This window comes from Pseudomonas syringae CC1557, assembly GCF_000452705.1.
GTDB classification, from domain to species: domain Bacteria; phylum Pseudomonadota; class Gammaproteobacteria; order Pseudomonadales; family Pseudomonadaceae; genus Aquipseudomonas; species Aquipseudomonas syringae_F.
Map to the genome: position 1 here is coordinate 1,532,519 of NZ_CP007014.1, position 229,848 is coordinate 1,762,366.

Consider the following 229,848-nt stretch of genomic DNA (forward strand, 5'->3'; position numbering starts at 1 on the left):
TGCGAAGTAAGCATGGTTTTGTAACCCCGTTACGTAAAAAACCCGCATCGCTGCGGGTTTTTTTACGCCTGAAATTCGTGCTGATCAGCCGCATTCTGGCTTCAAGCGGGATCAGACAGTCACATGCAGGCGCACATCAACATTGCCGCGAGTGGCGTTGGAGTAAGGGCAGACTACGTGAGCTGCGTCGACCAGTTGTTGGGCGTCGGCTTGCTCAAGGCCGGGCAGGCTGACATGCAGGTCGATGTCCAGACCGAAACCGCCAGGGATCTGACCGATACCGACATGAGCGGTAATCGAGGCGTCGGCAGGAATGCTGCGCTTGCTTTGACCGGCGACGAATTTAAGCGCGCCGATGAAGCAGGCCGAGTAACCCGCAGCGAACAGTTGTTCGGGGTTTGTGGCTGCGCCGCCGGCACCGCCGAGTTCTTTCGGGGTCGCCAGCTTGACGTCGAGAATCTTGTCGTCGGAAACAGCACGGCCATCACGGCCGCCGGTGGCGGTTGCAACTGCGGTGTAAAGCGTATCCATGGTGAAACCTCATTTTGACAGTGATTTTTACGCAATATACTTGCGCGCTAATTAATATTGGATAAAAGATAGCTGTTCAATAGTTTGCGCGCAAGCTAAATTTCGAAAAGAGCGATAGGGTCTTGGTTTGGAGCGTGATGGCGCGGCTACAGCGGCCCTGTCAGGGCGTATTGAAAGGTAACGATAGCTGGCTTGCTGGAGATTGCCTTATCGCAGGCGACAGTCAGGCCGCCTGCTGACCTGCCGTCAAAGGCTTTGATGCAGATGGTCGCGCAAGTCCAGCAACTGGGCTTGCAGCGCTTGAAGCTTTTCCATGTTCAGGCCGCTGTTCGAGAGAATGCAGCCGGGAACGCTCAGCGCCCTGTGCTGCAATGCTCTGCCTTGTTCGGTCAGATGCAGCAACACCACGCGCTCGTCTTCCTTGCTTCGCGTACGGCTGATGAAGCCTTCGCCTTCCAGGCGTTTAAGCAAGGGCGTCAGCGAACCGGGATCGGTCAGAAGGCGGGTGCTGACCTCACCTACCGTCAGTCCGTCTTTTTCCCATAACACCATCATCGCCAGATACTGCGGATAGGTCAGGCCAAGCGCCTGCAACAAGGGCTTGTAGACCTTGGTCATCATCAGCGACGTAGAGTAGAGGGCGAAACACAATTGGTTATCCAGCAGCAGCGAGTCGCAATCGGCGGACTCAAGGTGGGGCGGGCTCTTGTCTGCACTCATGTCTGATCCTCGTACTCGGTGAAATGAGTTTAACTCAGTGTTGCGGTGTTTAACGCGCCGTATAATTTGCGCACGTGCAGGCTGGCAGCAATGTCATCATGTGCGACTTACGAAAAAACAGGCATTACCGGGTGTTGATCGCGGGCAGGTCTGCGTAGCATTTGGCCATTGGATGGTTGGGGACGCAGTGTGATTGAAATTGTAATGTTTGTGTTGCTCGGCGCCGCAATGGGCACCCTCGGCGGGTTGTTCGGGATTGGCGGCGGGCTGGTGGCGATTCCGGCTCTGGGTGTGCTGTTTGGGCTGGATCAGCAGTTGGCCCAAGGCACCGCGTTGTTGATGGTGTTGCCGAATGTGTTGCTCGCCTTGTGGCGCTACAATCAGCGTAACCGGATTTTGCTGCGCAACGCGCTGATGCTGATCATCCCCAGTTTCTTTCTTGCCTGGCTCACGTCACTGCTGGCCGTAAGGGTTGATCCTCAAGGCATGCGCCTGGGCTTTATCGGCTTTCTGGTGGTCCTGACGGTATTTAACGTCGCGCAGATGTACTGGCATAAAGAGCAGGCAAGCACCGGGTTGCGTCATGAAAAGTGGCTGTGGCTGCTGGGTGTCGGTTCCGGCGTGACCGGCGGCTTGTTCGGTGTGGGCGGCGGGGTAGTTGCGACGCCAATTCTGACCAGCGTGTTCGGTGCGACGCAGGTTGTGGCGCAAGGGCTGGCGCTGTCCCTGGCCGCTCCGAGTACCGGGATCACGCTGGTGACCTATGCGCTGCACGATCACGTCAACTGGTCGATGGGCATCCCGTTGGCGATCGGCGGTCTGGCCAGCATCAGTTGGGGCGTCAAGCTGGCGCATTCGCTGCCGGAGCGGACGTTGCGCCTGATGTTCTGCGTATTTCTGGTGCTGTGTGCGGTGATTCTCGCGCTTAAAGTCTGAACCCATCGATGATGTACTCGGCCATGCATTCGGTGATGGGCGAGGGCGTTTTCGGATTGCGCAGCAGCACGATGCTGGCGGTCGGCAGTTGTGGCAGTTGCTCTGCCTCGCCAAGAATGCGCAGGTCAGGTGTCACCAGGCTTTGCAGTTGTGCGGTCACTGCCAGCCCGGCGCTGACCACGGCCGTGATCGCTGCCATGCTGGAACTGGTGTAGGCGATACGATATTCGCGGCCTGCGGTGTCGAGTGCATTGCAGGCCCAGTCGCGACAGAAGCAGTGCGTGTTGAACATCGCCAGCGGGATGGGTGCCTGCTCGTGGGGGGCAAAGCCCATGGCTTCGATCCAGACCATGCGCTCCTGACGCAGCAACGTGCCGATCTCGGTGCCGGGCTTGCGCGTCACGATGGTCAGGTCCAGATCATGACGTTGCAGCAGCAGGTCTGAAGGCTCGCAATGCACCTCCACCTGAACCAGCGGATAAGCCTGCGCAAACTGCGACAGAATGCCGGGCAGAAAGCGCATGACGTAATCGTCGGGAGAGCCGATTTTCACCACGCCGACCATGTGCGGTTCGCGCAGCGTGTTGAACACTTCGCTGTGCAGCTTGAGGATGCGTCGCGCGTAACCGAGCAGCACCTGACCTTCGGCCGTCAGGTTAAGGGTGCGGCCGTCACGCTGGAACAACTGGCGCTGCACGACATCCTCTTCCAGCCGCTTCATCTGCATGCTGACCGCTGACTGCGTGCGATTGACGGCTTCGCCTGCGCGGGTGAATCCGCCGTGATCGGCGATGGCTACAAAGGTACGCAGCAGTTCGGTATCAATGCTCGGATAGTGGGCCAATACATCAATCTCCCAGATGGACTGCATAAGAAACATTCGTTGGATTGATCCTACGCCCTGCGCGAGACTTTAGTCATCCACAGGGAGGGCTAGATGATGAAAGGTCAAGAAGAGTGTGTACTCGCCGTAACATCCGCCGGACATTCGCCGTTTGGCAAGGCGTTGATAGCGCTGAAGCACCACCTGCGTCGCTGGCTGGAACTGCATCGCCAACGCCACTGTCTGGCGCAGATGAGTGATGGAACGCTGAAGGATCTGGGTTTGAGTCGTGCCGATATTCAGCAGGAGGTCGAGCGTCCTTTCTGGGACGACCCGCTCAAGCGTTGAGCGGGCATTTGACCTCGGTGCGTTACTTAACGCCTGACCTGTTTCAGGGTCTCGGCGATCAGAAACGCCAGTTCCAGAGACTGATCGGCATTCATGCGTGGGTCGCAATGGGTGTGGTAGCGATCCCCAAGGCCGTCTTCGGTGATCGGACGGGCGCCGCCGATGCATTCAGTGACGTTCTGGCCGGTCATTTCGATATGGATTCCACCGGCGTAGGTGCCTTCAGACTGATGCACCTGAAAGAACTGCTTCACTTCGCCAAGGATCTGCGCAAAGTCACGGGTCTTGTAGCCGCTGCTGGCCTTGATGGTATTGCCATGCATCGGGTCGGAACTCCACAGCACCTTGCGGCCTTCGCGCTCGACGGCGCGGATCAACTGCGGAAGATGGTCGGCGACCTTGTTGGCACCCATGCGCGCAATCAGGTTCAAGCGCCCCGGATCGTTATCCGGGTTGAGAATGTCGATCAGACGAATCAGATCGTCGGTGTTCATGCTCGGGCCAACCTTCACGCCGATCGGGTTGTTCACCCCACGCAGGAACTCAACGTGCGCGCCGTCCAACTGACGGGTGCGGTCGCCAATCCATAGCATGTGCGCCGAGCAATCGTAATAATCGTTGGTCAGGCTGTCGCGCCGCACAAAGGCTTCTTCATAATTGAGCAGCAACGCCTCATGGGCGGTGAAGAAACTGGTCTCGCGCAACTGTGGCGAGCTGTCCATGCCGCAAGCGCGCATGAACGCCAGTGTTTCGTCGATGCGCCCGGCCAGCTGGCTGTATTTTTCGGCCAGCGCCGAGTTGGCGATGAAGTCCAGATTCCACTTGTGCACTTGATGCAGATCGGCGAACCCGCCCTGAGCAAAGGCGCGCAGCAGGTTCAGGGTCGCGGTGGACTGGTTGTAGGCCTGAACCAGACGTTCAGGATCTGGCACACGGCTTTTCTCGTCGAAACCGATACCATTGACGATGTCACCGCGATACGCCGGGAGCGTCACGCCGTCGATGGTTTCGTCATTGGCCGAGCGCGGCTTGGCGAATTGCCCGGCCATGCGTCCGACCTTGACCACCGGACAGCCGGCAGCAAAGGTCATCACGATTGCCATCTGCAACAGCACCTTGAAGGTGTCGCGAATCTTCGCGGCTGAAAACTCCATGAAGCTTTCTGCGCAGTCGCCGCCTTGCAGCAGGAAAGCACGCCCCTCGGTGACCTCGGCAAACTGACGGCGCAACTCGCGGGCTTCGCCAGCGAACACCAGCGGCGGGTAACTGGCAAGTGTCTGTTCGACCTTGAGCAGGTGCGCCGCATCAGGGTATTGAGGTTGCTGCTGAATCGGCATTGCCCGCCAGCTGTCGGGGCTCCAGGGTTGGCTCATTATTGGCTCTAGGGTTGTGCAATCGGACCGGTATGTTAGCAGTTCGTCGGGGGCCTGACAGTGCGGCGCACAGCATCGGGATGGCGTTGCGGCCTGCAAGATGTGACAAAGCCGCGCGCTTGCCGGACAATTCGCGTTTTGCGCCCGGCGCAACCAGACCAGGAACGGTAATGACGGAAGAGCGTGAGCGCGTAGAGCGAATACTGGCTGAGGTGCATGACGCCTTCGGCATGATCCGCGTGCTGGAAGTGGAGGATTACCGCTTCCTCGAATTTGGCGATGCCATTGAGCAAAGTTGTACGTTTGTGGCGGACCCGAGCTGGCTGGAATACGACTACACCCGCGCCATGCTGATTGGTGCGTTGTGCCATGACGCCCCGGAAAGCGCGCTGTTTCTGGGGTTGGGTGCCGGAACGCTGACGCAGGCGTGCATGAAGTTTCTGCCGCTGGAAGACGTGGAAGTCATCGAGCTGCGCCCGGACGTGCCGCGTCTGGCCATGGAGTTCATGGGGCTCGATGACGATCCGCGTCTGTATATTCGCATCGGTGATGCGCTTGATCTGCTGGACAGCGCCGAGCCGGCCGACCTGATCTTCGTCGACCTGTACACGGATGTCGGGCCTGGAGTCGGGCATCTGGCCTGGAATTTTCTGCAGAGCTGCCAGCAGCGCCTCAATCCCGGTGGCTGGCTGATTATCAATCAGTGGGCAACCGACGACGGCAAGCCGCTGGGCGCAGCGCTGTTGCGTGGTCTGTATCACCGCCATTACTGGGAGCTGCCGGTAAAAGAGGGCAATGTCATTCTGATCGTGCCTGCCGATCTGGATCAGACGCTTGATATCGAGGCGTTGAGTCAGCGTGCCGAGGCGCTGGCCCCTCATTTGGGTTATTCGCTCGATGCGTTGATCAAGGCGGTCCGATCTGCAACCTGAGTGGACAGATCGCGGCAAGCGCCTTCCGAATTCGGGGTGAGACAATTCGCCACACCACGTAGGCCGCAATACCGGTTATCCGCCAAGCCAGATTAAACGTTTAAGCGACAGGCCCCGCAAACGCGGGGCTGCGCCTTGCGCAATCAGTGAGGCGACGCTTTGAAGGCCTGTTATTGCTTACGCCGAGGGCAATGTCTCGTAAAAAAAAGACTCACTTTCATGCGTAATTCCGGTATAGTGCGCGCCGGTCTTTAACAGGACCCTCGTCAAGGTATTGCAATTTCCCGAAGCCAGCTTCGGCTGCTTGTTCGCTCTGCGGACTATCCTAGGCGATCCATTCATCAAACGTTTTCGCAAATCCCCGCCGACAAAGCAGCCAGGGTGACTTTAGGGTCGTACACGGCACGCGCAGCTTTGGAGCATGGGTCTTTGCGGATGCACTAGAGGCAGACCCATGACCCAGGAAATCGGCGGCTTCGCCGCTTTTGAACTTCATCCAAATATCCTCGCAGCCGTTATCGCCACTGGCTACGAAGAGCCTTCGGCCATTCAGCAGCAGTCGATCCCGATCATCATGGCCGGCCACGACATGATCGGCCAGGCGCAAACCGGTACAGGTAAAACCGCCGCGTTCGCACTGCCTATCCTGCATCGTATCGACCCGAGCAAGCGCGAGCCGCAAGCACTGATCCTGGCCCCGACCCGCGAACTGGCACTTCAGGTGGCCACCGCGTTCGAGACCTACGCTAAACAAATGCCGGGCGTGACCGTTGTAGCGGTCTACGGCGGCGCGCCTATGGGCCCTCAGCTCAAGGCGATCCGCAATGGCGCACAGATCGTTGTCGCCACTCCAGGCCGTCTCTGCGACCACCTGCGTCGTGACGAGAAAGTCCTGGCGACCGTGAACCATCTGGTTCTCGACGAAGCGGACGAAATGCTCAAACTGGGTTTCATGGACGACCTGGAAGTCATCTTCAAGGCCATGCCGGAAACCAAGCAGACCGTATTGTTCTCGGCTACTTTGCCGCAGTCGATCCGTGCCATCGCCGAGCGCCACTTGCGCGATCCGAAGCACGTCAAGATCCAGACCAAGACTCAGACCGTTACCGCGATCGAGCAGGCTCACCTGCTGGTTCACGCTGACCAGAAGACCTCGGCTGTATTGAGCCTGCTGGAAGTCGAAGACTTCGATGCCCTGATCATGTTCGTCCGCACCAAGCAGGCGACCCTTGATCTGGCAAGCGCTCTTGAAGCCAAAGGCTACAAGGCTGCTGCACTGAACGGCGACATCGCCCAGAACCAGCGCGAGCGCGTTATCGAATCCCTCAAGGATGGCCGTCTGGACATCGTTGTAGCGACCGACGTTGCTGCCCGTGGTCTCGACGTTCCGCGTATCACCCACGTGTTCAACGTGGACATGCCTTACGATCCAGAGTCCTACGTTCACCGTATCGGCCGTACTGGCCGTGCAGGTCGCGAAGGTCGTGCACTGCTGCTGGTCACTCCTCGCGAGCGCCGCATGCTGCAAGTGATCGAGCGTGTTACCGGTCAGAAGGTTGCGGAAGTCCGCCTGCCGGATGCCCAGGCCGTCCTGGATGCGCGCATCAAGAAACTGACCAACAGCCTGTCGCCGCTGGTAGCTGATGCCGAGTCGACTCACGGTGATCTGCTGGATCGTCTGACTGCCGATATCGGTTGCAGCCCTCGTGCCCTTGCTGCTGCATTGCTGCGCAAGGCTACCAACGGTCAGGCTCTGACCCTGGCAGCCATCGAGCGCGAGCGTCCACTGGTTCCGAACAACGCGCCTCGCGGTGATCGTCCAGAGCGCAGCGGTAGCAGCGACCGTGGTGATCGTCCTGAGCGTGAGCGTCGTGCGCCGGTTCCATTGGCCGAAGGCCGTGCTCGTTGCCGTACCGCGCTGGGTGCGCGTGACGGTATCGCTGCCAAGAACCTGCTGGGTGCCATCCTCAACGAAGGCGGCCTTGCCCGCGAAGCGATCGGCCGTATCCAGGTCCGTGACAGCTTCAGCCTGGTCGAACTGCCGGAAGATGGTCTTGAGCGTCTGTTGACCAAGCTCAAGGACACCCGCGTTGCTGGCAAGCAGCTCAAGCTGCGTCGCTATCGCGAAGACTGATCTGCTCCTGAGCTGATCAGCCAATAAAAAATCCCCGACTGGTTCGGGGATTTTTTTGCTCTGGATTCAGGAAATTGTCGTTATCGCTTTAACCGAACCGATAGATGTCCATCCCCAGTGCGCCCATGGTGAACCCCTGATAAGCAATGCTGAACGCGCCACCCGCGCCGCGCGCGAAATACAGGGGTAGCAGATGCTCGTCACTCGGATGTGCACGCACAGCATGCGGGGCGAGGCTGCGGTAGCGGTGCAAGACGGCTTCATCGTCGTGCTGCAGCTTGTCGATCATCCAGTCGCGAAACTCGGCCGCCCACGGCTCAGCGCTTTCCGGCCCGGCGTTCCAGTCCAGATCGCGCAGATTATGAGTAATGCTGCCGGAGCCGATAATCAACACACCTTGCGCACGCAAGCCAGCCAGTGCCCGGCCAACCCGCGTTTGCAGCTCCGGCCCCTGGTGACTGGGCAGGGAAATCTGCACCACCGGGATGTCGGCCTGCGGGTACATCAACGACAGCGGCACCCAGACGCCGTGGTCAAAAGGGCGTCTGCTGTCGATACGTGCAGGCAGGTCGCTGGCAGCCAGCAGTTCGACTACCGTCCGGGTCAGTTCCGGCAAGCCTGGAGCGGGGTATTGCACAGCGAATAGCTCAGGCGGGAATCCGCCGAAGTCATGCCAGGTTTCCGGCTGGGGATTGCCGTTGACGATAAGCTCGTGGCTTTCCCAATGTGCCGAGACCATCACGATTGCGCGAGGCTTGGGCAGGCTGGCAGCCAATCGGGTTAACGCGGGACCACTTTCGCCAGGCTCCAGTGCCAGCATGGGAGAGCCGTGGGAAATGAAGAGGCTGGGGAACATTCAAAAGCTCCAGATCATGAGAATGACCCATAGTGGGTCATTCTCATGATCTAAATCTAATATAAGTTCTGACGGTTTTTGATCGGGTTTTCGGATGGTTTGAAAGGGCGGTGGCTCTGCGCAGGTCTGCTATCCGCCCTTGTGCCCATGCACAGCGCAGAGCGCGGGCGCAGGTTTAGACTTGCCCGCGCCTGCTGACACCCTCAACCGCGGCGGCGCAACGCTTCGATGCGTTGTTCCAGTGGCGGGTGACTCATGAACAGGCCGGCGAGGCCCTTCTTGAGACCGGAGTTGATACCAAACGCCGTCAGGCTGTCAGGCATGTTCACCGGTACGCCCTGCTCGGAACGCAGGCGTTGCAGGGCGCCAATCATCGCATCCGTGCCAGCCAGGCGGGCGCCGGCGTCATCAGCGCGGAATTCACGCTTGCGCGAAAACCACATGACGATGGCACTTGCCAGAAAACCCAGTACCAGCTCGGCAAAAATGGTCGTGATGTAGTAGGCGATTCCTTGACCGTTCTCGCTCTTGAAGATCACCTTGTCGACAAAATTGCCGATGATGTGGGCAAAGAACATCACAAAGGTGTTCACCACGCCCTGCACCAGCGCCAGCGTGACCATGTCACCGTTGGCAACGTGGCCGATCTCGTGTGCCAGTACGGCTTTCACCTCGTCCGGCGAAAAGCGCTCCAGCAGGCCCTGGCTGACCGCAACCAAAGCATCGTTCTTGTTCCAGCCCGTGGCGAACGCGTTGGCCTCATAGGCCGGGAAGATACCGACTTCCGGCATCTTGATGCCCGCGTCACGGGACAGTTGTTCAACGGTCTGCAGCAGCCATTGCTCATGACGAGTACGGGGCTGGGTGATGATCTGAGTGCCGGTGCTCATTTTCGCCATCCACTTGGAGATGAGCAGCGAAATCAGCGAGCCCGCGAAACCGAACACAGCGCAGAAAACCAGCAGCTGATTGAGGTTCAGATCAACCCCGTTGGCCGCCATGAACCCATTGAAGCCAAAGAGGCTCAGGGTGATGCTGGCAATCAGCACGACCGCAAGGTTAGTGGCCAAAAACAGCAAAATGCGCATCATGGTCGAAACGTTCTCCTCAGGTAAATATGTAACTCGATGCCGGGTATATAAGGGGGTGACCGCCGCTATTCAACACAGGGACTATTTCAAACTGTGTCGTGCTGACGTAATCAAGGGTAATCCCGACAAGCTGAACAGGACCTGAGCCAGGACGTCCGGCACCTGAAGGCATCTGATGCGCCAGCGCAGAGGGGGGGATGCGGGGCTGAAATAAAATGCCCCGAACGGGTCGGGGCAGGTGCAGGGCTGGCAGATGGAGTCTGTTTACTGACGATAACTTTTCAGGAAGTTACCGATCCGGCCAATGGCCTGCTCCAGCTCGTCAACGCGTGGCAGTGTCACCACGCGGAAGTGGTCAGGGTAGGGCCAGTTGAACGCTGTGCCCTGAACCACCAGCAATTTTTCCGAGAGCAGCAGGTCCAGGACGAACTTCTCGTCATTGAGGATCGGGCAGACTTTCGGGTCTATGCGTGGAAAGGCATACAGCGCGCCCATCGGCTTGACGCAACTGACGCCGGGAATGGCATTGAGCAGTTCCCAGGTGCGGTTGCGCTGCTCCAGCAGACGCCCTGGCGGCAGGATCAGGTCGTTGATGCTCTGATAACCGCCCAGTGCCGTCTGAATCGCATGCTGGCTCGGCACGTTGGCGCACAGGCGCATGTTGGCCAGAATGTCGATGCCTTCGATATAGCTCTGCGCGTTGTGTTTCGGCCCGGAAATGGCGATCCAGCCGGAACGGAAGCCAGCGACCCGGTACGACTTGGACAGGCCGTTGAAGGTCAGGCACAGCAGGTCCGGCGCCAGTGAGGCGGTGCAGATGTGCACGGCGTCATCGTAAAGAATCTTGTCGTAGATCTCGTCGGAGAACACCACCAGATTGTGCTGGCGGGCCAGTTCCAGCATGCCCAGCAACACCTCCCGCGAATACACCGCGCCGGTCGGGTTGTTCGGGTTGATGATCACCATGGCCTTGGTATTGGGGGTGATTTTGGCCTTGATGTCTTCCAGGTCTGGCCACCAGTTGGCCTGCTCGTCGCACAGGTAATGCACCGGGTTGCCACCGGACAGGGCAACGGCTGCGGTCCACAACGGATAGTCAGGTGCCGGAACCAGCACCTCGTCGCCGTTATTGAGCAGCGCCTGCATCGACATCACGATCAGCTCGGAAACGCCGTTGCCCAGGTAGATGTCTTCGACGCCTACACCTTCTACCTGCTTCTGCTGGTAGTACTGCATGACCGCCTTTCGGGCGCTGAACAGGCCCTTGGAGTCACTGTAGCCCTGAGCCGTCGGCAGGTTGCGGATCACGTCCTGAAGTATTTCGTCCGGCGCCTCGAAACCAAACGGTGCCGGGTTGCCGATATTCAGCTTGAGGATGCGATGACCTTCCTCCTCCAGGCGTTTGGCGTGCTTGAGCACTGGCCCGCGAATGTCGTAGCAGACGTTTGCGAGCTTGTTCGATTTGCTGAACTGCATGGTGATGATCCCGAAAATGGAGCGGTTGCCGGCTTGCAACGAGGGCCGCGGCACGGACGCCATGAAAATGGGTTTGTGTGCGACAAACGCGGGTGCCAGACTGACGTCTGACCTGGCGCAATCATACGTGCCACCTGATCTGTGGAAAAGATACAGATCGGGCTTTTTCCGATTCGGAGGTGTACCTGTGGACAAGTTGCAGAAAACGCTTGAAGAGTGGAAGCAGATGCTCGACCCGGAGCAGTACAACGTTTGCCGCCTGAAGGGCACCGAACGGCCGTTTTCCGGCAAGTACAACGAGACCAAAACAGCAGGCGTCTATCACTGCATCTGTTGCAATGAGCCGCTGTTCGATTCCTCGACCAAGTTCGATTCCGGCTGCGGCTGGCCGAGCTTCTACGCGCCGCTGGAAGGCAGTGCGGTGGTCGAAGTGCGCGATATCAGCCACGGCATGATTCGTACCGAAGTGGTCTGTGCCAAATGCGACGCGCATCTGGGGCATGTGTTTCCCGACGGTCCGGAGCCGACCGGGTTGCGTTACTGCATCAACTCGGTGTGCCTGACCCTTGAGCCCCGCGCATAACGCGAACGCGCTTATTCATCGGCATCAATCCCGGGAATTGGCGTGCGTGCTGTTCAATTGCACGCTAACGTCAATCGTCCTGAGACCGTCACAGCCCCGAGGCCTATGTCCATGAGCGAAAACCTGCTGAGCATCCCTGTCACCACCATCAAGGGCGAACAGAAAACCCTGGCCGATTTTGCGGGCAAAGCGGTGCTGGTGGTCAATACGGCAAGCAAATGCGGCTTCACGCCCCAATACAAGGGGCTGGAAAAACTCTGGCAGGACTACAAGGACAAGGGGCTGGTGGTGCTTGGCTTCCCCTGCAACCAGTTCGGCAAGCAGGAGCCGGGAGATGAAGGCGCGATTTCCGGGTTTTGTGAGCTGAATTACGGTGTCAGCTTCCCGTTGTTCAAAAAAGTCGATGTCAACGGCGATCAGGCCCACCCTCTGTTTGTTCAACTCAAGCAGCAGGCTCCGGGGTTGCTGGGGACGGGGCGGATCAAATGGAATTTCACCAAATTCCTGATTGGCAAGGATGGCACGCTGGTCAAGCGTTTTGCGCCGTTGACCAAGCCGGAAGATATGACCGGCGAAATCGAAGCCTTGCTGCGCTAGGCCCGTTCCTCGGTGATCGGTATCCACTGATCAAGAATGCTGACCAGTTCGGCGCGTCTGAACGGCTTGGCCAGATAGTCATTCATACCCGCTGCCTTGCAGCGCTCGCGCTCGTCAGGCATGGCGTTAGCCGTCAGGGCTACGATCGGCAGGTTCGGCCAGCGACCGCTGCTGCGGATCTGCCGGCTGGCTTCGTAACCGTCCATGACCGGCATGTTGCAGTCCATCAGTACCAGGTCGAAGTGGTCGTGTTCCAGTTGCTCCAGCGCCTCGCCGCCATGGCTGCTGACAACCACTTCGCAGCCCAGTTTGCCAAGAATGCCCTTGGCCACCAGTTGGTTGACCGGATTGTCCTCGACCAGCAGCACGCGCGCGGGACGTTGCGTGGTGTGCTCAAGTGCCATCGGGTCGCGTAAGCCGGGTTCTTCCTGACTCAGAACCCGCCGCAGGGTGTGGTAGAGCGCATTGCGCGCCAGTGGCCGGGCCTGCTGCTGCAGCGGTGCCAAAGCGGCCACTTGCTCGGCAGGCATGAAGTTGCCGTAGGCGGTGACCAGCAGAATCGGTACCGGTGTGGTCGGACGGATCGCGAACAGGCACTCGGGGCAGTCGGTAATCACCAGGTCCGGACCGCTGTCGAGCTCCATGTCATCCGGACTGTCGTCGATGCTGCGTCGCTTGACGTCAACGCCCCAGAACGGAAGTAGGGTGCCAAGCAGCTCCACCAGGCCGCTGCCTGCCGAGCTGATCACTGTGACTCGGCCTTTGAGCGGGGTCTGAGCGACCGCAGGCAGGTTGATCGGCAGTGGCAGTTCGGCGCAGAACTGACTGCCAAAGCCGGATTGCGACTGAATGCTCAACTGGCCGTTCATGGCCTCGCACAGGTTGTTGGTCAACGCCAGCCCCAGTCCGGTGCCGCCGTACTGTCGGGTGATAGCGGCTTCTGCCTGAGTGAAAGGCTGAAAGATTTTGGCCTGAGCGTCCTGCGCGATGCCGATACCTGTATCGCGTACTTCGATGCGCACCCGGTTTTCTCCGCTGGTAGCGTCCAGGTAATGCGTCAGGCGTACGTCTACGCGACCGAAACGGGTGAATTTGAGCGCATTGGACAGCAGATTGCTGACAATCTGCCGGACCCGGGTCGGGTCGCCGGTGACCATGGCCGGGAAGTCCGGCGCGATCAGGCAGGTCAGCTCCACACTGGGCGCTGCGTTCTGCGACAGCAGGTTGGCGGTGTCCTCGATCAGTGCGCCGAGGTCGAACGGGATGCGTTCGATTTCCAGATGTCCGGCGTCGAACTTGGACATATCGAGAATATCGTTGAGCAGTTCCACCAGCACTTTGCCCGAATCATGGGCGATCATCAGTTGCTGGCGTTGCTCGGCACCGAGCGGGCTGTCCAGCGACAGGGCGAGCATGCCCAGCAGGCCGTTGAGCGGAGTGCGGATTTCATGACTCATGTGCGCCAGAAACGCCGAGCGGGCGTGCGCCATGTCCAGCGCGGTGCTGCGTGCGATCTGCAGTTCCTCGTTGGACTGGCGCAGGCGCATATTACTGGCCTTGAGTTCGTTGGTGCGTGCCGAGACGATGTTTTCCAGTTGATTGAGGTGGTCGGTCAAGCGGTCCTCGGCCGCGCGGCGTCTGGAAAACTCGCCGCTCATGGTTTCGATCTGACGGTTGAACGTGGCGACCAGCACGCCGATTTCATCCTGCTCATGGTGCGGCGGGCAGTTGATTCTGGCTTGATCGGGACTGCGCGGGTCGCGGCTGCTCAGTTCCCTGATCACCCGGACCAGCGGCTTGGTGAGCGTCGCGTAGAACAGAATGGTCAGAATCCCCGCCAGCGCCAGACTGCGCAGAAAGCCGTTGAGCAGGGTGATTTCTGCGCGTTGCAGGAAATGGCTGCCGAAAGCGAAGGTGTCGACGGTCAGGTAGAGTGTGCCGATGGTTTCGTCCGGCAGATGATCAAGGTGCAGCTTTTCCTGAAACTGGCGGCTTTCGCCGAACAGCCAGTCACTGAGCATTCGATAGCGCCCAGCACCCATCGGGCGTTCGACGCTGGCGAGCACGGTGTCGTTGTTGTCGGTCAGGCGCGCACTGATCACGGCAGGGGAGTGCAGCAGCCCCAAGGTCAGTTCCTGAGCCAGCTCGGCATCGATGTTATAGGCAATGCGCGACGCGGGATTGCGGGTGATTTCCAGCAGGGACTTGATTTCGCGATTGATGGAGGCGTCTTCGCTGGCATAATCAAGCGCAATCTGCGCGAAGCTCAGCAAGGTTCCCAGGACAAAGCCGATCAGCACCGAAAGGCGCGCCTGCTTGAATGAAAGCCTGTTTTTGAGCGATATATCCATGAATACCTACTGCCACTTCGGGTGCCCGGTGCCGGCCAAGCATAGCTGATCGGCATCGGTGACCAATCAGTTAAATATATAAGGAGATCCCGTGGATTCTCGGTTGGATGCTTTTCTGCAACGCGCCGATGCCGTGCTGGCCCGGCTGGAGCCTCTGCTGCCTGCGCTACGTGAGCCGGTCGAGTGGAGACAGGTGCTTGCCGCCCGCTGGGTACGCGAGGGGCGCAGCGGCTATCTGATGCCGCTGCAGGTCAGTCTCGATACGCGTCTGACTGATCTGATCGGCGTCGACCTGCAGCGCGACCAGTTGGGGCGCAACACACGCCAGTTCATTGAAGGTCTGCCGGCCAACCACGCCTTGCTATGGGGTTCACGGGGTACAGGCAAGTCCTCGTTGATCCGCGCGCTGCTGGCCGAATACGCCTCGGCAGGTCTGCGCCTGATCGAAATCGAGCGTGATCACCTGGGCGACTTGCCTCGCGTGGTCGAGCAACTGCAAAAACTGCCGCAGCGTTTCGTGCTGTTCTGTGACGATTTGTCGTTCGAATCGGGCGAGGGCGATTATCGCGTGCTGAAAAGCGTGCTCGACGGCTCGCTGGAACAGGCCCCTGACAACGTGCTGCTGTATGCCACGTCCAATCGCCGCCATCTGGTGCCCGAGAAGGAGAGCGACAACGCCAACTGGGCCCACGTTGATGGTGAATTGCATCCCAGCGAAGCGGTGGAAGACAAGATTGCACTGTCCGACCGGTTCGGCCTGTGGCTGTCGTTCTATCCGTTCACGCAGGAACACTACCTGAATGTCGTCGAACACTGGATCACTCAACTGGCGCACAAGGCAGGTTTGCAATGGCAGCGCGACGAGCCACTGGAAAAGGCTGCAATCCGCTGGGCCACAGCGCGGGGCAATCGTAATGGTCGCTGCGCTTATCAATTTGCGCGTTACTGGGTAGGACTTGAATTGTTGGAGCAACACACATGATTGATTTGCAAAACACCGGCAGCGGACTTGACGGCTATGGCTTGCTGGCGGCTCAACTTGAGGCGCTGCTCGCCGATGAGCGTGATTTCATTGCCAATGCTGCACAGTTTTCGGCGTTTCTCTACACCCAGATCGAGGATTTGAACTGGGCGGGCTTTTATCTCAATCGCAACGAAGAGCTGGTGCTCGGGCCGTTTCAGGGGCAGATCGCCTGCGTGCGCATTCCCTTTGGTCGCGGCGTGTGCGGGGCGGCGGCGCAGAGTCGGCAAACCCAGCGTGTTCAGGACGTGCACGAATTTCCCGGGCATATCGCGTGCGACAGCGCGTCGAACAGTGAACTGGTGGTGCCGCTGGTCAAGGAAGGGCGTCTGATCGGTGTGCTGGATCTGGACAGTCCGAGCGTGGGGCGTTTTGCGGAAGTGGATCAGGTGGGAATCGAGCGTCTGGCTGCTATCTTTCTGGCTGCTACCGACTGCTGAGCAGGTCTCGGTCTGCTGGTCGCTGCCCGTGTTCGTGCGGGCAGCGGCGGTGCAGTCATCAATCGTAGATGACTTTTTTCTTCCATTCCGATTCGGTGTCGTCCTGCTTGAGACCTTCTGTCAGCGCGTTGTCGTCGTCTTCGGTCGGCGCGGTGTTGGTCAAGACCACCGAGTTTGCACGGGCCAGTTGCTTTTCCATCGCCAGCAGTTGTTGCTGATAGGTGACGGGGTCCGGCTGGTTGCGCAAATACTGCACGCCCCGCTCGAAGGCCAGACGCGCCTGGCCTGGCTGATCCTGAGACAGTGCAGTCTGGCCCAGGTTGTTGAAGAACTCGATGTGCAGGTTGACCAGAATGGTGCGGATCTCACGGATCCAGTGCTTGGCTTCGCTGGTCTGCAGAAAACCGTCATGCGCAGCACGTGTGACCTGACCATGCAGGGCTTCGAGCAGAAAACGAACGTCCTTGGCCTTGGCTTCGGTCTGGATCGGCGCGACCGGGTTGGGTATTTCGATGCCTTCACCCTTGTCAATCTGCGCTTCCAGTTCGCCGATGCGGTGTTTCAGTTGGGCGTTGCCTTTTTCCATGTTCAGCATGCGCTGCACAACGTTGAGTTCCAGGCGAGCCAATAGCAGCTTCAATGCTGGCGACATCAGCTGGCCCGGGAACACTTCGTTAATCTCGCTGCAGCGACGCAGGCGATCGCTCAGCTCTACCTTGGTTCGGGCTTTTTCCAGTTTGCCGTTTTCAGCGACGTGATTCAGGTAGCCGATCGCGATGAGCAGTGCGATACCTGCTACTACCATCAGCGTGATCATGAGTGGAGTCACTGTGCAAACCTCATTCGTTCAATTAGTTTTAGCGCGAGTGTAGTGGCTAAGCACTACTGCGCATAGATGTCCTTATCCGAGTTTGTCGGCATCTCTTCTATATAGATTAGGACAGATTAGGCAACTGAACGATATAGGTCGGGCAGGCGGACGGCTGGCGACCATCGGTGGGTGTGCGAACGGCATCGAAGTTATTGATTTCAATAAATTTTCAGAATGGGGTTGACGACCCCTCAAAGCATCCATAGAATGCGCGCCACTTACAGCGTAAAGCACACAGCGTAGCGCAAATAAGTAGTGAATGTTGTACGCGTGTCCCCTTCGTCTAGTGGCCTAGGACACCGCCCTTTCACGGCGGTAACAGGGGTTCGAGTCCCCTAGGGGACGCCATTTTGCGGGAATAGCTCAGTTGGTAGAGCACGACCTTGCCAAGGTCGGGGTCGCGAGTTCGAGTCTCGTTTCCCGCTCCATTTTTAAGCAGCTTTGCTTCAGGGCAGGGTTGAGTGAAACCAGTACACATCTGCGGATGATGTCTGGAACTGGAACACACACCATGGTGTTTCAGGCAGTGTCCCCTTCGTCTAGTGGCCTAGGACACCGCCCTTTCACGGCGGTAACAGGGGTTCGAGTCCCCTAGGGGACGCCATTTTGCGGGAATAGCTCAGTTGGTAGAGCACGACCTTGCCAAGGTCGGGGTCGCGAGTTCGAGTCTCGTTTCCCGCTCCATATTCACAAAAACGCCGCTCATCAGAGCGGCGTTTTTGTTTGTGCGTTATCCCTCCATACAAGAACGCCGCTTCCAGGAGCGGCGTTTTGTAAGCATCGGCTCAAGGCATCTGCGGCAGTTCATTAGGCCGCATATCGAACACCAGCACTTCCGCATCAACCCCTTCGCTCAGGCTGATCAGCCGCTCGTTACGCACGCGCACCCCGTCACCTTCGCCAAGTCGCTCGCCATTGAGCAGCACGCTGCCACGGGCGACATGCACGTAGGCATAGCGATTGTCAGCCAGCTCAAGCGCGGCGCTTTCATCACCATCGAACAGACCGGCATACACACGGGCGTCCTGACGAACTTTCAGTGCGCCATTCTCGCCCTCAGGGGCGATGATCAGTTGCAAACGGCCGCGTTTCTGCTCAGGGCTGAAGTGTTCCTGCTGATAGTTGGGAGTAGCCCCGGCGACATTCGGCACGATCCATATCTGCAGGAAGTGCACGCCTTCGGTCTGCGAGTGGTTGAATTCGCTGTGCGCCACGCCGCTACCGGCACTCATCAGCTGCACGTCGCCAGGGCGTATCACCGAGCCGGTACCCAGCGTGTCCTTGTGTTCCAGCGCGCCTTCCAGCACATAGGAAAAGATCTCCATGTCGCGGTGCGGGTGCTGGCCGAAGCCCTTGCCTGCAATCACCCGGTCATCATTGATGACCAGCAGATCGGAAAAGCCCTGTTCCTGAGGGTTGCGATAGCTGGCGAACGAAAAGGTGTGGAAGGATTTCAGCCAGCCATGATCAGCTGCGCCGCGATCGGAAGCGTTGCGAAGAGTCAGCATGATTCTTTCTCCATCGGGTATCGACGCTGCACATTCAGCAATCGATCAAGTGAGATCAAGATTACTGGTTATCTTTCGGTGCAATAAGTAGCTGAAAGACGAATCACTGTCTCGCTGTGGTTGACAGTTCCAGGTGAAGGATTAGGCTCTGCTGAATGCAGTCCAGCTCACTCAGGCGATGCCGATGAACCCTTTTGAAGACATGCGTATCTTTTGCCAGGTCATGGAGTCCGGCAGTTTCACGGCCGCCTCTGACAAGCTCGGGCTGTCCAAGCAGTTTGTCAGTCGCCGTCTGATGCAACTGGAGGAACGGCTTGGCGTGCGTTTGCTCAACCGCTCGACGCGGCGTCTGGATGCTACGCCTCTGGGCCAAAGCTATTACGAATCGGCCTTGCGCTTGCTGGCCGAAGTCGAGCAGGTCGAGCAGGGCATCACCGGGCAGGGCAGCGAACCGCGTGGCACATTGCGCCTTAGCGCCCCCTTGTCGTTTGCCGTCGTCCACCTGGGCTGCCTGTTGCCAGAGTTTTTACAGCGCTACCGTGACGTAGCGGTGGAGGTCGACTTGAGCGACCGGCCGGTGGACGTGATCAGCGAGGGCTACGATCTGGTGCTGCGCATTGGCATGCTGGAGGACTCCAGCCTGATCGCACGCCGCATCGCTGCAATCGATCGGGTTTACTGCGCCAGCCCGGGCTACCTCGCCGAGCGCGGCACGCCGCTGGAGCCTGAAGACCTGCATCAGCACGACTGCCTGCCTTATGGTCACAGCCGCCAAGTGCAATGGCGTTTTCAAGGGGCGGGCAAAGCGTCGAGCCTGAGCGTCAGTGGGCGAATGCGCGTCAATAACGGCGAGTTGCTCAGAGATGCAGCAGTTGCGGGGCTGGGAATCACGTACCTGCCGACGTTCATCGTCGGCGCAGCCCTGCGCGCTGGCAGTCTGGTCCGCCTGCTGGACGACCGGCGGCCCGAGCCCCTGACGCTGTCGGCGGTGTACCCGCAACACCGTCAGGCGTCGCGACTGGTACAGATGTTCATCGAGTTTTTGCGCGAGCGCCTGGACGCTGATATCGAACTGGATGACCGGCAGGGGTGATCGGTGCGCCCACGTTACCCTGTGTTGCGCCTGGCAAAAGCCGCTTTGCCCACCCCGCTCAGTACTGCATCGTTCTGCGGCGTATGCACCCGACCGCACAGCACATTGCGGTAATGACGTTGCAGCGGGTTGCTGCGCGACAGGCCTGGATTACCCGAGGCTTCGACGGCCAGCTCCACGGCGCGTATGGCATTGCCGGTTACCAGAAATTTGATCTGCGCGGCATGTTCGGCAGGCGTATGCCCCTGTGCAGCGGCTTGCAGCAGGCTCTGGTTGGCGAACAGCAGGGTGTCGATATGCCCGACGGTTTCCTGAAAGCGCGGCAGTGTCGAGAGTGCCGTCCCGAGGTTGGACGGTTTGCGCTGTTCCAGCCACTGCACCAGCCAGTCGCGTGCGGAATGGGCGATGCCGTCGTAGACCGATGACAGCAGCACGGCCATCCAGAGCATGCCTGAACCGTCCAGCTCGGCGTGTGGCGCGCTCCACGGGTTGACGCTGACCGCGTGTTCGAGCGGCACCAGCACGTTGTCGAATCGGACTTCGTGGCTGTTGCTGGCGCGCATGCCCAGATGGTCCCAGTCTTCGATGATCGTGATACCGGGCGTGTCCTTGTGCACCAGCCAGCTGCCGACCAGCGGGTCATCGTCATCGCTGCGCGCCCACACGGCGAACCAGGTCAGGCCATGGCTGCCGGTGGAGTAGATCTTGCTGCCGTTGATCCGCCAGCCCTCGGCGGTACGGCGGGCGAGGGTACCTGGCAGGCCACCACGTGCGGGCGTGCCCAGGTCCGGCTCCACGCGCAGGGCGTTGATCAGCGCGCCATCGCGAACCGCTTCTTCGGCCACGCGAATGCGCAGATCAGTTGGCCATTTGCTGTTCTCTTGCAGGCGCGAATGCTGCAGGTATTGCATCACCAGAATCAGCGCTGTCGACGGTTCGCCCCTGGCCACTGCGCTGACGACCTGTTGCGTTCGCACCAGATCGGCACCGCCGCCGCCCAGTTCGGCGGGCACAGTCAAGCCCAGCATGCCATGGCCGTGCAGCAAGGCAAAATTGGCGTGGGGGAAGGTGCCGCTGGCATCGTAGTGCTCTGCGCTTTCGGCCAGCGTTGCGGTAATCCCCTGCAGCCGGGTGGCGAAGTCGGCGGCTGATTCGGCCAGCTCACGGCGCTGGCGAAGCGGTGAAAGTTTCATGCGGGGTCCTTTTCGCAGCGGGTATCCGACCGTTATTGAGCGTTGGCCTGAGCAATTCGGGCGCGCGATGTGTTGAAGCTTTTATCGAAGCCAGTCGAGACGTCGATGGGTTTGCTGACAATACCTTCCGCCAGGTAGGTGTCGGCGGTTTCTTGCAGGCCCTGAATAATCGGGTCATCAATCGGCGTGCGCTGCATCTTTGTGGCCTTCGCCACTGCCAGATGCACGTCTACTGGCAGGCCGGTGACTTTGGCCTGCGCGGCGGCATACTCCTCGGGATGAGTGTTGGTCCAGTCGAAGGCGCGCTCGACCCTGGCAACGAAGTCCTCCAGTTGCACGCGCTTGCTGTCAATGGCCTTGCTGGTCGCCGCGAGGTAAAGATGATTGCTCAGCAGTTCGTTGCCGCTGACCAGGACGCGTGCATCGTTCTGGCTGATGGAGATCGTGGTGTATGGGTCCCAGGTTGCCCAGGCATCGGCATCGCCATTGGCCAGCACCAACCGTGATTCGCTGGGCAACAGGTAGAGGAAGGTCACATCGCTGGTCTTGAGCCCCGCCTGGTGCAGCGCGCGAATCGCCAGATAGTGGCCGATGGAGCCCCGTCCAGTGACGATGCGCTTACCCTTGAGATCGGCCACGGTCTGGATCGGCGAATCTTTCGCCACCAGCACGGCGGTGGTGAATCGGCCTTGGGCGTGGGTAATGCTGACCACTTTCAACGGCGCACCTGCGCCGAGAGCAAATACATAAGGTGCATCACCCAGCGCACCGATATCCACGGCTTCGGCATTCAAGGCCTCGCCCAAAGGCGCGGCAGAAGGGAACTCGGAGAACCTGATTTCGTAAGGCACATCCTTGAGTTCGCCGGAAACCTGCAACAGTACTTTGAGCAGTGACTTCTGATTGGCCACCAGCAATGGCGCCAGCTCGGCGGCCAGAACCTGCTGACCCGTCATGACGCTCAACAGTGCCCCCAGCAACAGGCTTTTGAGCGGCAAAGGGGATTTGAAAAAAGGTAGCATTCAGGTGGTTCTCCAATAGGGTGATGAATAGTCCTGACAAGCCTTTGGCGCTTGTGCCAATACGCCGCACCGCACCTTCAAAGTCGGACGCAGAGCGTGGGGACGAGAGTCATCGTGGTCTGGGCCCCGTTTTCCGGGCTTTGATTCTCGTGCCAATGCTCCGCGTTGGCATGCATTGGGTGACGCTTCGCGTCACAACCCTGCGCCGCACCGCATGCTCAAGATCGAACATCAAATCACGTAAAACCCATGTGTCCCGTCACGCCCCAGTTGCTCGACCAGCCCGAACTCCCAGTCGAGGTAAGCCTGCATGGCTTCACGCGGGGCATCAGTGCCTTCATAAGGGCGGCGGTAGCGGTCGATGCGTGACGAGGCCAGTCGGCTTTCGCCGTGCTCCAGTGGCAGGCCGGCCTTGACCCAGCTGGCGGTGCCACCTTCGAGCAGGAACACCGGCTTGTCGGTCAGTGCCTCGACGTCTGCCACGGCGAAACGCGCCAGACGGCTACTGCCACAGGTCAGTACATAACGCTCTGCGGCAGGTATTTTTGTCAGCGCCTGCTTGAGGTCGGCGCGCAACGCCCACCATGCGCCAGGGATGTGCTGCTTGACGTAATGGGCGCTCGCCGTGAAATCCAGCACCGCCACCTCGACATTTTTCTGCCACTCGACAAGGGTTTCGACGCTGATCGCTTCTACGTGTGGTGCAGCAGGAAAGGGTGCGTCCCAGTCGCCTGACTCACTGAAGTCCGCCTCACGCAGATCATCGATGACCGAGACATCCCAGCCCAGTTGCGCCAGCCAGGAAGCCGACATGTTGGCGCGTACCCCCTCGTCGTCTACCAGCACGATGCGTGCGCCGCGTACGCTGGCGAAGTGGTCGGTTTCCTGCACCAACTGGCCGCCCGGGGTGGAGCGCGCACCCGGCAAATGGCCCTTGGCAAACTCTTCCGGGGTGCGCACGTCGAATAGATACGTGGTACGTGACGGCTCAGCCTGCCAGCGTTGCAGCTCGGCCCGACTGGCACGTTTGACCCCGGCCTGGTCGGCGACCTTGCGTGCATCGGCGCTGGCAGTGTCGCGAGTGGCGTCACTGACTGCCGCGAAACGCCGGTTCTGCCCATGCTCCAGCGTTTGCTCGGCCAGCAGCCAGCCGATAGTGCCGTTGCGCAGCGCATGGACCTGATTGGGAATACCCGCGTTGACCAGCGATTGAGTGCCGATGATGCTGCGCGTACGGCCCGCACAGTTGACGATGATCCGGGTGCTTGGGTCAGGGGCCAGCTCGCGCGCGCGCAACACCAGCTCCGCGCCCGGCACGCTGATGCCGCCTGGAATGCTCATGGTCTGGTATTCGTCATACCGACGCGCATCCAGCACCACCACGTCGGCGTAGTTGTCGAGTAGGGCTTTGACGTCTCCGGCGGCCAGCGATGGCGTGTTGCGCTGATGCTCCACCAGCTCGCCGAACGCTTTGCTCGGCACGTTGACATCGATGAATAGCTCGCCGCCCGCAGCACGCCAGCCCTGCAAGCCGCCGTCGAGCAGTTTCACATCGCTGTAACCCAGGGATTGCAGGCGTTGCAGGGCGATCTGTGCCAGCCCTTCGCCATTGTCGTAAAGTGTGACGGCGGTATCGCGGCGTGGAATCCGCGAGAACACTTCCAGCTCCAGTTTCGACAAGGGGATATTCGCCGCAAACAGCGGGTGAGCCTCGGCGAACGGCGCCTCTTCACGGACGTCCACCAGCGCCAGCTCCTGGCGGTCCAGCAGCGCCTGACGAATATCGGCAAATGATCGGGTTGTTGAGGTGGTCATTGGATAACACTCCCTGTTGGCAGGTCCTGACGAGCAGAGGGGACGGCATTGGAATAGCCGGAAATGAACAGTTTTTCGTGGCCATCGAGGTCGTATACAGCACGCTTTACAGTGCCGATATCGGCGCCGTACACATGAATGCTGATCGAGACCTGATCGTCGAACGCGTTGCTGACCTGATGAACGTCGTTGCTGTGCGGCGACAGCGCTTCGACCTGACCCGGTTGCAAAAGAATCGGCGGCCCACTGGTTTCCAAGTGTCCGTGCACGTTTCGCGCATAACCCTGTGAGTGTTCAGCGCCGCGCAGCATGCCGATCAGGCCCCAGACACGATGGTCGTGAATCGGCGTGCGTTGCCCCGGCCCCCAGACGAAACTCACCACCGAAAAGCGCTGCTGCGGATCGACATGCAGCAGAAATTGCTGATAACGAGCCGGGTCGGGGATGGAGAATTCTGCAGGCAGCCAGTCATCATGGCTGACCAGTTGTGCCAGCAGTTTGCCGCCGCGCCGCAGCAGGTCACTTTCGTGCGGTTCGCTGCCGATCAGCTCGGCCAGCGCATCAATAAACGCGCCGAGTCGTTCGGGGTGTTGTTCAGGGCGTCGTTGCTGGGTCATGTCCGGTTCCAGATCAGGGAATGACCTGATATAAGCATAATATTAGTATTTAATATGCTATTTTTTAATGATTAGGTTATAACGAAAATGTCTTTTGCCTTTCTTCGTGAATACGGGAAATCCTCGACAGGGCTATTAATCATCAGCCGCGGGTACTATGCTTTTTGCCTATGTTGATTTCTCATATTTATGTGCGGTCTGAATGAAAATTGATGATATCGATGCGTTCGTTGCAGTCATCCGCTGTCAGTCGATCAGCCATGCGGCTGAATCACTCGATCTGACCCAGCCGGCCATCACGCGCCGGGTACAGAATTTCGAGCAGGCGCTTGGCGTCGAGTTGTTCGACCGCAACACCAAGCCGCTCAAGCCAACGCCAATGGGCATTCAGGTGTATCAGAAATGCCTGGCGATCCTCCGCGAGATGGATTCGCTGCGTGAACTGGTGGCCAGCGATACGCCGCCCAGTGGTGTGTTGCGCCTTGGCGTGCCGCAAACCATTGGCGATGTGGTGCTGCTGGATGCGCTCAAGCAACTGCGCGGCGAGTTCCCGGACTTGCGCGCTCAGGTCAGCACTGGCTGGGGCAGCCACCTGATCGGCAAGATAGAAAATGGTGAGCTGGATGCCGCGGCAGCGCTGTTCCCGGCGGGCAAGATCTTTCCGGATAACATCATGGGTCAGTCCATCGGCAAGATGGAACTGGTGGTGGTGTGCGCTGTAGGTTCGGCACCGAAAAAAACCAGCAAGCTGGCTGACTGTTACGAGCAGGGCTGGGTGCTTAACCCGGATGGCTGTGGGTTTCGTGCCGGTTTGCAGCGTACCTTGACCGATCAGGGCTTGAGCATGAAGGTCAACCTGGAAACCTTCGGCACCGAGCTGCAACTGGGGTTGGTGGCCGATGGCATGGGGCTTGGCCTGGTGCCAAGGCCGCTGCTGGAGCGCAGCGTTCATCGCGAGCATCTGGTGATGCTGCCACTGAAGGATTTCAAGCCGGTCATGGATTTGTGGCTGTTCTACCCACGCTTTCTAGGCAACCTGCAAGCACCGGTCGACGCGTTCGGTGCCTTGGTGGCGCGATCCCTCAAACCGGTTTCAGCCGCTGCTTGAGGCTGACATCGCGGGCGGGCTGCCTTCAGGCAATCAGCCCGTCCGCATCGCTACCTCTCAGGCCACCTGTTCGCGAGCTTGCTGTTCACGCTGAGCGACCAGCTGACGAGTCAGCGGGATCAACCTTTTGCCGTAATCGATGGCATCCTCCAGCGGGTCGAAACCGCGAATCAGGAAGGTGGTAATCCCCAGATCGTAGTAATCCAGCAGCGCTTCTGCGACCTGTTCCGGGGTGCCGACCAGCGACGTGGAGTTGCCTTGTGCGCCGAGCAGGCCAGCGATGCCGGTCCACAGGCGTTTGTCCAGACGCGAGCCTTGTGCAGCGGCGGCCAGCAGGCGGCGCGACCCTTCGTTCGGTGGGTCGCGGCGCACAAAGCCGTTACTGTCCGCCAGGGCTTTGGCCTTTTCCAGAATGCGGTCGGCGCGTGCCCAGGCTTGCTCTTCGGTATCAGCCAGAATCGGCCGCAATGACAGGCTGAAACGTATGGTACGGCCATGTTTGGCGGCCTCGGCGCGAACCTGTTTGACTACGTCCCGCACCTGCTCGTACGTCTCGCCCCACAGCGCGTAGACATCCGCATGCTTGCCCGCGACGGCAATCGCCGCTGCCGAAGAACCGCCGAAATACAGCGGGATGTGCGGCTTTTGTGGCGATTTGACCAGCGAGTGCGCGCCCTCGAACTGGTAGTAAGTGCCCTGATGATCAAACGGCTTGTCGCTGGTCCATTCCTGACGCACCACGCTGAGGTATTCGTCGCTGCGGGCGTAACGCTCATCCTTGCCGATATGGCTGCCGTCAGCCCGCAGTTCCTTGTCATCGCCGCCGGTGATGATGTGTACGGCAGTGCGTCCGCCATTGAAGACGTCCAGCGTCGCAAACTGTCGTGCAGCCACTGTCGGGGAGATAAAACCGGGGCGATGGGCGACGAGAAATTTCAGCGTGCGGGTGACGCTCGCAGCATGCGCAGCGACCAGCGTGCTGTCCGGGCTGTTGGAGTGGTAAGCGATCAGCGCACGATCAAAGCCTGCGTCTTCATGAGCCTTGGCCACCTTCTGCACGTAGTCGGGCTGAATGGTTGCGCCGCTGCGAGGGTGAATTTCAGAACCGGGTTGCGTGGCGATGTAGCCAATGAATTCAATGCTCATGAAAACTCCTGCCAGTGGTTGAGGTCCGTTCGACCTGGTCGAGAAGCACCATAAAGGCAATTGGCAGACGCTGTGAAATTCGATTTTGGTCTAAGTTAATTATAAAAAATATGCATTATTTAATCGACTGATAATTAAAGTCTTGTGCAAGGCTGCGGCGCAGGGTGCAGCGCATCATCAACGCTCGTTGATGTGCTCTGTGATGGGTATCATGCTCATCTGCATTGGCTGGAGGAGACGTTCATGTCTGCCGAAAAACCTGAAATCATCATCACCTATTGTATTCAGTGTCAGTGGCTGTTGCGCGCCGCCTGGCTGGCCCAGGAGCTGCTGAGTACCTTCAGTGACAATCTGGGCAAGGTGTCACTGCAACCGGGCACCGGAGGTACGTTTCGTATTACCTGCGACGGTGTGCAGATCTGGGAGCGCAAGGCAGACGGCGGCTTTCCCGAGGCCAAGGTGCTCAAGCAACGGGTCCGTGACCAGATAGATCCGGCACGTGATCTGGGCCACAACGACCGACCGCTGCCCACCAGCCCTCAGTGATACGGGGCGATTGTCACGACATCGCCACATGCGTGTCACATTCAGTTAACCGGCATGCTCCACTCTCTTCAAAACCATGCCGGAGGTTGTCCCATGAGCAGCGCTCAGCTCGCCACACCCAGCCGCAAACAACGTGTGCGGACCTTGTGGATTTCCGACGTTCACCTCGGCACGCGTGATTGCCAGGCTGAGCACTTGTCTGCATTCCTCAAGCGCTATCAGGCTGACAAGGTGTACCTGGTCGGCGACATCATCGACGGCTGGAAACTGCGCGGCGGTATGTACTGGCCGCAAGCACATACCAACGTGATCCGCCGTCTGCTGACCATGAGCAAGCGCGGCACCGAGGTGATTTACGTCACCGGCAACCATGACGAATTTCTGCGGCGGTATTCGAAACTGGTACTGGGCAACATCCAGTTAGTGGACGAAGCCGAGCACGTGACCGCCGATGGCCGTCGCCTGCTGGTCATCCACGGTGATCAGTTCGACGTGATTACCCGTTATCACCGCTGGCTGGCCTTTCTGGGCGACTCGGCCTACGAGTTCACTCTGACCCTCAATCGCTGGCTGAACCATTGGCGCGCCAAGTACGGCTATGGCTACTGGTCGCTGTCGGCGTACTTGAAGCACAAGGTCAAGAGTGCGGTGAACTTCATCAGCGATTTCGAGGAAGCGATTGCCCACGAATGCGTGAAGCGTGGTCTGGACGGCGTAGTTTGCGGGCACATCCACCACGCTGAAATACGTCAGGTGGGCGGCGTGGAATACCTCAATTGCGGCGACTGGGTTGAATCCTGTACCGCCCTGATCGAGCATCTGGACGGCAACATCGAACTGTTCCGCCTGGCTGATGCGCATGTGAAGGCGCAACAGGTGGTGGCCCAGGAGCCCGCCAGCGAAACGGTTGCCTGAGCGTCACAACGGCGCTCTTTTTAGAAAGCTACCTTGCCCAACAGCATGTCACGGTACATGACGAAGTCACCGAGCAGGCTGTAGAACGGATGCTTGAACGTGGCCGGCCGGTTTTTCTCGAAAAAGAAATGCCCGGCCCAGGCGAAACCGTAGCCCGCGACAGGCACCAGCCACAACAACCCCCAGCGACCACTGCCCACACCGAACGCCAACAGAAAAATCACCAGCGACGTGCCGACAAAATGCAGGCGTCGACTGGTGCTGCTGCTGTGTTCGGCAAGATAGAACGGATAAAACTCGGCAAAGCTTGAGAAACGCTTGATGGTATCCACAGTGCGTACCCTCAGGTTGGTTCTCATGGTTATACACAAGTCCTGATGAGCCACAAAATACAGCTATGACTCGTGCCCACTTCGTGAACATGCATTCGTGATGCGCTTCCTCACGCAGCAGCAATACTTCATGCGTCGCTTGCAAATAAACGCTGCCATAAGAGTCTCTTCGATCACGATGTCACTGACGACGCAGAGTGCGACGTAAGTGACGGCTGAGTCCTGACACTGATCCGGGGGTAGCCTGGCAGGACGCCAGGCTAGCCGCACCGGGCCATGGATGGCCCGTTGCGGCGACCCCCGGATCAGTGTCAGGACGAAGGAACCCGACGAAGTCGGGCCGGAAACGGAGCCAGGGGATTTGGTTACTTTGGCCCCATCAAAGTAACTCGCCGAGGGGCGAAAAGGTGCGTCGAGCCGTAAACAAACATCACTGACATCGCAGAACCGCTGTGTGACGCAGAGCGTCACGAACTGCATACCGACGCGGAGCGTCGGCACGATAGTCAAAAGGTGCGTCGATCCGTAAACAAACATCACTGACATCACAGAACCACTGTGTGACGCAGAGCGTCACGAACTGCGTATCGACGCGAAGCGTCGGCACGATAGTCAAAAGAAAGCGCTTTTTTATCACGATGTCACTGACGACGCAGAGTGCGACGTAAGTGACGGCTGAGTCCTGACACTGATCCGGGGGTAGCCTGGCAGGACGCCAGGCTAGCCGCACCGGGCCATGGATGGCCCGTTGCGGCGACCCCCGGATCAGTGTCAGGACGAAGGAACCCGACGAAGTCGGGCCGGAAACGGAGCCAGGGGTTTTGGTTACTTTGGCCCATCAAAGTAACTCGCCGAGGGGCGAAAAGGGGCGTCGAGCCGTAAACAAACATCACTGACATCGCAGAACCACTGTGTGACGCGGAGCGTCACGAACTGCATACCGACGCGGAGCGTCGGCACGATAGTCAAAAGAAAGCGCTTTTTTATCACGATGCCACTGACGACGCAGAGTGCGACGTAAGTGACGGCTGAGACCTGACACTGATCCGGGGGTAGCCTGGCAGGACGCCAGGCTAGCCGCACCGGGCCATGGATGGCCCGTTGCGGCGACTCCCGGATCAGTGTCAGGACGAAGGAACCCGACGAAGTCGGGCCGGAAACGGAGCCAGGGGTTTTGGTTACTTTGGCCCCATCAAAGTAACTCGCCGAGGGGCGAAAAGGTGTCTCGAGCCGTAAACAAACATCACTGACATCGCAGAACCGCTGTGTGACGCGGAGCGTCACGAACTGCATACCGACGCGGAGCGTCGGCACGATAGCGACCCCCGGATCAGTGTCAGGACGAAGGAACCCGACGAAGTCGGGCCGGAAACGGAGCCAGGGGTTTTGGTTACTTTGGCCCCATCAAAGTAACTCGCCGAGGGGCGAAAAGGTGACCTGAGTCAAACGCCATTCTACCTGACATCACAGAACCGCTGTGTGACGCAGAGCGTCACGAACTGCGTATCGACGCGAAGCGTCGGCACGATAGTCATCTCGTTGCCAACTGGTAGTCAGACGTGTGTGTAACGATGAGCGCTGCCCGCTCTCAATGCCGCCAGAACGCCGGTACGCACAGCACCAGCACAGTAATGATCTCCAGACGGCCAAGCAGCATGCCGCCGGACAGAATCCACTTGGCTGCATCCGGCAGGGTCGAAAAATTGCCTGCCGGACCAATGACTTCGCCCAGCCCCGGTCCTACGCCGGAGACCGTGCTGGCCGCGCCGGTCAGGGCTGTCATCCAGTCCAGCCCGAGCAACGACAGCATCAGCGCGATCAGACAGATAGTAATGGTGAAGAAAAACGAAAAGGTCAGAATCGAACGAACGATTTCGTCGTCCAGTCGATGGCCATTGTATTTCTGTTTCATCACCGCACGCGGGTGGATCAGTTGATTGAGGTTGGTCTTGAGCAGGATGTAGGCCACCTGAAAGCGGAAGATCTTCACCCCGCCTGCCGTCGAGCCGGAACAGCCGCCGATGAACCCCAGATAGAAGAACAGCATCAGCGAGAAATTGCCCCACAGGCTGTAGTCGCCGAGTGCAAAGCCGGTGGTTGTCACCACCGACGTGACGTTCAACGCCACATGGCGCAATGCCTCAGTCCACGGCAGATCGGTGGTGTTGGCGTACCAGACGGTCATCACCAGCCAGGTAATCAACAACAAGCCGATCAGCCCCTGCACCTGCTCATCCTTGATCAGCGCCTTGCGGTTGCCGCGCAGGGTGGCAACGTACAGCGTGAAGGGCAGGCTGCCGAGGATCATTACCACGATGGCCACCCAGTGCACCGCAGGCTGCGGCCATTTGGCCAGCGACAGATCGGACGTAGAGAAACCACCGGTGGAAATGGCTGACATCGCGTGGTTGATCGCGTCGAACAGGCTCATGCCCGCCGCCCAGAAGGCCAGGCTGCCCAATGCGGTAAAGCCGACATAAGCCAGCACGATGAACTTGGCCACCATATGCGAGCGCGGCATAACCTTTTCCGAACGGTCGGAGGATTCGGTCTGAAACAGGCGCATGCCGCCAATGCGCAGTAACGGCAGAATCGCCACCGCCATGCCGATAAAACCGATCCCGCCCAGCCAGTGCAGCATCGAGCGCCAGATCAGAATGCCCGGCGACATGCTGTCCAGATGGCTGAGCACAGTGGAACCGGTCGCGGTAATGCCTGACATGCTCTCGAAAAACGAGTCGGTGTAGCTGATGTGCTGGGTCAGCAGAAAGGGCAGGGCAGCGAAGATGCACACCACGATCCAGCTGGAAACCGTGAGCATGTACATGTCGCGAGGTCGCAACTGGACGTTATCGGGACGTCCGGGCACCACCAGCGCCAGACCGGCAATAAAAGTGATGACGCTGGCCCACAGGAACGAGCGCAGATCCTCGAAGCGGTCGTAGATGACCAGTGTCGCCATGGGCACAGTCATCGCGACCGCCAGAGTGATCAGGAAGATGCCGATGATGAAACCGATGATGCGAAAGGTCGGCAACGACATGAAAGGCTCTGGCTGGTATCAGGAAAGGCGCCATTCTACCTGCGCTTGAAGGCATGTAAACCAGTGTGGCTGTGGGGTGTTTCGACAGGCCAGGTAAGGAATTGTCCGCCGGACTCGTTATTGACACTGAACAGGCTCTAGAATGTCCAGCTCATCTTTCAAGGAGACAGCCCATGCAGGCGCTCGACGCTTTGCTCAATCGCGTATCGGTTCCGCGACTGGTCGACCCGGCCCCGGACGCTGCACAGCGGGAAATCATGTTCGGCGCGGCGTTGCGCTCGCCCGACCATGGCCAGCTGAAGCCGTATCGTTTTCTGACCGTCGAAGGTTCGGCCCGTGAGCGCATGGGCGAGTTGCTGGTCGAGGCGCTGCAACAGAGCGGCGCAGAAGTCACCCCGCAAGCGCTGGAAAAAGCCCGCCTCGGTCCGCTGCGTGCGCCGCTGGTCGTGGTGGTGATCGCCCGCTTGCAGGATCATTTCAAAGTCCCGCGTTCGGAACAGCTGATAACCGCAGGCTGCGCCGCCCATGGCGTGCTGCTGGCAGCCTATGCGCTGGGCATCGGCGCGGTCTGGCGCACGGGTGAATTGTCCTATGCGCCGCATGTCGCCAAGGGCTTCGGGCTTGAAGCGGGCGAGGAAGTGATCGGTTTTCTGTATCTGGGCACTCCGCAAAATCCGCCACGCCAGGCCCCGAAGGTTGATGTGACTGAATTCGTCAACGAGTGGCAAGGCTAGACCGAAGAGGGATTTTCCGGTTCCAGCGGCAGATCCAGTGTGGCAACGAAACCACCGTCCGGATGATTGTCCAGAATCAGGTTTCCGCCATGCCGCTCGGCTGCCCGCTTGGCAATCGCCAGGCCCAGACCGTGACCCGGCGTGGTCTGGCCGGGCGCGCGGTAAAACGGTTCGCCCAGTTGCGCCAGGTGTTCTGCGGCAACGCCCGGGCCGTGATCGCGAACGCTGAGGCGGACATGATTGCCAACCTGAACCGCTTGCAAATCGATGCTCTGCCCCGGCGCATTGAAGCGCAGGGCGTTGCGCAGCAGATTGTCCAGCGCCCGTTCGATCATGTCCGGCCAGCCTTGTAATTGCAGGCCACTCTGAACCTCGACCCGAATGTTTTGCTCGGCGCCGTCCAGGTGCGTGTCGTGCTTCAGGCGGTGTAACAGTTCGTCGAGATTCACCGGCTCGGGACCGCCAAAATCTGCATCCAGACGCGCGAGTGCCAGAATCTCGCTGATCAGCGCCTCCAGACGGTCGCATTCGCGGCCAAGCCGTGGCCAGAGTTTTTCACGTTCGGCAGGTTCCGCACGCTCGGCCAGCGCCAGGGCAATGCGCAGTCGGGCCAACGGCGAACGCAACTCGTGGGATACGTCGCGCAACAACTGACGCTGGCTGCCGATCAGGGTTTGCAGGCGTGCGCCCATACGGTTGAAATCAGTGGCCAGCACGCCGAATTCATCACGTCGATTGGCAAGTTGCCCCAGGCTGTGCTGCTGATAACTGGTTTGCCCCAGATCATGCACGGCGCCGCGCAAACGGTTTAGCGGGCGGGTGATCGACAGCGTCACAAACAGGCTGAACAGGGTCAGCACCACCAGCGCGATACCCAGCGCGCTTAGCGGCCACATCAGACTCTGGCGGTGCCAGGCGTCGAGTTCCGGGTGCGGCACGCGATAGATGAACAGGTAGGTTTCGCCGGTTTTCGGGCTGCTGTATTCAGTAGCCAGACGCCGCCATGGCAGCTTGCGACCCTTGTCCTCATCCTCCGCCTGGCGGGCTTCCAGTGCTGCGGCGCGTGGCGGGAAGGTGCCGCGTACCACGGGTTCGCCACTGTCGCTCAGCACCTGAACGTCGATACGATTGCGCCGCTTGATGTCTTGCAGGAACTCCTGAGCGTTATCCGCGCCCTGTTCTTCAAAGCGTTGCGTCCATTGTTCCGGCAGCACGTTGAGCACCGGATGGCGATTGAGGATCCAGGCGTCCTGATTAAGCATGTGCCCCACGAGCACCGACAGGCCGCCGACCAGGGCAATGGCCAGCCAGAAGCTGGCCAGGATTCGCCAGAACAATGAACGCACGGGATTTCCTCAATCTCAGTAAAAAAGCCCGGCATGCGGGTGCATGCCGGGTTCTATTCACGTCGCCTGGCCAGAAGGCCTGACGATTTACTGCATCTTTGCAGCTTTTTCTGCTTTCCAGGCTTTGAACTCGGCCCATTCGGCGCGACGTTCGTCCTGTCTTTTCTTGATTTCGTCGAACTGCTTCTGCTGTTCCGGGCTCAGCAGTACGCGAATTGCACTGTCGGTCTCGGCGCGCTTGGCGTTGATTTCGTTGTACATCGCTTTCTGCGCCGGGGCAGGCATTTTGTCCAGATAGCGTTGAGTGATGTCGTGGCGTTCGTGCTTCTGCTCACGCATCAGCCTGTCGATCTGCTGGCGCTGTTCACGGCTCAGGTCCAGATCTCCAAGAGGGCCTGGGCCACGGCGCATTTCCGGACCTGGGCCTCGCTCACCCATCGGGCCGCGACGCATGTCGGGCCCAGGGCCTCGATCATCACGATCAAGACGCATGGCTGGCACGTCTGCGTCAGGGCCGCCCGGTGGTGGCGGTGGCGGTGCGGCCATGGCAATGGTAGGCAGGGCAGTTGCGAACATCAAAGCGATCAGGGTCTTACGCATGGTGTATCTCCTTGTCTCTAGTGCGGCTCAATGCCGATGAGCCCAGTTTAGGGAGAACAAGGTCAAGCACGGTCAGCGGTACGTAAAGCTTGTGTAAGGGGCAGCGGCAAGTTTTGTCAGCTTCAAGCCAGAAGCACTCTGATGTTTGCTTACAGCTTGTCGCTTAAAGCTTGAAGCTGCTCAAAGAGCGTAATAATACCCGCGGCTGCGCAGGGCGACGATGCGTGGGCGGCCATCGGCGTGCGGGCCGATCTTCTTGCGCAGGTTGCTGACGTGCATGTCCAGGCTGCGGTCGTAAAGGGTCAGTTTGCGGCCCAGGGCCAGTTGCGCCAGTTCCTGCTTGTCCAGCGGTTCGCCGGGCTGGCGCATCAGCGCCTCAAGCAAACGGCTCTCGGACACGGTGAGGGTCAGCTCCTTGTTATCGACACTGACCACACCACGCACCGGGCTGAAGGTCAGGTCACCCAGCTCAAGTTGCGTCGACGAAGCAACCGGATGGCTGCGGCGTAGTACAGCACGCAAGCGGGCGGTCAGCTCGCGGGGGTCGCAGGGTTTCGCCAGATAATCGTCAGCGCCCAGTTCCAGGCCAAGTATGCGGTCCAGCGGCTCGCCACGTGCCGAGAGCATTACCACCGGCAGGTCCGGGTGCTCGGAACGCAACTGTTTGAGCAGCTCCAGGCCGCTGCCGTCGGGCAGCATCACGTCCAGTACCACCGCAGAGGGCGCTGCATCGGCCAATGCCTTGCGTGCGCTGGAGCCATCGTGGCAGGCGCGTACCTGAAAGCCTTCCTGGCTCAGCCAACTGCTCAGCAGCTCGCACAGCTCCTGGTCATCATCTATCAGTAACAGCTCGCTCATGACTCACTCAATTTAGCCACTGCCAGAATGCAGCGCAGCGCGGCCTTGATCGAAAGGCAGCGCTGCATAGGGGTTGGCCAGGCGCGGGTCAGGGCATGACTTGCTTGAACGGCTTGACCACGACATTGGCGTAAACGCCTGCTGCAACGTATGGGTCGGCATCGGCCCAGGTTTTTGCGGCGTCCAGCGAGTCGAACTCGGCAACCACCAGGCTGCCGCTGAAACCGGCAGCGCCCGGATCATTACTCTCGATTGCCGGATGTGGGCCGGCCAGTACCAGACGGCCTGCATCCTTGAGTGCGTTCAGGCGCTCAAGGTGTGCAGGACGAACGCTCAGGCGTTTTTCCAGCGAGTTTTCGACGTCAGTGGCGATGATTGCGTAGAGCATGTCAGTCCTCGGATTTGGTCGTGTTGGGAGCGGTATCGTGCAGGTGGCGTGACAGGTAGATTCCCTGACCGACCAGGAACAGCAGGGTCATGCCCAGGCTGCCGAAGACTTTGAAGTCGACCCAGAATTCCTGATAAGTGAACGCCACATACAGGTTGGCCGCGCCGCAGAACAGGAAGAAAATGATCCAGGCGATGTTCAGCTTCGTCCAGATAGCCGCTGGCAAGGTCAGTGCATGGCCCATGATGCGCTGGATAAGCGGGCGATCGCCGATGAAATGGCTACCGGCGAAGGCCACGGCAAACAGCCAGTTGACCACCGGGGCTTTCCACTTGAGGAAGGTTTCACTGTGGAAGGCCAGGGTCAGGCTGCCGAACACCAGGCAGGCGACCAGTGTCAGCCATTGGCTTTTTTCCAGCTTGCGCTGTTTGATGTAGAGGATGCCGTAGACCACCACCGAACTGATGATCAGCATCGCCGTTGCGCTGAAAATGCCGCCGACCATGTAGGTGTTGCCGAGGATGTCCACGGCACGCGGCTCGGTTTTGTAAACGATGAAAAACAGCAACAGCGGGATGAAGTCGATGAATTGTTTCACAATGGCAGCCAGAAGCAGGATGTGACGGCATAATAACAAACATCAATGAACACGAAAGCACCACTATGAATGTTGACCTGCATTGCCACAGCACCGCTTCCGACGGGGCGTTATCGCCCACCGCGCTGGTTGCGCGTGCTTATGAAAACGGCGTGCGCGTCCTTTCCCTGACCGACCACGACACCCTCGAAGGGCTTGAAGAGGCCCGCGCTGCGGCGCATTCATTGGGTATGCAGCTGGTCAACGGGGTCGAGTTGTCCTGCACCTGGGGTGGCGCGACCATCCATGTGCTGGGTTACGGGTTCGACACTCAGGCCCCTGCGTTGACCGACGCCATCGCCCGATTACATGAAGGACGCTGGTTGCGCGCCGACGAAATCAGTCGAAAGTTGGCGATCAAAGGTATGCCTGGCGCGCTGGAAGGTGCTCGGGCGATCCAGCAGGAGCTCGGCGACAGCGGTAATGCCCCGGCGCGACCGCACTTCGCCGACTTCATGGTACGTGCCGGTTTCGTCAAGGACCGCGCCGAAGCATTTCGCAAATGGCTGGGCGCGGGCAAGCTGGGGGACGTCAAGCAACACTGGCCGACCCTGGAAGACACCGTTGCAACCTTGCGTGCCTCCGGCGCGTGGGTCAGCCTCGCGCATCCTTCGCATTATGACTTTACGCGCAGTAAACGGCGTAAACTGGTCGGCGATTTCGTCCAGGCCGGTGGGCACGCCATAGAAGTGGTCAATGGCATGCAGCCTGCCGATCAGGTGGGAACCCTGGCCATTCTGGCGCGTGAGTTCGGTCTGCTGGTCAGCGCCGGTAGCGACTTCCACGGGCCTGGCACCTGGGGCGAGATCGGCACTTACCGTCCGGTGCCGGAGGATCTACCGCCTTTGTGGTGCAGATTCAAACATGAACAGCCTACTGCCGCCGTCTGAACAGGAAGTTACCGTGAGTCAATTTTTCCAGGTCCATCCGGAAAACCCGCAGCCGCGCCTGATCAAACAGGCCGCGGAAATCATAAAAGCCGGCGGGCTGGTGGTGTACCCGACAGATTCGTCCTACGCACTGGGTTGCCAGATCGGCGACAAGAGCGCGATCGAGCGCATCCGCCGCCTGCGCCAGCTGGACGACAAGCACAACTTCACCCTGATGTGCTGCGATCTTTCGCAACTGGGGCTGTTTGCCAAGGTCGACACCGGCGCTTTTCGCGCGCTCAAGGCCCACACACCCGGGCCGTATACCTTCATTCTCAATGCCACCCGCGAAGTGCCGCGTCTGGTGCTGCACCCCAAGCGCCGCACCATCGGCCTGCGGGTGCCGAGCCATCCCATCGCTCAGGCGCTGCTGGAGCAACTGGGCGAGCCCCTGATGAGCGTCAGCCTGATCATGCCCGGCGACAGCGTGCCGCTCAGCGATCCTTATGAAATGCGTCAGATTCTCGAACATCATGTCGACCTGATCATCGATGGCGGGATCGGTGGCATTTCGGCGTCGACGGTCATCAACCTGTCCGAGGGCGAGCCTCAGATCGTGCGCGTCGGTTGCGGCGATCCAACCCCGTTCGGTGAACGCGCTTAATGACCGTCGTGGAACCAGTCGACAGCCAGGCCGACGCTCAGCAGGAACTGCCGTTCGCGCTGGTCTATGGGCGCGCGGTCACGCAGATGCCGCTGGACCTGTACATCCCGCCGGATGCGCTGGAGGTTTTTCTCGAAGCCTTTGAAGGGCCGCTCGACCTGCTGCTGTACCTGATCCGCAAACAGAACATCGACATCCTCGACATCCCGGTGGCAGAAATCACCAAGCAGTACATGGGTTACGTCGAACTGATGAAAACCGTGCGCCTGGAACTGGCGGCCGAATATCTGGTCATGGCTGCCATGCTGGCCGAGATCAAATCGCGCATGCTGCTGCCGCGTTCGGCGGAAATCGAGGAGGAAGAGGGTGACCCTCGCGCCGAACTGATTCGCCGCTTGCAGGAGTACGAGCGTTTCAAGGCCGCAGCCGAAGGCATCGACGGCCTGAAACGGGTCGGTCGTGATGTGATCGTGCCGAAGCTCGACGCCCCTGAAGCCCGCGCACGCAAGCTGTTGCCGGACGTCAGCCTTGAAGAAGTGCTGATGTCCATGGCCGAAGTGCTGCACCGTGGCGATATGTTTGAAAGCCATCAGGTCAGCCGCGAGGCGCTGTCCACTCGCGAACGCATGAGCGATGTGCTGGAGCGCCTCAAGGGCGGCGGTTTCGTACCGTTTGCCGAGCTGTTTACCGCCGAAGAAGGGCGTCTGGGCGTGGTCGTGACATTTATGGCGGTGCTTGAACTGGTCAAGGAATCCCTTGTCGAGCTGGTCCAAAACGAGCCCTTTGCGGCGATCCATGTCCGGGCGCGAGCCGAGTAGAGCAAGAACACACCCATGAACCTCAACGAACCCCGCGAACTGGCCCCGTTGCTCGAAGCGTTTCTGCTGGCCTCCGGAAAGCCGCAGACGCTGGAGCGGCTTTACGAGCTGTTCGAAGAGGGCGAGCGTCCCGAACCGCCAGTCTTCAAAAAGGCGCTGGAAGTGCTACGCAAGTCTTGCGACGGCCGCGCGTTCGAACTCAAGGAAGTAGCGTCGGGTTATCGCCTGCAGATCCGCGACCGGTTTTCGCCATGGGTCGGACGGCTGTGGGAAGAGCGTCCGCAACGCTACTCCCGCGCCATGCTGGAAACCCTGGCGTTGATTGCCTATCGCCAGCCGATCACGCGTGGCGAGATCGAAGACGTGCGCGGCGTTGCGGTGAATAGCCACATCGTCAAGACGCTGCTGGAGCGCGAGTGGATCCGCGTGGTGGGTTACCGCGACGTGCCGGGCAAACCGGCGATGTTCGCGACCACCAAAGGTTTTCTCGATCACTTCAACCTCAAGAGCCTGGATGAGCTGCCGCCGCTGGCCGATTTGCGCGAGATGGAAACCGAGCCGGTCATGGACTTCGAAGAAGCCCCGGTGCCCGCGCACTTGCAAGCCCTGGCCGACGCCAGCCTGGACCCGGACGCAGAGCCCGAAGCGCCTCGCGACGAAACCAGCTTCCGCACTCTGCTGGTGGAACTGGACTCGATGGAGCAGGGCCTCAAGACTGACTTCGACGACCTGCTGCGTGGCGAGCCGGAGGCTGAAGACGGCAAAGGCGACGATGAGGTTTGATTGATTATTATCGCTCCCACGCTCTGCGTGGTAGCGCTTTTCTGGACGCTCTGCGTCCTCTTGACGACGCGGAGCGTCGAGAACTGCATTCCCACGTTGAAGCGTGCGGAACGATATCCTCTGCAATGCTCCGTGCACTTCGGTCGAATTCATACGTCAGCTCAGGGTCACATCTGATACCACTCGCCATGAGATTCGCTGCCCATGAGTTCGACCAAGAACCCCTGCATCAGCCTGTGCAAATTCGATGATGACATTTGCCTGGGGTGTGGCCGCAGCAAGCGGGAAATCAAGGCCTGGAAGAAGCTGGAAAAGGACGACAAGCGCACGGTGCTTGAAGAGTCGGCCAAGCGGCTGGCGAAGCTCAAGACCGCCGGTCGCAAAAAGAAGAAGTGATTCTGGCGATTACCCTTGGCGCTGGATGATTAATCCGCCGCAGAGGCGTATGATGGCCGACCCTCGGCGATCAGTGCTCGCCCGGGCTTTCAAGTATTTCGCCTTGCCGCTATCCACAGCGCGCCGGGCACAGGTCTCACCGGTTCTCGGTCAGCCCTGATTCGACACACCGGGAGGTGCCCAGATGAGTGAAAAAGACAAGCAGGACAGCCAGGAAATCGGACCCGCAGGCGAAAAGCTGCAGAAGGTTCTGGCGCGCATTGGCGTGGGTTCACGCCGTGACGTAGAAGCCTGGATTACCCAAGGCCGTATCAAGGTCAACGGTAAAGACGCGACCCTCGGTCAACGCGTCGACCTGCATGACGCCATCAGTGTTGATGGTCGCGTCATCAAGCGCGAAGAAGCGGCCGAAACGGTCCGTCGCGTCATCATGTACAACAAGCCCGATGGCGAAATCTGCACCCGTGACGACCCGGAAGGCCGTCCGACCGTGTTTGATCGTCTGCCGCGTCCTAAAGAAGGCCGCTGGATCAACATCGGCCGTCTCGACATCAATACCACCGGTCTGCTGATGTTCACCACTGACGGTGAGCTCGCCAACCGTTTGATGCACCCGTCGTTTGAAATGGACCGTGAATACGCGGTTCGGGTGCGTGGCGAAGTCGATGACGACATGCTGCTGCGCCTCAAGAACGGTGTGATCCTCGAAGACGGTCCGGCACGTTTTACCGATATCAAGCAGGCTCCGGGCGGTGAAGGCTTCAACCACTGGTATCACTGCGTGGTGATGGAAGGCCGTAACCGCGAAGTGCGTCGTCTCTGGGAATCCCAGGGTCTGGTGGTCAGCCGCCTGAAGCGCGTGCGTTACGGGCCGGTATTCCTCAACTCCGACCTGCCGATGGGCCGCTGGCGCGAAATGAGCCAGTACGAAGTCGACATTCTGTCTGCCGAAGTCGGTCTGCAACCTGTGGCTCAGCCGCAGATGAATGCCAAGACCAAGGACAAGATGGAGCGTCTGCAGCGTCAATCGTCCCGCCCGCTGGGCAAGGGCGAGCGCGTTGTTCGTACCGTACGTCCTGCCGCTGGTGCTCCGACCGGCGACCGCGCACCGCGTCAACCGCAGATCACCGGCAGCGAGCGTGATCGTCCGCGTGGCGGCGATTCGACTCAGCGTCCGTCGCCGCGCAAGGATTCGGGCAAGCCCGGTTCGCGCGCGCCGCGCCCGGCCGACAACAGCCGTGGCACACCGGTCGCCGAGCGCCCGAGCGACATGAACAAGCGTCCGGCCAAGCCGGGCCCCAAGCGTGTCGGCATCAAGCTGGTCAATGATGATGCGCCGTCGGGCAAGCGTCGCGGTCCACCGGCAGGCTCGGGTCAGCGCCCTGGCTTTGGTCGTCGCAAGCCTGAGTGATTGCGTGATGTGAATGTACGGCAACGCCAGCCCTCAGGGCTGGCGTTGTTGTTTCTGGCAACCTGAAAAGCGCTGTCACACGGCCTCGCGTATCCACCCCTCTGTTTTGAACCTCAACCTGAATGCAGGTGTACAATGCTGCGCTTTTTTCTGTGAATCATTGTTGTTCGACACCCTGGCCAACCGCCTCGGGTGCTGCATTTCTGTTGTGCCACGAGCGCAGCAGGTTTTATTCCGTCACAGAACAAGAATCACCAGGTGGCTATTGAATGAGTGAAACAACCTCACCCTCGGGCGAATTGAAACGTGGCCTGAAGAGTCGGCACATCCAGCTGATCGCCTTGGGCGGCGCCATCGGCACGGGCCTGTTTCTCGGCTCGGCGGGCGTTCTGAAATCAGCCGGGCCGTCGATGATCCTCGGCTACGCCATCTGCGGCTTCATCGCCTTCATGATCATGCGCCAGCTCGGCGAGATGATCGTCGAAGAGCCGGTCGCCGGCTCGTTCAGCCATTTCGCCCACAATTACTGGGGTGGTTTCGCCGGTTTTCTGTCGGGCTGGAACTGCTGGCTGCTGTACATCCTGGTGGGTATGTCGGAGCTGACCGCAGTCGGCAAATACATCCATTACTGGTTGCCTGACATCCCGAGCTGGGTGTCGGCGGCGGCTTTCTTCCTGCTGATCAATGCCATCAACCTGACCAACGTCAAGGTGTTCGGCGAGACCGAGTTCTGGTTCGCGATCATCAAGGTGGTGGCGATCATCGGCATGATCGCGCTGGGCAGCTACATGCTGGTCAGCGGCAGCGGTGGCCCGCAGGCCTCTGTCAGCAACCTCTGGCAGCACGGCGGGTTCTTTCCCAATGGTGTCAGCGGACTGGTGATGGCGCTGGCGATCATCATGTTTTCGTTCGGCGGCCTGGAAATGCTCGGCTTTACCGCTGCCGAAGCCGAACAGCCGAAAACCGTGATCCCCAAGGCGATCAATCAGGTCATCTACCGCATCCTGATTTTCTACATCGGCGCGCTGGTGGTTCTGTTGTCGCTGACGCCATGGGACAGCCTGCTGGCCAGCCTCAATGCGTCGGGTGATTCCTACAGCGGCAGCCCGTTCGTGCAAGTGTTCTCGATGCTCGGCAGCGATGCGGCGGCGCACATCCTCAACTTCGTGGTGCTGACGGCGGCGCTGTCGGTCTATAACAGCGGCACCTATTGCAACAGCCGGATGCTGGTGGGCATGGCCGAGCAGGGCGATGCGCCCAAGGCGCTGGCGCAGGTCGACAAACGCGGTGTGCCGGTCAAGGCGATCTTCGCCTCTGCCGCCGTGACCCTGGTGGCGGTGCTGCTCAACTACTTCGTGCCGCAGCAGGCGCTGGAGCTGTTGATGTCGCTGGTGGTCGCCACGCTGGTGATCAACTGGGCGATGATCAGTTATTCGCACCTGAAATTCCGCCAGCACATGAACCGCACCGGGCAGGCGCCGCTGTTCAAGGCGCTGTGGTATCCGTATGGCAACTATGTGTGCCTGGCCTTTGTGGTGTTCATTCTCGGCATCATGCTGATGATCCCCGGCATTCAGATCTCGGTGTATGCGATTCCGGTATGGCTGGCGGTGATGTGGGTATGTTATCGGGCCAAAAACAGGCGTAGCGTTGTCGTGAATGCCGAGTCCGGTAAGTAAACGTGGCTGTTCCAGAAAAGAAGATGCCTTGATGCTGGTGATTTCCAACAATGTCCATCTGCCGGACGCCGAGATCGAGTTGACCGCCATCCGTGCTCAGGGCGCGGGCGGGCAGAACGTCAACAAGGTCTCCAGCGCGGTTCATCTGCGGTTTGACATCAACGCTTCATCGCTGCCGCCGTTCTACAAGGAGCGGCTGCTGGCGCTGAGCGATAGCCGGATTACCAGTGATGGCGTGATTGTACTCAAGGCCCAGCAGTACCGGACTCAGGAGCAGAATCGCGCCGATGCGTTGCTGCGCCTGAGCGAGCTGATCGTCAATGCCGTCAAGGTCGAAAAGAAGCGCCGCCCGACCCGCCCGACACTGGGCTCCAAGACCCGTCGGCTGGAGTCCAAGAGCAAACGAGGCTCAATCAAGGCCGGACGCGGCAAAGTGGATTTCTGAGTACAACTGACGATAGTCGAGATTATCGCTCCTCACGCTCGGGAACGATGACCGGGAACCCATTATTACTGGCGCAACGCCTGCGCCTGCTTGTACAGGTAAACGCTCAGCCCAAGCCCGGTGAGTGAGGCCAGCGCCGCAAACAGAAAGATTGAGACAAAGCCGAACCCTGCGGCAATCGCGCCTGCCAGTGGGCCGGTGATGCCCAGTGACAGGTCGATGAACAGCGAGTAAGCGCCTACCGCCGCGCCGCGACTGGAGGCCGGAACCAGGTTCACTGCTTCCACGCCCAGTGCCGGGAACACCAGCGAGAAGCCGAAGCCGGTCAGTGCTGCACCGGCCAGCGCCAGGCCTGGCGTCGGCGCCATCCACAGCAGTAGCAGCCCCAGCGTCTCCACCGACATGCAGGCAATCGCCACCCGAAAGCCGCCCAGGCGGTTGATCAGGTTGCCGAACAGCAAGCGTGCGGCGATGAAACAGCCGCCAAACAGCGTCAGGCACAGTGCAGCATTTGGCCAGTGGTTGCTGGCGTAATACAGAGTAATGAATGTAGCGATGGTGCCGAAGCCGATACCGCCCAGCGCCAGACCCATGCCGTGCGGAAAGACCCGCCCCAGTACGTGCATGAATGGCAGCCGTTCGCCATGGACGATCGGCGCGGCTTCCTTGTGCCACGTCAGGTAAAGCCCGAGCGCACACAGCAGCATGATGCTCACGCCTACCGTCCACAGCCCAAGTGAATCCACCATCCACACGCCCAGTGGCGCACCGATGGCCAATGCACCATAGCTGGCGATGCCGTTCCAGGAAATTACCTTCGCGGTGTTCTGCGCGCCGACCCGGCCAATGCCCCAGCCAATCGAACCCGAACCGACCAGGCTTTCCGCGCTGCCAAGGATTACCCGGCCGATCAACAGAATCACCAGGCTCGCCATTGGCCAGCTGCCCAGCCAGGTCGGCACCAGCATGAACACACCGCTCAGTCCGCAACCGATGAGGCCGATCTGTACCGCTTTCTTGCTGCCCCGTTCATCGATGATGCGGCTCGCCAATGGCCGGCTGATGACTGTCGCCAGGTATTGCACGCTGATGACCAGCCCGGCGATCACTGCGCCAAAGCCCAGGTCGCTATGGACGTAGCCGGGCAGAACGGCAAGCGGGATGCCGATGTTCAGATAGCCGATGAAGGTAAACATCACGATGGAAACGACGGTAAGGGTGACGGCCTTCGGGGTTTGCGGTGTGGTGTGCTTTGTTTCGGGCATGGGGGCAGGCTTTCGTTCTGTATGCGCATGACTTTCGAGCGGGCAGGGAAAGCCCTTAGCAAGCTCTCGAAGTGCTTATCATACCGACGCATCGAGCGATGCAGGTGCAACAGATTGAAATAAACGGTGAATGACGGATTATTTGTTCGTGGGTGCCACGAGCTGGGTTGTCACAAGTGCCGCCAGTGCGTTTTCCTGCGTCCCGAAACGTGCGAGCAGGGCGCTCTGTTTTTCCGGGCTGAGGCGTGACCAGATCTCGATCATTTTTTCGGCCGTGCCAATCAAGGCGCTGGCCTGGGTTTCGGTGAAGTCAGTCATAAAATCTGCGGTCTGCCTACTGCTGGTGTTCCAGGCGCATTGAAAATCGACAAACCCGTTTTTCGATACGCCTGAAAACAATTGCCTTCAGTCTTTGCTGCTGGCTTTCTGGCTGTCTTGAGCCGAAGGTGCTGCCTTTATTGCTACAGCTTGACCAAGCTCTTGTTGAGCCAGTGTCGACTGCTGTGGTTCCTGTTGGCCTGGTGGGAAGTTTGGAATTTCATGCATCGTCATCGCTCCTCGCAAGGTGTTGCAGATAGAACCGTGCTTTAAAAAGCAGGCGCAGGATAACCCACTGAAAATGACAATCAGGATATTTTTTTATCCTGATTGATGCAGTTGCGAAACAAAATCGCCTTTTCACTGTCCCGGCTTTCACCTTGCGAGGTGCTGTGCAGCTTGATTTTACTGGGCCGGACCGCGTGAGCGGGTTCCGTAGGCATCAGCAATTTATTTTCGGCCTTCTGCCTTCCTGGCCACTTCATCAGTACGAGCCGCCATGATGAAGTCGTTGCGATGCAGCCCCTTGATCGAATGACTCCACCAGGTAACAGTCACTTTGCCCCATTCGGTGAGCAGGCCTGGATGATGGCCTTCGGCTTCGGCGATCTCGCCGACGGCGTTGGTGAACGCCAGTGCAAACTTGAAGTTCTTGAACAGGAACACTTTCTCCAGCTGCATCACGCTGTCGCGTACTTCGATGTTCCAGTCAGGGATCTGCTTGAGCAACTCCGGCAGCTCCGCGTCGCTGACTTGCGGGGCGTCGGCGCTGCAGGCTTCGCAGCTGGCTTGATTCAGAGTAGTCATAAGTACAGGTTCCTTTAAGGCAGGGCTTGTAATGAGAGACTTGATGCTCGGCGCGGTTCAGATGTCTGGTGCTTTCAGGCCGCGTGGCTTTTGGTTTTAGGGGGGAATTTTGGGGCATGCAAACCCAGCTGCATCCCTTGTTCGACCATTGCCATGATGTCTTCCTGGGCCAGATCGAACAAACGCTTGAGGTTGGGCAGGACAAAATACACCGGTTGCAGAATATCGATCCGGTACGGCGTGCGCATCGCTTCAAGGGGGTCGAAGGGCTGATGCTCCGGCGCTGAAGACAGGCTATAGACGGCTTCTTTGGGTGAAGAAAGAATGCCCCCGCCGTAAATGCGTCGCCCTTGGGGCGTATCGACCAGGCCAAATTCGATGGTCATCCAGTACAGTCGCGCCAGGTACACACGCTGCTCTTTGGATGCGCTCAGCCCGAGCTTGCCATACGTGTGGGTAAATTCGGCAAACCAGGGGTTGGTCAGCAGCGGGCAGTGGCCGAAGATTTCGTGAAAAATATCCGGCTCCTGCAAGTAATCCAGTTCTTCTTCAGTGCGAATAAACGTCGCCACCGGAAAGCGCTTGCTGGCCAGCAGTTCAAAGAACGTCTGAAAAGGAATCAGCGCCGGCACTCGCTCGACCTGCCAGCCAGTGGTCGCGCCTAATACTGTATTGATTTCGCCCAGCTGCGGAATGCGATCAAGGGGCAGGCCCAGTTGCTCGATGCCGTCCAGATATTCCTGGCAGGCGCGGCCTTCGATGATCTTCATCTGCCGGGTGATCAGGGTGTTCCAGACTGCATGCTCGGCTGCAGGGTAATCAATGAAGTCCGAGGCGTCCGGCTCGCGTGCCACGTAGTGCGTCTGGGCCATGCTGATGTCCTCGAATAAGGGTGTTGTTCTTGTAAGGCCTGGACCCAGAAATAACTCACTTCAAGCGGTGCGTCAGCACGCTATCCCCTATGCAAGACCCAATGGATACCGAAGTTCGTAACGAAAACTTTACGTTTACATTTTAAGTCCCTTGAGTTCACGTCACATTAAGGCCTGATTGCGCTGGGCTGTAACGTATTGTTGACGCTAGACTTCAGCGCACTGCAAAAATCAGAGCCTATAAGGTCAGGACTCACAGGAGCGGATCACCCATGCGCATCAAGGTGCATTGTCAAAACCGGATCGGCATCCTCCGCGACATTCTCGATCTGCTGGTCGCCTATGGCGTCAACGTGGCTCGCGGTGAGGTGGGCGGCGAGCATGGCGATGCCATCTATCTGCACTGCCCGAACCTGATCAACCTGCAATTTCAGGCGTTGCGCCCGAAGTTTGAAGCGATCACCGGCGTGTTTGGCGTCAAGCGCGTCGGGCTGATGCCCAGCGAGCGGCGACACATGGAGTTGAATGCCTTGCTGGGCGCGCTGGAGTTTCCGGTGCTGTCCATCGACATGGCCGGTGCCATCGTGGCGGCCAACCGGGCCGCCGCGCAATTGCTGGGGGTGCGCGTCGATGAGGTGCCGGGTATTCCCTTGTCGCGCTACGCCGAAGATTTCGATCTGCCCGAGCTGGTGCGCGCCAGCAAGTCGCGTATCAATGGTCTGCGAGTCAAAGTGCGCGGCGATGTGTTTCTGGCCGACATCGCGCCGCTGCAATCCGAACACGATGACAGCGAAGCCATGGCCGGTGCAGTGTTGACCCTGCACCGCGCTGATCGGGTCGGGGAGCGTATCTATCATGTGCGCAAGCAGGAGTTGCGTGGCTTTGACAGCATTTTCCAGAGTTCCAGAGTCATGGCCGCAGTCGTTCGCGAGGCACGGCGCATGGCACCGCTGGACGCGCCGTTGCTGATCGAAGGCGAAACCGGCACCGGCAAGGAACTGTTGGCCCGCGCCTGCCACCTCGCCAGCCCGCGTGGTCAGTCACCGCTGATGGCGCTTAATTGCGCCGGGCTGTCGGAGTCGATGGCCGAAATCGAGCTGTTCGGTTACGACCCTGGCGCTTTCGAGGGCGCGCGACCGGAAGGCCGACTCGGGCTGCTGGAGCTGACTGCGGGCGGGACGCTGTTTCTGGACGGCGTGGGTGAGCTGAGTGCGCGTATGCAGGCCAAGCTGCTGCGCTTTATTCAGGACGGCAGCTTTCGCCGGGTGGGCAGCGACGAAGACATGTTTCTCGATGTGCGCGTGGTGTGTTCGACTCAGGTCGATCTGTCGGAACTGTGTGCCAGAGGCGAGTTCAGGCAGGACCTGTACCACCGGCTCAACGTGCTGTCCTTGCACATACCACCGTTGCGCGACTGCCTGGATGGCCTGGAGCCGCTGGTGGAGCACTTTCTCGATCACGCCAGCCGCCAGATCGGTTGCCCGCTGCCCGGCATATCGCCCGCAGCCATCAAGCGCTTGAGCCACTACCACTGGCCCGGCAACGTTCGGCAACTGGAAAACGTATTGTTTCAGGCCGTGTCACTGTGCGAGGGCGGCAAAGTGCAGGTCGAGCACATTCGACTGCCGGATTATGGCGTGCGTTCAGGCTTGACCGATGTTTCTCTGGACGGTGATCTCGACGCTATTGTCGGGCGCTTTGAAAGGTTGGTGCTGGAGCAGTTATATGCACAGCATCCCAGCAGTCGCCAGTTGGCAAAACGCCTCGGCGTTTCTCATACAACGATTGCCAACAAGTTGCGCGACCATCAAATAAGCAAGGAAGCCAAAAACGGATGAGCAATCTTTCAATGCGCCTCGCCGTTGAGTCTGCGAGGCGTCGTGCATGCGTTACAACAGCACCTGCACTCAGCCGTTGCTGCAGCCGTTGCCCATCACCTGATAGCTCATGATGTGCCGTGCGCCTTGCGAATCTTCATAGATCATGCGCGCAGGTACCACTTCGCAGACGCTGGGGATCTGGCTGATGGAGATCACCCGGGCGATGTCCAGATGTGTGCCATAGGTGTACTGTTCGACACGGGCCTGTTGCGCGGCAACTTTGGTCTGCGATTCTTCGGCCATGGCGAAGCTGCTGACACTGCACAGTGCCACTACTGCTAATAAAGCTTTCATTGCGTTTTTACCTTTTTGAAAGTGAGCGCGGTCGCATCACGTTTTTGACGTCATGTGCGAAGGCTGTTTGATACGTTTTATGATCAGAAACAACAGTGCGTGGGGGCAGCTGATGCTTGCCTTGTTGGCGGAACGAATTCTATGCCTGTTGCCAGACCACATATATAAAGGCTTTGGATAAGCGCTTTCGTCAAAACGGTAATAATCTTGAGAACAGCTGCAAGCTTGTGGCTTATGGTTTGCAGCTCCGGCCCCGCCCGGTAATACCAACGTCGAATGGTTCCCAGGGGGGGAGCGGGATACAACGTGTGCATAAAACAACAACTATCCACCGAGGTAACCAAGATGAGTGCAGCTTCCCTGTACCCCGTCCGCCCAGAAGTCGCAGCGACTACGCTGACGGATGAGGCGACCTACAAGGCCATGTACCAGCAGTCGGTGGTCAACCCGGATGGTTTCTGGCGTGAACAGGCTCAGCGACTCGACTGGATCAAACCCTTCAGCGTCGTCAAGCAGACCTCTTTCGACGATCACCGTGTCGATATCAAATGGTTTGCCGATGGCACGTTGAACGTTGCCTACAACTGCCTGGACCGTCATCTGGCCGAGCGCGGCGACAGCATCGCCATTATCTGGGAAGGCGACGACCCTTCCGAACATCGCGAGATCACCTACCGCGAGCTGCATGAAGAAGTCTGTAAATTCGCCAATGCCCTGCGTGGTCAGGACGTCCACCGTGGCGATGTGGTTACCATTTACATGCCAATGATCCCCGAGGCTGTGGTCGCCATGCTGGCGTGCGCCCGGATCGGTGCCATTCACTCGGTGGTGTTCGGTGGTTTCTCGCCGGAAGCCCTGGCTGGCCGCATCATCGATTGCAGCTCCAAGGTTGTCATCACTGCCGATGAAGGCCTGCGCGGCGGCAAGAAGACCGCGCTCAAGGCCAACGTCGACCGCGCCCTGACTAACCCGGAAACCAGCAGCGTACAGAAGGTCATCGTCTGCAAGCGCACCGGCGGCGAGATCGAGTGGAACCGTCACCGTGACATCTGGTACCACTCCTTGCTTGAAGTAGCTTCCAGCACCTGTGCGCCAAAGGAAATGGGCGCTGAAGAATCGCTATTCATCCTTTATACCTCTGGCTCGACCGGTAAACCCAAGGGCGTGCTGCACACCACGGCGGGCTATCTGTTGTACGCCGCGCTGACCCACGAGCGTGTATTCGACTACAAGCCGGGTGAAATCTACTGGTGCACCGCTGACGTCGGCTGGGTCACCGGGCACAGTTACATCGTCTACGGCCCGCTTGCCAACGGCGCGACCACGCTGCTGTTCGAAGGCGTGCCGAACTACCCGGACATCACTCGCGTGTCGAAAATCATCGACAAGCACAAGGTCAACATCCTCTACACCGCACCGACTGCCATTCGCGCCATGATGGCCGAGGGCACCAAATCCGTTGAAGGCGCAGACGGTTCCAGCCTGCGCCTGCTGGGTTCGGTGGGTGAGCCGATCAATCCGGAAGCCTGGGGTTGGTATTACAACACCGTCGGCAAACAGAACTGCCCGATTGTCGATACCTGGTGGCAGACCGAAACCGGCGGCATTCTGATCAGCCCGCTGCCCGGAGCTACAGCGCTGAAACCGGGATCGGCTACCCGACCGTTCTTTGGCGTGATTCCGGCGCTGGTCGATAACCTGGGCAATCTGATCGAAGGCGCGGCCGAGGGCAATCTGGTGATTCTCGATTCCTGGCCGGGTCAGTCGCGCACGTTGTACGGTGACCACGACCGTTTCGTCGACACCTACTTCAAGACCTTTCGCGGCATGTATTTCACCGGTGACGGCGCGCGTCGCGACGAAGATGGTTACTACTGGATCACCGGGCGCGTGGACGACGTGCTCAACGTCTCGGGCCACCGCATGGGCACGGCCGAGATCGAAAGTGCGATGGTTGCGCACCCGAAAGTTGCCGAAGCCGCAGTGGTCGGCGTGCCGCATGATCTGAAAGGGCAGGGCATCTACGTCTACGTCACGCTCAATGCTGGCGAAGAACCGAGCGATGCGTTGCGCACCGAACTGCGCAACTGGGTGCGCAAGGAAATCGGCCCGATTGCTTCGCCGGACTTCATTCAGTGGGCGCCCGGCCTGCCGAAGACCCGCTCGGGCAAAATCATGCGCCGTATCCTGCGCAAGATCGCGACGTCGGAATACGATGCACTGGGCGACATCTCCACCCTGGCCGATCCAGGGGTGGTGCAGCACCTGATCGAAACCCACAAAACCATGAACGCTGCCTGATCGCTCAGCGATGATCGCGCCCCGTTCGGTGAAAGCCGGGCGGGGCGTTTTTGTTTTCGGCAAGGTGCTGGCAGGAAAACGAGATATATATCGGGTTGTTACAGATTTACACGATGTTTAGCAGCAGTGCCTCATCGTAGGAAGCGTTACTCGATTTCTGCGTGAAAATGCGCCGGATTGGCGTGGTTTTGCGTGAGATGAAAGGCTGGGCTTGCCGGATTAGAAGGGTTTGCCAATAATGGGCGCGCTTTTTGCTCTATCAACCGGTTATGTCATCACTCAAGGATCAGGTGAAATCTTTACCGTCAATAGGGTAAAGTGGCTTTTCCGGCGGTTCTGTAACTAGTTGTCGCATTGAAGAAATATCGACTTCGAGCCTGTCGTTAAAATGCCCCCCATTCGCCGAGGGCCTGCGGACCGGTAATCCAGTGTCCCACGTCTGGCGTCGCTCTCTCCGTAATAGTCCTTTTGCACATTGGGCGCTTGCTCACTTTGCCACTTGTCGTGCTTCACCAATGGAGTTCTTGAAATGAAAAAGCTCATGCTTATTGGCGCGCTGGCGTTGTCAGTGCTCGCCCAGCCGATATTCGCTGACGAAAAACCGCTCAAAATCGGTATCGAAGCGGCCTACCCTCCATTTGCATCCAAGGCACCGGATGGCAGCATCGTCGGTTTTGACTACGACATCGGCAATGCGCTGTGCGAAGAAATGAAGATCAAGTGCACGTGGGTCGAGCAGGAGTTCGACGGCCTGATCCCGGCACTCAAAGTGCGCAAGATCGATGCGATCCTGTCGTCGATGTCCATTACCGACGACCGCAAGAAATCCGTGGATTTCACCGGCAAGTACTACAACTCCCCGGCACGTCTGGTGATGAAGGACGGCACCACGGTCAGCGACAGCCTGGCTGAACTCAAGGGCAAGAAGATCGGTGTGCAGCGTGGTTCGATCCACGAGCGTTTCGCCCGTGAAGTTCTCGCCCCGCAAGGTGTTGTAGTGACGCCGTACGGTTCGCAGAACGAAATTTACCTGGACATCGGTGCAGGTCGTCTGGACGGCACCATTGCTGACGCCACGCTGCTGCAGGACGGTTTCCTGAAAACCGACGCTGGCAAAGGCTATGCATTCGTCGGCCCATCGTTTACCGACCCTAAATACTTCGGTGACGGCATCGGCATCGCTGTGCGCAAAGGCGACAAGGCCAACCTCGATCGCCTCAATGCCGCCATTGCCGCTATCCGCGCCAACGGCAAGTACAAGGCCATTCAGGACAAGTATTTCGACTTCGATATCTACGGCAAGTAAGTCGTCGCAACGAGATGGCGCAAACAGGGTTGCCTGGCTTGCGCCATTTTTATTCCACGCTTGAGGACCGCACATAATGTTGAAAGGTTACGGGGCTGTCATCCTCGAAGGTGCATGGCTGACATTGCAGCTGGCCCTGTCGTCGATGGCTCTGGCGATCGTTCTCGGTCTGATCGGCGTGGCGCTGCGTCTGTCGCCTGTACGCTGGATCGCCTGGCTGGGTGATTTGTACAGCACGGTGATTCGCGGGATACCGGATCTGGTCCTGATCCTGCTGATCTTCTACGGCGGTCAGGATTTGCTCAATCGCGTCGCGCCTTTGCTGGGTTTCGACGACTATATCGACCTCGATCCGTTGCTGGCCGGTATCTGCACCCTGGGCTTCATTTTTGGTGCGTATCTCTCGGAGACCTTTCGCGGCGCTTTCATGGCAATCCCCAAAGGGCAGGCCGAGGCGGGCATGGCGTATGGTCTGAGCAGCGGCAAGGTGTTCTTCCGCATTCTGGTGCCGCAGATGATTCGTCTGGCGATACCCGGTTTCACCAACAACTGGCTGGTGCTGACCAAGGCCACTGCGCTGATTTCCGTGGTCGGCTTGCAGGACATGATGTTCAAGGCCAAGCAGGCGGCTGATGCCACCCGCGAGCCGTTCACCTTCTTTCTGGCGGTTGCAGCGATGTACCTGGTGATCACCAGTGTTTCGCTGCTCGCTTTGCGTTATCTGGAAAAACGCTACTCGGTAGGCGTCAGGGCGGCTGACCTATGATCTTCGACTACAACATGATCTGGGAAAACCTGCCGCTGTACTTCAGTGGCCTGCTGACGACCCTCAAACTGCTGGCGATTTCCCTCGGGTTCGGGCTGCTGGCCGCGTTGCCTCTGGGCTTGATGCGGGTCTCGAAAAACCCGTGGGTGAACATGCCGGCCTGGCTGTACACCTACGTGATTCGCGGCACCCCGATGCTGGTGCAACTGTTCCTGATCTATTACGGGCTGGCGCAGTTCGAAGTGGTGCGAGAAAGCGTCTTCTGGCCGTGGCTGTCCAGCGCAACGTTCTGCGCCTGTCTGGCATTTGCCATCAACACCAGCGCCTACACCGCCGAGATCATCGCCGGCAGCCTCAAGGCCACGCCGGCGGGCGAGATTGAAGCAGCACGTGCCATGGGCATGTCGAAAGCCAAAATGTATCGCCGTATCCTGCTGCCGTCGGCCTTGCGCCGGGCGCTGCCGCAGTACAGCAACGAAGTGATCATGATGTTGCAGACCACCAGTCTGGCTTCCATCGTGACCCTGATCGACATCACGGGTGCGGCGCGGACCATCAACGCGCAGTTCTACCTGCCTTTCGAGGCTTACGTCACCGCTGGCGTCTTCTATCTGTGCCTCACCTTTATTCTGGTGCGGCTGTTCAAGATGGCCGAGCGTCGCTGGCTGGGCTACCTCGCCCCAAGAAAGGTCTGACATGCAAAGAATCGATCATGTATTGCCGTGGAGCACCCTCGGCACCGAACGTAAACTCAGTGTCTTTCGATTTGGCACCGGCGAGCGCAAGGCCTACATTCAGGCCAGCCTGCATGCAGACGAACTGCCGGGCATGCGCACCGCCTGGGAGCTGAAAAAGCGCTTGACCGAGCTGGAGCAGCAGGGCCTGCTCAAAGGCGTGATCGAGCTGGTGCCGGTCGCCAACCCGCTAGGCCTGGGGCAGCTGCTGCAAGGTGCGCATCAAGGGCGTTTCGAGTTCGGCAGCGGCAAGAACTTCAACCGTGACTTCACTGAGCTGAGCGAGCCGGTCGCCGAATTGCTGGAAGGTCAGCTGGGCGATGACCCACGCGCCAATACTCAGTTGATTCGTCAGGCCATGAACACCGCCCTGGAGCGCCTGCCCGCAGCGCAAAGCGAGTTGCAAGGCATGCAGCGCATCCTGCTCGGGCATGCCTGCATCGCCGATGTGGTGCTCGACCTGCACTGCGACGCCGACGCTGCCTTGCACATGTACGCGCTGCCGCAGCACTGGCCTCAATGGCGATCCTTGTCGGCGCACCTGAACGTTCAGGTCGCGTTGCTGGCCGAGGATTCCGGCGGCAGCTCGTTCGATGAAGCCTGTTCGCTGCCGTGGCTGCGTCTGTCACGGATGTTTCCGCAGGCACAGATCCCGCTGGCGTGTCTGGCGACCACCATCGAGCTGGGCGGCCAGGCCGATACCGGCAAGCCGCAGGCGCAAGCGCATGCCGAGGGCATTCTGGCGTTTCTGGCCGAGCAGGGCTTCATCAGTGGCGACTGGCCGCAGCCTGCTCATGAAGCCTGCGAAGGCATGCCCTTCGAAGGCACCGAACTGCTTTACGCGCCGCACCCCGGTGTGGTGACTTTTCTGCGCGCTGCCGGCGACCGGGTGGAAGTCGGCGAGCCGTTGTTCGAGGTCATCGATCCGCTGTCCGATCAGGTCAGTACCATTTGCGCGAATACCGCCGGGGTGTTGTTCGCCATCGAGCGGCTTCGCTACGCTCAACCCGGTTTCTGGCTGGCCAAGGTGGCGGGGCGCACCGCGTTGCGTCACGGGCGTCTGCTCAGTGATTGACCGTTCTGTGAGAAACGAAAGCATGAACAAACTGGAAGTGCAGGACCTGCACAAGCGCTATGGCAGTCACGAAGTGATCAAGGGCGTATCCCTGACGGCCAGGGCTGGCGATGTCATCAGTATCATCGGCTCCAGCGGTTCGGGGAAAAGCACCTTCCTGCGCTGCATCAACCTGCTTGAACAGCCTCATGCCGGCAAGATTCTGCTCAACAACGAAGAACTGAAACTGGTGCCGAACAAGGAAGGCGGTCTCAAGGCTGCCGACGCCAAACAGTTGCAGCGTATGCGTTCGCGGCTGTCCATGGTGTTTCAGCATTTCAACCTGTGGTCACACATGACTGCGCTGCAAAACGTTATCGAAGCGCCGGTTCACGTGCTGGGCGTTTCGAAAAAGGAAGCGCTGGAGAAGGCCGAACACTACCTGGCCAAGGTCGGTGTATCGCATCGCAAAGACGCTTATCCAGGGCACATGTCCGGTGGCGAGCAGCAGCGTGTAGCGATTGCCCGCGCGTTGGCGATGGAGCCCGAGGTGATGCTGTTCGACGAACCGACCTCGGCACTCGACCCGGAGCTGGTCGGCGACGTGCTCAAGGTCATGCGGGGCCTGGCCCAGGAAGGCCGGACCATGGTGGTGGTGACGCACGAAATGGGCTTTGCGCGTGAAGTCTCCAACCAGCTTGTGTTCCTGCACCAGGGCGTGGCGCTGGAGCGCGGCGATCCGCGTGAAGTGCTGGCCAATCCGCAGACCGAGCGTTTGCAACAGTTTCTGTCCGGCAGCCTCAAGTGACGATCGGCATCGCATGGCGGTGCCTTTTTACAGCAGAACAGGTCATGCTGCGCGACGCGCAACATCACCTGGATGTTCCTGATCGAGCCCCGTTTCCCGGGCTTGGCTTTTGCGGCAATACGTAGCGGATGTCCCAATGACTGCCCATCGAATCGGTTTCCTTGTCTGGCCCGGCACCAAAGCCCTGACCCTGGCGCTTGCCGAGGAAGCCTTGCGCGTTGCTCAACGGGTTCATCCTGAGGTGCTCTACGAATTGGCGTTTCTGCAAGCCGAGGCGGGCGAGCCGGCAGACGATGCCGGTGCCTGGCAATTGCCGGGCAAGCCTTGGGCGGGCCAGCTGGAAGGGTTTCAGAAGCTGTTTTTGCTGGCCGATGAGCCACCTGCTTCAGTGGCCCCGGCGCTGGGCAGTGCGATCAAGCAACTGGTGCGTGCAGGCTGTTCGATTGGCGGCTTGTCGGCGGGGGTTTATCCACTCGCGCAACTGGGTTTGCTGGATGGCTATCGCGCTGCCGTCCACTGGCGCTGGCAGGACGATTTCGCCGAGCGTTTCCCGAAAGTCATCGCCACCAGTCATCTGTTCGACTGGGACCGTGATCGCCTCACCGCCTGCGGAGGCATGTCGGTGCTCGACCTGCTGCTGGCCGTGCTGTCTCGCGATCACGGGGCTGAACTGGCGGGCGCAGTGTCCGAAGAACTGGTGGTCGAGCGCATTCGCGAAGGCGGCGAGCGTCAGCGCATTCCGTTGCAGAATCGCCTCGGCTCCAGCCATCCGAAACTGACCCAGGCCGTGCTTTTGATGGAAGCCAACATCGAAGAGCCGCTGACCACCGATGAAATTGCCCAGCACGTGTGTGTGTCGCGCCGCCAGTTGGAGCGGATCTTCAAGCAGTACCTCAATCGTGTGCCAAGCCAGTACTACCTGGAGCTGCGCCTGAACAAGGCACGCCAGATGTTGATGCAGACCAGCAAGTCGATCATTCAGATCGGTCTTTCCTGCGGCTTCTCGTCAGGGCCGCATTTCTCCAGCGCCTATCGCAACTTCTTCGGCGCCACGCCCCGTGAAGACCGCAACCAGCGACGCAGCAGCAGCCCGTTCGAGCTTTCGCCGGTGCCCGCCGAGCGCGGTTGATCTTCTTGTTACTGCAGAAGTGCCTGCCGACAGCTCAAGTCCAGACAGCTCAGGCCCAATCCGTTTAAACTGCGCCTTTGTGACGCAATATGTCGCAATGCCGAAAGCCTTGAAAAAACCCGGTTTTGCGCTGTAACAAGTTGTCGCCTGGCGGCAAGGCCGAACAGAATTCAGTCCTTACAATCTTCCTATCGCTCGCCAGTTTCAGGCAGGCGTTCCTCATCAGGAGACTCCGATGTCCGTTGAGCATGCTGCGGTGCAACGCGCCGATTTCGACCAGGTAATGGTCCCCAATTACGCTCCGGCCGGGTTCATTCCCGTGCGCGGTGCGGGCTCCCGCGTCTGGGATCAGGCGGGGCGTGAACTGGTGGATTTCTCGGGCGGGATCGCCGTCAACGTATTGGGCCATTGCCATCCGGCACTGGTCGGTGCCTTGACCGAGCAGGCCAATAAACTCTGGCACGTGTCCAACGTGTTCACCAACGAGCCGACCCTGCGTCTGGCCAGGAAACTGGTGGACGCAACCTTCGCCGAACGTGTGTTCTTCTGTAACTCCGGTGCCGAAGCCAACGAAGCCGCGTTCAAGCTGGCGCGTCGTGTGGCGCATGACCTGCATGGCCCCGACAAGTACGAAATCATTGCGGCCGTGAACAGCTTTCACGGGCGTACCCTGTTTACAGTGAGCGTTGGCGGTCAGCCGAAATATTCCGACGGTTTCGGACCGAAGATCACTGGCATCAGCCACGTACCCTACAACGATCTTGAAGCACTGAAAGCGGCTGTGTCCGACAAGACCTGCGCCGTGGTGCTGGAACCGATTCAGGGCGAGGGCGGCGTTTTGCCGGGCCAGCTGGAATACCTGCAAGGCGCACGCAAACTGTGTGACGAGCACAACGCGCTGTTGGTGTTCGACGAAGTGCAGAGCGGCATGGGCCGTAGTGGTCATCTGTTTGCCTACATGCATTACGGCGTGACCCCGGACATTCTTTCCAGCGCGAAAAGCATCGGCGGCGGCTTTCCGCTGGCGGCCATGCTGACCACCGAAAAGCTTGCCAAACACTTCGCCGTTGGCGTTCACGGCACCACGTACGGCGGCAACCCGCTGGCCTGTGCGGTCGGTGAAGCGGTCATCGATGTGGTCAATACGCCTGAAGTGCTGGCTGGCGTACAGCGCAAGCATCAACAGTTCAAGACCCGTCTTGAACGCATCGGCCAGCACTATGGCGTGTTCACTGAAGTGCGTGGGCTGGGCCTGTTGATCGGTTGCGTGCTGTCCGATGCCTGGAAAGGCAAGGCCAAGGATTTTTTCAATGCGGCCGAAGCCCAGGATTTGATGATCCTGCAAGCCGGTCCTGACGTGATTCGTTTTGCGCCAAGCCTGGTGATTGAAGACGCGGACATCGAAGAGGGCCTGAACCGCTTCGAGCGCGCCATCGCCAAACTGACGTCCTGATTCGTGTGCTGTTCTCCGGGGGTTGCCTGATCGGCGAGCCCCGGACATTTTTCTGCGCTGTGCTGCATCACGCTGCCTGGCGCGTTTATCAGAGCCGGTCGTAACGGCCGGTCGATCTACAAGGAGTGGCACCATGCTGGTAATGCGCCCTGCGCAAATGGCTGATCTGGCCGAGGTTCAACGCCTCGCTGCCGACAGCCCTATCGGTGTCACGTCCTTGCCCGACGATGCTGGCCGCCTGACCGACAAAATCAGCTCGTCGGAAGCATCGTTCGCCGCCGAGGTCAGCTTCAACGGTGAAGAAACCTACTTCTTCGTACTGGAAGACAGCGAGAGCGGCAAGCTGGTGGGCTGTTCGGGCATCGTCGCTTCAGCGGGCTATTCCGAGCCTTTCTACAGCTTTCGCAACGAAACGTTTGTGCACGCCTCTCGCGAACTGAAGATTCACAACAAGATTCACGTTCTGTCGCAGTGCCACGATCTGACGGGCAACAGTTTGCTGACCAGCTTCTACGTGGTCCCGGAACTGGTGGGCACGTCCTGGTCGGAACTCAACTCGCGGGGCCGCCTGCTGTTTGTCGCCAGCCATCCCGAGCGCTTTGCCGACTCGGTGGTCACCGAAATCGTCGGTTACAGCGATGAGCATGGCGATTCGCCATTCTGGGACGCCATCGGGCGCAACTTCTTCGACCTGAACTATGCCGCCGCCGAGCGCCTGTGCGGGCTTAAAAGCCGGACCTTCCTCGCCGAGCTGATGCCGCATTACCCGATCTACGTGCCACTGCTGCCTGACGCCGCGCAAGAGGCCATGGGCCAGGTGCATCCGCGTGCACAGATCACCTTCGACATTCTGATGCGCGAAGGTTTTGAAACCGATCATTACATCGACATCTTCGACGGTGGTCCGACCCTGCATGCCAAGGTCTCGGGGATTCGCTCCATCGCGCAGAGCCGTCTGGTGCCGGTCAAGGTCGAGACAGCGCAAGGCAGCGATGTCGGCAAGGGCGGGCGTCTGTATCTGGTTGCCAATGGCCTGTTGCAGGATTACCGCGCGGTGCTGCTGGAACTGGACTGGGCGCCGGGCCGGCCGGTGGTGCTGAGCCTGCAGGCTGCCGATGCACTGGGCGTGGGTGAAGGTGCCAGTGTACGGATCGTCGCGGTCTGAGCCAGACGTTCGATTGCTGATTAGCGAGTTTCAAGGCTCTTGATGAGCCGCTGAGGAGATAACATGATCGTTCGTCCCGTACGCAGCAGTGACCTGCCAGCGTTGATCGAGCTGGCGCGCAGCACTGGCGCCGGTCTGACGACCCTGCCTGCCAATGAGCAGCGCCTGGCGCACCGCGTCGGCTGGGCTGAAAAGACTTTTCGCGGGGAGGCCGAGCGCGGCGACGCCGATTACCTGTTTGTAATCGAAGATGACGACGGCAAGGTGGTGGGTATTTCTGCCATTGCTGGCGCTGTCGGGCTGCGCGAGCCCTGGTACAACTACCGGGTGGGGCTGACGGTCAGTGCCTCGCAGGAACTGAATATCTACCGGGAAATCCCGACGCTGTTTCTGGCCAACGACCTGACCGGCAACTCTGAGTTGTGCTCGTTGTTCCTGCACAGCGACTCGCGAAACGGCCTCAATGGCCGTCTGCTGTCGAAAGCGCGCATGCTGTTCATCGCCGAATTTCCAAAGCTGTTTGGCAACAAGATCATTGCCGAAATGCGCGGCATGTCCGACGAGAACGGCCGCTCGCCGTTCTGGGAAAGTCTGGGGCGGCATTTCTTCAAGATGGAATTCAGCCAGGCCGATTACCTGACCGGCGTGGGCAACAAAGCGTTCATCGCTGAACTGATGCCCAAGTTTCCGCTGTACAGCTGCTTTCTTTCCGAAGATGCACGCAATGTGATCGGCCGTGTACACGCCGACACCGAGCCTGCGCTGTCCATGCTCAAGGGCGAGGGCTTTTCGTATCAGGGCTATGTCGACATCTTTGATGCCGGCCCCGCCATCGAGTGCGAGACCGGCAAGATTCGTGCGGTGAAGGACAGTCAGGCACTGGTGCTGGCCATTGGCACGCCGGGCGACGACGCACCACAATTCCTGATCTACAACCGCAAGCGTGAAGACTGCCGCATCACCGTCGGCGCTGCGCGCTTTGCCGCTGGCACGCTGGTGGTCGCTCCGCAAACCGCCAAACGCCTGCGCATGAGCGCCGGTGACAACGTGCGTGCAGTTCCGCTGTCCGCGGCGCGGGAGGGCATTTAATGAGTACGTTGTATATCGCAGGTGCCTGGCAGGCCGGGCAGGGCGAGTTGTTCAAATCGTTGAACCCGGTGACCCAGCAAACGTTGTGGTCAGGCCAGGGCGCGACGACAGAGCAGGTGGAACAGGCGGTACAGGCTGCACGTCAGGCGTTTCCTGACTGGGCGCTTCGTTCGCTGGATCAGCGTATTGCGGTGCTGGAAGCGTTTGCGGCCAGCCTCAAGCAGCACGCTGACGAGCTGGCGCAGTGCATCGGTGAGGAAACCGGCAAGCCGCTGTGGGAATCGACGACTGAAGTGACCAGCATGGTCAACAAAATCGCCATTTCGGTGCAGAGCTATCGCGAAAGAACCGGTGAAAAAAGTAGCCCGCTGGGCGATGCCACGGCTGTGTTGCGCCACAAGCCACATGGCGTAGTCGCTGTATTCGGGCCGTATAACTTTCCTGGTCACTTGCCGAACGGCCATATCGTTCCGGCGTTACTGGCCGGCAACACAGTGCTGTTCAAACCCAGCGAGCTGACGCCGAAAGTCGCCGAGCTGACCGTCAAATGCTGGATCGAGGCCGGGCTGCCTGCCGGTGTGCTGAACCTGTTGCAGGGTGGTCGTGATACCGGTATCGCGCTGGCGGCCAATCCCGGTATCGACGGGCTGTTCTTCACCGGGTCGAGCCGCACGGGCAATGCGCTGCATCAACAGTTCGCCGGGCGTCCGGACAAGATCCTCGCGCTGGAAATGGGCGGTAACAATCCGCTGGTGGTCGATCAGGTTGAGGACATCGAAGCGGCGGTGTACGCCATCATTCAGTCGGCGTTTATTTCTGCCGGTCAGCGCTGCACCTGTGCGCGCCGTTTACTGGTGCCCGAGGGTGACTGGGGCGATGCCTTGCTGGCGCGATTGGTGGCCGTGAGCGCAACCATCGAAGTCGGCGCTTTCGATCAACAGCCTGCGCCGTTCATGGGCTCGGTGATATCGCTGGAAGCGGCGCGCGCCTTGCTGGACGCGCAGCGCGAGCTGCTGGCCAAGGGGGCCGTGACCTTGCTGGAAATGCGTCAGCCGCAGGCCAACGCAGCGTTGCTGACGCCCGGCATTGTCGACGTCAGCGCCGTGTCCGACAGGCCCGACGAAGAGCTGTTCGGCCCATTGCTGCAAGTAATCCGCTACGCCGATTTCGCTGCGGCCATCGCTGAGGCCAATGCCACCCGGTATGGCCTGGCGGCGGGTTTGCTGTCCGATTCCGAAGCGCGCTATCAGCAATTCTGGCTGCAGAGCCGCGCCGGGATCGTCAATTGGAACAAGCAGTTGACCGGGGCTGCCAGCAGCGCACCCTTCGGCGGAGTCGGGGCTTCGGGCAACCACCGGGCCAGCGCCTATTACGCAGCTGACTACTGTGCGTATCCGGTCGCTTCGCTGGAAACCGGCAGCCTGACCTTGCCTGCGACATTGACCCCCGGTATCAGGCTGAACTGACAGTGCGCGCCACGAATGCTTATAAGAACAGATCCATGGAGCCTTGCCGATGAAGTCCTGTGAAGTGAATTTTGACGGTCTGGTCGGGCCAACTCATAACTACGGCGGGTTGTCCTACGGTAACGTCGCCTCCCAGCGTAACAGTCAGCAGTGCGCCAATCCTCGTGAGGCGGCGCTGCAAGGCCTGGCGAAAATGAAAGCGCTGATGGACCTCGGGTTTACCCAGGGTGTGCTTGCGCCTCAGGAGCGTCCTGACGTGGCCGGTCTGCGGCAACTGGGTTTCACCGGCAGCGACGCGCAGGTGATCGAAAAGGCGGCCCGTCAGGACATGCCGCTGCTGGTCGCCAGTTGCTCGGCGTCGAGCATGTGGGTGGCCAACGCAGCGACGGTCAGCCCCAGCGCTGACACTGCCGACGGCCGTGTGCATTTCACCGCCGCCAACCTCAATTGCAAATACCATCGCAGCATCGAGCATCCGACCACCAGCCGCGTGCTGGGGGCGATGTTTGCCGATGCGAAGCACTTCGCCCATCACCCGGCATTGCCACCAGTGGCGCAGTTCGGCGACGAAGGCGCTGCTAACCACACGCGGTTCTGCGCAGATTACGGTCAGGCCGGGGTCGAGTTTTTTGTGTTTGGTCGCAGCGCCTTCGACACACGCTACCCTGCGCCGCAGAAGTATCCGGCGCGCCAGACGCTTGAAGCATCACGCGCCGTCGCGCGCCTGCACGGCCTGAGCGAAGAGGGCGTGGTCTACGGGCAGCAGAACCCGGCCGTTATCGATCAGGGCGTGTTTCACAACGACGTGATCGCGGTCGGCAATGGCGAAGTGCTGTTCTATCACGAGGACGCCTTCCTCCATGCCGAGAAGATGCTTGGCGAACTGCGCGACAAGCTTAGCCGTGTCGGCGGGCAGCTAAGCGCGATCTGCGTACCGCGTGCCGAGGTCTCGGTTCAGGATGCAGTGCGCTCGTATCTGTTCAACAGTCAGCTGTTGTCACGCGCCGATGGCTCGATGCTGCTGATCGTGCCGCAGGAATGCCAGGCTAACGTCAACGTCTGGGGTTACCTGCAACGGCTGATTGCCGACGAAGGCCCGGTTGCCGAGGTCAAGGTGTTCGACCTCAAGCAGAGCATGCAGAACGGCGGCGGTCCGGCGTGCCTGCGCTTGCGCGTGGCGCTCAATGACGTCGAGCTGACGGCGGTGAACCAGGGGGTGATCATGACTGCGCCGTTGTACGACACACTGACGCAATGGGTGGACAGGCACTACCGTGATCGCATGAGCGAAAACGATCTGGCCGACCCGCGATTATTGACTGAATGCCGGACGGCATTGGATGAACTGACGCAAATCCTTAAACTGGGCTCCGTTTATCCGTTTCAACTGGCTTGAAACACCCTGCGTGTCGGACAACTCAGCCCGACGCACGATTTTCTTTATAGAGAGCATTCCGATATGAGCGACGCCCTGCAACTGATCCTCGAAGACACCGATGGCACCCAGCTGGAAACATCCTGCACCCGCGTTGCCATTATCTGGCAGGGCAAGGAACTGTGGATTCAACAGGACGGCCGTGGTCAGTTGCTGATCGGCGTTGACGTTGAAGAAGACGATGCCGAGTACGCCAACCTGCTGCTGCGTCCGCTGGCGACCAATCTGGTCAGCCTGCAACTGGAAATGGAACCGGCCGACATCGGCGCTGAAGAAGACGACGGTCACGTCCACGGTCCTGACTGCAATCACTAAGGAAGCACGCCATGCTCGCTCTCGGCAAACTGCTTGAACTGACCCTGGCTGGACGTGAGCCAGCGGAAAAGACTCAACTGACCGTCGAAGGCGTGCGCATGCGCTGGCTGAGCGAGGGGGCTCTGGAAGTCCGCCCGCCACAGGCTCGTGACAATGGTACTGACCTGCTGTTGTCTGCCGGTATTCATGGCAACGAGACTGCGCCCATTGAGCTGCTGGATGAACTGATCCGCAGCATCGCGCGCGGCGATCTGAAACCGCGCGCCCGTATTCTGTTTCTGTTCGGCAACCCCGACGCCATGCGGCGCGGCACACGATTTGTCGAGCATGACGTCAACCGGCTGTTCAACGGTCGTCACGAGCAAAGTGGTGGCGCGGAAGCCTTGCGCGCTGCCGAGCTTGAGCGACTGGCGGCCAGTTTTTTCAGCCTGCCGGACCGCTATCGCCTGCATTACGATCTGCACACCGCCATTCGTGGTTCGAAGATCGAGCAGTTTGCGTTGTACCCGTGGAAAGAAGGCCGTCAGCACTCGCGTCGCGAACTGGCCCGTTTGCAAGCTGCGGGCATGAGCGCGGTGTTGTTGCAGAACAAGCCGTCCATCGTGTTCAGCGCGTACACCTACGCTCAGTTGGAGGCCGAGGCATTCACACTCGAACTGGGCAAGGCCCGGCCGTTCGGCCAGAACCAGCAAGTCAACCTCGCGCCGCTGCGCCTGTGCCTGGAACAGATCATCGAAGGCGCCGAGCCTGAGCTGGATGAAAGTCTTGAGGGATTGCAGCTGTTCAGCGTGGCACGTGAAGTCATCAAGCGCAGCGACGCGTTCACATTCAATCTGGCGGACGACGTAGAGAACTTTTTCGAACTGGAAAAAGGCTATGTGCTGGCCGAAGACGTGAGCGATTCACGCTGGGTAGTGGAAGAAGAGGGCGCGCGTATCATCTTTCCCAATCCCAGGGTCAAAAACGGCCTGCGAGCGGGGATTGTGATTGTGCCCACTGATGCCGATAACCTCGGCTGATCGCCCGGCACCCTCAAGAGCGGACGCGGAGCGTCCAGAACGGCATTCCCACGCTGCAGCGTGCGGAACGAGAATCTCAACTATCGTGCGACGCTCCGCGTCGGCATGCCGTTCTGGACGCTCCGCGTCCTCTTTGCGACGCAGAGCGTCTAGAGCTACGTTCTCACAGGAACGAGAGTCGTCCTGACGAACGTCTCTCGTGTCGCTGCTACGCGTTTCAGCAGGCGGCTTTCTGCTGTGCATCCAGACGACGCAGGCTACGGACCTTGTTCAAGGTGTCCGCGCAGGTCTTCGCCGCTTCTTCGCCTTTGTGCACGAAGTGATTGAAAAAGAACTTCTGATGCTCTTCGCCCGAATGAAAATGGTGCGGTGTCAGGACCACGGAGAAGACCGGTACTTCGGTTTCCAGCTGGACCTGCATCAACGCGCTGACCACGGACTGCGCGACGAATTCGTGGCGGTAGATACCACCGTCCACCACCAGTGCGGCACCGACGATGCCCGCATAGCGACCGCTATTGGCGAGGAGTTTTGCGTGCAGCGGAATTTCAAAAGCACCACCGACTTCAAAGATGTCGATGTCACTTTCGGCGTAGCCCTGATTGGCCATTTCGGCGATGAAACTTTTACGGCTCTGGTCGACGATATCTTTGTGCCAGCAGGCCTGGATGAAAGCGACGCGTTCGTTCGAATGGTTTTTGCTTTTGCTGTCAATTGCGGTTGGTTGCACGTGTTCTGACTCCTGTTTATGAAAAAAACAGGGCATTTGGATCGAAAGGGATTCAAGTCGCGTAGGAAAGCCTCCTGAACGATGTCGTTCATGATGAGGTTTTGCAGACGTTCTTGCAGACACCAATCCCGCTCTCTCTTCATCCGGACTATGACCGTCGGCCCCGGAATCACACCGGGTCTGCTGACCTTGCAGATCGCCCGCCAAAGCTGCGACCTGCAAGCGCTCGCGGGCTAGACACATTGCGCGCCATTACCGCCGGTGGGGAGTTGCACCCCGCCCTGAGAACGTTGCCGTCACTTTACGTGGCCGGCGGGGGATTTTTATCACAGATCAATCAATCATGCATGGACACTTTCGTACGGTACACCTACCTTTTTCATCTAAGGAAACAGCGTATCGGCAGTCGTAGCGCTTGATTATCATGTATGCCGGCTCAAGTAATGCCTTGTTGCAAGCCAAAGGTTGCATGCATTATCGATTTTCAATTTCAGGGAGCTTTTTCGTGACCGTCATCGATCTGCGCAGCGACACAGTGACTCTGCCCACGGCGGGCATGCTCGACGCCATGGCCCATGCGCCTGTAGGCGATGATGTTTATGGTGAGGACCCGACGGTCAATCTGCTCGAAGCAACTCTCGCCGAGCGTCTCGGGTTTGACGCCGCACTGTTCGTGCCTTCCGGCACCATGAGCAATCTGCTGGCGCTGATGGCGCACTGTGAGCGCGGCGACGAATACATCGTCGGCCAGCAGGCGCATACCTACAAGTACGAAGGTGGCGGCGCGGCGGTGCTGGGTTCGATCCAGCCGCAGCCGCTTGAAGTGCAGGCTGATGGTTCGCTTGACCTTCAGCAAGTGTGCGACTTCATTAAACCCGACGACATTCACTTTGCCCGCACACGGCTGTTGGCACTGGAAAACACCATGCAGGGCAAAGTGCTGCCTCAGGCTTACCTCGCCGCTGCGCGCAAACTCACGCTGGATAAGGGCATCGCGCTGCATCTGGACGGTGCCAGGCTGTATAACGCAGTGGTGAAGCTGGGCGTCGATGCGCGCGAGATCACCAGGCACTTCGATTCAGTGTCCGTGTGCCTGTCCAAGGGCCTGGGTGCGCCGGTCGGTTCGGTGCTGTGCGGATCGCAGGCGCTGATCGCCAAGGCGCGTCGCCTGCGTAAAATGGTTGGCGGCGGCATGCGTCAGGCCGGCAGCCTCGCAGCCGCCGGGCTCTACGCACTGGATCATCAGGTCGAGCGACTGGCGGACGATCATGCCAACGCAGCGTTTCTGGCCAAGGGCCTGAGCGAACTGGGTTACAGCGTCGAGCCGGTGCAGACCAACATGGTCTATGTGCAGGTCGGGGAGCGCGCCGCCGCGCTCAAGGCCTTTTGCGCCGAGCGTGGCATCCTGCTCACTGCTGCGCCGAGGCTGCGCATGGTCACCCACCTGAATGTCTCGCGTGCTCAGACAGAGCAGGTGGTCGAAGCATTCGCAGCGTTTGAACACTCATGACATGCCGATAATCCAGTTACTTGTTTCTATCGCACAAACACACTGTACCGAGGGCGCAACGCCTATATAATGCGGCCCTTTGCCGTCGCTACGTCATTTGACGTTTTGCACTTGCCTCTGGCCGCAGTCTCCGTGGAAGAACCTATGAAAAGCGCAGAAATCCGTGAAGCCTTCCTTGGCTTCTTCGAAGAGCAAGGCCACACCCGTGTCGCTTCAAGCTCCTTGATTCCGGGCAACGACCCAACCCTGCTGTTCACCAACGCAGGCATGAACCAGTTCAAGGATTGCTTCCTGGGCCAGGAAAAACGCGCCTACACCCGCGCTGTCACCAGTCAGAAATGCGTGCGCGCCGGTGGCAAGCACAACGACCTGGAAAACGTCGGCTATACCGCTCGTCACCACACTTTTTTCGAAATGCTGGGCAACTTCAGCTTCGGTGACTATTTCAAGCGTGATGCCATTACCTACGCCTGGACCTTTCTGACCTCCGAAAAGTGGCTGAACCTGCCCAAGGAAAAGCTTTGGGTCACGGTCTACGCGACTGACGACGAAGCCTACGACATCTGGACCAAAGAGGTCGGCGTGCCTGCCGAGCGCATGGTTCGCATCGGCGACAACAAAGGCGCGCCTTACGCTTCCGACAACTTCTGGACCATGGGTGATACCGGCCCGTGCGGTCCTTGCAGCGAGATATTCTTCGATCACGGCCCGGAAATCTGGGGCGGCCCGCCGGGTTCGCCGGAAGAGGATGGCGACCGTTACATCGAAATCTGGAACAACGTGTTCATGCAGTTCAACCGCACCGCAGACGGCGTGCTGCACCCGCTGCCAGCGCCGTCGGTGGACACCGGTATGGGCCTGGAGCGTGTCAGTGCCGTCCTGCAGCACGTGCATTCCAACTACGAAATCGACCTCTTCCAGAGCCTGCTGGCTGCGTCAGCCAAGGCCATCGGTTGCAGCAACGACAATCAGGCCTCGCTGAAGGTTGTGGCTGACCACATCCGCTCGTGCGGCTTCCTGATCGCTGATGGCGTGCTGCCTTCCAACGAAGGCCGCGGCTACGTGCTGCGCCGTATCATTCGGCGCGCCTGCCGTCATGGCAACAAACTGGGTGCCAAGGGCAGCTTCTTCTATCAGATCGTAGCGGCACTGGTCGCCGAAATGGGCTCGGCATTCCCTGAGCTGGTGCAACAACAGTCGCACATTGAGCGCGTCCTCAAAGGCGAAGAAGAGCAGTTCGCCAAGACCCTGGAACAGGGTTTGAAGATCCTTGAGCAGGATCTGGCCGAGCTGAAAGGCACCGTGGTGCCCGGCGAAGTCGTGTTCAAGCTGTATGACACTTACGGTTTCCCGATGGACCTGACCGGTGACATCGCCCGTGAACGTAATCTGACACTGGACGAAGAAGGCTTCGAGCGCGAAATGGACGCTCAGCGCGTGCGCGCTCGTTCGGCCAGCTCGTTCGGTATGGACTACAACAGCCTGGTAAAGGTCGATGTGGCCACTCAGTTCACCGGCTATTCGGCGACCACCGGCAGTGCCACAGTCGTTGCTCTGTACAAGGAAGGTCAGTCCGTCACGCACCTGAACGAAGGTGAGGAGGGCGTTGTGATCCTCGACATCACGCCGTTCTATGCCGAATCGGGTGGCCAGATCGGCGACAGCGGCTTCCTGCTGGCTGGCGAAGCGCGCTTTGACGTCAGCGACACCACCAAGACCGGCGGCGCATTCCTGCACCACGGCGTTGTGGCGTCCGGCAGCCTGAGCGTTGGTGCGCAGGTTGAAACACAGGTGGCTGATGAAGTCCGCGATGCAACCAAATTGAACCATTCGGCCACTCACTTGCTGCACGCCGCATTGCGTCAGGTACTGGGTGAGCACGTTCAGCAGAAAGGCTCGCTGGTCGACAGTCAGCGTCTGCGTTTCGACTTCAGCCACTTCGAGGCCATCAAGCCTGAGCAATTGCGTGCGCTGGAAGATATCGTCAACGCCGAGATTCGCAAGAACACGCCAGTGGTTACCGAAGAAACCGACATCGAAACCGCCAGAAAGAAAGGCGCCATGGCGCTGTTTGGCGAGAAGTACGGCGACAGCGTTCGTGTGCTGAGCATGGGCGGCGAGTTTTCCGTCGAGCTGTGTGGTGGCATTCACGCCAACCGCACCGGTGACATCGCGCTGTTCAAGATCGTCAGTGAAGGTGGCGTTGCTGCCGGCGTGCGCCGTATCGAAGCGGTGACCGGTGCTGCGGCACTCGCCTGGCTGAATTCGGCGGAAGATCAACTCAAGGAAGCCGCGACGCTGGTCAAAGGCAATCGCGACAACCTGCTGGACAAGCTGACAGCTGTGCTTGAGCGCAACCGTCTGCTGGAAAAGCAACTGGAACAACTGCAAGCCAAGGCAGCCAGTGCCGCCGGTGACGATCTGTCGTCGGCTGCGCAGGATGTCAAAGGGGTCAAGGTTCTGGCCACGCGCCTGGATGGTCAGGACGGCAAGGCGCTTCTGGCGCTTGTCGACCAGTTGAAGAACAAGCTCGGCCGCGCAGTGATCCTGCTCGGCAGTGTTCATGAAGACAAGGTTGTCTTGGTTGCAGGCGTGACCAAGGACCTGACTGGCCAACTCAAAGCCGGTGATTTGATGAAGCAGGCGGCCGCCGCGGTCGGTGGTAAAGGCGGTGGTCGTCCTGATATGGCTCAAGGCGGGGGTGTCGATGCAGGTGCGCTGGATGCTGCACTGGCACTGACCGTTCCTTTTGTAGAGCAAGGTATCTGAGTCGAGTCCGTCGGGCCGCCGCGACCAAGGGTGGCCCGGCGACGGATTCGACTATCAATGGGTGCTCTTAACGGGTTCTGAGGCGGCTTTGAGATGGCTTTAATCGTACAGAAATTTGGCGGCACCTCCGTGGGCTCTGTAGAGCGCATCGAGCAGGTGGCCGACAAGGTCAAGAAATTCCGTGAGGCGGGCGACGACCTGGTGGTTGTGCTGTCGGCCATGAGCGGCGAAACCAATCGCCTGATCGAACTGGCCAGGCAGATCAGTGACCAGCCGGTTCCCCGTGAACTGGACGTCATCGTCTCCACGGGCGAGCAGGTCACCATCGCGCTGCTGGCGATGGCGCTGATCAAGCGTGGCGTGCCTGCGGTGTCCTACACCGGTAACCAGGTGCGTATTCTCACCGACAGCGCGCACAACAAGGCGCGCATTCTGCAAATCGACGATCAGAAGATTCGCTCTGATCTGAAAGCGGGTCGTGTGGTGGTGGTTGCCGGTTTTCAGGGTGTCGACGAGCACGGCAATATCACCACGCTGGGCCGTGGCGGCTCCGATACCACAGGTGTGGCGCTGGCCGCTGCGCTGAAGGCGGATGAGTGCCAGATCTACACCGACGTCGATGGTGTCTACACCACCGATCCGCGTGTTGTGGCGCAGGCTCGGCGTCTGGACAAGATCACCTTTGAAGAGATGCTGGAAATGGCCAGCCTCGGCTCCAAGGTGTTGCAGATCCGTGCGGTCGAGTTCGCCGGTAAATACAACGTCCCGCTGCGCGTTCTGCACAGCTTCGAAGAGGGTCCAGGCACCCTTATTACCATTGATGAAGAGGAAACCATGGAACAGCCGATCATTTCCGGCATCGCTTTCAATCGCGATGAGGCCAAGCTGACCATCCGTGGTGTGCCAGACACCCCCGGTGTGGCGTTCAAGATTCTGGGCCCGATCAGTGCGGCGAACATCGAAGTGGACATGATCGTGCAGAATGTCTCGCACGATAACACCACCGATTTCACCTTCACGATCCATCGCAACGATTACCAGGCGGCCTTGCAGGTGCTTGAGACGACCGCGCGCGAAATCAGCGCCCGTGAAGTTTCCGGCGATACCAAGATCGCCAAGGTGTCGATTGTCGGCGTCGGCATGCGCTCGCATGCGGGCGTTGCCAGTCGCATGTTCGAAGCACTGGCCAAGGAGAGCATCAATATCCAGATGATCTCCACGTCAGAGATCAAGGTCTCTGTGGTCATTGAAGAGAAGTATCTGGAGTTGGCTGTGCGCGCATTGCACACGGCATTCGAGCTGGATGCTCCTCGGCAGGGTGAATGACCCTGTCGTCTGAAGGCACGGTCTGACCGTGCCTTCTGGATACTGCGCAGAAAGGCTGATGTTTTCTTTGCGTAAGTCGATACACAGGTAATGGCTATGGCTTTTTGCCATTTGCTATTGCCTATTGGTTTGCAGACTGTTGTCCCTGAATAAAGGCGTAAGGAGAAAAGTATGCTGATTCTGACTCGTCGGTGCGCAGAGAGCCTGATCATCGGTGACGGTGAAATCACCGTGACAGTGCTTGGTGTGAAGGGTAATCAGGTGCGTATTGGTGTCAATGCGCCCAAGGAAGTCGCTGTCCATCGTGAAGAGATTTACCTGCGTATCAAGAAAGAGAAGGACGAAGAACCAAGCCATTAATTTTTATTGAATTTTTGGTTTGCAAACGGGGAAAAAGGGTGGTTATTATACGCCCCGTGTTGCGGAGAGCTGGCCGAGTGGCCGAAGGCGCTCCCCTGCTAAGGGAGTACACCTCAAAAGGGTGTCGGGGGTTCGAATCCCCCGTTCTCCGCCATTATTTATGTAGTGCGTCAGATTGGGCTTGTTCTGTAAGTTGTTGAATTTACTAGAAAAAGTGCTTGACTAAACAATCTGACGACCTATAATGCGCGGCACCAACACATGCACTCGTAGCTCAGCTGGATAGAGTACTCGGCTACGAACCGAGCGGTCACAGGTTCGAATCCTGTCGAGTGCACCATTTGAAGGTTGATTGAAGCACAGTAAGCAATTACGGGGTTTCAGACAACTGGCAACAACCAGAGGTGATCTGGTCTAAAAACACCAATGCACTCGTAGCTCAGCTGGATAGAGTACTCGGCTACGAACCGAGCGGTCACAGGTTCGAATCCTGTCGAGTGCACCATATACCGAAAAGCCCACATCGAAAGATGTGGGCTTTTTGCTTTCCTAGCGTTTTCCTTTAACGCATCCGTCTTCATCAAATGTCACGCTGTTGCTGCGGCCTTTTTTCTGCGTGTACTCATAGCGTAATTCTCCGTTGCGATTGGTGATCTTGTCCGGGCGCCCCAGCAAGCTTTCCACATCACGTTTTGTCATGCCCGGAGGCGTACGCTGATTGATGATTGCGGCTCGTCGCTGTTCTGCGCTGAGGCGATTGCCGCAGCCGTCGTCGCGGGTGCCGACTACTACCAGTTCTCTGGGTGAGACTTTTCTCCGGCCCGCCTCTCGATGGTTTGCAGGCGGAAGCAGCTCGATGAGGGTCCCGGGTGGCGCATTGAAGGCCTTTTGTAGCTGAGTGCTGTGGCCTTCGGGGCAGCCCAGTGTGGTGAAAGTGATTTTCCCTGCTGCGTCCTCGCAGCGTTGCACGGTGCTGGCCGTGACGTGAGCGGGCAGGTAGAGCAGGGTGCTGAACAAGGATAAACGAATGATGAGACGCATGATCAAGTCCTCCATGACGGGCTGTCGTGAAAGCCTAACTGCGGTCTTTTCCGTGGGCGAGCGTGTTTTCTTGGCGAGATGTAACGTCGAACCTTTATCGGTTCACTTAACCTTGCAGCTTTGCGCCGCAAACGATTGTTATAAGCTGAATTTCTCGCGTGCGCATCGCCCAAAGCGGTGTATCATTGCGCCCGTCAGCCCCGCCGGGGCTTATGGAAAACCTCCATGGACTTACCCAGTCGTTACTCAATAGTTTTTTTTGACAATCATGAATTAACTGATTGATCTCCCGGCGTGCTCCGCTGCTGGGAGTGGAGTTCGCCTATGACCGAAAGAGAAGTAAAAAAAACGCAGGAAAGCTTGCAGGATCGCCTGGCTCAAGTCGTCGATCTGCTGCAACGCCAGCGTATTGTTGAAGACCTGACTCATCGTCAGGAGGGGCAACATCAGGATCGGGTAGAAAACCTGGTTCATCGGCAGAACCTCGTTGAATTGCAGCGCAAGCTCGACGACCTCCACTCTGCCGACGTCGCTTATATCCTTGAAGCGCTCCCTCTGGAAGATCGTCTGACTGTCTGGCAACTGGTCCAGGCTGATCGCGATGGCGACATTCTTCTCGAAGTATCCGATTCCGTTCGTGAAACCCTGATCGCCGACATGGACGATCATGAGTTGCTCGCGGCGGCACGGGACATGGACGCCGACGAACTGGCCGACCTTGCTCCCGAATTGCCCCGCGACGTCGTTCATGAGCTGATGGAAGCGCTGGATTCGCAGCAGCGCGAGCGTGTCCGATCTGCCTTGTCCTACGACGAGGATCAGGTTGGTGCGCTGATGGACTTCGAGATGGTGACCATCCGTGAGGACGTCAGCCTTGAAGTGGTATTGCGTTACCTGCGCAGGCTCAAAGAGCTGCCCGGCCATACTGACAAACTGTTCGTGGTCGATTCCGAAGGCGTGCTCAAGGGCGTGCTGCCCATCAAGCGTCTGCTGGTCAATGACCCGGAGAAGCAGGTGGGCGAAGTCATGGCCAACGACCCGGTCAGCTTTCATCCGGAGGACGACGCCTACGACGCCGCTCAGGCCTTCGAGCGTTACGACCTTATTTCCACCCCGGTTGTCGACAAGAACGGCAAGCTGATCGGGCGACTGACCATTGATGAAATGGTCGACCTGATTCGTGAAGAGAGCGAAAGCGAAGTTCTCAACATGGCCGGTCTGCGCGAGGAAGAAGATATCTTCGCCTCGGTATGGCGCTCGCTGCGCAACCGCTGGGCCTGGCTGGCAGTCAATCTGATAACTGCGTTCCTGGCGTCGCGTGTTATCGGACTGTTTGAAGGATCGATCGAGAAGCTGGTAGCGCTCGCTGCGCTGATGCCTATTGTTGCTGGCATTGGTGGCAACTCCGGTAACCAGACCATCACCATGATTGTTCGCGCCATGGCTCTGGATCAGGTCAACACCGGCAATACCTCGCGATTGTTGCGTAAGGAGCTGGTGGTAGGGCTGATCAACGGCTTGATCTGGGGGGGGGTGATAGGTGTAGTCGCGTACCTGCTGTATGGCAGTTGGTCGCTGGGTGTGGTGATGACTGCAGCAATGACGCTCAACCTGCTGCTTGCTGCGCTGATGGGGGTTTCCATCCCTATGGTGTTGGCGCGCCTGGGGCGAGACCCGGCGATGGGTGCCAGCGTGATGATCACCGCCGTGACAGACAGTGGGGGGTTCTTCATCTTCCTCGGCCTGGCGACCATCTTTCTGCTCTAGGGCCTGCCAAGCGTTGCGCCTATAACCCCCGCCGTAACGGCGGTTTTTTATTGATGAATTAATTTTCATCTTTCTTAAGGCAGTGACTCAACTCACAACAGCATTAAAATGCACCCCAATAAAAAGGCCAGCTTGCGCTGGCCTTGGTCTTCTACGCTAACTTTCAGTCTTCGGAAGCCATTTCCGTGTCTTGAGCAATCAGCGAAACAAGAGCGTTCTGTTGACGATGTGACAGGTGACGAAAACGTTGCAGCAGCTCGCGTTCATTCAGAGACAGCTCAGGGCTATCAAGACGCAGGTTTGGCTCATCGCCAAGTGCACCTTCCTGGGTCAGACTCTGCTCGAGACGAGCAATAATCTCCGAATTCATGCTGCGGTGATGATTCTTGGCTACTTCTTGCACGCGATTACGCATGCCGTCTGGTAGGCGAACGACGAACTTGTCAGCCGTGCGGCTGGAATAGATAGCCTGTTTCATAGGGCTCATATATTTAACCGGTTAGTTCAGGGGAAGCGGTTCTAGCAAGTGGCCGCAAGATTGTAATTCTCAGACAGTCGTTTTGGCCAAATGTTCAACCGCGAAGCCAAGGGCCGACATAATGACGCAATCCGTCGAATCCTTGGCGTCAATTCTGTGACAAATATTGACTCAGGTAAAGGCTCTTTGCCAGCACCAATTATCAGAAATGCGACCCGCTTTGCAAATAATCCGACCTGCCCAGCGGCTGACGACGAGCACCTGCAATACAGGCCTTCTGCCGTGATGGCTATATGAGTCCAAGCGTAGGCGTTAATTCAACGGAAAGAGGTGCTAGCCGACCAGCGTGAGCATGGCAGGTGAAAAAAGGGCTTGAAGGGAGTGGAGGGGGGGAGAAATGGCTAGCGGGTCTGGCGGAAGGTAGCCAAATGCCGACGCGGACCATGTGGCCTGACTCAGCGCAAAACCGGATCAAACTTGAAGCGGCGGCCGAAGAACAGGGCAACAACGAAAAGGCTGGCGAACACACCGGCAGCAATATTGGCAGCGATGCTCATGGCTGGCGCGTGCAAAGGCAACAAGAGGTCAACGACCACGGCCATGACTGTCAGAACAAGGAATGACAACGCGGATTTTGACATGGCAGCTTTCTTCTCTCTCGATTTGATAAAGTTCAGGCAAAACGGTCTCAAAAAACCCAGCGCTGTTCGGCACGTGGTGCCTGCATATCGGATACATCTTCAGTGGCCAGTATCGCCGCACTTGCGCTGCGATCAGTCATCACGGCCAGCTTCGGTGCCTGGCTAATGTGATGCTGCACAGGAGCCTGAACACTCACTTGCGCGCTCTGCGCACCGGAATCCTGGAAATGAAACGCCACCAGAGCCACCAGAGCTGCCGCATTCAACACTGAGAGAGTCTTGTTCATTTTCCAGTACCTGTGCCCGACCGTTTGGGATGAGATGTGTTCACTGGTATTGGTAATGCAGTCTGCATGCCAATGGTAAATTGGAAAAAATACCTTATAAATCAATTGCTTGATAATCGAAAAAAAGAGGGTATCAGTGCGTTTTGCAATGATGGCTTTTTGGAGTATTGCAAATTGCATGATGGGTTCATCGAGCGGCGTATTTCAGCGACATCGGCTACAGCTCTGGAGGGCAATGACAACATGACAAGAGCGACGCATCTCGCTAAGATGCACGCCGTCCTCGCTGGCACCAATCGGTGTGTCGGCACGCAGTGTCTCAGTAGCTCAATTGGATAGAGCATCCCCCTCCTAAGGGGAAGGTTGCAGGTTCGAACCCCGCCTGGGACACCATTAAATAAAGGGCTGTGGCCTTACGTAGCTATTCTTCCGTCCTTTCATGGGTGCATGATGGGTGCTAAAAGTAGGCTGCGGATCAGCAAACCTCACGCGCTAAAGAGTGGTGAGGTTTTTTTGTGCGCTCAATTCGACGATTTCGCTAGGGAAGCAAATGGGAAAGCTAGGAAGAAATGACAGATGTTGGTGCGATTCAGGCAAGAAATACAAAAAATGCCATCTTGCTCGGGAGTCGGCAGAGCCTCATAAGCCATGGGACATCAGCGCTACTCATCGGAAGCATTTCTCAAAGAAGCTGTGCTCCGCCCCGGATCTTTTCCATGATCAGTGCTCCGGCTCAATCATCGCCGCACATACCGTACCTCGTTCTGGAAGCCTGAACCAAATTGCGGATAATGGGCACGTCCTATCCTTCATGCCGTCTCTAGAAGGGCTTATCAAACACAACGGTGTTTTAAAGCCCGAGAAGGTGGGCGTCCGTCGTGCTTCTACTTTCAGCGGCTTTTGCTCGACGCACGACGACGCTCTTTTCGCGCCGATTGAGAAGGGGGTTTTTGTCGGAAGTCAGGAACAGTGCTTCCTGTTGGCGTATCGCGCCTATGCCCGAGAGATTTATACAAAGCGAGCTGCAGCGGAGCAGGCTCAGCTTTATAAGGAACTCGACCGCGGGCGTACGCCAGATCGCCAGATTGAAATCCAGACGTTTGCTCGGCTCCACGGGGCAGGAATTAACGCAGCGTTACGCGATATTCAGATTCATAAGGCGCGCTTTGATAAATGCTTAATCAATGGAGATTATGCTCCAGTGCGCTCCTACATAATCGAATTGGAACAGGCTCCACCGGTAATGTGCAGCGGCACCTATGCGCCAAGCGTGGATTTTTGGGGAAGGCAGCTACAAGATATGGCCGATGTTGACCTAGTGCCTGAGCTTATGAGTGTCACTTCCTTCTTTGGTGGAGAGAAGGGGCAGATAGTTTTTTCGTGGATGGTCGAAGATGACAGATGCTGCATGGCCTTGATTAAAAGTCTGGAGCAAATTGATGATGCTGATCTGTCCTTCAGACTTGTCGCCTATTTCTTCGACCATTTTGAAAATGTATTCGCCTCTCCGACTTGGTGGGATGGCATAGGCGAGCCGAATCAAAACGCTTTAATCGAGCGAATGCTTGGCGAAGTAGGGGTTATGTTCGGTCTTGTTCCTAACGTTAAGTCGCCTTTCAAAATATCACCATGGACCATTTCGAGGAGATACCGAGTCGGCTTCTAAGTGGTCCCACGGATGCGCAGTACGGTGGTAGTGGAGCAGTCAGCGTGCCGGGCAGTGGCGCGGATACCCAGCCCGGCCTTTAGCAACTCCCTCACTCGCCTGTGCAGATCGGCGTCCACTGGGCGGCCATGATACTTGCCATCGGCCTTCGCCTTCTCAATGCCCTGCGCCTGGCGCTCGCGTCGCTGCTCATAGTCTTTCCGAGCAATCGCAGCCATCATCTCTACCAGTATCGAGTTGATCGCTCCCAGCATCCGGCCGGTGAACTCATCGCCTTTCGTGTCCTGCATTCCCTGGTGTCTGGTCGGCAGGTCAAGTGCGACGATTCGCAGACCCTTGGAATCGATCGCAGCCTTGAGCTTCGCCCAGTCATCCATCGGCAAGCGGGATAGCCGGTCGATTGATTCAACAAGCAGCACGTCACCCTTGCGAGCATCTTTGAGCAGGCGAAGCAGCTCCGGCCGGTCAGCAGTCGCACCGCTGGCATTCTCCAGGTACTCGCTGGCCACCACCTTGTTGTGGTCGCTTGCGAACTGCTCGAGCGAGGCGCGAGCCCGGCCGGCGTCCTGCTCATCGGTCGAGGCTCAGATGTATGCGCGAATGAACATGATGTGCGTCCCGTATCAGTTTAGGTGTCTTACTAAGGCTGTTGCACTTTGAGTGTCACTTATCAAGCGGAACGCTGAAATAAACTGATATTTGCGCGTATCAGCTCAGGCATACCTTGTGTAACATCCCGTAGACAGCCCGTGGCACACGAAATTCAAGGAAGACACAAGATGGAGAAAGGTCCAGGTGCGTTAAATGCGTTTGATCCAACGCCTGCGATGCTTCAGCAACTGAAACGTCATGAATCCGCCATCCAGGCCAGACACGACGCTTTGTCCGAGCGCGAAAAGAACACCGAAAAACGACTTCTTGAGGATCGAGCCGCTCTCGAATCAAAGGAGCAGGCTCTTTATGCACAAATGGAGCATCGATCCAGAATATTGGAGGAGCGCGAAAATTCAGTACTTCAAAAGCAGCTAGACCTGGAAAAAGCGCTTAACAAGAGCTCCTACGAAAGTGATAAGGCTAGGCGTGCTCTTTCAGAAGAGATCACCGCCAAGAGAGAACACTTAGAAATTTTAATCGCAGAGGCGGAGCTTGAGAAAGCCCGTTATTCCGCGCAAAGCCAAGAAGCGATTCAAAAGAACTCTGGGAAGTTTGTAAGCTCCGCTCTCTCCACGCTTGGGACGAAGGAGCAAAATTTCCATACGATATCGATCATTTGGGCAGTCACGGGTGCCTTATCTCTAGTTTTAGCCGTGATTTTTGCGATCTTATCCATGATATATAGCTCGGACGATTTCCATCAGACCAGCTCATCGGGCCTTGGCTACTATTTCTTTCACCTTTTTCGCGGACTTCTAGTGGTCGGTGTGTTCGCGGCGATGTCCCGCTATGCCTTCTTGTTCAGCAACTCTTATATGCATGAATCATTGAAAATTGGAGAGCGTGTGCACGCTATAAAGTTTGGTGAGTTTTACCTCGATACTTATGGGGCGACCGCTGAATGGGACCAAGTGAGAGAAGCGTTTGCGCACTGGAACATCAGCGGGCAGAGCGCTTTTTCCCGATCTGAGGGAGGCACTTTGGATGTGAGCTTCACCGGGGCAGCTGGGAAACTAGCGGAAAAAGCTGTGGATATTGCTTCAAAGAAGGCCGCACCTGAGTAAAAAAGCTGATATGAATGCTTTCCAAGTGCCGACCGGGCACGAAAGTCTGCCAACAGATTGGCCTCGCTATCGCCAGACTCTCTGATTGCAATGTGCTCGGTCAGGCTTGATCCTCGGCATAGATGGCGGCGCTGATGATTGCTCCACCCCAGCGCCGATCACCAATGCAGATCGGTACCGGATTACCACTGGCCGTGGTATTCCTGGCACTGCCGAACACATAAGACGGCAGGTTTTCAGGTGAAGCACTTTGCTTCAGGCCTGATGCCTGAGGACTGAGCATTTGGATGATCCCGCCCACAGCCAAGGCAATGCCCGGCGCCAAGGTAGCGCCGCTTGTGAAAGGGCTAAGGGCGATCAATACAACGCCGATGACCGTCTGCAGAACTCCCGCCCGCTTGCTGCCGCTGATGGCGACTTCTATGAGATTTAACTTGGCCTGAGATCCGCTCAGAACTGAGCATATCTTCATCCAAAGCGGCTGCCTCGCATGCTTATAGCGAACCCGCCAGCTTGGTCTCAAGCACGCCTTCCTTGCCTTCAACTTCTGGCACCAGGTGGAGTTGGCTGCGCGCATAGCCGAACCCCATTTTCACCTCCTGCCACACATAGACGTTCTTCCCAGCCTGGGTGTTGATCTTGAGCATTGTCAGATTCTCGGCATCGGAGCCGATCGTGTGGCTGCCCGATGGCACTTCCGCGACAAGGTAGGTATTAGCCGCCGTAGCGCCGATCACGCGCCCATCGACTGTCACAGTCATTTTGATGGCCGCACCCATGGTCTCGTTGCGGTAGATGTAGACGCGGGACATATCCGGTACGGTACCGAAGCGCTTCATTTCAATATCGGCCGCCGGATCGCCCATGGGCACGGACGCGCAGCCGTGTAGTGCGCCAACAAGAGCGATTGCTCCTAGAACCTTTTTCATCTGATGTCCCTATCTCTGGAGTAAATGGCTGATTGCCATACTGCGAGGTTTTATACCCTCGTCAGCCGCTGATTACCATCCTTCACCTGGCCTCCCGTTTCGGTAGGGCAGGTATTCCCCCATTAAAGGGGTATTTACGGTGATGGCGCAGATCGGCTCCATCCCCCACTGGGGGCTCGCCCCCTAATCTAGATGTGAGCAGTTCTGCGCGCATCTAAACGTGAGCCAAGGATCACTTTTACGATCTGCTCGCGAAAGGGGGTCATTCTTTGAAACCACACCCTTCTGGATCTCGAATGCGAAACTACCGACATCCCGATAGATACCGGAAAACCTTCTGGCATCTCAAAGTGGGATTTTTCCACTTCGCTCCTGCTGATAGATCGGCTTGGGTTCCAGCCGATCTATCAGCACCACGAGCGTAGTGCTCGGCACAGGTGAAGACGCAGCCGCTCGCTGATCGCAATCTGCCTGAGTCGACCGGGCCAAAATCTCGACTCGGTCGGTTAGCGGATAAGTTCTCATATCCTTGATGCCCTATTCAGCATCTGCGCAGTTAGTCATCCACACAGAGCGCCATCGCTATGAACCAGCCAGCAAATATAGCGGCAACTGCTGCAGACTGGTTTAGTGAAGCTGAATACCTGGTTAGCGCTTCAGCAACTGCCGGGCTCGCCCCAATAGCGGTCATCTGAGCACTTGCCGAATTCATCCAGCAAACCCCAGAAAAAAGCGATGCAAGCGGGATCAATGCTGCTAGGATTTTCTTCGTAAGCACTCTAATTATAAAAATTATTTGAAATCTCGCTTTAAACATTTCCATGTCTCGGCAGCAACGTGCTTTGCATTAGGGGCTGCAATTATTTTGCATACCCCGTTGCGTTACCACTCACGCTAGAGCATTAACTCTTCATCGTAAGTGGTAACGGAGATCATATGAAAGACGAAGAAGCCCCAAAACAGCAAATGTCGGCAGCCAAGTGACAGAGGCTTTTCAAGGAGCGTCAACGGGCTGCAGGCTTCAAGCACACAACGGTATGGATTCACGAGGAGACAGCGAAGGACGGGATCAAGGCGGCACGTAAAGGCGAGCCACTGGCACCAATGGGTTCACTAAACGATGTTCTGCCGAAAACGTCATGTCACTGTCCGGCTCCCGTCGGGCGGTGACGTTTCGTTCAAGCCTTGGCTGTTTTCTTGGGGGCAGGCTCATCAGGATCAATAGCCAGCGCGTCGCCCCCGAGGCTACGTGTCAGCTCAAGTGCAGCATTCTGGAAGAGTGGGCAGAAGGTCTGAGCCTGATCAGCCGTCAGCCGACTCGCCGGGCCGGACAGCACCAACGCTCCTATCAGGCTTTCACCTGCGCCGAAGATAGGCAATGCCATCGATGATGCGTGAGGATCGGTTGCTCCTACCGAGTACATGGGTTTTATCATCATCGTCGCCATGGCATAGGGGATACGCAATGCTTGCGCCCCTGCAGCGGCATCCATCGGGCGGGTGTCGCCTGGCTGCATGTGCAGTCGCAAGTGATGAGGTGAGTTGACCCGGTACAGACACATTCGGTATGCGCCATGCCTCACATAGAAGGATGCGGTCTCTCCCGTTTCTTGTGTCAGCCTATGCAGCAACGGCGTGATATGTCGCTCTAGATCCAGTCCATCCTGATAGACGGTGTTTAGCCTCATGATTTCGGTCGCCAACTGGTAGCGGCCATCGGCCATGCGCGTGATCAGGCCATGGTTTTCCAGTGAGACCATCAAACGCATGATCGTGCTTTTGATCAGTCCAGTGCGCTCGGCGATCTCGGCAAGCTCTACAGCGGTGTCTCCCGTCCTGAAGGCAGTGAGCACAGTCAACACCCGATCAGCCGATGCCACCCCGGTGACAGCAGGACGTGGGCGGATTTTGACCATTGGTTTCTCCTTTTAGTAGCGGGCATCAGGAGGTGCATGATGCCCCTGCAAAATACTGCCGTTGACCTGATACGGTAATGTTCAAACGTTTAATTATGCAGCACTTTTGCTGTTTTCAAACGTTGTTGATCTGGTAATTCAGGCAAAAAAAACCGACGCGCGGCAAGGGCCAGGCGTCGGTCTGAAAAACGGCTTAATCAATGGGCGTTAACACCCTCCTTGAGTTTCGGCTCCGCAGTTGCCTCTCCAAGTTGTTTGCGCCCCATGAACAGCACCATAAGCGCCCCTGCTGCGCAGAGTGCTGCGAGGGGTAGAAGGGCCAGAGCGTAGCTACCGGTAGCGTCATGGATCGTCCCGTAAACATTCACCATCACACCGCCGCCAATGAGGTTGGCCATTGCGCCTACTGCTGCCAGACCCGCCGCTGCTGTTGATGAGGAGAGCCAGGTAGAGACCAGCGCCCAGAACGGACCTTTCATTGAGTAAGCGCCGATCAGCACCATGGAAAGCATAACGACCGTCGCGGTGAGGGAAGAGGTGACAAGTGCCAGCAGTAGTCCTGCAGCGATCAACAGCAAGGTAGTTGCTGTGTGCCAGCGACGTTCCCCGGTTTTGTCAGAGCTGCGGCCCCACAGGATCATCAATACGGAAGCGAGGCCGTACGGAATGGCGTTGACCATGCCGATTTCCAGATTGCTCAACCCGAAGGTCTTTAGCAACTGCGGAGCCCATACGCTCATCGTACTGCCTGCGGCGGACGCTCCTGAATAGATCAGCGCCAATACCCAGATGTGTTTATGGCGTAACAGCTTCCACAATGAAATGTGTCCGATAGCGGTCTTGCGGCCACGTTCCTCATCCAGCCGACTGGTGAGCCAGGTACGTTGCTCGTTGCTCAACCAATGCGCCTGCTCTGGACGATCCGTCAGAACAAACAGGCAGGCGATCCCCAGCAATACGGCAGGTATTCCTTCCAGAATGAACAGCCAGTGCCAGCCGCGCATGCCGAACCAGCCGTCCATGCTCAGCAGAAGGCCTGAAAGCGGCGAGCCAATAAAATTTGCGCCAGGTATGGCTACCATGAAAATAGCCACCATGCGTCCACGATAAGCGGCGGGCAACCAGTAGGTTAGATAGAGCAAGACCCCAGGGAAAAAACCAGCTTCTGCTGCGCCCAGGAGAAACCGCATGACATACAGAGAGTTCGCGCCTTGAACGAACGCTGTACCCGCCGAAATGAAACCCCAGGTAATCATTATCCTTGCGATCCAGATCCGTGCGCCGAAGCGTTGCAAGGCCAGGTTGCTCGGTACTTCAACAAAAAAATACGAGACAAAGAAAAGGCTGCTGGCAAGTCCGAAGATGGCTGGCGTCAAACCCAGGTCATGGTTCATCTGGAGTGAAGCCATCCCGATGTTGCCACGATCAATGATCGCCAGGAGGTAGCAGAGAATCAGGAAGGGTAATAAACGCCAAGCGACTTTTCGCATGGTTGAGCGCTCAATGGCGCTGATATCAGTAGAGCTGACAGACATGACTCTCTCCCATTTTGTTCTTTTTGGAGAAAACTTTATGTGTGCCCGAACCGAGATTTAATGTTCGGGTGGTTCGCTTTATCAGCTCTGAAAGAGATGACGATTTACTACTGCACGAGGGTCAGGTGCCGTGCCGTTCCAATAATTAATGATTTGCTGGACAGCAAGCATGCCGACCCGGTCTCGCGCTTCAGAGGTGTTCGCCCCTACATGAGGCGTCGCAACCAGCGTTGGCAGTCCCCAGAGCGGAGAATCTGCCGGCGGTGGTTCCGGGTTGAATGTATCCAGGCCCGCACCCGCAATCTGTCGGGTACTGAGCGCATGAACCAGCGCATCGGTGTCGACCAGTTCGCCGCGCGCGGTGTTGATAAGAATGCTGTTGGAACGCATGCGCTCAAACTGTGCAGCGCTGAACAGGTTGCGGTTTGCTTCAGTCAGCGGGCAATGCAGGCTGATGATATCGCTGGCGTCCAGCAGCGCATCGAAGTCGCTGACGAGCTCGACATTTGGGGCGGCCGGTAGATCTTTTAAATACGGATCGTAAACCTTTACCTGCATCTTCAGCGGAACCACCAACTCCATAAGGATCCGCCCGATCGCGCCTAATCCTACAAGGCCCAGCGTCTTGCCGGACAATTCAATACCGACGGACGTGGCCTTGTCCCAATGCCCGTCGCGCATCCGCGCATCCAGCAATGCGGTCTGGCGTGCCACGGTGAACATTAAAGCGAACGCATGCTCCGCGACGGACTGCGCGTTCGCACCCAGAGCGATCGTTACCGGAATGCCTCGCTCACCTGCGGCCACGACATCAATGGTGTCGTATCCGACACCGTGCTTGGCAATGATTTTGAGCTTCGGTGAAGCGTCGATCATTTCGCGTGTGAGCTTTCCTTGTCTGACGATGATCGCATCAGGCTGCTCGGCAGCAATGGTTGCGATGAGCTCTTCGGCGGGGGCATACGGAACGGTGGGGACGATACGGACGCCATGGGAGGCCGCATGAGCCATGGCTTCAGCGGTTAATGCAGGGCCAGTCAAGAGAATGGTTCGAGTCATGTGCACACCTTGGCTTTTTTATCTGAGTGCGACTGCCGCAATCTGGCGCGGCAGCGTTGGCCAGGTAGAAAGTATCATAATGAAATGGCGTTGCAATATATAAGTTCCTCGCCATTGTGGCGTGAAGCCTTGGCTAAGATGTTCGAGCGATAAATTCATACGAAAAATCAGCTGCTTGACCTAAATTGTGCCAATTGTCGACTTTTGGAAGGGGGGATTCGGATGGGGTTTGATGGAAACCCTGTTGCGTGTAAAAAATATGGATGGTAATTTCGAAACGTCGTTTCATTAATTGCGTCGTTTCAGAATCGTTGTCCTACAAAAATATAAGAGGAATGCAGAATGTCGATTGGATTCAGAGTGCTGGCGCAAAAGCGCAAGGTGGATGCGGAGTGGGTTGAGCGCTACCGCACCGTTCCGGTGGCCAACATCAGCGATTCCATGAACCGCATGACAGCGGGCGGTGCGCAACTGCGTGCAATGCACCGCTCCGGTGTGTTGGTTGGCCCGGCGATTACCGTCAAGGCTCGGCCCGGTGACAATCTGATGCTGCACTACGCTCTCGACATCGCTCAGCCTGGTGACGTCATCGTTGTCGATGCGGGCGGCGACTTGAGTAACGCTCTGATCGGCGAAATGATGGTGGCCTATGCGATCAAAAAAGGCGTCGCTGGTATCGTGATCAACGGCGCGATTCGTGATGCCGCCAGCATCGGCGCTGGAGATTTCCCGCTGTTTGCCGCAGGCGTAACCCATCGCGGTCCTTATAAGGACGGGCCGGGCGAAATCAACGTGCCCATCGCCGTAGCCGGCATGGTTATTGAGCCCGGCGATCTGGTGATCGGTGATGACGACGGCCTGCTCTGCGTTCCTTTTGATCAGGTGAGCGAAGTGTATGATCGCGCCTACGCCAAACACGCAGCAGAGCAAAAACAACTCGAACAGATCGCCCAGGGCGAAAACGACAGGTCCTGGGTTTTGAAATCCCTCACGCAAAAGGGCTGCGAATTTCTTTCCTGAGTCCGCGCATGGCCAGTACGGCATTTGAAGCAGAATAATAAAAAGCCTGCATGGCCAATACCTGTATTGGTACCATCCGTTTCAGAAGCGTCTGGCTGAATGTGGCTCACAGCGAGCCATCACGTTCTTCAGATATACGGGCGGTTCATGCCCATTCATGCGCGCATGAATGGACTGAATTTATGATCGCCGTAGCCCGTTTTCCGCTGCGTGGCAATACGGCGAACAACCAGCTGGAACGCCCAAGAGCCACGCTCGTACAAGCCTCCCATCGAGATCGGCGTCTGTTCGATCCATTGGCTTTTATTCGCTACGTGCAGATCGAAAAACTGTATGCGTACGGCGATCACACTTTGCGGAATAGCGTTCCACGAATTATGCGGGCGTATCTGTAAGCATTTAGCAAAGTGCCTGGCTGTTCTGCGAGTGCGCACGTAATCCTTCCGCTATGGCATTGAATACAACCTGGCAGCGAGCGCTGTTACGAAGGTCTTCATGCATAGCGACCCACGTGTCCATACATATCGAGAACGCGGAGGGGAGTACCCGAACCAACGCTGTATCGCGGGCTGCAACTGCCGACTGGCACACACCAATCCCGAAGCCAGCGCGCATGGCCGCCAATTGTGCAAGCTCACTGTCGGCGCGAAACGCCAGGCTCGCGCGCGCAAATTCCGGGAACTGTTTCAGGAATCGACGGATAAATGCGCTCTCTCGATCGAAACCGATAAGGGTATGGCTGACCAGGTCTTCCAGGGAATCGGGGCTGCCGTAAATTGCCAAATAATTGCGATGGGCATATAGCCCGACCTCAATATCGCCGACACGTCGTGCGATTAGCGCATGTTGGGTTGGCCTGTGCATTCGAACCGCGATATCTGCGTCTCGACGCAGTAGGTCATCAACCTCATTGGACAGAATCATCTCTACAACAAGCTCGGGGTATTGGTTGCGCAACGCCGACAGAATCGGCGGCAAGACTTCAACGCCGATTACCTCGCTGACTGTCAGCCGTACCGTCCCGTGGACATGGGTGTTGCCTTCACTTGCCTTGCGCAGCAACGCTGCCGACATTGCCGCCAAATTGACGGCATAGGGCGCTATTTCATGAGCAGCGAGGGTGGGACTGAAACCATCGGATGAACGAGTAAAAAGTTTCAGTGCCAGAGCGGCTTCAAGGCCGTCAATGTGGCGTCCAGCGGTGGGTTGACTGATGCCCATCGCACGCCCTGCGGCCGACAATGAGCCGGTCTCCAGCACGGCAAGAAACGTTCGGTACCATTCCCAGTTGGGCTCGTGTTGACTCACAGGGCTATCCATTTTTGTATGATAACCATTCGATCTTAGACGATTACGTTTCAGGGGCGCATGAAACAGAATGAATGCTCAATCCCTGGAGAGCGTTCATGTCCAATTTAGCACCATCGGCACCGCATACCGTTCTATGGCAACGTGTAGAGGGGGGGCTTCTATTTGTGACAGGGATTCTACTGTTCTGGCGGGGCGGTTATGACTTCACCTGGTGGCAGGCGCTGATGATTTTTTTCACGCCTGACTTGAGTTTTCTGGGCTATGCATTTGGCCCGAGAGTGGGTGCTTATTGCTACAACACTGTGCATTTGTATGCGGTTGGTGCCGCCGTGTTCGCGGCCGGGTTGATAGGGTCGGTCCCTGATCTTGCCGCGATAGGTGCTCTATGGCTCGCCCATTCGGGGTTTGATCGAATGCTTGGCTACGGTCTGAAGTTGCCACAAGGTTTCACGTTTACCCACTTGGGTATAATCGGTCGTTGAGAGAGTAAGCAACTTTCACACGGTTTGCTGGTATGCGTACGGGCACAGTGTCTTGCTTGATTAAATCCGCTCCCACTTATGCGGGAGCAACCGCTCGCTTTTACTCGCCCGCTGCGTCGGCAGGCGCCTGAGCACGTCCTTGAGATTTATCTCGCCTTTTCAGTCTCACGCATGAACTGCCCAAGCTCCTTGCTATAAAACTTCGCCATGCTCGTGGTGCCGTGGCCACGGGTGTCGGCACTGGCGGGGATAAGTAATAGTCGTGCGTGTTTGAGCTCTTTCATCGACTCCACCAGCCGTCCGGTTTCCGGTGGGTAGCGCTCATCGTCCGCCGAGTTGATAACAAGCACCGGAGCCTGAATTTTTTTCAGACCGGGGGCTGCGTTGTAGTCGGCGGAAGATTGCCATTGGTAGATGAAGTCATTGGCGTCGGCGGGTTGCGCGGCGCTGAGGCGTTCATCCACCAGTTTGTCAGCCTGGGCATGGGTCGGGGCGGCCGCCTGATACGCCAGGGTACCGCCACTGGTGGCGACGCTGAACATCGCGTTGGCCAGGCGCAGGGAAGGCGGTTGCTCGCTGTAGTTACCATTGTTCCAGGCCGGGTCTTGCTTGATTGACTCGATCAGCAAGCGGCGCATCATCCAGTTGCGGGATGACATTTCGGTGGGTTGGGACGCCATGGGCACCAGTGCATCCATCATCTGCGGCCAGGTCTGGCCCCACATCCAGGTTTGCATGCCGCCCATGGAATTGCCGATGATCAGCCTCAGGTGCTTGACACCCAGCCCTTCGGTGACCAACCGATACTGGGCTTGAACCATGTCGGTGTAGTTGTACGCTGGAAACCGAGTGCGCAAACCGTCTGAGGGTTTGCTGGACTGGCCCACGCCGATGCCGTCGGTGGAAATAATGTAGTACTTGCTGGCATCCAGCGGTTGACCAGGGCCAAACAGCTCCCCGCCAAAATCCTTGCTCAGCATATCGCTGCCTGGCCGGTAGGTGCCGTGCAGGAAGAGGATAGCGGGATTCCTGGGGTCGCCGAGGGTGATGTAGTGCAGTTTGAGGTTGGCGAATTTTTCACCGGTATGGAAGGTGAACTGCGGGGCGATCCAGTCGCCCTCGGTCGCGGCGGGTAACGGCGCGGCGCTGACGGCGGAGCCGAGTAAGACTAGAGAAAACAACAGCCCGATCGCGGGACGTGAAATGAATCTGTGCATGGCTATGTCCTATTGTTTTTGTTTTTAGGAGCCCCTGCGCACCTATGCCTGCAGGGGGTTGATCACTTGGCGCGCCTTCCGGTGGCCGGCCCCTGAGTCGGGGCCACCGCGGCGCAAAGTGTCGGGTGCATATAAGAGGGGATGGTTATTCCCATCCTGTTTTGTATTTTTTTCTTGGCGTCATGGGTGTTGAGGAGATAATCCTCCAATGACCAGATCATGTTAAGTTATTTTTTATATAACATTATTTAACAAGGCGGCGTCGCTACTCCTTGAAAAAAACGGGTGGCTCTTAAGGGTGAGTGACTGCCTCAAGCCGGGCAGTCACAGTGATTACGATCTCCATGAGTCTGGAGACGAAGTCACCTAAGCGCCGCAGTGCCCGCTCTTGGGCAAGCACCAGACCACCCACCACGCGGCCCACTCCACGCCTAAGGCGTCACCGACTCGTCAGGAGCCTCTTTTCCGAGCCCCTCATTGATCAACACCATGCTTTGTGGTGCAGACAGCGCGATGCCCAGTTCTCGCAGACGCCCCAGTACGGTGAACAACAGGTCACTCCGTGCGCCGCCCACCGAGCGTGGGCTGTTCACGTAACCACTGGCGCTGATAATCACACCGGTGTTGGTCAGGTCCTTGAAGGTGACTGACGGCGCTGGCGCGTCGAGTATCGCTTCGTGCTCGGTAAAGGCTTGCAGCAGCAGTTCGCGTATTTGCAGAACATCTGTTTCCAGGGGCAGGGTCAGAGTGATTCCGACCACCCCCAACGCATTGCCCATGGTCACGTTACGCACGTTCTGCGTGATGAACTGCGAGTTCGGCACGATCACTGTCGAGCGGTCGGACATCTGGATTTCGGTCGCGCGTACGTTGATCCGGCGGATATCGCCTTCGACCCCCGCCAGGCTCACCCAGTCGCCGACTTTAACCGGACGTTCGGTCAGCAGAATCAGGCCGGAGATGAAGTTCTGCACGATGGCTTGCAGGCCGAAACCGATCCCCACCGATAGCGCACTGACCACCCAGGTCAAATTGGTGAGGCTGATGTTCAGCGTGGACATCACCACGGCCACCACCAGCACAAAGCCGATGTAACCGATCAAGGTCACCAGCGAGGCCTGCATCCCCGCGTCCATGTTGGTTTCGGGCAGCAGGCGTTCGCCAAACCACTCCTTGAGTACGCGCACACCTAGCAGGCCGACGACCAGGCAAATCAATGCCACCAGAATGTCGCGGGGGACGATGTTCAGGTTGCCCAGGGATTTGGACGTGACGTCCATCTGAGCAAAACTGGCGAGCAGCTCGCCCGGACTGGAGCCTGAGGGCAGGAAAACCAGCAACACGGCGGTCAGCAGGAGCAGGGTACGGCCTATGCCCGCCAGTACGGTGCTTGCCTGGGCCTGATGGCGGGTGGACAAGCCCAACGCCGAGCCGAGTGCCATGCCGCCCGGCTGTTTGGGCGACAGGAGGGTTTCGCAGATGTCGCCGAAGCAGGCGATCAACAGGTACGCAGTGGAAGCCACCACGCTCACCCAAAGCAGTTTCACTGCGAGAAAGTAAGCCAGCGTCAGGTAGCCGCTCAACAACGCCAGCAAGCTCAGGCCGACCCACACCGCAACGATAAACGGGATCAGACCGGCAAAGCCTGCTGGCCGCTCCAGCTCAAAGCGTCGGCGAGTTCGGCGGTAGCGCAACAGGGCGTAGAAAAACACCAGCGAAACCGCCAGTGCCGTCAGGCCGTTCACCGCAACCGTCAGTGCCAGGCTGCTGGCTATCACACTGTTGATTCGCTCCTGCGTGCCGATGATCATGAGTGCCAGCGCCAGGATCGCCGGGAAGCGGCCCATGGCCGTGGCGATCTCGTCAGGAATTTTCGGCAGGCGCCATGAGGCGTGCGACAACATCAACAGCGCCCGGCCCAAACCAAGAATGAAGGCGCAAAAGGTGATCAGCGTCTGCACCTGATCAAGCAGGTTGACCACGTCGTTACTGAGTACTGCATGGCTCACGATTCCCCAGCGCAGCAAGGAAGTGGCAATGGTGATGGTAAGAATGGTCGAAAGCCCGACTGCCAGGGCCAGAGCACTGCGGCGCAGGCGGCCTTCGGGTAGCCAGCGAATCATCGCCCATATCAGCAGGCGCTCCAGCAAGCGCCGGACAACCACCCATATGAACAACGCGCCCAGCACCACGCTGATGAATTGCACGCGGTTTTCCGGTGCCAGCGCGCTGTCGAACACCTGACGGACATCCACCAGAAGCCTGTTCAGGCGTCCCAGATCGTCATCGGTAGGGCGAATCAGAGTCGACCAGAATGCCGAGCTGAGTGGGCTTGCCGTCCGGGTACTGATCTGGGAATCGAACAGGCTGCGGCGCAGGCTGAAGATCTGTGTAGCCAGATCCCGGGCTGACTGGCTTAGCGTATTGGTCTCACGTTCATCACTGACCAGCGCGTTTTTCTGAGTGGTCAACGTCTTGCGCTGACTGGTCAGACTTGGCGCCTCGTCAGGCTGCACCGGGCCTAGAATGTTGAGCTGGTCGTTCAGGTGTTCGATGTCGACAGCTTGCTGGGCAATCAGATTGTCGGCTTGCTTCTGGACCTGCAAAGCGGCCTGCCGCAAGCTCGACAGCAAGTCATCATTGGCGCTGACCGTTACCTTTTGCCGGATCTGGTCGAGCTGCTTGTTCAAGTCATCCAGACTCGGAGCTTCCACTGCCGGGGCTGCACTGTTGGAGCTGTCGGCTTGTGGGGCGGGAGTGTTCTGTGCCAAGGCTGGCAAGGTCACGCACAGCAAAAGCAGGGCGAGCAACCCGGTACGAAAACGGTTCAGTGAAGCGTGCTGCATTCTTTTTCCTTCTTTCTCTGTGCTGTGCGGCCTGGCAAGGCCTGTATCTCAAGCCTGGGTCTTGTCTTTTTTTGAGCGGCACTCACCAGCCACCTGAGCACGGCAGACAGGATACCAAGGCGCTCACGTTTGAGCGCTGTCAATGCGGGCCAACCCAGGCCTGAAGGCTGCATTTTCAGCAGAATGCTCTCTGATAGCTAGGCTTCCTGATCAGCGAGTCGTAACGTCACACCTAACAACTGTTAGGTAGGTCGTTGACTCTGCGCGAAAGTACCGCTACGGTATGACTACCTAACGATCGTTAGGTGGATTTTTTACCCCTCTCACAGGCCTGACCATGACCTCTAAATTGCAATTATTCACATCCCCCTCGGCTTTTCCGAATCCTCAACGCCTGCGTTTGTTCATCCACGAAAAAGGTATTGCCGATCAGTTCGACGAAACCATTTATGACATGACTCCCGGCGGAGAGCAGCGTGGCTGGCGTCACCTGAATATGAACCCTTGGGGTGAGACGCCGACCCTCGAACTGGCTGACGGTAGCTACATTTCCGAGACCGCCGCCATCGTTCGTTACCTGGATCAGTCTTATCCGGGACGCAAGATCATGGGCGAGGGGGCACTGGAGCAAGGTCTCGATAACATGTGGGATAACCGGATCTGGGTGCATATCCTCTATCGGATCGTTACTGCGTTTCATGTGTTGCACACCGGGCTCGGTTTCAAACTTGAAATGACCAGGAACGAAGCATGGGGCGAGCACTGCCGCAAAGAAGCGCTGGCACACGCTGCATTGGTCAATCGTCATCTGTCCGACGGCCGCGAGTGGCTGCTGGGCGGCGATGCGCCTACGTTTGCGGATATCACTCTTGCCACCGCGATTGCCTTCTCCAAGTTCCCGGTCAACGCCACGCCGCTGGATGAGCGTTTCGAGTTTCTGGACACGTACTGGAAACGCTGGCAGAAACGCCCGAGTTTCCAGGCCGCCTATGCTGACCGCAGCAGTGGAATTCCTGAGCTGGACTCGCCGGCGGAGGAGTGACTGGCCGGCTGTGCGCATACCTTGTCGCCGAGAACGTCATGCAAGACGTTCCTGGTGAAAGCCGTTGCAGGTCGGAGCCATGAACGATGGCCGTTCATGGCCGGTTCCTTCATTAGCGGCGGATGATTGCTCCGATGCGCCAGACCGCCGTTCTGCCTGACAAAAGTCAGGTTTTTGAATTAGCATGAGTCCCTCTTCAAAAAACGCATCCGAAGCACAAGGCACTAGATGACCATCAACGCCCGAGAGGCCATTCTGCTTGCCGCGAGAAACATCGCTCAGTCACAGGGTTACAACGGCCTTAACTTTCGCGATCTGGCCGCTCAGGTCGGAATCAAACCGGCCAGTATCTACTACCATTTCCCGAGCAAGGCCGATCTGGGTGTTGCGGTTGCCAGGCGATACTGGGAGGACGGTGCCGCAGCACTCGAGACTATCTCCGAAGAAACCCCGGATCCTATCGAAGCGTTACAGCGCTTCCCGGAAATTTTCCGGCGCTCGCTGGAGGCTGAAAACCGCCTTTGCCTAGGCAGTTTTGTCGGTGCTGAAACCGACAATTTGCCAACCGAAATGACGCGTGAAATTCAGATGTTTGCGAAGGTCAATATTGACTGGTTGAGCAAGCTCCTGGTGACCGCGAAAGTATGCCTGCCAGCGGACAGCGAGGTGCGCGCGCAGGCCATTTTTTCGGCGGTAGCGGGCGCTCAACTGGTTGCCAGAAGCCGGTCGGACATTGCTCTTTTTGACACGTTGATCAACGCCTATCGTGCCTGCGGACCGTTACCGGCATAAGTGAGGTGGCTGCTGAGTGGCAGTGGTCACCCCAGCCTCAGCCATTCAAACCGGCAAACGAAACTGCTTGCGCAAGCTCTTGTCGAACACTCCCGCAGGCGCAAAGCGACGCAGCATGCTGATTTGTCGCGCTGCCTTGCCGGCAGTGTATCGATGCCTGGGGCGAGCATCGTTCGCCGCTTTCAGCACGACAGCAGCCACAGCTTCTGGCAGGTCGGCTGTTGGCATTACATCGGCCAGCAGTGCCCTGAACCCTGCTCGGGCCTCATCGTATTCTTTCAACAGCGAATCGGGCTCAATGCCGTTTTGATCGAAGACGGTACGTACAAATGCCGGCTCTACGACCGAAACGCGAACACCAAAGGCACGCACTTCGTGATCGAGCGATTCCGAATAGCCTTCCAGGGCATGTTTGACCGCCGAATAATGAGCAGAGTAGGGCGCGGGTATCAATCCCAGAATCGATCCGATGTTGATGATGCTCCCCTGGCCATGTTGTCGCATCGTTGGCAGTACCGCGTTGGTCATGCGGATAACGCCGAACAGGTTGACATCGAACAGTGCCTGCACCTGCGCGATCGAAAACTCTTCGGCACCGCCCAGCAGCCCGATGCCGGCATTGTTGACCAATAGGTCGATCCGCCCGGTCTGTGCGAGCACGGTGGAGACCAGAGCACTGACAGATTCATCATTCGTCACGTCACAGGTGAGCATCGACACCTGCGAAGGGCTGAGGCCGATCTTGCGGCTTGTGCCAAACACCGTATAACCCGCTCGCGACAGCAACTCGGCAGTCGCACGACCGATACCCGAGGAGGCGCCGGTAACGATGGCGGTTTTTTCGGAAGATTTATTCATGTGGTACTCCAATGCTCAAACGGCTGGATGTAACGACTTCAGGAGTTTGATAACCGAACAGGTCGTTCATTAAAAAGTGCAAGCAATGGCGGTAGTCGAGTGTCCGTCGCCCCCACTCACCTGATCTGTATAACAACCTTGCCTTTAGCGCGACCCTGACCCAAATACTCAAGTCCTTCCCTGGCCTGCTCAAGCGGAAACACCCTGTCGATCACTGGCTTGATCTGACCGTTTTCAAGCAGCTCGCCAATTTTCCCAAGCTGAGTTCCACTCGCGCGAACAAACAGAAATGAGTAAGCCACCTCAGTCTTTCTCGCCAGCCGCATGATCTTGCGACTCATCAAGCCAAAGACGAATGTGAAGAAGAAGTTCATCTGCCGGGCTTGAGCGAAGGCTTTATCCAGCGGACCGACGAGGGATACGATGTTGCCTCCCGGTTTGAGGATGCCTACCGCTTTTTCAATCGTGCCGCCTCGGGTAGTGCCAAGCACCACGTCATAACCGTGCAGCACCTGCTCGAATGGCTGCTTTTTATAGTCCACTACCTGGTCTGCGCCCAGGCCGCGAACCAGCGGGATATTCCCTGTGCTGGTGGTCGTGGCCACGTTGGCACCGAGGTGTTTTGCCAGCTGGATGGCGAAGGTGCCGATGCCGCCCGAGCCTGCTGGTATGAAGACTTTCTGACCGGGTTGAAGGTCGGCGCGCTCTTTCAAGGCTTGCCACGAGGTAAGCCCGACCATCGGAATGGAAGCCGCTTGTACGAAGTCGAGGTTGGCCGGTTTCAGTGCGGCAGCGTGTTCCGGTACAGCGGCGAGTTCAGCGATGGCGCCGCGGCCAAGGTCAAAAAGGCTTGCGAATACGGCGTCGCCTACTTTGAAACGAGTCACTGCGCTGCCAACCTGTATAACGACGCCCGCCAGGTCGCTGCCCATCGTGGCCGGTAGCTGAAACTTCAAGACTGGCTTGAAGGTGCCTGTGGTGATCATGTTGTCGATGGGGTTCAAGCCGGCAGCGTGAACTTCCACTAACAGCTCGTCAGGTTTGATAACCGGGCGAGGAACATGGGTAATCGCGATTTCAGGCGACTTGCCATAGTTTTCGAATGTCAGTGCTTTCATGGTGCTCTCATTTCAATGTCGCCTGACTTCAGGCGCGCCGGTAGCGATGGCCGGAGCAGTCGAATGCGTTACCTCGTTTCACGTTTGTGGCTGATAGCGCTCTGCGGCCTGAGCCTGTCGAATGTCCGACAGTAATCCTTGGCGCGCGCCATCCAGCGAATCCCAACGAGCTGCGACGTGCAGTGGCGGGATGGTCACCAGTTCTCGACGATCAAAGCCAATCAGCGCTGCGTCGACCAGCTCCTCGACGTCCATCACCTCGGGAAGGGTGTTGAGGTCGATCCCGGCGCGCTCCCAGATTTCGGTGCGAGTGGCCGCAGGTAAGACTGCCTGGACGTACACACCCTTGGGCGACAATTCCAGATGCATGCCTTGAGACAGGAACAGCACGAATGCCTTGGTGGCGCCATAAACAGTCATGCCGAACTCAGGCGCAAAGCCAACCACCGAGCCGAGGTTGATGATCGAGCCTGTACCTGACTGCGCAAAGCGCGGGGCCACCGCTGCGGCGAGACGCGTCAGGGCCACGATGTTCAGCGCGATCAGTGTGTCGATAGCCTCGGCGCTTTGTTGAACGAACGCTCCGGATTGCGCCATACCGGCGTTGTTGATCAGAACGCCGATGCTGGCGTCTTCACGCAGGCGGGCTTCGACTGCCGTAAGATCGGCAGCGTGGGTAAGGTCAGCCTGGAGTACCTCGACGGCGACGTTGCTTTCTTCACGCAGCCGCGTTGCCAGGGTATCGAGGCGTGCCTTGTCGCGAGCGACGAGCACCAGATTATGACCACGGCGGGCAAACCGTTCGGCATAAACGGCACCGATACCGCTGGAAGCACCCGTGATGAGTACAGTGGGAAACGTTGTCATGGGGGATGTCCTTGAAAAGTAGGCCGAGGGCAGGGCGAGTAACGGGTTTCAGCCGTTGAGTGTCGGGTAGTCGGTGTAGCCTTCGGCTCCGCCGCCATAGAGCGTTGCCTGGTTGAGCGGCGCCAGCGGAGCGCCGGTTTTCAAGCGTTCGATCAAATCAGGGTTACTGATGAACGGACGGCCGAAAGCGATCAGGTCTGCCTCGTTCGCATTGATGCGGGCAGTGGCGAGTTCAAGGTCGTAGCCGTTGTTGGCCAGGTAGGTCTGCTTGAAACGCTGGCGCAGCGCGTCGTAATCGAATGGCGCAACATCACGCGGGCCGCCAGTGGCGCCTTCCACCACATGAATAAAGGCAATACCCAGTTCACTGAGCTGCTCGGCGATGTAGTCGAATTGCGCTTGTGGATCGCTGCTGGAAACGCCGTTGGCAGGCGAAACCGGCGAGATCCGCACCCCAGTGCGGTGCGCACCGATTTCCTTGGCCACTGCGGCGGTGACTTCCAGCAGCAGGCGCGCGCGATTTTCTATCGAGCCGCCATAGGCATCAGTGCGCAGGTTGGCATTGTTCTTGATGAACTGATCAAGCAAATAACCGTTGGCGCCGTGAATTTCCACGCCGTCGAAACCTGCGGCAATGGCGTTGGCCGCGGCCTGGCGAAAGTCGTTCACGATGCCAGGTAACTCTTCCAGCTCCAGCGCGCGCGGCTCGGATACATCGGCAAAACCGTTGTTGACGAACGTTTTGGTCTGCGCGCGGATGGCTGAAGGTGCGACCGGCGCCTCACCGTTCGGTTGCAGGTCAACATGGGACACCCGGCCCACATGCCAAAGCTGCACAAAAATGCGTCCGCCCTCGGCATGCACAGCATCCGTGACGTTGCGCCAGCCAGCGATCTGCTCCGGTGTGTACAGCCCCGGAGTGTCCTGATAACCCTGCGCCTGGGCGGAGATTTGCGTCGCTTCGGTGATGATCAGTCCGGCAGAGGCGCGTTGTGCGTAGTAGGTCGTCGTCAGGTCTGTAGGCACCAGACCAACGCCTGCGCGGTTACGGGTGAGGGGCGCCATGACGATACGATTTGCGAGCGTCAAGTGACCTAATTGGGTGGGTTCGAAAAGCGCTTTCTCGGACATGTGTTCAGCTTCCGGCTTGTGGATGACGCTTATGATTACGATCAAAATCTATAATGTCAATTTATTGATGTTGATCGACATCAAAGTGGTCGATGCCAGTCTTTATCAGCTATCGAGCGCGGGGAGGTGAAGCGTGTCATCAGAAAAGCCGGCCAAATAGCGCACGCGCCGTCGCGAGCACTTTATCGGAAGCGTGCTCGCGACGACGTTTGCGTATCGATCTGACGGAGAGAAGTGCGTCTGTTTTTCAGACTTATGGCGTAAGCACTGAACGGGTCAACAGTTGGAATATCGATTCGGCAGAGGGAATGGGCGGTTTATCTGTCTTTCTGTCAATCGTCAGTGATGCGTAGCCATGCGCGGTACTCCAGGCGAGGAAGGTGCGTTGTTCAAGCACTGCCGGATCAGGTTCGCTACCGTGTTTCGCTGTCCAGGCGTGGCGTATCGACTGGCGGAGCACTTGCAACGTACGTTCACCCGACTCCAAAAGCCTGGGTAACGTGCGGTTGACGCCAGCGCCATACATCAACCGGAAATGCTCAGGGTAAGTTTGAGCGAAATTGACATAGCCGATGCCGCAGCCGAGCAGCGTGTCGTCCAGCTCCTGCTGCGCGGCAAGAATGGTATCGGCCATGCGCTCGTAACCATCGGCCACGACTTCGGCCAGCAGGTTTTGCAGAGAACCGAAATGGTGAGCGGGAGCGGCGTGAGAAACGTTTGCCCGTCTTGCGCACTCACGTAGCGACATGCCGCGCACGCCTGCTTCCGCCACAATATCCCAGGCTGCCTGACGCAAGACGGCTGGCAGATTGCCGTGGTGGTAGGTCCGCGGGGTGTCTGACGTCGACATGTGACGCTCCCTATCATGAAATAAAAGTTATATGCCCATCGGAGACGCTATCTTGTCAGTGACAAGATTGGCTGTTTTAATGGCGCCATGTCATCTGAGTGGCGCAGGGAATACCGATGAGCAAAATCATCAACAGGCTTCGACTATTGACCCTACGCGGCATTTTCACGCTGGCCAGCCGTATTGTACCGGGCATGACCGGAAGATATCTCGCTCGACGTTTCATTACGCCGCAGGCTGCTGAACGTGCCAAGGCCGCAGCCCTTCTGAGCGCAGCGCCGGATGTACAGACGAGCACCCTCGATCTGGGCGGAATCAAGATTTCTACCTACGTGTGGGGAGACCCGTCGAGCCAACCCTACGTGTTGCTTGCTCACGGCTGGTCCAGTTATGCAATGCGGTTCATTGCATGGGTGCCGTTGTTGCGTTCAATGGGTTACGCGGTGGTGGGTTTCGATCAGCCCGCACATGGGCTGAGCGCCGGCAAGATCAGCCACATGACCCAGTTTGTCGACGTGCAGCAGCGCGTAGGACGTCATTTTGGCAAGCCCGCGGCGGTGATTGCGCATTCATTGGGCGCTTCCTCTATCGTTTTCGCCCAGGAAGAACAATGGCGCCCTGAGCGTTTCGTGTTGATCGCGCCGTTTCTGGCACCTACTGATAGCGTGCTGCAGCAGTTCGATGCAGTCGGTGTTTCACATAAGGTGTTTGATTCTTTTGAAGGCGTTTTGCATTCGCTGACCGGCCGCCGTTTTGCGGACTACGACGCCAGTACGCGCCTGCCATTGCTTGATCGTCCTGCGCTGGTTATTCATGACCGCCGTGATCGCGAAACTCCGTGGGAGAAGGGCGCCCGATTTGCAGCGCTGTGGCCGGGAGCGCGTCTGTTTACAACGGATGGGCTGGGGCACAACCGGCTGATTGATCACCCTTCGGTTATTACTGAAGTGATGAAGTTTCTGAACCCGGACGATCATCAATAACAGCCGGCCGCGCAATAACGTTGATAGCGTTACCCAGGCAATTCCGATGTCAGGCGTTTAGACGCCGCGTTATAAAATCCGTGCTTGCCAACTGGATCTGGCTCGTTGAATTGTAAGATGAGTACGGGGATCAGTTGCGTCTCCAATCATCACGAGCTGTGCTTCATCCCAAGACCTCTGATCGGTATGTCAGGGCCTTTGGATGTTGGAGGCTGCTGTGGATTTTAATCATTTCTCCAATGAACTGGCCGTACTGGAAATTGTGCGCAGCTCTAACTTCATTCGACCCCGGAAGTTGACGTCTGGCCAACTGTACATGGCATTGATACGTCTTCAGTCTGATGTTCCGGCCATCGAACGTTTTATGGCGATGATTGATGAGTTAGTGAAAGAGGGGCTTTTGATTTCAGCGATGGTGCTGGACCATGACCCCTCTTTTCCCTATACCCAGCACATCATTCTCGGCCTCACCGAACCAGGTGAGGCCGCACTGGAAGAAAGAAGCGCTCAGGCTGATCACTTTTTACCTATGATCAGCGAGCCCGCTTTCAACCAGGACTCATCAAAACTTGATGCGATCCTTGCGTATGAAAAACATCACTTCCCGTGCACCTTATGCCGAGCGTACAGCACCGCTGTTCCACCTGAGCCCGGACGGGCCTGCAACTCGAACGCTTGTGGGTAGCCCTTGATCAAGTCGCTCAGCTTTTTGTAACCATGGGTGCGAGGATCAAACTCCGGGCGCAGTTTGGTGATGTTTGTACCGAGTGCGCTCAAATGTGCCCAACCGTCTTCGTCAGCGATGTCATCCATGATTTTCGCGATGAAATCCACCGGAGCCCTGGGCTTCTTGCTCGCCTCGGTTGTGACAGGTTTGACGTTACCATTGGATGCAGTTGCCTCCGGCGTGGCATCCCCGCCAGCAGGCGTTGTGACCTCTTCGCGAAGCAGTTCGATGTAGATGAACTTGTCACAGGCCGCCACGAAAGGCCGAGGTGTTTTTTCTTCGCCGAAGCCATAAACAGTCAGGCCTTCCTCACGCAGGCGCGACGCCAGGCGGGTGAAGTCGCTGTCGCTGGAAACCAGGCAAAAGCCGTCAAAACGGCGCGTGTACAACAGGTCCATCGCGTCAATGATCAACGAACTGTCGGTCGCGTTCTTGCCCTTGGTGTAGGCGAACTGCTGAATGGGCTGGATGGAATAGTCGAGCAGTACTTTCTTCCAGCCGCCAAGTTGCGGGCCAGTCCAGTCTCCATAAATGCGTTTGACGCTGGCGACGCCATACTTGGCGATCTCTTCAAAAAGTCCGTCGACGATGGCGGCCGGCGCATTGTCGGCATCGATCAGTACAGCGAGGTGCTTTTGCGAACTGTTGGGGTTTTGAATAGCCATAAATCACCCTGGTGCGAAAGCGTCACCATACCTTCAAACGAGAGACTATGGCGGTTCGCTGGACGTATGTTTGAACCGGCTTGCTGCCAGGATGGCCGGTTTCAGGCCTGATCGATAGTCAGTCCTTCGTACCACTCGGCATACGGCGTGTTCTCGACCTTGTACCGATTGAAGTCCGCTGCGCCATCCGTCCACCAGACCTGTCCGCGCTCCCCGAGCGCTACCTTGGCCTTATCGACACTGTTGCGAGCCTTCTTCAATGCTTCGGCATCTCCTGATGCCTTGGCCGCTTTTACGTGCCGACGCGCAGCCATCAGCTCATCTACCCGCTGTTGACGGACATCTTCACTCAGGGATGGATTGGAACACCGCCACAGCTGCCCTTTGACCACAAAATATCGGCCGTCGGGTGTGCTCGGGTTCACGTGGCTAGCGCTCAGCGCGCATAGCTGCGGGTCATCACGTCCGTTGCGCCAATCAGCCCGTTCACTCGTCCGGCCAGTGTGTCCAGCCCGAAGGGCTTGGTCAGCACTTGGGTGCAAGGACGCAGGTGGCAGCCGTCGAGTACTGAGGTCTTGGCGTAACCGGTGATGAACAATGTGGGCAGGCCAGGACGGTTTTCGCAGGCGGCATCGGCCATTTCACGACCGTTCATGCCGCCCGGCAAGCCTATGTCACTGATGAGCAGGTCGATACGAGCGTCCGACTTGAGGATCTGCAAGCCAGACTGGGCATCAGCAGCTTCAAGGCAGGTGTAACCAAGCCCGGTGATCACTTCGGTGACCAGCATGCGCACAGACGGTTCGTCGTCCACGACCAGCACGGTTTCGCCCGAGCGATGCGCAGGCCCTTCCACAGTCTCAGGCTCAGCCTCGCAGGGCGTAAGCGAGGAGGTGTGGCGCGGCAGGTGCATCACGACACTGGTGCCTTTGCCTACGACGGATTCAACCTTGATCTGCCCACCTGACTGGCGCACGAAACCGTAGACCATCGAAAGCCCGAGGCCAGTGCCTGCACCAATCGGTTTGGTGGTGAAGAACGGTTCGAAGGCCTTTGCCACCACCTCCGGACTCATGCCACTGCCAGTGTCGGTGACGCGAATGCTCAAGTGTTCGCCAGCCGGGATGCCATGATCCGGGTCGATGCATTCATCGAGCGAAGCGTTCCCGGTCTCGATGATGATGCGTCCGCCGTTCGGCATGGCATCGCGTGCGTTCAGGCACAGGTTCAACAGCGAACTTTCCAGTTGCGCATGATCAATCAGCGCAGGCCACACGTCAGCCTGGGCAATGACTTTTATTTCTATCTCCGGACCCACCGTGCGCGTGATCAGCTCTTCCATGTCATTGATCAGTGCGTTGACATCGGTCACCTTCGGAGACAGCGTTTGACGCCGCGAAAAGGCCAACAAACGGTGAGTCAGCGAAGCGGCGCGGCGCACTGCGCTCTGCGCCACCGATACATACCGGTCGACGTCGCCAACGCGCCCTTGCGAGAGTCGTCTGGTGATCAGTTCCAGGCTGCCCGAGATGCCGGCCAGCAGGTTGTTGAAGTCATGAGCGATGCCGCCCGTCAATTGTCCGACGGCGTCCATCTTCTGTGAGTGGCGCAAGGCATCTTCAACTTGCTCGCGCTCCAGCACGGCCTGTTCGATGCGCTGCTCCAGTGTCAGATTAAGCTCCCGGACCGCCTCTTCGGCTTTCTTCCTGGCTGTTACGTCGATGGACGAGCCAATCACACCGATCACGTTGCCGTTGTTATCAACCATGGGGGCTTTGGTGGATAACCAGATAGCGGCGGAGCCGTCAGGAAGATTGACGTGTTCTTCAATCTGTTCGCTGACGTTGTTGCTCATGATCCGACGGTCAGTCTCCATGAGAATGCGCGCCTGATCCTTGTCATCAAGAAATTCCAGATCAGTCTTGCCGATAAAAAACTCGGGCGGCTTGCCGACCAGCTCGGCAGTGCCCCGGTTCGCTACAAGCATTCTGCCTTCGAGATCCTTGGCGTAGACGACGCCCGGGACTGCTGCGGTGAATATGCGCAGCAGTTCATTGAGCCGGTCTCGCTCGGCCTCGGCCGCACGTCGGCTATTGATGTCGAGCAGTATGCCCAGGCTGCGAACCGGTTTGCCGTCGATGTCGCGCTCGATCCGTCCGCTGGCTTCAACCCAGCGATAAACGCCGTCCTGATGCAGCACCCGGTACTCATATCGGTAGGGATCACCACTGGACAGTGCGTCTTCGATGGCCTTGTAGACGTGAGTCACGTCGTCAGGATGAATCGAAGCGGTTACCGTTTTCAGAGGCAGCCCTTTGGCGCACAGCTTCGGACACAAGCCGAAGGTTCGGGCAAATCGTTCATCGCTCGTCAGGCTGTCAGCAACAATGTCCCACACCCACGTGCCAACCACTGCGCCCGAATCCAGCGCGAGTTGCAGCCGCTCTGCAGCTTCCTGTGCCGAGGTACCGGGTAATTGGGGGGCATACGATCTGCCGCTGGAAACATCATTGCTCATCACTATCAACCCACTTGAACGCCTGGTTCGCAAAGCCACATCCATAGGGCAGCGCCGCGGCCTGAAAGTTGTACAAAATTTATTCTATTTTGTGCGCCTATCCGTGCAAGCAGTCAGTGACACTTGATCATTCAATGGCTTCCGACTATGAGTGATATTAAATTAATATCACGTCGAGTGCGCAGCAATTTGTGCGAGGCAGGCAGGATGGGCGTTTCATGGCTTCCAGGATTGTCGAACTGGGGGGGCAATACGCTCAGGACGATTCGAAGAGGAGGGCGCAGCGGTGTGTATTGAAGGGATATTGTCTGCGGATTTTACAGCGTCAGGTGCCGATAACAGGTCGGCTTACAGGCACCTGACGCTTTTTTTCAGTTCTGGCCGACAGGCGCCAGCCTATTTGCAGCCCGCTCCGGCGACCAGCGTGTCAGCGCATAAAACACTACGCCACCGAGGATACAGCCGGTAAACCAGGCGAAATTGGCGATCGGCTTGAACCATTCTATGAAGGTGAAGCACAGGCCGACCAGCGCCGTCAGCAGCAAGGCGGTGACGGCTGTCCAGTTCACACCGTTGGTGTACCAGTAGCGGCCGCTTGGCGTGTCATTGAACAGGGCGTCGACATCAATCTGCTGTTTCTTGATCAGGTAGTAATCCACCAACAGGATGCCGAACAACGGGCCGATGCAGGCAGCGAGCACGTCCAGGGTGTAGTGGATCACTTCCGGGTTGTTGAACAGGTTCCATGGCGTGATGAAGATCGACGCCACAGCTGCGATCATGCCACCGGCGCGCCAGCTGATGCGGCTGGGTGCCACATTGGCGAAATCGAAGGCCGGGGAAACGAAGTTGGCAACGATATTGATGCCGACGGTGGCGGTGACAAAAGTAAACGCGCCCAGCAGCACGGCGGTGGTGTTGTCGATACGCGCCACGGTGGCGATAGGGTCGTGGATCATCTCGCCGAAGATCGGCAGGGTGCCGGAAACAATCACCACTGTAACCAGTGAGAACGCCAGAAAATTCACTGGCAAGCCCCAGAAATTACCGCGACGCACGTCCGCCATGCTGCGGCAGTAGCGGCTGAAATCACCGAAATTCAGGGTCGGCCCGGAGAAGTACGAGACCACCAGCGCAATGGCCATCACCACCTGACCGAACGCAGCCCAGCCAGACAGCTCTTTTTCAGCCAGGGTAAAGCTGATGTTGTCCCAACCGGCGCGCCAGACGATCCAGCCCGCCAGCGTAAACATCACGGCGTACACCGCAGGGCCGGCCCAGTCGATGAAGCGCCTGATCGACTCCATGCCGGTCCAGAATACGGCGGCCTGTACCACCCACAGCGTGAGGAAACCGAACCAGCCGAGCCAGGACAGGCCGAAAAAAGTCATGTTCTGGTACGCAGCCAGTTCGGGGAAGAAGCGCAGCACCACAATGACCAGCGCGCTGGACGCCAGGTAAGTCTGAATACCGTACCAGGCCACCGCGATCAGGCCGCGAATGATCGCGGGGATGTTGGCGCCGAACACGCCAAAGGCCAGACGACAAATGACCGGGTAAGGAACAGCGGCTTGCTGGCTGGGTTTGGCGACCAGATTGGCAATTACCTGAATGATGCCGATACCGACCAAAAGCGCGATCAAGACCTGCCAACTCGCCAGCCCCAGTGCAAACAGACTGGCGGCGAACACATAGCCGCCAACGCTGTGTACGTCACTCATCCAGAACGCCAGGATGTTGTACCAGGTCCACTTTTGCGGCACCGGCCCCAGGTCGTGGTTGTGCAGGCGCGGACTGTATCCGGCCGGGCGTTGATCTGTCATTGCGTAACTCCCTTGTTGCGTGGGCTCATTGCATGAGATGAGATCAGGGTACGATCGCTGATATTTTTGTATACGATCGTGTACGCAAAAGCTGTGCCACAGGATTTTAAACGAGTCTGAACCTGACGCAGACGGTATAAGTTGGCGATCTCACGAGAAAAGCTGGCGTGGCGGACAGGCTCATCGTGCCTCTGGAATTGCACGCAAACGGGGCGCTTTTGCTCAGTTACGGTGCGGCAGAGGGCTGTCAGCCTTGAATATCCCTTTTAGATAGCACTACTCATCCAGCGCCACATCGGGCACTATTCCTGTATACGATCCGTACCGATCAAGTGATCTGAAATCATGACTCGACCTGCCAGCGCTCCTTTGTTCCTGACACCTGCGGCCGATGAAAAAGGCCGTGACGAACAGATTTATCAGCACGTTCTTGAGGCGATCGTCGAGCACCGCCTGGCACCGGGCACGCGCCTGCCCGAGGATGCACTGGCCGAGGTCTTCGAGGTCAGCCGGACCGGTATCCGCAAGGTGTTGCAGCGCTTGGCGCTGGAGCGCCTGGTGACCTTGCGCCCCAAGCGCGGCGCGGAAGTTGCGCAGCCTTCGGCGCAGGAGGCGCAGGATGTTTTGGGTGCCAGGCAATTGATCGAACCGGCGCTGATGGCCGATATTGCTGCGCGTGTCGCGGGGCAGCGGCTGGAGGCGCTGCGCCTGCTTTGCGATCAGGAGCACGCGGCGCAGCACGCCGGGCGTCACAGCGAAGCCATCCAGTTGTCGGCGCGCTTTCATGTGCAGTTGTGTGCGCTGGCGGGCAATCAGGTATTGACCGAGCAGGTCGCACAGCTCACCACGCGTTCATCATTGATTGTTGCGGTTTACGGCTCGCGGCGCAGTGTGGGTTGCGATTGTGGTCAGCACGTTGATCTGCTGACGTTGCTCGAAGCCGGGCAGGGCGGACAGGCGCGTGAGTGGATGGCCGAACACTTGCGGCGCATTCGCGCCAGTCTGAACGTGGACGAGCCGGTTAATGAAACAGTCGATTTTCACAGCATTTTCAAGCAGCGCTGAAGGAGTTCCGGTGCGTATTCAAGTGATCAATCCCAACACCAGCGAAGCCATGACCCACAAGATCGGTCTGGCAGCGCAAGCCGTCGCGCGTCCGGGCACGCAGATCCTTGCGTGCAGTCCGGAGGATGGCCCGGTGTCTATCGAAGGTCATTTTGACGAAGCCATCGCCACTCTGGGCGTGCTCGAAGAAATACGCAAAGGCCGCGAGCAACACGTCGATGCGCACATCATTGCCTGTTTTGGCGACCCAGGCCTGTTGGCCGCACGTGAGTACGCCAGCGCACCGGTCATCGGCATCGCCGAAGCGGCTTTTCACATGGCAAGTCTGATTTCCACCCGCTTTGCGGTCGTCACTACCCTGACCCGCACACGCATCATCGCCGAGCATTTGTTGCAGCGTTATGGTTTCAGTGAAGTGTGTACGTCGGTGCGCTGCATCGACCTGCCGGTGCTGGCGCTTGAAGAGAGCGGGCCGGAGTTGATCGAACTCATGGCCGAACAGGCGCTGATCGCCCGTGATCAGGAAGGTGCCGGCGCGATCGTTCTGGGGTGTGGCGGCATGGCCGATCTGGCCAGGCAACTGAGCGAAGCGATTGGTCTACCGGTTATCGACGGCGTTGCGGCTGCAGTGAAACTGGCCGAATCGCTGGTCGAACTGGGGCTGACCACCAGCAAGCACGGCGACCTGGCCGACCCCATTGGCAAACCGTTCAAAGGCCGGTTTGCCTATATGAGCCGGTGACCAGTGAAAGCGCAGCTTAGCGCTACACACACATTCTGGAGAACAGAAAATACGTGCCTTTCAGGCTTCTGCCCGGCGGGCGTAGGAGCGAACGTGTTCGCGAAGGGGTCGGCATGAGCGATGAAAATACATCGTCTGAAATACCGTTCGCGAACACGTTCGCTCCTACGGCCCCAGGCCAGAATCAACAGAGAGCTTGTACCTCACATAGCCGGCACGCCACCCCCGACCAGGGCTTCAGTCGTGTTGTCTGGCACCACAATGGTGTTATTGCCCGGCGTCAGAATGACCTTGCGGCAATCCTCTTCCTTCTTGTCGAACAGCTTGTAGCCCAAGGCTGCGTCTTCCAGTGACATGCGGTGGGTGATAATGGCTTCGGGTTCAAGTCGACCGGCCTCGATGTGCTCCAGCAATTCGGGCATGAAGCGATGCACGTGGGTCTGGCCCATTTTGAAGGTCAGGCCCTTGTCGAACGCGTCACCGAACATGAAGCCGTGGATGAACCCGGCGTATACGCCCGGCACGCTGACCACGCCACCACGTCTCACCGCGGCGATGCACTGACGCAGGGCCTTGCCGCTGCTGCCTTCGAGTTTCAGGGTGGCAAGGATGGTTTCCGTCGTGCTGCCCTTGGCCTCGAAACCCACTGCATCGACCACGCCATCCACGCCTCGCATGCCCGGTGTCTGGCGAATGATGGTGTCTGCCGGATCATCGTCTTCATCGAAATTGATCGGGATCACACCGTAGGTTTTCTGTGCGTAGGCAAGGCGATACGGGTGGTGATCGACCATGAAGATCCTCTCGGCACCCAGCATTTTCGCGCACGCTGCGCTCATCAAACCGACCGGACCTGCGCCGTAGATGGCAACGCTTGACCCCGCGCCTATCCCCGCATTGGTCACTGCCTGCCAGGCTGTGGGCAGGATGTCGGAGAGGAATAGCACCTTCTCGTCAGACAGCGTGCCGGGCACCTTGAACGGACCGACGTTGGCCTTGGGCACCCGCACATATTCAGCCTGGCCACCGGGAATGCCGCCATACAGATGGCTGAAACCAAACAAGGCGGCCCCTGGCGGAATGGACTTCTTGTTCATGATCGCGCCACGCCCGGTATTGGTGGTCTCGCAGGCGGCGAACAGATCAATGTCACAGAAAAAACAGCTGCCGCAGGCGATAACAAACGGGATCACCACGCGATCGCCTTTGGCCACGGCCGTGACGGCCGAGCCTGTTTCTTCTACGACACCCATGAACTCGTGACCAAAGATGTCGCCGTGTTCCACCGTCGGGATTTTGCCGCGATACAAGTGCAGGTCGGAACCGCAAATGGCGGTGGCCGTTACGCGCAGAATGATGTCATCCGCTTGCTCGATCACAGGGTCCGGCACTGTATCGACCTTCACACTGTTCGCGCCGTGGTAAGTCAAAGCTCTCATGGTTAATCCTCAGTGGTAGCAGAAAATTCCGATCCGTTACTGAAGATGAACCATGAGGTTTTTGTTGGTTCAGCGCGATTGCTCGACGCGGGGACTAACGGTAGGTCAATTCCGAAATGCCGTCATGTCCTGCAACAGCATGCCCATCAAACGGTTGGCGCCAACGCTTAACTGACGGCCCAGGCGGCTGATCAGGTGCGTCTGCGGGCTGCTGAACACTTCGTGCTGCAAAGGCAGGGCGCGCAGCTTTCCAGACTTTATTTCCTCTTCCACCACGAAGGTCGGCAGCAACGTAACGCCGCCCTGCATGGCAAAATGCTTGAGCATGGCGAAGGTGCTGCAGGTCAGCGTCGGCTGCACCGTGATGCCCAGTTGATGCTCGGCTTGCAGGAGAATCTGGCGAATGCCGTAAGACACCGCTGGCAGCGCGACGCGGTATTGTTCGAGTGCTCGCAGCTCTATCGCACCCGTTTCATCAGTCAGCGGATGATCCGGGCCGGTGATCACACACACGGGCTGACGCTGATGCGCATGCGAGCGGATTTTCGGGTCGGCAGCCGGGTTGAAGACCAGACCGATGTGCGCTTCATCCTCGACCACCTGGCGGATCACTTCGTTACTGCCGCATACGTTCACGATCAGTTCGATTCTAGGATACAGCTCGGAAAACCGGGCCAGTGGTTGCGCCAGGCTTTCGAGAAACCCTTCCCCGGAGACCAGCGTCACCGAGCCGCTGTGCAAGCCTCTCAGCGCCTGAATCGAGTCCAGCAGCACTTCCTGTTGTGTCAGCCGCTGGCGGTAATAAGCCAGCACCTTGTCGCCAGCTTCGGTCGGCTTTACGCCGCGTCGATGGCGCTCCAGCAGCGGTGAGCCCAACTCCTGTTCCAACTGGGCGATCTGGCGGCTGACCGCCGAGGGCGCCACGTTGAGGTAATCGGCCGCAGCCCGAACACTGCCCAACCGTACGGCTTCGAAAAAATACAGGATGCGTCGATCTTGAACGAGGCTCATGGGCTTCCAGTGTTGCGCTAAAGGCAACATAAATTCGATTTTTTGATTATTGCTGAGGGGGGAGAGCGCTGTCCATACTCGGTTCATCAGCGCAGCCCTCACGCGACTGCGCGCAGCCTCCCTGAATTCTTACAAAACTAATCGAGATGCAGACATGACGTTGAGAACAGGTGTGATCGGATTGGGCAACATGGGCGGCGGCATGGCCGCCACTCTGGCAAGCAAGGGTTTTGATGTCAGTGGCTTCGACCTGTCGCAGGCGGCACTGGCCCAGGCCGAGAGCAAAGGCGTCAAGCCGGTCGCCGACCGTCAGCAACTGATTCAGAGCGTCGACATCCTGATTCTGTCGCTGCCCAAGGCCGAGCATGTGGAGTCGGTCTGTCTCGGTGCGGGCAGCATCGCCGAGTTCGGTCGCAAAGGGCTGATCGTCGTCGACACCACCACCTCAACGCCGGAAATGAGCCGCAAGGTCGCCGCTGAACTGGCAAAAGCCGGTATCGCGTTCATCGACGCCCCGGTGTCAGGCGGTCCGAAAGGCGCAGCCACCGGCACCATGTCGATGGTTATCGGCGCTGAAGACGCAGACCTGGCCCGCGCCATGCCGGTGCTGGAAGGCATGAGCGGCACCCGCGTGCACGTCGGGCAATGTGGCGCGGGCAACGTGGCCAAGATTGCCAACAACATGCTTGCTGCCTGCCACTTGATCAGCACCGCCGAAGCGGTCGCGATGGCAGCGCGCGCCGGTGTCGACCCGGAAAAACTCCTGCAAGGCCTGAACGCCGGTTCCGGGCGCAGTGGCGCCACGCAAGTCATGTTCCCCACCTGGGTCCTCAACAAGGCCTATGACTCGGGCTTCACCATGGGCCTGATGCGCAAGGACGTAGGGCTGGCGAGCGATCTGGCAGACAGCCTCGACATGGACCTGCCGCTGTCGCGGGTGGTCGCGCAATTGTGGCAAGCCAGCAGCGAAACCCTGGCAGACAACGAAGACTTCTGCGCCATCGTGCAACGCACCGATGCCAAACTTTACGGTCATGGAGAATAAGTGATGAGCACTGCAAAAATCCTCGAACTGATGCGCCCTTACTGGGGCGATCGCAGTGTTATCGCCAGCTACGTCGGGGGCCAGTTCATCGAAGGCAACGGTGCGCCGGTTGAAGTGCGCAATGCGCATGACGACAGCCTGCTGCTGAGCTTTCCGGATGCTGACGAATCCTTGGTCGAGGTTGCCGACAAGGCGGCCAAGGCAGCGCAACAACAATGGTGGGCGTTGACCGCTCAGGCACGTGGTCGCGCCATGTATCAGGTGGGTAATCAGATTCGTGACGAGCTGGAAAACCTCGCGCAGATCGAATCCCTGACCGCCAATAAACCGATCCGCGATGCCCGCGTCGAAGTGCTCAAAGTCGCCGAGATGTTTGAATATTACGCCGGCTGGGCCGACAAGCTGCACGGCGAAATCATCCCGGTGCCAACCACGCACCTCAATTACGTGACTTACGAACCGTTGGGCACGGTATTGCAGATAACCCCGTGGAACGCGCCAATTTTCACCTGCGGCTGGCAGATCGCCCCGGCGATTGCAGCGGGTAACGCCGTCATTCTCAAGCCGTCAGAACTGACACCGCTCAGTTCGTTGATCGTCGGTGTTTTGATCGAGCGTGCGGGTGTGCCTAAAGGGCTGGTCAACGTGATTGCCGGGTTCGGCCATTCCATCGGCCAGGCGTTCATTGCCAAGGCAGACATTCGCAAGGTGGTGTTCGTTGGCTCGCCAGCGACCGGTCGGCATATTGCCGTGGCTGCGGCGCAGCGCTGTATTCCTGCCGTACTGGAACTGGGCGGCAAGTCGGCCAATATCGTGTTCGACGATGCCGATCTGGAGGTCGCTCTGCGCGGTGCTCAGGCCGCTATCTTCTCCGGCGCCGGGCAAAGCTGTGTGTCCGGTTCACGCTTGCTGGTACAGGAATCGATCTTCGAGAAATTCACCAACGCGCTGGCCGTCGCTGCGACGCAATTCAAGGTAGGTGACCCGAGCGATCCGGAAACCCAGATTGGCCCGATCAACAACGCCAAACAGTACAACCATGTGAAAGGCATGGTCGAGCGGGCGCTGAAAGATGGCGCGAGGCTGGTTGGCGAGCAGGCTGATCCGATCCCTGACAAGCCCGGTTATTACATCAACCCGACTGTCCTGGCAGGTACTAACGATCTGCACTGCGCGCAGGAAGAGATCTTCGGCCCTGTGGTCGTGGCGATTCCGTTCAAGGATGAAGAGGATGCGATCCGTATCGCCAATGACAGCCGTTTCGGCCTGGCCGGTGGCGTCTGGACTCGTGATGTCGGCCGTGCCCACCGCGTTGCAAAACAGGTGCGTGCCGGGACATTCTGGGTCAATGGTTACAAGACTATTCACGTCAGTTCGCCGTTCGGCGGCTATGGTGAGAGTGGTTATGGCCGCTCTTCCGGTCTGGATGCCCTGCGCGAATACAGCGAAGTGAAGAGCGTCTGGGTCGAAACCGCCGCCAAGCCGGCCGCCAGTTTTGGCTACGGCGCGAGCCTGGAGTAAGTAAATGTCCATTTCAAAGACACTGATTGACGAAGCAACCGTCTGGCGCCGCACCCTTCACGCCGCGCCGGAGCTAGGGTTTCAGGAGCTGAAAACCTCCGACAAGGTGGCTGATCTGCTCACCGGTTTTGGCCTTGAGGTGCATCGCGGGTTGGGTGGCACTGGCGTGGTTGGCACTCTGCGCAATGGCGACGGCCCGACCATCGGCATTCGTGCCGACATGGACGCCTTGCCGATTCAGGAACTGGGCGACAGCGTGCACAAGTCGACGCATAAAGGTTGCATGCATGCCTGTGGGCACGACGGCCACACCGCCATTCTGCTGGCGACCGCCCGGCACCTGTCGGAAACCCGTCGGTTTCGCGGCACGGTGCATGTTGTCTTCCAGCCTGCCGAGGAAAATCTCGGCGGTGCACAACGCATGATCGACGACGGCCTGTTCGAGCGCTTCCCGATGGACGCTATCTACGGCCTGCACAACTGGCCGGGCGTACCTGCCGGCAAGGTGGTGATCAATCCGGGGCCGATGATGGCCTCGCTGGACACCTTTGAAATAACCCTGACCGGCAAGGGCAGTCACGCAGCCATGCCGGACAAGGGCAATGACCCGATCGTGGCGGCTGCCGAGCTGGTGCTGGGGCTGCAGACCATCGTCTCCCGACGCCTCTCGCCACTGGATTCGGCGGTGGTCAGCATTACCCAGTTCAACGCCGGTGAGGCCATCAACGTGATTCCGGAAACCGCCGTGCTGCGCGGTACGGTGCGTTGCCTGCAAACGCCGGTTCGGGAGAAGGTCCAGAAACTGATCGGCGAATTCGTCGAGCGTCTGCCGACGGCATTCGGCGTGCGTGGCGAGTTGGTCTACAACGTCGGTTATCCGGTGACCGAAAACCACGTCGAAGCGGCAGCCACTGTCCGTCGTGCAGCGGTCGCCGCAGTGGGTGAGGCCAATGTGCAATGGGGCTGTAACCCCTCCATGGCCTCTGAAGACTTCGCCTTCATGCTGCATGCGTGTCCGGGGGCATACATCTGGATGGGTGTCGACGGCGACAAGCCCTCGGCGGCACTGCACAACCCGTATTACGACTTCAACGATCAGGTGATCGAACCGGGTGTAGCGGTGTGGACGTCGCTGGTGGAGCAGTGTTTGCCGGTGAGTTGAATGGCTTGCCTGCGCGCTTGATCCTGAGTGCGCAGCGCGGGCTTGCAACGCAGCTCGTCAAGTCTGTGCTACAGCACAACGTAATGCCTTGCTCATAAAAAGCCCTTTTTTTTATCACGATGGTACTGACGACGCAGATTGCGACGTAAGTGACGGCTGAGTCCTGGGCCAAGGGGCTTGCCTACTTTGGCCCCATCAAAGTAGGTCGCCGAGGGGCGAAAAGGTGCCTCGAGTCGCAAACATATCTAACTGGCCTCGCAAAACAGCTGTGTGACGCGGAGCGCTACACAGAGGATGCAGAGCGTCCAGAACTGCATGCCGACGCGGAGCCAATGCGCTCCCACGCTGGAGCGTGCGGAACGATAGGTGTCAGGCCTGTAAGTAACAGAACTGCGTGTCAAGGCGCCGCGAGCAATTCCACGGCAATGCCGGATATATCAGGCAGGCAGGTCAAAAGATGGTCGCGGAGCTCCAGTACCCGTTGACGCTTGAAGCTGTCCTGCAACCAGACCAGGTAATAGGCGTCGCCGGTGCCAACCGCTGAATTGAAGGGCAGAAACACCTGACCCTCTTTCAGGTCATCAGCGACCAGAAACAGATCGCCAATCGATACCCCGTGCCCTCTGACAGCAGCGGTGATGCCCTGATCAAGGGTGTCGAACACCTTGCCGTTGCTCAACGTCACGTGACCAGCGAGGTCCATGCGGCTCAGCCAGCGCCGCCAGTCCCTGCGGTCGCTGGACGGATGGATGAGCTCAGCATCCTCCAGGCGCTCAGGCCCCCATGGCTGGTCGCCCAGCGTGTCTGCCGAGCAGATCGGAATCAGCCACTCATCGAACAGCTTGCAGGTCTCGACCTCGGCACCGAAGTTGCCGTTACCCAGCAGAATCGCGCAATCGTAGGGCTCTGAATAGAAGTCGACGCTATCAAAGTCCATCCACACACTGGACAACTGAACCGGCAAAGTGGGCGTAGGTTGTTTGAAGGATTCCAATGCGTGCAGCAACCAGCGCATGGTCAGGGTGGACGGTGACTTGAGGCGCAGATTCGCACCTTGGCCGCGAAACGGCTGACACGCGTCTTCGATGATCCGGAAGCCGATCTTGAGCTGGCTGGACAGCCGCCGGCCCTCATCACTCAACGAAAGCCGCGGGCCGTTGCGTTCGAACAGTCTGCAACCGAGGGTTTCTTCCAGGGTGCGAATGTGGCGGCTGATAGCGCTCTGGGTGAGCGATAATTCCTGCGCAGCACGTGTAAACGAGCATGATCGAGCCGCTACTTCGAAAGCTCTCAGCGCGTAAAGCGGCGGGATACGTTGAGTCATGTGATAACTAACCATGATTATTTGTCATAGTAGATTACACCTTTTTCCATTTTCTCGCGCTCGCGTATGCGTTCAGAATCGCCAACTTGTCACTGTCGCAAAAAATGAACAATAAGGCAGTGTTCTTATTTGCTGCGCGCGTGAGGGAATATGCTGCCCAAGTCCGAAATGCTGCTGCGTCAATCGGTTGTCAGACAGTTGTTGGCCAGTGATACCGCTATTGAAATGGGGTGGAGAGTTCAGGCGTACAGGCAGTTCGAACAGGTGCTGAGTGACCAGGGTTTCCCTTGCCTGTTCGGACGTCGCGCCAATAAATCCGGAAGTTGCCTGCTGCTGTTCATCCCCGAAAAACATGAGCGGCAGACGCTGTGTGAAGGCCTGCAAGCGTATGTAAATTTTGTCAATGAAACGCCACTTGAAGATCGCCTGTTTAATCCGCTGATCGTCATTTTCGAAAAAAACGATTTCAACACCCTCGCCGAAGAACAGGCCCATGCATGGGCCGCGTTGCAATATTTGCATGACGAAGACAGTTCGCCCTGGCCCGCTGGCGCCTGCACAGATCCGGAAACGTTCGAATGGACTTACCACTTCGCCGGGCTGCCGTTGTTCATCAACATGAGTTTCCCCCGCCATACCGCGATGAAAAGCCGCTCGCTGGGTGGGCACATCGTATTCGTGATCAACCCCCGTGAAAACTTTGACGAAGTGGCGAGTGCCGAGACGGAAAGCGGGCGCAAGATCAGGGAGAGGATTCGTCAGCGTATCGCCGACTACAACAAGGGCGTGATGCCCGACACGCTGGGCTTTTTCGGTGATCGCGAAAGCCTTGAGTGGAAGCAGTACCAGTTATACGAGAAAGGCGGGCTGTCGTTATCCAAATGCCCTCTTCACATCAAAGTCAACACCACTGACCCTTTTAGCGAGCGTTGAGTACCCATGGATATATCGTTGCTGCTTATCTACACTTTCAGTGTCTTCATGCTGATCATCATACCCGGCCCGGTGGTGGCGCTTGTCGTCAGTACCAGCCTTGCGTGCGGGCCGAAACGGGCAGTGTTGACGGCGTTGGGTACCAACTGGGCGTCGCTGGCACTGGTGATGGTCTCGGTACTGATCCTGGCCGGCACACTGTCGGTCAGCATGCAGATACTGAACTGGATCAGCCTGGTCGGTTGCTTGTTCATCGCCTATATGTCCTTTCAGGTGCTGGGACAGGCGTTGCGTTCTGCACCTGTAAAGACCGATGCAGCGCCGATCCCGAAGCAAAGCAGGCACAGTGGATTGGTCACCGGCTTTCTGGTGGGGATTTCCAATCCCAAGGACATCATTTTCTTTGTCTCGTTTTTCCCGCAATTCATTCACGTCACCGCTTCGTTCAAAGGCAGCATCGCATTGTTGTCGGGGATCTACGTGATCCTTGACCTGTCGATCATGTTCTCCTACATCTTCCTCATGCGTCAGAAACTGGCCTTGAAGTACAAGCGCAAGATCGAGATAGTTTCCAGCATGACCCTGCTGCTGATTGCACTGGCCGGCATCTTCTATTCGGGTTCGGAGCTGCTGAATCCGTAATCGCCGGGTTAGCACTCGATCAGATTCACCGCCAGCCCGCCGCGTGAGGTTTCCTTGTATTTGTCGTGCATGTCGGCGCCGGTGTCGCGCATGGTGCGGATGGCGTGATCCAGCGAGATGTGGTGCTCACCGTCGCCACGCAAGGCCATCTGTGCGGCATTGATGGCCTTCACAGCGGCAATCGCATTGCGTTCGATGCACGGAATCTGCACCAGCCCGCCGACCGGATCGCAGGTCAGCCCCAGGTTATGTTCCAGACCGATCTCGGCAGCGTTTTCCACCTGCTCCGGAGTGGCACCGAGAATCTCTGCCAGCCCGGCGGCGGCCATGGCGCAGGCCGAGCCGACTTCGCCCTGACAACCCACTTCGGCACCCGAGATCGATGCATTTTTCTTGCACAGAATGCCGACCGCTGCGGCGCTCAGGAAGAAGCGCACCACATCGTCATCATTGGCCGTGGGTTTGAATTTCATGAAGTAATGCAGCACCGCAGGCACGATACCGGCTGCGCCGTTGGTCGGTGCAGTGACCATACGACCGCCAGCAGCGTTCTCTTCGTTGACCGCCAGGGCGAACAGGTTGACCCATTCCATGGCACTCAGGGTCGAGCCGATCACGTTCGGGTTGTCGAGATTTTGCAGGTTCTGGTGCAAGCGGTAAGCGCGACGACGCACGTTCAAACCACCGGGCAGGATGCCGGTTTCAAGCAGGCCCTTGTCCACACAGGCACGCATCGCGGCCCAGATGACCATAATCTTCTCGCGAATCTCTTCCTCGCTGCGCCAGACTTTTTCGTTGGCCATCATCAGTTCGGAAATGCTCATGCCGTGGGTCTTGCACAGTCTCAGCAACTGCGCGCCACTGAAAAAGTCATAAGGCAGGACCGTGGTGTCGCTGTCCAGCACGCCGCTTGCCGCCTGTTCGGCGTCGATCACAAAACCGCCGCCCACCGAATAGTAGGTCTGCTCGTACACTTCACCGGTCTTGCCATAGGCGCACAGGGTCATGCCGTTGGGATGATAGGGCAGGCTTTCGTCGAGCAGGCACATGTCCCGTTCCCAGACGAAGGTGATGGCCTGTTCGCCCGCCAGCATCAGCTGGTTGTCGGCGCGCAATGCGTCAATGCGTTGATTGACCTGACTCGGGTCAATCTGGTCCGGCCATTCGCCCATCAGCCCCATGACCGTCGCGCGGTCGCTGCCATGCCCGATGCCCGTGGCGGAAAGAGAACCGTACAATCGCACCTCGATACGTTCTACGCTAGGCAACCGGTCCTGGTTGCGCAGCTCGGTGACGAACAACGCCCCGGCGCGCATCGGCCCGACGGTATGAGAACTGGACGGCCCGATGCCGATTTTGAACATGTCGAAGACGCTGATGGCCATCACGAAGGTCCTTCAAGTGAGATGATGCGCGGGAATTTGATATTCCCCTTTTTCTGGTCCTCATCTTTGGCTTCGGCTGTCGAAACGGCAAACGATTGTTGCTATGCAACGCTTTAGCGGAACTCTTCAATGAGCAGAATCTTCAATGCCCAGATGCACGCCTGGTTGCAGGTATTCGCCTGTGCAGCCCGGCATCTTTCATTCACCCGTTGTGCGGAAGAGCTGCACGTCACCCCAGGGGCCATCAGCCAGCAGATGCGCCAGCTCGAAGAGCGCTTGGGTTTTGCGCTGTTTCATCGGGTCGGGCGCGGGCTTGAGCTGACAGCGGAAGGTCAGCGTCTGGCGGTGGTCGCCAACGAGGTGCAGAGCCGCATCAGCGAAGAGTTGCGCCTGCTGTATTCCGGGCGCATCGGCGGGGTGTTCAAGCTGCGTTGCATCCCGTCGTTTCTCAGCAAATGGCTGATGCCGCGTTTGCCACGCTTGCAGGCGGCCTTTCCAGACATCCAGTTGCGAATCATCGCTGAAGACAGCAGCGGCTCGTTGCGCGATGACGACTTTGATCTGGCTATCGACCTGAATGACGGCAGTTATCCTGGCCTGTCGACCACGCCGTTGCTGGAAGAAGAGCTGTTTGCGGTCTGCTCGCCGAGCCTGCTGGTGGGCAAACCGCCACTGGATACGCCCAGCCAGTTGGTGCACTTTCCGCTGCTGCACGACATTACCGCCTGGCGTGGCAGCTATGAGTACGCTGAGTGGGAATTTTACCTGACCGCCATCGGGGCGGACGGGATCGATGTGCGGCGTGGCCATACCTTCAACCGCAATCACCTGACCATCGACGCTGCGCGTATGGGCATGGGTGTGGCCATTGCCCGCAAGGCACTGATCACCGATGAACTTGAGCAGGGCTTGCTGATCGTGCCGTTCGGCCATCCGATCAAGGCCAGAAAGAAATACGTTCTGGCCTATCGCGAGGGCGCGCTCAACACCCCGTCACGGCGCGCAGTACATGACTGGCTGGTGAGCGAGGCGCTGGAACAGCTCAATCCGGGTCAATGAAACCGGATCAATGAAACATCTCGGCAATCAGCACTGCGCCGATGAAGGTACCGAAGTTGGCCAGAAACGACACCAGCACGATGCGCCAGCCCAGGCGGCGGAAGGCCGGCAGGTCCTTTGCAATCGACAGGCCGGCGAAGGTCAGCATCGGGGTGATGACTGCCAGCATGTTGATCGAGCTGGTCAACCGGGCGATCTCGGCTGCCCATGGGCAGGCCGGGGAGGTCAGGAACATCGCCACCAGCGAGACCATGCACACTGCCGGGATCTTGCGACCGATCAGGCTGCACAGCGCTTCACCGACGAACGCACAGAAGATCATGATGCCCATGCCGGTAAAGGCATCGGCCGACAAGGTCTTGTAACCGACATAGTTGGCAATCAACGCCAATGCACCGGCCGCCAGCCACGCGCTGATCTTGCCCGACCAACCCAGTTCCGGCACGTCCAGCGACACATCGCTCTGGCGCAAGCCTTCGTCGCTCATGGACGCTTTGGTAGTGCGGCCAATCAGTGGCTCAAGCGCTCGATAACCCCATACCGCCAGCGGCAGGGAGATGAACAGGGTGAAATAGGTGCCGATGGTGGTGGTAATCAGGTTGGACGCAGCGGCCAGGGTCATGACTTCCTTGGCGACTTCCGGCGTCTGTTGCGCGGCAATCGCACCGGCTGCGGCAGCCATCATGCTGCCCGAACCGATGCCAGAACCCATCGCCAGAGAGTTGGGGTGGAAGATTCCCAGGCTGGCGATATAACCGGCAACGACGGCGATGAACAGCGCACCGAACAGCGTGCCAGTCAGGTATTCGGCGAGGACACCGCGACCTTCCGGAGAGTCCATGCCGTAGCGCTCGCCAATGATCGCCAGGCTGGGTTCACGGCCGACCGAGAAGGTCGCGCCGATAGCTTCGCGTTTGATACCGAGCATCAGAGCCACTGGCAGACCGAGCATCACGGTGCCGACAAAGTGACCAAATTCCTGAAACACCAGCGCCCATCCCGACGCGAATACCACCGGTAACGAGCCGCCGACCACCAGGCCGAGTTTGGCGATGAAGATCAGCAGGGCGGGTTGCAGGATCGATGCCGAGCGCAGCTGTGTGCCATGATCGATACCGATGGTACCTGGCAGGCGCCGACTGGCAATGCCAATCATCGCGCCGATCAACAGCGCCCACACCATAGGCAGCAACACCACTTTGCCTGGACCTAGCGGAATACTGATGGCACCGATCGATTCGGCAATGATGAGGATAATGGCGGCCCAGACGTAGAGTTTCACCATCGATGAAACCGCCTGATTGTCGCCCGACACTGCAGCGTGTGAGTCTTGCATGATCATCCCCTTGCCTGCTGAATGGCCTTTTTCAGGCCTTATTAATCGTTATTCTGTTTTCAGGTCGGCGCAGTGAAGCGCCAGGGCAGCGTTGAAAGTCCATGGAGCCATGGAGACCGTTATCCGGCCGAGTATTTTTATGGAGTCTGGCGTGAACCGGACCAGGCTGCTTCGAGCCTTTTACAGGGTGATCATCAAGTGCGCTATTCAAAGGGATGAGCCTTTGAATACGGCACTTTGCTGCCCCTCGTCACCGCAGTATGCATAGCGCAGGGTTGCACACCAATATTCGGGATTTTATTTATCGTTGCTTTAAACAGAACACAGAAGAGGGCTGCGCGGGCCTTGAGAATATAGCGCCAGCGCTTCGCGCAGTTATCGTGCGACGCTCCGCGCCGCATGCCGTTCTGGACGCTCCGCGTCCTCTTTGCGACGCAGAGCGTCGAGAACTGCATTACTGCGCTGGAGCGTGAGGAACGCTAAAGGTATGACTTTTTATCGTGCGACGCTCTGCGTCGGCATGCCTTTCTGGACGCTCCGCGTCCTCTTTTGAGATCAGGTCAGGCCAGTGATTTCAGCCCCAGCGCTTCGGCACACTTTTCCAGCGAGCGCCGCTGGGTATCGGCATACAACGCCAGTTCATCAAGCGTCCGACACCCCAGTGCCTGTTCGAAATCCTGCTGGTTCGAGTTGGTCGCGTAATGCGCCTGTGCGTTATCGCCAAGGTTGGACTGGAAAATGCCCGCCGCACTCACCGGCAGAAAGTCCTCGTACACCAGCGGTTCGAAGCGCACATGACCTGCTTCGACAAGTTGCTCCAGGCTGCCGGATGCGTGTGCTGCAATACCTGATCCGGTCGGGAAGTAGCGGAAATACGCCAGTCCCTGCGCACGCATTTCACTATGAGTGTCCGGAAACGCCTTGAAGGCCTTCTCCAGCAGCGCGGCATAGCGCACCGCATTGGCTTCGTTGGGAAATTCACCCAGTTCGTCGCGTGCTTCATTCAACAGCCGGTCATACAGCTCGCGACCTTTGGGTGTCAGTGCTGCGCCACGCTGTTCGATTTCGCCGAAGCGTGCCGAATGGCTGCCTGACTGATTGCCACCCCGACCCAGGAAGCTGATCGATTCCTCCAGCGCCTTGAAACTGGTCTGGCGCAGCAAAATCGGGCACTGTCGGCGCGGAGGGCCTTCGACCACCGCCTTGGGCGTGATGCCTTTGCCGGGCATGCCGCGTTGCACGGCGTCGATATCCAGCGTGCGCGGCGTCAGGTGGTTGATGTGCGGGCCACGAAACGCCACCACATCGGCGATCAGGCGATGCTGTGCGTTCAACTGTCGGTATTCATCAAGCGATACGGTCGCTGTGTTGTGCCAGCGAAAGGTCTCCAGCGCCTGCTGAATAAATTCGGCTGCCTCGTCATCACTCAACCCGCCATCGGCTTCGTGCCTCGCGATTAGTTCGAGGGCTTTTGGCGTGAAGATCGTGCGTCTGGCGAGCACCTGGCTGGCGAACTCGCGCAGGCTGTCGCTCTCGATCAGCTCCAGACGCAGCAGCGAGGTAAACACCCGAAACGGGCTGACCTGCAGGGCTTGCTCATGCACGGCACGAAACGCAGTGGAGTGAACTGGCACACCGGCTGGCGTAAGGTCGTAATAGCCGACTGGCTGCATGCCCATCACCGCGAACAGGCGGGCGAGGGTGGCCAGTTCCAGCGCAGTGCCGACCCGGATGGCGCCGTGGCGCTCCATGTCCAGCCGCTGGATTTCACCGGTCTGGCGCAAGCTGTCCAGCACGCTGCTGTCATGGCTCATGACCTGCTCGTTGACCTCGCTCACCAGTTCCATGAGCGTGCCATACAGCGGCACTTCCTGCTGGTACATCTGCGACATTGCGCGGGAGAAGCCGGCGCGAATCTGGTCAGGGTCGGCGAAGCGTGCAGTGCTCATCAGGGTGTTTTCTCCGTACAGGTTCACGCCAGCGCTGCCAGGCAACGCTCGAAAATATCCAGCCCTTCGTTCAGCACTTCGGACTCGATGGTCAACGGGATCAGCAGGCGGATGATGTGTCGCGACTTGCCGCTGGGCATCAGCAACAGCCCGGCGTCCCGTGCCGAGCTCAGCAGTTCGGCAAGTTGTTGGGTGCCGGGTTTGCCCTCTGGCGTTATCAACTCGATACCGCGCATGCAGCCGACGCCGGTCAGCCTGCCCAGATACGCAGACAGTTTGCTCGCTTGCCAGCTGTTGTAACGCGAAACAATGGCGCTTTCCTGCTGTTCACCCCAACCGGACAGGTTTTCATCGGTCATTTGTTCCAGCGAAGCGAGGCCCGCTGCGCAGCCGATCGGATTGCCGGAATACGTGCCGCCCAGCCCGCCCTTGGGCAGGGTGTCCATCAATGCCTTGCGGCCGACCACGGCACCCAGCGGAATGCCACCGGCGATGCTTTTGCCGAGCAGAATCAGGTCCGGTTCCATACCCAGCCGGGTGAACGCAAAGCGCTGCCCGGTGCGCCCGAAACCGGACTGAATCTCGTCAGCAATCAGCACGATCTTGTGCTCGTCACAGAAGGCGCGCAGCGCCTGAGCGAAGTCCGGCTCCATAGCCAGAAAGCCGCCTTCACCTTGTACCGGTTCGAAGATGAAACAGGCCACATCGTTGACATCGATCTCGACGCTGAACAGCCGATCCATGGCCTTGAGCGCCTGCTCGGTGGTCACGCCGTTGTCTTTGCTGGGAAACGGGATGTGAAACACCGGGCCAGGCAGCACGCCGACCTTCTGTTTATACGGTGCAACCTTGCCGTTGAGGTTAAGGGTCGCCAGGGTACGGCCGTGAAAACCGCCGTCGAAGGCGATCACCGCCGTGCGGCCGGTTGCGCCACGCACGATCTTCAGCGCGTTTTCCGCAGCTTCTGCGCCGCTGTTGGTGAGCATGCCACTCAGCGGATAACTCACCGGCACAAACTGCGTCAGTTGCTGCATGAAGCGAATATAAGGGTCGTGAGGCGTGGCGTTGAAGCAGTAATGGGTCAGTTTTGCGGCCTGATCCTGAATCGCTCTGACCACCTGCGGGTTGCAATGCCCGAGATTGAGCACGCCGATGCCGCCGACAAAGTCGATGTAGCGCTTGCCGGTGGTGTCCCAGACTTCGGCGTTGCGGCCGTGGGACAGCGTCATGTTATGGACAAAGGAAATGGATTCGCTGATGTGTTCGCTCATCGGCCTGGCCCTGGCTCCGGGTGATCATGATGGCCGTATCCAAACAAACATCGGACCTCACTCGCAAACGAAATAAAATCACTGGGTCATTCCAATAATTCCCGAAGTGGGCGCCTTGGCCGCCCTCAATACGCTGAAGTTCATTCCTAAAAGGAATCATGTTTTTCAAAATCGTCGTTTGTGGGCAGGCTGCGTCCGGGTCGATACTGCGGTCATCAGTGATTTTTAGTCCATGACAGGAGAATCAATATGGTTGCCGAGTTATTAGCCCGTCTGGGCGTGGCGAACAGTGCCCACACACAAGGGGACTACCCGGTCTACACCCCGATTGACGGTAGCCGGATTGCCTCGGTCACGCTGGAAAACAAGGCGCAGGTCGTGGCGCGCATCGACACTGCCCACAGTGCATTCCTGCAATGGCGCACCGTACCCGCTCCGCGTCGCGGCGAGCTGGTGCGGATCTTTGGTGAAGTGCTGCGCGAGCACAAGGCTGATCTCGGCGAGCTGGTGTCGGTCGAGGCGGGCAAGATCACTCAGGAAGGCCTGGGCGAAGTGCAGGAAATGATCGACATTTGCGACTTCGCCGTCGGTCTGTCGCGGCAGTTGTACGGCCTGACCATCGCGTCCGAGCGCCCTGGCCACCACATGCGTGAAACCTGGCACCCGCTGGGCGTGGTCGGCGTGATCAGCGCCTTCAACTTTCCGGTCGCGGTCTGGGCCTGGAACACCACGCTGGCGCTGGTCTGCGGCAACCCGGTGATCTGGAAACCGTCGGAAAAGACCCCACTCACGGCCCTGGCCTGTCAGGCGCTGTTCGATAAGGCGCTGAAGATTTTCGGTGATGCCCCTGCAGCGCTGGCCCAATTGGTGATCGGTGACCGTGACGCCGGTGAAGCACTGGTCGACGACCCGCGTGTACCGCTGATCAGCGCCACCGGCAGTACCCGGATGGGCCGTGAAGTCGGCCCGCGTGTTGCAGCACGTTTCGGCCGCAGCATTCTGGAACTGGGCGGCAACAACGCAATGATCCTGGCCCCAAGTGCCGATCTGGACCTGGCCGTGCGCGGCATTCTGTTCAGCGCCGTAGGCACCGCCGGTCAGCGCTGCACCACCTTGCGCCGTCTGATCGTGCATCGCTCGATCAAGGACGAAGTCGTTTCCCGCGTGAAAGCGGCCTACGCCAAAGTACGGGTAGGTGATCCACGCGAAGGCAATCTGATTGGTCCGCTGATCGACCAGCAGGCGTTCTCGGCAATGCAAGACGCATTGACCAAGGCCCGTGACGAGGGCGGTCAGGTGTTCGGTGGCGAGCGTCAGTTGCAGGACCAATACCCGAACGGTTATTACGTCACGCCGGCCATCGCCGAAATGCCAGGCCAGAGCGATGTGGTGCGTCACGAAACCTTCGCGCCGATTCTCTACGTGCTGGCCTACGACGAATTCGAAGAGGCCTTGCGCCTGAACAACGAAGTGCCGCAGGGCCTGTCGTCGTGCATCTTCACCACTGATTTGCGCGAAGCCGAAGCATTCCAGAGCGCGGCGGGCAGCGATTGCGGTATTGCCAACGTCAACATCGGTACCAGCGGCGCAGAGATCGGCGGCGCGTTTGGTGGCGAGAAGGAAACCGGTGGCGGTCGCGAGTCCGGCTCCGATTCGTGGCGCGCCTATATGCGTCGGCAGACCAACACCGTCAACTATTCCCGCGAGCTGCCACTGGCGCAGGGCATCGTTTTCGACTGATCTGGACTGGGCGCTTTTCACCGACATGGCTGGAGTTTTTCGATGGTGCAGTTTGCTGAAGGCTGTCTGTGGGAACAATTGACTCCGCAACGTCCGGTGAGCCCGGCGCTGACCGGTGAGCGAAACGCCGACGTGTGCATCATCGGCGCCGGTTTTACCGGTCTCTCGGCAGCGTTGCAGTTGCTTGAGGGCGGCAAGTCGGTGTGCGTGGTCGAAGCCCATCAGGTCGGCCACGGCGGGTCGGGACGCAACGTGGGGCTGGTCAACGCCGGAACCTGGGTGGCGCCCGATGCGCTGGAAAAGGTGTTGGGTAGCGTCGAGGCCAGCCGCCTCAACACGGCACTCGGCGCAGCGCCGGCGCTGGTGTTCTCGACTATCGATAAGTACCGCATTGATTGCCAGGACACCCGTACCGGCAACCTGCACATGGCGCATAACAGCAAGGGACTGGAGGATTTGCAAAGCCGCGCAGAACAATGGCAGCGGCGCGGTGCCAACGTCGAATTGCTGACCGGCAAGCCCTGCGAAGACGCCTGCGGCACCGATAAGGTCAGCGGCGCGTTGCTCGATCATAGGGCCGGTACGGTCAACCCGATGGCGTATGTGTCGGGCATGGCGCTCAACGTTGTGGCGCGCGGTGGTCAGGTGTTTGGCGAATCTGCGGTGACGGGCCTGCAACGCACTGAAGACGGCTGGAAGGTTTCAACGGCGGCTGGCAGCGTGCGGGCCGGGAAAGTGATCATTGCCTCCAACGCCTACACCGAAGGCGAGTGGACCGACGTCAAGGATCACATGTTCGCCGGCTACTACTATCAGGTCGCCTCGCAGCCACTCAGTGGTGCGGCGCAAGCGGGCATTCTGCGCGGCGGGCAGGGTTCATGGGATACGCGCACAGTGCTCAGCAATATTCGTCGCGATGCGCATGGGCGTTTGCTGCTGGGCAGCCTCGGCAATGCCGGCAATTATCCACTGTGGTTCATTCGTCAGTGGGCTGATCGCGTCCAGCAGCATTATTTTCCACAGTTGGGTCGGGTTGAGTGGGAAAGCACATGGACCGGCCGCATCGGCTTCACGCCAGACCACTTGTTGCGCCTGTTCGAGCCTGCGCCGGGGTTGCTGGCCGCGACCGGGTTCAATGGCCGTGGGGTCACCACCGGAACGCTGGTGGGCAAATGCTTCGCCGATTACTTGCTGACTGACGATGCGGCGGCGCTGCCGGTGAGCTTTTCCGGTAGCAAAAAGGTCTCAGGGCGTTCTCTGCGCACCCTTGCCTACGATGCCGGTTTCACGCTGTACCACGCCGGACAATGCCTGCGCGTAGTGCTTTGACGCGTCAGCTATCAGGCCGTTCGACTCTTGAGCCGTAACTCCGCACACAGTCCGCCCTGCGCCGAGTTGCGCAGGTGCAGGCTGCTTTCCAGTTTGCGCACGATCATGTCGACAATCGCCAGCCCCAGCCCAGCGCCATTGCTGTGGCCCTGGCTGTAAAAACGCTCGAACAGACGCGCCTTCTGCTGCTCATCGATGCCCGGGCCCGAGTCTTCGACGCACAGGTGCGCGCTGCCGTCCTGCTGACGGTTGAGCATCACGCGAATCTCGCTGGCCGGCGGCGCGAAGTTGAGTGCGTTGGTCAGCAGGTTTTGCAATGCGATGGTGATGGCCGCCGGGTCGCTGTGGATCACGCAGTCATCGCCGGCTTCGAACACCAGATCGACGCGTTTTTCCAGCGCCAGCGGTGTCAGCTCGGCCATTTCCTCACGCACCAGCGTGTTCAGTTCGAAGGTCTGTAACTGGCTGAGCTCGACGCGTGGCTCAAGCCGGGCCATGGTCAACAACTGACTGGCCAGACGCGCTGCGCGGTCGACGCCATGCACCAGAAAATCCAGCGCTTCCAGACGTTGTTCCGGGCTTTCTGCCTGCCGGGCGTTTTGCGCATGGATACGCAGGACGGTCAGCGGTGTGCGCAATTCATGGGCCGCGTCGGCGATGAAGCGGCGCTCCCGTTCCAGCACGCTTTCAATCTGGGTCAGCAGACCATTGAGCGCGTACTGCATAGGCTCCAGCTCTTTGGGCAGCGGCGTTATGTCGAGAGGTTCCAGGCTTTCGGCGTCGCGTTTGCGAATTACCTTGGCCATCGATTGCAGCGGGCGCAGGCCCCAGCCAATCGCCAGCCAGATCGCGACCACCAGCAATGGCACGCCGATCAGCGTGGGCCACAAGGTGTGACTGACGATGCGCTGAATCAGGTCCTGACGCACATCGTCGCGTTCGCCGACCCAGATCAGGAAACCCTGCTGTGGATCGGCGAGCAGAAAACCGCACCATTCGTGGCCGTTTTCGACCAGGTCGTGGGAGCCTTCTTCGGCGGGCGGAGCTGTGAGTAATGGCGCTTCGGCCGAGCGCACCAGCAGCTCGCCCGAGGTGCGCCAGACCTGAAACGTCAGCCGGGTTTCGTAGGGGTGTGCAACACCACTGGTACCGACCCTGCTCATGGCCTTGTCGAACGCCTGATACAGCTTGTCCAGATCCTGTTCACCTGCCGCCCGCTGGCTTAGCACGCCCTGCAGCAAGCGTGCGCTCTGGGCCAGTTGCGCGTCGTAGACCTCTTCGATTTCATGATGACTGTCGCGCAGGGCCAGCAGGCTGATGGCCAGATCGCCGAGCAGCAACAGCAGCAGCACCGGAACCAGAATACGCGCGCGTACTGAGGTCATGCCTTGAGCTCCAGCAGGTAGCCGACGCCGCGCACGGTGCGGATCAGCTCAGTGGACAATTTCTTGCGCAGGTTGTGAATCAGTACTTCCAGGGTGTTGCTTTCGACCTTGTCCTGCCAGCCGTACAGGGTGTTGGACAGGCGCTCGCGGGTCACTACTTTGCCGGGGCGGATCATTAGTTGATGCAGCAGCTGATATTCCATCGGCGTCATCGGCACTTCGCTGCCCTTGAAACTGACCTGCTGTGAAGCAGGGTCGAGGCTGATGCCAGCATGTTCCAGCAACGGTTGCGCACGCCCCTGGCTGCGCCTGAGCAAGGCCCGCACGCGGGCTTTCAACTCATCGACGTCGAACGGCTTGACCAGGTAATCGTCGGCACCGGCATCCAGCCCGGCAATGCGGTCGGCAGTGCCGTCGCGGGCGGTCAGGATCAGCACCGGCAGGGCGAGTTCTTCGGCGCGCAACTGGCGCAACAGGTCGAAGCCGTCCATGCGTGGCAGGCCGAGGTCGAGCAGCAACAGGTCGAATGGTTCGCTGCGCAGGGCGTGCAGCGCACTCAAACCGTCTTCCAGCCAGTCGAGCGTGAAGCCCTCATTGTTCAGGGCCACACGGATGCCTTGGCCAATCGCACGATCATCCTCGACAAGAAGCAAGCGCATAGGTTTTCGACCAATGAGTATGGGGAGAAGGGCGCCATGATGCCGTCAGCCTGCGGTGCCGCGAAGTGCCATGTGTCCGGGAAGATGTTACCAGCTGTTGCGCGTTAAGCTTTTCCTAAGATTGGTTTCGCACAGTAGGCGCTTCTTAACTGCCTGCGAGTAGCTGTCATGCGTAAAGTCCTGCTGATTTCCCTGTTGTTGGCCAGCCCGCTGGCGCTTGCCGGTCCGCAATGCACCACCGCTGAAAAGTCCCAATGGCAGGATCAGGCCAAGTTCCAGGAGCAACTCAAGGCTCAGGGTTACGAGATCAGCAAGTTCAAGGTCACCGATGGCAACTGCTACGAGATCTACGGGTTCGACAAGGACAAGCGCAAGGTCGAGATCTACCACGATCCGGTCAGCGGTAAAGCGGTCAAGACCGAGATCAAGTAATGAGCCGGGTTTCCCTGCGCCTGTGGGACCCGCTGGTCAGGCTGTTTCACGTCTCGATCGCGGGTGTTTTCGTTGCTAATTACTTCTTCAATGAAGCGGGCGGCGACTGGCACGTCTGGCTTGGCTACTACGCGGTTGCCTGGCTGGCGGTGCGAGTGGTGTGGGGATTCCTCGGGCCGACCAGCGCCCGCTGGAGTGATTTCTGGCCGAGTCCGGCGCGTCTGCGTGCGCATTTAGGTTCGCTGATAACCCGCCAGCCGATACATCGGCTTGGTCACTCGCCGCTGGGCGCGCTGGTCATGGTTCTAATGATGGCGCTGATCTTCGGCATGGGCCTGACCGGTTTTCTGATGGAAGAGGTCGATGCCTTGTGGGGCGCCGACTGGCCACTGCAGACCCATGAAATTCTCGCCAACACGCTGTGTGCTCTGGTGGTGCTGCACATGGCTGCGGCGATCTTCGAAAGTTTTCAGGTGCGTGACAATCTGCCTCTGTCGATGCTGACAGGAAAACGACGTCCCTTACCTGAAGATAGCCATCGCTGAAAAATTATCCTTGTCCTTCATCACAGTGATGCCTCTTGATGCCTGTTATTTCCAAAAACCTGACTGCATGGAGCGCAGGCCTTATTGTGGTAGCGATTTTTCTCAGCGCATGGCTTAGCCATCCGTTGCACCGGATTTCCGGTTTTGCCGTGAGCCCAGCCCCCGCGGGCACTGAAAGCATTGCGCCCAAGGCGTCCTACAGTTCGCGTTTCGCCTCCTCCGATCTGGACGATTTCGTGCATTCGTCAGCCGTGACTGCGCTGCCCGGCGGCGACCTGATGGCGGTGTGGTTTGCCGGTTCCCGCGAAGGCGCGGGAGACGTCGAAATCCGCACCTCGCGATTCGATGCGCGTATTGAGGAATGGGGCGGCGAGCAGGTGCTGGCGACCCGTGAATCGACCCAGACCGGCACCGGCAAGTACATCCGCAAGTTGGGCAATCCGGTGATAGCGCTGGCTCCGGATAACCGGTTGTGGCTGTTCTACGTCTCGGTGTCGGTGGGCGGCTGGGCCGGCAGCTCGGTCAACGCCATGGTCTCCAGTGATATGGGTGCCAGCTGGTCGCCGCCGCGTCAATTGGTGACGTCGCCGTTTCTGAACATCAGCACACTGGTCCGTGGCGCGCCGGTGTTTCATGCCGACGGCTCGATCGGCCTGCCGGTGTATCACGAGTTTCTGGGCAAATTCGCCGAATACCTTTACCTGAGCGCGAACGGCGAGGTGATCGACAAATTTCGCATCAGCCGCGGCAAGAACTCCCTGCAGCCAACCGTTGTTCCGCTGGACGAACAGCGCGGTGTGGCGCTGTTGCGTTATGCCGGTGAAACCTTCCATCGGGTACTGGCCAGCCGCACCGAAGACGGCGGGCAAACCTGGAGCGAACCGTATCCGCTGACGCCGAGCAACCCCAACTCATCGCTGGCGGCGGTCGGCGTGCCGGGCAAAGGTATGCTGGTGGCGCTCAATGACCTGCGCGAGGGCCGCTTCAAACTCAGCCTGTACAGCACCGATGAGCAGATGAAGGTCTGGCGGCCGCTGCCTGATCTGGACAAGTCGCCCGATCCGCTGGGCACCCCGTTCTCTCTGGAAGCCTACAAGGAGGTCATCGGCGAAGGTTTTCGTGCTTCCAGCGGTGCACTTCGCCAGCCGATGGAAGCGGAGTTTTTGAGCAATCTTGATCAGCGCGTCTGCTCATCGGAGGGCTGTGATTTCGAGTACGAATATCCGTATTTCATCCGTAGCCCGGACGGCCTGTATCACCTGGTCTATTCCTGGAATAACACGTTCATCAAACATGTCAGCTTCAATGAGGCCTGGCTGGCGGAGCAGCTTTTATGATCGCGTTGGGATTGGCTCATCTGGCGTTTGCCTGGGCACTGTTTGTGTTGTTGGCACCGCTGACTTCATCGTTGTGGTGGCGCTGCGGCCTGCTGACGGCGACGTCGCTGTTGAGCGTTGCCTCAATCGACGGCCTGTCGATGGCTGCCTATGCTCGCAGCCTCACCGATGATCTGGCGATCAGCAGCCTGGTACTGCTGGGCTGGCTGACCCTGCAACGGCTGGGCGTTGTTAAACCGGTGGCTGCTTCGCCGCACCTGAGCGTGCTACTGGTCTTTGCCGCGCTGGCCCTGGCGCTGTACCCGGCAACGCTCGGCCTGACCTATTTCGATCCCTACCGCTGGGGCTATAACCCGCGGCCGATGATCATCATTGTCGCGCTCATCGCGCTCGGGCTGATCTGTCTGCGTAATACGCTGGGCGTGGTGATGCTGACTGGCGCGACGCTGGCGTTCACGTTCAGGCTCAAACCTTCGGAAAACTATTGGGACTACCTGGTTGACCCGCTGCTTGCGCTGTATTGCTGCGGCGCTTTGCTGAGTCTGGCTGTCCGTTTTGTTTATCGCCGCATGACTGCGCAGCGCCGTTCGGCTGCCCTGTCTGCCGGCAACGTATAGAGGAACAAGAATGAGTGGGTTGCAATCTCGACGGCTGCGCTATTGGCTGGGTGCCGTCATGTTGGTGTTCCTGTTGTCGGCGTTGCTGAGGGCGGTGTTTTTTTACGGGTTTTCCGGCATCGAGCCGGGCATGTTGCTGACTCACGGCGAAGTAGCCGAAACGCTCGGTATCGGCCTGCGCTTCGACCTGCGTCTGGCGCTGCTGATTCTGTTGCCGGTTGCGGTGCTGCTCTGGCTGCCGGGCTGGAACCTGATCAGCGTGCCAGCTTTACGCTGGCTGTCACGAAGTTATCTGATTCTCGCGCTGGCGATTCTGACGATGATTCATATCGTTGATTTCGGCCATTACGCCTACCTCGGGGTCAGGCTCAATGCCAGCGTGATGCGTTATCTGGACGATGCGCAGATTTCCCGCGACATGCTCTGGCAGACTTATCCGGTGCTGTGGATCACGGCCGGTTGGCTGCTGACCGTCGCTGCTCTGGGCTGGGCATTGCTGCGCCTTGAACGTGTCACGCTGGATCGCGACGCCAGACCGATCAGGCGCGTGTCGGTGGTGTGGGTATCGGCAGTGATGGTCTGCGCGACTTTTTTCGGGCTGCTGGGCCGGGTCGAAAACCTCAATCTGGAAAACCCGGTGCCGTTGCGCTGGAGCGATGCGTTTTTCTCCGGCAACAGTCAGGTCGCGGCATTGGGGCTCAACCCGGCGCTGTTTTTGTACGACACGCTCAAGGTTTCCCAATCGCACTTCGATGAAGCCCAGGTGCGCGAGCATTACGCGTTGGTTGCGCACTATTTGGGGGTTCACGAGCCCGACGCGCAAGCACTGACTTTCAAGCGTCAGCAGCTTGTGCAACCTTACCGGCTGCCGGGCGAGCGGCCGCCGAACGTTATGTTCGTGATGCTCGAATCGCTGGGCACCAGTGCGGTCGGGGCTTATGGCAACCCGCTCAACCCGACGCCGAACCTGGATCATCTGGCGACTCAAAGCTGGTTCTTCAAGCATTTCTATGTGCCGGTCACCGGCACTGCGAAAACTGTCTGGGCCAGCATCACTGGGGTGCCCGACGTGACGCGTCAGGAAACGGCGACGCGTCATCCACTGCTCACTCGGCAAAACACGATCATCAATGACTTCAAGGGCTACGAGAAGCTGTACATGATTGGTGGCAATTCAGGGTGGGCCAACATGAACGCGTTGATCCGCCGCAGCATCGACGACGTGCGCCTGTACGACGAGCGCGACTGGAAGTCGCCGCAGGTGGACGTATGGGGCGTTTCCGACCTGGACCTGTTCAAGGAGAGCGACCGTATCCTGCGTGCGTTGCCAGCCGACAAACCGTTTTTTGCCTACGTCCAGACTGCGGGTAATCACCGGCCCTTTACCATTCCCAAAGACAACGACGGCTTTCAGGTCAGCGAAAAGACCATCGAGCAAGTTCAGGCAGCGGGGTCGCGCAGTGTCGAGCAGTACAATGCCGTGCGCCTGCTGGACTTCAATATCGGGCGTTTGATAGAGCTGGCCAAGGCGGGTGGTTATTACGAGAACACCATTTTCGTGCTGTTCGGCGATCACAACACGCGCATCAGCCAGATTCCGCACATGGCGCCAGCCTTCGAGCAACTGGGCCTTGAGAGCAACAACGTACCGCTGCTGATTCATGCGCCCGGTCTGCTCGGAACACGCGTGATCGAGGAAGCGGTCGGCCTGGCGGACTTGCTGCCGACCCTGGCGGGCATGGCCGGGATGCCATTCACCAGTGGCACGATGGGCCGTGACATCCAGCAGCCAGCACCTGAAGGCGAGCGCGTTGTGCCGCTGGTATTGCGCGAGGGCACCTTTCCGCTCATCGGCGGCGTCACGCGCGATTACTTATTGCAAATGGAGCACGATGGCAGCTCGCCGACCTTGCACGATCTGGCATCGCCCACGCCGCTGGACAACGTCGCCGAGCAGAACCCGCAAGAGTTCGAGCGCCTGCGGGACCTGACCCGCGGCCTGCATGAGACGTCGCGATTAATGCTGTACCAGAATGTGCGCTAAGCCCGATCAGTAAGACCTGTCAGCGGTCACGACACCTACCAACGGTCGCCCCATGGGCATGGACAGTGGCCGACTTGGGCGCTAATGATGTTAAAGTGCCCAAAATCTGATCTACGATAAGCCGCTGCGCGTATAGCGCGCAGTTTTCGCCTATCGTGTCTCTGGAAGACGAATCGGCAGGCGACGCAAAAAGCCGGTCCTCATGATTAGCTGTTTGCCCTGCGCATCTTTCGTTTTTCATCGTTTGTGTGGGAAAAACCTGTCAGCTTGTGCGCCGAGTCTGTATTTTGCTGCGTGTTTTCGCTCGAATGCGTTTTCCATCTATCGCACACTCAAGAGCCTTCCTGGATGCCGGCAAGTTTTTCATGCGTTCCCCCGTTGAAGTTGCTGGATGCACTTCGCGCTGAAACGAATCAGTTACACGTTCGACTTGAAAAACGCATGCCGTTTTTTTCATCCGCAATGGACAGCGCTCTTTATCTTCGCCTGCTTAAGGCTTATTACGGCTTTCATGCACCGCTTGAAGCGGCTTTGCATGCCAGTGGCTTGATACCTGTTGCGCTTGAACCGCATGATCGGATCAAGGTGCCGATGCTGGTCAGGGATTTGCGCGCGCTGGGCATGTCTGAAGACGACATCGGGCAACTTCCGGGTTGTCCCCGGCTGCCCGTGGTCGACTCTCCGGGTGCCTGCCTGGGTGTCATGTATGTACTGGAAGGTGCGACACTGGGCGGACAGGTATTGCGACGCGAAATGCACAAGCGTCTGGGTGTTGATGAACAAAGCGGTGCCGCTTTCCTCGATGTATACGGCAGCGCGACCGGACCGCGCTGGAAGGCGTTTCTGGTTTATCTGGATACGGCGCCGAGAGATACTGTTTTTGCTGATGCTGCGACACATGCAGCGCACTCCACATTTGCATGTTTCGAGCACTGGCTCGACGGTCAAGAGGTACTGTTATGAGCCAACTCGACAATGACTCTTTTGAAGTCCTTTTGGTCAATTGCGCAGATGAGCCTATCCAGACTCCCGGTGCCATCCAGCCGCATGGCGTGCTGTTCACGCTGACAGAGCCCGAGCTGACGGTATTGCAGGTCAGTGCCAACGTGCAGCACCTGCTGGGCCTGTCGCCCGAAGAGGTGCTGGGGCAGACACTGGACTGCATTCTCGGCGCTGGCTGGGCCGACGTTATCAAAAGTACCAGTGCCCATGACTCTTTCATCGACGCGCCGCGTCTGTTGATGTCGGTCAATGGTGTCGAGTTCGAAGCCTTGCTGCACCGCCATCAGGGTGTGCTGGTTCTGGAGCTTGAGATTCAGGACAAGGTCGCGCAATCGATCAGTTATTCCGAGCGTACCGGCAACATGGGGCGTATGTTGCGTCAGTTGCATGCGGCGAGTGATCTGCAGACGCTGTATGAAGTCAGTGTCCGCGAGATCCAGAAGATGACCGGTTACGACCGGGTACTGATCTATCGTTTTGAAGAAGAAGGCCACGGTCAGGTGATTGCTGAGTCGTCTGCGCCGTCCATGGAACTGTTCAACGGCCTGTTCTTCCCCGCATCGGATATTCCCGAGCAGGCGCGTGAGCTGTACCGCCGCAACTGGCTGCGCATCATTCCGAACGCCGATTACACCCCGGTGCCCCTGGTGCCGCAATTGCGCCCGGACACTCACCAGCAACTCGACCTGAGCTTCTCGACGCTGCGCAGTGTTTCGCCGATTCACTGCCAGTACATGAAAAACATGGGCGTCCTCTCTTCAATGAGCGTGTCGTTGATTCAGGGCGGCAAATTGTGGGGGCTGATCAGTTGCGGGCACCGCACGCCGCTGTACGTTTCTCACGAGTTGCGCAGCGCCTGCCAGGCGATTGGTCAGGTGTTGTCGTTGCAGATCAGCGCGATGGAAGCACTGGAGATCAGTCGCCAGCGTGAGGCAAAGGTCCTGGCGCTCAAGCAACTGCATCACGCTATGGCCGAGTCCGAAGACAACGTGTTCGACGGCCTGGCGCAGCAGCCACAATTGCTGATGGACCTGGTGGGTGCTACCGGCGTCGCGATCATCGAGGACCGTCAGACACTTTGCTTCGGCAACTGCCCTGAGCCTGCCGATATACGGGCGCTGCATGCCTGGATGATGGCAAGTGGCGAACCGGTATATGCCAGTCATCATCTTTCCAGTGTTTTCCCGCCTGCCGAGGCCTATCAGCCGATCGCCAGCGGTGTGCTGGCAATGAGTTTGCCCAAGCCTGTGGACAACGGCGTGATCTGGTTTCGTCCCGAGGTCAAGGAAAGTGTCCGCTGGAGCGGGGATCCGAACAAACCATTGGATCTGGAGAGCTCGGAACATGGCTTGCGCCTGCGTCCGCGTACTTCGTTCGAAATCTGGAAGGTCGAAATGACCGGCATTGCGACGCAGTGGAGTCACGGCGACGTATATGCCGCCAATGACTTGCGTCGCTCTGCACTGGAAAATGACCTGGCCCGCCAGGTACGCAGAGAGCAACAGGCCGTTCGCGCGCGTGACGAACTGGTGGCTGTCGTCTCACATGACCTGCGTAACCCGATGACGGTTATTTCCATGCTGTGCGGGATGATGCAAAAGTCGTTCAGCTCCGACGGTCCGCATACGTCACGGCGTATTTCCACAGCCATCGATACCATGCAGCAGGCTGCCAGCCGCATGAACGTGCTGCTCGAAGACCTGCTCGACACCTCGAAGATCGAAGCCGGACGCTACACCATCACACCACAGCCGCTGGAAGTCAGCCAGATCTTCGAAGAGGCCTACACCTTGCTCGCGCCGTTGGCGATGGACAAATCCATCGAGATGTCCTTCAGCGCCGAGCCGGATATCAAGGTCAATGCCGACCCGGAGCGTCTGTTCCAGGTGCTGTCCAACCTGATCGGCAACGCCATCAAGTTCACCCCTAAACTGGGCAAGATTGGCGTGGCGGCGATGTCCAACGGCAGCGAAATCGTGTTCACGGTGCGCGACTCCGGCGAGGGGATTCTCCCCGAGCAGTTGCCGCACATCTTTGAGCGTTACTGGACCGTCAAGGAAGGCAACCCGACCGGCACCGGCCTGGGCCTGTACATCTCGCAAGGCATCATCAAAGCCCACGGCGGTGAACTGTCGGCTCACAGTCAGTTGGGGCAGGGCAGCGAATTCCGCTTTACGGTGCCGATGGCGCATTGATTGCTTTCTCGGGCTTGAGGGTGTTTTTCACTCAAGCCCGAGTAGCATCAGCCCTGATGCCAGTTAGTGGCATTTTCAGTGTATTCAGCAGTGGCTGGCAGTACCTCGCGCAGGAACGCGAGGTATTTGCTCATTAATTCTTTGCTGGGAAAGCGGGCGGCGAACCCTGTCGTCACGTCGGTGCAGTGGATGATGACCATCAGGCGTTTGTGATCGACCGTGACGAAGTTGTGTTCGTGCCAGGGGCGGGTCTGCCGGTGATGGATCGGGTTTTCCCAGTTCAGCAGCTTGACGGCGGTGATAAAAGCCATCGCCACCGGGCCGATCAGGAACAGCAATGAGCCGGTGATCAGGGCGACAAGAACGAATATTATGATGACGAACAGGGCAATGCCTTTAAACAGGCCGGACGCGAAGTTGGGGTAGTGGAGGTAGTATTCGACAGAGGCTCGGTCGGTTTTGATGGCGTAGTGGTAGATGGTTTTCTGGCGGATGAGCAGGCTTACGAAATAGGCATAATTTCCCGCAAAAACCAGTATAAGTATGACTGCCCAATATGGTTTCTGAATGAATGCATCCCACCATATCCAGACATTGAACAGAAACATGGCTATATACCCGATTCCTAAAAGTAGCTGCATTCGCATGATTTCTCTATTATGAAATGCGATGGTTTTAATTTTCCAGTTCAGGATGTTTCTGCCTGTTGAGGGATGTATCGCCGTTTCCGGCTCTACCAAGTTAACGTGGTTTTCTGTAGTTATGGCTTTCTGCTGGGGTGCTGATTGATCTATTGTCATATTATTATTCCGCAATTTCGAGCGTCAAGAAGCCCGCTCGACTTGATGCCTTCACTTCGAGATCAGTTGCTGTCAAACCATCGATAGATGTACTTCCTTGAGCGCCTAACTCCATCTGGAATAGATAGCCATTATCTTCTTCGCCAGGATTTATGAGGTTTTGTGGATACCAAATTTGAAGCTCCAAGTAAGATGCGTCTTGTTTTAATGGGACCCAAGTTTCCCAAATAACATCCTCGTTCTCGGGTGGCATCCGTGGGAACGTGAAGTCTTCATTGGCTTTTTCTATGCGCTTTCCGGTCAAAGACCCAAACTGACTGGTATTTCTGAGCTGCCCCCGATCCAGAAAATCTTCATGTATTGAGTTTTCAATTTTTTCTACGGGCATCAGGCCCCAAGGGCGCTTGCTGCTGATAACGTTGAAGTGCACAGAAGAGCCCCGGATGGCGCTCGGTAGGCGGAGTTGTATACCGACACCATTTTGTACGGCTACGCTCATGTAATCGCCCTTACCGAGGTATCGATCTTCATAATGCACGGTGCTTTTCACATGGAGTTGTGGGCCCAGCTGTATCTCTAATAAGCCGCGAATCTCGTCGTTCTGCCCTTGCGCGGTTTCTGGATAGCGGTGTTGAGGTGCTCGGGACCAGCAGGATTTGCGTAGCCACCAGCCGACGCTATCTTGTTTCAAGTAATTCAATGCCATGGTTGCGAAAAGATAGATTGCACCTGTAACGAGGAGGGCAACGCTAAACCAAGGGCTCATGACGAAGATAGTCAGCCTGCTCACAGGAGAAGTGCCTACCAGCAATTGAGCGAGTGAACCTAAGCCCATCGCAGCGGTAGCAAATCCTTTTGTCATGGTCGCATTTTTTTCTGCTGAAGTTTTCAGCTTGCTCCAGTCATCGTGAATGTCGACTACTTCCAACGTGGCCGCCGCTACCCCAAACGCCCCCATCGCCACCATCGAGCCTCTGAATCCGCGTATCGCATCACCCCAAACTGCATTGCCCCGTGCTTTCCAATAAGCCGCTGATTGGTCAAGAATGCCGATGTCATATCCGCCAATCACAAGTGGCTTTGCCGTACTGATAATCGCCCAAGGCGCTTCAACAAACACCGCCATCAACAGGTTAAAGCTATACCCCAACCCGTAAGTGACCTTGCCAATGTCCTTCAGACTGAAATCCCCATCTTTCGTCAGGTCCCGATAGGTGAGGGCGGTATTGATGAAGTTGGCCATGATCACGCCCCAGGTGATCGAGCCCGCGATACCGCCCAGCTTGTCGATCCAGCGTTTGGCGTGGGCGAGCCAGTCCTTGGTAATGGCTTTGCCGGTCTGGAAGTACTGGCGAATTTCGTCCTGCAACTGCTTCGCATATTCTTTGTTCTGAAAGTCGAGCAGGGCGGGCATGCTCAGTTCATGCAGACGAAGTCTTTCCCTCAGGGCATTCAGGTGGTTGGCGGTGCTTTTGCGGGTGTTGTAGGCGGTCGGGTAGAGCCAGCTGCGGCGAGTGTCGCTGATCTGTTTGTTAAGCACCTGCCACTCACGTATCCACTGTTTGAGCCTGGTGAAGACCTGTTGATTGATCGCGATACGTGTCGGCGAATCAAGCAGGACCTGACCGATCAACAGCGTGCGAATCAGGGCAACGATGTTCTGCTTTTTGCCAATTGCGTGGCGGCTGTCGATAGGCACCCACGCCAGCAGGATACTTTCAAGTGTCGCCTTGCCTGCGCCGCTGGCCAGGTCGCCGAGTGCTTTGAAGGTGTCTTGAACCGGTTGCTTCAGTGCCTTCATCCACGGTTTGTCGGCAAAGCCCTGATGATTGAGCGCGCCATTGAGCTCGCCGATGCGCGTGGCCAGGTTAGTCACGTCACCAAGGCCGTTGAGCAGTGCATTGGCTTCGTGATGCAGGGCGTCTTTGAGCGCGGGCGAGAAGCCATAGCGCAAGGTGCCAAACAGGCTGCTGGTGTTGGCTTCCTGTTCGGCAAGCCAGGCGCTGGCTGCGTTGTCCTGCGCGTAGATGATCTGCAGATTGAGCAGGATCATTTGCAGGTACAGCAGGGTGTTCGGGTGGGTGGTGTCAATGAACAGCTTGAGTGGTTCCGTGCCCAGGTATGTTGACCACTGGCGGAAATCGCTCTGCGTGTCACGCACCTGTTGCAGCAGCTTTTCGCCGGCCGGCAGATGCTGCAGGAGGTACTGACGCGCACCGGTGAAATCGACTTCGCGCCGCCATTTATGGCGATCCTTCCAGACTTGCGCGTCCTGTTCGGAAGGTGCGCTACCATAACGCGCTTCAATGGATTTGCGCATGTCTAAACTTTTGAACATGTCCGGCAGCACCAGAAAGTCTCCGGGCACCGAGCTGCTGTTGATCTGCGCCTCTTCAATGATGCATTGATCAAACCAGGCCTCGACGTCGCTCAGGTACTGGTGCGTTCCAGCCGCATCACCGCGTACCGATGCGGGCAGTTTCTCCGGTTCGCTTTCAGCGCCACACAGCGTGGTAACGGTCTGGGCGATCTGAATCTTGTGTTCGTGTTCGGCTTGCCAGTTGCGGTATGCCGCCTGATCGGCGGCCAGTTGCATGCCCAGGTCATTGAAAACGGCCAACGGGTCGTCAAGGGCGATGAGCAGCGAGCTGTCCTTGTCGTCCACGCTGCCCAGCCAGAAAACGTCAGCGCCGACCGGCGAAAACAACGATGTGGCCTCGTCGCTGGATGGCGAACGGGCAGTGGGAATCGCCGAATCTGCAAAACGGCCGTCGTCAATAACGTTGCCTTTGTCGACATCCGCCACGGCCTCTGCGATGTGGTTTAGCGGCAGGGTGTCCGGCTCGGCCATGGTGATGCAGTAGCGGGGCAGGTCCAGCGCTTTCATCCATAACGCGCGACTCGGCGGGTTGGAGCGCATGTGCTCGCAAATACGCCATGTCCACTGGAGCGGCGAAAAGGCGATGTGCAGCCGGTTGCTGCGCGGGTAGAGCAGAAACGGTTTGCCGTCAGTGCCACCGCTTCGCTGATCGCTGCCCACCTGCGCGTCGCTCCAGACGATTTTGCTCAGATGGCCGTCAGCGGCAGACACTGCGTATTCATGCAGGGTTCCGGCTGTTTCGTCGAAGACGTAAACGTAGCCGTCGTACAGTTGGCGCAAGGTGTAACTGCGCGTTTTCAACGTCGGCAGGCTGGCCCATTTACCGTCTTTGGGCAGCGGTTTCAATTGTTTGGGATCAGCATCATAGCGCGAGCGATCCAGCGCATAGCGCACCGGCACGATAGCGATGCTCGGGCCCTTGAAGGGGCACAGGCTGGTCGCCGTAGCCGGAGTCTTGTCGAAGCATGCTGCACGTCGTTGTTGGCGCGTGCCGTTTTTATCGGTCATACGAGGCGTTCTCTCCACAGAAGCGGGCCACTTCGCCCACTACAGAAAGCGCTGCATTCCAAGATATGTGCCGTTAATTTTTTTATTGTTTAAAAACAAAAGGATAGGAATATCTGGCAGAGGATTTCGACTGATTTTCAGCCAGGAATCGCGAAATAGCGCGCAGGTTTATGCGCATGTGCGCAAACCTGTCCTTATCTGCTGGAGAGCTTGAACTGCATGCCTTGGTCCGTTTTACCCGGCTATTTGATGTGCAGAATTTTGCGCATCACCCTTCAGACACTTCTCGCTCACCCCTGCCTGAGAATGCTTTGGGTGATGCTCCGCACAAATCTGCATCGCGGCGCATATTAATGAGCGGACGCAGAGCGTCCAGAAATGTATGCCAACGCGGAGCATTGGCACGAGAGTCATCAGGCAGACTCCTCTCGTTCCTCACGCTCCGGCGTGGGAATACCTTGGGTGACGCTCCGCGTCACAAATCTGCGTCGCGGCGTCTGCTCAAGTGCGGACGCAGAGCGTCCAGAAATATATGCCAACGCGGAGCATTGGCACGAGAGTTGTCTGGCTACTCAATCGCCTCATACGGCAACCCCACATAATTCTCGGCAATCGTCCTGCGCCCGGCCTCCGAGCCTACGTAGTAGTCCAGCTCGGTCTGCTGAATGCGCTGGCTGAACGCGTCGGTATCGGGGAAGTTGTGCAGCACCGACGTCATCCACCAGGAGAAACGTTCGGCTTTCCATACCCGGCGCAGGCAGATTTGCGAGTACTTTTCCAGCAGGTCGGTGCGGCCTTCGCGGTAGACCTTGAGCAGGATCCGGTACAGCGTGCTGACGTCGCTGGCCGCCAGGTTCAAGCCTTTGGCGCCGGTGGGCGGGACGATGTGCGCGGCGTCGCCCAGCAAGAACAGGCGGCCATACTGCATGGGCTCCACTACAAAGCTGCGCAGCGGCGCAATGCTTTTCTCGATAGACGGGCCAGTCACCAGGCGCTCTGCCAGATGCTCGGGCAGGCGGGATTTAAGTTCGCTCCAGAAGCGTTCATCCGACCAGTCTTCGACGTTCTCGTCGGCGCTGACCTGCACGTAATAACGGGTGCGAACCGCCGAACGCATGCTGCACAGGGCAAAGCCGCGCGGGTGGTTGGCGTAGACCAGTTCTTCATTGACTGGTGGCGTGTCGGCCAACACGCCAAGCCATCCGAAAGGATAGATGCGCTCGAATACTTTGAGTGCTTCGGCTGGAATGGATTGCCGGGAAACACCGTGAAAACCGTCGCAGCCCGCAACGTAGTCGCAGTCCAGGCGCACGGTCTCGCCATCTTTCATGAACGTCAGGTAAGGATGGTCAGTTTTCAGGTCGTGGGCTTCGACGTCTGAAGCGTCATACACCGTCATCGCGCCGCTGAGGGCGCGCGCTTTCATGAGGTCGCGGGTCACTTCGGTCTGTCCGTAGACCATCACCGTTTTGCCATCGGCCAGGTGTTTCAGGTCGATGCGCTCGCAGCGTCCGTCGAATGCCAGCTCGAAACCATCGTGAATCAGGCCCTCGGCATCCATACGTTCACTCACGCCGGCTTCACGCAACAGGTCGACCATGCCTTGCTCCAGCACGCCTGCACGAATACGCGAGAGGATGTAGTCGGGGTCCTTGCGTTCGACGATGATGTTGTCGATGCCAGCGCGCTGCAGCAGTTGCCCCAGCAATAGTCCTGAGGGGCCTGAGCCGATAATGGCGACTTGGGTTTTCATGAGTATTGTCCTGTCTGGTGATCCCTGCCGGCCGTGACCCGCGGGATGCAATTGTTTTTGTCTCCTGCATTTTTAATGGATGGTGTCGGGATAAGAAGGCAATATCCGGTTAATTATCTGGACTTTTCGAGGGTTCAGTGGGGAGGACGGCATGGCCAGGTCTGCCATTACAGCAATACCGGTGTTCAAGCTTTACGGCGAAACCACCGCGTGGCCGACGCCGGATCTGATTCATTGCGAGTCGATTCCGGAACGCAGCAAGGTTCACGAGTGGGAGATCAAACCGCATCGGCATGGCGATCTGGTCCAGTTGCTGTATGTGCAATCGGGCAAGGCGATGCTGAAAGTCGAGGACATGGTCCGCGAAGTTGAAACGCCTTCGCTGCAGGTGGTCCCGGCGTTGAGCGTACATACCTTCAGGTTTGCCGAAGACATTCAGGGGCACATTCTCAGCCTGGCGCGGCCGTTGGTGGAACAGCTTGAGACGGCGCTCGACAGTTCGGCGATGAGTACAGCACGTTGCTATGAGCTTGGGCCAGACAGCCATTACGTCGACACGTTGTTCAGCGCCATCGCTCGCGAATACCGACAGCCCGAAGCAGGTCGCGATCTGATGCTGCATTCGTTGATCAATGTGCTGGTGGTCTGGCTGAGTCGGCGTAGCCGCGAGCACGCCGGTGAAGAAATTCATACGCTGGACCGCGGGCGTGAGCATTTACAGGTGTTCATGCATCAACTGGAGACGAGCTTTCGCGAGCATTGGTCCATTGAGCAGCATGCACAGGCGATGGGGCTCAGTGCGGCTCATCTGAATGCGCTGTGTCGGCGCCTGTGCAACCAGTCGGCGTTGCAGATCATCAGCCAGCGGCTGCTGCTGGAGGCCAAGCGCAATCTGATTTACACCACCATGACCATCAATCAGGTGTCCGACAGCCTGGGGTTTTCCGAACCGGCCTATTTTTCGCGCTTCTTCAAACGCGCCACCGGCCAGTCGCCTAGCGCGTTTCGCCAACAAAAATAAAAACGGGGCGCTCAAGAGCGCCCCGTTCGCTTGCCTGATGACGCTGTGGCGTCAGGCCACAACCTGGTAGCACGGCACATAGTCCGCGCCACCCGGCAGTTTCATGCGGTGCTGATCGACAAACGCCTGTAACAGTTTGTCCAGCGGGCCCATGATCGAAGGGTCACCCTGGATCTGATAGGGACCGTGTTGTTCGATCAGGCGAATGCCCTTGTCCTTGACGTTGCCCGCGACAATGCCGGAAAACGCCCGACGCAGGTTGGCCGCCAGCTCGTGCGTCGGCACGTCATGGTTGAGTTGCAGTTTCGCCATGTTCTCGTGGGTCGGATCGAAAGGGTGCTGGAAGCTTTCTTCGATCTTCAGCAGCCAGTTGAAGTGAAACGCATCGTTGCGCTCGCGGCGGAACTGCTTCACCTCTTTCAGGCCCTGAGTCATCTGCCGGGCAACATCTGCCGGGTTGTCGATGATGATCTGGTAGTGACGCTGCGCCTCTGCACCCAGCGTGGCCCCGACGAACTCATGCAACTGTTGCAGGTACGGCTCGGTGTTTTTCGGGCCGGTCAGGATCACCGGGAATGGCACATCCTTGTTGTCCGGATGCATCAGGATACCCAGCAGGTACAGGAATTCTTCGGCAGTGCCTGCGCCACCCGGGAAGATGATGATGCCGTGACCGACACGCACGAAGGCTTCAAGACGTTTTTCGATGTCCGGCAGGATCACCAGCTCGTTGACGATCGGGTTCGGTGCCTCGGCAGCGATGATGCCCGGCTCGGTCAGGCCCAGGTAGCGACCGCCGACGATGCGCTGCTTGGCGTGGGCGATGGTGGCGCCTTTCATCGGGCCTTTCATGACGCCGGGGCCGCAACCGGTGCAGATGTCCAGGCTGCGCAAGCCGAGTTCGTGGCCGACCTTCTTGGTGTATTTGTATTCTTCGGTATTGATCGAGTGACCGCCCCAGCACACCACCATCTTCGGCTCGACGCCAGCACGCAGGGTGCGGGCGTTGCGCAGCAGGTGGAACACGTAATCGGTGATGCCCTGGGAATTGCTCAGGTCGATGCGCTGGCTGTCCAGTTCGCTTTCGGTGTAGACGATGTCGCGCAAGGCGCTGAACAGCATCTCGCGAGTGCTGGCGATCATTTCCCCATCGACGAAAGCGTCGGCCGGAGCGTTGAGCAGCTCCAGGCGCACGCCGCGATCCTGCTGATGGATGCGCACTTCAAAGCTTTCGTACGCTTCAAGAATGGTCTTGGCGTTATCGACATGGGCGCCGGTATTGAGAATGGCCAGGGCGCACTGGCGAAACAGGGTGTAGGTACTGCCTGAACCTGCAGCGCTGAGTTGCTGCACTTCGCGTTGGGACAGGGTTTCAAGGCTGCCCTTCGGGCTTACGGTGGCGTTAATCACTTGTCTTGGGAGCATTCTATTTTCCATTAGAGCGATGCAGTCGAGCATCAGGATGGTGGGTGTCCGGGACACTCACGCCTGTCAGACCTTTTCTACAGCACTTGGACGGGAAAGCAAACGTTGCGCAGTGCAAGGCCCTGATTTGCGGCAGCAAACGTCGCGCCAGCGCCGAATTCGTTTGAAAGCAGGGACTTGCTCACCGCGACCGTGCGGCTGAATTTTGACGCTCACACAAGCCGATAGTGAACCTGACCCGGTTCGAGGAGTCTGTTAGCTGATGGTTTTTTCTGGACGGCCTGCAAAAAAGGGAATCGATGCGCTTTCAAGTGCGTGTCATTGGCAGACAATCCGTCCGGGCAGGAGTTGCAAGAACCTTTGATCGCCTGTCCTCCCATCGTTAGCCGGCCCGTTCAACGAGGCTTTATTTTCATTCCGGATAAAGATAATTATCGCCATGTCTCGTCATCTTTCTGCACTTCCTTCTCGTGCCCCTGGCCTGTTCTCCACGTCGCGTCGTTTGCTGGGAGCTGGCCTGTTCGGTGCTGTGCTGACCGTGATCGTTCCTGGCAATGCTCAGGCGGCGAACAACGAGCGTTGGGTCAGCGACAGTCTCACCACTTATGTGCGCAGCGGGCCGACGGATGACCATCGCATCGTCGGTACGCTGAAATCCGGGCAGAAGGTCGAGTTGCTCACCTCCTCGGGCAAGTTCAGCCAGGTGCGCGGCGAAGGCGGCGCGACGGTGTGGATTCCGAGCAGTGACCTGCAAGAGGTTCCTGGCCAGGCTGAGCGTGTGCCGCAACTGACTCAGCAGGTCGCCGAGCTGACCGAGCAACTGGCAGGCATCGACAACACCTGGAAGACCCGCGTGCAAGGCATGCAGGAAACCCTGGACGCGCGCAAGAAGCTGGTCGACGAGCTGGAAGCCCGAACCAAGACCCTGAATGATCAATTGGCCGACTCTCAGGCCGAATTGCGTGCTACCCAGGCGCGCCTCGGTGACGAGAACAAGCAAGTGATGATGCGTTACATGGTTTATGGCGGCAGCATTGCCGGTGCAGGCCTGTTGGTCGGCCTGATCCTTCCGGCACTGACCAAGGGCCGCAAGAAGAACGACGGCTGGGTGTAACCCGCTGTTTGAAGCATGCCGACGCCCTGTGTCGGCATGCTGTCCGTAACGTTCCCTGTCGCATCACGGGCGGCTTCAATCGTCAGCCTGCTCTCCGCAACGCCTTCCTTGATTCCCGCAAAAATTCCCGCAAATTCGATCCAGCTCGCAAAACAAGCGCTTAATCGCCATGCCGAAGAGGTGCGAAGTGCAGGTTCGCCCTATAGTTTCTGCCGGCATGGTCGAAAAACTGAGTGTCGCCGTAAACCTCAACCGGTCACTCGGGGTGGCGATGGCAAGCTGTGCCTGAGCATCAGTCAGCTATCAGTTATCAAGCATGTCCTGAAAACGGGCTGCTGAGCCGGGTCCGGTTAGCTCTCGGGCTGTGGGTCTCGTATTTTTACTTCTCCTGTGCAGGAATCCGGATGCTGGCGTACAACCAAAAAAGCTTTCTTATCGTTGATGACTTTTCTGACTTTCGCAGTTCAGTCAGGTCGATGCTGCGTGAACTGGGCGTCAAGGAAGTGGATACCGCCGACACCGGTGAAGAGGCTTTGCGCATGTGCGCGCAAAAGCGTTACGACTTCGTGTTGCATGACTTCAACCTTGGCGACGGTCGCAAGAATGGTCAGCAGGTGCTGGAAGACCTGATGGTCGAGCGGCTGTTGAGCCATGAAAGTGTCTTCATCATGGTCACCGCCGAAAACAGTCAGGCCATGGTCATGAGTGCGCTGGAATGGGAGCCGGACGGCTACCTGACCAAGCCGTTCAACCGTGCCGGTCTGGCTCAGCGTCTGGAAAAACTGGTGCAGCGCAAGACGCTGCTCAAACCGATTCTGCAGGCGCTCGACCGTCGTAACCCGGCTGAGGTACTGGCCGCCTGCAACGCATTGATCGAGCAGGACCCGCGTTACGCGCCACTGTGCCTGCGCCACAAGGCCGAGGCCTTGCGTGACCTGAAACAGAACGAGCCGCTGGAAGCTTTCCTCAAGAGCATTCTGGCCGACCGAGCCACGCCCTGGGCCTACGGCGCACTGGGCAGCCTGTTGCTCAAGCGCGGTAAGGCCGCCGAGGCGCAGGCTGTCTACGAGCAGGCGATCAAGGCGTTTCCGATCATGCCTGCGCTGTTCGACGGGCTAGCTGATGTGCTGGTGGCCCTCGGCGATGCCAAGCGGGCGCAGACGGTGCTGGAAAGCGCGGTGCGGCTGTCGCCGCTGGCGGTTCGACGGCAGAGGCTGCTGGGCAAGCTGGCGCTGGGCAACGAAGACTTCGAAAGTGCCTCCAAGGCCTATCGTCAGGCGGTTTCACAGGGGCAGCATTCGCGCTTCAAGGACCCCGAGACCAATCTGGGGCTGGCGCATGCCTTGATCAGCAAGGGCGGCGAGCAGGGGCTTGATGCGCGGACCCGGGTCGAGGTCAACAACGCCTTGGGTGATGTCGCCAAGGAACACAGTAACGACGAAGGCCTGCAAGTGCGTACGCGCTTGATGAAGGCCTCCAGTCTGCAACACTCGGACCCGGAAGCGGCCGCCAAGCTTACCGAGCAGGCGATGGCCCGGCTGGACGGAACGGAGCTGTTTCTCAGCGCCGAAGCCTCTTTGATGGTGGCAGCCCAGCTCAAGCAGTTGGGCCAGGAAGAGGCGGGCGCTGGTGTCTTGAAAAACTGTGCAGAAGTCTACGGCGATGATCCTGCGGTGATGAAAAGCGTCGCCAGCATGACCGACGATCCTGCGATCCTGGGTGCCAATAAAGCGGCCAGCGATCTCAACCTGCAAGGCGTGCGCAGTTACAAGGCGGGCAACCTGACCGAGGCACAGGGGTTTTTCCGCAGTGCGCTGGCGTTGCAGCCGAGGAATCTCAGTATCGCGCTCAACATGGCGCAGTCGCTGCTCCACCCCGGTCAGAGCCTGGGACAGGCAGGTCTGGACGAGTGCCGGGCCAGCCTGACCATGGTCGGCAAGATTCCGGACAGCGACCCGCGTTTCGAGCGTTACCAAAAACTCAGGGAGAGGGCGTTTGGCGCATGAGTGAAGAGAGGGAGCTGGGGCTCGATTTTTCCATGGTGATCGCCTCCACCGTGCACGACATGAAGAACTCATTGGCGACGCTGACCCAGGCGCACAGTGAGTGGCTGGCTAAGCTTTCCGCGCAGCAACTCGACACGCCCGAACATGGCGTTATCGAATACGAGTTCGCCAACCTGAACGGCATGCTGGTGCAGTTGCTGGGCCTGTACAAACTCGGCGTCAATCAGATGCCGTTACGCCCGGATTACCACGAGCTGGATGATTTCATCGAAGCGCAACTGGCTCATCACCAGGACGTGCTGAGTAGCCGTGGCATTGCGGCTCGGTATGCCATTGATGTTGTGAGCCCGTTGGGCTTCTTCGACCGTGAGCTGGTGGGATCGGTGGTGGGTAACATCATCGTCAACGCGACCGGTTTTGCCCGCGAGCAGATCTTCGTCGGCGTGTCCGATGAGGACGGCCAACTGAAGATCACCGTCAACGACGACGGCCCCGGTTACCCGGCCTACCTGATCGAGCAACAGACGGATTATGTGCTGGGGATCAATCAGGGGAGCGGCAGCACCGGGCTGGGCCTTTATTTTGCTTCGCACATTGCGCGGTTGCATGTGCGCAATGGCTTGCAGGGACGCATCGAGATCGCCAATGGTGGCGTTCTGGGTGGCGCCCTGTTCAGCATGACGCTGCCCTGAACCTGGAGCTTGCCAGCACGCGTCCTGCGCAATCACCTGGAGGGATTGCCGGACGAGCGCTATTACTCAGAGATTCAGCCCGAAACTCTGTTTGATGCTGTTGAGGCTGTCCATCAGTTCCTGATTGGAGGCGAGCGGGTGTTTGACCGGCTCACAGCCGTGCTTGAGCTTGAAGTGTTCGATGGCGTCGAGAACGTTTTGCTTGTGCAGGTTGCTGGACGAAATGGTCGACTGTTCGTAGCTCCAGGGCTCGTCTCCCAGATACCGCTCTGAATGGTCGATATCGGCAAAGAACCAGAACGGCGGGTGCATGTTCTGGTTGATGATGGCCAGGGTGTGATCAACGTGTTCAAAAGCGTTGTTATACGTCTCATCCATCAGTCCGGCTGCTTCGAGGCTGCGTCTGGAATAGTAGGAAAACGCCCCGACGCAATGTCGATACAACGGCAGGTTGATGCCGTTGCCATAATCAATCTTGCACACCGCATTGGCTTCGCCGTCAGGCGTTTTGTTCATCAGCCCGTGCTGGCTGTAATTCAGATGCTGAATGCCGGTCAGGGTCGACGTCAGGATATAAAGCTCGAAGACTTCCGGGCTCTTGATGTAGATATCGTCTTCGATCAGAAACAGATGTTCGCAACCAGCGTCCAGCAGCAGTGAGAGCGCCCTGTTCTTGGATTTGCCTACGCCGAGGTTGCTTTCATTGTTGAACAAGACATCGCTGTCGTAGGCGGAGTGTTCGGGGTACGCGTCGCCGTCATTGATGATGACGATGCTGTCGATGAGGTCGGCGGGCAGTGAGTCGTAAAGTTTTCTCAGCAGGGCGGGGCGGTTATACGTGACGATTCCGCAGCCAACCTTTTGACCATTGATCATGGTGATCCTCTGTCTTTCTGTGGCCTGAGCGTGATTTTTGGTGGCTAGCGTCAGCAATGGCCGGGTAAGTTGGGCACCTGGCTGACGTAAATCATCGTGCATTCACACTGGATCCAGATGTTTAGCAATATCTGCGCCAATGGCCAGTCGCAGGCTTGCGCATGGCAGGCGATAGTTAAAGTTCTGTCTGGTATCGCCGATATTTCAGGCAGGTTTATCCAGATAACGACGAGCGACGGGGGAGCAATGCAGTTAGCCAAGAAGTACTGCCAGGGGCAAGGTATCGAACTGGGTGCGGCAGCTCACAACGCATTCAACCTTGCCAGTTGCCTGAACGTTGCGCCCTGCGACGGCGTCGAGTTTTTGCACCCTCGTGATATGGAGGATTATCAGCAGTACTTTGTCGAGCAGATGAAGGTGTCGGGCGACGTTTCAAAAGTCGACATGCTCGGCGACTTTCAATGTATCCACACGCCAGATGCGTCAGTTGATTACCTCATCAGCTCGCACGTGATCGAGCATGTTCCCAATCTGTTTTCCGCCTACGTCGAAGCGCTCAGGGTGCTGAAGAACGGCGGTGTCTTCTTTTGCATCTTTCCCAAGCGCACGGCCGCCAAGACCGACCGCGCGCGTCGTCTGACGACGCTGGCGCAGATGATCGAGGATTATGAAAACAAGATAGACATGACCACCGTCACTGAGGGTGAATGGCGTGGTCATTATCAGGTGTTTTCCTTGCAGAGCATGATCCGCGCCGTCAATCACGTTAATTCCTCAGGCTTGGGCTGCTGGTACATCGAGTGCGTCGAAGAGACGGATTCGAAGGTAGGCAACGGCCACACCATCGTACTGCGCAAGGTAGAGGGGCTGTCGGCCGGGAAATGGCAGGATGTCGCCGACTTCAATGCGCAGTTCAATCAGCTGTTGATGGCGGGCAAACTGGAAAACGCATTGACGCTGACCAAGATTTTGCTGTCGTTCAATTTTTTCGATGCCACCAAGCTGCATCTCGCCGGTGCCCTGAGTCGCCAGCTGGGTCACGTTGCCGAGGGCGTCGAATTTCTGCGCCAGGCCCTGGTGGTCGATCCGGAGAACGAGGACTACCGAAAGGAGTTCATCGAAGTGACCGGCGCACCGTTTCACAATCCGGTGCTCTGAAGCTGCAAGCAGAAGCCAGAAGACTCGCGCTTGCCACTTGAAGCTTGAAGCTTGAAGCTTGCAGCTTAACCACAAAGGATTGAACCCATGACTCGCAATGACCCCCATTCGCTGGCGCAGCAGTTGATGGGCATTGATGAAGTGGAGTGTGTGACCCCGGATTTGAACGGTGTGCCGCGCGGCAAGGTGATGACGGCCGAAGGTTTTCTCGAAGGGCGGCGCTTGCAGCTGGCGCGTGGCGTTTTGCTGCAATGCATCATGGGCGGCTACCCGCCGGCACGCTTCTATGGCAGTGATGACGGCGACCTGGCCCTGGTCAGCGACCCGCAGCAGATCCACCGCCTGCCCTGGAGCGAGCCGCCTCGTGCTCTGGCCATCTGTGATGCCATGGACCTGAGCGGCGAGCCGTGCAGGCTGTCCACCCGCAATCAGCTCAAGGCGGTGATTGCTCGCTACGCCGATCGTGGCCTGGCACCGGTTGTGGCCACAGAGCTCGAGTTTTTCGTCTTCGCTCCCAATCCTGATCCAATTTTCCCGTTCATGCCGCCGGTCGGGCTGGACGGGCGACGCGAAGCAGGGCAGTCGGCGTTCAGTATCAGCTCCAGCAATGGCTTGCGTCCGTTCTTCGCCGAGGTCTACATGTGCATGGCAGCACTGGGCCTGCCGCGTGACACGGTGATGCACGAGATGGGCGTCAGTCAGTTCGAGATCAACCTGCTGCATGGTGATCCTTTGCTGCTGGCCGACCAGACCTTTCTGTTCAAGCACCTGCTCAAAGAGGTGGCGCTCAAGCACGGTCTGATCGTGGTGTGCATGGCCAAACCGCTGGCAAGCACGGCGGGCAGTTCGATGCATATTCATCAGAGTGTGGTGGCAGCGGAGACCGGCCTTAATGTATTCAACGATGTGAACGGCAACGCCACTGCCACGTTCCGTCACTTCATCGGCGGCCAGCAGGCATGCATGGCAGACTTCACCGCGTTGTTCGCGCCTAATGTGAATTCCTATCAACGTCTGTTCCATCCTTACGCGTCACCCAACAATGCCTGCTGGTCCTACGACAATCGCGCAGCCGGGCTACGCATTCCGTCGAGTGCAGCGGCGGCCAGAAGGGTGGAGAATCGTTTGCCCGGCGCGGACGCCAACCCTTATCTGGCCATCGCTGCAAGTCTGGCGGCCGGGCTGTACGGTATTGAGCAGGGCCTGGAACCGACCGCGCCGATGCAGGGTGAAATCGAGGTGCCGGAAGAATTGTCACTTCCGTGTACCTTGCAGGCCGCTCTTGAGCGTCTGACAAGCAGTCAGTTGGCCAAGGAACTGTTTGGTCATGAATTCATCGAAGGCTACGTCGCGTCAAAGGCCCTGGAGCTGAGCAGTTTTTTTGACGAGATAACCCCCTGGGAACGGCGCGTTCTGGCGGCCCAGGTTTAAGAATCGCAGTGTCGGGCTCGCCCATTCGGGCGACTCCCTATTTTTGGAAAGTTGATGCGCCAAATCTGGAAGTCCTTTCGAGCGCTTTATTTTGCCTCGTTGATGATGTTGATCGGCTCGGGTCTGCTGAGCACTTATCTGGCCCTGCGCCTGGCGGCCGATCAGGTCGACAGCCTGTGGGTCGGTGCGTTGATGGCCGCGAACTATTTCGGTCTGGTCCTGGGCGGCAAGATCGGTCACCGCCTGATCGGCCGCGTCGGTCACATTCGCGCCTACGCCACCTGCGCCGGGATCGTCGGTGCGGCCGTGCTCGGGCACGGTCTGATCAGTTGGCTGCCGGCCTGGCTGGTGCTGCGGGTGATCGTCGGTCTGGGCATGATGTGCCAATACATGGTCATCGAGAGCTGGCTCAACGAGCAGGCCGAGGCCAAGCAGCGCGGCATGGTGTTCAGCGGCTACATGATTGCGTCCTATCTCGGCCTAGTGCTGGGGCAACTGGTGCTGGTGGTTCACCCGCAACTGGGCCCTGAGCTGCTGATGCTGGTGGCGCTGTGTTTTGCGTTGTGTCTGGTGCCCGTAGCCATGACTCGGGCCATTCACCCGGCACCTTTGCATCCTGCACCACTGGAACCGCGCTTTTTCATGAAGCGCGTTCCGCAATCGCTGACGGCGGTTCTGGGCGCCGGGCTGATCATTGGTTCGTTCTACGGTCTTGCGCCGGTCTACGCTGCCGAACAGGGGCTGTCCACCGAGCAGGTCGGTCTGTTCATGGGTTGCTGCATTCTTGCCGGTTTCCTCGTGCAATGGCCTCTGGGCCTGTTGTCGGACCGCTATGACCGCTCCGTGCTGATGCGGGTATTTGCGGCTGCACTGGTTGTCGCTTCACTGCCGCTGGCGGTGTTCCCCAGCGTGCCGGTCGAGGTGCTGTTCGGCGTCGGTTTCCTGGCCTCGCTGATGCAGTTCTGCCTCTACCCGCTGGCCGTGGCATTCGCCAATGACCACGTCGAGGCCGAGCGGCGTGTGTCGCTGACCGCGATGCTGCTCATGACCTACGGGATTGGCGCAAGCATTGGTCCGCTGGCTGCGGGTGTGGTCATGAAAGTTTTCGGCGGCCACATGCTGTATGTGTTTGTCTGCGGCGCTGCGGCGATTCTCGTGCTGTTGATCAGGCCAAAGGCCGTTACTCACCTGCATCAGGTGGAAAACGCTCCACTGCACCACGTGGCAATGCCGGACAGTATGTCCAGTTCGCCGTTGGTGGTGGCGCTCGACCCGCGTGTGGATGAGCAGGTGGTGCAGGACCAGATGCAGACGACCGTCGAGCCGGAAGTGGCCGCCGAAGAGCCCGGGCTTGAGCCTGAAGCTGAGGTCGCGGCTGATGCCGGGGTCGATGAGGAAAAGCCAGAGGAAGAGCGTGAGGGTGAGCGCGAGACCTGGAAGGCCTGAATGTAGCGGGAGGGAAGTGGATGATTGCGGCAGGGCTGCCGCAATCACCGGTCATGCGGTGTTGCTGTCAGAAATCGTCGTCTTTATCGAAGCGACGTGCCTCACGTTGCAACTGGTAGACAAACCGCTCGACCTGCCGCTGTACCAGCCCGCTCATGTTGTGAAAGCGTACGCCGGCAAAGGTGGTGTGAAAGCGCTCTTCGAAATACAGATGGCGCAGTTCGACGGGTGCGGTCATGGCGCCAAATGGCAATTTGGCTATAAACCGGTCGTAAACCTGGCCCAGTTGCATGCGGTCAGACACATCGCCCTCAAAGCGCAATTTGCAGCCGGTCGCGGAAATATCCAGCAATTTGCCGGTCAGCGTTGATTTCAGACGTTCGCCGCCGATCTCGACATCAACCAGCTGAGCCAGCTTGAGCGCTGCGCGAAACGCATTGCGACGCTGGTGATAAATAACTTCTTCAGGCATCGGGCCGCGGTACATGCGCTGGCCGTCAGCCTCGACAATGTCCATGTGCGCGGAGCTTTCCCAGGCGATACGTACGCCGTCGTGAAAACCTTCCACGCGATAGGGTTCGCCATTGCTGATGAAGCGTTCGCCATCACGGGGGATCATTTCGTCGAGCGCAATGCTGTTGCTGTCGCGGTCGACTTCGAGCAGATAGCTCTGGAAGCGCTGGGCGCGCTCATGGAAGGTAATGATCAAAGGATCATGACTGTCGACGAGCAGCCGCAGGTTTGCAGCAATTTCCAAAGGTGTATTAAGGACCTTCGGGGGCTGCGGAGCATCGTCCGCGCTTGAGCCATTCACGTTCTTGAATCTCCAGGCAAAATACTACAGCAACGCAATAACAGCATTCTGCCACTACGCGCAAAACCTTGATACAGGAAGTTACGCCTGACTCAGGGGGCGCGGCTTGGCTCTCAGGGCGGTCGATCCGCGACTGTCATAAAGCGTCGGCGTATCGCCGCCGTTGAGTATCCGAAGCTGATGAGCAGTGCTGATCTGTTGCAACTGGATAAGACTACCATTCTGATCATTCAGAATCTGGCACTCATTGATCAATGCACTCAGTTCATCACCGGACGTCAACAATTGCTCGCCGACTTCCGACTGGCTGGCCAGTTGCTGAAGACCGTCACGATTGGCTGGCAGCCCCATCCCCGCAAGGACCTGGCTGCGTTTGCGCCCATGCTGATCAAGAAGGATCACCAGCGCCTGCTTCTGCGCCAGTACCTGCTCCATCTCGCCCATGTCGCGGCCGTGAAGAATCAATGATTCGGCCTGCAACAGCTCGAGAAGCTGACGGGCAGCGACCATATCGTCGGTAATCATCTGCAGCAAAGTAGTGTCTTGCATCGCATGCTCTGGTTTTTAAGCGTCCAGAATATCCAGCGCGAGCCGTGGCTTAGCGTTGGGTTTCGAAATTCAACAGTTTGCTGGCAACACGGTTGCTGTCGACTTTATAGCTACCGTCTGCGATGGCCTGTTTGAGCTCGGCGACGCGTGCACTGTTGACGGTGGGCAAATCGTTCAGCTTGTCCGTGATTTTATGCAACTGTTGAGCCTCACTGCTCAAGGAAAACGTTTCCCCGGTGCTTTTGACGCCTGCGGTGACTGCAGGTGCCAGCGCATCGGTTTTGGCGGTGTCTTTACTGGGCCCGGTACGCGATGTACTGGCGGCAGGCTGTGAATTATTAAGGCGGCTAAAATCTATGACCATGATTGAAAAACCTCTGGGTGTTTGGACGCTTGCCTTGTTTTCGGCCAACCCCGATCAAACTTTAGGCTGATTGTGAGAAAGCTTCCCAATAGACGACATTTGCCGTCGGGCATTCCCCGCAGTCTAAAAAAAACACACCCTTCGCGCCACCATCAATGCGTTACATGGCCACTTCCACCTGCCCGGGGCCGGTGACACTGGCTTTGATCACCCGCTGGGAATTGAGGTTTTTCACCCTTATCTGCTCGTTGAAACCACCATCGGACATCGCTTCGCCAGGCATACGAACCGCCAGTGTGCCGGTACGGGCGATGATCACCACCTGATCGCCCTTGTGAACCATTTGTGGCTGCTCCAGCGCCACCGGTGTAATGACCTGGTCGATGACCATCTGTCGGACAACTTTCTGACCCACTGCCTGATCAAGCGATGCCAGGAAGCCCTGACCCAGGCTGCTGACATCCCGCTCGCGCATCGCAACATCTTCTTCAGTGACGATGGCGTCGCGTTTCAGCGGCCGCATCACGGTGACGACATTGCGGAAAAGCTGGACCTGGGCGGGCACGAACACGGTCCAGGGCGACGAACCCTCGCAACGAACACGCACGGTGACCCGGCCAACCGGTCGAGGACTTTCCAGCGTGGCTGTCAAATCCTTGTCGCAGGCATTCATCCTCATGCGCGGGTCGAGCTGCTTGACCTGTATGTCGTGACGCCCGTCAATCTGGTTGGTTGCCAAATAGTCTTCTACTGTGAACTCAAGAAACCCTTGGGTGACGCCGATAAGCTGTTCAGGCAGTGTGAAATTCTCTGCACGGGCGAGGTTGCCCGCGCCGCAAAGGCACAGCAGAGCGATTGCGCACAGAAGCCTGCGGGTTTCTAATGCGAGGTGTCGAGAAATTGTCGTCTTTGCGTTCATGAGGTTATAAATAGCAAAGCCCGTGCCGCTTGTTGATCGGGTGTGTGGGCGGCGGTCATTTTGGTAAGGGGGTTCGGCATGGCAGGTGTAATGGATTCGGTAAACCAGCGAACTCAGCTGGTGGGTCAGAATCGCCTGGAGCTGCTCTTGTTTCGTCTCGACGGCAAGCAGCTCTATGGGATCAACGTCTTCAAGGTTAAAGAAGTACTGCAATGTCCCAAACTCACTGTCATGCCCAAGTCGAGCAAGATCGTTCGGGGCGTTGCCAATATTCGTGGCGGCACCATTCCGATCATGGATCTGGCGATGGCGACAGGCTCCGCCGGGATGATTTCGCTGGTTAATTCCTTCGTCATCATTACCGAGTACAACACCAAGGTTCAGGGCTTTCTGGTGCATTCCGTAGAACGCATCGTCAACATGAACTGGGAAGAGATCCATCCACCACCCAAGGGCACCGGGCGCGATCACTACCTGACCGCCGTTACCCGGGTCGACAATCAGTTGGTGGAAATCATCGACGTCGAAAAAATTCTCGCCGAAGTGGCGCCTGTTTCCGAAGAAATCTCGATCGGTGTTATTGATGCCGATATTCAGCACAAGGCAGTCTCGCTGCGCGTTCTGACGGTCGACGACTCGTCGGTAGCGCGCAAGCAGGTGAGCCGCTGCCTGGAAACCGTCGGCGTTGAAGTGGTAGCCCTCAACGACGGTCGTCAGGCGCTGGATTACTTGCTCAAGATGGTCGAAGAAGGAAAAAAACCGGAAGAAGAGTTCCTGATGATGATCTCCGACATTGAAATGCCGGAGATGGATGGCTATACCCTTACAGCGGCGATACGTAATGACCCGCGCCTGCAGAAGATGCACATCACCTTGCACACCTCGTTGTCCGGGGTGTTCAACCAGGCGATGGTCAAGAAGGTCGGTGCTGATGACTTCCTTGCCAAATTCCGGCCTGATGACCTGGCGGCCAGGGTTGTTGCGCGGATCAAGGCAGCAGAATAACCATCCGGGGGCGTCGTCCCTGGTGATTCACATGATTTGAGAGGCGGCACCTTGTCTACGGGTAATTTGGATTTTGATCAGTTCCGGGTATTTCTGGAAAAAGCCTGTGGCATCTTGCTTGGGGAAAACAAGCAGTACCTGGTGTCCAGCCGCCTCAACAAATTGATGGAGCAGCAGAGCATCAAGTCGTTGGGCGAGCTGGTCCAGCGTATTCAGACCCAGCCGCGCAGCGGCCTGCGCGAGCAGGTGGTTGATGCCATGACCACTAACGAAACCCTGTGGTTTCGCGACACTTACCCGTTTGAAGTGTTGAAGAACAAGGTGCTGCCCGAGCAGATCAAGGCCAGCCCCGGCCAGCGTTTGCGCATCTGGTCGGCAGCCTGCTCGTCGGGTCAGGAACCGTATTCGCTGTCGATGTCCATCGACGAGTTTGAGCGCGCCAACCCAAGCCAGCTCAAATCAGGTGTGCAGATCGTGGCAACCGATCTGTCCGGCTTGATGCTCAATAACTGCAAGACGGGCGAATATGACAGCCTGGCGATTGGCCGGGGTTTGTCACCGGATCGCCTGCAACGTTTTTTTGACGTGAAAAGCCCGGGCCGCTGGGTGGTCAAGACGCCGATCAAGAGTCGCGTGGAATTCCGCTCGTTCAACCTGCTCGACAGCTACTCGGCGCTGGGCAAGTTCGACATCGTGTTCTGCCGTAACGTATTGATCTACTTCTCGGCCGAAGTGAAGAAAGACATCCTGCTGCGTATCCACGGCACGCTCAAGCCAGGCGGCTACCTGTTTCTGGGTGCCTCCGAAGCGCTTAATGGTTTGCCTGATCACTACCAGATGGTCCAGTGCAGTCCGGGGATTATCTACAAGGCCAAGTGACGGTCTGTCAGTCGCCTGTCATAAAGAAAGAGATCTTCGGGTCTCTTTTTTTATGGGCGGACGAAAACAGCCTTTAACGTCTGCCCATCGGTTTCATGTTTGCGTACTACTGCCGCTCACCAGCTTTGCAAACGCGTTGGCTGCGGCACTCTGGTATCCGTTTTTACGCCGCAGCAGCGCAACCGTCCGCCTTGGCAGGGCAGGGATTGTCTGAACTTCGTGTAATCCAGGCTGCTCGCGAACGATGGCATCGGGAAGAATGGTCGCCATGCGGCCCTGGGCAACGACCTTGAGCAAAATGGCAATCGAGTTGGCTTCAAGGCCGACCGTCGGCTTGAAGTTCTGCGTCTGGCACCAGGCATCCAGCAACTGGCGAGTGGCGAAGCCGGGGGCGAGCAAGGCAAAGCGAAGCGCCTGCAGGTCGTCAAGTGTCAGCGCGGCCTGCTTTTCGGGGCCAGACTTGGCCATGACCAGGCACAGCTGTTCATCGAACAGAGGCTGGCTGTCTATCTCGACAGCATGACTGCCGGCAAAACCTATGGCCAGATCGAGCGCGTCACTGATCAATGCCTCGGTAATCTGCTCCAGAGGCAGCTCTATGAGGATGATTGCCACTCCGGGATACAGCGCGCTGAAGCGGTCTATCAGCGGCGCTATCAGGTATTCACTGAAGGTTGGCGTGACGCCGAGGCGCAATTGTCCACGTGACAGGTCGCTGACATCGTTCAGCGCACGCTTTCCGGCATCCAGCTCAAGCAGGCAGCGACGCGCGTGGTCCAGATACACGCGGCCAGCATCGGTCGGCACGACACTGCGGCGGGTGCGGTCGAACAGTTGCACACCCAGGCTGCTTTCCAGTTGCCTGATTTGCTGCGACAACGCCGGTTGGGAGACATGCAGGGCCTCGGCCGCCCGAGTGAAATTGCCATGGTCGGCGACTGCCAGCAAATAGCGTATATGGCGTAACAGCACGGCATCACCATAAGTCAGGGTTATGGCGATGATCATAAATCAGTCTTGGATCTTATGGTAATAGTTGCCGATCCTGTGACTGACGTGAATTCATTCGGGAGGGTTACCTATGCCGCACAGCAATATTTCCAGAGCGCCGCGTCAGAATCTGACTGAACGTGTGCTGCAGGCCAAGACCGCAAAGAACCTGACCTGGGCCGGGCTCGCAGAAGGTACGGGGTTGAGCGTGGTGTATGTCACCGCTGCATTGCTCGGTCAGCACCCTTTGCCGGAAGCGGTTGCCGAGGTAGTTGCCGAGCGTCTCGGGCTGGACAGGGACGCGGTCGCTGAGCTGCAAACCATCCCGTTGCGTGGCAATGTCGAAGACGTTTCCAGTGACCCGACGATCTACCGCTTCCACGAAATGGTTCAGGTCTACGGCACTACGTTGAAGGCGTTGGTGCATGAACAGTTCGGCGACGGCATCATCAGCGCCATCAACTTCAAGCTCGACATCAAGAAAGTCGAGGATCCGGAAGGGGGCGAGCGAGCCGTGATAACCCTCGACGGAAAATTCCTGCCCTACAAACCATTCTAAGGACGCTGATATGAGTGATAAAGGAAGACCGCCATTGCCACCCTTCACCCTGGAGACGGCTGTTCAGAAAGTCCGTGGCGCCGAGGATGGCTGGAATTCGCGCGATGCTGCGAAAGTCGCGCTGGCTTACACCGAAGACACGTATTGGCGTAACCGCAGCGAGTTCGTCAATGGCCGCGCTGAGGCTCAGGCGTTTCTTGAGCGCAAGTGGCGCAAGGAACTGGACTATCGCTTGATCAAGGAACTGTGGGCATTCACGGATAACCGCATTGCCGTGCGTTATGCCTACGAATGGCATGACGACTCGGGCAACTGGTTCCGCTCGTACGGCAATGAGAACTGGGAGTTCGCTGCAAACGGCCTCATGCAAAGGCGTTTTGCCTGCATCAACGATTTGCCGATTGCCGAATCCGAGCGCAAATACCATTGGCCGTTGGGGCGGCGGCCGGATGATCACCCGGGTTTGAGTGAGCTTGGCCTCTGAGTGAAGTGTGGTCCGGGCGGAGATTATCGAAAATCGCCCGGACTTTCATTCGGTGGCTGGTGCGTCGGTAGCTGATGCACTGTCGCCAAATACGCTTTCATCGCGAGTCAGAAACTTGCCGATAAAGTCTTGAGCATCACTTTTGCCTTCAGCCGTATTGGTCAGGTAATTGAAGTCTTGATCAATCCATCCCCGTATTTTGGATTCATAATTCTCCGGGTACTGCGCTTTTTCGATGGCAGGCAATCCTTTGAAATGCTCCAGAGATTCACCGAACGCGTTGTTGAATTTCCCAGTGCTGTTATATTCCGCCATCGCCTTGGCCGCAAACTGCTGGCGCCACAAGGATTCCTGATTGAAGTCCTCAACCCACGCAGCTTTCTTCTCGTTTACGGTAAATGTTCCGCTTTCGTCGTAGGCGATCAGTGACAGTTGATCTCTAGCCATGCCTGCGAAAGGATTCTCTCTACCGCCGTTTACGAATTGTGTTGCTTTTTTCGCGCGTGCCAGCACCTCGGGATCAGTCGTTTCAGGCACCTCAGCGTCATTTTTAGCCTTGTTGATGTCGTAGCTGCGACCAATGATCTGGTCAAGTTGCTCAGCAGCTTTCGCTCCCAGTGCATCATGATCAAGGCCTGAATCTCTTGACGCCGCACGCGTTGCGCTTTGGCTGAGTTGAACGGACAGAGAGGAGATCTTGCCTGAATCCTGCGTTTTGATTGAGGCGGCAGAAAGGGCGCTGGTGGGGTTTGAAGTGCTAGAGGAAAGCGAATTGGAGCGGGCCGTAGGGCCAGTGCCGCCGTTCGTATTGATGGATGTGACCAAAATAAAACTCCCTTTAATAGTATTCCTGTGGCTATCCAAAAGTATCGACTGTCTGATGGCTTTCTATATAGCAGGGGGGGGCGGGCGAGCCAGGATTCGACCGTTTCAGCGACTGCGTATCAGGCTTCAGTTTGTGGGTACCCTGTTTTCAGGCATTTGCAGATTCACCAGTAGCGCTGAGAATGCGGTGAACCGCAATGCCTGCGCCTGTGAGCAATGCGATCAGACCTGATGCTTCAGTGGGTGTTGGCAACCTGCCTTCAAAGAGAAAGCCGAGTGCGGCTGCGAACAGGCCCTCCAGTGAAATCAACTGACCGGAAAGCACCATCGGCAGCCGTCTTGTTGCTGAGTTCCACGCCCACGCTCCGATCACCGAAGACAAGACTGCGATTATCAGGCCCCATAAATCACGCTGGTTTTTACCGCTGCCGATGAAGTCTTTCCCGTGTGCCGCTCCGATTACCTCGAGCCTGGCAGTTTGCTGAGCCTCAAAGAGCTTCGCCTGCACAAACTGCTGCACTACCGCTCCACGCCCCATGAATTCATGACGTGGGATGACTGGTTGCAGATGTTTGGAAGTACCAGGGCGGATTATCCTCAAGGTGCGGTGTTTGATAGCTATCCGCTTATGCTTCAGGCGGCAGTGGAGGGGCATGGCGTTGCATTGGGATGGCGTCGAACTGCGTCAAAACTTATTGAAGAGGGCACGTTGGTGCAGTGCTGTGCAGAACGTGTTCAGTTGCCTGACGCCATTTCAGTTTATAAAAAGAGTCACGACGACAATCGGGTTGAAGTCCGTATGCTGCTGGACTGGCTCCGGGAACGTTGGTTATGGAGTGCTGACCCACTGGATTCGTTGCTTGACTCAGGCAGTTGTTGATGGGGCACAAAAAAGAGACGTTCAGGATTCAGTGCCGGCAGTGCCTTGTCCGGTAAATACCGCGCTGTCAGGGTCGAGGATTTTATCCAGAAGGCTCTTGGCATCAGCATCACCTTCAGCGGTGTGCGTTTTGTAGTTGAAGTCTTGATCAATCCAGCCCTGAAGTCTGGGCTCATAGCTGGAAGGGTATTGCGACTGCTCGATGGCTGGCAGCCCTTTGTAGGGATCGAGAGCCGATGTGTAAAAATCAGTCAGCTTGCCGGTCGCACTGTATTCAGCGCTTCCTTCGGCTACAACCCACGCTACAACCCCCGTACTGGCAAAAAAACGGCACCCACCTTGCCGCTTTGCCCCTCCACAGCGGAAATGCCTTGCCGCTTTTCTGGCATTGCCGCTTCCGCGCCGCCTGTGACCCTTGCAATCATTGGGTTTTACAACATGGCACGCCGATTGCTTTGTCACTAACAACAGAATCAGGTCAACCGGCAAAGGTTTCCCGAAATGAGCATCAGCTTCGATAAAGCGCTAGGCATACATGAAAAGGCCCTCAACTTCCGGGCTCAGCGGGCAGAGGTGTTGGCCAACAACATTTCCAACGCCGACACCCCGAACTTCAAGGCGCGTGATCTGGAGTTTTCTTCGGTGCTGGCTGCTGAAACCGAGAAGACCCAGAACGGTCATTTCGCGCTGAACAAGACCAACAGCCGTCATATCGAAGCCGAGGGCATGGGTAATGACGACGGTACGCTGATGTACCGTACGCCGTCGCAGCCTTCGCTGGACCAGAACACCGTTGATTCGCAGGTCGAGCAGGCCAGTTACACCGAGAATGCCATGGGCTTCCAGGCCAGCTTCACATTGCTCAACAGCAAGTTCAAAGGGCTGGTTGCAGCCCTTCGCGGAGAATAATTCATGTCACTAGCCAATGTGTTCAACATTGCCGGTAGCGCCATGAGTGCTCAGACCACACGTCTGAACACGACGGCCAGTAACATCGCCAACGCCGAGACCGTGTCTTCGAGCATGGACCAGACCTACCGCGCCCGTCATCCGGTGTTTGCCACCGTGATGCAGGGTCAGCAATCCACAGGTGGTTCGCTGTTCCAGGACCAGGGTGAAGCCGGGCAGGGTGTTCAGGTCAACGGCATCATCGAAGACAGTTCCAACCTCGAAGCGCGCTACGAGCCTAATCATCCTTCCGCTGACAAGGACGGGTATGTCTATTACCCCAACGTCAATGTTGTGGAAGAAATGGCCGACATGATTTCCGCCAGCCGGTCCTTCCAGACCAACGCTGAAATCATGAACACCGCTAAATCCATGATGCAGAAGGTTCTGACCCTCGGTCAGTGATAGAAGGCGAACGTTATGGCCGTTGATAGCACCACAGCAAACAGCGTTTCATCGACATTTTTGAACAAGCTGCAAAACCCTACACCGACAGCCACGAACTCTACGGGCACGCTGGGCAAGGATTCGTTTCTGCAACTGCTCGTCACGCAGATGAAGAATCAGAACCCTCTAGACCCGCAGGACAACACCCAGTTCGTAGCGCAGCTGGCGCAGTTCAGCAGCCTTGAAAGCATGCAGAACCTGACGAAGACGGTTGACACCATTGCCACCAGTTACCAGTCGTCCCAGGCCTTGCAGGCGTCGTCGCTGGTGGGCCGTTCAGTGATTATTGATTCGAGCAGCACCTCGGTCGATACGACCAAGGGCATGACCGGTTCAATCGTGATCCCTGCGGCCAACCCGCTGACAACGGTCAAGGTTTACGACGCGCAATCGAACCTGGTCGACAGTGTTGATCTGGGTGCCCAGGCAGCTGGCACGACCAACTTCGCCTGGGACGGTACAGACTCAAACGGCGCAGCGCTGCCCTCGGGTACTTACACCTTCAAGGCTGAAGGCGCGGTTGACGGCAAAAATACACAGTTTTCGACTTACCTGCCCGCTACGGTCAACAGTGTCACGCTGGGTGTCAATGGTGCGGAAACAATGCTTAACCTGGCCAGCGGCAGTGTTGCCCTGTCCAAAGTTCAAACCATCGGATTGTAGAGCCGCTACGGCGCAGGAGTGAAACATGTCTTTCAATATCGGCCTTAGTGGGCTCTATGCTGCAAACAAAAGCCTCGACGTTACCGGCAACAACATTGCCAACGTCGCGACCACTGGATTCAAAAGTTCGCGCATCGAATTCGCTGACCAGTACGCACAATCGATTCGCGGCACGTCGGGCGGCACGAGTGTCGGCAGTGGTGTTACCACGGCCGCTGTTTCTCAGCAGTTTTCCCAGGGCAGCCTGACCACGGGCACAGGTAATTCACTTGACCTGGCCATCAATGGCAATGGTTTCTTCATGCTCAGCAACAAGGGTGATTCGTTGTATACCCGTGCAGGCGCTTTCCATGCTGACAAGGACGGCTATGTCGTCAACAGTTCGGGCATGAACCTTCAGGGTTATAACGTTGATGCAAATGGCACGGTCATGGTCGGCTCTTCCGGTGATCTGCGAGTGGACAGTTCCAATCAGTTGGCGAGTCCGACCAGCAGCATTACCAACACGGCCAACCTCAACTCGACGTCGGCAGTTCCGACGGTCACTCCGTTCGACGCCACCAACTCCAAAACCTATAACGATACCTACAGCACCACCGTTTTTGATTCACAAGGCAACGAGCACCGGATGGAAAGTTATTTTGCCAAGAATGGTACTAATAGCTGGACCATGTACTCGCTGATTGACGGGCGTAATATCAGTAATCCGGCCAGCACGGTTCCTGATGCAAACAATCTGACTTTCGACTCTTCTGGCTCGCTGGTCATCAATACCGGTGCCACGCCGACTTCACCTTCGCCAAGCGCTAACGTGGCGGTCAACGCCGACGGCACTTTCAAGGTGACGAACTGGGTACCGGCCATTCAGACTGGCACTGGTAATACTGCCACCTGGGGCCCGAACGGTGCTGCCGGTGTTGCTTCGGGTATCCGCTTGGACATGACGGCTTCAACGCAGACTGCTTCGGCCACAGGCCGTTCGGCGCAAGCGCAGAATGGCTACGCGGCAGGTCAGATCAAGGACATGAGCGTAGACTCCTCCGGTAAGCTGTTTGCGTCCTACACCAACGGTCAGTCCAAAGTCATCGGTCAGGTTTCCCTGACCTCCTTTGCCAACGTGCAAGGCCTTGCGCCTGCTGGCGGGACCAACTGGCGCGAAACCTTCTCTTCGGGCATTCCAGGCACTGGCGCTCCGCAGTCGGGTACTCTGGGTTACGTCACCGGTCAGGCGCTGGAAGAATCCAACGTCGACCTGACGCTTGAACTGGTCAACCTGATCAAGGCGCAAAGCGACTATCAGGCTAACGCCAAGACCATCTCGACTCAAAGCAGCGTCATGCAGACCACTATTCAGATGACGTAATAAGCATCGTTTGGGAAGTTGTAAAAAAGCCCCTGTTTCAGGGGTTTTTTTATGGGTGATGATTACGTATTTTTTTCATGTTTTGGCAAAGTTTAAAGTTACGGATTAGTCCCTCAGCCTACTTGGAAACGTCCTACGCACGATGATGTGAGAATAAAACTCCTCTATGAATTGCCTTTATGGCAAGGGAGTAATCATGTCATTCAATATAGCGATCAGCGGCATTCATGCTGCGAACAAAAGACTGGAGGTAGCGGGTAACAATATCGTAAGCGCTCCACAAACCCCATCTAACCAAAGACGACGGTGCGTCTAGGAATGCAAACGAGGCGTACAGTTCCACGGCAGCAAGGCTTCGTAATCTTCAACCGAGGTCGCCAGTGGTAGCCGTTCTAATGCGTGGCGCAGCCACGCATAGGGCTCCTGGCCGTTGGCTTTAGCCGTCTCGACCAAGCTGTAGAGTTGAGCACTGGCCTTGGCACCCTTGGGGGTATCGCTGAATAGCCAGTTCTTGCGTCCGATCACAAACGGTCTGATCGCACGCTCTGCCGCATTGTTGTCGATGGGCAAAAATCCAGCTTCGGTATAGCGCAGCAGCTTTTGCCAGTTGCTGGCTAGATAACTGATCGCCTTACCCAGCGCATTTTGCGCCGTGACGTGAGGCAGCGTTTTCTCCATCCAGGTGTGCAACTGAGTCAGCACCGGTACGCTGTTTTGCTGGCTAGATAACTGATCGCCTTACCCAGCGCATTTTGCGCCGTGACGTGAGGCAGCGTTTTCTCCATCCAGGTGTGCAACTGAGTCAGCACCGGTACGCTGTTTTGCTGGCGAGCTTCATAACGCTGCTCATCGCTGCCTTCTTTCAACGCCCGCTCGATACCGTAAAGCTTGTTGATCAAATTCAGGGCAACATCAGCCCGCCCGGTTTTGCCCTTGGGCTGCACTTTTTGTGCTTCTACGAACTTGCGACGAGCATGCGCCCAACAACCCAAGCGCTCGACACCGGCTTGCGCTCCAAGCGCGTTGTAACCGGCGTAATCATCAGTCATCAAGTAGCCACGATAGCCTTCTAGCAGGCGCGTCGGTACCTCCTGCGCACGGCTGGTTGAGTAGTCGAAAAGAACAACAGGCTGATTAGGCGGGCCTCCAGTTTGTACCCACATCCAGGATTGACTGGCGGGCTCTCGATCAGGCTCTTTATTAACCTGCACTCGCGTCTCATCGCAGTGGATGACACGACTTTCCAGCAGTCGATCCCGCATCAAGTTGAGCAAGGGTTGCAGATGCTCGCCGCACTGAATCACCCAGCGCGCCAACGTTTGTCGAGGAATATCCATGCCGTGGCGGCCCAACACTTTTTCAAAGCGGTGAAGCGGTAAACCATCTACATATTTAGTGGTAAGCAGCATCGCCAAAACGCTAGGGCTGGCCATGCTCTTCTCGATCACTTGCGCAGGTTTATCAGCAGTGACCGGGGCTGTTTCGCAGTCGCGGCAGGCATAGACTTTTCGGATGTGTTTGATCACGCGGATCTGCATCGGCACGATTTCAAGCTGCTCGCTGACTTCTTCGCCAATGGTGTGTTTGCGGCAGCCACAAACGCAGGTCAGTTCGTGCTCATGCAGTTCGTGGATGACTTCGACGCGGGGTAAATCGGCAGGCAAAGGTTTGCGCTTGCCACGGCGCCTGGTCGGAGCAACGACCTCTTCATCTGAAGCTTCGTCCACAGGCTCGATGACGCTTTCTACTTCATTGAAGAGGGCCAGTTGCGGCGTTGCCGCATCAGCTGTTTGCTCGGACTTACGTCCGAACAAACGCTGAAGCAGGAGGGCATTCTGTTCTTGTAGCCGAATAATCTTTCCCTTATCCAACTGACGCTCGTCGAACATCTGCCCAAGCAGTTGCTTGAGCAGAACGGGATCATCTGGAAGGTTTTCGGGCACGGAATTCATGCCCTGGATTATACCGAATCAGGCTACGAATCGCGGCGTCAAAACTTGATGAGGACGGTTGCGCCAGAGGTCAAAGCCATCGAGCATCCAGTTGAGTTCCTGAACCGTCAGGACAATCGCTTCGTCGGTGGCGTCTGGCGATGTTTTGAATCGTTCGGACTCCAGACGCTTGAGCCAAAGGCAAAAGCCATTGCGCTCCCAGTACAAGATCTTCACGCGGTTGCGTGGCTTGTTGAGGAAGACGAAAAGTACTGGATCAAAGACGGCGACCTTGATGTCCAGTTCGACCAATGCCGCCAGACCGTCGATAGACTTTCGGAAGTCCACAGGCTTGGGGTACAGATACACTTTTTCGACTTTGGCATCGGGTCGCATCATGGCGAGCTGGCTCCTGAGGGAATCGGGATCACAGCTTCCGGGATCAGCTAAGCACTTTGAATGTGGGGTTTATGGAGCGCTTACACAATATCGCCAACGCAGGCACCCTTGGTTTCAAGTCATCGCGTGCGCAATTTTCCGCTTTATATGCGTCTGCGCAGTTGGGCTCCGGGCACAATGCTGTTGGCGATGGCGTGCGGCTCGCCTCGGTGCAGCAGAACTTCAATCAGGGTGAAACCGTGATCAGTTCCGGTAACCCGCTGGACATGCGTATTCAGGGTAACGGCTTCTTCGTGGTCAGTGATCAGGGCGCGCTGGCCTATACGCGGGCTGGCGCCTTTCTCAAGGACGCTGCCAATTTTGTGGTCGACAGCGACGGCGGGCGATTGCAGGGCTATGCAGCAAATGACAAGGGCGAGATTATCAGTGGAATCCGCACCGACTTGCAGATCGATACATCCAACGTCGCCGCCAGAGCCACCAGCAGAGTTGCCGAAAATATCAATCTGGACGCATCGCTGCCTTCGCTCGCTCGATTACCGACCTTTGACCCGGACGACCCGGCGACCTATACACGGGTCACTGCCCGAACCATTCAGGATGTCGGGATCAGTCCGGTGCCCCCTGCCGATCACGAACTCAAGCAGTACTTCGTCAAGACCGAAGACAATCAGTGGTCCATGTATGTCCTGGTGGATGGGCGCAACCCGGTAGACCCCGACAGTGTGGCGCCGCTGCAAGTAAGTCTCGAACTGAGGCCGGATGGCACCCTGTCGTACAGCGGCAATAATCAGCACCTGCGAAAAGTCTCGGACAGCGAATTTGCCCTGGAGGGCTGGGTGCCAGCCAGCGCAGTGAATGGTGCGTGGATGGCTAACGGCTCGGTCAACGGCGGGGCGGTTTCGTTACCGCTGGAGGCCGCCGGGACAAGTGTGCTCGACCCCGCTGATACGGTCATGCACCGTCCGGTGCCGGACTTCAGTGCCTCTGACCTGACTACCTACAGCAGGATGTTCGGCAATCAGATCTTTGACAGCCAGGGCAATACGCATGAGCTGAAACAATATTTCGTGAAAGACGGCACCAACAGCTGGCGCATGCACGTGTTGATTGACGATCGAAACCCGCAGATGCCTGCGTCCACTCAGCCATTGACGGCCAATATCGTGTTCGATTCCCATGGCTCGGTCGCGTCACTGACCGGCAGCCCGGGCCTGACCAGCAGCAATGGCAACCTGCTGCAACTCACCGGCTGGTCGCCCGCGATGGTGGCGGATCCAGGTACAAGTCGCGAACGCTGGATATCCAATGGCGCGGCTGGCGGTGCCAAGGGCATTGCTATCGACTTTACCAATCTGCTGCAACACAACTCGGCCAGTTCGCGCTCTTCAGCGCAAGTGGACGGTAACTCGGCGGGGGAGCTGAAAAGTCTGGACGTCGGACGTGACGGCATCCTGCGTGCGGGTTTCACCAACGGCATGACCAGGGATATCGGCCAGGTCATGCTTGCCAGTTTTGCCAACCCCCATGGTTTGCAGCCGCGCAGCGACACGCGCTGGACGGCGACCGCTGATTCCGGCGTACCTGAATATGACGTGCCGGGCATCGGAACGCTGGGCAGCATTGTCAGTGGCGGACTGGAAGGCTCGAACGTCGTGCTGGCGGATGAACTGATTGCCTTGATTCAGGCGCAGACGGCCTATCAAGCCAATTCCAAAGCTATATCCACCGAGGTGACGCTGATGCAGACGCTGATTCAGTCCACCTGATCAAATCGAGCAGTCGGCTTTGATGAAGTGACCTTTCAAGCGTTTCCAGCCCGGGCCTGGACTGGTCTGGGCACAGACGATCCGGCTGTCGCCCTGCCATTTGTAGTAATGCGCGGGAGCGGCCTGGGCGAGCAGGGCAAGGGTGGTGAGGCTGGCTGCCGCGATACCGACGATGAACCGGTGAAAAGACATGGCGGTTACCGATGAGGTCTGTGATGTCGGCCAGATTATCACTGTCGATCAGGTTGTCCGCGCGCACCTGCGAAGTTTTTTTGGCGTTGCACGGGGTTTGGCGTGAGGTGGGCGGCAGTCCGCCGCCGCTATTGGCTGGCACTTTGCCGAGAGACAAACGATCGGTGCCTGTTTTTGCTGGCTAATCAAGAGTTTGTATCGAGCCTGACAAGTTGGTTCAAAAATTGCTTTAACCCTTTCAGAACAGCTACAGGCGGCAAGCGTCTGTCGGAGGAGGAAGACTGTGGACAAGTTGCTTTACGTCGCCATGAGCGGTGCATCCGAAAACGCGATTGCGCAGAAGGCTCACGCCAACAACCTGGCAAACGTCTCGACCAACGGTTTCATGCGTGACCTTGAACAGGCCCGCTCGATGCCGGTGTATGGCGAGGTCATGCCCTCGCGTGCCTACGCCATGAGCGAGCGTCCCGGGACTGACTTTTCCGCGGGTGCCATGGTGCAGACCGGTCGTGAACTGGACATCGCCGTCAAGGGTGATGGCTGGATCGCGGTGCAGACCCCCGATGGCGGCGAAGCCTACACCCGCAGTTCCGGCATGAACATCGATGCCCTGGGTGTGTTGCGCGACGGCAGTGGTTTGCCGGTAATGGGCAACGGTGGTCCGATTGCCGTGCCGCCTCAGCAGCAGATCGAGATCGGTGCCGACGGCACGATCAGCATTCGTTCGCTGGGTGAGAGCCCACAGGTGATGGCGCAGGTCGACCGCATCAAGCTGGTCAAGCCTGACTTGAAGACCATGGAAAAAGGCCCTGACGGCCTGATCCACACCAAGACCGGCCGGCCTGCCGACGCAGACGCCACCGTTCAGGTCGAGTCCGGCTTTCTGCAGGCGAGCAACGTCAATGCGGTCGAGGAAATGACCTCGGTGCTGGCCTTGTCCCGTCAATTCGAATTGCACGTCAAGATGATGAAGACCGCCGAAGAAGACGATCAGTCGATGGCTCGCGTCTTGCAACTTGGCTAATCAATGACAGCTTGCGCCGACAAACCGGCGCTTGAGGAGAACACACATGCTTCCTGCACTATACGTCGCCAAAACCGGCCTTGCCGCTCAGGACACCAACCTGACCACCATCTCCAACAACCTGGCGAACGTTTCGACCACAGGTTTCAAGAGTGATCGGGCCGAGTTTCAGGACTTGCTGTATCAGATCAAGCGTCAGCCGGGTGCTCAATCCACCCAGGACAGCGAGCTGCCTTCCGGCCTGCAACTGGGTACCGGTGTGCGCATCGTCGGCACGCAGAAGAACTTCACGGCCGGTAGCCTGCAGACCACCAACAACCCGCTGGACCTGGCGGTCAACGGTCGTGGCTTCTTTCAGGTAACCCAGCCGGATGGCACCATCGCCTACAGCCGTGACGGTACGTTCCACCTCAACGCCAACGGCCAGATCGTGACCTCCAACGGTTATGCCCTTGAGCCTGCGATTGTTGTTCCGCAGGCCGCGCAGACCTTCACGGTCGGTCAGGACGGTACAGTGTCGGTCACGCTGGCCGGTGCAACCGCCACGCCACAGATTATCGGCAACATTCAGACTGCGGACTTCATCAACCCGGCCGGCCTGCAAGCCATCGGCGGCAACCTGTACCTGGAAACCGGTTCGAGCGGCGCGCCGCAGATCGGTACGCCGGGCTTGAACGGCCTGGGTCCGACCCTGCAGAACACCCTGGAAAACTCCAACGTCAGCACGGTTGAAGAACTGGTCAACATGATCACCACCCAGCGCGCTTACGAGATGAACTCCAAAGTGATCTCGACCGCTGACCAGATGCTGCAAAACCTGACTCAGAACCTGTAAGGCACTGATGCCGGCAAAACTGCTCAATCCGAAGGGGCGCCTTGATAAGCGCCTGTTACACCGCGAGGTTTCAAGTGTCATGAACCGCCTTAGTGTTCCGCGTTTTTCAGTGTTGATCGCTTCATTGTGCGGGATCACCCTGCTGTCTGGCTGCGTTGCGCCGACGGCCAAGCCCAATGACCCTTATTACGCTCCGGTGTTACCACGTACGCCCATGTCGGCGGCTTCGAACAATGGCGCTATCTACCAGGCCGGTTTCGAACAGAACCTGTACGGCGATCGCAAAGCGTTCCGCGTCGGCGACATCATCACCATCACGCTCTCCGAGCGCATGGCGGCGAGCAAGGCGGCCACTTCGGCAATGAGCAAGAACAGCACCAACAGCATTGGTCTGACCTCGCTGTTCGGTTCGGGCCTGACCACCAACAACCCGATTGGCGGCAACGACCTGAGCCTGAACGCAGGTTATAACGGCGCACGGACCACCAAGGGCGATGGCAAGGCCGCACAGAGCAACAGCCTGACCGGTTCGGTCACCGTGACGGTTGCGGATGTGTTGCCCAACGGCATTCTGGCGGTGCGTGGCGAGAAGTGGATGACCCTCAATACCGGTGACGAGCTGGTGCGGATCGCCGGGCTTGTTCGCGCCGATGATATTGCGACCGACAACACCGTTTCTTCCACCCGTATTGCCGATGCACGTATTACCTATTCGGGGACCGGAGCCTTTGCCGATACCAGCCAGCCAGGCTGGTTCGACCGGTTCTTCCTCAGCCCGTTGTTCCCTTTCTGATAGCGGGATAGACATGATCAAGCTCAAGCAACTGATAGCGGCGACCTTGTTGTTGTCCACAGCGTTCGGCGTGCATGCCGAACGTCTGAAGGACATCGCGAGCATCTCCGGCGTGCGGGCCAACCAATTGATCGGTTACGGTCTGGTGGTGGGTCTCAACGGGACGGGTGACCAGACCACCCAGACCCCGTTCACCCTGCAGACTTTCAACAACATGCTGTCGCAGTTCGGCATCAAGGTTCCGTCCGGTTCCGGCACTGTGCAGCTGAAAAACGTCGCGGCAGTTGCTGTGTACGCGGATCTGCCTGCGTTCGCCAAGCCGGGCCAGACGGTCGACATCACCGTCTCCTCGATTGGTAACTCCAAGAGCCTGCGCGGCGGTGCGCTGTTGATGACACCGATGAAAGGTGTCGACGGTAACGTCTATGCCATCGCCCAAGGCAACCTGGTGGTCGGCGGTTTCGACGCGGAAGGTCGTGACGGCTCGAAAATCACTGTCAACGTTCCGTCGTCGGGTCGAATTCCTGGCGGTGCTTCGGTGGAGCGCTCGGTGCCGAGCGGCTTCAATCAGGGCAATACCCTGACTCTGAACCTGAACCGTTCCGACTTCACCACCGCCAAGCGGGTGGTCGACAAGATCAACGACTTGCTGGGCCCTGGCGTTGCTCAGGCGCTGGACGGTGGTTCGGTGCGTGTGACCGCGCCGCTTGATCCGGGCCAGCGTGTCGACTACCTGTCGATTCTGGAAAACCTGGAGGTCGATCCGGGCCAGACCGCTGCCAAGGTCATCATCAACTCGCGGACCGGCACGATTGTTATCGGCCAGAACGTCAAGGTGTCGCCTGCCGCTGTGACTCACGGCAGCCTGACCGTGACCATCACCGAAGACCCGATTGTCAGCCAGCCGGGTGCGTTGTCCGGCGGTCAGACCGCTGTTGTGCCGCGCTCGCGGGTTAACGCCCAGCAAGAGCTGCACCCGATGTTCAAGTTTGGTCCAGGCACCACGCTGGATGAGATTGTCCGTGCGGTCAATCAGGTGGGCGCTGCGCCCGGCGACCTGATGGCCATCCTCGAAGCCCTGAAGCAGGCCGGTGCGTTGCAAGCCGACCTGATCGTGATCTGAGGATTTGCGCATGGATATGCCCAAGAGCGGGATTTCTTCAGCGGTCGACTCCGGTGCCTATACCGACGTCAACCGTCTGGCAGCGCTGAAGCATGGCGACAAGGACAGTGTGGAAAACCAGAAGAAGGTGGCCCGCGAGTTCGAATCGCTGTTCGTCAGCCAGATGCTCAAGGCCATGCGGTCAGCCAACGAAGTGCTGGCCAAGGACAACCCGATGAACACCGCGGCGACGCGGCAGTATCAGGACATGTATGACCAGCAACTGGCGGTCACCCTGTCCACGCGTGGTAACGGCATTGGCTTGCAGGACGTGCTGATGCGCCAGTTGTCGAAAGACAAGGGTATAAACCACGCCGCTGCAGCGGTTACGCCCGACGCCGCCAAGGCTGCAACGGCAGCTACTGACGCGGCGCCTGCCAGGACCGGTCTGGCAACCAGTATCTACCAGCGTCCACTGTGGGCGACACGCTCGGCGGCGGCGGATCAGGCGGCTGTCGCAGCGTCGGCATCCGGTGAAGGTCGCAACGACATGGCGGCGCTCAATTCGCGTCGCCTGTCCTTGCCGAGCAAGCTCACCGATCGACTTCTGGCAGGCATCGTGCCTTCGGCAGCTACCGCAGTCAGCAACAGTCCTGCACCTACTCGTGCGACTTCCGGCATTGCTGGCAACAATGGCGACTGGACGCTCGACCCGAACCTGGCGCCTGCGCCGGAGTACGTGCGCTCGATGGCTCAGCCACCGCTGGCGCCGGCCAAGCGTGCGTTCAGCAACGCCGATCAGTTCGTCGAGACCATGCTGCCGCTGGCCAAGGAAGCCGCCGCGCGTATCGGCGTCGACCCGGTGATGCTGGTGGCGCAGGCTGCGCTGGAAACCGGCTGGGGCAAATCGATCATGCGTCAGCAGGATGGCAGCAGCAGTCACAACCTGTTCGGCATCAAGGCTGCGGGTAGCTGGAAGGGCGCAGAAGCGCGCGCCATCACCAGCGAGTTCCGTGAAGGGAAGATGGTCAAGGAAACGGCAGACTTCCGCTCCTACGACTCCTATGCCGACAGCTTCCATGACCTGGTCAGTCTGCTGCAGAACAACAATCGTTATAAAGAAGTGGTCAACTCGGCCGATAAACCAGAACAGTTCGTAAAAGAATTGCAGAAGGCTGGTTACGCCACCGACCCGGACTATGCAAGCAAGATTTCGCAGATTGCGAAGCAGATGAAGAGTTACCAGACGTACGCCGCTGCAACGGGCTCTTCCACGACTTTATAAGGTTTTAATCATGTCGCTGATTTCAATTGGGCTCTCAGGTATCAACGCCAGTAGCGCTGCGATCAATACCATCGGTAATAACACGGCCAACGTGGATACCGCGGGTTACTCGCGTCAGCAGGTACTGACCAAGGCGTCGGCGCAGATTGCCCTGGGGCAGGGCACCGGCTACGTCGGCACGGGTACAACGCTGTCGGATGTGCGTCGCATCTACAACAGCTACCTGGACACCCAATTGCAAACCACGACCGCCCTTAGCGCGGACGCGGTCGCATACTCCGGTCAGGCCGGCAAGACGGACACCTTGCTGTCCGACAATGCGTCAGGCGTCGCCGTGCAGTTGGCAGACTTTTTTTCCAAAATGCAGGGCATCGCCACCAATGCGACGCAATCGTCAGATCGCTCCTCGTTCCTGACTCAGGCGGGCTCATTGAGCGCACGGTTCAACTCGATCGCTTCCCAGCTGTCTTCACAGAACGACAACGTCAATTCCCAGCTCGCCAACTTCACCTCCCAGGTCAACGAACTGACCACCACGGTGGCGAGCCTGAACAAACAGATCACCCAGGCGTCGGCTGGCAACGGCACGCCCAACACACTGCTCGATTCGCGTAGCGAAGCGGTGCGTCAGCTCAATGAGCTGGTAGGTGTGAAAGTCTCCGAAAACAACGGCAATTACGATATTTACACCGGCACCGGGCAAGCATTGGTCAGCGGTTCGACGGCTTACAAGATGTCGACAGCCCCTAACCCGTCCGACCCGCTGCAGTCCAACGTGCAGATCGCCTACGGTCAGTCCCAGACCGACGTAAGTTCGGTCGTTACGGGCGGCTCGATTGGTGGTCTGCTGCGTTACCGCAACGAAGTGCTGGTGCCAGCGACCAACGAGCTTGGCCGTACGGCGATGGTGCTCTCGGACCAGGTCAACAGCCAATTGAACCAGGGTATCGACAGCAAGGGTAATTTTGGTTCGAATCTGTATTCGAGCATCAACAGCGCGGATGCGATTACCCAGCGCAGCATCGGCAAGACCACCAACAGTCTCGGTTCCGGCAACTTGAACGTGACGATTGGCGATACCAGCAAGCTGACGGCGGACGATTACGAAGTCACGTTCAGCGACGCCTCGAATTTCACGGTGCGTCGTCTGCCCAATGGCGAGAGCGTCGGTGCCGGTGCGTTGAGTGACAATCCGCCCAAGCAGTTCGACGGTTTCAGTGTGAGCCTCAATGGCAACACCTTGGCGGCTGGAGACAGCTTCAAGGTCATACCGACACGCACCGGCGCGTCGGGGATTTCGGTGGTCATGACCGACGCCAAGGATATCGCCGCGGCTGCGCCCTTGACGGCGACTGCGGGTGCCAGCAACGCTGGCACCGGCAGTTTTACCCAGCCTGTACTGAACACCAAGTCAGATATTTACAGCAGCACCCGGACCGCGGATCTGCGCAACGCTGTTAAGGATTCCACCCCCATGAAGCTGGTGATGGGCGCGGTCAGCAGCACTGGCGTTCAGAGCTACAGCCTGATCAATGCGAGTGGTGGCGCAGTGCTCGATCAGAACGGTAACGCCGTGGGCGGTTCGATCATTCAGGGGCAGACCAACACGCTCAAACTGAACGTCGGCTATACCGATACCACGACAACGCCGGGCAGCAAGACTGCGTTTCAACTGGAAATGACCATTTCCGGCTCGCCGGTCGTCAACGATACCTTCAGCGTCGGCATCACCGGTTCGGGCTCGTCCGACAACCGTAATGCGCTGGCAGTGGTCGGTTTGCAGACCGCCAAGACCGTCGGCGTCGCCAATGGCGACGCGGGCACCAGCCTGTCCGGCTCCTACGCTGACCTTGTTTCTGTGGTCGGCACGCTGGCAAGTCAGGGCAAGAACGATGTCACGGCTACGGCTGCCGTTGTCGGTCAGGCCAAGGCGTCACGCGATTCGGTTTCGGGTGTATCGCTCGATGAAGAAGCGTCCAACCTGATCAAGTATCAGCAGTACTACACCGCCTCATCGCAGATCATCAAGGCGGCACAAACCATCTTCAGCACGCTGATCAACAGCCTTTAAGGAATCGTGAGCCATGCGTATCTCGACTACCCAGTTCTACGAAGCCACGAACGCCAATTATCAGCGCAACTATGCAAACCTCAACAAGACCAGCGAAGAGGTTTCCAGCGGTATCAAGCTCAATACGGCGAGCGACGATCCGGTGGGCTCAGCCCGGGTACTGCAACTGGCTCAGCAGAACTCCATGCTGACCCAGTACGCGGCCAACATAGGAACGATCAACACCAACGTGGTCAGCACCGAGACCGCATTGACCAGCATCATCGATACCATGCAGTCTGCTCGTGAAGAGATCATATCGGCGTCCAACGGCGTCAATACCGACTCTGAACGTCTCACCAAGGCTCAGTCGCTCAAACAGTATCAGGGGCAGCTTCTGGCGCTCATGAACAGCAAGGATCCTAATGGCCAATATATATTGGCCGGTTCCAAGTCCTCGACGCCGCCTTACTCGCTGAACGCCGATGGTTTTTACAGCTACAAGGGCGATCAGACCAGCGTCAACCTGGCGGTAGGCGATGGTCTGGTAATGGCCAGTAACACCACGGGCTACGAGGCGTTCGAGCAGTCGGTCAACAGCACGCGCACGTCTGCGACACTGATTTCCCCGGCGACCGATGATGGCAAGATCGGCCTGAGTGCCGGCCAGGTGACGTCGACTCCTACCTATAACTCGAGCTATCAGGCGGGCGAACCTTACACACTGACCTTCCTCAGCGGTACGCAATTCAAGATCACCGATGCCACCGGCACCGATGTGAGCTCCGACGCGTCGTCTGCCGGCAAGTTCGGCAACAGCACGTTCGAGGCGCAGACGTTTACCTTTCGCGGTGTCGAAATGACCCTCAACGTTAACCTGCCAGCGGCTGACAGAGTGTCGGAAGCCACGGCTGATGCTGCACTGACCAATCGCAGTTATCAACTGTCTTCGACGCCAGACAGCGTGTCGACGTCGCGAAGTGCCGGTAACACCTCTACCGCCAACATCAGCAGCTCTACCGTGGGTAACACCGCAGCTGACCGGACGGCGTTCAATAATACCTTCCCTACCGGCGGCGCCATTCTCAAGTTCACCAGCGCTACCGACTACGATCTGTTTGCGTCACCCTTGACCAGCAGCAGTAAACCGGTGTCCAGTGGCACGATGAGCGGCTCTACGGCCAACGCCTCCGGGGTCAATTTCAACCTCAGCGGTACACCTGCCGCCGGTGATCAGTTTATCGTGGAGTCTGGTACTCACCAGAACGAGAACATCCTCAACACACTGACGGCGGCGATCAAAGCCTTGTCGACGCCGGTTGACGGAGATCTGGTGGCGACGCAAAAGATGAAGGCGTCACTGGACTCTGCGCTGGGCAACATCACCAGCGGTATCGCGCAGGCTTCTACCGCACGTGCCAATGGCGGCGCGCGCCAGCTTGCTGCGAGTGCCCAGGGGACCACTAACGAGCTGCTCAAAGCCAATAATACAATTGAGCAGGGCACTTACGTGAATGCGGACATCGTCGAGGCGACCACTCGCCTGACGCTGCAGAAAACCATGCTGGATGCTTCCCAGCAGGTCTTTACCATGCTGTCCAAGTTGAACCTGTTCAGTCAGCTTTGAACCCTGACGTGAGCATCCACCGTCTTTTTTCAGCGGTGAGGGGAGCCAATCGACTGGCTGGCTCCCTGCCGCTCGCGAGTCTGTAATAGTGAATTCAGCCCCTCTTGTCAGTATCGTCATTCCCGCTCTCAACCCTCGCTTTTTCCGCGCCGCGTTGCAAAGTGCGCTGGACCAGGTTTACGACAATCTCGAAATCGTCGTCTGTGACGATTGCCGTACCGATGAGATCAAAACGATTTTTGACGAGCTGATCCCTTCGGACAGTGATTGTGCGCGTTATGTGGACAACCCTCGGCGCCTGGGTTTTCAAGGGAATCTGCTCAAGTGTCTGGAAGAGGCGAGCGGCGAGTACATCAAGTTTCTCTGCGATGACGACCGTCTTTACACCTATTGCGTTGCGCATCAGGCGCAGACCCTTGATACGTACAAGGATGTTCAACTGGTTGTCAGCAAACGCCATCTGGTGGACATCGATGACTATGTACTGCCGGCGCGCATGGAAAACGTCGGGCTGGTGCCATACGACGCGGTGTTCAAAGGCGAGGATATGCTGGCGATTTTCGAGCGCACGCCGCGCAATTATCTGGGGGGGTTCAGCGGCGCGCTGATGCGCCGTGCCGACGTGCTGGAATACCTGCCGTCCCTCGCTGTGCCAGGGCAGGGCTTTGTCGCATTGCTGGATTTCACCTTGTTCATCTGCCTGCTGCGACGTGGGAACCTGGTTGTACTGAACAATGTCGAGAGCATTGAGCGTCTGTACCCGGGGCGCCTCAGCAGTCAGCCAGACATGCTTCAAAAAGCCACCACCGAATGGGGCTGGTTGAACGAAATGCTCAAGGCACGCAGTGGCGAGGACGCACCTGCTCAGGGCTGGGTGCGTTTCCTGCCATTGCGCAGGGCGATGGAAGAACCGCGCGAGTGGGACGAAGTCGGTCTTTACGGGGTGATGGCCGGTCGTCAAGGCATCATGATGAGCCGAGTCGGCAGCAGCAGTGAAAGCTATGCCGAGCTGTACGCCGAGTGGCTGTCCTGCCGGCGGTTTTCCGTTCCGCAAAAGAAGCTGCTGGAGCGGCGCATCGGCAGTTGGGCCTGGCAGCCGCGTATCGTACCGGTGATCATCGATCCTGACGGTGACGCCGAAGGCCTCGATATCACGTTGCGCAGCATTGCCGAACAGGATTACGCCGCCGACTCGGTGGTGGTGCTCACCAACGCCAGCGTCGATGACCCGCAAGTGCTGCGCTTTTCCCTGCAGCCGGACTGGTCGCAGCAGTTAAACGAAGTCTTGCCGCTGCTGGACAGCGCCGACTGGGTTTATCTGCTGCGTGCTGGCGACCGGCTGACGCAGCCCGCGCTGCTGGTACTGGCTGAACGTATCGCCCAGCATTCCGGGCTGTTGTGTATCTACAGCGACGAAGGGGCGCTGGTCGATGACGAATCCAGAGAGCCGATTTTCAAACCCGGTTTCAATCTGGATCTTCTGCGCGCCTATCCCTATGTCGGGCGCACGCTGGCCTTCGAACGTCGCAATCTGCTGGACATGGGCGGTTTCGATCCGGCCCATGACGAACTGGCTCCGCACGATGTCATCTGGCGTCTGGTCGAGGGTGCCGGGCCGCAGACCATCGAGCACATCGCCGAAGTGCAGGTCGAATCCCGCCTGGCGTTTGCCGAGTGGTTGTCACTGCCTTGCGTCATTGAACACAACGAGTCGGTGGTAGCGGCCCACCTGACACGTATCGGCAGGGAGCATGTGATTCATCACGATCAACTGCCGCTGCTGAACCGCATCGAGTACGTTCACCCGTCGCAGCCTCTGGTGTCGATCATCATCACCGCCAGGGATCAGTTGGGCGCTCTGGAGCGTTGCGTCGACAGCCTGCTCAGCAACACGACCTACCCGAATTACGAGGTCTTGATCGTCGACAACGCCAGCGAGGGCGCAGAGGCCCAGGCATGGTTCGCGGCAATGGGCCAGCTGGGCAGCGACAAGCTGCGCATTTTCTCGTTGTCTGACGCCGGCAGCCAAGCTTCGGCCCAGAACCATGCTGCGCGGCAAGCAAGGGGCGACTACCTACTGATGCTCAGCCCGCATGCCATTATTCATCAGGCCGACTGGCTGCAGGGGCTGGTCAGTCATGCTCAGCGCCCGGAAGTCGGCATCGTCGGACCACGTATTCTCAGCCCTCAAGGCACTATTCTGTACGCAGGCATGGTGATGGGCATGGATGGTCTGGCCGGGCGGCCCTTCATCAACTTTCATGCGGGCGCGCGCGGCTATATGCAGCGTCTGCAACTGACGCAAAACTGGAGTGCGGTCAGCGGCAATTGCCTGATAGTGCGCAAAGAAGTATTCGACGCTGTGGGCGAGATGGAGGCCGCGACCTTTACTCAGGGCCTGCAGGATCTGGACCTTTGCCTGCGTGTCGGGCGCGAGGGTTACCTGATCGTCGGGACACCCGATTCTGCACTGGTACTGTCAGAGCCTGCTGCCGCTGAACGCAGCGAGGCATCTCGTCAGGCGCTTGATAACGAGCAGAAATCATTCTTCCAGAAATGGCTGCCGAAAATGGCCAGTGATCCGGCGTACAACCCCAACCTGCATCTCAACGAAACGCTGTCGTTCGCTCTTAACCCTGGTCTGCTGGTGGGCTGGGATCCGTTCTGCAGTCGTCATCTGCCTTCCATTCTCGGCATGGCGGTCAACTCTTCGGCAGTTGGGCATTACCGGGTCAGCCAGCCACTGCTGGAGCTGATGGCCGCCGGGCGGGTAGTTGGTCATATGACCTATGAGACCGCATCGCCGGTTGAGATAGAGCGCCAGTCTCCCGACGTGATCGTCTTTCAGGGCCGCTATACCGAAGCCAAGGTTCCGGATATCGAGCTGGCAAAGAACTATTCGAATGCCATGCGTATTTTCGAGCTTGACGATTACATTGCCGATGTACCCGAGCGCAACGAGCACAAGCGCAACATGCCTGACAATATCGGCGCCATGCTGCGCAAGGGGATAGGCCTATGTGACCGTGTGGTGGTGTCGACACATCCGCTGGCCGAGGTGCTGTCGAGCATGCACAGCGATATCCGAGTGGTGCCGAACATGTTGGCGACCCATCTGTGGAGCAACCTTAGGAGTCAGCGCCGCAGCTCCGGCAAGCCGCGTATCGGCTGGGGTGGGGGCACCAGCCATCGGGGCGACCTGGAGCTGATTGTCGATGTGGTGCGTGAGCTGGCCGATGAGGTGGAGTGGGTGTTTTTCGGCATGTGCCCGGATATTCTCAAGCCCTTCATTCACGAATTTCATACTGCGGTCAGCCTCAAGACCTACCCGGCCAAGCTGGCCAGCCTGAATCTCGATCTGGCACTGGCGCCGCTGGAATTTCACATCTTCAACGACTGCAAGAGTAATCTCAGGCTGCTGGAATACGGCGCGTGCGGCTACCCGGTCATTTGTTCCGACACTGAGGCTTACCGTGGCCATCTGCCGGCCACCCGCGTGAACACTAACAGTCCGGACGAGTGGTTGCAGGCGATTCGCATGCACCTCTCCGATCCTGATGCCAGTTACCGTATGGGCGATGAACTGCGCGAGACGGTGTTGCGCGACTTCATGCTGCGCGGTGAAAACCTGCAATATTGGGCCAACGGCTGGCTGCCGGACTGATCCGATCGTTTAAACATGCGCCAGCAGATTGCTCGCTGGCGCCACGTTACGCTCTTGCTTCAACGCCCGCTGCGGGTTGAAGGCGCACTCGATTCGTTATAAGGAAAGATCATGCAAAACCATTCCGGAAATGAACACACCGCTTTGAATCAGCGTCTGACTCTGCTGTTGGTGGCCAAGGACCAGCCGGATTTCCTGCGCCGCGCCTTGAAGTATTACAGCGACTTCCCCTGCAGCGTGGTAGTGGTCGACGCATCCGCTCAGCCGGATGCCGGCATCGCGGGCACCTCAGGCCTGTTTTACGTGCAACACGCAGCGCTGACCGATGCCAGCCTCAGTGCCAGGATTGCCGAGGGCCTCAAGCATGTCACCACACCGTTTGTGATTCCGGCGCCGGTCGACAGCTTCCTGCTGGCAAGCGCATTGAATGCCGCCTTGAGCTTTCTTGAAGCCAATCAGACTTACGGTGCCTGCCAAGGCTACAGCCTTAGCTATCAGGCCCATGTCGATAAAGTGGATTATTTCCGTCGCGATCGTAAAACCTGCGAAGACTACGCGTCCGATGACGCTGGCGAGCGGGTGTCGAGTTTCATGAGCCAAGGCCTGTCGTTGCTCAGCGCAGTGACGCGGACTGAACTGGCGCAGCAGTGGTTCGCTTCGGTTACCGAAGGCACCGAGTTGCATTGGCAGGAAATCGGTTACATGAGTTATCTGGCGGCGGCTGCTCGCCTGCGCATTCTGCCGATTCCGTATGCCCTGCATTTCACGCCGGGCAAGGAAGCAGAGATGCGCCATGGCGCGGGCATCGTCGCTGCGGTCAGGCATGTCGATCCCAAAGCCAAGGCGACCCGAGAGGCATTTGCCAAACGACTGGTTTCGGTGTTGGGCGACGAATCGGGCTTCGCCGGTACGCAGGGCGTACAGAACATCTTGGCCGGGCTCGCCGCCATGGCGGAACGTCTCAAGACTGAGGGGTTTCAGGCTGATGAAAAACTCATCAGTGCGGTCTGGAACGTTGCCCTTGAGCAGTCGGACGCGTTGTTCGAGCCTCGGCAGTTCGTCGAATTGCCGTTTTACAACCAGCCGCTGTTCGACGAACTGGCCCGCATCGAACTCCTGATTCATGTCATGCCGGCAGGCCGCTTGCAGATGGAGGCGCTTGAAGCGGCTCTGCTCAAGCAAGCCGAGTTGCTGCGTGAGCAAAGCAATCCGGATGCTGAAACCAGACTCAGCCGTCTGTGGCAGGCCTACGAAACCTACGCGTTCAATCTGGGTGTGGTGCAGAGCCTCGCCACGGAATTGCTCGCTAGCAAAGACGACAAACACAGCGAAGAGCAGCTTGCGCTTGTTTCTGCCTGGGGCCAGCGTCTGCAGGCCGCATCCGGTTTCGACAACGGCCGGCTGCTCGACGGCATGGCCTCTGGCCGACTGCTCAACTGGCTCGATGCGCGTAATCCGACCCCCGACGCCGTCAAGCAGATCACCGAAAAGCTCGCCAGTGCACCGACCGGCTCGCAGATCGGTATTTTGCTGCTGGACCTGGACGCAGACATGATGAAGCTCCAGGCAACGTTCGACAGCCTGATCAACAGCTATTATAAGGCGTTCAAAGTGGTGGTTTTCACGACGGGAGAGTTACCGGCAGTCACCACACTGCACAACACCCTGCATTTCGTGAAGGTCACTGAAAGCAATTACGTCGACAAGATCAACCAGATCATCAAGCAGTCCCCCAGCGACTGGCTGATGCTGGCCCAGGCCGGTGAAGAGTTCACCCGCAGCGGCCTGTTGCTGGCCAGTGCCGAGCTGGTTGACGCGGCTGAGTGCCGTGCGGTGGCGGTCGACGAGATTCAGCGTCAATCCAACGGCACTCTGGCCCCAGTGTTCCGCCCTGGTTTCAACTTGGACCTGTTGCAAAGTCTGCCCGCTCTGATGGCGCGCCATTGGCTGATCCGCCGCGATGTGCTGGTGGAGGCGGGCGGCTATTCGCGTGAATTACCCAAGGCGCTCGAATTCGATCTGTTGCTGCGCTTGATCGAGCTGGGCGGCATGAGCGGCCTGGCCCACTTGAGCGAGCCGCTGCTGATGTGTGATGCGCCTGCGCTGGAAGACAATCCCGACGAACAGAGAGCGCTCAAGCGCCATCTTGGCAAGCGGGGTTATCAGGCTGAAGTCACTTCGGTACAGCCCGGCACTTACAAGATCGATTACCGCCACACCCATCGGCCGCAGGTCTCGATTCTGCTGCACAGTCAGGACAACCTGCCGGAGCTGCAACGCTGCCTGCAAAGTATCCTGCAACGCACCCGCTATCAGCGTTACGAAGTACTGATCGGCGACAACGCCAGTACGTCAGCCGAACTGTCGACCTGGCTCGACAGACAGGAACAGGTTTCGGGTCGCGTGCGTGTGTTCCGCGCCGAGCAGCGCATGAGTTCGGGGGCTTTGTGTAATCTGATCAGTCAGGAAGCCACTGGCGAATACCTTGTCTTGGTGGATGCGCAAAGCCAGATCGTCAATGTCGGCTGGATCGAATCCCTGCTCAACCAGGCGCAACGTCCGGAAGTGGGCGTGGTCGGCGTCAAGCTTGTTGATGGTGAAGGCGCGGTGACTCAGGCCGGGCTGATTCTGGGCCTCAATGGCGGCGTGGGCTCTGGCTTTGTCGGCGAGCCGAAGACCTCTACCGGTTATATGCAGCGCCTGGTGGTCGAGCAGAATTACTCTGCCGTGTCATCGGCGTGCCTGATGATTGCCAAGGAGCTGTATGACGCAATCGGCGGGCTGGACGAGGAGGCCTTCGCCGAAGCGCTGGGTGACGTGGACCTGTGTCTCAAGGCTGCACAGGCTGGTTACCTGACCGTGTGGACCCCGCATGTTCAGGTGGTGCATTCCGGTGTGGTAAAGGTTTCCGAGCAGGCGCGTACCGCGCTGATGGACAAATGGTCTGCGCAATTCGCGCAGGATGAAGCCTACAACGCTAATCTCGATCTCAATGGTCGGGGTTTCACCCTGGCTGTTTGAGTCGCCAGCATCCGTAAAACCGGTCGCATCGCGGCCGGTTCGCTGCTTTTAAAATCTCTGCGCAGCGGGCTGAATGGCTGGCTCCAGTGCGCTTTTCCACGCCGCAAATTATCGCAAAGCATGCAAACGGGAGTGACCTGCGGGTCATAACGTGCATCTTCACTGTATTGTGTTACAGAGAGCGACATGCGCCTGACTTGCTTTAACGTGCCAAGCGCCCTGAAAATGTCTGTAAATCACCTCTATTCGGTAGCGCCCTGATTTTTGTCAGGACGGAAAATGACCTGTTTACTCATCGGGAAGCCATGATGATTGGCATTAAAAGCATAGCGAGTTACGTGCCTGTTGCAGGCGTTGATAACTACGCTCAAGGCGCCAGGTTCGGCAAGGATGAAGAATTCATCCTTGGGAAAATTGGCTCCACGTTCCTGCCGCGCAAAGACGCTGGCCAGGAAACCTCGGATCTGTGTGTTGAAGCGGCCAATACGCTGTTTGCCAACAACCCGCAGCTCAAGCGCGAAAGTATTGATGTGCTGATCGTCGTCACCCAGAACGGTGACGAGGAAGGCTTGCCGCATACCGCTGCCATCGTCCAGGACAAGCTTGGCCTGTCTACCAACGTTGCTGCGTTTGATATTTCGCTGGGCTGCTCCGGCTATGTATACGGTATCTATGCGATCAAGGGCTTCATGGAGGCAGCAGGCCTTAAGAATGGGCTGCTGATCACCGCCGATCCGTATTCGAAAATTGTCGACCCGGAAGACCGCAACACCACCATGCTGTTCGGTGACGCAGCTACTGCCACATGGATGGGCGAGGACGCCGACTGGCAATTGGGCAAGGCGAAGTTCGGCACCGACGGTTCCGGCGCACCGCACCTCAAGGTCAGCAACGGCGTGTTTTTCATGAACGGCCGTCAGGTATTCAATTTTGCACTGCTGAAAGTCCCTGCGCATCTGCATGAGCTGTTGGCCGAGTCAGACCTGACGCCTGACGATATTGATGCCTTCTGTATTCACCAGGGCAGTGCCGCCATCGTCGACGCCGTTGCGCGCCGCTTCGAAGACAAACCCGAGAAGTTTCTCAAGGACATGGTCGAGACCGGCAATACCGTGTCGTCCAGCATTCCGTTGCTGATTGAAAAACACGTACTGGGCTCTTCGTGGAAGCGGGTTGCCTTGAGCGGTTTTGGTGTGGGGCTGTCCTGGGGGTCTGCCATTATCTATAAAGGCTGAGTTAATACAGCCTGACTAAGAGCGCCTGTGGATTTATTCTCCAGGCGCTTTTAAATTAAACAGTGATCCACGTCACACTTTGCACTTCGCTATGCGACACCCTCGCTTGACCCCACTTCCTGTTGTTGATGAATTTCTCTCTTTCCAGTCGCGTGATTATGCCCCAATCCCTTGTTCTATAAGGGGTGGCCGTGTGATGGCAAAATATTTAAAAAAAACACTCAAGCAACCTGCCATTGCGACGATAACTATTACGAAGGTTCTCTAGGCACACCCGGCAGCTTGCAGGGGCCGGAAGCCACGTAGTACCAAACCACCGAGGAATTCATCATGGCTTTAACAGTAAACACCAACGTAACATCGTTGAACGTCCAGAAGAACCTGGGCCGAGCTTCTGACGCACTGTCGAAATCGATGGAACGTCTGTCCACCGGTAAGAAAATCAACACCGCCTCGGATGATGCTGGTGGCAGCGTAACGCAAACCAAGATCACCTCGCAGATCCGCGGCCAGACAGTGGCGATGAAAAACGCCAACGACGGTATCTCGATCGTGCAGACCACTGAAGGTGCACTGCAAGAGTCGGTCAGCATTCTGCAGCGTATGCGTGAACTGGCTGTTCAGTCGCGAAACGACAGTAACAGTCCGGAAGGTCGTGATGCGCTGAACAAAGAATTCGCGCAGATGAGCCTGGAAATAACCCGTATCGCTGATAGTACTAACCTTAACGGCAAGAAGCTGCTCGACGGTTCGGCCAGCACCATGACTTTCCAGGTGGGTGCAGACTCTGGCGCTGCGAACCAGATTTCTGTCACTCTGAGCGCCAGCTTTGACGCAAACACTATGGGTGTAGGTTCGGCAATCACCATCGTCGGTTCCGACAGTGCCGCTGCAGAGACCAACTTCTCCGCCGCCATCGCTGCGATCGACTCGGCTCTGTCGACGATCAACAACACCCGTTCCGATCTGGGTGCTGTACAAAACCGTTTGACCAGCACCATCTCCAACCTGCAGAACATCAACGCCAACGCCAGTCAGGCACTGAGCCGTATCGAAGATACCGACTTCGCTGCTGAAACTGCACAGTTGACCAAGCAACAGACTCTGCAACAGGCTTCCACCTCTGTTCTGGCGCAGGCTAACCAGCTGCCATCCGCTGTACTGAAACTGCTTCAGTAATATCGGCTTGAGTTTTAGCGGGGGAGTGCTTAACAGTGCTCTCTCGCTTTTTACTTTCAGAGGTGATGGTCATGGATATGAGTGTGAAGTTGACCTTGTCTTATCCGGCCGTTCAACCGGCAGGTCAGGCCGCTGTGGCCGACCCGTCGGTCGATAAGCCTGCCGATGCCCGGCCCGTAGAGCGTGTTGCTGCCACGGCGGAAAGTAAAGGTTCTGATCTGCCTAAGGATAAAGAAGGTTTTCCGGACGACGCCAAGGTCAAGGCGGCCGCCGAGGATATCCAGAAATTCTTTCATACGGTGAATCGTAATCTTGAGTTTTCTATCGACGAAGACTCTGGCAAAGTCATCGTCAAGGTGATTGCAAGCGACTCCGGTGAAGTAGTCAGACAGATTCCCAATGCAGAAATCCTGAAACTGGCCGATAGCCTGAGTGACGCGAACAGTTTGTTGTTCCGCGCCAAGGCCTGATCGCCGGTACGGTATTTGTTGTCGGGTTACGAGCCTTTTGAAAAGGCAGTGCGGCCCGCGACATTTTTGAAGGGAGAGGCACCATGGCAAGTCCGATTGTACCTACCACGGGCCTGGGTTCAGGTCTGCAAATCACTGCAATTGTCGAAGGGCTGGTGGCGGCTGAAAGAGCGCCGAAACAGACCCAGATTGACCAGCAGACATCTGCCACCAAAGCGTCGCTGTCAGGTGTCAGTCAGCTGACGTCCGCCTTGGCTGCGTTCCAGAAGACTCTGGATACGCTCAGTAGCAGCACGCCTGCGTTTCAGGGCTTCGCCGCGACGTCATCCAACGAAACGATGGTCAAGGCCACGGCGAGTAACACGGCCGTCAATGGCACCTATGCCATTAACGTCACTAATCTGGCTTCTGCTTCGAAGGTCTCCACAGCTGCGCTTAATTCGACGCAAGCCAGTGCCATTCCGAGTGGTACTCTGGAAATCACTCAGAATGGCACTACCCAGAAGGTCGTGATTGGTCAGACTTCCACCCTGCAAGAGGTGCGCGACCAGATCAACTCGTCGCTGCAGGGCAAGGGTATTACTGCCAACATCATCAATGACAACAACGGTTCAAGGCTGGTGTTCAGTTCGACCACCACGGGCGCTGGCAGTGATATCTCTGTCAAGGGCGCAGCTGGTCAGGAAGCGTTGAACATTGACGGTACCAAGCTGATGAAGGACACCAGCACGGCGACCGACGCAAGTGGTAACCCGATTCCTGGTGCGGGAGCGATTATCGATGTGGCCAAGGATGCAGTGTTCTCTATTGATGGTCTGAGTCTGACCAGTAAGACGAACACTGTGAGTACCGCCATTTCCGGTCTTTCATTTGATCTGATCGCGCCCAGTGTAACTGCTGCGTCAACGACCACTATCACGGTCGCCACAAATACCGAAGGCTTGAAGACTTCGCTGCAGTCTTTCGTCGACTCTTACAATACCTTGGTCACGCTGGTCAGTACTTTGACCAAGGGCTCTGTCGGTACCGACGGTAAATTTACCCCTGCGTCCCTGACCGGCGACGCTACTCCGCGTGGCTTGCTGGCAGCGGTGCGTGACCAGATTGCTACCGCCACATCGAATTCCGGTCTCGGCTCTCTCTCACAGTTGGGGATCAAGACGCAGCAAGCCGACGGCAAGCTCTCACTGGATACAGTCCAGTTAACCTCGGCACTTGTTGACAAAAAACTCGGCGGGCAGATCCAGGCGTTGTTTAACGGCACTGGTGCCAAAAAAGCTGACGGTACGCTTGTGGATGGCGGTTTGGTCGCACGCATGAGTAAAGCGCTCGAACCTTACACCAAGGCCGACGGCATTCTGGCCACCAAGACGACCAGTCTGAACAAGGTGAACGCAAGGCTGGCCAAGGATCAGGAAGCGCTGGACCTGCGTATCACCTCGTTGACTGACGTGTTGAAGGCGAAGTACAACAAGATGGATCTGCTGGTTGGCCAGCTCAGAGCGTCGAGCAGTAGCATCACGTCGATCTTCGAGGCGATGAACGCTCAGAAAAACGCTTCGTAAGCTTTTTTACCGAAGTGCCAAGAACCCGACCCTGCGTCGGGTTCTTGCTTTTGGGCTAAAGTTTAGGCGCTGTACGTCGATAGCCTGAGTATCAAACATTCTGAGTGCGTCTCGAGGTCATTATGAATCCGATGTTAGCGTTGCGGCAGTATCAAAAAATCGGCGCCCAGGCTCAGGCTTCGGAAGCCAGCCCTCATCGTCTGGTGCAGATGCTGATGGAGGGTGGCCTCGACCGCATCGCTCAGGCCAAAGGCGCAATGGCGCGCAACGACTTCGCCAACAAGGGTGTGTTTATCAGCAAGGCCATCGGCATTGTCGGCGGGTTGCGCGAAGGGCTGAACCTTGAGGGCACGCCCAGCGAAAGCCTGGTCAGGCAGGACAGCCTCTATCACTACATGATGGCGCGCCTGGCCGAGGCCAGTGCCCGTAACGATCAGAAGATTCTTGATGAGGTCTCAGGCCTGCTGATCACTGTCAAGGAAGGCTGGGACGCGATCGGCACCCTGCAATAATCTGCTGCTTTCGAGGAGAATAAAAATGAGTGCTGCGCTCAAGCGTATCGAAGAAACTCGTGAAGCCTTGGTAGGTGCACTGGCCGAGCGCGACTGGGAGGCGATCGGCAAGCTTGATCTGGCCTGTCGTGAGTGTGTCGACGCGGCTGTGGGCGAGCCACCTGCCGACGAACCGGCATTACGCAGCAACCTCGAAGAGTTGCTTGGCGTTTACAGACAATTAATTGATGTTGCAACCGGCGAGCGTCAAGCCGTTGTCGATGAAATGACGCAAATCCAGAATGCCAAAAATGCGACGAAGGTATACCATCTGTTCGGTTAACGTTTAATTGTCATTTTATTGTCGGACGAGATTTTCGCCATAAATTTGACTGTGTTCGTTTTTTTGACTTAACTAGTGATGTTTGCCATTTTCTGGCGTCTCAAGGTCTATATCTGCTGAGATTGCCAAGTTGTCCCAATTTGTGGGCATTGAGTTGACTAGGGAAGTTGCTATTGCATGTGGCGTGAAATCAAGATTCTGCTAATCGATGACGATAGCCAGCGCCGCCGGGATCTGGCGGTCATCCTTAATTTCCTTGGCGAAGAAAACCTGTCCTGCTCAAGCCAGGACTGGCAGCAGGCGGTCGGCTCTTTGGCCTCTACGCGGGAGGTGCTGTGCGTACTGCTAGGCAGCGTCAGCGCACCGGGCACACTGCAAGGGCTGCTTAAGACCATCGCCGCATGGGATGAGTTCCTTCCCGTACTGATGATGAGCGAAAATTCTGCCGTGGAATTGCCGGAGGACTCGCGCCGCCGTGTGCTTTCCGTGCTGGAAATGCCGCCTAGCTACAGCAAGCTGCTCGACTCCCTGCACCGTGCCCAGGTCTATCGTGAAATGTACGATCAGGCCCGTGAGCGCGGTCGTCACCGCGAACCGAATCTTTTCCGCAGTCTGGTCGGCACTAGCCGCGCCATTCAGCATGTACGACAAATGATGCAGCAGGTTGCCGACACTGACGCCAGCGTGCTGATTCTTGGCGAATCAGGCACTGGCAAGGAAGTGGTTGCCCGCAACCTGCACTATCACTCCAAACGTCGCGATGCTCCTTTCGTACCGGTGAACTGCGGTGCGATTCCGGCCGAGCTGCTTGAGAGCGAACTGTTCGGCCATGAAAAAGGCGCATTCACTGGTGCGATCACCAGCCGTGCCGGGCGTTTCGAGCTCGCCAACGGCGGTACGCTGTTTCTCGATGAAATCGGCGACATGCCGTTGCCGATGCAGGTCAAATTGTTGCGCGTGCTGCAGGAGCGTTCGTTCGAGCGTGTTGGCAGCAACAAGACCCAGAGCATCGACGTGCGCATCATTGCCGCGACACACAAGAATCTCGAAAACATGATCGAGATCGGCAGCTTCCGTGAAGACCTTTATTACCGTCTGAATGTGTTCCCGATCGAAATGGCCCCGTTACGCGAGCGTGTCGAAGACATTCCGCTGTTGATGAACGAGCTTATCTCGCGCATGGAGCACGAAAAGCGCGGCTCGATCCGATTCAATTCGGCAGCGATCATGTCGCTGTGTCGTCATGCCTGGCCGGGTAACGTTCGTGAGCTGGCCAACCTGGTCGAGCGCATGGCGATTATGCATCCGTATGGCGTGATCGGTGTGGCGGAGTTGCCGAAGAAGTTTCGCTACGTCGATGATGAAGACGAGCAGATGGTCGACAGCCTGCGCAGCGATATCGAAGAGCGCGTGGCCATCAATAACCACACGCCGAACTTCGCTTCCGGTGCCTTGCTGCCGCCTGAAGGGCTGGACCTCAAGGACTACCTCGGCGGGCTTGAGCAGGGTCTGATTCAGCAGGCGCTGGATGATGCCAATGGCATTGTTGCCCGTGCCGCCGAGCGCTTGCGCATTCGTCGCACCACGCTGGTGGAGAAGATGCGCAAGTACGGCATGAGCCGTCGTGAAGGTGACGAACAGGCGGAGGATTGACGCCAGTTTTAAGTGCCTAAAACCAAGCCTCTGAATTTTCAGGGGTTTTTTTTCGGCACGAGGATTGCTAAGTCTCTCTTAACACACCGTTTACTGACGGTCCGCCACAAGAGAGCAGAACTATGTCCCAGGCCGCCCAACTGACTTCCGCCCCCTTTATTCAAGCTCCTTATTCCCCGGAGCTGGAAAGTCGTCAGGGGCTTGAGCAAGCGTTCTCGCTATTCAACCAGATGTCGGCGCAACTCACTGACTCCTACGGAGTGCTGGAGGCGCGTGTCACCGAACTGAAGGGCGAGTTGGCCCATGCCGGCGCCCAGCGCCTGCAAGAGTTGGCGGAAAAAGAGCGTCTGGCCAATCGCTTGCAGAATCTGCTCGACCTGCTGCCGGGTGGCGTGATTGTCATCGACGGCATGGGCGTGGTCCGTGAGGCCAACCCGGCGGCCATCGACCTGCTCGGGCAGCCGCTGCTGGGCATGCTCTGGCGCCACGTGATCAGCCGTTGTTTCGCACCCCGTGAAGACGACGGTCACGAAGTGTCCCTGAAGGACGGCCGCAGGCTTTCCATTGCCACACGTTCGCTGGATGCCGAGCCGGGGCAACTGGTCCTGCTCAATGACCTGACTGAAACCCGTCGTTTGCAAGAGCAACTGGCGCGTCACGAGCGCTTGTCGTCGCTGGGCCGAATGGTCGCTTCTCTGGCGCATCAGATTCGCACGCCGCTGTCAGCGGCAATGATCTATGCCAGCCATCTGGCCGAGCAGGAGCTGCCGGTGGAAACCCAGCAGCGCTTTGCCGGGCGGCTCAAAGACCGTTTGCACGAGCTTGAGCATCAGGTACGCGACATGCTGGTGTTTGCCCGCGGCGAACTGCCATTGACCGACCGCCTGACACCTGGCGCGGTGTTCCAGGCCTTGCAAAACGCAGCCGCCACTCATTTACAAGGCGTTGCCGTGCGTTGGCAGTGCGACAGCATCGACGGCGAGTTGCTGTGCAATCGCGACACGCTGGTCGGCGCGCTGCTTAACCTGATTGAAAATGCGGTCCAGGCCAGTGCTGGCCGGACCCTGTTGAAAGTGCATGCCTACAGCCGTGGCAACACGCTGCGCATAGCGTTCAGCGATAACGGTAGCGGTATGGACAAGGCTGCACTGGCGCGTATCGGTGAGCCGTTCTTCACCACCAAGACTACCGGCACCGGGCTGGGCCTGGCGGTGGTCACTGCGGTGTCGCGAGCGCATCAGGGCGGCGTGCATTATCGGTCTCATGTCGGTCGCGGCACGTGCGCGATTGTCAGTCTGCCGTTGATTCCTGCAGCCAGTCCTGCGGGTAACGAATGATGTCGATCAAGGTGCTGCTGGTCGAGGACGACCGTTCACTGCGCGAAGCACTGGGCGAAACGCTTGAGCTGGCAGGGTACGGCTACCAGGCCGTCGGCTCTGCCGAGGAGGCGCTGGTCGCTGCCGACGCGCAGCCGTTCAGCCTGGTGATCAGTGACGTCAACATGCCGGGCATGGATGGTCATCAATTGTTGAGCCTGCTGCGCAGCCGGCACCCGCAACTGCCGGTGTTACTGATGACGGCGCACGGTGCGGTCGAGCGTGCGGTGGATGCGATGCGTCAGGGGGCGGCCGACTATCTGGTCAAACCGTTCGAGCCCAAGGCGCTGATCACGCTGGTTGCACGGCATGCGCTGGGTCGCCTCGGGCCTGCCGACAGTGAAGGGCCGATTGCGGTCGAACCTGCCAGCATCCAGCTGCTCAACCTTGCCAGCCGCGTGGCCAAGAGTGATTCCACGGTGCTGATTTCCGGCGAGTCCGGGACCGGCAAAGAGGTACTGGCGCGATTTATTCACCAGAATTCGCCTCGCGCCGACAAACCGTTCATCGCGATCAATTGCGCGGCGATTCCGGACAACATGCTTGAGGCAACCCTGTTCGGTCATGAGAAGGGCTCCTTCACCGGTGCCATTGCGGCGCAGGCGGGCAAGTTCGAACAGGCTGAAGGCGGCACGATCCTGCTCGATGAAATATCCGAAATGCCCATGGGGCTTCAGGCCAAGCTGCTGCGCGTATTGCAGGAGCGCGAGGTTGAGCGCGTCGGCGCGCGCAAGCCGATCATTCTGGATATACGCGTGGTCGCCACCACCAACCGCGATCTGGCGGGTGAAGTGGCGGCGGGGCGCTTTCGTGAAGATCTGTTTTATCGCCTGTCGGTGTTTCCGCTGGCATGGCAGGCATTGCGTCAAAGGACTGCCGATATTCTGCCGTTGGCCGAGCGGCTGCTGGCCAAGCATGTCAATAAAATGAAGCACGCGCCGGTGCGCTTGTCTGCCGAGGCGCAGGAATGTCTGATCAGCTACGCCTGGCCTGGCAATGTGCGCGAGCTGGACAACGCCGTGCAGCGGGCTTTGATCCTGCAGCAGGGTGGCGTTATTCAGGCGCAGGATTTCTGCCTCGCCGGGGCGGTCGCCAATCTGGCACCGACCGTGACAATAGCGGCTGCACCCGCGCTGTCTGTCATGTCGGCAGTGGACAATCCGGGGGGCAGTGCTGGCGCGGAGTCAGCCGGCGCACTGGGTGATGACCTCAAGCGCAGGGAGTTTCAGATGATCATCGACACCTTGCGTGCCGAGCGCGGGCGTCGCAAGGAGGCCGCCGAACGATTGGGTATCAGCCCGCGTACATTGCGCTACAAGCTGGCCCAGATGCGTGATGCAGGCATGGATGTAGAAGGCTATCTGTTCGCCACCTGACCCGGTCATCAAGCGGGTAATGATCGTCCGGGTACTTAATTTCTGCGTTATCGATACAGCTCCTGCATATACGTGGGCCGGGGCAACAGCTTGTTGCAGAGCGGTTTCATGACGAACAGCATGGCGTTCGCAGGGGTGTGGCAACTGGCCGCCACCTAGCTGGCACCGTTGTTGCTATGTCTTCTGTATCCGCTGAATCAGTGTCAAAAATTTGCGGGCCTTACGAGAGAAACGTCCATGAGCCAAGGTGTTGAATTTAATCGCTTGATGTTGGATATGCGGGCCATGCAGATGGATGCAATGTCTGCCCCCAAGCCCGTGTCCGGCCCGCAGGAAGCCGGAGCCAGCAGCTTTGCCGACATGCTTGGTCAGGCCGTCAACAAGGTCGCGCAGACCCAGCAGGCATCCAGTCAGTTGGCCAGTGCATTCGAAGTTGGCAAGAGTGGTATTGATCTGACTGACGTCATGATTTCGTCGCAGAAAGCCAGTGTGTCTTTTCAGGCGTTGACCCAGGTTCGTAACAAACTGGTTCAAGCGTATCAAGACATCATGCAGATGCCGGTTTAAGGGACGTACTGAGTCATGGCCGAAGCAACAGCCGATCCCGTTCCTGCAAGAGCGGGCGCTTCCGATAAGAAACCGTTATTCGGTTTGTCTTTTCTGGAAAATCTTTCCGAAATGACCATGCTGCGTCAGGTCGGCCTTATGGTCGGTCTGGCCGCGAGCGTGGCCATCGGCTTTGCCGTGGTGCTCTGGTCCCAGCAGCCGGACTATCGTCCGCTCTATGGCAGTCTGGCCGGTATGGACAGCAAGCAGATCATGGACACCCTGACTGCGGCGAACATCAATTACACCGTCGAACCCAACTCCGGTGCCCTGCTGGTCAAGTCTGATGACGTGCAGCGTGCGCGTATTCAGCTGGCTCAGGCGGGCGTGGTACAGAACGACGCCAACATCGGTTTCGAGATCCTCGACAAGGATCAGGGCCTGGGAACCAGCCAGTTCATGGAAGCCACGCGCTATCGTCGCGGGCTGGAAGGCGAACTGGCACGGACCATCTCGGCCCTCAATAACGTCAAGGGTGCTCGTGTACACCTGGCGATTCCGAAGAGCTCGGTGTTTGTCCGTGATGATCGCAAGCCAAGCGCTTCGGTACTGGTCGAGCTGTACGCCGGTCGCTCGCTGGAGCCGAGCCAGGTGCTGGCCATTATCAACCTGGTGGCCACCAGCGTTCCCGAATTGAGCAAGTCGCAGATTACCGTCGTGGACCAGAAGGGCACGCTGCTGTCTGATCAGGCGGAAAACTCCGAGCTGACAATGGCGGGCAAGCAGTTTGATTACAGCCGTCGCATGGAAGGCATGCTGACCCAGCGTGTGCAGAACATTTTGCAACCGATCCTGGGCAATGACCGCTACAAGGCGGAAGTCTCGGCAGTGGTTGATTTCAGTGCCGTCGAGTCGACAGCTGAAAGCTTCAACCCTGATCAACCAGCCTTGCGCAGCGAGCAATCGGTCAATGAACAACGCTCCAGCAGTTCAAGCTCGGGTGGCGTTCCGGGTGCGCTGAGCAATCAGCCACCAGGTCCGGCGACCGCTCCGCAGACTGCTGGTGGTGGCGCTGCCGGTGCTGCCGGACCCATCGCTCCAGGCCAGCCGCTGCTCGATGCCAACGGTCAGCAGATCATGGACCCGGCTACCGGTCAGCCAGCATTGGCGCCATTCCCGGCTGACAAACGTGTGCAGTCGACCAAGAACTTTGAACTGGATCGCTCGATCAGTCACACCAAGCAACAGCAGGGTCGTTTGACGCGTCTGTCGGTTGCCGTGGTAGTCGATGACATGGTCAAGACCAATGCCGCCAACGGCGAAGTCAGCCGTGCGCCGTGGAGTGCTACGGACCTGGCCCGCTTTACCCGCCTGGTGCAGGACGCGGTCGGCTTCGATGCCAGCCGGGGTGACAGTGTCAGTGTGATCAACGTGCCGTTCTCCAGCGAACGTGCCGAAGTGTTGCCTGAAGCGTCCTTTTACTCGCAACCGTGGTTCTGGGACATCGTGAAACAGGCGGTCGGGGTGATCTTCATTCTGATCCTGGTGTTTGGTGTGCTGCGTCCGGTGCTGAACAACATCACCAATGGCAAGAGCAAGCAACAACTGGCCGCGTTCGGGGGTGGCGACGCCGAACTCGGTGGCATGGGCGGTCTGGACGGCGAGTTGTCCAACGATCGCGTAAGCCTGGGCGGTCCGCAGAGCATCTTGCTGCCAAGCCCGACCGAAGGTTATGACGCACAGCTGAACGCGATCAAAAGCCTGGTAGCCGAGGACCCTGGCCGTGTGGCTCAGGTTGTGAAAGAGTGGATCAACACTGATGAATGAACGAGCCATGGTAGCCAAACTCTCGAAAGTTGAAAAAGCGGCTGGACTGTTACTTTCGCTGGGCGAAACCGATGCGGCTCAGGTGCTCCGGCACATGGGCCCCAAGGAAGTCCAGAAGGTGGGCGTGGCCATGGCTCAGATGCGCAACGTGCATCGCGAGCAGGTCGAAGAGGTCATGAGCGAGTTTGTCGACATCGTCGGCGATCAGACCAGCCTCGGCGTCGGCTCGGATGGTTATATCCGCAAAATGCTGACTCAGGCACTGGGTGAAGACAAGGCCAACGGCCTGATCGACCGGATTCTGCTGGGCGGCAATACCAGCGGTCTGGACAGCCTCAAATGGATGGAGCCACGTGCGGTTGCCGACGTTATCCGTTTCGAACACCCGCAGATTCAGGCGATTGTGGTGGCGTATCTGGACGCCGACCAAGCCGGTGAAGTGCTCGGGCATTTCGATCACAAGGTGCGCCTGGACATCATCCTGCGTGTCTCGTCGCTCAACACCGTGCAACCGGCGGCACTCAAAGAGCTTAACCAGATTCTCGAGAAGCAGTTCTCTGGCAACGCCAACACGTCGCGTACCACCTTGGGTGGCATCAAGCGTGCGGCCGACATCATGAACTTCCTCGACAGCTCCATCGAAGGCGCGCTCATGGATTCGATCCGCGAGGTCGACGAAGACCTTTCGGTGCAGATCGAAGACCTCATGTTCGTCTTCAACAACCTCTCCGACGTGGACGACCGCGGTATCCAGGCGCTGTTGCGCGAAGTGTCTTCGGACGTGCTGGTGCTGGCGCTCAAAGGCTCGGACGAGGCGATCAAGGAAAAAATCTTCAAGAACATGTCCAAGCGTGCCGCCGAACTGCTGCGCGACGACCTCGAAGCCAAGGGTCCGGTGCGTGTCAGCGATGTGGAAACCGCCCAGAAAGAAATCCTCACCATCGCGCGTCGTATGGCCGAGGCCGGCGAGATCGTACTCGGTGGCAAGGGTGGCGAGGAAATGATCTAAGGATTCAGCTGACTCATGTCCACTTCCAATAAAGAATTGGCCAGCGATCTGATTCGCGCCAAGGACGCCGGGACGCTCGATATCTGGGCGTTGCCCAGCTTTGATCCGCATGTGGAGCCCGAGCCTGAACCCGAGCCGGAACCTGTCGATGAACCGGCCGAGATGGAAGAGGTGCCGCTGGACGAAGTTCAGCCACTGACCCTGGAAGAACTGGAAAGCATTCGTCAGGAGGCCTGGAACGAAGGCTTCGCCACGGGTGAAAAAGAAGGCTTTCACAGCACCCAGCTCAAGGTTCGACAAGAGGCTGAAGTCGCGCTTGCCGCGAAGATCGCCAGCCTTGAGCAACTGATGGGGCACCTGCTGGAGCCCATTGCCGAGCAGGACACTCAGATCGAAAAGGCCGTTATCCATCTGGTCGAGCACATTGCACGCAAGGTGATTCAGCGCGAGCTGGTCACCGATTCCGGGCAGATCGCCAGCGTGCTGCGCGATGCGCTGAAGCTGTTGCCGATGGGCGCGCAGAATCTGCGAATCTTCATCAATCCTCAGGACTTCCTGCTGGTCAAGGCCATGCGTGAACGTCACGAGGAGGCGTGGAAAATCGTCGAAGACGAAGACCTGTTGCCGGGCGGTTGCCGGATTGAAACCGAGCACAGTCGTATCGACGCCAGCGTCGAAACACGCATCGCGCTGGCGATTTCCAAGATGCATGATCAGTTGCACGAGCAGGTCACTCATCCTGCGGCGGCGGACCTGAGTGTCGATCTGGAAACCTCGCCAGCCAGCGCTTCCAGTGCGGCAGAATCCGAAGCGGACACCCTCGATGCGCCTTGATCGCACCAGCTTCGGCAAACGTCTCGGCACCTACGCCGAGTCGATAAGCCTGCCTGCCCAGCCAGTTGTGGAAGGGCGCCTGCTGCGCATGGTCGGCCTGACGCTCGAAGCCGAAGGCATGCGCGCGGCAATGGGCAGTCGCTGCATGGTTATCAACGATGACAGTCATCACCCGGTGGAAGTCGAAGCCGAAGTGATGGGTTTTTCCGGCGGCAAGGTGTTTCTGATGCCGGTTGGCAGCGTTGCCGGTATTGCGCCTGGCGCGCGGGTCGTGCCGCTGGCCGATACCGGCCGCCTGCCGATGGGCATGAGCATGCTGGGGCGCGTTCTGGACGGTGCCGGTCGGCCGCTGGACGGTCGTTCACCGATAAAGGCCGAAGACTGGGTGCCTATGGACGGCCCGACCATCAACCCGCTCAAGCGTGACCCGATCAGCCAGCCACTGGATGTCGGCATTCGCTGCATCAACGGTTTATTGACGGTCGGCCGCGGCCAGCGTCTCGGGCTGTTCGCCGGTACGGGCGTGGGCAAGAGTGTGCTGCTCGGCATGATGACGCGCTTTACCGAGGCGGACATCATCGTCGTGGGGCTGATCGGTGAGCGGGGCCGTGAGGTTAAAGAATTCATCGAGCATATTCTCGGTGAAGAGGGCCTCAAACGTTCGGTGGTGGTCGCCTCGCCAGCCGATGACGCGCCGCTGATGCGTTTGCGCGCGGCGATGTATTGCACACGCATCGCCGAGTATTTTCGCGACAAGGGCAAGAATGTCCTGTTACTGATGGATTCGCTGACCCGTTTCGCCCAGGCCCAGCGGGAAATCGCACTGGCCATCGGTGAACCGCCCGCCACCAAGGGCTATCCGCCGTCAGTGTTCGCACGCCTGCCAAAGCTGGTCGAGCGCGCTGGTAATGCGGAAAAGGGCGGTGGTTCGATCACCGCGTTTTACACGGTGCTCTCGGAAGGCGATGACCAGCAGGATCCGATTGCCGACTCCGCACGGGGCGTGCTTGACGGCCATATCGTGCTGTCCCGGCGTCTGGCCGAAGAGGGGCATTACCCGGCCATCGATATCGAAGCGTCCATCAGTCGGGTCATGCCCGCCGTGGTCAGCCCCGAGCACATGGCCCGGGCGCAACATTTCAAGCAGTTGTGGTCGCGTTATCAGCAGACCCGCGACCTGATCAGCGTTGGTGCCTACGTGGCTGGTGGCGACCGCGAAACCGACATGGCGATCGCGCTGCACCCGGTACTGGTGCGCTACCAGCGTCAGGCCCTGCGCGAGAACGAAAGCATGCAGGGCAGTAGCGAAGCGCTGGCATCGATATTCGCCCCGGCACCTGGCGGCTGATAGGCCATGGCCCAGAGTCGAGCGGCGCGTCTGGCGCCAGTGGTCGAAATGGCTGAAGCGGCCGAGCGAACGGCGGCTCAGCGGCTCGGGCATTTTCAGGGGCAGGTCAACCTGGCCAACAACAAACTTCAGGAACTCGACCAGTTTCGCCAGGATTATCAACAGCAATGGTTGCAGCGCGGCAGCGCCGGGGTGTCCGGGCAATGGCTGCTGGGCTATCAGCGCTTTCTCAGCCAGCTCGACGTCGCGGTTGCCCAGCAATACAAAAGCCTCGAATGGCACACGGCCAATCTTGATAGGGCCCGCATCGCCTGGCAGGACTGCTACGCAAGGGTCGAAGGCCTGCGCAAACTGGTGCAGCGCTACATGGACGAAGCACGCAAGCTTGAGGACAAACGAGAGCAGAAGCTGCTGGATGAGTTATCGCAGCGTCTGCCACGGCATAACCCATTCTGACTTTTGACTGAATGAGATCCCGGCGATCTCTCGGTCTGGTCTACGCTCACACTGTCTCGGTGATGAACCACCTCGGAGCTTCCATGATAATCACTTCCGAACTGTCGGCAGATGGTCGACAACTGACCCTTTTCGTCGAGGGACGCTTTGATTTTGATGCTCACCAGGGCTTTCGCGCGGCCTATGAGGAGTATCCGCAGGATCTGGATTACGTCGTCGACCTGCGCGGTACCCATTATCTGGACAGCTCTGCATTGGGCATGTTGTTGCTGCTGCGCGATCATGCTGGCGGTGATAAATCAAAGGTACGTTTGATCAACTGCACGTCCGATGTTCGTACGATCCTCACGATCTCCAATTTCTCGCAGCTGTTTCAACTGAGCTGACGTTTTGCAGTCGCCTGCGAAGAAGCTGTGCATCCTGATCGCTGATGACAGCGCCAGCGACCGTCTGCTGTTGTCGACCATTGTTGCCCGTCAGGGTCACCGGGTGCTGAGCGCTGGGAATGGCGTCGAAGCCGTGGCGATCTTCACCTCTGAACGACCGCAGTTGATCCTGATGGACGCCATGATGCCGGGCATGGACGGTTTCGAGGCGGCGCGGCGCATCAAGGCAATGACCGGCGAGTCGCTGGTGCCGATCATTTTTCTGACCTCGCTCACCGAAGGCGAAGCGCTGGCGCGTTGCCTGGATGCCGGTGGCGACGACTTCATGTCCAAGCCTTACAACCCGCTGGTGCTGGCTGCCAAGATCAACGCGATGAACCGGCTGCGTGTGCTGCACGAAACCGTCCGCGAGCAGCGCGACCAGATTTCCAGGCACCATGACTATCTGCTCAACGAGCAGCGCGTTGCCAAGGCGGTGTTTGACCAGGTCGCGCATGCCGGCTGCCTCGGGGCGAGCAATATCCGTTACCTGCAATCCCCCTATGCGCTGTTCAACGGTGACCTGATGCTGGCGGCTTATACCCCGGCCGGGCACATGCAGGTGCTGCTCGGGGACTTTACCGGCCATGGTTTGCCGGCCGCCGTGGGGGCAATGCCGCTGGCTGAAGTGTTTTATGGCATGACCGCCAAAGGTTACGGTCTGGTGGAAATCGTTCGGGAAATGAATGCCAAGCTCAAACGCATTCTGCCGATCGACATGTTCTGTTGCGCGACGCTACTGTGCGTCAACCTCCAGCAGCGCCAGGTCGAAGTCTGGAGCGGCGGCCTGCCGGACGGCTATCTGCTGCGTGGCACGGGGGGCGAACATGTGCCGCTGGCCTCGCGCCATCTGCCACTGGGCGTGTTGAGTGTCGATGCCTTCGATACCCGCACCGAGGTGTACCCGCTGGCGCCGGGAGACCGGATTTTTCTGTTGTCCGACGGTGTGCTCGACACCTGCGACAGTAAAGACGAACTGTTCGGCGCACAGCGATTGCGTCATGTCCTGTCAGCCAATCGCGAGCCGCAGTTGCTGATTCAGGAAATCCTCCAGGCGCTCAACGATTTTGGCGGCAAGGCGCGTGACGACGTCAGTCTGCTGGAAATCAGCGCGGTGGAAGAGCCGCCCGGAAGCCCGCAGGTCGTGACCTATTCGGACAGTGGCGCTTCCAGCCCGCTGGACTGGTCGGCCAGTTTCGAATTTCGTGCGTCTACCCTTAAACGCTTCAATCCGCTGCCTTATATTCTGCAACTGTTGCTGGAAGTACACGGTTTGCGCAATCAGGGCGCGGCGTTGCATATAGTGCTGGGCGAGCTGTACAGCAATGCGCTGGAGCATGGTGTGCTAGGGTTGGACTCGACACTCAAGCATGATGCGCCAGGCTTTGCGCGCTATTACCAGCAGCGGGCCGAACGTCTGAGTGCCCTGGAAGCTGGTTTCATCCGCATGAGCCTGCAGATCGAACCGGTAGGGCAGGGCGGGCGTCTGACCTTGAGTGTCGAGGACAGCGGTAATGGATTCAATGCGCAGCAGGCCAAAATGCAAACGCCTGCAGGCGGCGATCTTTACGGTCGCGGGCTACAGTTGGTGTGTGAATTGAGCCATGAGGCTCGATGGTCCACGGATGGCAGGACCGCCTGCGTGGAATTTTTATGGGCGGGAGTGGCATAATCCGCGCTGGTGGCTGCTTGTGTTTCATCGCGGACCGGCAAAACGGTTCGTGCCTGAACCCCTACAGCCCCTCAAATCTTGATCAAGGAGCGAGCAAGTGTCGATTCATCTGGATTACAGCGTGTTGAACGCATTGCAGGAAGTCATGGAGGATGAATATCCGACTTTGCTGGATGTGTTCCTGAAGGATTCCGAGCAGCGGGTTGAGCAATTGCGCTTGGCGGTTGAAACCCGCGACCTGGATTTACAGGAGCTGAGCCTCAACGCGCACAGCTTCAAGGGCAGCAGTAGCAATATGGGCGCCTTGCGCCTTTCGGACCTGTGCCGAGAGCTTGAGGATCTGGCTCGTCAGCAAAAACGCTCCGGTCTGGCAGAGCTGGTTGGCAAGATAGACAGTGAATACCTGACCATCCGCGGGCTGTTCAATGCGGAGCGGCAGTTTTTCGTCAGTTGACGGTCATTTCAAGTATGGATGAGTGCGTTATCGGAGTTGGCCTGCATTTTGCTGGTACTGAGATAACCAGCTGCTCATGCGGAGACCGAAATGCCCCTTGCCCCCAACGCCCTTCTACAGGCCACCACCGCTGCGACCTCCCGGTCCGGTGTGGCGAACAACTCGGTCAAGTCTGCCGACAGCAGCAAGGACGGGGCTTCCAGCTTTTCCAACGTCTATGCAAAGCAGGCCAGGGACACTGTTCCGGCGCGCGATGATGCGCCGGTCAAACCCGGCCGCGAGAAGGCTGCGCCCGACAAGGACAAGGTTGCCGCTGGCAAGGACAAACCGGTAAACGATCAAACGAATGCCGCTGACAAGTCGACTGTTGCCGATAGCAAGTCGACTGTTGCCGATAGCGGCAATGGTTTGCCTGCCAAGTCTGCTGTTGCCGACGATGACGCAGCCAACGCAGATTCCACGCAGGACGACGCGAAGGCAGCTGCCGATGCGGCGCTGGCCGATGCCCCTGCGGTGGTTGATCCCGCACTCGATCCAGCCCTTCAGGCAATGACTGTGCAGGCTCCCGTTGCGCCAACCGTCAAAACGCAGGGTGCGGAAACCAAGGTTTCGCCTGCGGTTGTGGCGCTTGCCACAACGGCTGCCACGCCAGCCGCCCCCGTCGTCGCCGAAGCGGCTTTCAACCCCGACGCTGATCCTCTGGCGGGTCTGGATGCGGTGCAACTGGCGCTGGAAAATGCCACTGCCAAGACTCAGCTGGCTGCGCAGAACGCCCAGGCTGCCAGCAAAGCGACGCCGTCGAACGCAGAGGCTGATCCGACACAGAATTTAGTCAATAACCTGTCGGCCTTGAGCGAGCAGCTTCCCTCGGACGGCAGCAGCACCGAAAGCAGCGACAAGTCCTTCAGCGGGTTGATCGGTGAAGGCCTCAAAGAAGTCAAAAGCGCTACGGGTGATACCCGTGTCGATAACTTCGCCGATCGTCTCGCGGCATTGAGCCAAGCAGCGCAACCGGCCCGTGTGGCAGCAGCACCCGCGGCTGGGCCGCTGATGAATCAGCCCTTGGCAATGCATCAAAGCGGCTGGACCGAAGGCATCGTCGACCGCGTGATGTACCTGTCGAGCCAGAACCTCAAGAGCGCCGACATCAAGCTGGAGCCCGCTGAACTCGGGCGTCTGGACATCCGCATCAACATGGCACCGGATCAGCAGACTCAGGTGACCTTCATGAGCGCCCACCTGGGCGTGCGCGATGCGCTGGAAAACCAGATGTCGAAACTGCGCGAGTCGTTCGTTCAGCAAGGCCTCGGCCAGGTGGACGTCAACGTATCCGATCAATCGCAACAACAGGCCCAGCAGCAGGCCCAGGAACAAGCCAGTCGTGCGCAGCGCAGCGGCCGTGGCAACGGCATGGGTTCCAGTGACACGTCCGATGAGGTCGCAGGCATCGATGCTGCGATTCCCGTCAGCCAGCCGGCCGCACGCGTGATTGGCACCAGCGAGATCGATTATTACGCGTGAGCCTGTTTTTGATGCTGATTCTCGTGCCGACAGGGCGCATTGGCGCGAGAGTCATGACGCCTGCGCGGCCGCGCGCGTCGCCAGTTGTGTCCAATAACATCCCTTCCCGTACAACTCTGGCATAACACTTGCTCAGCCTCTGTCACGTATTGAAGAAACTCTTGAATAGTGACGGATTATTGGCATGGCGCAGAGCGAAGACGTTAAAGAACCCGCACCCAAAGGCAAAGGTAAACTCAAGCTCATCATGATCGCCGTTGTGGCGCTGTTGCTGGCGGTGGGTTTGTCGGTGGGTGCTACCTGGTTCCTCATGCACAAGAGCGAAAGCAAGGTAGATCCGGCCGCAGCCGCAGCGGCGGCCAACGTCAAGCCGGTGGCGGTCTATGAGCCGATGACACCAGCGTTTGTGGTCAACTTCAACGCCAATGGCCGTCAGCGTTACATGCAGGTCAGTATCACCATGCTCGGGCGCAATGCGGCGGACATGGAGGCGCTGAAAGTACATATGCCACTGATTCGCAACAATCTGGTCATGCTTTTCGCGGGGATTCCATTCGAATCGCTGGCTTCGCCGATCGGCCAGGAAATGCTGCGTCAGAAAGCGACCGCAAGCATTCAGGAAGTCGCACAGAAAGAACTCGGCAAGACTGTAATCGAACAGTTGCTCTTCACTAATTTCGTATTGCAGTAGGATTTTCACATGGCCGTGCAAGACCTGCTCTCCCAGGACGAAATCGACGCGCTGTTGCATGGTGTTGACGATGGTATGGTCCAGACCGATGGCCCCGGCGAGCCGGGTAGCGTCAAAAGTTATGACCTGACCAGCCAGGACCGGATTGTCCGGGGGCGCATGCCTACCCTGGAAATGATCAACGAGCGATTCGCCCGTTACACTCGTATCAGCATGTTCAACCTGCTGCGCCGCTCTGCGGATGTGGCAGTGGGCGGCGTTCAGGTCATGAAGTTTGGCGAGTACGTGCATTCGCTGTACGTGCCGACCAGCCTCAACCTGGCCAAGATCAAGCCGTTGCGCGGCACAGCGCTGTTCATTCTCGACGCCAAGCTGGTTTTCAAGCTGGTGGACAACTTTTTCGGCGGCGACGGTCGTCACGCCAAGATCGAAGGTCGTGAGTTCACGCCAACCGAATTGCGCGTCGTGCGCATGGTGCTGGATCAGGCATTCATCGACCTCAAGGAAGCCTGGCAGGCGATCATGGAAGTCAATTTCGAGTACATCAATTCGGAAGTGAACCCGGCCATGGCCAACATCGTAGGGCCAAGCGAGGCAGTGGTGATCTCGACGTTCCACATCGAACTCGATGGCGGTGGCGGTGATCTGCACGTGACCATGCCGTACTCGATGATCGAGCCAATCCGCGAAATGCTCGATGCCGGCTTCCAGTCGGACCTCGACGATCAGGACGAGCGCTGGGTCAATGCGCTCAAGGAAGACGTGCTGGATGTCAGCGTGCCATTGACGACTACCATTGCGCAGCGTCAGTTGCCATTGCGCGACATTCTGCACATGCGTCCCGGCGATGTGATTCCGGTAGAGTTGAGTGAATCGCTGGTCCTGCGTGCCAACGGCGTGCCTTCATTCAAGGTCAAGCTTGGCTCGCACAAGGGCAAGATGGCCCTGCAAGTAATCGAACCCATAGCACGACGTTGACCTGTCAGGTCAACGTCGGAAATTTTGCGTAACTGAAAGACTGTGTGCAGAGGACAACTGATGGCTGATGAAAACGATATGACGTCTGCTGAAGATCAGGCACTGGCCGATGAATGGGCTGCTGCACTGGGCGAGGCCGGCGACGGCGGGCAAGCGGACATTGACGCGTTGCTGGCTGCGGACGCCGGGAATTCGGGTAGCCGTCTGGCCATGGAAGAATTTGGCAGCATGCCGAAGAGCACCGGCCCGGTCACCCTGGATGGTCCGAACCTGGACGTGATTCTGGACATCCCGGTATCGATCTCCATGGAAGTGGGCAGCACCGATATCAACATTCGCAACCTGTTGCAGCTCAACCAGGGCTCGGTGATCGAGCTGGATCGTCTGGCGGGCGAGCCACTGGATGTGCTGGTCAATGGCACGCTCATCGCTCACGGTGAGGTGGTGGTGGTCAACGAGAAGTTCGGCATCCGTCTTACTGACGTGATCAGCCCGAGCGAACGCATCAAGAAGCTGCGCTGAATGAAGCGCTGGCTGAGTGTACTGTCGACCCTGCCATCGCTGGCCTGGGCCGCCGAGCCCGCTGTTCAGGCGGCCCCGGCGCAAGTGGCCAGCACCGTTTCCGGGGGCATGGGCGGGCAGTTGGTGCAATTGCTGTTCGGCCTGATCCTGGTGGTCGGCCTGATTTTCGTGCTGGCCTGGCTGATGCGCCGGGTACAGCGCGTCGGTCCGAACAACAGTCAGGTCATCGAGCTGGTGAGTTCGCGTGCCCTTGGGCCGCGTGATCGTCTAGTGCTGGTGCAAATTGGCACTGAGCAGGTATTGCTGGGTATTACGCCGGGTCGAATCACGCCCCTGCATGTACTCAAGGAGCCGGTACACGTGCCGGTGCGCGAGCAGACGACGCCCGAGTTCGCTCAGCGTCTGATGGAGCTGATGGGCAAGGATAAGGACAAGAAGTAATGGGCGCCTTGCGTTTCCTGATACTGCTGTTGCTGGTCATGGTGGCGCCTTCCGTTCTGGCGGCTGATCCGCTGTCGATACCGGCGATCACGCTGTCCAACAGCACCGATGGTCAGCAGGAATATTCGGTCAGCCTGCAAATCCTGCTGATCATGACCGCGCTGAGCTTTATCCCGGCGTTTGTCATGCTGATGACCAGTTTTACCCGGATCATCATCGTCTTTTCGATTCTGCGTCAGGCCTTGGGCCTGCAGCAGACGCCGTCGAACCAGATCCTGACCGGCATGGCGCTGTTTCTGACCATGTTCATCATGGCGCCGGTATTTGACCGGGTGAATCAGGACGCCTTGCAGCCTTATCTGGCCGAGAAGCTTTCGGCGCAGGATGCGGTCGCCAAGGCGCAGGTGCCGATCAAGGATTTCATGCTGGCGCAGACCCGTACCAGCGACCTTGAGCTGTTCATGCGCCTGTCAAAGCGTACCGACATTCCGACCCCGGATGCCGCGCCGCTGACCATTCTGGTTCCGGCATTCGTGATTTCCGAGCTCAAGACAGCGTTTCAGATCGGCTTCATGATCTTCATTCCGTTCCTGATCATCGATCTGGTGGTCGCCAGTGTGCTGATGGCCATGGGTATGATGATGCTGTCGCCGCTGATCATTTCCCTGCCGTTCAAGATCATGCTGTTTGTGCTGGTGGATGGCTGGGCGTTGATTGTCGGCACCCTGGCTGGCAGTTTTGGTGGCGTATGAGCCGTTTCACTGAGGAGTCTGCCCGATGACGCCGGAAGTAGCTGTTGACCTGTTCCGCGAAGCGCTGTGGCTTACCACGGTACTGGTCGCCATTCTTGTCGTGCCCAGCCTGTTATGCGGTCTGCTGGTGGCCATGTTTCAGGCCGCAACCCAGATCAACGAACAGACCTTGAGCTTTCTGCCTCGCCTGCTGGTGATGCTGGTAACCCTGATCGCCATCGGCCCCTGGCTGCTGAAAATCTTCATGGAATACATGCTGACGCTGTACACCAGTATTCCGACGCTGATCGGCTAGCCGCATGCAGCCGATGCTCGCGCTGACCGATACCCAGATCAGTACCTGGGTTGCGGCTTTCATGCTGCCGATGTTCCGGATCATCGCGTTGCTGATGACCATGCCTATCATCGGTACCACGCTGGTGCCACGCCGAGTGCGTTTGTACCTGGCGGTTGCAATCACTGTAGTGGTCGCGCCAGCGTTGCCCGCCATGCCGCCGGTCGAGGCGCTTGATCTGAGTGCGTTATTGCTGATCGGCGAGCAGATCATCATCGGTGCCGGGATGGGGCTGTCGCTGCAATTGTTCTTCCATATCTTCGTGATTGCGGGGCAGATCATCTCCACGCAGATGGGTATGGGCTTCGCGTCGATGGTCGACCCCACCAACGGCGTGTCCTCGGCCACGATAGGTCAGTTCTTCACCATGCTGGTCACGCTGCTGTTCCTATCGATGAACGGTCATCTGGTGGTGCTGGAAATTCTTGTCGAGAGCTTTACCACGATGCCGGTCGGCAGTGGTCTGCTGGTCAATAATTTCTGGGAGCTGGCGAACGGGCTGGGCTGGGTATTGAGTTCCGGGCTGCGGCTGGTATTGCCTGCGATCACGGCGTTGCTGATCATCAACATCGCCTTTGGCGTCATGACTCGCGCCGCGCCGCAGCTCAACATTTTCTCGATCGGTTTCCCGCTGACCCTAGTAATGGGCATGGTTATTCTGTGGATGACCATAGGCGATATTCTCAATCAGTATCAGCCGATTGCCACCCAGGCATTGCAGGCGTTGCGCGATATGGTGAGGGCTCGTTGAAATGGCAGAAAACGAGAATGGCCAGGACAAGACAGAAGACCCCACGGAAAAGAAGGTCAAGGACGCACGGACCGACGGCCAGATTGCGCGCTCCAAGGAACTGACCACTCTGGTGGTGATGTTGATGGGGGCGGGCGGGTTGCTGATGTTCGGTTCCGACATCGCGCTGATGATGTCCGAGCTGATGCGCGACAATTTCACGATATCGCGTGAAACGTTGATGGATCAGTCTTACATGGGCAAGGCGCTACTCAGTTCGGGGCTGCATGCGCTGCTGGTGATTCTACCGTTTTTGATTGCCATGCTGGTGGCCGCACTGGTAGGGCCGATCATGCTCGGCGGCTGGCTGTTTACAGCCAAGCCGCTGATGCCCAAGTTCAGCCGGATGAACCCGGCGGCCGGGCTCAAGCGCATGTTTTCGCCAAGCGCGCTGGTCGAACTGCTCAAGTCACTCGGTAAATTTCTGATCATCCTGGCGGTTGCGCTGGTGGTACTGAACAAAGAGCGCACGGACCTGGTAGCCATCGCCCACGAGCCGCTTGAGCAGGCGATGATTCATAGCCTGATGGTGGTGGGCTGGAGCAGCTTCTGGATGGCCTGCGGTCTGGCGTTCATTGCTGCCGTGGACGTGCCGTTTATGCTGTATCAGGCGCACAAGAAACTGTTGATGACCAAGCAGGAGGTGCGCGACGAGCACAAGAACAGTGAGGGTAGCCCGGAGATCAAGCAGCGCATTCGCCAGTTGCAGCGTGAAATGTCCCAGCGGCGGATGATGGCCTCGATCCCCGAGGCCGACGTCATTATTACCAACCCGACGCACTTCGCCGTCGCCTTGAAATACGATCCCGAACAGGGCGGGGCGCCGATGTTGCTGGCCAAGGGCACAGACCTTGTGGCCCTGAAGATTCGCGAGATTGGTGCGCACAATCAGATACTGATCCTGGAGTCGGCTGCGCTGGCTCGCTCCATCTACTACAGCACCGAGCTGGACCAGGAAATTCCCGCCGGGCTGTACTTGGCCGTGGCTCAGGTGCTGGCTTATGTTTACCAGATCCGCCAGTTCCACGCTGGCCAGGGCAAACGTCCTGATCCACTGGGCGACATCAAGATCCCGCCGGATCTGCAGCGCGACGCCTAGTTCTTTTGGGGGCGAGCGTCTCGACTATCGTGCGACGCTCTGCCTCGCATGCCATTCCGGACGCGCTGCGTCCTCTGTTCAGCCAGCCGTCCGATACGTCGGTTACTCATGTAAGTCAGCGCTTCAGGCGCACGCAAACCTCTGTCAGTACTGGCTTTGTAAAAGTTGGACAGGTTTTTGCAACAGGGTCGATACAGGGCGCCTTTGGCGTCAATGTTTTGATCTAGTGCGCAGGTAACGAATCAGTGGATCGCTCTCAATTAATCAGTAGCGCACGCAGCAATATCACTGGCCTGGGCCGTGGTCAGTTGGGCGTTCCGTTGTTGTTGCTGGTCATGCTGGCAATGATGATGTTGCCTATTCCACCGTTTCTGCTGGACGTGTTTTTCACGTTCAACATCGCACTCTCAATCGTCGTGCTGCTGGTCTGCGTCTATGCACTGCGGCCGCTGGATTTTTCGGTGTTCCCGACCATTCTGCTGGTCGCCACGTTGTTGCGTCTGGCGCTGAACGTTGCTTCCACCCGGGTGGTGATGCTGCACGGTCAGGACGGTCACGCGGCTGCGGGCAAGGTGATTCAGGCGTTCGGTGAAGTGGTCATCGGCGGCAACTATGTCGTCGGTATTGTGGTCTTCGCGATCCTGATGATCATCAACTTCGTGGTGATCACCAAAGGTGCCGGTCGTATTTCCGAGGTGAGCGCGCGCTTCACCCTCGACGCGATGCCCGGCAAACAGATGGCCATCGACGCCGACCTCAACGCCGGTCTTATCGATCAGCCGGAAGCCAAGCGCCGCCGTGCCGAAGTGGCTCAGGAAGCAGAGTTCTACGGCTCCATGGACGGTGCCAGCAAGTTTGTCCGCGGTGATGCGATTGCCGGCCTGCTGATTCTGTTCATCAACCTGATCGGCGGCACGCTGGTCGGTATCCTGCAGCACAACATGTCGTTCGCCGATGCAGGCCGTGTTTATACCCTGTTGACCATCGGTGACGGTTTGGTGGCGCAATTGCCATCACTGCTGCTGTCCACCGCCGCGGCGATCATGGTGACCCGTGCTTCCGGTTCGGAAGAGATGGGTAAGCTGATCAATCGCCAGATGTTTGCCTCGCCGAAGGCGCTGGGTGTTTCCGCTGCAATCATGATCGTCATGGGCCTTGTGCCAGGCATGCCGCACTTTTCCTTCATCAGTCTCGGGCTGGTTGCCGCTGGCGGCGCCTACCTGTTGTGGAAGAAAGAAAATCAGGTCAAGGTCGAAGCCATCGCCGAAGTGCAGCGCCAGCAAGACCTGCTGCCGTCTCCGACCCGCATTCAGGACTCCAAGGAGCTGGGCTGGGACGACGTGACCCCCGTCGACATCATCGGCCTGGAAGTGGGTTACCGCCTGATTCCGCTGGTGGACCGCAATCAGGGTGGCCAGCTGCTCGCGCGTATCAAGGGCGTGCGCAAGAAGCTGTCTCAGGAGCTTGGCTTTCTGATGCCGACCGTGCATATCCGTGACAACCTCGATCTGGCGCCCAGCGCCTATCGCTTGACGCTGATGGGCGTGATCCTGGCCGAGGCCGAGATCTATCCGGATCGCGAGCTGGCAATCAATCCCGGGCAAGTCTTTGGTACCCTGAACGGCATCACCGCCAGAGACCCGGCGTTCGGCCTCGAGGCGGTCTGGATCGAAATCAGCCAGCGCAGCCAGGCGCAGTCGCTCGGTTACACGGTGGTGGACGCCAGCACCGTGGTAGCGACGCACCTCAACCAGATTCTGTACAAGCACTCTCATGAGCTGATCGGCCATGAAGAAGTCCAGCAACTGATGCAATTGCTGGCCAAAAGCTCGCCCAAGCTCGCTGAAGAGCTGGTTCCGGGCGTGTTGTCGCTGTCGTCGCTGCTTAATGTGCTGCAGGCGCTGCTGGCCGAACATGTGCCTGTGCGTGACATCCGCAGCATTGCAGAGTCCATCGCTAATAACGCCGGAAAGAGTCAAGATACCGCCGCTTTGGTTGCGGCAGTGCGCGTCGGTTTGAGTCGTGCAATCGTCCAAAGCATTGTAGGCGTTGAGCCGGAGCTGCCTGTTATCACTCTGGAGCCAAGGTTGGAACAGATATTGCTCAATAGTCTACAGAAGGCTGGTCAGGGTCAGGAAGAAGGCGTTCTGCTTGAGCCAAGCATGGCTGAAAAGCTCCAGCGTTCGTTGATCGAAGCTGCCCAGCGCCAAGAGATGCAAGGGCTGCCGGTGATTCTTCTGGTAGCAGGTCCTGTCCGGGCGATGCTGTCACGATTTGGACGTTTGGCTGTACCGAACATGCATGTTCTGGCGTATCAGGAAATACCGGACAACAAGCAAGTAACCATCGTAGCGACTGTCGGGCCGAACGGCTGAGGTAGTGAGTCATGCAAGTTAAGCGATTTTTCGCCGCCGATATGCGTCAAGCCATGAAGCTGGTTCGCGATGAGCTGGGCGCGGAAGCTGCCATCATCGGTAACCGGCGCATAGCCGGTGGCGTAGAGCTGACTGCTGCGCTGGATTACAAGCTGTCTGCCCTGGCCCCGCGTGTGCCGAACATGGAGCTTGAAGACGAGCTGCGCAAGACTCAGTCGCGCATCGTCTCCGCTCAGGCTGAACTGAACAATCGCAGTGACAGTGACGCGTCGGTCAACCTTCAGCTGTTTTCCGGTAAAACCGGCAGCGCCGTCGACACCCACATCGAACCGACACTCGAAGAACCGCCACGCCCGTTTGCCTACGCACCTGCGCCTGCCGCAGAGCCTGCTGGCGGCCAGCGTGCTTTTGACTCGATGCGTTCCGAATTGAATGGTCTGCGTGAGCTGCTGGAAGTCCAGCTCGGCTCCCTGGCCTGGAATCAGTTGCAGGGCAGCCGCCCGCAGCAGGCCAACCTGTGGCGCCGTCTGCAACGCGTTGGTCTGTCTGGCCCGCTGTCGCGCGATCTGCTGTCGATGATTCCGGACATCGATGAGCCCCGTCAGGCCTGGCGCATGTTGCTGGCCCACCTGGCGCGCATGATTGCCGTCCCTGAGATTGAGCCGTTGGAAGAGGGTGGCGTGATTGCCATGGTCGGTCCTGCCGGCATGGGCAAGACCACCACACTGGCCAAGCTCGCGGCACGTTATGTATTGAAGTACGGCCCGCAGAACATTGCGCTGGTCAGCATGGACAGTTTCCGTATCGGCGCTCAGGAGCAGCTCAAGACACTGGGCCGCATTCTCAACGTGCCGGTCACTCATGTCGATCCGGGCCAGTCCCTGGTTCAGGCACTGGAGCCACTGCTGCGCAAGCGTGTGGTGCTGATTGACACCGCCGGGCTGCAAGCCAGCGATCCGGCGCTGCGCATGCAGCTGGAAAGTCTGGCAGGCCGTGGCATCAAGTCGCGTAACTATCTGGTGCTGGCAACGACCAGCCAGAAGCAGGTGCTGACGGCGGCTTATCACAGTTACAAACGATGTGGCCTGGCGGGATGCATTCTGACCAAGCTCGATGAAACAGCCAGCCTCGGCGAAGTCCTGAGCCTGGCGATCAGTCACGAATTACCAGTGGCCTACCTCACGGACGGCCCACGTATTCCTGATGATCTGCACATTCCGCGGCGTCACCAGTTGGTCAGTCGTGCCGTGAGTGTGCAGATGCAGGATGAGCCGAGCGAGGAAGCGATGGCTGATATGTTTGCTGACCTCTATCACACCCCTGGCAAGAGAGTGGGTTAAGTGATGGATATTTTTGGAATGTCCCTGCATCAACGGTCTGCCAGGCATTGTTCATTTGTGAATGTGCGGTTCTCGGTGTGGTTTCGGTCTACGCAAGTCAAGGTAAAGAAATAACATGGGCAGCATGCATCCCGTACAGGTGATCGCGGTGACCGGCGGCAAGGGTGGCGTCGGTAAGACTAACGTGTCAGTGAACCTCTCACTGGCCCTCGCCGAGCTTGGCCGGCGCGTCATGCTGCTGGATGCCGATCTTGGCCTGGCCAATGTCGACGTCCTGCTTGGGTTGACTCCCAAACGGACACTCGCCGATGTGATCGAGGGTCGCTGCGAGTTGCGCGACGTTCTGTTGCAGGGCCCGGGTGGCGTTCGCATCGTGCCTGCCGCTTCCGGCACGCAGAGCATGGTGCATCTGTCGCCGGCCCAGCATGCCGGTCTTATCCAGGCGTTCAGCGAGATTGGCGACAATCTCGATGTGCTGGTGATCGACACCGCTGCCGGTATCGGTGAATCAGTCGTGAGTTTCGTGCGCGCTGCTCAGGAAGTGCTTTTGGTGGTGTGCGACGAGCCCACGTCGATCACCGATGCGTACGCCCTGATCAAGCTGCTCAATCGCGACTACGGCATGAACCGCTTCCGGGTACTGGCCAACATGGCCCAGAGCCCGCAGGAAGGTCGCAACCTGTTCGCCAAACTGACCAAAGTAACCGACCGTTTTCTTGATGTTGCCCTGCAGTATGTAGGTGCCGTGCCGTACGACGAATGCGTGCGCAAGGCCGTGCAGAAACAGCGTGCCGTCTACGAAGCATTCCCGCGTTCCAAATGTGCACTGGCGTTCAAGGCCATTGCCCAGAAGGTTGATACCTGGCCGTTGCCAGCCAACCCGCGGGGTCATCTCGAGTTCTTCGTCGAGAGACTCGTCCACCAGACCAGCGCGGGGCCTGTGCAATGACTGCGAGCGGCTATCAGATGTACAGCAAGACTTCTCGTAACTCACAATATGAGCTGATCGAGCGGTATGCACCGCTGGTCAAACGTATTGCCTACCACTTGCTGGCGCGTTTGCCGGCCAGTGTGCAGGTCGAGGATCTGATTCAGGCCGGCATGATCGGTCTGCTTGAAGTCTCTACCAAATATGACTCCACCAAAGGTGCGAGTTTCGAGACCTATGCCGGTATTCGCATCCGTGGAGCCATGCTCGACGAAGTGCGCAAGGGTGACTGGGCGCCTCGCTCGGTGCACCGAAATACCCGCATGGTCAGTGACGCAATTCGCGCAATTGAAGCTAAAACCGGACGTGACGCTAAAGATCACGAGGTTGCGGCCGAACTCCAGTTGAGTCTTGATGATTATTACGGGATTTTGAATGATACCTTGGGCAGCCGCCTCTTCAGTTTCGACGACCTGTTACAGGACGGCGATCATGAAGGGCTGCACGAGGACGGCGCGAGCGGTTCGCTCGAGCCGTCGCGCGACCTGGAAGACGAGCGCTTCCAGGCCGCGTTGGCCGATGCAATTGCCAATTTGCCGGAGCGTGAGCGTCTGGTGTTGGCGCTGTACTATGACGAAGAGCTGAACCTGAAGGAAATCGGAGAGGTTCTAGGGGTCAGCGAATCGCGAGTCAGTCAGTTACACAGCCAGTGCGCAGCTCGTTTGCGAGGGCGTTTGGGGGAGTGGCGAGCGCGTTGACGGCAGGGCGCGACGTTTGTCGTGCGTTGTCTGCATGCCGGCTGTGCAAAGCGTTACGTGGTAACAGGATAGACGAGGCAGGGGCCTGTCGGGCAGCGTCTCGATGGGCTTTAGTCGCAGTCTTGACTGTCGTTGTGCCAAGCCCGTCTGCGTTTCGTATAGCTGGAAGTGTGCTGTGCCAGTATTGATTGAACAGCGTGTTCAGGTGCTGAACGCGTTAAAGACTGCTTGGAGGTCGAATTGGACAAGAACATGAAAATCCTCATCGTTGATGACTTCTCAACGATGCGGCGGATCATCAAGAACCTGTTGCGTGATCTGGGGTTTACCAACACGTCGGAAGCCGATGATGGTCTGACCGCATTGCCGATGCTGCAGAGCGGCGCCTTTGACTTTCTGGTAACGGACTGGAACATGCCTGGCATGTCCGGCATCGACCTGTTGCGTCAGGTGCGTGCGGATGATCGCCTGAAGAATCTTCCGGTGCTGATGGTCACTGCCGAAGCCAAGCGTGAGCAGATCATCGAAGCTGCGCAGGCCGGGGTGAACGGTTATGTAGTCAAGCCATTCACGGCTCAAGCGCTGAAAGAGAAGATCGAAAAGATCTTTGACCGCGTCAATAGCTGATGCATGCCGCGAGGGCGCTATGGATAACAATGATTCGATGGCCGACTTTGAGTCGACCTTAAAAAGACACGCGCAAGAACTCGTCACCAGCCTTGAAAAAGGTCGTTTCGGCGAAGCTGTGCAGCTGATCCATGAGCTCAACCAGACACGTGACCGCGGCCTTTATCAGGAAGTGGGCAAGCTGACGCGTGAGCTGCACAGTGCAATCGTCAATTTCCAGATCGACCCGCACATGCCTCAGGCCGAGGAGGTATCGCAGATCACTGATGCCACCGAGCGTCTGTCGTATGTCGTTCGGCTGACCGAGAATGCGGCCAACCGCACCATGGACCTGGTCGAGGAAAGCACGCCGCTCATGAACGGTCTGAGTTCTGACGCCAAGGCGTTGAGCGAAGATTGGGGGCGTTTCATGCGCCGCGAAATCGGTGCCGAAGAATTTCGCGAACTCGCCAAGCGGGTCGATGGTTTTCTGACGCGTACCGAGAAGGAAACCCACGAGGTCTCCGCACACCTCAATGACATTCTGCTTGCCCAGGATTACCAGGACCTCACCGGTCAGGTCATCAAGCGTGTCACGCAACTGGTCACTGAAGTAGAAGGCAATTTGCTCAAACTGGTGCTCATGGCCAGTCATGTCGATCGCTTCGCAGGCATCGAACATGATGAAGAATCCATCCTTGCGGAAAAAGATCCTAAAAAACATCTCGCCAAGGGTGAAGGTCCGCAGATTCATGCCGATAAACGTGAAGACGTCGTATCCGGACAGGATGATGTAGACGATCTGCTATCGAGCCTCGGCTTCTAAGATCTGTTGACGGTTAATTTTAGGGAGCACCCCATGAGCTTCGGCGCCGATGAAGAAATCCTTCAGGATTTTCTGGTAGAGGCCGGCGAAATTCTGGAGCAGTTGTCAGAGCAATTGGTCGAGCTGGAAAGCCGACCGGATGATGCTGATCTGCTCAATGCAATTTTTCGCGGTTTTCACACTGTAAAAGGGGGCGCCGGCTTCCTCCAGCTCCATGAGCTGGTGGAGTGCTGCCATATCGCCGAAAACGTGTTCGACATCCTGCGCAAGGGTGAACGACGCGTTGATTCCGAACTGATGGATGTGGTCCTGGAAGCTCTGGACGCCGTCAACAGCATGTTTGGTCAAGTACGTGAACGGACTGATGTCACGCCCGCCACGCCGGAGTTGCTGGCAGCGCTGGCGAGATTGGCCGAGCCACAATCCGCTGATGCGGTTGTAGCTGAGGAACCGGAACCTGAGCCGGTAGCCGAGGCTCCTGCCGCGGCGGCAGCGCAGACGACAGGCGGTGATGACATCACTGATGATGAATTCGAACAACTGCTGGATTCGCTGCATGGCAGCAACCCGGTATCGGCCGCTCCGGCTGCTGCGCCAGCAGCGGCTGCCAGTGCAGCGTCCGGCGACGAGATCACCGATCAGGAATTTGAATCCCTGCTCGATCAGTTGCACGGCAAGGGCAAGTTTGCCGCCGATGTTGCAGTTGCCCCGGCTCCTGCTGCGCAGAGCAAGAAGGTTGCATCTGCTGGTGATGAAATCACTGATGACGAATTCGAGGCGCTGCTCGATCAGTTGCATGGCAAGGGTTCGTTCGACGCTGCAGTAGCGACGCCGGTTGCAGCTGCTGCGGTTGCCAAGGCACCTGCGGTCTCGAAAGCGGCTGCGTCGGATGAAATTACCGATAACGAATTTGAAAACCTGCTCGACGAGTTGCATGGCAAGGGCAAGTTCGAACCTCAGGCGGTGGTTGCCAAGGCGCCTGCGGCCGCTCCTGCACCTGCTGCCAAGCCTGCACCTGCACCTGCACCTGCTGCGAAAGCCGAGCCGGCCAAAGCGGCTCCAGCTCCGGCCCCTGCACGCGCTGCGGCGCCTCCGAGCGAGAAGCCGGTAGCCACCGAAGCTGAAACCACTGTTCGCGTTGATACCGCCCGCCTGGACGAGATCATGAACATGGTGGGTGAACTGGTACTGGTGCGTAACCGTCTGGTTCGTCTGGGCCTCAACAGCGCCGACGAAGCCATGTCAAAGGCGGTTTCCAACCTGGATGTGGTGACGGCAGATCTGCAGACTGCGGTGATGAAGACCCGCATGCAGCCGATCAAGAAAGTATTCGGCCGCTTCCCGCGTCTGGTTCGCGATCTGGCTCGCCAGCTCAAGAAAGAGATCAACCTGGAACTGGTCGGTGAAGAAACCGACCTCGACAAGAACCTCGTAGAGGCGCTTGCCGACCCGCTGGTCCACTTGGTGCGCAACGCGGTCGATCACGGTATCGAAACGCCGGAAGAGCGCGAAGCCACGGGCAAGTCCCGCGGTGGCCGCGTGATTCTTTCTGCCGAACAGGAAGGCGACCATATCCTGCTGTCGATCTCCGATGACGGCAAGGGCATGGACCCTAACGTACTGCGCTCCATTGCGGTCAAGCGTGGTGTGATGGACAAGGATGCAGCCGATCGCTTGAGCGACACCGACTGCTACAACCTGATCTTTGCACCAGGGTTCTCGACCAAGACCGAGATTTCCGATGTTTCGGGTCGTGGTGTGGGCATGGATGTGGTGAAAACCAAGATTTCCCAGCTCAACGGGTCGATCAACATCTACTCGACCAAGGGCCAGGGCTCGAAAATTGTCATCAAGGTCCCGCTGACCCTGGCGATCATGCCGACCCTGATGGTGATGCTGGGTAACCAGGCATTTGCTTTCCCGCTGGTCAACGTCAACGAAATCTTCCACCTGAACCTGTCGACTACCAATGTCGTCGACGGACAGGAAGTGGTCATCGTGCGGGACAAGGCACTGCCGCTGTTCTACCTCAAGCGCTGGCTGGTCAGTTCGGCCGCTCATGAAGAGCAGCGAGAAGGGCACGTTGTGATTCTTACGGTAGGCACCCAGCGCATCGGCTTCGTCGTCGATCAACTGGTCGGTCAGGAAGAAGTGGTCATCAAACCGCTGGGCAAGATGTTGCAGGGTACGCCGGGCATGTCGGGCGCCACTATTACCGGTGACGGTCGCATTGCGCTGATTCTCGATGTACCCAGCATGCTCAAGCGTTACGCCGCACGGCGTATCTGAACCCGGTGTTGCGGGCGGCCTGGCTGCCTGCAACGCCTATTGGAGTGTTTATGGCAGTCAAGGTCCTGGTGGTGGATGATTCCGGTTTCTTCCGCCGCCGTGTCACGGAAATTCTTTCTTCGGACCCCAACATTGTTGTTGTCGGCACCGCTACCAATGGCAAGGAAGCAATTGAGCAGGCGCTGGCGCTCAAGCCTGACGTCATCACCATGGACTACGAAATGCCGATGATGGATGGCATTACGGCAGTTCGCCACATCATGCAGCGTATCCCCACCCCGGTCTTGATGTTCTCGTCGCTGACGCACGAAGGTGCGCGCGTGACGCTGGATGCGCTGGACGCCGGTGCCGTGGATTTCCTGCCCAAGAATTTCGAAGATATCTCGCGCAACCCGCAGAAGGTCAAACAACTGCTGTGCGAGAAGATCAACAGCATTTCCCGCACCAACCGCCGTTCGAGCGGGTTCGGTGCGACAAGTTCATCGTCAGCGGCTGCCGCTTCGCCGCCGTCCAGTCGTGCTCCCGCGCCTGCATCTTCTGCGCCTGCCCGGGCTGTGCCCCCGCGTGCTGCAGCGCCTGCCTCGGCAGCGCCAGCCCATGGTCATGCTGCTCATCATGCACCGGCGCACGCGACGACAACCGGCACCGCCAAGCGCAAGGCGTACAAGCTGGTCGCCATCGGTACGTCGACGGGCGGCCCGGTAGCATTGCAACGGGTACTTACCCAATTGCCAGCCAGTTTTCCGGCACCGCTGGTGCTGATTCAGCACATGCCCGCAGCGTTCACCAAGGCTTTTGCCGAACGCCTCGACAAGCTGTGCAAGATCAGTGTCAAGGAAGCAGAGGACGGTGATGTTCTGCGTCCGGGTCTGGCGCTGCTGGCGCCAGGTGGCAAGCAGATGATGATTGACGGCCGTGGCACGGTGAAGATTCTGCCGGGCGACGAGCGCCTTAATTACAAGCCCTGCGTAGACATCACCTTCGGTTCAGCCGCTAAATCCTACGGCGACAAAGTGCTGTCTGTAGTGCTGACCGGTATGGGCGCAGATGGCCGTGAAGGTGCACGCCTGCTCAAGCAGGCCGGCAGCACAGTCTGGGCGCAGGATGAAGCGAGCTGCGTGATCTATGGCATGCCGATGGCGATCGTCAAGGCTGAGCTCGCCGACGCGATCTACAGCCTGGATGATATCGGTCGGCACTTGGTCGAGGCCTGTCTCTGATGGATGTGCTGAGTCTTATCGGCCTGATTCTGGCGTTCGTCGCCATTATCGGCGGTAACTTTCTCGAAGGCGGGCACCTGGGTGCCTTGATCAATGGCCCGGCTGCTTTGATCGTGATCGGCGGTACGCTCGGCGCCTCGCTGTTGCAGTCGCCGATGAGCGCCTTCATGCGAGCCCTGAAAATCGTGGGCTGGATTATCTTTCCGCCGCGTATCGACCTGCCTGGCGGTGTCGACCGGGTGATTGGCTGGAGCATGACCGCCCGCAAGGAAGGCCTGCTTGGTCTCGAGACTGTAGCCGACGCAGAGCCCGACGGTTATGCCCGAAAAGGCCTGCAACTGTTGGTAGACGGTGCCGAACCGGCGGCCATTCGCAGTATTCTCGAAGTGGATTTCATCACTCAGGAAACCCGCGATATCCAGGCCGCCAAGGTATTTGAAAGTATGGGTGGCTACGCGCCGACCGTGGGCATCATTGGTGCGGTGATGGGCCTGATTCACGTGATGGGTAATCTGGCTGACCCCAGTCAGCTGGGCAGCGGCATCGCGGTGGCGTTTGTCGCGACCATCTACGGGGTTGCCATCGCCAACCTGATCCTGCTGCCGGTGGCCAACAAGCTCAAGGCCATTGCTCATCGTCAGTCGCGTTATCGCGAAATGCTTCTTGAAGGTTTACTGTCCATCGCCGAGGGTGAAAACCCGCGCTCCATCGAACTCAAGCTGCAAGGCTTCATGGAGTAACGCACATGGCTCGCCGTCGTCAGCCCGAAGAACACGAGAATCACGAGCGCTGGCTGGTGTCCTACGCGGACTTCATCACCCTGCTTTTCGCATTCTTCGTGGTGATGTACTCGATTTCTTCGATCAACGAAGGCAAGTACAAGATCCTCTCTCAGGCGCTGGTCGGCGTGTTCAACGATACGGAGCGGACCATGAAGCCTATCCCGATCGGTGAGCAGCGCCCGATTTCGATCAAGCCTGCCGAGCCATTGCTCAAGGACAGCGAGCAGACTGATGCCGGTATCGGCCAGGCTTCCGATGATCCCTTGCAGACCATTGCCCAGGATGTTCGCGATGCTTTCGGGGACTTGCTCAAGTCTGACCAGATGACGGTGCGTGGCAATGAGTTGTGGGTCGAGATCGAGCTCAACTCCAGCATGCTGTTCGGCAGCGGCGATGCAATGCCCAGTGACAAGGCGTTCTCGATCATTGAAAAGGTTTCCGGGATCGTCAAACGGTTCGATAACCCGATTCATGTTGAAGGCTTCACTGACGACCATCCCATCAACACGGCGCAGTACCCGACCAATTGGGAGCTGTCGTCAGCGCGCTCTGCCAGCATTGTGCGCATGCTGGCCATGGACGGCGTCAATCCGGCGCGTCTGGCTTCGGTCGGTTATGGCGAGTTTCAGCCTATTGCTCCGAATACCACTGCGGCCGGGCGCGCCAAGAACCGCCGTGTCGTGTTGGTTATCTCGCGAAATCTGGATGTGCGCCGTAGTCTGACCAGTGCCGGGACAGCCAATACTCAGCCTGATGCCGCTTTGAAGCGTGCTGGCACACAAACTGCACCGGTGCCAGCAAAGCCGCCGTTAGGTGCTAACGCCGTCAATTCTCCGTCACCTACCGTCCAATAATCGTATCGGTGCGGTCTTCGCTGTACGGAAGGAAAATTTCAATGAGAGTCTGGGCAGTAGCCAACCAGAAAGGTGGAGTCGGAAAGACCACCACGACCATTGCTCTGGCCGGTTTGCTGGCCGATGCGGGCAAGCGTGTGGTCGTTGTCGACCTGGACCCCCACGGCTCCATGACCAGTTATTTCGGGTACAATCCGGACGAGCTGGAACACAGTGCCTTTGATCTGTTCTTGCACAAGGGCGTGGTGCCCGAAGGCTTGCCCGGCCAATTGCTGTTGCCGACCAGCGACCAGCGAATCTCGCTGATCCCGTCGAGCACCGCGTTGGCCACACTGGAGCGTCAGTCGCCTGGGCAGAGTGGTCTGGGTCTGGTGATCGCCAAGAGCCTCGCGCAATTGTGGCAGGATTTTGACTATGCGCTGATCGACAGTCCGCCGTTGCTCGGTGTGCTGATGGTCAATGCCCTGGCGGCAAGCCAGCAACTGGCCATTCCGGTGCAGACCGAGTTTCTCGCTGTAAAAGGCCTGGAGCGTATGGTCAACACCCTGACCATGATCAATCGCTCACGCAAGGTGCCGCTGCCTTACACCATTGTGCCGACGCTGTTCGACCGCCGCACTCAGGCGTCGATGGGCACGTTGAAATTGTTGCGTGACACCTTTCCCGAGCATGTCTGGCAGGCATATGTGCCGGTCGATACGCGTTTGCGTGATGCCAGCCGACTGGGTCTGACCCCGTCGCAGAACGATAGCAAGAGCCGTGGCGTGATTGCTTATCGGGCATTGCTCAAGCATATGCTCGCCGAGCAGCTCAATGCTCAGGTGGCCTGACGTGGGCGTCGACTCTTTCTGCACAGTTCGCTCAAGTGATCCGTCAATGCGGCCGATAACTCTATCAGGCTGCACATGCTCCATTTTTTGTTGGGTCCCGGTATGAACCGCCCTGTAGAAGTTGCAACACGACCCAAGCTGGCCTTGCAGTCCTATCTGGATGCATTGCTGTATGACGCTACCGAGGAGCTCGAAACAGCTTCTGGCAGCATCGATGATTTTCAGGCCGCCGTGCTCGAAGAGCAGGCGTTTGACGCGCGGATGCAGGCCCAGGTCAAGCCATTGGCGGTTGCAGTTGCTGCGCCCGCTGCAGTAGCTGTAGCCGTCAAGGTTGCAGCGCCTGTTGCGGTGCCTGCGCCAGTGATTGAAGTCGCTCCGGTGATTGTCGCCGAAGCGGTGCAGGTCGCGGAGCTAAAGGTTGAAACGGCGGTGCCGACAGTAGATCTGGTCGAGCCTGTCGCCGAGTTGAGCACGCTGGTGACCCAGCGAACTCCGACGCCACCGCCAACCAGCGATGGCCGTCCGGCATGGGCTGCAGAACCGTTCGAATGCCTGCTGTTTGATGTGGCTGGCTTGACCCTGGCGGTGCCACTGGTGTGCCTGGGATCGATTTACCCGTTGGCAGGGCAGGAGCTGACGCCACTGTTCGGCCAGCCGGACTGGTTTCTCGGGATTCTGCCCAGCCAGGCAGGCAACCTGAAAGTGTTGGATACCGCGCGCTGGATCATGCCGGATCGTTATCGCGATGATTTTCGCCAGGGATTGCAGTATGTGATCTCGGTGCAAGGATACGAGTGGGGGCTGGCGGTGCATCAGGTCAGTCGCTCGTTGCGTCTTGATCCGAACGAGATCAAATGGCGCACGCAGCGCGGTCAGCGCCCATGGCTGGCTGGCACAGTGATTGAACACATGTGTGCGTTGCTGGACGTTGCAGAGTTGGCCGAGCTGATAGCCAGTGGCGCGGTCAAGCAGTTGAACAAGTCGAAATAATCATGGGTTGGCGCCAGTGGCGTTACCCGCAAAGAACACACGTGAGGGGTTGGGGTTATGAATAAGTCGTCTGCGCAAGGTTCCGAAGATCCGATCCTGCAATGGGTTACATTCCGTCTGGACAACGAGTCCTATGGCATCAATGTAATGCAGGTGCAGGAAGTGCTGCGCTACACCGAAATTGCCCCGGTTCCGGGTGCGCCAAGTTATGTGCTCGGGATCATCAACCTGCGCGGTAATGTCGTGACCGTGATCGACACCCGTCAGCGCTTCGGCCTGGACCCGGTTGAAGTCAGCGATAACACGCGTATTGTGATCATCGAAGCCGACAAACAAGTGGTCGGTATTCTGGTCGACAGCGTGGCGGAAGTGGTTTACTTGCGTCAGTCCGAAGTCGAAACCGCACCGAACGTGGGTAACGATGAATCGGCCAAGTTCATTCAGGGCGTCTGCAACAAGAACGGCGAGCTGTTGATTCTGGTCGAACTGGACAAAATGATGTCTGAAGAAGAGTGGTCCGAACTGGAGAGCATCTGATTGATCTTTGAGGTAGCTGTCGTCTTCCTGGGCATTCTCTGGGTCGTTTCCCTGTTTTTGTTCTTGGCCCATACGAAGCGCCAGCGCAAGCTGGATGCGGCGCGTGACGAGGCGGCTGCCTTGCGTGATCAACGGATCAAGGAGTTGGCCAGGCGTCTGGACAACTACCAGAACGGTACGGTGCGCATGGGCGAAGCCTTGCACGAACTGCGCGCCACCGTCGCACCGCTGCCGGACAAGCTGACGGCACTGGAACAGCGCGATCCCTCCACGCTGTCCTTTGCCCAGGCTGCGCGCCTGGTCGGCATGGGCGCCAGCATCGACGAGCTGACCCAGTCCTGCGGCCTGACTCAGGCCGAAGCGCAACTGATGACCAAACTGCACGGCAATACGGCCAGCTAGTTTCTCTTCGCTAAATGCCTGCGCTGGACATTCAAGTTCGGACGCAGAGCGTCCAGCACTTCATCCTCACGCTGAAGCGTGAGGATCGAGACTCTTGTCTTGTGCCAATTCCTCCGCGTTGATTCTCGTTTCCATGCTCCGCGTGGGAATACATTTCGTGACGCTCTGCGTCACACAGCGGTTTTTCTTTGTCAGGTGGATTCGGGTTCGACTCACGTCACCTTTTCGCCCCTCGGCGAGTTACTTTGATGGGGCCAAAGTAACCAAACCCCCTGGCTCCGTTTCCGGCCCGACTTCGTCGGGTTCCTTCGTCCTGACACTGATCCGGAGGTCGCCGCAACGGGCCATCCATGGCCCGGTGCGGCTAGCCTGGCGTCCTGCCAGGCTACCCCCGGATCAGCGCCAGGACTCAGCCGTCACTTACGTCGCACCCTGCGTCGTCAGTGCCATCGCGATAAAAAAGCGCTTTTACATACGTTGCATGGATAGTTATCTCAAAACGTATGGATAGCCTTGAGCGCTGGAGCGTTCGGAACCTCTAACTCTCGTGCCTATGCCGTTACTGCTCGTCCAGTGCAAACTCGGTCAGGCAGAACGTCGGGATCTTCAGGTCGTTAAGACGCTTGGAACCGCCCAGCTCCGGCAGGTCGATAATCGCAGCGGCCTCATACACTTCGGCGCCCATGCGGCGAATCAGGTTGGCAGCGGCAATCAGGGTGCCGCCTGTGGCAATCAGGTCGTCGAACATCACCACCGAATCTCCTTCACACAGGCTATCTGCGTGAACCTCCAGATAAGCTTCGCCGTATTCGGTCTGATACGCCTCGGAGAGCACATCGGCCGGCAATTTGCCCTGTTTGCGGAACAGCACCAGCGGCTTGTTCAATTGGTAGGCCACCACCGAACCAATCAGAAAGCCGCGCGCATCCATGACACCGATGTGGCTGAAGTCTGCCTCGATATAGCGCTGAACGAAGGCATCTATCACCTGACGCGTGGCCTTGGGCGACTGGAACAGGGGAGTGATGTCGCGAAACACAACGCCCGGCTTGGGGAAGTCTACGACCGGGCGTATCAGGGATTTGAAGTTCGGTTGATCGAAGGTCATCGGGGAGATCCATGGCAGTTTTGGCCGACAGTTTAAGCCCACCTGCCACAGATCGCACGCTTCAGCTGTGCATCGCACCGCCCGCCAGCGCGCACAGCTCGATAGGGTCAAGGATGTGGATCTCCTTGCCGTCTGCCTGTATCAGCTCGTTTTGCTGAAAACGGGTGAACACCCGTGACACGGTTTCAACCGCCAGCCCCAGGTGATTGCCGATCTCGTTGCGCGACATGCTCAGCCTGAACTGATTGGCCGAAAAACCCCGTGCCCGGAAGCGCGCCGACAGATTGACCAGAAAGGTGGCAATACGCTCGTCGGCTGTTTTCTTCGACAGCAACAGCATCATTTGCTGATCGTCGCGGATCTCGCGGCTCATGACCCGCATCAGTTGTCGACGCAGTTGCGGCAGTTGGGCCGACAGTTCGTCCAGACGGTCGAACGGAATCTCGCAGATTGAGGTGGTTTCGAGAGCTTGCGCCGACACCGGATAGGCCCCGGCGTCCATGCCCGACATGCCCACCAGTTCGCTGGGCAGGTGGAAGCCGGTGAGCTGTTCTGCACCGCCGTCACTGATATTGAAGGTTTTCAGGGCGCCGGAACGTACTGCGTATACCGATTCGAAGGTATCCCCCTGACGAAACAGGAACTCGCCTTTCTTCAGCGGGCGGCCGCGCTTGACGATCTGGTCAAGCGAGTCCATATCTTCAAGATTCAGCGAGAGGGGCAGGCAGAGCGGTGCGAGACTGCAATCCTTGCAATGAGCCTGGGTTTGAGCGCGTTTTACTGGCTCGGACATCACTTGATTCCTTGTGGTAAATCACACATAGGTCGTAAGGGTAACCCACCCTTGCCAGACGGGGCCAGCTTCGAAGGCCATCTGCTTCATCAAGCTTCCAGCCGGAATGCCGATAGACCTGTATCTCTCCAGCTGACTCAGGATGTCTTGCCATGTCAACGACAGTTCCGTTGATCAACAGCATTACGATACGTACCGCGACCTCGCAGATCACCTACAGCCAGGCCAATGACAAGGCTGTCGAGGCGCCTGCCGGCAATGCAAAGAGTGTGGAGGTCAATCTTTCAGCCGAGGGCAGGGCGGCAGCAGCCTCTGCACGGGCCGGTTCGAAAGACGCCGATATCGAAAATAGCGGTCTGCCTTCTTCTGTGCAGAAAATCCTCAAATCGCTACGCGAATTGCAGCGCAAGATCGAAGAAACCACTGATCAGATTCAGAAAGTTCTGGCCGACAGAACGCTTACCCGTGAAGAGCGCCAGACCAAGGCCGCAGCGCTGCAAACCGTGCTTTCCACGTTACAGGCTCAGGTGAGCAATTCCACCGCTGATCTGTCTTCGCTGATGAACAGCCTCGGTTCCAGCGATGCCGACAAGACTACAGCCGGTATGCTGGTGCTGGCCAAGATGTAAGGATGCACAGGATCAGATGGCGCGGGAAAAGCGCTGTCTGTTTTGCCGGGTCAGATAGGCGTCAAATACCATGCACACCGAGCGCACCAGCAGCCTGCCCGCCGGCAGTACCCGGATGCCCTCGTTGTTCAGCGCAATCAGCCCGTCCTCGGTCATCTGGGTCAGTTGCGGCCAGAGTTCGCTGAAATAAGCTGAGAAGTCGATACCGAAGCAGTGCTCGATTTCGGCGAAATCCAGCGTGAAGTGGCAGATCAACTGCTGGATGATTGCACGTCTGATCCGGTCATCCTCGCTGCAGATCAGCCCTCGTCGGGTAGCCGGTTGATCACTGTCCAGCAGCCTTTGGTATTCGTTCAGGTCGCTGCTGTTCTGGCTGTACAGATCGCCGATCTGACTGATGGCCGAGACCCCCAGACCGATCAGGTCGCAATGAGCCTTGGGGGTGTAGCCCTGAAAATTGCGTTTCAGGGTCAGGTCTTCCTGAGCGATCGCCAGTTCGTCGTCGGGCAGGGCAAAGTGGTCCATGCCGATATAGCGATAGCCTGCGCCGGTCAATTGCCCGATGGTGTGTTCCAGCATGAGCAACTTCGTTTGCACATCCGGCAGGTCGGCTGTGTCAATGCGGCGCTGAGGCATGAAGCGTTCCGGCAGGTGGGCGTAGTTGAACACGGAGAGTCGATCAGGCTGCAAGGCGATGATTTCATCCACTGTGCGACTGAAGGTCTCCGGGGTCTGTTTTGGCAGGCCGTAAATCAAATCGATATTGACCGAGCGAAATTGCAACGTGCGTGCTGCTTCGACGATAGCGCGTGTCTCTTCCAGGGTTTGCAGGCGGTTGATCGCACGCTGCACGGTCGGGTCCAGGTCCTGCACGCCCAGGCTTACCCGGTTGAAGCCCAGTTCGCGTAACAGGCCCATGCTCGCCCAGTCCGCTTCGCGGGGATCGATCTCGATGCCGTAATCACCGGAGTCGTCTTCCAGCAGGTTGAAATGAGTACGCAATTGCGCCATCAAGCGGCGCAGTTCATGGTGGCTGAGAAAGGTCGGCGTGCCGCCGCCCAGGTGCAGTTGCTCCACAGCCTGACCCGGCGACAGATGGCAGGCGAGCATCTGGATTTCGTGTTCAAGGCGCTGCAGATAAGCCTGGGCTCGCCCGCGATCCTTGGTAATGACTTTGTTGCAGGCACAGTAGTAGCAAATGTTCGCGCAGAAGGGCAGGTGCACGTAAAGGGACAGTGGGCGTTGCGTCTTGCGGCTTTCGCGCAGCGCGTGCAGCAGGTCGAATGCACCCACCTGAGTATGAAATTGCACCGCAGTGGGATAGGACGTGTAGCGCGGTCCGGCGACGTCGTAGCGATGGATCAGATCTGAATCCCAGCGAATGGCGCCGAACATGCGTACTTCTCCCGATCAGGCTGGCAATGTCCCGAGCATACGCAGGCCTTGCAGGAAGAACCTTGATGTGGGTCAGTCGCCGCTGTCTCAGTGGCCCATCAGCCAGTGTTGATGCGGCCCCGGCAAGGTCCAGAGGCCGAACACCATGACCAGCAACCCTCCCGCCACACGAACGCCGCGCTTGCGCAGCAGCGCAGTGGTGCGTTCGGCTGCCAGCCCGGTGGCCAGCAGGACCGGCCAGGTGCCGAGCCCGAACGCCAGCATCAGCAACGCGCTGTGCAGAGGGCTATTTTGGCTGGCCGCCCAGAGCAGCGCGCTGTAGACCAGTCCGCACGGCAGCCAGCCCCACAAGGCGCCCAGCAGCAAGGCGCGTGGCAGGCTGGACACGGGCAGCAGGCGACTGGCCAGCGGTTGCAGGTATCGCCACAGCCCACGGCCCAGACGTTCGATGTGCGTCAAGCCACTCCACCAGCCCGCCAGGTATAGACCCATGACGATGAGCAGCAGCGCGGCGGCCACTCGCATGCCGTTGGCCAGCGGGCTTTGCGCAACCGCCCAGCCTGCCAGTCCGGAAAGCAGCCCCGCCACTGTGTAGCTGCAAATTCGCCCCAGGTTATAGGCCAGTAACAGACGAAACCGGCGACTGCGCTGTTCCTTTGGAATAGCGAGCGTCAGCGCGCCCATCAGGCCGCCACACATGCCCAGACAGTGACCGCCGCCCAGCAGCCCGAGAATCAGCGCCGAAAGCAGCAGCGGGGCGAGTTCAAGCATCGTGCTTCTCGTCTGTTTCGGGAGATGACGGTTGCGGCCTGGCCTGATCTACCGCTGGCGGATCATCGAACAATACGCTGTGTGCCGGGCCTTCCATGTCGTCGTACTGGCCACTGTCGACAGCCCAGAAGAACACGTAGATCGCGATGCCCACCAGCAGCAGGGCGGCAGGAATCATGATGTAAAGCGCGGGCATGAAACCTCCTGAGCTGCTTGGGCTGTAGGGGAGAGTTGCGGCAGGCGGGTCAGGCGCAACGCGTTGAGTACCACGATCAGTGAACTGACCGACATGCCGACGGCTGCCCATATGGGGGTCACCCAGCCCAGTGCGGCAAAGGGCAGCATCAGGCCATTGTACAGACCGGCCCAGACGAGGTTTTCGATAATGATCCGGCGGGTGCGGCGAGCCAGGATCAGCGCTTCGATCAGTACCCCTAACCGATTGCACAGCAGCACCGCGTCGGCGCTGGTTTTGGCAAGGTCGGTGGCTGACCCCATTGCCACGCTGATATCGGCAGCCGCCATGATCGGTACGTCGTTTACGCCATCCCCGATCATCAGCACCCTGCGGCCTTGCGCCTGCAAATGATGCAGCACGGCCAGTTTATCGTCCGGGCGCATGTTGCCCCGCGAGTCGTCGAAGCCAAGCGCTGCGGCGACGCTGGCGACCATCGGCGAACTGTCACCGGATAACATCAGGGTTTTCCAGCCGCGTGCCTTGCACGCCTGCAGCAGCGCTGCGTCTTCGCGCAGGCGGTCGTCGAGCACCAGCCACGCCAGCGGCCCTTGAGCATCGCCGAGCAGCAGCCACTGACCGGCTTCTTCGGGCATGGGTGGCACTTCAGTATTGCTCAGGGCGCA

Annotated in this window: 213 protein-coding genes, 8 tRNA genes, 6 pseudogenes and 1 riboswitch (2 of these 228 only partly in view); of the genes and pseudogenes, 143 read left to right on the forward strand and 84 right to left on the reverse strand. The window is 58.3% G+C overall.

All coding sequences use genetic code 11. The features are described 5' to 3' along the window. Positions 1-10: the 3' portion of an elongation factor P gene (locus N018_RS07160; RefSeq protein ID WP_002554550.1), read on the forward strand. It extends 560 nt beyond the left edge of the window; 10 of the gene's 570 nt are visible here — the last part of the coding sequence; the start codon falls outside the window, past its left edge; the stop codon is at positions 8-10. Positions 11-111: 101 nt separating this feature from the next. On the opposite strand, the gene N018_RS07165 is transcribed toward N018_RS07160, so the two are convergent. Together N018_RS07165 and N018_RS07170 are read right to left on the reverse strand one after the other, a co-directional pair. Beyond that, on the reverse strand, positions 112-531 hold the full coding sequence (locus N018_RS07165) for an organic hydroperoxide resistance protein (protein WP_024675860.1): 420 nt from the start codon (positions 529-531) through the stop codon (positions 112-114). Between the two features lie 246 nt (positions 532-777). Beyond that, complete coding sequence (locus tag N018_RS07170; RefSeq protein ID WP_025389210.1) at positions 778-1,251, reverse strand: MarR family winged helix-turn-helix transcriptional regulator; 474 nt, start codon at positions 1,249-1,251, stop codon at positions 778-780. Between the two features lie 189 nt (positions 1,252-1,440). On the opposite strand from N018_RS07170, the gene N018_RS07175 reads away from it, so the two are divergent. Continuing rightward, a complete protein-coding gene (locus N018_RS07175; protein ID WP_024644601.1) occupies positions 1,441-2,187 on the forward strand; it encodes a sulfite exporter TauE/SafE family protein in 747 nt (248 codons plus the stop codon). Here N018_RS07175 and N018_RS07180 read toward each other — a convergent pair. Further along, on the reverse strand, positions 2,177-3,058 hold the full coding sequence (locus N018_RS07180) for a LysR substrate-binding domain-containing protein (RefSeq protein WP_038401096.1): 882 nt from the start codon (positions 3,056-3,058) through the stop codon (positions 2,177-2,179). The genes N018_RS07175 and N018_RS07180 overlap by 11 nt on opposite strands. A gap of 66 nt (positions 3,059-3,124) precedes the next feature. Here N018_RS07180 and N018_RS07185 point away from each other — a divergent pair, with 66 nt between their 5' ends. After that, entirely contained in the window at positions 3,125-3,358 is a 234-nt protein-coding gene (locus N018_RS07185; RefSeq protein WP_024644603.1) for a DUF1127 domain-containing protein, read from the forward strand. A gap of 26 nt (positions 3,359-3,384) precedes the next feature. On the opposite strand, the gene N018_RS07190 is transcribed toward N018_RS07185, so the two are convergent. Continuing rightward, a complete protein-coding gene (locus N018_RS07190; protein WP_025389212.1) occupies positions 3,385-4,731 on the reverse strand; it encodes a class II 3-deoxy-7-phosphoheptulonate synthase in 1,347 nt (448 codons plus the stop codon). 170 nt (positions 4,732-4,901) lie between these two features. Between N018_RS07190 and N018_RS07195 the strand changes: the two genes are divergently transcribed. Next, complete coding sequence (locus N018_RS07195; protein ID WP_024644605.1) at positions 4,902-5,663, forward strand: spermidine synthase; 762 nt, start codon at positions 4,902-4,904, stop codon at positions 5,661-5,663. 421 nt (positions 5,664-6,084) lie between these two features. Further along, on the forward strand, positions 6,085-7,797 hold the full coding sequence (locus N018_RS07200; RefSeq protein ID WP_195757169.1) for a DEAD/DEAH box helicase: 1,713 nt from the start codon (positions 6,085-6,087) through the stop codon (positions 7,795-7,797). 88 nt (positions 7,798-7,885) lie between these two features. On the opposite strand, the gene N018_RS07205 is transcribed toward N018_RS07200, so the two are convergent. From N018_RS07205 to N018_RS07215, 3 genes are all read right to left on the reverse strand, one after another. Further along, entirely contained in the window at positions 7,886-8,653 is a 768-nt protein-coding gene (locus N018_RS07205; protein WP_025389214.1) for a DODA-type extradiol aromatic ring-opening family dioxygenase, read from the reverse strand. A 203-nt stretch (positions 8,654-8,856) separates the two neighbouring features. Next, positions 8,857-9,744, reverse strand: coding sequence for a protease HtpX (htpX, locus tag N018_RS07210; RefSeq protein WP_025389215.1), 888 nt, complete (start codon positions 9,742-9,744; stop codon positions 8,857-8,859). Positions 9,745-10,008: 264 nt separating this feature from the next. Next, complete coding sequence (locus N018_RS07215) at positions 10,009-11,220, reverse strand: pyridoxal phosphate-dependent aminotransferase (RefSeq protein ID WP_024644609.1); 1,212 nt, start codon at positions 11,218-11,220, stop codon at positions 10,009-10,011. Between the two features lie 187 nt (positions 11,221-11,407). On the opposite strand from N018_RS07215, the gene msrB reads away from it, so the two are divergent. Continuing rightward, positions 11,408-11,803 carry a peptide-methionine (R)-S-oxide reductase MsrB gene (msrB, locus tag N018_RS07220; RefSeq protein ID WP_025389216.1) on the forward strand — a complete coding sequence of 132 codons (396 nt, stop codon included), beginning with the start codon at positions 11,408-11,410 and terminating at the stop codon, positions 11,801-11,803. A 111-nt stretch (positions 11,804-11,914) separates the two neighbouring features. Continuing rightward, positions 11,915-12,400 (forward strand): glutathione peroxidase, encoded by a 486-nt coding sequence (locus tag N018_RS07225; RefSeq protein WP_024644611.1) that lies wholly within the window; start codon positions 11,915-11,917, stop codon positions 12,398-12,400. Here the strand turns inward: N018_RS07225 and N018_RS07230 are convergent. Beyond that, positions 12,397-14,751, reverse strand: coding sequence for a hybrid sensor histidine kinase/response regulator (locus N018_RS07230; RefSeq protein ID WP_025389217.1), 2,355 nt, complete (start codon positions 14,749-14,751; stop codon positions 12,397-12,399). The genes N018_RS07225 and N018_RS07230 overlap by 4 nt on opposite strands. A 91-nt stretch (positions 14,752-14,842) precedes the next feature. Here N018_RS07230 and N018_RS07235 point away from each other — a divergent pair, with 91 nt between their 5' ends. Together N018_RS07235 and N018_RS07240 are read left to right on the forward strand one after the other, a co-directional pair. Next, positions 14,843-15,733, forward strand: coding sequence for an ATP-binding protein (locus N018_RS07235; RefSeq protein ID WP_024644613.1), 891 nt, complete (start codon positions 14,843-14,845; stop codon positions 15,731-15,733). Then, on the forward strand, positions 15,730-16,212 hold the full coding sequence (locus N018_RS07240) for a GAF domain-containing protein (RefSeq protein ID WP_025389218.1): 483 nt from the start codon (positions 15,730-15,732) through the stop codon (positions 16,210-16,212). Before N018_RS07235 ends, N018_RS07240 begins: the two co-directional genes overlap by 4 nt. A gap of 58 nt (positions 16,213-16,270) precedes the next feature. Here the strand turns inward: N018_RS07240 and N018_RS07245 are convergent, their stop codons facing one another. Then, on the reverse strand, positions 16,271-17,029 hold the full coding sequence (locus N018_RS07245) for a hypothetical protein (RefSeq protein WP_080265658.1): 759 nt from the start codon (positions 17,027-17,029) through the stop codon (positions 16,271-16,273). 326 nt (positions 17,030-17,355) lie between these two features. Here N018_RS07245 and N018_RS07250 point away from each other — a divergent pair. The 4 genes from N018_RS07250 to N018_RS07265 all read left to right on the forward strand — a co-directional run bounded on the left by N018_RS07250 (position 17,356) and on the right by N018_RS07265 (position 17,767). Then, positions 17,356-17,431: transfer RNA gene (locus N018_RS07250), tRNA-Glu, on the forward strand. 4 nt (positions 17,432-17,435) lie between these two features. Next, positions 17,436-17,511, forward strand: a tRNA-Gly gene (locus N018_RS07255). Positions 17,512-17,611: 100 nt separating this feature from the next. Beyond that, positions 17,612-17,687: transfer RNA gene (locus N018_RS07260), tRNA-Glu, on the forward strand. A 4-nt stretch (positions 17,688-17,691) separates the two neighbouring features. Further along, positions 17,692-17,767, forward strand: a tRNA-Gly gene (locus N018_RS07265). A 101-nt stretch (positions 17,768-17,868) separates the two neighbouring features. On the opposite strand, the gene N018_RS07270 is transcribed toward N018_RS07265, so the two are convergent. Further along, entirely contained in the window at positions 17,869-18,591 is a 723-nt protein-coding gene (locus tag N018_RS07270; RefSeq protein WP_024644616.1) for a pirin family protein, read from the reverse strand. A 184-nt stretch (positions 18,592-18,775) separates the two neighbouring features. On the opposite strand from N018_RS07270, the gene N018_RS07275 reads away from it, so the two are divergent. After that, on the forward strand, positions 18,776-19,684 hold the full coding sequence (locus N018_RS07275) for a LysR family transcriptional regulator (protein ID WP_025389219.1): 909 nt from the start codon (positions 18,776-18,778) through the stop codon (positions 19,682-19,684). A gap of 14 nt (positions 19,685-19,698) precedes the next feature. Here the strand turns inward: N018_RS07275 and N018_RS07280 are convergent, their stop codons facing one another. The 4 genes from N018_RS07280 to N018_RS07295 form a co-directional block, all read right to left on the reverse strand. Further along, complete coding sequence (locus N018_RS07280; RefSeq protein WP_025389220.1) at positions 19,699-20,877, reverse strand: acyl-CoA dehydrogenase family protein; 1,179 nt, start codon at positions 20,875-20,877, stop codon at positions 19,699-19,701. A 32-nt stretch (positions 20,878-20,909) separates the two neighbouring features. Beyond that, positions 20,910-21,899 carry an ABC transporter substrate-binding protein gene (locus N018_RS07285; protein ID WP_025389221.1) on the reverse strand — a complete coding sequence of 330 codons (990 nt, stop codon included), beginning with the start codon at positions 21,897-21,899 and terminating at the stop codon, positions 20,910-20,912. 231 nt (positions 21,900-22,130) lie between these two features. Continuing rightward, the gene (locus N018_RS07290) at positions 22,131-23,714 is read right to left on the reverse strand and encodes a rhodanese-related sulfurtransferase (protein WP_025389222.1); all 1,584 of its coding nucleotides are present in this window, start codon (positions 23,712-23,714) and stop codon (positions 22,131-22,133) included. Next, complete coding sequence (locus N018_RS07295) at positions 23,711-24,331, reverse strand: cysteine dioxygenase (protein ID WP_025389223.1); 621 nt, start codon at positions 24,329-24,331, stop codon at positions 23,711-23,713. Before N018_RS07295 ends, N018_RS07290 begins: the two co-directional genes overlap by 4 nt. A gap of 202 nt (positions 24,332-24,533) precedes the next feature. Between N018_RS07295 and N018_RS07300 the strand changes: the two genes are divergently transcribed. After that, complete coding sequence (locus tag N018_RS07300) at positions 24,534-25,439, forward strand: LysR family transcriptional regulator (protein ID WP_025389224.1); 906 nt, start codon at positions 24,534-24,536, stop codon at positions 25,437-25,439. 57 nt (positions 25,440-25,496) lie between these two features. Here the strand turns inward: N018_RS07300 and N018_RS07305 are convergent, their stop codons facing one another. Further along, positions 25,497-26,585: an LLM class flavin-dependent oxidoreductase gene (locus N018_RS07305; protein WP_025389225.1), complete on the reverse strand. Its 1,089-nt coding sequence runs from the start codon at positions 26,583-26,585 to the stop codon at positions 25,497-25,499. Positions 26,586-26,828: 243 nt separating this feature from the next. Between N018_RS07305 and N018_RS07310 the strand changes: the two genes are divergently transcribed. Beyond that, positions 26,829-27,131, forward strand: a complete 303-nt coding sequence (locus tag N018_RS07310) for a SelT/SelW/SelH family protein (RefSeq protein ID WP_025389226.1) — start codon at positions 26,829-26,831, stop codon at positions 27,129-27,131. A 93-nt stretch (positions 27,132-27,224) separates the two neighbouring features. After that, positions 27,225-28,046 (forward strand): UDP-2,3-diacylglucosamine diphosphatase, encoded by an 822-nt coding sequence (locus N018_RS07315; RefSeq protein WP_024644625.1) that lies wholly within the window; start codon positions 27,225-27,227, stop codon positions 28,044-28,046. Between the two features lie 20 nt (positions 28,047-28,066). Here the strand turns inward: N018_RS07315 and N018_RS07320 are convergent, their stop codons facing one another. Both N018_RS07320 and N018_RS07325 read right to left on the reverse strand, forming a co-directional pair. Further along, positions 28,067-28,378, reverse strand: a complete 312-nt coding sequence (locus tag N018_RS07320; RefSeq protein ID WP_024644626.1) for a DUF962 domain-containing protein — start codon at positions 28,376-28,378, stop codon at positions 28,067-28,069. A gap of 1,588 nt (positions 28,379-29,966) precedes the next feature. Then, on the reverse strand, positions 29,967-31,421 hold the full coding sequence (locus N018_RS07325) for a TrkH family potassium uptake protein (protein WP_024646399.1): 1,455 nt from the start codon (positions 31,419-31,421) through the stop codon (positions 29,967-29,969). 173 nt (positions 31,422-31,594) lie between these two features. Here N018_RS07325 and N018_RS07330 point away from each other — a divergent pair, with 173 nt between their 5' ends. Beyond that, positions 31,595-32,155, forward strand: a complete 561-nt coding sequence (locus tag N018_RS07330) for a nitroreductase family protein (protein WP_024646398.1) — start codon at positions 31,595-31,597, stop codon at positions 32,153-32,155. Here the strand turns inward: N018_RS07330 and N018_RS07335 are convergent. The 5 genes from N018_RS07335 to N018_RS07355 form a co-directional block, all read right to left on the reverse strand. Next, positions 32,152-33,501 (reverse strand): sensor histidine kinase, encoded by a 1,350-nt coding sequence (locus N018_RS07335; protein ID WP_025389227.1) that lies wholly within the window; start codon positions 33,499-33,501, stop codon positions 32,152-32,154. The genes N018_RS07330 and N018_RS07335 overlap by 4 nt on opposite strands. Before the next feature lie 87 nt (positions 33,502-33,588). After that, complete coding sequence (locus tag N018_RS07340) at positions 33,589-34,101, reverse strand: LTXXQ domain-containing protein (RefSeq protein WP_024646396.1); 513 nt, start codon at positions 34,099-34,101, stop codon at positions 33,589-33,591. A gap of 180 nt (positions 34,102-34,281) precedes the next feature. Next, the gene (locus N018_RS07345; protein WP_024646395.1) at positions 34,282-34,959 is read right to left on the reverse strand and encodes a response regulator transcription factor; all 678 of its coding nucleotides are present in this window, start codon (positions 34,957-34,959) and stop codon (positions 34,282-34,284) included. A gap of 88 nt (positions 34,960-35,047) precedes the next feature. After that, complete coding sequence (locus N018_RS07350) at positions 35,048-35,347, reverse strand: YciI family protein (protein WP_024646394.1); 300 nt, start codon at positions 35,345-35,347, stop codon at positions 35,048-35,050. A gap of 1 nt (position 35,348) precedes the next feature. After that, the gene (locus tag N018_RS07355) at positions 35,349-35,945 is read right to left on the reverse strand and encodes a septation protein A (protein WP_024646393.1); all 597 of its coding nucleotides are present in this window, start codon (positions 35,943-35,945) and stop codon (positions 35,349-35,351) included. 65 nt (positions 35,946-36,010) lie between these two features. Here N018_RS07355 and N018_RS07360 point away from each other — a divergent pair, with 65 nt between their 5' ends. The 8 genes from N018_RS07360 (at position 36,011) to arfB (ending at position 43,049) form a co-directional block, all read left to right on the forward strand. Continuing rightward, positions 36,011-36,874: a PHP domain-containing protein gene (locus tag N018_RS07360; RefSeq protein ID WP_024646392.1), complete on the forward strand. Its 864-nt coding sequence runs from the start codon at positions 36,011-36,013 to the stop codon at positions 36,872-36,874. Positions 36,875-36,887: 13 nt separating this feature from the next. After that, complete coding sequence (locus N018_RS07365) at positions 36,888-37,517, forward strand: L-threonylcarbamoyladenylate synthase (RefSeq protein WP_024646391.1); 630 nt, start codon at positions 36,888-36,890, stop codon at positions 37,515-37,517. 119 nt (positions 37,518-37,636) lie between these two features. Beyond that, complete coding sequence (locus N018_RS07370) at positions 37,637-38,335, forward strand: segregation and condensation protein A (RefSeq protein WP_173335978.1); 699 nt, start codon at positions 37,637-37,639, stop codon at positions 38,333-38,335. 15 nt (positions 38,336-38,350) lie between these two features. After that, the gene (scpB, locus tag N018_RS07375; RefSeq protein ID WP_025389228.1) at positions 38,351-39,118 is read left to right on the forward strand and encodes an SMC-Scp complex subunit ScpB; all 768 of its coding nucleotides are present in this window, start codon (positions 38,351-38,353) and stop codon (positions 39,116-39,118) included. Between the two features lie 204 nt (positions 39,119-39,322). Beyond that, positions 39,323-39,514 carry a DUF1289 domain-containing protein gene (locus tag N018_RS07380; protein WP_024673636.1) on the forward strand — a complete coding sequence of 64 codons (192 nt, stop codon included), beginning with the start codon at positions 39,323-39,325 and terminating at the stop codon, positions 39,512-39,514. A gap of 184 nt (positions 39,515-39,698) precedes the next feature. Continuing rightward, positions 39,699-40,925 carry a 23S rRNA pseudouridine(2605) synthase RluB gene (rluB, locus tag N018_RS07385; RefSeq protein WP_024646387.1) on the forward strand — a complete coding sequence of 409 codons (1,227 nt, stop codon included), beginning with the start codon at positions 39,699-39,701 and terminating at the stop codon, positions 40,923-40,925. A 269-nt stretch (positions 40,926-41,194) separates the two neighbouring features. Then, entirely contained in the window at positions 41,195-42,604 is a 1,410-nt protein-coding gene (locus N018_RS07390; RefSeq protein ID WP_025389229.1) for an amino acid permease, read from the forward strand. 31 nt (positions 42,605-42,635) lie between these two features. Next, positions 42,636-43,049: an alternative ribosome rescue aminoacyl-tRNA hydrolase ArfB gene (gene arfB / locus N018_RS07395; protein WP_025389230.1), complete on the forward strand. Its 414-nt coding sequence runs from the start codon at positions 42,636-42,638 to the stop codon at positions 43,047-43,049. A gap of 65 nt (positions 43,050-43,114) precedes the next feature. Here the strand turns inward: arfB and N018_RS07400 are convergent, their stop codons facing one another. From N018_RS07400 to phhA, 5 genes are all read right to left on the reverse strand, one after another. Then, the gene (locus tag N018_RS07400) at positions 43,115-44,314 is read right to left on the reverse strand and encodes an MFS transporter (RefSeq protein ID WP_024646385.1); all 1,200 of its coding nucleotides are present in this window, start codon (positions 44,312-44,314) and stop codon (positions 43,115-43,117) included. Positions 44,315-44,452: 138 nt separating this feature from the next. Then, positions 44,453-44,632: a hypothetical protein gene (locus N018_RS07405; RefSeq protein ID WP_032606646.1), complete on the reverse strand. Its 180-nt coding sequence runs from the start codon at positions 44,630-44,632 to the stop codon at positions 44,453-44,455. An 87-nt stretch (positions 44,633-44,719) separates the two neighbouring features. Then, on the reverse strand, positions 44,720-44,860 hold the full coding sequence (locus N018_RS27735) for a hypothetical protein (protein ID WP_195757170.1): 141 nt from the start codon (positions 44,858-44,860) through the stop codon (positions 44,720-44,722). A gap of 222 nt (positions 44,861-45,082) precedes the next feature. Next, positions 45,083-45,439, reverse strand: coding sequence for a 4a-hydroxytetrahydrobiopterin dehydratase (locus tag N018_RS07410; RefSeq protein ID WP_024646383.1), 357 nt, complete (start codon positions 45,437-45,439; stop codon positions 45,083-45,085). Positions 45,440-45,513: 74 nt separating this feature from the next. Then, on the reverse strand, positions 45,514-46,311 hold the full coding sequence (phhA, locus tag N018_RS07415) for a phenylalanine 4-monooxygenase (RefSeq protein ID WP_025389231.1): 798 nt from the start codon (positions 46,309-46,311) through the stop codon (positions 45,514-45,516). 272 nt (positions 46,312-46,583) lie between these two features. Here phhA and N018_RS07420 point away from each other — a divergent pair, with 272 nt between their 5' ends. Beyond that, positions 46,584-48,149: a sigma-54-dependent phenylalanine hydroxylase transcriptional regulator PhhR gene (locus N018_RS07420; protein ID WP_025389232.1), complete on the forward strand. Its 1,566-nt coding sequence runs from the start codon at positions 46,584-46,586 to the stop codon at positions 48,147-48,149. A 69-nt stretch (positions 48,150-48,218) separates the two neighbouring features. Here N018_RS07420 and N018_RS07425 read toward each other — a convergent pair whose 3' ends face one another. After that, on the reverse strand, positions 48,219-48,485 hold the full coding sequence (locus N018_RS07425) for a DUF2790 domain-containing protein (RefSeq protein ID WP_025389233.1): 267 nt from the start codon (positions 48,483-48,485) through the stop codon (positions 48,219-48,221). Between the two features lie 345 nt (positions 48,486-48,830). Here N018_RS07425 and acs point away from each other — a divergent pair, with 345 nt between their 5' ends. From acs to astE, 14 genes are all read left to right on the forward strand, one after another. Further along, the gene (acs, locus tag N018_RS07430; RefSeq protein ID WP_024646379.1) at positions 48,831-50,786 is read left to right on the forward strand and encodes an acetate--CoA ligase; all 1,956 of its coding nucleotides are present in this window, start codon (positions 48,831-48,833) and stop codon (positions 50,784-50,786) included. A 529-nt stretch (positions 50,787-51,315) separates the two neighbouring features. Then, the gene (locus N018_RS07435) at positions 51,316-52,092 is read left to right on the forward strand and encodes an ABC transporter substrate-binding protein (protein ID WP_024646378.1); all 777 of its coding nucleotides are present in this window, start codon (positions 51,316-51,318) and stop codon (positions 52,090-52,092) included. 76 nt (positions 52,093-52,168) lie between these two features. Then, complete coding sequence (locus tag N018_RS07440; RefSeq protein WP_002554442.1) at positions 52,169-52,858, forward strand: ABC transporter permease; 690 nt, start codon at positions 52,169-52,171, stop codon at positions 52,856-52,858. Continuing rightward, positions 52,855-53,553 (forward strand): ABC transporter permease, encoded by a 699-nt coding sequence (locus N018_RS07445; protein ID WP_025389234.1) that lies wholly within the window; start codon positions 52,855-52,857, stop codon positions 53,551-53,553. The genes N018_RS07440 and N018_RS07445 overlap by 4 nt, the downstream gene beginning before the upstream one ends. A gap of 1 nt (position 53,554) precedes the next feature. Continuing rightward, positions 53,555-54,667 carry a succinylglutamate desuccinylase/aspartoacylase family protein gene (locus N018_RS07450; protein WP_024646376.1) on the forward strand — a complete coding sequence of 371 codons (1,113 nt, stop codon included), beginning with the start codon at positions 53,555-53,557 and terminating at the stop codon, positions 54,665-54,667. Between the two features lie 22 nt (positions 54,668-54,689). Next, positions 54,690-55,454 carry an ABC transporter ATP-binding protein gene (locus tag N018_RS07455; RefSeq protein ID WP_024646375.1) on the forward strand — a complete coding sequence of 255 codons (765 nt, stop codon included), beginning with the start codon at positions 54,690-54,692 and terminating at the stop codon, positions 55,452-55,454. Positions 55,455-55,590: 136 nt separating this feature from the next. Next, on the forward strand, positions 55,591-56,583 hold the full coding sequence (gene argR / locus N018_RS07460) for a transcriptional regulator ArgR (protein WP_025389235.1): 993 nt from the start codon (positions 55,591-55,593) through the stop codon (positions 56,581-56,583). 235 nt (positions 56,584-56,818) lie between these two features. Further along, positions 56,819-58,036, forward strand: coding sequence for an aspartate aminotransferase family protein (locus N018_RS07465; RefSeq protein WP_025389236.1), 1,218 nt, complete (start codon positions 56,819-56,821; stop codon positions 58,034-58,036). 133 nt (positions 58,037-58,169) lie between these two features. After that, positions 58,170-59,201: an arginine/ornithine succinyltransferase subunit alpha gene (aruF, locus tag N018_RS07470; RefSeq protein ID WP_024675545.1), complete on the forward strand. Its 1,032-nt coding sequence runs from the start codon at positions 58,170-58,172 to the stop codon at positions 59,199-59,201. A gap of 63 nt (positions 59,202-59,264) precedes the next feature. Continuing rightward, a complete protein-coding gene (gene astA / locus N018_RS07475) occupies positions 59,265-60,290 on the forward strand; it encodes an arginine N-succinyltransferase (RefSeq protein ID WP_024646371.1) in 1,026 nt (341 codons plus the stop codon). Next, positions 60,290-61,756, forward strand: coding sequence for a succinylglutamate-semialdehyde dehydrogenase (gene astD / locus N018_RS07480; RefSeq protein ID WP_025389237.1), 1,467 nt, complete (start codon positions 60,290-60,292; stop codon positions 61,754-61,756). The genes astA and astD overlap by 1 nt, the downstream gene beginning before the upstream one ends. A gap of 49 nt (positions 61,757-61,805) precedes the next feature. Beyond that, positions 61,806-63,152, forward strand: a complete 1,347-nt coding sequence (gene astB, locus N018_RS07485; protein WP_024646369.1) for an N-succinylarginine dihydrolase — start codon at positions 61,806-61,808, stop codon at positions 63,150-63,152. A gap of 63 nt (positions 63,153-63,215) precedes the next feature. Next, positions 63,216-63,506 carry a hypothetical protein gene (locus tag N018_RS07490; RefSeq protein WP_024646368.1) on the forward strand — a complete coding sequence of 97 codons (291 nt, stop codon included), beginning with the start codon at positions 63,216-63,218 and terminating at the stop codon, positions 63,504-63,506. A gap of 11 nt (positions 63,507-63,517) precedes the next feature. Then, positions 63,518-64,525 (forward strand): succinylglutamate desuccinylase, encoded by a 1,008-nt coding sequence (astE, locus tag N018_RS07495; RefSeq protein ID WP_025389238.1) that lies wholly within the window; start codon positions 63,518-63,520, stop codon positions 64,523-64,525. A 217-nt stretch (positions 64,526-64,742) separates the two neighbouring features. Here the strand turns inward: astE and N018_RS07500 are convergent, their stop codons facing one another. Then, positions 64,743-65,255 (reverse strand): 6,7-dimethyl-8-ribityllumazine synthase, encoded by a 513-nt coding sequence (locus N018_RS07500; protein WP_025389239.1) that lies wholly within the window; start codon positions 65,253-65,255, stop codon positions 64,743-64,745. A gap of 126 nt (positions 65,256-65,381) precedes the next feature. Then, positions 65,382-65,548: riboswitch (FMN riboswitch) on the reverse strand. A gap of 212 nt (positions 65,549-65,760) precedes the next feature. On the opposite strand from N018_RS07500, the gene ltaE reads away from it, so the two are divergent. The 7 genes from ltaE to N018_RS07535 all read left to right on the forward strand — a co-directional run bounded on the left by ltaE (position 65,761) and on the right by N018_RS07535 (position 71,725). Continuing rightward, positions 65,761-66,765, forward strand: a complete 1,005-nt coding sequence (gene ltaE, locus N018_RS07505) for a low-specificity L-threonine aldolase (RefSeq protein ID WP_025389240.1) — start codon at positions 65,761-65,763, stop codon at positions 66,763-66,765. A gap of 144 nt (positions 66,766-66,909) precedes the next feature. Further along, positions 66,910-69,534, forward strand: coding sequence for an alanine--tRNA ligase (alaS, locus tag N018_RS07510; protein ID WP_025389241.1), 2,625 nt, complete (start codon positions 66,910-66,912; stop codon positions 69,532-69,534). Positions 69,535-69,627: 93 nt separating this feature from the next. Beyond that, entirely contained in the window at positions 69,628-70,860 is a 1,233-nt protein-coding gene (locus N018_RS07515; RefSeq protein ID WP_025389242.1) for an aspartate kinase, read from the forward strand. Between the two features lie 171 nt (positions 70,861-71,031). Next, positions 71,032-71,220: a carbon storage regulator CsrA gene (csrA, locus tag N018_RS07520; RefSeq protein ID WP_002554426.1), complete on the forward strand. Its 189-nt coding sequence runs from the start codon at positions 71,032-71,034 to the stop codon at positions 71,218-71,220. Between the two features lie 63 nt (positions 71,221-71,283). Further along, positions 71,284-71,374: transfer RNA gene (locus tag N018_RS07525), tRNA-Ser, on the forward strand. A 109-nt stretch (positions 71,375-71,483) separates the two neighbouring features. Beyond that, a tRNA-Arg gene (locus tag N018_RS07530) sits at positions 71,484-71,560 on the forward strand. 88 nt (positions 71,561-71,648) lie between these two features. Next, positions 71,649-71,725 (forward strand) — tRNA-Arg (locus N018_RS07535). Positions 71,726-71,769: 44 nt separating this feature from the next. Here the strand turns inward: N018_RS07535 and bamE are convergent. Further along, on the reverse strand, positions 71,770-72,261 hold the full coding sequence (gene bamE, locus N018_RS07540) for an outer membrane protein assembly factor BamE domain-containing protein (protein ID WP_025389243.1): 492 nt from the start codon (positions 72,259-72,261) through the stop codon (positions 71,770-71,772). A 324-nt stretch (positions 72,262-72,585) separates the two neighbouring features. Here bamE and mgtE point away from each other — a divergent pair, with 324 nt between their 5' ends. Continuing rightward, a complete protein-coding gene (gene mgtE, locus N018_RS07545) occupies positions 72,586-74,028 on the forward strand; it encodes a magnesium transporter (protein WP_024643470.1) in 1,443 nt (480 codons plus the stop codon). Positions 74,029-74,191: 163 nt separating this feature from the next. On the opposite strand, the gene N018_RS07550 is transcribed toward mgtE, so the two are convergent. From N018_RS07550 to N018_RS07560, 3 genes are all read right to left on the reverse strand, one after another. Beyond that, positions 74,192-74,515 carry an Arc family DNA-binding protein gene (locus tag N018_RS07550; protein WP_024646043.1) on the reverse strand — a complete coding sequence of 108 codons (324 nt, stop codon included), beginning with the start codon at positions 74,513-74,515 and terminating at the stop codon, positions 74,192-74,194. A gap of 446 nt (positions 74,516-74,961) precedes the next feature. After that, positions 74,962-75,147 (reverse strand): PA3371 family protein, encoded by a 186-nt coding sequence (locus N018_RS07555; protein WP_025389244.1) that lies wholly within the window; start codon positions 75,145-75,147, stop codon positions 74,962-74,964. Positions 75,148-75,194: 47 nt separating this feature from the next. Continuing rightward, on the reverse strand, positions 75,195-75,434 hold the full coding sequence (locus tag N018_RS07560) for a hypothetical protein (protein WP_024646041.1): 240 nt from the start codon (positions 75,432-75,434) through the stop codon (positions 75,195-75,197). Between the two features lie 316 nt (positions 75,435-75,750). Here N018_RS07560 and N018_RS07565 point away from each other — a divergent pair. Both N018_RS07565 and N018_RS07570 read left to right on the forward strand, forming a co-directional pair. After that, a tRNA-Arg gene (locus tag N018_RS07565) sits at positions 75,751-75,827 on the forward strand. Positions 75,828-75,984: 157 nt separating this feature from the next. Further along, on the forward strand, positions 75,985-77,100 hold the full coding sequence (locus N018_RS07570) for a YecA family protein (RefSeq protein ID WP_080274801.1): 1,116 nt from the start codon (positions 75,985-75,987) through the stop codon (positions 77,098-77,100). On the opposite strand, the pseudogene N018_RS07575 reads toward N018_RS07570, so the two are convergent. Further along, positions 77,097-77,708, reverse strand: a pseudogene (locus N018_RS07575) (recombinase family protein). The gene N018_RS07570 and the pseudogene N018_RS07575 sit on opposite strands and share 4 nt — an antisense overlap. Before the next feature lie 171 nt (positions 77,709-77,879). Here N018_RS07575 and N018_RS07580 point away from each other — a divergent pair. Further along, positions 77,880-78,818 carry a hypothetical protein gene (locus N018_RS07580; RefSeq protein WP_025389246.1) on the forward strand — a complete coding sequence of 313 codons (939 nt, stop codon included), beginning with the start codon at positions 77,880-77,882 and terminating at the stop codon, positions 78,816-78,818. Positions 78,819-78,918: 100 nt separating this feature from the next. Here the strand turns inward: N018_RS07580 and N018_RS07585 are convergent. From N018_RS07585 to N018_RS07610, 5 genes and pseudogenes are all read right to left on the reverse strand, one after another. Beyond that, positions 78,919-79,230: pseudogene (locus N018_RS07585) on the reverse strand (tail assembly protein); the annotation flags it as partial. 82 nt (positions 79,231-79,312) lie between these two features. Beyond that, positions 79,313-79,747 carry a DUF2846 domain-containing protein gene (locus N018_RS07590; RefSeq protein WP_025389248.1) on the reverse strand — a complete coding sequence of 145 codons (435 nt, stop codon included), beginning with the start codon at positions 79,745-79,747 and terminating at the stop codon, positions 79,313-79,315. A gap of 1,178 nt (positions 79,748-80,925) precedes the next feature. Further along, a complete protein-coding gene (locus tag N018_RS07600; protein WP_025389250.1) occupies positions 80,926-81,663 on the reverse strand; it encodes an IclR family transcriptional regulator in 738 nt (245 codons plus the stop codon). A gap of 197 nt (positions 81,664-81,860) precedes the next feature. Then, positions 81,861-83,198, reverse strand: a complete 1,338-nt coding sequence (locus N018_RS07605; protein ID WP_025389251.1) for an MFS transporter — start codon at positions 83,196-83,198, stop codon at positions 81,861-81,863. A gap of 81 nt (positions 83,199-83,279) precedes the next feature. Then, positions 83,280-84,257 (reverse strand): hydroxyacid dehydrogenase, encoded by a 978-nt coding sequence (locus tag N018_RS07610; protein WP_025389252.1) that lies wholly within the window; start codon positions 84,255-84,257, stop codon positions 83,280-83,282. Positions 84,258-84,599: 342 nt separating this feature from the next. Here N018_RS07610 and N018_RS07615 point away from each other — a divergent pair, with 342 nt between their 5' ends. Next, positions 84,600-85,277, forward strand: coding sequence for an RraA family protein (locus tag N018_RS07615; protein ID WP_024646037.1), 678 nt, complete (start codon positions 84,600-84,602; stop codon positions 85,275-85,277). An 81-nt stretch (positions 85,278-85,358) separates the two neighbouring features. Here N018_RS07615 and N018_RS28500 read toward each other — a convergent pair. Further along, positions 85,359-85,527: pseudogene (locus tag N018_RS28500) on the reverse strand (IS66 family transposase); the annotation flags it as partial. A gap of 149 nt (positions 85,528-85,676) precedes the next feature. Continuing rightward, a complete protein-coding gene (locus N018_RS07625; RefSeq protein WP_038401110.1) occupies positions 85,677-86,597 on the reverse strand; it encodes a LysR family transcriptional regulator in 921 nt (306 codons plus the stop codon). Positions 86,598-86,683: 86 nt separating this feature from the next. Here N018_RS07625 and N018_RS07630 point away from each other — a divergent pair, with 86 nt between their 5' ends. Further along, on the forward strand, positions 86,684-87,070 hold the full coding sequence (locus N018_RS07630) for a DUF4260 domain-containing protein (protein ID WP_038401711.1): 387 nt from the start codon (positions 86,684-86,686) through the stop codon (positions 87,068-87,070). A gap of 146 nt (positions 87,071-87,216) precedes the next feature. Here N018_RS07630 and N018_RS07635 read toward each other — a convergent pair whose 3' ends face one another. Together N018_RS07635 and N018_RS07640 are read right to left on the reverse strand one after the other, a co-directional pair. Beyond that, positions 87,217-88,287, reverse strand: coding sequence for an alpha/beta fold hydrolase (locus N018_RS07635; protein ID WP_025389255.1), 1,071 nt, complete (start codon positions 88,285-88,287; stop codon positions 87,217-87,219). 431 nt (positions 88,288-88,718) lie between these two features. Continuing rightward, on the reverse strand, positions 88,719-91,133 hold the full coding sequence (locus N018_RS07640) for a DUF3772 domain-containing protein (protein WP_024646033.1): 2,415 nt from the start codon (positions 91,131-91,133) through the stop codon (positions 88,719-88,721). A 337-nt stretch (positions 91,134-91,470) separates the two neighbouring features. On the opposite strand from N018_RS07640, the gene N018_RS07645 reads away from it, so the two are divergent. Then, positions 91,471-92,175 carry a glutathione S-transferase family protein gene (locus N018_RS07645; RefSeq protein ID WP_024646032.1) on the forward strand — a complete coding sequence of 235 codons (705 nt, stop codon included), beginning with the start codon at positions 91,471-91,473 and terminating at the stop codon, positions 92,173-92,175. A gap of 228 nt (positions 92,176-92,403) precedes the next feature. After that, positions 92,404-92,967 carry a TetR/AcrR family transcriptional regulator gene (locus N018_RS07650; RefSeq protein ID WP_024646031.1) on the forward strand — a complete coding sequence of 188 codons (564 nt, stop codon included), beginning with the start codon at positions 92,404-92,406 and terminating at the stop codon, positions 92,965-92,967. 45 nt (positions 92,968-93,012) lie between these two features. Here N018_RS07650 and N018_RS07655 read toward each other — a convergent pair whose 3' ends face one another. The 5 genes from N018_RS07655 to N018_RS07675 all read right to left on the reverse strand — a co-directional run bounded on the left by N018_RS07655 (position 93,013) and on the right by N018_RS07675 (position 97,791). After that, complete coding sequence (locus tag N018_RS07655) at positions 93,013-93,825, reverse strand: oxidoreductase (protein ID WP_025389256.1); 813 nt, start codon at positions 93,823-93,825, stop codon at positions 93,013-93,015. Between the two features lie 116 nt (positions 93,826-93,941). Further along, the gene (locus tag N018_RS07660) at positions 93,942-94,943 is read right to left on the reverse strand and encodes an NADP-dependent oxidoreductase (protein WP_025389257.1); all 1,002 of its coding nucleotides are present in this window, start codon (positions 94,941-94,943) and stop codon (positions 93,942-93,944) included. A 78-nt stretch (positions 94,944-95,021) separates the two neighbouring features. After that, entirely contained in the window at positions 95,022-95,810 is a 789-nt protein-coding gene (locus tag N018_RS07665) for an SDR family NAD(P)-dependent oxidoreductase (RefSeq protein WP_025389258.1), read from the reverse strand. A gap of 48 nt (positions 95,811-95,858) precedes the next feature. Further along, a complete protein-coding gene (locus tag N018_RS07670) occupies positions 95,859-96,941 on the reverse strand; it encodes an alkene reductase (protein ID WP_025389259.1) in 1,083 nt (360 codons plus the stop codon). A gap of 253 nt (positions 96,942-97,194) precedes the next feature. Next, positions 97,195-97,791 (reverse strand): TetR/AcrR family transcriptional regulator, encoded by a 597-nt coding sequence (locus N018_RS07675; RefSeq protein WP_024646027.1) that lies wholly within the window; start codon positions 97,789-97,791, stop codon positions 97,195-97,197. A 116-nt stretch (positions 97,792-97,907) separates the two neighbouring features. Between N018_RS07675 and N018_RS07680 the strand changes: the two genes are divergently transcribed. Further along, entirely contained in the window at positions 97,908-98,774 is an 867-nt protein-coding gene (locus tag N018_RS07680; RefSeq protein WP_024646026.1) for an alpha/beta hydrolase, read from the forward strand. 202 nt (positions 98,775-98,976) lie between these two features. Beyond that, on the forward strand, positions 98,977-99,459 hold the full coding sequence (locus N018_RS27960; RefSeq protein ID WP_080265755.1) for a hypothetical protein: 483 nt from the start codon (positions 98,977-98,979) through the stop codon (positions 99,457-99,459). Here N018_RS27960 and N018_RS07685 read toward each other — a convergent pair. The 4 genes from N018_RS07685 to N018_RS07700 all read right to left on the reverse strand — a co-directional run bounded on the left by N018_RS07685 (position 99,372) and on the right by N018_RS07700 (position 104,507). Continuing rightward, positions 99,372-100,166 (reverse strand): NYN domain-containing protein, encoded by a 795-nt coding sequence (locus tag N018_RS07685; RefSeq protein ID WP_025389260.1) that lies wholly within the window; start codon positions 100,164-100,166, stop codon positions 99,372-99,374. The two genes, N018_RS27960 and N018_RS07685, sit on opposite strands and share 88 nt — an antisense overlap. Before the next feature lie 101 nt (positions 100,167-100,267). Then, positions 100,268-100,591, reverse strand: a complete 324-nt coding sequence (locus tag N018_RS07690; protein WP_024646024.1) for a hypothetical protein — start codon at positions 100,589-100,591, stop codon at positions 100,268-100,270. Between the two features lie 11 nt (positions 100,592-100,602). Then, the gene (locus tag N018_RS07695; RefSeq protein ID WP_024646023.1) at positions 100,603-102,684 is read right to left on the reverse strand and encodes a hybrid sensor histidine kinase/response regulator; all 2,082 of its coding nucleotides are present in this window, start codon (positions 102,682-102,684) and stop codon (positions 100,603-100,605) included. A gap of 371 nt (positions 102,685-103,055) precedes the next feature. After that, complete coding sequence (locus tag N018_RS07700) at positions 103,056-104,507, reverse strand: NCS1 family nucleobase:cation symporter-1 (RefSeq protein ID WP_024646022.1); 1,452 nt, start codon at positions 104,505-104,507, stop codon at positions 103,056-103,058. 345 nt (positions 104,508-104,852) lie between these two features. Between N018_RS07700 and N018_RS07705 the strand changes: the two genes are divergently transcribed. Both N018_RS07705 and N018_RS07710 read left to right on the forward strand, forming a co-directional pair. Next, on the forward strand, positions 104,853-105,572 hold the full coding sequence (locus N018_RS07705) for a GntR family transcriptional regulator (protein WP_025389261.1): 720 nt from the start codon (positions 104,853-104,855) through the stop codon (positions 105,570-105,572). A 10-nt stretch (positions 105,573-105,582) separates the two neighbouring features. Beyond that, the gene (locus N018_RS07710) at positions 105,583-106,314 is read left to right on the forward strand and encodes an aspartate/glutamate racemase family protein (RefSeq protein WP_025389262.1); all 732 of its coding nucleotides are present in this window, start codon (positions 105,583-105,585) and stop codon (positions 106,312-106,314) included. 203 nt (positions 106,315-106,517) lie between these two features. Here N018_RS07710 and N018_RS07715 read toward each other — a convergent pair whose 3' ends face one another. Next, complete coding sequence (locus N018_RS07715; RefSeq protein WP_024646019.1) at positions 106,518-107,753, reverse strand: zinc-dependent alcohol dehydrogenase; 1,236 nt, start codon at positions 107,751-107,753, stop codon at positions 106,518-106,520. A 105-nt stretch (positions 107,754-107,858) separates the two neighbouring features. Then, positions 107,859-108,764 carry a LysR family transcriptional regulator gene (locus N018_RS07720; protein WP_025389263.1) on the reverse strand — a complete coding sequence of 302 codons (906 nt, stop codon included), beginning with the start codon at positions 108,762-108,764 and terminating at the stop codon, positions 107,859-107,861. 154 nt (positions 108,765-108,918) lie between these two features. On the opposite strand from N018_RS07720, the gene N018_RS07725 reads away from it, so the two are divergent. The 3 genes from N018_RS07725 to N018_RS07735 are packed head-to-tail and all read left to right on the forward strand — an operon-like array spanning position 108,919 to position 112,492. Then, positions 108,919-109,809, forward strand: a complete 891-nt coding sequence (locus N018_RS07725; RefSeq protein ID WP_024646017.1) for an NAD(P)-dependent oxidoreductase — start codon at positions 108,919-108,921, stop codon at positions 109,807-109,809. 3 nt (positions 109,810-109,812) lie between these two features. Beyond that, entirely contained in the window at positions 109,813-111,330 is a 1,518-nt protein-coding gene (locus N018_RS07730) for an aldehyde dehydrogenase family protein (protein WP_025389264.1), read from the forward strand. A 4-nt stretch (positions 111,331-111,334) separates the two neighbouring features. Continuing rightward, on the forward strand, positions 111,335-112,492 hold the full coding sequence (locus tag N018_RS07735) for a M20 aminoacylase family protein (protein WP_025389265.1): 1,158 nt from the start codon (positions 111,335-111,337) through the stop codon (positions 112,490-112,492). Positions 112,493-112,889: 397 nt separating this feature from the next. On the opposite strand, the gene N018_RS07740 is transcribed toward N018_RS07735, so the two are convergent. Then, the gene (locus tag N018_RS07740) at positions 112,890-113,816 is read right to left on the reverse strand and encodes a LysR substrate-binding domain-containing protein (protein WP_038401713.1); all 927 of its coding nucleotides are present in this window, start codon (positions 113,814-113,816) and stop codon (positions 112,890-112,892) included. A gap of 150 nt (positions 113,817-113,966) precedes the next feature. Here N018_RS07740 and N018_RS07745 point away from each other — a divergent pair, with 150 nt between their 5' ends. After that, on the forward strand, positions 113,967-114,749 hold the full coding sequence (locus tag N018_RS07745; protein ID WP_025389267.1) for a YqcI/YcgG family protein: 783 nt from the start codon (positions 113,967-113,969) through the stop codon (positions 114,747-114,749). A 6-nt stretch (positions 114,750-114,755) separates the two neighbouring features. Continuing rightward, positions 114,756-115,391 carry a LysE family translocator gene (locus N018_RS07750; RefSeq protein ID WP_025389268.1) on the forward strand — a complete coding sequence of 212 codons (636 nt, stop codon included), beginning with the start codon at positions 114,756-114,758 and terminating at the stop codon, positions 115,389-115,391. 8 nt (positions 115,392-115,399) lie between these two features. Here the strand turns inward: N018_RS07750 and N018_RS07755 are convergent, their stop codons facing one another. Further along, complete coding sequence (locus N018_RS07755) at positions 115,400-116,776, reverse strand: L-serine ammonia-lyase (protein WP_024646011.1); 1,377 nt, start codon at positions 116,774-116,776, stop codon at positions 115,400-115,402. Positions 116,777-116,905: 129 nt separating this feature from the next. Between N018_RS07755 and N018_RS07760 the strand changes: the two genes are divergently transcribed. Then, complete coding sequence (locus N018_RS07760) at positions 116,906-117,835, forward strand: LysR substrate-binding domain-containing protein (RefSeq protein ID WP_025389269.1); 930 nt, start codon at positions 116,906-116,908, stop codon at positions 117,833-117,835. A gap of 7 nt (positions 117,836-117,842) precedes the next feature. Here N018_RS07760 and N018_RS07765 read toward each other — a convergent pair whose 3' ends face one another. The 3 genes from N018_RS07765 to N018_RS07775 form a co-directional block, all read right to left on the reverse strand. Next, entirely contained in the window at positions 117,843-119,171 is a 1,329-nt protein-coding gene (locus tag N018_RS07765) for a DUF3100 domain-containing protein (RefSeq protein ID WP_025389270.1), read from the reverse strand. 560 nt (positions 119,172-119,731) lie between these two features. Then, the gene (gene hglS / locus N018_RS07770) at positions 119,732-121,120 is read right to left on the reverse strand and encodes a 2-oxoadipate dioxygenase/decarboxylase HglS (protein ID WP_025389271.1); all 1,389 of its coding nucleotides are present in this window, start codon (positions 121,118-121,120) and stop codon (positions 119,732-119,734) included. A 23-nt stretch (positions 121,121-121,143) separates the two neighbouring features. Continuing rightward, a complete protein-coding gene (locus N018_RS07775; protein ID WP_025389272.1) occupies positions 121,144-122,391 on the reverse strand; it encodes a 2-aminoadipate transaminase in 1,248 nt (415 codons plus the stop codon). Positions 122,392-122,640: 249 nt separating this feature from the next. On the opposite strand from N018_RS07775, the gene amaB reads away from it, so the two are divergent. Both amaB and amaA read left to right on the forward strand, forming a co-directional pair. Next, positions 122,641-124,131 (forward strand): L-piperidine-6-carboxylate dehydrogenase, encoded by a 1,491-nt coding sequence (gene amaB, locus N018_RS07780; protein ID WP_025389273.1) that lies wholly within the window; start codon positions 122,641-122,643, stop codon positions 124,129-124,131. Between the two features lie 42 nt (positions 124,132-124,173). Beyond that, positions 124,174-125,460, forward strand: coding sequence for an L-pipecolate oxidase (gene amaA / locus N018_RS07785; protein WP_025389274.1), 1,287 nt, complete (start codon positions 124,174-124,176; stop codon positions 125,458-125,460). Positions 125,461-125,471: 11 nt separating this feature from the next. Here amaA and N018_RS07790 read toward each other — a convergent pair whose 3' ends face one another. Further along, positions 125,472-126,845 (reverse strand): sensor histidine kinase, encoded by a 1,374-nt coding sequence (locus tag N018_RS07790; protein WP_025389275.1) that lies wholly within the window; start codon positions 126,843-126,845, stop codon positions 125,472-125,474. Beyond that, positions 126,842-127,504 carry a response regulator gene (locus N018_RS07795; protein ID WP_024644636.1) on the reverse strand — a complete coding sequence of 221 codons (663 nt, stop codon included), beginning with the start codon at positions 127,502-127,504 and terminating at the stop codon, positions 126,842-126,844. The genes N018_RS07790 and N018_RS07795 overlap by 4 nt, the downstream gene beginning before the upstream one ends. A 168-nt stretch (positions 127,505-127,672) precedes the next feature. Here N018_RS07795 and N018_RS07800 point away from each other — a divergent pair, with 168 nt between their 5' ends. The 7 genes from N018_RS07800 (at position 127,673) to N018_RS07830 (ending at position 135,676) form a co-directional block, all read left to right on the forward strand. After that, a complete protein-coding gene (locus tag N018_RS07800; RefSeq protein ID WP_024644635.1) occupies positions 127,673-127,936 on the forward strand; it encodes a PepSY domain-containing protein in 264 nt (87 codons plus the stop codon). After that, positions 127,936-128,481: a cytochrome b/b6 domain-containing protein gene (locus N018_RS07805; RefSeq protein ID WP_025389276.1), complete on the forward strand. Its 546-nt coding sequence runs from the start codon at positions 127,936-127,938 to the stop codon at positions 128,479-128,481. The genes N018_RS07800 and N018_RS07805 overlap by 1 nt, the downstream gene beginning before the upstream one ends. Positions 128,482-128,519: 38 nt before the next feature. After that, entirely contained in the window at positions 128,520-129,818 is a 1,299-nt protein-coding gene (locus N018_RS07810) for a sialidase family protein (RefSeq protein WP_024644633.1), read from the forward strand. Then, a complete protein-coding gene (locus N018_RS07815) occupies positions 129,815-130,435 on the forward strand; it encodes a hypothetical protein (protein WP_025389277.1) in 621 nt (206 codons plus the stop codon). The genes N018_RS07810 and N018_RS07815 overlap by 4 nt, the downstream gene beginning before the upstream one ends. Positions 130,436-130,445: 10 nt before the next feature. Beyond that, complete coding sequence (locus N018_RS07820) at positions 130,446-132,479, forward strand: LTA synthase family protein (RefSeq protein WP_025389278.1); 2,034 nt, start codon at positions 130,446-130,448, stop codon at positions 132,477-132,479. Positions 132,480-132,827: 348 nt separating this feature from the next. Then, positions 132,828-133,442: a biliverdin-producing heme oxygenase gene (locus N018_RS07825; protein WP_025389279.1), complete on the forward strand. Its 615-nt coding sequence runs from the start codon at positions 132,828-132,830 to the stop codon at positions 133,440-133,442. After that, positions 133,439-135,676, forward strand: coding sequence for an ATP-binding protein (locus N018_RS07830; RefSeq protein WP_024644629.1), 2,238 nt, complete (start codon positions 133,439-133,441; stop codon positions 135,674-135,676). Before N018_RS07825 ends, N018_RS07830 begins: the two co-directional genes overlap by 4 nt. A 47-nt stretch (positions 135,677-135,723) precedes the next feature. Here N018_RS07830 and N018_RS07835 read toward each other — a convergent pair whose 3' ends face one another. The 3 genes from N018_RS07835 to pobA form a co-directional block, all read right to left on the reverse strand. Beyond that, positions 135,724-136,476: a permease gene (locus tag N018_RS07835; RefSeq protein ID WP_229631327.1), complete on the reverse strand. Its 753-nt coding sequence runs from the start codon at positions 136,474-136,476 to the stop codon at positions 135,724-135,726. A 4-nt stretch (positions 136,477-136,480) separates the two neighbouring features. Next, complete coding sequence (locus tag N018_RS07840; RefSeq protein ID WP_025389281.1) at positions 136,481-139,864, reverse strand: toxin VasX; 3,384 nt, start codon at positions 139,862-139,864, stop codon at positions 136,481-136,483. A 568-nt stretch (positions 139,865-140,432) separates the two neighbouring features. Next, positions 140,433-141,617, reverse strand: coding sequence for a 4-hydroxybenzoate 3-monooxygenase (pobA, locus tag N018_RS07845; protein ID WP_025389282.1), 1,185 nt, complete (start codon positions 141,615-141,617; stop codon positions 140,433-140,435). Between the two features lie 151 nt (positions 141,618-141,768). Between pobA and N018_RS07850 the strand changes: the two genes are divergently transcribed. Continuing rightward, the gene (locus tag N018_RS07850) at positions 141,769-142,638 is read left to right on the forward strand and encodes a helix-turn-helix domain-containing protein (protein WP_024643843.1); all 870 of its coding nucleotides are present in this window, start codon (positions 141,769-141,771) and stop codon (positions 142,636-142,638) included. Between the two features lie 51 nt (positions 142,639-142,689). Here the strand turns inward: N018_RS07850 and ppnN are convergent, their stop codons facing one another. Next, complete coding sequence (ppnN, locus tag N018_RS07855) at positions 142,690-144,063, reverse strand: nucleotide 5'-monophosphate nucleosidase PpnN (protein ID WP_024643844.1); 1,374 nt, start codon at positions 144,061-144,063, stop codon at positions 142,690-142,692. A gap of 439 nt (positions 144,064-144,502) precedes the next feature. Here ppnN and N018_RS07860 point away from each other — a divergent pair, with 439 nt between their 5' ends. The 3 genes from N018_RS07860 (at position 144,503) to N018_RS07870 (ending at position 147,875) form a co-directional block, all read left to right on the forward strand. After that, positions 144,503-145,177 (forward strand): TIGR04211 family SH3 domain-containing protein, encoded by a 675-nt coding sequence (locus N018_RS07860; RefSeq protein WP_024643845.1) that lies wholly within the window; start codon positions 144,503-144,505, stop codon positions 145,175-145,177. Positions 145,178-145,581: 404 nt separating this feature from the next. Continuing rightward, the gene (locus N018_RS07865) at positions 145,582-147,183 is read left to right on the forward strand and encodes a tetratricopeptide repeat-containing response regulator (protein WP_025389283.1); all 1,602 of its coding nucleotides are present in this window, start codon (positions 145,582-145,584) and stop codon (positions 147,181-147,183) included. Beyond that, the gene (locus N018_RS07870) at positions 147,180-147,875 is read left to right on the forward strand and encodes a sensor histidine kinase (protein ID WP_025389284.1); all 696 of its coding nucleotides are present in this window, start codon (positions 147,180-147,182) and stop codon (positions 147,873-147,875) included. Before N018_RS07865 ends, N018_RS07870 begins: the two co-directional genes overlap by 4 nt. Before the next feature lie 66 nt (positions 147,876-147,941). On the opposite strand, the gene N018_RS07875 is transcribed toward N018_RS07870, so the two are convergent. Further along, a complete protein-coding gene (locus N018_RS07875; protein ID WP_025389285.1) occupies positions 147,942-148,751 on the reverse strand; it encodes a glycosyltransferase family 2 protein in 810 nt (269 codons plus the stop codon). 246 nt (positions 148,752-148,997) lie between these two features. On the opposite strand from N018_RS07875, the gene N018_RS07880 reads away from it, so the two are divergent. From N018_RS07880 to N018_RS07890, 3 genes are all read left to right on the forward strand, one after another. Then, complete coding sequence (locus tag N018_RS07880; RefSeq protein ID WP_038401117.1) at positions 148,998-149,909, forward strand: class I SAM-dependent methyltransferase; 912 nt, start codon at positions 148,998-149,000, stop codon at positions 149,907-149,909. 189 nt (positions 149,910-150,098) lie between these two features. Then, positions 150,099-151,340, forward strand: a complete 1,242-nt coding sequence (locus tag N018_RS07885) for a glutamine synthetase family protein (protein ID WP_195757187.1) — start codon at positions 150,099-150,101, stop codon at positions 151,338-151,340. A gap of 54 nt (positions 151,341-151,394) precedes the next feature. Next, positions 151,395-152,786 carry an MFS transporter gene (locus N018_RS07890; RefSeq protein WP_025389288.1) on the forward strand — a complete coding sequence of 464 codons (1,392 nt, stop codon included), beginning with the start codon at positions 151,395-151,397 and terminating at the stop codon, positions 152,784-152,786. 67 nt (positions 152,787-152,853) lie between these two features. On the opposite strand, the gene N018_RS07895 is transcribed toward N018_RS07890, so the two are convergent. The 4 genes from N018_RS07895 to flgA form a co-directional block, all read right to left on the reverse strand. Beyond that, on the reverse strand, positions 152,854-153,600 hold the full coding sequence (locus N018_RS07895; RefSeq protein ID WP_024643850.1) for a flagellar brake protein: 747 nt from the start codon (positions 153,598-153,600) through the stop codon (positions 152,854-152,856). Between the two features lie 81 nt (positions 153,601-153,681). Continuing rightward, on the reverse strand, positions 153,682-154,149 hold the full coding sequence (locus N018_RS07900) for a flagella synthesis protein FlgN (protein ID WP_024643851.1): 468 nt from the start codon (positions 154,147-154,149) through the stop codon (positions 153,682-153,684). Between the two features lie 49 nt (positions 154,150-154,198). After that, a complete protein-coding gene (flgM, locus tag N018_RS07905) occupies positions 154,199-154,513 on the reverse strand; it encodes a flagellar biosynthesis anti-sigma factor FlgM (protein ID WP_024643852.1) in 315 nt (104 codons plus the stop codon). A gap of 160 nt (positions 154,514-154,673) precedes the next feature. Beyond that, positions 154,674-155,432 (reverse strand): flagellar basal body P-ring formation chaperone FlgA, encoded by a 759-nt coding sequence (gene flgA / locus N018_RS07910; RefSeq protein WP_024643853.1) that lies wholly within the window; start codon positions 155,430-155,432, stop codon positions 154,674-154,676. A 78-nt stretch (positions 155,433-155,510) separates the two neighbouring features. Between flgA and N018_RS07915 the strand changes: the two genes are divergently transcribed. Beyond that, positions 155,511-156,437: a chemotaxis protein CheV gene (locus N018_RS07915; protein WP_024643854.1), complete on the forward strand. Its 927-nt coding sequence runs from the start codon at positions 155,511-155,513 to the stop codon at positions 156,435-156,437. Between the two features lie 51 nt (positions 156,438-156,488). Beyond that, on the forward strand, positions 156,489-157,316 hold the full coding sequence (gene cheR / locus N018_RS07920) for a protein-glutamate O-methyltransferase CheR (RefSeq protein WP_024643855.1): 828 nt from the start codon (positions 156,489-156,491) through the stop codon (positions 157,314-157,316). 93 nt (positions 157,317-157,409) lie between these two features. On the opposite strand, the gene cynR is transcribed toward cheR, so the two are convergent. Further along, a complete protein-coding gene (gene cynR, locus N018_RS07925; protein ID WP_025389289.1) occupies positions 157,410-158,324 on the reverse strand; it encodes a transcriptional regulator CynR in 915 nt (304 codons plus the stop codon). 73 nt (positions 158,325-158,397) lie between these two features. On the opposite strand from cynR, the gene cynS reads away from it, so the two are divergent. After that, positions 158,398-158,865: a cyanase gene (gene cynS, locus N018_RS07930; protein WP_004658714.1), complete on the forward strand. Its 468-nt coding sequence runs from the start codon at positions 158,398-158,400 to the stop codon at positions 158,863-158,865. A 10-nt stretch (positions 158,866-158,875) separates the two neighbouring features. Then, positions 158,876-159,349 (forward strand): DUF1348 family protein, encoded by a 474-nt coding sequence (locus N018_RS07935; protein WP_004416966.1) that lies wholly within the window; start codon positions 158,876-158,878, stop codon positions 159,347-159,349. Positions 159,350-159,394: 45 nt separating this feature from the next. Here the strand turns inward: N018_RS07935 and N018_RS27965 are convergent, their stop codons facing one another. Beyond that, on the reverse strand, positions 159,395-160,174 hold the full coding sequence (locus tag N018_RS27965; protein WP_229631330.1) for a hypothetical protein: 780 nt from the start codon (positions 160,172-160,174) through the stop codon (positions 159,395-159,397). A 148-nt stretch (positions 160,175-160,322) separates the two neighbouring features. Continuing rightward, a pseudogene (locus tag N018_RS25705) lies at positions 160,323-160,577 on the reverse strand (EamA family transporter); the annotation flags it as partial. Between the two features lie 42 nt (positions 160,578-160,619). Here N018_RS25705 and N018_RS27320 point away from each other — a divergent pair. Beyond that, positions 160,620-161,054 (forward strand): LysR substrate-binding domain-containing protein, encoded by a 435-nt coding sequence (locus N018_RS27320; protein WP_229631341.1) that lies wholly within the window; start codon positions 160,620-160,622, stop codon positions 161,052-161,054. 21 nt (positions 161,055-161,075) lie between these two features. Here the strand turns inward: N018_RS27320 and N018_RS27740 are convergent, their stop codons facing one another. Beyond that, positions 161,076-161,543 (reverse strand): hypothetical protein, encoded by a 468-nt coding sequence (locus N018_RS27740; protein ID WP_025389293.1) that lies wholly within the window; start codon positions 161,541-161,543, stop codon positions 161,076-161,078. Between the two features lie 12 nt (positions 161,544-161,555). On the opposite strand from N018_RS27740, the gene flgB reads away from it, so the two are divergent. Genes flgB through flgE form a run of 4 tightly spaced genes read left to right on the forward strand, consistent with a single transcriptional unit; the run spans position 161,556 to position 164,475 of the window. Further along, positions 161,556-161,963, forward strand: coding sequence for a flagellar basal body rod protein FlgB (gene flgB, locus N018_RS07960; RefSeq protein WP_024643865.1), 408 nt, complete (start codon positions 161,556-161,558; stop codon positions 161,961-161,963). Positions 161,964-161,966: 3 nt separating this feature from the next. Next, positions 161,967-162,407 (forward strand): flagellar basal body rod protein FlgC, encoded by a 441-nt coding sequence (gene flgC, locus N018_RS07965; RefSeq protein ID WP_002554316.1) that lies wholly within the window; start codon positions 161,967-161,969, stop codon positions 162,405-162,407. A 15-nt stretch (positions 162,408-162,422) separates the two neighbouring features. Beyond that, positions 162,423-163,112: a flagellar hook assembly protein FlgD gene (gene flgD, locus N018_RS07970; RefSeq protein WP_025389294.1), complete on the forward strand. Its 690-nt coding sequence runs from the start codon at positions 162,423-162,425 to the stop codon at positions 163,110-163,112. Between the two features lie 25 nt (positions 163,113-163,137). Then, positions 163,138-164,475, forward strand: a complete 1,338-nt coding sequence (gene flgE / locus N018_RS07975; protein WP_024643867.1) for a flagellar hook protein FlgE — start codon at positions 163,138-163,140, stop codon at positions 164,473-164,475. Positions 164,476-164,787: 312 nt separating this feature from the next. Here flgE and N018_RS07980 read toward each other — a convergent pair. From N018_RS07980 to tnpB, 3 genes and pseudogenes are all read right to left on the reverse strand, one after another. Further along, a pseudogene (locus tag N018_RS07980) lies at positions 164,788-165,186 on the reverse strand (IS66 family transposase); the annotation flags it as partial. 20 nt (positions 165,187-165,206) lie between these two features. Beyond that, positions 165,207-166,427: pseudogene (gene tnpC / locus N018_RS07985) on the reverse strand (IS66 family transposase); the annotation flags it as partial. A gap of 18 nt (positions 166,428-166,445) precedes the next feature. Beyond that, positions 166,446-166,805 (reverse strand): IS66 family insertion sequence element accessory protein TnpB, encoded by a 360-nt coding sequence (tnpB, locus tag N018_RS07990; RefSeq protein ID WP_024647222.1) that lies wholly within the window; start codon positions 166,803-166,805, stop codon positions 166,446-166,448. Between the two features lie 71 nt (positions 166,806-166,876). Here tnpB and N018_RS07995 point away from each other — a divergent pair, with 71 nt between their 5' ends. Then, positions 166,877-168,574: a flagellar hook-basal body complex protein gene (locus N018_RS07995; RefSeq protein ID WP_025389295.1), complete on the forward strand. Its 1,698-nt coding sequence runs from the start codon at positions 166,877-166,879 to the stop codon at positions 168,572-168,574. Here the strand turns inward: N018_RS07995 and N018_RS08000 are convergent, their stop codons facing one another. Next, positions 168,575-168,766 (reverse strand): hypothetical protein, encoded by a 192-nt coding sequence (locus N018_RS08000; protein ID WP_024643869.1) that lies wholly within the window; start codon positions 168,764-168,766, stop codon positions 168,575-168,577. A gap of 283 nt (positions 168,767-169,049) precedes the next feature. Between N018_RS08000 and N018_RS08005 the strand changes: the two genes are divergently transcribed. From N018_RS08005 to N018_RS08250, 50 genes are all read left to right on the forward strand, one after another. Beyond that, complete coding sequence (locus tag N018_RS08005) at positions 169,050-169,790, forward strand: flagellar basal body rod protein FlgF (RefSeq protein WP_025389296.1); 741 nt, start codon at positions 169,050-169,052, stop codon at positions 169,788-169,790. A gap of 46 nt (positions 169,791-169,836) precedes the next feature. Further along, complete coding sequence (gene flgG / locus N018_RS08010; protein WP_024643870.1) at positions 169,837-170,625, forward strand: flagellar basal-body rod protein FlgG; 789 nt, start codon at positions 169,837-169,839, stop codon at positions 170,623-170,625. A gap of 79 nt (positions 170,626-170,704) precedes the next feature. Then, positions 170,705-171,418, forward strand: a complete 714-nt coding sequence (gene flgH, locus N018_RS08015) for a flagellar basal body L-ring protein FlgH (RefSeq protein WP_024643871.1) — start codon at positions 170,705-170,707, stop codon at positions 171,416-171,418. Positions 171,419-171,431: 13 nt separating this feature from the next. After that, positions 171,432-172,541: a flagellar basal body P-ring protein FlgI gene (locus tag N018_RS08020; protein WP_024643872.1), complete on the forward strand. Its 1,110-nt coding sequence runs from the start codon at positions 171,432-171,434 to the stop codon at positions 172,539-172,541. A 10-nt stretch (positions 172,542-172,551) separates the two neighbouring features. Then, positions 172,552-173,805 carry a flagellar assembly peptidoglycan hydrolase FlgJ gene (gene flgJ, locus N018_RS08025; RefSeq protein WP_024643873.1) on the forward strand — a complete coding sequence of 418 codons (1,254 nt, stop codon included), beginning with the start codon at positions 172,552-172,554 and terminating at the stop codon, positions 173,803-173,805. Positions 173,806-173,815: 10 nt separating this feature from the next. Next, on the forward strand, positions 173,816-175,876 hold the full coding sequence (gene flgK / locus N018_RS08030) for a flagellar hook-associated protein FlgK (protein ID WP_025389297.1): 2,061 nt from the start codon (positions 173,816-173,818) through the stop codon (positions 175,874-175,876). 13 nt (positions 175,877-175,889) lie between these two features. Continuing rightward, complete coding sequence (locus N018_RS08035; RefSeq protein WP_025389298.1) at positions 175,890-177,482, forward strand: flagellar hook-associated protein 3; 1,593 nt, start codon at positions 175,890-175,892, stop codon at positions 177,480-177,482. Positions 177,483-177,570: 88 nt separating this feature from the next. Beyond that, on the forward strand, positions 177,571-181,146 hold the full coding sequence (locus tag N018_RS08040; protein ID WP_025389299.1) for a glycosyltransferase: 3,576 nt from the start codon (positions 177,571-177,573) through the stop codon (positions 181,144-181,146). 111 nt (positions 181,147-181,257) lie between these two features. Beyond that, entirely contained in the window at positions 181,258-184,167 is a 2,910-nt protein-coding gene (locus N018_RS08045) for a TIGR00180 family glycosyltransferase (protein ID WP_025389300.1), read from the forward strand. 308 nt (positions 184,168-184,475) lie between these two features. Continuing rightward, positions 184,476-185,402, forward strand: coding sequence for a ketoacyl-ACP synthase III (locus tag N018_RS08050; protein WP_024643878.1), 927 nt, complete (start codon positions 184,476-184,478; stop codon positions 185,400-185,402). Positions 185,403-185,732: 330 nt separating this feature from the next. Next, positions 185,733-186,581, forward strand: a complete 849-nt coding sequence (locus N018_RS08055) for a flagellin domain-containing protein (RefSeq protein ID WP_024643879.1) — start codon at positions 185,733-185,735, stop codon at positions 186,579-186,581. Positions 186,582-186,652: 71 nt separating this feature from the next. After that, positions 186,653-187,051 carry a flagellar protein FlaG gene (locus tag N018_RS08060; protein ID WP_024643880.1) on the forward strand — a complete coding sequence of 133 codons (399 nt, stop codon included), beginning with the start codon at positions 186,653-186,655 and terminating at the stop codon, positions 187,049-187,051. A gap of 83 nt (positions 187,052-187,134) precedes the next feature. After that, the gene (fliD, locus tag N018_RS08065; RefSeq protein WP_024643881.1) at positions 187,135-188,616 is read left to right on the forward strand and encodes a flagellar filament capping protein FliD; all 1,482 of its coding nucleotides are present in this window, start codon (positions 187,135-187,137) and stop codon (positions 188,614-188,616) included. A gap of 122 nt (positions 188,617-188,738) precedes the next feature. After that, a complete protein-coding gene (gene fliS / locus N018_RS08070) occupies positions 188,739-189,128 on the forward strand; it encodes a flagellar export chaperone FliS (RefSeq protein ID WP_024643882.1) in 390 nt (129 codons plus the stop codon). Positions 189,129-189,153: 25 nt separating this feature from the next. Next, on the forward strand, positions 189,154-189,450 hold the full coding sequence (locus N018_RS08075; protein WP_024643883.1) for a flagellar assembly protein FliT: 297 nt from the start codon (positions 189,154-189,156) through the stop codon (positions 189,448-189,450). Between the two features lie 177 nt (positions 189,451-189,627). Next, positions 189,628-191,103 (forward strand): transcriptional regulator FleQ, encoded by a 1,476-nt coding sequence (fleQ, locus tag N018_RS08080; protein ID WP_024643884.1) that lies wholly within the window; start codon positions 189,628-189,630, stop codon positions 191,101-191,103. Positions 191,104-191,225: 122 nt separating this feature from the next. Beyond that, positions 191,226-192,440 carry a sensor histidine kinase gene (locus N018_RS08085; protein WP_025389301.1) on the forward strand — a complete coding sequence of 405 codons (1,215 nt, stop codon included), beginning with the start codon at positions 191,226-191,228 and terminating at the stop codon, positions 192,438-192,440. Then, complete coding sequence (locus N018_RS08090) at positions 192,440-193,855, forward strand: sigma-54-dependent transcriptional regulator (protein ID WP_025389302.1); 1,416 nt, start codon at positions 192,440-192,442, stop codon at positions 193,853-193,855. The genes N018_RS08085 and N018_RS08090 overlap by 1 nt, the downstream gene beginning before the upstream one ends. Positions 193,856-194,092: 237 nt before the next feature. Next, positions 194,093-194,422, forward strand: a complete 330-nt coding sequence (gene fliE / locus N018_RS08095; protein ID WP_007252088.1) for a flagellar hook-basal body complex protein FliE — start codon at positions 194,093-194,095, stop codon at positions 194,420-194,422. Between the two features lie 15 nt (positions 194,423-194,437). After that, on the forward strand, positions 194,438-196,228 hold the full coding sequence (gene fliF / locus N018_RS08100; RefSeq protein WP_024643887.1) for a flagellar basal-body MS-ring/collar protein FliF: 1,791 nt from the start codon (positions 194,438-194,440) through the stop codon (positions 196,226-196,228). Beyond that, a complete protein-coding gene (gene fliG, locus N018_RS08105) occupies positions 196,221-197,237 on the forward strand; it encodes a flagellar motor switch protein FliG (protein ID WP_025389303.1) in 1,017 nt (338 codons plus the stop codon). The genes fliF and fliG overlap by 8 nt, the downstream gene beginning before the upstream one ends. Positions 197,238-197,252: 15 nt before the next feature. Continuing rightward, positions 197,253-198,071: a flagellar assembly protein FliH gene (gene fliH, locus N018_RS08110; RefSeq protein WP_024643888.1), complete on the forward strand. Its 819-nt coding sequence runs from the start codon at positions 197,253-197,255 to the stop codon at positions 198,069-198,071. Then, entirely contained in the window at positions 198,061-199,419 is a 1,359-nt protein-coding gene (fliI, locus tag N018_RS08115) for a flagellar protein export ATPase FliI (protein WP_024643889.1), read from the forward strand. Before fliH ends, fliI begins: the two co-directional genes overlap by 11 nt. 6 nt (positions 199,420-199,425) lie before the next feature. Then, on the forward strand, positions 199,426-199,875 hold the full coding sequence (fliJ, locus tag N018_RS08120; protein ID WP_024643890.1) for a flagellar export protein FliJ: 450 nt from the start codon (positions 199,426-199,428) through the stop codon (positions 199,873-199,875). A gap of 83 nt (positions 199,876-199,958) precedes the next feature. Then, positions 199,959-200,261: an STAS domain-containing protein gene (locus N018_RS08125; protein WP_024643891.1), complete on the forward strand. Its 303-nt coding sequence runs from the start codon at positions 199,959-199,961 to the stop codon at positions 200,259-200,261. A gap of 4 nt (positions 200,262-200,265) precedes the next feature. Then, the gene (locus N018_RS08130) at positions 200,266-201,972 is read left to right on the forward strand and encodes a fused response regulator/phosphatase (RefSeq protein WP_025389304.1); all 1,707 of its coding nucleotides are present in this window, start codon (positions 200,266-200,268) and stop codon (positions 201,970-201,972) included. A gap of 97 nt (positions 201,973-202,069) precedes the next feature. Then, positions 202,070-202,426: an Hpt domain-containing protein gene (locus tag N018_RS08135; RefSeq protein ID WP_024643893.1), complete on the forward strand. Its 357-nt coding sequence runs from the start codon at positions 202,070-202,072 to the stop codon at positions 202,424-202,426. Positions 202,427-202,516: 90 nt separating this feature from the next. Next, entirely contained in the window at positions 202,517-203,947 is a 1,431-nt protein-coding gene (locus N018_RS08140) for a flagellar hook-length control protein FliK (RefSeq protein ID WP_025389305.1), read from the forward strand. 184 nt (positions 203,948-204,131) lie between these two features. Further along, positions 204,132-204,638: a flagellar basal body-associated protein FliL gene (gene fliL, locus N018_RS08145; RefSeq protein ID WP_025389306.1), complete on the forward strand. Its 507-nt coding sequence runs from the start codon at positions 204,132-204,134 to the stop codon at positions 204,636-204,638. A gap of 9 nt (positions 204,639-204,647) precedes the next feature. Beyond that, positions 204,648-205,616 carry a flagellar motor switch protein FliM gene (fliM, locus tag N018_RS08150; RefSeq protein ID WP_024643896.1) on the forward strand — a complete coding sequence of 323 codons (969 nt, stop codon included), beginning with the start codon at positions 204,648-204,650 and terminating at the stop codon, positions 205,614-205,616. Positions 205,617-205,676: 60 nt separating this feature from the next. Continuing rightward, the gene (fliN, locus tag N018_RS08155) at positions 205,677-206,138 is read left to right on the forward strand and encodes a flagellar motor switch protein FliN (RefSeq protein ID WP_024643897.1); all 462 of its coding nucleotides are present in this window, start codon (positions 205,677-205,679) and stop codon (positions 206,136-206,138) included. Next, positions 206,139-206,579 carry a flagellar biosynthetic protein FliO gene (fliO, locus tag N018_RS08160; RefSeq protein WP_024643898.1) on the forward strand — a complete coding sequence of 147 codons (441 nt, stop codon included), beginning with the start codon at positions 206,139-206,141 and terminating at the stop codon, positions 206,577-206,579. Then, positions 206,579-207,331, forward strand: coding sequence for a flagellar type III secretion system pore protein FliP (gene fliP / locus N018_RS08165; RefSeq protein ID WP_024643899.1), 753 nt, complete (start codon positions 206,579-206,581; stop codon positions 207,329-207,331). Before fliO ends, fliP begins: the two co-directional genes overlap by 1 nt. 25 nt (positions 207,332-207,356) lie before the next feature. Then, positions 207,357-207,626 carry a flagellar biosynthetic protein FliQ gene (locus N018_RS08170; RefSeq protein WP_024643900.1) on the forward strand — a complete coding sequence of 90 codons (270 nt, stop codon included), beginning with the start codon at positions 207,357-207,359 and terminating at the stop codon, positions 207,624-207,626. Positions 207,627-207,630: 4 nt separating this feature from the next. After that, entirely contained in the window at positions 207,631-208,416 is a 786-nt protein-coding gene (gene fliR / locus N018_RS08175; protein WP_038401128.1) for a flagellar biosynthetic protein FliR, read from the forward strand. A gap of 1 nt (position 208,417) precedes the next feature. Then, positions 208,418-209,554, forward strand: coding sequence for a flagellar biosynthesis protein FlhB (gene flhB, locus N018_RS08180; RefSeq protein ID WP_024643902.1), 1,137 nt, complete (start codon positions 208,418-208,420; stop codon positions 209,552-209,554). 245 nt (positions 209,555-209,799) lie between these two features. Further along, positions 209,800-211,929, forward strand: a complete 2,130-nt coding sequence (flhA, locus tag N018_RS08185; protein ID WP_024643903.1) for a flagellar biosynthesis protein FlhA — start codon at positions 209,800-209,802, stop codon at positions 211,927-211,929. 11 nt (positions 211,930-211,940) lie between these two features. Further along, positions 211,941-213,269 carry a flagellar biosynthesis protein FlhF gene (gene flhF / locus N018_RS08190; RefSeq protein WP_024643904.1) on the forward strand — a complete coding sequence of 443 codons (1,329 nt, stop codon included), beginning with the start codon at positions 211,941-211,943 and terminating at the stop codon, positions 213,267-213,269. A 115-nt stretch (positions 213,270-213,384) separates the two neighbouring features. Beyond that, positions 213,385-214,218, forward strand: a complete 834-nt coding sequence (fleN, locus tag N018_RS08195; RefSeq protein WP_003412391.1) for a flagellar synthesis regulator FleN — start codon at positions 213,385-213,387, stop codon at positions 214,216-214,218. Then, entirely contained in the window at positions 214,215-214,955 is a 741-nt protein-coding gene (gene fliA, locus N018_RS08200) for an RNA polymerase sigma factor FliA (RefSeq protein ID WP_003378731.1), read from the forward strand. Before fleN ends, fliA begins: the two co-directional genes overlap by 4 nt. A 252-nt stretch (positions 214,956-215,207) precedes the next feature. Continuing rightward, on the forward strand, positions 215,208-215,582 hold the full coding sequence (locus tag N018_RS08205; protein WP_172678989.1) for a chemotaxis response regulator CheY: 375 nt from the start codon (positions 215,208-215,210) through the stop codon (positions 215,580-215,582). A gap of 19 nt (positions 215,583-215,601) precedes the next feature. Further along, positions 215,602-216,387: a protein phosphatase CheZ gene (locus tag N018_RS08210; protein WP_024643905.1), complete on the forward strand. Its 786-nt coding sequence runs from the start codon at positions 215,602-215,604 to the stop codon at positions 216,385-216,387. A 33-nt stretch (positions 216,388-216,420) separates the two neighbouring features. Further along, positions 216,421-218,676 (forward strand): chemotaxis protein CheA, encoded by a 2,256-nt coding sequence (locus N018_RS08215; RefSeq protein WP_024643906.1) that lies wholly within the window; start codon positions 216,421-216,423, stop codon positions 218,674-218,676. Between the two features lie 50 nt (positions 218,677-218,726). Continuing rightward, entirely contained in the window at positions 218,727-219,896 is a 1,170-nt protein-coding gene (locus N018_RS08220) for a protein-glutamate methylesterase/protein-glutamine glutaminase (RefSeq protein ID WP_024643907.1), read from the forward strand. After that, positions 219,896-220,636 carry a flagellar motor protein gene (locus N018_RS08225; RefSeq protein ID WP_007252112.1) on the forward strand — a complete coding sequence of 247 codons (741 nt, stop codon included), beginning with the start codon at positions 219,896-219,898 and terminating at the stop codon, positions 220,634-220,636. Before N018_RS08220 ends, N018_RS08225 begins: the two co-directional genes overlap by 1 nt. A gap of 5 nt (positions 220,637-220,641) precedes the next feature. After that, on the forward strand, positions 220,642-221,532 hold the full coding sequence (motD, locus tag N018_RS08230) for a flagellar motor protein MotD (protein WP_024643908.1): 891 nt from the start codon (positions 220,642-220,644) through the stop codon (positions 221,530-221,532). Between the two features lie 41 nt (positions 221,533-221,573). Further along, positions 221,574-222,362 (forward strand): ParA family protein, encoded by a 789-nt coding sequence (locus tag N018_RS08235; protein ID WP_024643909.1) that lies wholly within the window; start codon positions 221,574-221,576, stop codon positions 222,360-222,362. A 75-nt stretch (positions 222,363-222,437) separates the two neighbouring features. Next, entirely contained in the window at positions 222,438-223,352 is a 915-nt protein-coding gene (locus N018_RS08240) for a CheW domain-containing protein (RefSeq protein WP_025389308.1), read from the forward strand. Between the two features lie 57 nt (positions 223,353-223,409). Next, positions 223,410-223,889: a chemotaxis protein CheW gene (locus tag N018_RS08245; protein ID WP_007252116.1), complete on the forward strand. Its 480-nt coding sequence runs from the start codon at positions 223,410-223,412 to the stop codon at positions 223,887-223,889. Continuing rightward, the gene (locus tag N018_RS08250) at positions 223,890-224,291 is read left to right on the forward strand and encodes a DUF2802 domain-containing protein (protein ID WP_024643911.1); all 402 of its coding nucleotides are present in this window, start codon (positions 223,890-223,892) and stop codon (positions 224,289-224,291) included. 559 nt (positions 224,292-224,850) lie between these two features. On the opposite strand, the gene N018_RS08255 is transcribed toward N018_RS08250, so the two are convergent. Next, on the reverse strand, positions 224,851-225,399 hold the full coding sequence (locus N018_RS08255) for an adenine phosphoribosyltransferase (RefSeq protein ID WP_024647612.1): 549 nt from the start codon (positions 225,397-225,399) through the stop codon (positions 224,851-224,853). A 61-nt stretch (positions 225,400-225,460) separates the two neighbouring features. After that, positions 225,461-226,192, reverse strand: a complete 732-nt coding sequence (fnr, locus tag N018_RS08260; RefSeq protein WP_024647611.1) for a fumarate/nitrate reduction transcriptional regulator Fnr — start codon at positions 226,190-226,192, stop codon at positions 225,461-225,463. Positions 226,193-226,344: 152 nt separating this feature from the next. Between fnr and N018_RS08265 the strand changes: the two genes are divergently transcribed. After that, positions 226,345-226,821, forward strand: coding sequence for a chemotaxis protein (locus N018_RS08265; protein ID WP_024647610.1), 477 nt, complete (start codon positions 226,345-226,347; stop codon positions 226,819-226,821). A gap of 12 nt (positions 226,822-226,833) precedes the next feature. Here the strand turns inward: N018_RS08265 and hemN are convergent, their stop codons facing one another. The 4 genes from hemN to N018_RS08285 form a co-directional block, all read right to left on the reverse strand. Next, positions 226,834-228,216: an oxygen-independent coproporphyrinogen III oxidase gene (hemN, locus tag N018_RS08270; RefSeq protein ID WP_024647609.1), complete on the reverse strand. Its 1,383-nt coding sequence runs from the start codon at positions 228,214-228,216 to the stop codon at positions 226,834-226,836. Between the two features lie 87 nt (positions 228,217-228,303). Continuing rightward, complete coding sequence (locus N018_RS08275) at positions 228,304-228,987, reverse strand: sulfite exporter TauE/SafE family protein (protein ID WP_024647608.1); 684 nt, start codon at positions 228,985-228,987, stop codon at positions 228,304-228,306. After that, the gene (ccoS, locus tag N018_RS08280; RefSeq protein ID WP_024647607.1) at positions 228,980-229,183 is read right to left on the reverse strand and encodes a cbb3-type cytochrome oxidase assembly protein CcoS; all 204 of its coding nucleotides are present in this window, start codon (positions 229,181-229,183) and stop codon (positions 228,980-228,982) included. Before ccoS ends, N018_RS08275 begins: the two co-directional genes overlap by 8 nt. Next, positions 229,162-229,848 carry the 3' end of a heavy metal translocating P-type ATPase gene (locus N018_RS08285; RefSeq protein ID WP_025389309.1) on the reverse strand. Its footprint extends 1,779 nt past the window's final position, so 687 of the gene's 2,466 nt are visible here — the last part of the coding sequence; its start codon lies off the right edge, out of view; its stop codon occupies positions 229,162-229,164. Before N018_RS08285 ends, ccoS begins: the two co-directional genes overlap by 22 nt.

Excerpts from the sequence above, each read along its gene's own strand:
- astB (WP_024646369.1), top strand. The coding sequence starts at position 61,806 with ATGAAGTCCTGTGAAGTGAATTTTGACGGTCTGGTCGGGCCAACTCAT.
- N018_RS07715 (WP_024646019.1), bottom strand. The coding sequence starts at position 107,753 with ATGAGAGCTTTGACTTACCACGGCGCGAACAGTGTGAAGGTCGATACA.
- N018_RS07680 (WP_024646026.1), top strand. The coding sequence starts at position 97,908 with ATGAGCAAAATCATCAACAGGCTTCGACTATTGACCCTACGCGGCATT.
- N018_RS07640 (WP_024646033.1), bottom strand. The coding sequence starts at position 91,133 with ATGCAGCACGCTTCACTGAACCGTTTTCGTACCGGGTTGCTCGCCCTG.
- N018_RS07590 (WP_025389248.1), bottom strand. The coding sequence starts at position 79,747 with ATGAAAAAGGTTCTAGGAGCAATCGCTCTTGTTGGCGCACTACACGGC.
- N018_RS07420 (WP_025389232.1), top strand. The coding sequence starts at position 46,584 with ATGCGCATCAAGGTGCATTGTCAAAACCGGATCGGCATCCTCCGCGAC.
- N018_RS07305 (WP_025389225.1), bottom strand. The coding sequence starts at position 26,585 with ATGAGCATTGAATTCATTGGCTACATCGCCACGCAACCCGGTTCTGAA.
- astD (WP_025389237.1), top strand. The coding sequence starts at position 60,290 with ATGAGTACGTTGTATATCGCAGGTGCCTGGCAGGCCGGGCAGGGCGAG.
- N018_RS07695 (WP_024646023.1), bottom strand. The coding sequence starts at position 102,684 with ATGAGCAATGATGTTTCCAGCGGCAGATCGTATGCCCCCCAATTACCC.
- N018_RS07670 (WP_025389259.1), bottom strand. The coding sequence starts at position 96,941 with ATGTCCGAGAAAGCGCTTTTCGAACCCACCCAATTAGGTCACTTGACG.
- fliS (WP_024643882.1), top strand. The coding sequence starts at position 188,739 with ATGAATCCGATGTTAGCGTTGCGGCAGTATCAAAAAATCGGCGCCCAG.
- N018_RS07180 (WP_038401096.1), bottom strand. The coding sequence starts at position 3,058 with ATGCAGTCCATCTGGGAGATTGATGTATTGGCCCACTATCCGAGCATT.
- N018_RS07935 (WP_004416966.1), top strand. The coding sequence starts at position 158,876 with ATGAGTGATAAAGGAAGACCGCCATTGCCACCCTTCACCCTGGAGACG.
- N018_RS08265 (WP_024647610.1), top strand. The coding sequence starts at position 226,345 with ATGTCAACGACAGTTCCGTTGATCAACAGCATTACGATACGTACCGCG.
- flgK (WP_025389297.1), top strand. The coding sequence starts at position 173,816 with ATGTCGCTGATTTCAATTGGGCTCTCAGGTATCAACGCCAGTAGCGCT.
- N018_RS07870 (WP_025389284.1), top strand. The coding sequence starts at position 147,180 with ATGAGTGAAGAGAGGGAGCTGGGGCTCGATTTTTCCATGGTGATCGCC.
- N018_RS07850 (WP_024643843.1), top strand. The coding sequence starts at position 141,769 with ATGGCCAGGTCTGCCATTACAGCAATACCGGTGTTCAAGCTTTACGGC.
- N018_RS07185 (WP_024644603.1), top strand. The coding sequence starts at position 3,125 with ATGATGAAAGGTCAAGAAGAGTGTGTACTCGCCGTAACATCCGCCGGA.
- N018_RS07615 (WP_024646037.1), top strand. The coding sequence starts at position 84,600 with ATGTCGATTGGATTCAGAGTGCTGGCGCAAAAGCGCAAGGTGGATGCG.
- rluB (WP_024646387.1), top strand. The coding sequence starts at position 39,699 with ATGAGTGAAAAAGACAAGCAGGACAGCCAGGAAATCGGACCCGCAGGC.
- N018_RS27735 (WP_195757170.1), bottom strand. The coding sequence starts at position 44,860 with ATGCATGAAATTCCAAACTTCCCACCAGGCCAACAGGAACCACAGCAG.
- N018_RS08090 (WP_025389302.1), top strand. The coding sequence starts at position 192,440 with ATGTCGATCAAGGTGCTGCTGGTCGAGGACGACCGTTCACTGCGCGAA.
- N018_RS07725 (WP_024646017.1), top strand. The coding sequence starts at position 108,919 with ATGACGTTGAGAACAGGTGTGATCGGATTGGGCAACATGGGCGGCGGC.
- mgtE (WP_024643470.1), top strand. The coding sequence starts at position 72,586 with ATGACCGAAAGAGAAGTAAAAAAAACGCAGGAAAGCTTGCAGGATCGC.
- phhA (WP_025389231.1), bottom strand. The coding sequence starts at position 46,311 with ATGGCCCAGACGCACTACGTGGCACGCGAGCCGGACGCCTCGGACTTC.
- astE (WP_025389238.1), top strand. The coding sequence starts at position 63,518 with ATGCTCGCTCTCGGCAAACTGCTTGAACTGACCCTGGCTGGACGTGAG.
- N018_RS07875 (WP_025389285.1), bottom strand. The coding sequence starts at position 148,751 with ATGATCAATGGTCAAAAGGTTGGCTGCGGAATCGTCACGTATAACCGC.
- alaS (WP_025389241.1), top strand. The coding sequence starts at position 66,910 with ATGAAAAGCGCAGAAATCCGTGAAGCCTTCCTTGGCTTCTTCGAAGAG.
- N018_RS07760 (WP_025389269.1), top strand. The coding sequence starts at position 116,906 with ATGAGCAGAATCTTCAATGCCCAGATGCACGCCTGGTTGCAGGTATTC.
- N018_RS08055 (WP_024643879.1), top strand. The coding sequence starts at position 185,733 with ATGGCTTTAACAGTAAACACCAACGTAACATCGTTGAACGTCCAGAAG.
- N018_RS07390 (WP_025389229.1), top strand. The coding sequence starts at position 41,195 with ATGAGTGAAACAACCTCACCCTCGGGCGAATTGAAACGTGGCCTGAAG.
- N018_RS07880 (WP_038401117.1), top strand. The coding sequence starts at position 148,998 with ATGCAGTTAGCCAAGAAGTACTGCCAGGGGCAAGGTATCGAACTGGGT.
- N018_RS07165 (WP_024675860.1), bottom strand. The coding sequence starts at position 531 with ATGGATACGCTTTACACCGCAGTTGCAACCGCCACCGGCGGCCGTGAT.
- N018_RS07230 (WP_025389217.1), bottom strand. The coding sequence starts at position 14,751 with ATGGATATATCGCTCAAAAACAGGCTTTCATTCAAGCAGGCGCGCCTT.
- N018_RS07240 (WP_025389218.1), top strand. The coding sequence starts at position 15,730 with ATGATTGATTTGCAAAACACCGGCAGCGGACTTGACGGCTATGGCTTG.
- N018_RS07310 (WP_025389226.1), top strand. The coding sequence starts at position 26,829 with ATGTCTGCCGAAAAACCTGAAATCATCATCACCTATTGTATTCAGTGT.
- N018_RS07270 (WP_024644616.1), bottom strand. The coding sequence starts at position 18,591 with ATGCTGACTCTTCGCAACGCTTCCGATCGCGGCGCAGCTGATCATGGC.
- N018_RS07560 (WP_024646041.1), bottom strand. The coding sequence starts at position 75,434 with ATGAACAAGACTCTCTCAGTGTTGAATGCGGCAGCTCTGGTGGCTCTG.
- fliI (WP_024643889.1), top strand. The coding sequence starts at position 198,061 with ATGCGCCTTGATCGCACCAGCTTCGGCAAACGTCTCGGCACCTACGCC.
- fliO (WP_024643898.1), top strand. The coding sequence starts at position 206,139 with ATGAAGCGCTGGCTGAGTGTACTGTCGACCCTGCCATCGCTGGCCTGG.
- N018_RS07410 (WP_024646383.1), bottom strand. The coding sequence starts at position 45,439 with ATGACTACTCTGAATCAAGCCAGCTGCGAAGCCTGCAGCGCCGACGCC.
- N018_RS07400 (WP_024646385.1), bottom strand. The coding sequence starts at position 44,314 with ATGCCCGAAACAAAGCACACCACACCGCAAACCCCGAAGGCCGTCACC.
- N018_RS07550 (WP_024646043.1), bottom strand. The coding sequence starts at position 74,515 with ATGAGCCCTATGAAACAGGCTATCTATTCCAGCCGCACGGCTGACAAG.
- N018_RS08220 (WP_024643907.1), top strand. The coding sequence starts at position 218,727 with ATGGCAGTCAAGGTCCTGGTGGTGGATGATTCCGGTTTCTTCCGCCGC.
- N018_RS07435 (WP_024646378.1), top strand. The coding sequence starts at position 51,316 with ATGAAAAAGCTCATGCTTATTGGCGCGCTGGCGTTGTCAGTGCTCGCC.
- N018_RS07205 (WP_025389214.1), bottom strand. The coding sequence starts at position 8,653 with ATGTTCCCCAGCCTCTTCATTTCCCACGGCTCTCCCATGCTGGCACTG.
- N018_RS07800 (WP_024644635.1), top strand. The coding sequence starts at position 127,673 with ATGCGTAAAGTCCTGCTGATTTCCCTGTTGTTGGCCAGCCCGCTGGCG.
- amaA (WP_025389274.1), top strand. The coding sequence starts at position 124,174 with ATGGTGCAGTTTGCTGAAGGCTGTCTGTGGGAACAATTGACTCCGCAA.
- N018_RS07225 (WP_024644611.1), top strand. The coding sequence starts at position 11,915 with ATGAGCGAAAACCTGCTGAGCATCCCTGTCACCACCATCAAGGGCGAA.
- N018_RS08085 (WP_025389301.1), top strand. The coding sequence starts at position 191,226 with ATGTCCCAGGCCGCCCAACTGACTTCCGCCCCCTTTATTCAAGCTCCT.
- N018_RS07740 (WP_038401713.1), bottom strand. The coding sequence starts at position 113,816 with ATGACTCAACGTATCCCGCCGCTTTACGCGCTGAGAGCTTTCGAAGTA.
- N018_RS08205 (WP_172678989.1), top strand. The coding sequence starts at position 215,208 with ATGAAAATCCTCATCGTTGATGACTTCTCAACGATGCGGCGGATCATC.
- N018_RS07300 (WP_025389224.1), top strand. The coding sequence starts at position 24,534 with ATGAAAATTGATGATATCGATGCGTTCGTTGCAGTCATCCGCTGTCAG.
- N018_RS07675 (WP_024646027.1), bottom strand. The coding sequence starts at position 97,791 with ATGTCGACGTCAGACACCCCGCGGACCTACCACCACGGCAATCTGCCA.
- N018_RS08035 (WP_025389298.1), top strand. The coding sequence starts at position 175,890 with ATGCGTATCTCGACTACCCAGTTCTACGAAGCCACGAACGCCAATTAT.
- N018_RS08170 (WP_024643900.1), top strand. The coding sequence starts at position 207,357 with ATGACGCCGGAAGTAGCTGTTGACCTGTTCCGCGAAGCGCTGTGGCTT.
- N018_RS07290 (WP_025389222.1), bottom strand. The coding sequence starts at position 23,714 with ATGACCACCTCAACAACCCGATCATTTGCCGATATTCGTCAGGCGCTG.
- N018_RS07605 (WP_025389251.1), bottom strand. The coding sequence starts at position 83,198 with ATGTCTGTCAGCTCTACTGATATCAGCGCCATTGAGCGCTCAACCATG.
- cynR (WP_025389289.1), bottom strand. The coding sequence starts at position 158,324 with ATGATCATCGCCATAACCCTGACTTATGGTGATGCCGTGCTGTTACGC.
- N018_RS07625 (WP_038401110.1), bottom strand. The coding sequence starts at position 86,597 with ATGGATAGCCCTGTGAGTCAACACGAGCCCAACTGGGAATGGTACCGA.
- N018_RS08075 (WP_024643883.1), top strand. The coding sequence starts at position 189,154 with ATGAGTGCTGCGCTCAAGCGTATCGAAGAAACTCGTGAAGCCTTGGTA.
- N018_RS08275 (WP_024647608.1), bottom strand. The coding sequence starts at position 228,987 with ATGCTTGAACTCGCCCCGCTGCTGCTTTCGGCGCTGATTCTCGGGCTG.
- N018_RS08225 (WP_007252112.1), top strand. The coding sequence starts at position 219,896 with ATGGATGTGCTGAGTCTTATCGGCCTGATTCTGGCGTTCGTCGCCATT.
- N018_RS07170 (WP_025389210.1), bottom strand. The coding sequence starts at position 1,251 with ATGAGTGCAGACAAGAGCCCGCCCCACCTTGAGTCCGCCGATTGCGAC.
- motD (WP_024643908.1), top strand. The coding sequence starts at position 220,642 with ATGGCTCGCCGTCGTCAGCCCGAAGAACACGAGAATCACGAGCGCTGG.
- N018_RS07405 (WP_032606646.1), bottom strand. The coding sequence starts at position 44,632 with ATGACTGACTTCACCGAAACCCAGGCCAGCGCCTTGATTGGCACGGCC.
- tnpB (WP_024647222.1), bottom strand. The coding sequence starts at position 166,805 with ATGATGCGACCCGATGCCAAAGTCGAAAAAGTGTATCTGTACCCCAAG.
- N018_RS07215 (WP_024644609.1), bottom strand. The coding sequence starts at position 11,220 with ATGCAGTTCAGCAAATCGAACAAGCTCGCAAACGTCTGCTACGACATT.
- N018_RS07515 (WP_025389242.1), top strand. The coding sequence starts at position 69,628 with ATGGCTTTAATCGTACAGAAATTTGGCGGCACCTCCGTGGGCTCTGTA.
- N018_RS07755 (WP_024646011.1), bottom strand. The coding sequence starts at position 116,776 with ATGGCCATCAGCGTCTTCGACATGTTCAAAATCGGCATCGGGCCGTCC.
- N018_RS07380 (WP_024673636.1), top strand. The coding sequence starts at position 39,323 with ATGAGTTCGACCAAGAACCCCTGCATCAGCCTGTGCAAATTCGATGAT.
- N018_RS07280 (WP_025389220.1), bottom strand. The coding sequence starts at position 20,877 with ATGAAACTTTCACCGCTTCGCCAGCGCCGTGAGCTGGCCGAATCAGCC.
- N018_RS07745 (WP_025389267.1), top strand. The coding sequence starts at position 113,967 with ATGCTGCCCAAGTCCGAAATGCTGCTGCGTCAATCGGTTGTCAGACAG.
- hemN (WP_024647609.1), bottom strand. The coding sequence starts at position 228,216 with ATGTTCGGCGCCATTCGCTGGGATTCAGATCTGATCCATCGCTACGAC.
- N018_RS07665 (WP_025389258.1), bottom strand. The coding sequence starts at position 95,810 with ATGACAACGTTTCCCACTGTACTCATCACGGGTGCTTCCAGCGGTATC.
- N018_RS07685 (WP_025389260.1), bottom strand. The coding sequence starts at position 100,166 with ATGGCTATTCAAAACCCCAACAGTTCGCAAAAGCACCTCGCTGTACTG.
- N018_RS27960 (WP_080265755.1), top strand. The coding sequence starts at position 98,977 with ATGTTGGAGGCTGCTGTGGATTTTAATCATTTCTCCAATGAACTGGCC.
- N018_RS07490 (WP_024646368.1), top strand. The coding sequence starts at position 63,216 with ATGAGCGACGCCCTGCAACTGATCCTCGAAGACACCGATGGCACCCAG.
- N018_RS07655 (WP_025389256.1), bottom strand. The coding sequence starts at position 93,825 with ATGAATAAATCTTCCGAAAAAACCGCCATCGTTACCGGCGCCTCCTCG.
- fliH (WP_024643888.1), top strand. The coding sequence starts at position 197,253 with ATGTCCACTTCCAATAAAGAATTGGCCAGCGATCTGATTCGCGCCAAG.
- flgC (WP_002554316.1), top strand. The coding sequence starts at position 161,967 with ATGTCACTAGCCAATGTGTTCAACATTGCCGGTAGCGCCATGAGTGCT.
- N018_RS07885 (WP_195757187.1), top strand. The coding sequence starts at position 150,099 with ATGACGGCCGAAGGTTTTCTCGAAGGGCGGCGCTTGCAGCTGGCGCGT.
- fliA (WP_003378731.1), top strand. The coding sequence starts at position 214,215 with ATGACTGCGAGCGGCTATCAGATGTACAGCAAGACTTCTCGTAACTCA.
- N018_RS07720 (WP_025389263.1), bottom strand. The coding sequence starts at position 108,764 with ATGAGCCTCGTTCAAGATCGACGCATCCTGTATTTTTTCGAAGCCGTA.
- N018_RS07840 (WP_025389281.1), bottom strand. The coding sequence starts at position 139,864 with ATGACCGATAAAAACGGCACGCGCCAACAACGACGTGCAGCATGCTTC.
- htpX (WP_025389215.1), bottom strand. The coding sequence starts at position 9,744 with ATGATGCGCATTTTGCTGTTTTTGGCCACTAACCTTGCGGTCGTGCTG.
- N018_RS07360 (WP_024646392.1), top strand. The coding sequence starts at position 36,011 with ATGAATGTTGACCTGCATTGCCACAGCACCGCTTCCGACGGGGCGTTA.
- N018_RS07190 (WP_025389212.1), bottom strand. The coding sequence starts at position 4,731 with ATGAGCCAACCCTGGAGCCCCGACAGCTGGCGGGCAATGCCGATTCAG.
- N018_RS07900 (WP_024643851.1), bottom strand. The coding sequence starts at position 154,149 with ATGCAAGACACTACTTTGCTGCAGATGATTACCGACGATATGGTCGCT.
- N018_RS07295 (WP_025389223.1), bottom strand. The coding sequence starts at position 24,331 with ATGACCCAGCAACGACGCCCTGAACAACACCCCGAACGACTCGGCGCG.
- csrA (WP_002554426.1), top strand. The coding sequence starts at position 71,032 with ATGCTGATTCTGACTCGTCGGTGCGCAGAGAGCCTGATCATCGGTGAC.
- fliM (WP_024643896.1), top strand. The coding sequence starts at position 204,648 with ATGGCCGTGCAAGACCTGCTCTCCCAGGACGAAATCGACGCGCTGTTG.
- ccoS (WP_024647607.1), bottom strand. The coding sequence starts at position 229,183 with ATGCCCGCGCTTTACATCATGATTCCTGCCGCCCTGCTGCTGGTGGGC.
- N018_RS07645 (WP_024646032.1), top strand. The coding sequence starts at position 91,471 with ATGACCTCTAAATTGCAATTATTCACATCCCCCTCGGCTTTTCCGAAT.
- N018_RS07750 (WP_025389268.1), top strand. The coding sequence starts at position 114,756 with ATGGATATATCGTTGCTGCTTATCTACACTTTCAGTGTCTTCATGCTG.
- N018_RS07555 (WP_025389244.1), bottom strand. The coding sequence starts at position 75,147 with ATGTCAAAATCCGCGTTGTCATTCCTTGTTCTGACAGTCATGGCCGTG.
- pobA (WP_025389282.1), bottom strand. The coding sequence starts at position 141,617 with ATGAAAACCCAAGTCGCCATTATCGGCTCAGGCCCCTCAGGACTATTG.
- N018_RS07730 (WP_025389264.1), top strand. The coding sequence starts at position 109,813 with ATGAGCACTGCAAAAATCCTCGAACTGATGCGCCCTTACTGGGGCGAT.
- flgE (WP_024643867.1), top strand. The coding sequence starts at position 163,138 with ATGTCTTTCAATATCGGCCTTAGTGGGCTCTATGCTGCAAACAAAAGC.
- N018_RS08125 (WP_024643891.1), top strand. The coding sequence starts at position 199,959 with ATGATAATCACTTCCGAACTGTCGGCAGATGGTCGACAACTGACCCTT.
- N018_RS07245 (WP_080265658.1), bottom strand. The coding sequence starts at position 17,029 with ATGATCACGCTGATGGTAGTAGCAGGTATCGCACTGCTCATCGCGATC.
- scpB (WP_025389228.1), top strand. The coding sequence starts at position 38,351 with ATGAACCTCAACGAACCCCGCGAACTGGCCCCGTTGCTCGAAGCGTTT.
- N018_RS07860 (WP_024643845.1), top strand. The coding sequence starts at position 144,503 with ATGTCTCGTCATCTTTCTGCACTTCCTTCTCGTGCCCCTGGCCTGTTC.
- N018_RS07450 (WP_024646376.1), top strand. The coding sequence starts at position 53,555 with ATGCAAAGAATCGATCATGTATTGCCGTGGAGCACCCTCGGCACCGAA.
- N018_RS07915 (WP_024643854.1), top strand. The coding sequence starts at position 155,511 with ATGGCAGGTGTAATGGATTCGGTAAACCAGCGAACTCAGCTGGTGGGT.
- fleN (WP_003412391.1), top strand. The coding sequence starts at position 213,385 with ATGGGCAGCATGCATCCCGTACAGGTGATCGCGGTGACCGGCGGCAAG.
- N018_RS07790 (WP_025389275.1), bottom strand. The coding sequence starts at position 126,845 with ATGACCTCAGTACGCGCGCGTATTCTGGTTCCGGTGCTGCTGCTGTTG.
- N018_RS07580 (WP_025389246.1), top strand. The coding sequence starts at position 77,880 with ATGGAGAAAGGTCCAGGTGCGTTAAATGCGTTTGATCCAACGCCTGCG.
- N018_RS08140 (WP_025389305.1), top strand. The coding sequence starts at position 202,517 with ATGCCCCTTGCCCCCAACGCCCTTCTACAGGCCACCACCGCTGCGACC.
- N018_RS08210 (WP_024643905.1), top strand. The coding sequence starts at position 215,602 with ATGGATAACAATGATTCGATGGCCGACTTTGAGTCGACCTTAAAAAGA.
- N018_RS07635 (WP_025389255.1), bottom strand. The coding sequence starts at position 88,287 with ATGCACAGATTCATTTCACGTCCCGCGATCGGGCTGTTGTTTTCTCTA.
- flhB (WP_024643902.1), top strand. The coding sequence starts at position 208,418 with ATGGCAGAAAACGAGAATGGCCAGGACAAGACAGAAGACCCCACGGAA.
- fnr (WP_024647611.1), bottom strand. The coding sequence starts at position 226,192 with ATGTCCGAGCCAGTAAAACGCGCTCAAACCCAGGCTCATTGCAAGGAT.
- fliP (WP_024643899.1), top strand. The coding sequence starts at position 206,579 with ATGGGCGCCTTGCGTTTCCTGATACTGCTGTTGCTGGTCATGGTGGCG.
- flgG (WP_024643870.1), top strand. The coding sequence starts at position 169,837 with ATGCTTCCTGCACTATACGTCGCCAAAACCGGCCTTGCCGCTCAGGAC.
- N018_RS08255 (WP_024647612.1), bottom strand. The coding sequence starts at position 225,399 with ATGACCTTCGATCAACCGAACTTCAAATCCCTGATACGCCCGGTCGTA.
- fliE (WP_007252088.1), top strand. The coding sequence starts at position 194,093 with ATGAGCCAAGGTGTTGAATTTAATCGCTTGATGTTGGATATGCGGGCC.
- N018_RS08045 (WP_025389300.1), top strand. The coding sequence starts at position 181,258 with ATGCAAAACCATTCCGGAAATGAACACACCGCTTTGAATCAGCGTCTG.
- fliG (WP_025389303.1), top strand. The coding sequence starts at position 196,221 with ATGAATGAACGAGCCATGGTAGCCAAACTCTCGAAAGTTGAAAAAGCG.
- arfB (WP_025389230.1), top strand. The coding sequence starts at position 42,636 with ATGCTGGTGATTTCCAACAATGTCCATCTGCCGGACGCCGAGATCGAG.
- acs (WP_024646379.1), top strand. The coding sequence starts at position 48,831 with ATGAGTGCAGCTTCCCTGTACCCCGTCCGCCCAGAAGTCGCAGCGACT.
- ppnN (WP_024643844.1), bottom strand. The coding sequence starts at position 144,063 with ATGCTCCCAAGACAAGTGATTAACGCCACCGTAAGCCCGAAGGGCAGC.
- N018_RS07775 (WP_025389272.1), bottom strand. The coding sequence starts at position 122,391 with ATGAGCGAACACATCAGCGAATCCATTTCCTTTGTCCATAACATGACG.
- N018_RS08000 (WP_024643869.1), bottom strand. The coding sequence starts at position 168,766 with ATGTCTTTTCACCGGTTCATCGTCGGTATCGCGGCAGCCAGCCTCACC.
- N018_RS07275 (WP_025389219.1), top strand. The coding sequence starts at position 18,776 with ATGAACCCTTTTGAAGACATGCGTATCTTTTGCCAGGTCATGGAGTCC.
- N018_RS07815 (WP_025389277.1), top strand. The coding sequence starts at position 129,815 with ATGATCGCGTTGGGATTGGCTCATCTGGCGTTTGCCTGGGCACTGTTT.
- N018_RS08020 (WP_024643872.1), top strand. The coding sequence starts at position 171,432 with ATGATCAAGCTCAAGCAACTGATAGCGGCGACCTTGTTGTTGTCCACA.
- bamE (WP_025389243.1), bottom strand. The coding sequence starts at position 72,261 with ATGCGTCTCATCATTCGTTTATCCTTGTTCAGCACCCTGCTCTACCTG.
- N018_RS07805 (WP_025389276.1), top strand. The coding sequence starts at position 127,936 with ATGAGCCGGGTTTCCCTGCGCCTGTGGGACCCGCTGGTCAGGCTGTTT.
- N018_RS07195 (WP_024644605.1), top strand. The coding sequence starts at position 4,902 with ATGACGGAAGAGCGTGAGCGCGTAGAGCGAATACTGGCTGAGGTGCAT.
- N018_RS07345 (WP_024646395.1), bottom strand. The coding sequence starts at position 34,959 with ATGAGCGAGCTGTTACTGATAGATGATGACCAGGAGCTGTGCGAGCTG.
- N018_RS07440 (WP_002554442.1), top strand. The coding sequence starts at position 52,169 with ATGTTGAAAGGTTACGGGGCTGTCATCCTCGAAGGTGCATGGCTGACA.
- N018_RS07325 (WP_024646399.1), bottom strand. The coding sequence starts at position 31,421 with ATGTCGTTGCCGACCTTTCGCATCATCGGTTTCATCATCGGCATCTTC.
- N018_RS07285 (WP_025389221.1), bottom strand. The coding sequence starts at position 21,899 with ATGCTACCTTTTTTCAAATCCCCTTTGCCGCTCAAAAGCCTGTTGCTG.
- N018_RS07350 (WP_024646394.1), bottom strand. The coding sequence starts at position 35,347 with ATGCTCTACGCAATCATCGCCACTGACGTCGAAAACTCGCTGGAAAAA.
- N018_RS07465 (WP_025389236.1), top strand. The coding sequence starts at position 56,819 with ATGTCCGTTGAGCATGCTGCGGTGCAACGCGCCGATTTCGACCAGGTA.
- argR (WP_025389235.1), top strand. The coding sequence starts at position 55,591 with ATGACTGCCCATCGAATCGGTTTCCTTGTCTGGCCCGGCACCAAAGCC.
- N018_RS08060 (WP_024643880.1), top strand. The coding sequence starts at position 186,653 with ATGGATATGAGTGTGAAGTTGACCTTGTCTTATCCGGCCGTTCAACCG.
- fliR (WP_038401128.1), top strand. The coding sequence starts at position 207,631 with ATGCAGCCGATGCTCGCGCTGACCGATACCCAGATCAGTACCTGGGTT.
- N018_RS08215 (WP_024643906.1), top strand. The coding sequence starts at position 216,421 with ATGAGCTTCGGCGCCGATGAAGAAATCCTTCAGGATTTTCTGGTAGAG.
- flgD (WP_025389294.1), top strand. The coding sequence starts at position 162,423 with ATGGCCGTTGATAGCACCACAGCAAACAGCGTTTCATCGACATTTTTG.
- N018_RS07700 (WP_024646022.1), bottom strand. The coding sequence starts at position 104,507 with ATGACAGATCAACGCCCGGCCGGATACAGTCCGCGCCTGCACAACCAC.
- N018_RS07735 (WP_025389265.1), top strand. The coding sequence starts at position 111,335 with ATGTCCATTTCAAAGACACTGATTGACGAAGCAACCGTCTGGCGCCGC.
- astA (WP_024646371.1), top strand. The coding sequence starts at position 59,265 with ATGATCGTTCGTCCCGTACGCAGCAGTGACCTGCCAGCGTTGATCGAG.
- aruF (WP_024675545.1), top strand. The coding sequence starts at position 58,170 with ATGCTGGTAATGCGCCCTGCGCAAATGGCTGATCTGGCCGAGGTTCAA.
- fliN (WP_024643897.1), top strand. The coding sequence starts at position 205,677 with ATGGCTGATGAAAACGATATGACGTCTGCTGAAGATCAGGCACTGGCC.
- flgJ (WP_024643873.1), top strand. The coding sequence starts at position 172,552 with ATGGATATGCCCAAGAGCGGGATTTCTTCAGCGGTCGACTCCGGTGCC.
- N018_RS07630 (WP_038401711.1), top strand. The coding sequence starts at position 86,684 with ATGTCCAATTTAGCACCATCGGCACCGCATACCGTTCTATGGCAACGT.
- flgB (WP_024643865.1), top strand. The coding sequence starts at position 161,556 with ATGAGCATCAGCTTCGATAAAGCGCTAGGCATACATGAAAAGGCCCTC.
- amaB (WP_025389273.1), top strand. The coding sequence starts at position 122,641 with ATGGTTGCCGAGTTATTAGCCCGTCTGGGCGTGGCGAACAGTGCCCAC.
- N018_RS07835 (WP_229631327.1), bottom strand. The coding sequence starts at position 136,476 with ATGACAATAGATCAATCAGCACCCCAGCAGAAAGCCATAACTACAGAA.
- N018_RS07200 (WP_195757169.1), top strand. The coding sequence starts at position 6,085 with ATGGGTCTTTGCGGATGCACTAGAGGCAGACCCATGACCCAGGAAATC.
- N018_RS07705 (WP_025389261.1), top strand. The coding sequence starts at position 104,853 with ATGACTCGACCTGCCAGCGCTCCTTTGTTCCTGACACCTGCGGCCGAT.
- N018_RS07315 (WP_024644625.1), top strand. The coding sequence starts at position 27,225 with ATGAGCAGCGCTCAGCTCGCCACACCCAGCCGCAAACAACGTGTGCGG.
- flgM (WP_024643852.1), bottom strand. The coding sequence starts at position 154,513 with ATGGTCATAGATTTTAGCCGCCTTAATAATTCACAGCCTGCCGCCAGT.
- N018_RS07330 (WP_024646398.1), top strand. The coding sequence starts at position 31,595 with ATGCAGGCGCTCGACGCTTTGCTCAATCGCGTATCGGTTCCGCGACTG.
- N018_RS07995 (WP_025389295.1), top strand. The coding sequence starts at position 166,877 with ATGGAGCGCTTACACAATATCGCCAACGCAGGCACCCTTGGTTTCAAG.
- N018_RS07765 (WP_025389270.1), bottom strand. The coding sequence starts at position 119,171 with ATGCAAGACTCACACGCTGCAGTGTCGGGCGACAATCAGGCGGTTTCA.
- N018_RS07795 (WP_024644636.1), bottom strand. The coding sequence starts at position 127,504 with ATGCGCTTGCTTCTTGTCGAGGATGATCGTGCGATTGGCCAAGGCATC.
- N018_RS07610 (WP_025389252.1), bottom strand. The coding sequence starts at position 84,257 with ATGACTCGAACCATTCTCTTGACTGGCCCTGCATTAACCGCTGAAGCC.
- N018_RS08050 (WP_024643878.1), top strand. The coding sequence starts at position 184,476 with ATGATTGGCATTAAAAGCATAGCGAGTTACGTGCCTGTTGCAGGCGTT.
- N018_RS07425 (WP_025389233.1), bottom strand. The coding sequence starts at position 48,485 with ATGAAAGCTTTATTAGCAGTAGTGGCACTGTGCAGTGTCAGCAGCTTC.
- N018_RS08245 (WP_007252116.1), top strand. The coding sequence starts at position 223,410 with ATGAATAAGTCGTCTGCGCAAGGTTCCGAAGATCCGATCCTGCAATGG.
- fliJ (WP_024643890.1), top strand. The coding sequence starts at position 199,426 with ATGGCCCAGAGTCGAGCGGCGCGTCTGGCGCCAGTGGTCGAAATGGCT.
- fliL (WP_025389306.1), top strand. The coding sequence starts at position 204,132 with ATGGCGCAGAGCGAAGACGTTAAAGAACCCGCACCCAAAGGCAAAGGT.
- N018_RS08235 (WP_024643909.1), top strand. The coding sequence starts at position 221,574 with ATGAGAGTCTGGGCAGTAGCCAACCAGAAAGGTGGAGTCGGAAAGACC.
- fleQ (WP_024643884.1), top strand. The coding sequence starts at position 189,628 with ATGTGGCGTGAAATCAAGATTCTGCTAATCGATGACGATAGCCAGCGC.
- N018_RS07820 (WP_025389278.1), top strand. The coding sequence starts at position 130,446 with ATGAGTGGGTTGCAATCTCGACGGCTGCGCTATTGGCTGGGTGCCGTC.
- N018_RS07650 (WP_024646031.1), top strand. The coding sequence starts at position 92,404 with ATGACCATCAACGCCCGAGAGGCCATTCTGCTTGCCGCGAGAAACATC.
- N018_RS07340 (WP_024646396.1), bottom strand. The coding sequence starts at position 34,101 with ATGCGTAAGACCCTGATCGCTTTGATGTTCGCAACTGCCCTGCCTACC.
- flgH (WP_024643871.1), top strand. The coding sequence starts at position 170,705 with ATGAACCGCCTTAGTGTTCCGCGTTTTTCAGTGTTGATCGCTTCATTG.
- fliD (WP_024643881.1), top strand. The coding sequence starts at position 187,135 with ATGGCAAGTCCGATTGTACCTACCACGGGCCTGGGTTCAGGTCTGCAA.
- N018_RS07810 (WP_024644633.1), top strand. The coding sequence starts at position 128,520 with ATGCCTGTTATTTCCAAAAACCTGACTGCATGGAGCGCAGGCCTTATT.
- cynS (WP_004658714.1), top strand. The coding sequence starts at position 158,398 with ATGCCGCACAGCAATATTTCCAGAGCGCCGCGTCAGAATCTGACTGAA.
- N018_RS07660 (WP_025389257.1), bottom strand. The coding sequence starts at position 94,943 with ATGAAAGCACTGACATTCGAAAACTATGGCAAGTCGCCTGAAATCGCG.
- hglS (WP_025389271.1), bottom strand. The coding sequence starts at position 121,120 with ATGAGCACTGCACGCTTCGCCGACCCTGACCAGATTCGCGCCGGCTTC.
- flhF (WP_024643904.1), top strand. The coding sequence starts at position 211,941 with ATGCAAGTTAAGCGATTTTTCGCCGCCGATATGCGTCAAGCCATGAAG.
- N018_RS07890 (WP_025389288.1), top strand. The coding sequence starts at position 151,395 with ATGCGCCAAATCTGGAAGTCCTTTCGAGCGCTTTATTTTGCCTCGTTG.
- N018_RS07445 (WP_025389234.1), top strand. The coding sequence starts at position 52,855 with ATGATCTTCGACTACAACATGATCTGGGAAAACCTGCCGCTGTACTTC.
- N018_RS07830 (WP_024644629.1), top strand. The coding sequence starts at position 133,439 with ATGAGCCAACTCGACAATGACTCTTTTGAAGTCCTTTTGGTCAATTGC.
- fliF (WP_024643887.1), top strand. The coding sequence starts at position 194,438 with ATGGCCGAAGCAACAGCCGATCCCGTTCCTGCAAGAGCGGGCGCTTCC.
- N018_RS07455 (WP_024646375.1), top strand. The coding sequence starts at position 54,690 with ATGAACAAACTGGAAGTGCAGGACCTGCACAAGCGCTATGGCAGTCAC.
- N018_RS07865 (WP_025389283.1), top strand. The coding sequence starts at position 145,582 with ATGCTGGCGTACAACCAAAAAAGCTTTCTTATCGTTGATGACTTTTCT.
- N018_RS08240 (WP_025389308.1), top strand. The coding sequence starts at position 222,438 with ATGCTCCATTTTTTGTTGGGTCCCGGTATGAACCGCCCTGTAGAAGTT.
- N018_RS07825 (WP_025389279.1), top strand. The coding sequence starts at position 132,828 with ATGCCGGCAAGTTTTTCATGCGTTCCCCCGTTGAAGTTGCTGGATGCA.
- N018_RS07600 (WP_025389250.1), bottom strand. The coding sequence starts at position 81,663 with ATGGTCAAAATCCGCCCACGTCCTGCTGTCACCGGGGTGGCATCGGCT.
- N018_RS07570 (WP_080274801.1), top strand. The coding sequence starts at position 75,985 with ATGGGAAAGCTAGGAAGAAATGACAGATGTTGGTGCGATTCAGGCAAG.
- flgA (WP_024643853.1), bottom strand. The coding sequence starts at position 155,432 with ATGAACGCAAAGACGACAATTTCTCGACACCTCGCATTAGAAACCCGC.